The organism is Devosia sp. FJ2-5-3 (genome assembly GCF_029201545.1).
Lineage (GTDB): Bacteria > Pseudomonadota > Alphaproteobacteria > Rhizobiales > Devosiaceae > Devosia.
Genome location: NZ_CP104007.1, coordinates 3,662,871 through 3,891,762, shown reverse-complemented (window position 1 = coordinate 3,891,762; position 228,892 = coordinate 3,662,871). Strand labels below are relative to the sequence as shown.

Genomic DNA, 228,892 nt, shown 5'->3' with positions numbered 1-228,892 from the left:
CAGCTCCATGAAGAGACCGCGCCTGAGCTTGTCGGCGACTTCCTCCGTGGTCCAGGCTTCATGGTCCGAAGCCATGCCAGAGCCGGCAAAGGCGTTGATGTCGTTGATGTCGCGCATTCCGGCAGCATGGCCTTCCACCACGCCGCGTTGGGCGAATGTGGCCTCGATCATGCCCCAGAGACGTTCGTGCGAAGGATTGGCGGGGTTCCAGACCGCCGGCCAATCCATGACCTCGTCGAGCCCGGCGACCGAGAGTTCGTCGCGCAAGAAACCCTGCTGCTCGTCAAAGCCAAAATGGCCGCCGCCCCATTCATAGGCGGTCGGAGGCACGGCGGAACCGGGGAGCGGAAAAATCTTGGCCGGGGACCCGGCCTTGCGCGCCGTCAGCCAGAACTCAAGGTTCTTTGGACCGTTGACGTTGGAGAATTCGTGGCTGGCCTCGCAGGTCCAGGTGCAGCCATGGGGGAGGACCAGCGCCGCCTCCCACTCAGGCGTCAGATGACTGGATTCGATGTGTTTATGGACCTCGCCGAAACCAGGGACGGCGCTGAGATGCCGCCTGTCCACTCGTTCCTTCACCTCGCCGGGATAGGCGCCTGCAGGGCCTACCCAGGCGATACGGCGACCGGAAATGACGACTTCCTGATCCTCGTGCCAATTGCGGCCATAGACGTCGAGCAGGCGACCGATCCGGACGGCGCGGTCGGCGGGGCGCTTGCCCAGTGCGACAAGCGCCAGATGCTTGCGGATGGCCACTTCGTCCCGGGCATTGATGATGAGGTCGTCGGGGAGCGTAGGGGTCACGGGCTGGTCCAAATGGCAGATGGAGATAGAAAGGTGTTCTGTGCCATGGGCAGACACCCTCCGGCAATCGGGCGCGACCTTTTGGCCCTTGCGGGGCTGACAGGCACGCGCCGCTCGTTTATTGCCAAGGCATGTTCAGGGCCGGGCGACCCTTCAAACGCGCCACTCCACTTCAATTTCCAAAAGCCGCGCCAAAGCGGCTCGAATGGGACGACACAATGGTACGCAAACTTATCCTCGATACCGACGGCGGCGTTGACGACGCCCAGGCGCTGCTCATGATGATCGCCAATGACAGGACGCCGGACTACATCACCACTGTTTTCGGCAATGTCGGGCTCGACGCCGCTACGCGAAACATCCTCACCGTGCTGGCCATTGCCGGAAAGGGCGATGTGCCGGTGCACAAGGGCGCCGAGCGGCCGCTGACCCAGCCGGTCATCGACGCGAAGTACATTCACGGTGACGACGGCCTGGGCGGTGCTCCGCGGCCGGCGAACCTGCCGGACGTTGCCGGTAAGGATGGCGTTGGCTTTCTCGTTTCGTCGTTCCGCGCTGCCGCCACTGCAGGCGAAAAGATCGACATTCTGATGATCGGGCCGCTGACCAATCTGGCACTCGCCCTGCGCATCGCGCCGGACATCGTGGATGGTATCGGCCAACTCACCATCATGGGCGCGACAGTCTACGGTCGTGGCAACACGACCCCGGCGGCAGAATTCAATATCTATGCCGATCCAGAGGCCGCTTCGATCGTCTTCGGAGCCGAAATCGAAACGCTGGTGGCGCCCTGGGAGCCCTGCGTGACGCATTTCATGACTGGTGCGGAAGTTGACGCGCTCCTGGCTGAAATCCCGGAGAGCCCGGAAAAGCAGTTTTCGGCCGCCCTCGTCGAGCATGCCCGTCGCACCACCGTCGGCTATGGCGGCGAGGATCATTTCCGCTTCGTCGATCCGCTGGCGATTGCCGCCGTCATCGAGCCGGAGCTGGTGACCAAGACCATTCGCGCGTCGATCGGGGTGTCTCTGGCGCCGGGGATCACCCGCGGCATGACAATTGTGGATCCGTCGGGGCGGCTGGGCACGCCGATGGTGACCATCATCGAGGAAGCCAAGGTGGATCGGCTGGTGGCGCTCTATCGTGCCTCGGTAGCCTATCGGGCGAACGCCAACTGAAAACACGAAGGGCGGCCACCAGCCGCCCTTTTCTTATTCTATCGCCTACTCGGCCGCGCCACGGTCTTCGACGAGCACATCGGGCCCGTTCGGATCTCCCGGCGCTGTTTCGGCACCGAGATCGGGGAATGCGGCAATGCGCAGCCCGCGAAAATCGGTGCGGATGACGGTCAGCCCACGCTCTTCGAACCAGGTCAGCAGACGCCGCGCGCGGCTGGCCGAGTGGGTGCCATAGAGACGGGCAATCGTCGCGTCCGACGGGCAAGCCTGCCCCGTTAGCGCGGCTTGAGCCACGACCAGGAAAACCCCCTGCACGTCGTCGGTGAGCGTTTCAGAAAGGCTCAGCGCCTGCTGCCAGCCGTCCGAGGCCGCCACTTCTTCGTCCGGCGCGACGCGCGCAATGGCGAGGAGGCGCTTGAAGGCGGGCAGGGCGGGCGGCTCCCCGGGCACGCGGCGAATGCGACAGCGCACCAGAAAATCCTGATAGAGCTGGGCGGTCGTACGGAAGCCGGCGTCGGGGTCGCTCATCAGCTCGATCATGACGGCCTTGATCATGGCCTCCCGCTCGGCTTCGTCGATTTCGGGGAACAGCGTTGCCGGTGCTTCCGGCTCTCGCTCGGCGCGCGCGCGGGCGACCTGGGCCAGAAGCTCATTGGTCGATGGCGGCGGAGGCGGCGCCGGGCGCCGCACGACGGGTCGCGCCAGTTCTTCGGGGTCCATGGTGAAAATGAGATCGGCAGCGTCTTCTGGCGCTTCGGGGAGCGGGGTCAGCTTTGGGCTGGTCGAGCGGGGCGCAGTTTCCACATTGCCGATCACTATGGGCAGGGGTCGGCGAGAAATCGCCGGGCCCAGGGCGACGAAATGGCCACGCGCCAGATCGCGGAATTGCTCGGCCTGACGGCGGTCCATGCCCAGCAGATCGGCGGCGCGGGCCATGTCGATATCAAGGAAGGTGCGGCCCATGAGGAAATTGGACGCCTCGGCCGCGACGTTCTTGGCGAGCTTGGCAAGCCGCTGCGTGGCGATGACACCGGCAAGACCGCGCTTTCGCCCGCGGCACATAAGGTTGGTCATGGCCCCCAGCGAGGCTTTGCGGGCTTCGTCGGAGACTTCGCCGGCAACGGCTGGGGCAAAGAGCTGGGCCTCGTCCACCACCACGAGCACGGGATACCAATAGTCGCGGTCAGCGTCGAACATGCCACCGAGGAAGGCGGCTGCTGCACGCATCTGCTGCTCGGCGTCGAGCCCTTCGAGATTGACCACCACGGACACGCGGTGCTGGCGCACGCGTGCCGCGATCCGGGTCAATTCGGCTTCGGTTCGTGTCGCATCGACCACCAGATGACCGAACTTGTCGGCAAGGGTGACAAAATCGCCTTCCGGGTCGATGACGCATTGCTGCACCCAAGGGGCGGACTGCTCCAGCAGCCGACGCAGCAAATGCGATTTGCCGGAGCCGGAATTACCCTGCACCAGAAGGCGCGTCGCCAACAATTCTTCGAGGTCCATGTGGGCGGCGCCGGCCCCCCGGCTCTCGCCCATGTCGATCGCTACCTGCATCACAACTCCTGCCGCGCAAGGCCAGTAAGGGGACAAAATCCCGGCGCGGCTCAACTGATGGGAGCTGTCTAGCACAGACTGAGGCCGATTCGGAAAATCCTCTCGAGCTTGTTGGGCAAAGCCAGGTGAGCGTCTAATCGGCTCGCTTGCGGGCAATGACAAAAAGGGCCGCCATGCGTTTGGGGCGCCACTGATGCTCGATCGCAAATCCGGCTTGTTCCAGCGCGCCGACCAGCTGAGGCGCCCGCATGACATCGACATGGGGCAACAGGCCAAGCCGCTTGCCGAGCGGGGCGACGAGGCCGAAAAGGGGGATCATTTCCGCGACGCAGGCCGTGCTCGAGACGAAATAGCCGCCGGGCTTGAGCACCCGGTGGACAGTTCGGATCGCCTGGTTCTTGTCCTCCAGGAGATGAAGCACCGACATCGCCATCACCATGTCGAAGCTGTTGCTTTCGAGAGCGAGCGCTTCGATCTCACCCTGTTCGAAGCTGACATTGCTGATCCCCGCCCCCTCGGCCTTGCCCTGGGCGATTTCGATCATCCGCCGGGAAAAATCGATGGCGCGGATATGCTGGACATAAGGCGCATGCAGGAGGGCGGTCGAGCCGGTGCCGCAGCCGAGTTCCAGCACATTCATGTCGCGGCGCATGCGCCGGCGCGTCTCCGCTACCTTGACCTGATAGGCCGCCTCATCGGCAATCGGTTGCGCTGCGTATTTGTCAGCGGTCCGGTCCCAGAAATTACTCGCGGCCATGGTCTGGCTCCTCTTCTCATCGGCCGCAAATCTACTCCCCCTGTGTCATCAACAAAATTGCAGATTTAGGCACAAAGGATATACATATATGCATGGAAAAAAACGCTCCCTTTGACTGGAACCAGGTTCGTGCCCTGCTGGCGACTGTGGAGGCGGGCTCATTGTCCGCGGCCGCCCGTCAACTGGGCCTCACCCAGCCGACACTCGGCCGTCAGGTTGCAGCGCTTGAGGCAACGCTCGGCGTGACGCTGTTCGAGCGTGTCGGGCGGAGGCTGGCTCTCACCCAGGCGGGAAGGGAAATCATTGCCCCGCTCCAGGCCATGGGGGAAGCGGCCAATCGCATCGCGCTCATCGCCTCGGGGCAGTCCCAGGCTGTCGAAGGCGTGGTGCGGATCACCACCAGCGACGTCTATGCGGTTCATGTCCTGCCGCCATTCCTGAAAAAGGTCCGCGAGCTCGCTCCCAACCTCGTCATCGACATCCTGGCGTCGAACGAGGTGGAAGATCTGTTGCGCCGCAGGGCGGACATTGCCATCCGCCATGTTCCGCCCCAGCAGGAAGAACTCATAGCCCGCCGCTGTCCGGACGCTTCGGCGCGGATATACGGCGCCACTGACTATCTCGACCGCGTCGGTCGCCCAAGAAGCGCAGACGACCTCTCTCGAGCCGATTTCATCGGTGTCAGTGAGCGCAGCGACATCATGATCACGGAATTGGCGCGGCGTGGCGTCACCGTCACCGAGCGCAACTTTCCCCTCACCACCGGAAGTGCCCTTGTGGGGTGGGGCTGGGTGCGCCAGGGTCTCGGCCTCGGCATAATCATGGAAGCCGTGGCAAGCCAGACACCCGGGGTGGAGGACGCCTGGCCCGGCTTCGAGGGCGTCCCGGTCCCAACCTGGCTGACGACCCACCGCGAATTGCGCACCAGCCGCCGGATACGGCTGGTCTTCGATCTCCTAACCGAACATTTCAGTCGTCCTTTGCCGGCGGTGGCTCTGCCTGATTGACAGCCCGGTCCGGATCGTCAATCTTGTATGGTAGATACAACCGGCCGCTTCGGCCCAATAGTTCGAAGACGACAGACCCCAAGATGAAATATGCAATCGTCGGGACCGGCGGGCGGCACCAGATGTTCCGTCACGCCGTCGCAGAAACCCACGCTGATACCGCCGAACTCGTCGCGCTGTGTGACGTCAACCAGAGCCGGCTTGCCCTCTCCGCCAGCAAGGTGCCCAATAGGGGCGGCAACGGCATTGCCACCTACCTCGCCGAAGATTTCGATCGCATGCTTTCCGAGCAGGATCCGGATACGGTGATCGTCACCACGCCCGATTACCTCCACGACGAATATATCGTCCGCTCGCTTCGTGCCGGTCGCAATGTGATGACCGAAAAGCCGATGACGGTCGATCTCACGCGCCTCAAGCGAATTCTCGATGCCCAGCGCGAAACGGGAAAGAAGGTCACGGTGACCTTCAATTATCGCTATTCGCCCGCTCGCACCCAGCTCAAGGAAATCCTGATGAGCGGGACCATTGGCGACATTACCGCCATCGACTTCCGCTGGTATCTCGACCGCGTGCATGGCGCCGACTATTTCCGCCGCTGGCACCGCTACAAGGAAAAATCCGGCGGGCTCCTGGTCCACAAATCCACCCACCATTTCGACCTGCTGAACTGGTGGGCCGCTTCGACCCCGGTCTCCGTGTCCGCAACCGGAAAGCGCGATTTCTACACCCCGGAAATGGCGGTAAAGCTGGGCCTCGAAAATCATGGTCCACGCTGCCACACCTGCCCAGTGGCCGATAAATGCGCCTTCCGCATGGACCTTGCGGCCGACGAGCCGCTCAAGGAACTCTATCTCGACGCCGAGCAAGATGACGGCTATTGGCGCGACAAATGCGTCTTCGCCGAAGACATCACCATCGAGGACACGATGCAGGTCCAGGCGCGCTATGCCTCGGGCACCTCGCTCAATTATACGCTGGTCGCTTATTCCCCCTGGGAAGGGCTGGAAGTGAAATTCCACGGCACCAAGGGTGAGCTGACCCACAAGCATATCGAGGTGCACGGCGTCTTTGCCGGCGGTCATCGCGAACGGGGTGGCGATGAGGAAGTCGAGGCCATGAGCACCGAGCTGCATCTGGCGGGCGGCCTGCCGCAAAAACTCGATGTCTGGACCGGCAAGGGCAGCCATGGTGGCGCAGACCCCATCATGCTGGGCTATCTGTTCAATCCCGATGGCATGCCGGAGGATCAATATGGCCGCGCATCCGATCAGGTCGCGGGGGCCTGGTCCATTCTGACCGGGATCGCGGCGAACCAGTCGATCGCGCAGGACGGCGCCCGTATCGAGATCGCCCGGATGCTCGCTGAGCACGGCATTACGCTCTGAGCCATTCTGGGTCTATCATCGCCGAGAATCCTGTGGATGGCGGCAGTGCACTAGAGCCATGGGTCTGGTTCCGGCCCATGGTCGCCGGCTAGGAGTTGCGACGATGAGCTTTACCGCGCCTGAAAGCAGCGAAAAAACCATGGCCATGCGGGTCGTCGCCGCGCTGCGCGATGATATCGTCTCCATGGCGCTCCGACCGGGCGACATCATCTCCGAGAGCGATATTGCCGGGCGCTATGGCGTGTCGCGTCAGCCCGTTCGCGAGGCGTTCATCCGGCTCGCCCAGCAAGGGCTGCTGCTCATCCGGCCCAAGCGCGCCACCGTGGTCAAGAAGATCTCGCCCGACGGCGTCCGCCAGTCGCGCTTCATCCGCGAGAGCATCGAGGTCGAAATCATTCGCCGCCTCGCGGCGCAACCAGGCCCGGACGCTGCCAATATCCTGGCTGATCTCATCGCCGATCAGGAGAGTGCTTCGTCCGCCGGTGACAGCCGGCGCTTCCACCTACTCGACGAGCTGTTCCACCGCACCCTGGCCCGCCTGACGGGGGTAGAATATGCCTGGCAGCTGATCGACGACCACAAGATGCAGCTCGATCGCGTGCGGTATCTGACGTTGGGCGCATCATCGAGCCAGCGCGCCATCGCCGAGCACAAGCAGATTGCCGAGGCAATCAGCCGGGCGGATCCAGCCGCCGCCGAAGCCGCCATGCGGGCCCATCTGGCCCGGGCAGAGCTCCTGCTGACCCAGACCATTTCCGATTTTCCGGACTATTTCGAGTAGCATTAGGGCGTTTCGAGGAAAAGTGGACAACACTTTTCCGGTTCGGAAGCGCGACAAGCAAGGGCCCCTCCCTGCCGAGAGGGGCCTTTCTTTCGTCAGAGCACCTTGCTGATTTTCAGCTTGCTCTGGCGCTGGTCGTTGGCCGCAACAATCGCAGCCTCCCCACCCAGCACCACGACATGTCCCTCTGCCGCGACGGCTTCGAGCGCGTCGGCCAGTGCGGCAAAATCGGCGCGGCTGGTGTTGAGAATCTCGTTGCGACGCTGCTGGCGGATCGCGTCCGTCGTTCCCGTCAGGATCCGCCACATGGCCGAATAACCCTTGGAATCAACGAATTCCGGGCGGTCGAGATCGCCGACGACACCGATGACGGAGCGTGTGAGATCGGTATCGCCGATCCCCGCCCGCAAGGCTTTCGCAGCGCCATCATAAACATCCAGCGTCCGCAGAAGATTGGGGTCGCGATAGGAAAGGAAGGCGAAATTTCCGGAGGACAGGTCGAACCGGCTGGAGCCGCCATAGGCGCCGCCCTGCACGCGCACCTTGTCCCACATGTAGGTGGTGTTGAGATAGCGCAGGACCACGCTGGAAGCGGCGCTGAGGTCATGTCCAAGCGCCTTGAGATTGGCGCCCTTGCCCACATAATTGACCTGGCCCGGGATGGTGAGGCCTTCCCAATGGGGGTGAAGGGAAACGCTCCAGTCGACATCGGCGCGATCTGCCGCCGGAAGGCCCGACACAAAAGCCTCAAGGCCCGGACGAATTTCGGTCCAGAGCGCATCGTCGGCGGTGACATTGACCACCATGCGCTTCTTGTTGACGAGGATATCGCGGATTTGCCGCAGCGTCGCCTCGACCGATGCCCAATCACTGTCGATCTGCTTGACCAGCGAGCGCAGGAATTCGAGATAGCTGATGCCGCCCAATTGCTCGGCGATCCAGCCCGCCTCGGTGAGGCCCGATTTCAGCCGCGTGTCGACCAGCGAATTGCCGGAAGGGATGACCCGCGCTTCAAAGCCCGCCTTTTCTTCGAGCGCCATCTGGCGGAAGCGCTCGCGATTGTCGAGGCGCGCGTCGAGCAGCACGTCGCCCATAATATCGAGCATTTCCCCGACCTTGGCGGGCACCGCCTTGCCGGAGAGGAAGAACCAGGCTGCCGTGCCGCTGCCGTCGAGCTTAGTGGCAAGCGAGCGATGCTGGGCGATGCCGCCCGTTGAGCGGCCAATGCGCTGGGTCAGGCTGACGAAGTCTTCCTTGGAGGTGCCGGTCTGGAGGAGGGCGCGGCCGAACAGCGGCAGATAGGGCAGCAATTCCTTGTCGAGGACGTGGAGGTCAAAGCCGAGATCGAGATAGACGATCCCGAGCGTCGGCAGGTCGTGATACATCAGCCGTGCCCCGCCGATATCGCCTTCCTCGGTTGGGACAGTGCGGATCTCGCGGTCAAGATCGGCCAGCGTCAGGGTGGGGATCTTGGCCAGATCTTCGGGCTTGTCGACCTCTTCCTGAAGTGCTTTCAGCCGCTCGGTCTGGACGATCGCGTCCTTCAACGCCGCGTCGTCCATGCCGGCGCGAACCGCTGCCAGCTTGTCTGCCTCCGCCTTGGTATCGCGGGCGCCCTGCTCGGGATCGGCCTCAATCCCTGTGGTCAGGCGATGCGTGTTTTCGAGGAACAGCCGGCGGATTTCGGCTTCAAAGTGGCCCTGACCGGCCTTTTCCTTGAGGGCGGCCAGTGCCGTTTCAAAGGAGAGCGGGCCGAGCGGATCGCCGCCATGGAGCCAGGAGCCAAGGGCGGTGAACATATAGCTCATGCCGCGCGGCTGGCTGCCGGTGTTCTGCTCGCGCAGGTGAAATTCGAATGTGTTGATCGCCGCTTCGCGCTGCTCGGGCGAAAAGCCGGTCTCTACCAGTTCTGCAAGGGTGTCGAGCACCAGCTTTTCGACCTTCTCGGCGTCTGCCGGATCGATCCCCTTGAGCCCGAAACCGGCGGAGGGCTGGCGCAGCCAGGTGGAGATGCCGCCGCCGATCATGCCCTCGCCGAGGCCGGATTCGGTGAGTTTCTTGCGCAGCGGGGCGGCCGAATTGCCGGCCAGAAGATAGCTCAAAAGCCCGTGGCTCAAGGTTTCTTCGCGGCCCGAGGGCGGATCGATCATCCAGTTGACGCTGACCATGCCGTCGCGGCGCTTTTCAGCATCGATGGTGCCGGCATAGGTGCCCTTGATCTGGCGCGGTGCATTCCAGCGCGGCTGCAGCTTGATGTCGGCATCGACCGGTGCGGCTTCGAACTGGCTGAAGACATTGTCGAGGATTTCCAGACGCTTGGCGGCGTCGTCATCACCGGCAAAGACGACGCGGGCGTTGGAGGGGTGGTAGTATTTGGTGTGGAAAGCCCTAAACTGCTCATAGCTCAGGGCCGGGATGTCCTTGGGATCGCCGCCCGAGGAATTGCCATAAATGGTGTCCGGATAGAGCGAGCGCTGCACCAGGGTCTGCATCACCGAGTCCGGATTGGAGTAGACGCCCTTCATCTCGTTGAATACCACGCCCTTGTAAACCAATGGCGCGTCGAGATTTTCGAGCTCGTAATGCCAGCCTTCCTGGGCGAATGTGTCCTCGGTCAGCAGCGGGAAAAACACCGCGTCGAGATAGACGTCGACGAGATTGTAGAAGTCTTTGAGGTTGGCGCTGGCGACCGGATAGGCGGTCTTGTCCGGGAAGGTCATGGCGTTGAGGAAGGTGTGCATCGACCCCTTCAGCAATTCCACAAAAGGCTTCTTTACCGGGTACTTACGGCTGCCGCAGAGGACGGAGTGCTCGAGGATATGGGCAATGCCGGTGGAATCCTCGGGCGGGGTCTTGAAGGTTATGCCGAATACCTTGTTCTCGTCGTCATTGACGAGGCTGAGCACTTCCGCCCCGGTTTTCCTGTGCCGGTACAGCTGGGCTTGCGAATTGATCTCATTGATCTTTTCGTCGCGCACGAGCTCGAAGGCGGGGTGGAGTGTCATGAAAATTCTGCTCGTCTTGTTGTCGTTGTCTGGGAGTAGGTAGGCGCTGCTATCGGACACTTCCAGTGGTCCACGCTCAAGCTGGCGTCATCGCATGGGCGGCGAGTTGGTTAGCAGACTGTTAGCATCGAGCGCAGCGCTGGTGAGAATTGGGTGTCACACCCCGCCGCGGATCTCGGGCTTGACGTTTTCCTCGTACCATTCGCCCAATTGCTTCATCAGAGCGGGGAAAAGGTTCTTGCGTTCGGTGGCCGCGACATTGTCGGCAATCTGCTCGGGCTTGGATACGCCGGCGATGACGGTCGAGACCTGCGGGTGATCGAGAATCCACCTGAGGGCAAACTGGCTGAGCGGCACACCCTCGGGGGCAAGGCCGCGCAATTCGCCGACCAGCTCGATGCCGCGTTCGAACTTTATGCCCGAAAATGTCTCGCCGACCGAGAAGGCCTGCCCGTCGCGATTAAAGCTCCGGTGGTCGGACGGATCGAAATTGGTGGTCTTGTCATATTTGCCGCTGAGCAGGCCCGAAGCCAGCGGCAGGCGGACGATAATGCCGACATCCCGCTCGGCTGCCTTGGGCAGGAGTTTTGACGCGGCGTCCTGCCGAAAAATGTTGAAGATGATCTGGAGCGTGGCGCAGCCCGGCTGATCGAGGCAGATCATGCCCTCCTCGATGGTTTCGACGCTGGCGCCCCAATGGCGCACGAGGCCCTCGGCCTTAAGCTCATCCATCCAGCCAAAGATCGCGCCGTCGCGCAGCACTTCGGTGGGCACGCAATGGAGCTGGGCAAGGTCGAGCGTTTCCACCCCCAGGCGGCGCGCCGAGCCAAGAAGGCTCTCGCGAACCCCCTCGCGCGTATATTTATTGGGAAAGAGCGTGCCGGAGCGCCCCAGCTTGGTCGCGACCTTTACATTCGGTCCCTTGGCGTGCGCGCCGATGCGGCTTTCGCTGAGGCCGCCGCCATAGACGTCGGCCGTGTCCCAGAACGTAATGCCGGCTTCATTGGCCGCCTCGAGAATGGCAGCTGCCTCTTCATCGCCCACCGGGCCGAAATCGCCGCCCAATTGCCAGCAGCCAAGGCCGATTTCGCTGACTTCATAGCCGGTCTTGCCCAAACGCCGCGTCTTCATAGTCTTCCTCCGGTCTATTCAGTTCGAACTCAGCGGCTCAGCGCGTCTGCAAGATAGGGCAGGCTGAGATCCATACGGTAGTCTACCCCCGAATGGTTGTCGGGGAATTCTTCATAGCGGTGGGCGATGCCCTTGGCTTCCAGCGTGCGGTGGATCCGGCGGGTGCCATAAAGGATGTCGTACTGATCCTCGGTGCCGCATTCGAGATAGAAGGCTTTGAGCTTGCCGATGGCGTCGAAGTGTTTTTCGACCATCAGCGCCGGATCCCATTTGAGCCAGTTTTCCCAGCGCTCGGGGATGATCTCGCAGGTGTCAGTGGTGACCGGCAGGCGCAGCCCGAGATAGCTCGCCGGGTCTGGGTCGGGATCAAAGCTCGCCGCCTGGGCGAGGAACATCAGCGTCATCGTATCCTTGCCGTCGAGTTTTGGCTTGGCCTCGAAGGCGTTCATCCAGGCTTCGATGGAACTCTCGTTCTTGGCGAGGGCCCGCAGCACGTCGGGGAAGTCACCAAGATAGAGCAGATCAAACCCCGCATCGCCCGAATGGCTGGCGGCAGCCGACCACACGTCCGGATGGCGCATGGCGTGCACAAGCGCGCCAAACCCGCCCGAGGATTTGCCGAAGACGCCGCGCTTGCCGGTGCCGCCGCATTTGATCTGGGTTTCGACGGCGGGCAGCATTTCAGAAATGAGAAAACTCTCCCAATTCCCCATGACCGGGCTGTCGACATATTGATTGCCGCCGAGCCGGGTGAAGCAATCGGGGAAGGCGACGACGACCGGCGCCATCTTGCCGTCGCCGATGAGCCGGTCGAGGCGCTCGGGAACATTCTCGCCAAAATTCTTCCACGCCGTATGGGCCGGGCCGCCGGCCGTATAGCCGACAAGATCGACCAGCAGCGGCAGGCCGGAGCCATCATGGCCATGGGGGACATAGACATCGACAATGCGGTTTGTCGGGTCCCCGAGGCGATTGGACTTGAGGACCGCGCTGTCGACCATGATGCGGTGGACTGTTCCGGCTGGATGGCTGGTGCGGCGCATGAACGGCTCCCGTTTTTTCTGTTTTGTCTGGTGTGGCCGAGACTGCCCGGCAAGGCAAGGGCGGGGGGACGGCGGCTCAGATCATTTCAAGCGGGATCTTGCGGCGCGGCGGCGGAAAGGCACGGTCGATGTCGGCCATATCTTCGGAGGTGAGCTCGATCTCTAGCGCCGCAAGATTTTCGGCGACCCGATCCGGTCGGGAGGTCTTGGGGATGGCGATGACACCCTTGTGGCGGAGCACGAAGGCAAGCGCGATCTGGGCCGTGCTTGCATTGTGGCGGTGAGCGATGGCGTCCATCGCCTTATGGCCGGCAAGACGCCCCTGTTCGATGGGGGAATAGGCCATGATCGCTACGCCCTTGTCCTGCGCATCCGGCAGGAGGTCGAATTCGATCCCGCGACGGCTGCAATTATAGAGCACCTGATTGGCCTGGCACTGGTCGGAAACGCCGGCCAATTCGTCCATGTCCTCGATGTCGAAATTGGAGACGCCCCAGCGCGCGATCTTGCCCTGGGCTTTGAGCGTTTCGAAGGCTCCCACCGTCTCGGCGAGTGGATAACGCCCGCGCCAGTGGAGGAGATAAAGATCGAGCCGGTCGGTGCCCAGGTGTTTCAGGCTTCTCTCGCAGGCGCGGATCGTGCCCTCGCGGCTGGCATTGTGCGGCAGGACCTTTGAGACAAGGAACAGCCCCTCGCGCTTTCCGGCAATGGCTTCGCCCACCATGCGCTCGGAGCCACCATCGCCATACATCTCGGCCGTATCGATAAGGGTAATGCCCTGATCAAGCCCGGCGCAGATGGTGTCGACCTCCTGACGGAGTCTGTCACCGCGCTCGCCCATCATCCAGGTGCCAAGGCCAAAGACCGGCATGGGCGTGCCATCGGGCAATGTGGTGGTGGGGATCGTCATGAGGCATTCCTTCCTGTCATGCTGTTGGGGCAACTCTAAAGCCGGCAAAACCGTTGCTGAATGGCAGGGCGAGGTGATTATGGCCGTTCTCAATCGCGATCTCTATATCCCCTCCATCGATGCCTGGGTCGACCCATCCGTGCCCAAACCGCGCGCGATCATTACCCACGGCCATGCCGACCACGCCCGCTCCGGCCATGGCGCGGTGCTGGCGACGCCGGACACGGTGGCGATCATGAAGGTGCGCTATGGCGAGGATTGCGCCGGCCAGTTCCAGGCGCTGGAGTTCAACACGCCGCTTGCGATGGACGGCACGACGATCACCTTTTTTCCGGCCGGACATATTTTGGGGTCGGCGCAGGTGCTGATTGAGGCCGAGGGGCAGCGTGTGGTGGTCACGGGCGACTATAAGCGCCGCCCCGACCGTACGGCCCAGCCTTATGAGACTGTGCCCTGCGATCTGCTCATTACCGAGGCCACATTCGGGCTGCCGGTGTTCCAGCACCCCGATCCAAAGGACGAGATCGCGCGGCTTTTGAAATCGGTCGCCGCCCAGCCCGAGCGGGCCCATCTCGTCGGTTGTTATGCATTGGGCAAGGCGCAGCGTGTGATTGCGCTGCTGCGCGATGCCGGCTGGGACCAACCAATCTATCTGCATGGCGCCATGATCCGGCTCTGCGAGCTCTACCAGGAGCTGGGCGTCGACCTCGGCGAGCTTATTCCGGCGACCGGCATGCCCAAGGCAGCGATGGCCGGACAGATCGTCATTGCGCCGCCCTCGGCCATTCGCGACCGCTGGAGCCGGCGCTTTCCCGATCCGGTCGTCTGCCAGGCCTCGGGCTGGATGAGCGTCAAGCAACGGGCGCGCCAGGCGCTGGTGGAATTGCCGCTGGTGATTTCGGACCATTGCGACTGGGGCGAACTCAACGAGTCTATCCTCGAAAGCGGCGCGGAAACCGTTTGGGTGACCCATGGCCGGGAGGATGCGCTGGTCTATTGGTGCAAAAAGCAGGGGCTGGAGGCTGAACCCCTGGCGCTGCCCGGGCTCGATGATGATGGCGGGGAGGGCGGCGAATGAAACGCTTTGCCGAACTTCTCGAAGTGCTGGCGCTGACGCCCTCGCGCACGCGAAAGCTCGAGGCGCTTAAACGCTATTTTGCCGAAGTGCCGGACCCGGATCGCGGGATTGCCCTCGCCGTGCTGACCGGGGAGATGGACATTCGCAACGTCAAGCCGGCGCTGCTCAAGGAGATCGTGCTGGCGGAAGTGGACGAAACGCTCTTTGCGCTCTCCTACGATTATGTCGGCGATCTCGGGGAAACCATCGCGCTGATCTGGCCCCATCACGGTCCCGCCGATCTGCCGGGACTGGCCGAGCTCGTCGATCAGCTCAACCAGACGGCCAAATCGGACTTGCCACGGCTGATCGCAGATCTTCTGACAAGGGCGGCGATCCATGAGCGGTGGGCCCTCGTGAAACTGGCGACCGGGGCGCTGCGCATTGGCGTATCGGCAAGGCTGGCGAAGACCGCGCTAGCCGATATGAGCGGGATTGAGCTGCAGGCCATCGAGGAAGTCTGGCACGGTTTGCAGGTGCCCTATACCGATCTCTTCGCCTGGCTGGAGGGCCGGGGTGAGCGGCCCGAGATCGACCATGCGGCGCGGTTTCACCCGCTCATGCTCTCCAATCCGATCGAGGACAGGGATTTCGAAAAGCTCGACCCGAAAGATTTCGCGGTGGAGTGGAAATGGGACGGCATCCGCGTGCAGCTGGTGATGGGGTCGGGCGGCGCCTCGCTGTTTTCGCGCACCGGCGATGATATCGGCGGCTCGTTCCCCGATATTGTTGAGAATGTCAGTGGCAGTGCCGTGCTCGATGGCGAGCTGCTTGTAGGGCATGATTTTGATGCGAAAAGCTTCAATGATCTGCAGCAGCGGCTGAACCGCAAGGTGGCGTCGGGCAAGCAGATGCAGGAGCTGCCGGCCTTTGTGCGGGTTTATGACATGCTCTTCGATGGCGAGGAGGATGTGCGCCCCCTGCCATGGAGCGAGCGGCGGCAGCGGCTGGAGGCGTGGTTCCAAAACAATACGCAAACGCGGCTGGATCTCTCCGAAGTGCTGCCGTTCCGCGATTGGGACCATCTTGGAGAGATGCGACGGCAGGGCGCTGACGAGCACGGCCATGAAGGGGTGATGATCAAGCTCAGAAGCGCCCCCTATGTGCCGGGGCGGCCCAAGGGCAATTGGTATAAATGGAAGCGCGACCCCAATGTGGTCGATGCCGTGCTGATGTATGCCCAGCGCGGGCATGGCAAGCGCAGCTCCTATTATTCGGACTACACATTTGGCGTCTGGAAGGGCAATGAGATCGTGCCGATCGGCAAGGCCTATTTCGGCTTCACCGATGAGGAGTTGAAACAGCTCGACCGCTGGATCCGCGCCAATACCACCGCCGCCTTCGGGCCGGTGCGCGAGGTGAAAAAAGAGCTGGTGTTCGAGGTGGCTTTCGATAGTGCGCAGGAAAGCCCGCGGCATAAATCCGGCGTCGCGCTGCGCTTTCCGCGCATCAACCGCATCCGCTGGGACAAGCCGGCGCAGGAGGCGGCGACGCTGGACGATATGGCCGTCTTCATCGCGGCGACTTAGGGGAGACAGAAATGTCAGCCAGGACCAATCACGAGCGGCTGGTGGCGCTCGAAAAGCAGATGGCAGACGCCGCCGAGGCGATGGATTTCGAAAAGGCTGCGGCCCTGCGCAACGAGATTTTGCGCGTGAAGGGCGAAGGGCAGGGCGAGGACGGGGAGCCGCTTGTCGGCCAGCCGCCACCGGGGGCCATGGGGCTGGGCACCCAAATCCCCGTCCGCCAGCCGCCCAAGGGCTGGGTTAAGCCGAAAAAGCCGGATTTTCTGACGGGGCGGAAACCGAAGGGGTGAAGGGCAGAACGATGGTCCATCCCCTTGTCATTCCCGCGAAAGCGGGAACCTCCGTTTATTGAGCTGCCAGGTGAACAGAGGTCCCCGCTTGCGCGGGGATGACACCGCGGTGGCGACTAAGCCACGGCCCGCCGCAACCCCGCGGTGGGGAATTTGCGGCCGGCTTTGATGAGCTTGCCGTCGAGGCCGAGGGCGCGGTCCCAGAGGGCGACGAGCAGAGGATTGGGCGCGGCATTGGCGCAGGCGCGGAAAATGGTCTGGCCGGCCTTGTCGGGGGAGACATAGCGGGCAAGGATCCCCAGCGCCACCGCGGCGCCGCGCGTGCTGCCCTGGAGGCAATGGATCATCAGCCGCGCATCTTTGGGCAGGCCGTCGACGAAATCCATGATCGCGTCAATGTCGGCAATGCTCGGCGCACCGGGATCGGCGGGATCGAGCGTATCCTCGAAGCGCGCATGCAGCTGCCGGCTCTGGTCGAAATCGGGCAGGCCGAGATAGCGGCTCGTGGGACCATAAATGGAGATGATGTGGGTCGGCGCCCAGTCGGCCCCATTGCGGCGGGCCTCGGTCTGGCTGCAGACCAGAAGCGCGGCAGGCCATTTATTGGGGTGGGCAGACCCGTCGGTCAGCGCGGCGAACAGCTCGGGCATGGACCACTACTCTTAACTAGCGACTCGTTGGATCGCCAGTTTGCGGATTTCCTTGAGCTCGGCAATCGTGGTTTGCAGGTCCGAGAGCTGTTGTTCGAGGATTTCGAGCCGTTCATCGACCTTTTCGGCCAGCATGGTGACCTGCTGGTTGCGGTCGGCGTCGTAAAGTCCGAGATAGTCGGAAATCTCTCGTAAAGAAAACCCGAGGCGCTTGCCGCGCAGGATGAGGATCAGCCGGGCCCGGTCGCGGCGGCGAAATATGCGCGTGGCGCCGAGCCGCTCGGGCGAGAGCAGGCCCTTGGATTCGTAGAAGCGGATAGCCCTTGTCGAAATGCCGAACTCGCGGGCGAGGTCGGCAATCGAATAGAGGTCTGGGCTATCGGGGTCGATGCGGTTCACTTCATTCCGGCCTTTTGTTGGGCGTATTCCTCCCGCAACTCCTTCTTGGACAGCTTTCCGATCAGGGTCTTGGGCAAGGCGTCCTTGAAGATGATTTGCCTGGGCATTTCAATCTTGTTGAGCTTGTCGGCAAGGAAGTGCTTGAGATCGGCCTCCGAGACCGACTTGCCCTCGCGCAGCTTCACATAGGCCACCGGGGCTTCGCCGCGATACTCGTCATCGACGCCGATGACATTGGTCTCCTCGACCGCCTCATGGGTCATCAGCGCTTCCTCGATGACCCGCGGATAGACGTTGAAGCCCGAGCAGATGATGAGGTCCTTGATGCGGTCGACGAGGAAGACATAGCCGTCCTCATCCATGTGGCCGACATCGCCCGTGCGCAGCCATCCATCCATGAAAGCCTCTTCGCTGGCCTCCCGATTGTCGTGATAGCCCTTCATCACCTGCGGCCCCTTGACCTGCAATTCACCGTTCTCGCCGATGCCGACAGGCTGGCCGCTATCGACCTCGATGAAGCGGATATCGGTGCCGGGCAGCGGCAGGCCGATGGACATGGGCTTTGAGGGCACGCGCAGCGCGGCGCAGCAGACGACCGGCGAGGCTTCGGTGAGGCCATAGCCCTCCGCCAGCAGCGCCTTGGATTTCTTAGCAAAAGCGTTGCGCACCTCGTCCGGCAGCGCGGCGCCGCCGGAAATCGCCACTTCGAGGCTGGACAATTGCTCGGCAGTGGCGCCCGAGCGGGCGATGGCGTTGAGCAGGGTCGGCACGGCGGGGAGCACATTGGCGCGGGTGCGCGTCAACAGGGCGAGCAGCGCCTTGAGCTCGAAGCGTGGCAGCATCACCACCTGGGTGCCGTTGCAGAGCGGCACGTTCATGCAGACGGTCATGGCAAAGATGTGGAAGAAGGGCAGCACCGCCACGACCTTGGAGGGCGGGTAGAACAGCCCGCAACCCCAGGCGTCGATCTGGCTCATATTGGCCGCGATATTGGCGTGGGTCAAAAGCGCGCCCTTGGGAATGCCCGTCGTGCCGCCGGTATATTGCTGGACCGCAATGTCGTTGCGGGTGTCGATGACCACCGCGCTCGGCGTCTGGCGCGCTTCGATCAACTCGGCGAAAGAGGAGATATTGCCGGCGTGGCGGGACTGTCGCGGCTTGGCCAGATCCCTACGCTTGAACAGCGAGAAGAGGACTTTCTTGGCCAGTGGCAGCGCGTCGGGGAAATGGCAGACGACCAGCGATTTGACGTGGCCCGCATCGAGAAGGGCCTCGCCTTTTTCAAAGATCTGCTGGAGATCGAGGGTCACCATGAGGTCGGCGCCAGCATTGGCGGTGATGTGGCTGAGCTCGGAAACGGTATAGAGCGGATTGCAGTTGACCACCGTGCCGCCCGCGCGCAGCACCCCGTAATAGGCGATGGGGTAGAAGGGTGTGTTCGGCAGCATGATGGCGACGCGGGTGCCCTTGGTCACCCCATATCTGGACTGCAGCGCACCGGCAAAGGCGGTGATGGCCTTGGCCAGTTCACCGAAACTGGTGGTGCCGCCGAGAAAGTCGAGCGCCACGGCGGAGGGGTTTTTCGCGCATGCGGCCAGCACCTGCTCGTGCACCGGCGTCACGTCGATTTCGCCCTGCCAGGAAATCCCTTCCGGGTAGGCCGCAATCCACGGGCGCGATGTCTCCTGTGCAGTGCTGGTCAAGTCCATGCAATCCTCCTCCTGGCCCCGCTTCACGGCGGCCGCGCTTCCTCTCGCCGCTGATCCGCCCTTTGGGTTCGGTAGGGATGATGCCCTCGGCAGCGGTAAGAATTATTCCACGGCTTTACGTTAGCGTCAAACAATTGCCCGGACTTGCGAACGTGCAACGATCTGGGCGCGGGGGACTTTTGATCGTCGACGGGGAGGCTGCGACGGTGAAAATGCAGGATTGAACGCATAGGGCGTTTGGTTGACGTTTACGTAAAGTGCGCTACATTATTGGCAAACGCCCGGATGGGGTGCCTTTTGGCGCCTTCATCCCGGCAGAACGGACGCACAATCGGGGGCGTCGGTCGAATTGGCATGGCGGGCGATGCCGTTTGGGGCAGCCTCGTCCGAGGAGGACAGTGCAGTGACGCTGATACTATTTGCGATCAGTCTGGTGGTTTTTGCTTTCCTGGCCGTGCGCGAGGCCGCGCTCTGGCAATGGGGCCTCGCAGCAATCGTCATCGGCATCGTTTCGGGGCTGGATTTCACCGCGGCCGGCGCGGTCTACGGGCTCGGTTTCGGCAGCTGGGTACTGCTGGCCTTTGGCGCCATCCTGCTGCTGCTGAGCATTGCGCCCTTGCGCAAGGCCGTGCTGACGACCCCGGTCTATGGCGCGGTCAAATCCATCCTGCCCAAGGTCAGCCGCACCGAACAGGAAGCGCTCGATGCCGGCACCGTCGGCTGGGATGCCGAACTCTTTTCGGGTCGCCCGGACTGGACCAAGCTCACCGCGATCCGTCCGCTGACGCTCACCCCCGACGAAGAGGCTTTTCTCAACGGCCCCACCGAAACCGCCTGCCGCATGATGGATGATTGGGACATTCGTCACAATCGCGCCGATCTCTCCCCCGAGCTCTGGCAGTTTTTCAAGGACAAGGGTTTCCTCGGCATGCTGATTGCCAAGGACCATGGTGGCCTTGGCTTTTCGGCCCAGGCGCAGTCGATGATCGTCTCCAAGATCGCCAGCCGGTCGGTGGCCGCCGGCATCACCGTCATGGTGCCCAACTCGCTCGGGCCCGGCGAACTGCTGGAAAAATACGGCACCCCGGCGCAGAAGGACAAATATCTCCATCGCCTCGCCATCGGCCAGGAAGTGCCCTGCTTTGCGCTGACAGGCGTCCATTCCGGCTCCGATGCCGGCGGCATGCGCGACTACGGCACCGTCACCAAGGGGATCTATAACGGCCAGGAAGTGCTGGGCGTTCGCCTCTCCTTTGACAAGCGCTACATCACGCTGGCGCCCATCGCCACGCTGGTGGGCCTTGCCTTCATCCTCAAGGATCCGGAAAACCATCTCGGCCGGGGCGAGACCATCGGCATTACCCTGGCGCTGGTGCCGCATGACCATCCCGGCATGGAAATCGGCCGCCGCCACTTCCCGGCCCGCCAGGCGTTCATGAATGGACCGGTGCGGGGGCGGGATGTGTTCATCCCGATGGATTTCCTGATCGGCGGCACCGAATATGCCGGCCAGGGGTGGCGCATGCTGATGGAGTGCCTCTCGACCGGCCGGGCCATTTCCCTGCCCGCCATCGGCACGACCTCGATCAAGCAGACGCTGCGCACCACTTCCGCCTATGCCCGCGTGCGCCGTCAGTTCGGCATTCCGGTCGGGCTGATGGAAGGCGTCGCCGAGCCGCTGGGCGAAATGGTCAAGCGCGCCTACAGCTTCGAAGCGGCGCGCCGGCTCACCGCCTCCATGGTCGATGAAGGCCAGCGCCCCGCCGTGATTGCGGGCCTGCTCAAATACACCACCACCGAAGCCATGCGCGACAGCATGGACGATGCCTTCGATATCCATGGCGGCCGCGCCATCCAGGATGGGCCGGGCAATTACCTCTTCGGCGCCTATCAGGCCCTGCCCGTGGCCATCACGGTGGAAGGCGCCAATATCCTCACCCGCACGCTGATGACCTTTGCCCAGGGCGTGCTGCGCGCTCATCCTTACCTTCTCAAGGAAGTGCAGGCGGCCCAGAACAAGGATCGCAAGGCCGGGCTCGATGATTTCGACAGGGCCTTTGGCGGCCACACCAAATTCATGCTGCGCAATATCGTGGCCAGTTTCCTCCACGGGCTGACCAATGGCGCTTTCGCCTCGGCGCCCAATGACGGGCCGATGGCCGGCTGGTATCGCAAGCTCCACCGCTATTCGCAGGCCTTTGCCCTCACCGCTGATTGGACCACCGTGGTGCTGGGCGGCGCGCTCAAGAGCAAGCAGAAGATTTCGGGCCGCATGGCCGATCTCCTGGGCGACCTCTATATGATGTCCGCCACCCTCAAGCGCTTCGACGAGGAAGGCCGCCTGGCCGAGGACAAGGAATTGGTCGACGCGATCATGCAGGATCGCATCGCGTCGATGGAAAAGATCTTTGGCGAGATTTTCGACAATTTCCCCAATCCTGTCTTTGCATGGGCCATGCGCATCCTCTGTTTCCCGCTTGGGCGCCACGCCAAGCGCGCTTCGGACAATATCAATTATCGCTTCGTGCGGTCGGTTCTGGTCCCTGGCGCCTTCCGCGATCGCCTGACGACGGGCGTCTATATCTCCAATGACCCCGATGACGTGACCGGCGTTCTCGAAGACGCATTCGTCAAGGTGACCGAGGCCGAGGAAATCGAAGCCAAATTCATCCGCGCGGCACGCAAGGGCGTCATCGAGCGGCGGCTCGACCGCGACGCCATTGCCGATGCGGTGGCGGCAGGCGTCCTCAACGACAACGAAGCCGGCATCATGCGGGCGGCAGATGAAGCGACGGAACGCGTGGTCAAGGTCGACGATTTCGACAAGGATGTGCTCAAGGAGACTCCCCCGCGCGTTGCGGCGGAGTAATACAGTCCAAACTCGGAGTCATTCCCGCGAAGGCGGGAACCTCCGTTAAAGAAAACAGGGGTTCCCGCCTTCGCGGGAATGACCCGGTGGGGAGGCGGGATCTTCTGACCTCTCCACTGTTCCCAAAGGGGAATGAGGAGCCAAGATGATCGCCCCACAGGCAACCGATACGAAAAACTGGAGCTTCCATACCGATCTCGAAAAGATCGGCTGGCTGACCATCAACTCGCCCGGGCCGGTCAATACGCTGAGCCGCGAGGCGATCATGGAGCTCGAAACGCTGGTGGCGCGCTTCGAGGACCTGGCCAATTCCGGCGAGCTGGTCGGCGTGGTGCTGCTGTCGGGCAAGGATAGCGGCTTTATTGCCGGGGCCGATATCAGCGAATTTGACGCCATGAGCGATTTTTCGGTGCTGCCCGAGGCGCTGCGCCGGACCCATGCGCTGTTCACGCGCATCGAGAATTTGAAGATCCCCTTCGTCGCCGGCATTCACGGCTTCTGCCTCGGTGGCGGGCTCGAGCTGGCGCTCGCCTGCCACTACCGCATCGCCGTCAATGACGACAAAACCCGCATCGGCTTCCCCGAAGTCAATCTCGGCATTTTCCCCGGCTTTGGCGGCACTGGACGGTCGATCCGCCAGGCCGGGCCGGTCGATGCCATGCAGATCATGCTGACCGGCAAAATGCTGCGGGCCGGGGCGGCGCGGGGCATGAACCTTGTCGACAAGCTCGTCCGGCATCGCGACATGCTGCGCTGGGAAGGCCGCAAGGCCGTGCTCGCGCACAAGAAATCGGCGCCCGCGCCATTCCTCAAGGCCGTCATGGCCAAGCCGCTTTTGCGCGACTATGTCGCCAACAAGATGCGCGCCGAGGTCGGCAAGAAGGTCAAGCGTCAGCACTACCCGGCGCCCTATGCGCTGATCGAGCTGTTCGAAAAGCACGGTGACGACTGGAAGGCGATGATGCGGGGTGAGATCGACGCCTTCGTGCCGCTGATGGGCTCGCCCACGGCTGCCAATCTGCGGCGCGTGTTCTTCCTCTCCGAAGGGCTCAAGAAGCAGGGGCAGAAGGGCGCGAAATTTTCGCGGGTCCATGTCATCGGGGCGGGCGTCATGGGCGGCGATATTGCGGCCTGGTGCGCCTATCGCGGCATGAGCGTGACGCTCCAGGATCTCGACATGGCGCGCATCCAGCCAGCGCTCGATCGGGCCAAGAAACTCTTCCAGAAGCGCTACAGGAAAAAGCGCGAAGTCGACACCGCCATGCTGCGCCTCACCGCCGACCCGCAGGGCCATGGCGTTGCCCGGGCCGATGTGATCATCGAGGCAGTGGTCGAAAAGCTCGAGGTCAAGCAATCGATCTTCAAGGGCGTCGAGGGCAAGATGAAGCCCGGCGCGATCATTGCGACCAATACCTCGTCCATCGAGCTCGAACGCATCGCCGAGGCGCTGCAGGAGCCGGGTCGCCTCATTGGGCTGCATTTCTTCAACCCGGTGGCGCAGCTGCCGCTGGTGGAAGTGATCCGCTCGACCTTCAATTCCGATGAGGCCATTGCCCGTGGCGCAAGCTTTGCGCTGGCCATCGGCAAGTCGCCGGTGGTGGTGAAGTCCGCGCCGGGCTTCCTCGTCAACCGCGTGCTCATGCCCTACATGCTGGGCGCGGTGGAGCGGGTCGAGCGCGGCGAGAGCAAGGAATTGCTCGATGCTGCGGCGGTGGCGTTCGGCATGCCCATGGGGCCGATCGAGCTGATGGATACCGTCGGGCTCGATGTCGGAAAATCCGTGGCCACCGAACTGGGCCATGCCGTGCCCGAGGGCAGCAAGTTTGCCCGGCTGATCGAGGCCGGAAAGCTCGGCCGCAAGACCGGCGAGGGTTTTTACAAATGGGAGAAGGGCAAGGCGATCAAGGGCGATCCTCCCGAGCACGCCGATCTCGCGGCCCTGGGCAAGGAGCTGGTCCAGCCTCTGGTCGACATGACCGAGATCGTTGTTGCCGAGGGCGTGGTCGCCAATGCCGACCTTGCCGATGTGGGGGTGATCATGGGCACGGGCTTTGCGCCCTTCACGGGCGGCCCCATGCGCGCCCGCGCCGATGGGAGAGCGTGATGGGGCAATTTCGCTTCACAGCCACCGGCGCGCACCTCCCCCTCGACGGGGGAGGCTGGGAGGGGGTGCGAGAGCCCCATTATCCGGGCCAATCAACCCCCACCCTTGATCCCTCCCCGCAAGGGGGAGGGAGACGACTGCACCATCGGCGCACAGCCGCAAAACAATAGCTCGGGGGAAAAACAATGACTGAACTCAAGCGCGTTGCCATTGTTGGCTCTGCCCGCATTCCCTTTGCGCGCGGCAACACCGCCTATGCCGATGAAACCAATCTCTCCATGCTGGCCACGACGCTCGGTGGGCTGGTGGAAAAATTCGGCCTCAAGGGCGAAAAGGTGGATGAGGTGATCGCCGGCGCGGTGATCAACCATTCCCGCGATTTCAACATTGCCCGCGAGGCGGCGCTCGATGCGGGCCTCTCGCCGCGCACGCCGGGCACGACACTGCAGATTGCCTGCGGCACGAGCCTTCAGGCCGCATTGGTGCTGGCGGGCAAGATCGCCTCGGGCCAGATCGATAGCGGCATCGCCGCCGGCACAGACACGGTGAGCGACAGCCCTATCGTTTTCGGCCCGAAATTCCAGCATCGCCTCCTGGCCGCCAACCAGGCCAAGACCACGGGGCAAAAGCTGAAATCCTTCACCAAGGGTTTTTCCTTCGGCGAACTGACCCCGGTCGCCCCATCGGTCAACGAGCCGCGCACGGGCCTGTCCATGGGCCAGCATGCCGAGTTGATGGCGCGGGAATGGGGCATTACCCGCCAGGAACAGGATGCCTTGGCCGCAGCCAGCCACCGCAATGCGGCAAAGGCCTATGAAGAAGGGTTCCACGACGATCTGCTGGTGCCCTGCGCGGGCCTCGTGCGCGACAACAATGTGCGCGCCGACTCGACGATGGAAAAGCTCGCTACCCTCAAACCCTCCTTTGACAAGAAGAGCGGGCTCGGCACGCTGACCGCCGGCAATTCGACGCCGCTGACCGATGGCGCGGCGGGCGTGCTGCTCGCCAGCGAGGAGTGGGCGAGGGCGCGCGGCCTGCCGATCCAGGCCTATCTGACGCTGGGGCGCGTGGCCGGCAATGATTTCGCCCATGGCGAGGGTCTTCTCTTGGCCCCCACCATCGCCGTTTCCGAAATGCTGGAGCGGGCAGGGCTCGGCTTCAACGATATCGACTATTTCGAGCTGCACGAGGCTTTTGCGGCGCAGGTTCTGTGCACGCTCAAGGCCTGGAACGACCCGGCCTATTGCAAGGATGTGCTGGGGCGCGAGAGCGTTCTGGGCACAATCGATCCGGCAAAGATCAATGTGAAGGGATCGAGCCTTGCCTATGGCCACCCCTTTGCGGCGACCGGCGCACGTATCCTCGGGCTGACGGCAAAATTGCTCGATGGCCAAATCAACAAGCGGGCGCTGATTTCAGTGTGCACGGCGGGTGGCATGGGCGTCGCGGCGCTGGTAGAAAGTGCGCTATGAGCGAAAACGTCATCAAATTCCGCCGCCCCGAAAAGAAGCCCGAGCCGCCGCCGCAGAAAAAGCCGCGCGCGCCCATGCCCAATTGGGCGCCGATGGCCGCGCTGGTGGTCATTGCCGTGTTGATCTATCTGGCCCAGCAGGGCGGCTTGTTCGGCTAAGCGCGTGCGCCGCCCTGTCGGCTGACGGGCCGGGCCAGCACGTTGCGGATCGAAAAGCTCGAATGAATGCGCGAGACGCCGGGCAGGGCGGAGAGGATGTTCTTGTGAATGTGCTCGAACTCCCCGGCGGTCTCCACTTCCACCCTTAAATGATAGTCCGAGCCCCCGGTCATCAGGAAACATTCCCTGATTTCCGGATGCCGGCGCACGGCGCTTTCAAAGCGGTCGAACACTTCCTCGGTCTGCTTTTCGAGCGTGATGTTGATCATCACCGCGATGGGCGAAGCGACCGTCGCCGCGTCGATGAGCGCGGTATAGCCGCGAATGACCCCGCTTGCTTCCATCATCCGGATCCGCCGCAGGCAAGCCGAGGGCGAAAGCCCCACCTCCTGGGCGATATCGGCATTGCTCATGCGGGCATTGAGCCGCAGGAGACGAAGGATATTGGTGTCGATGGCGTCAAGCGCGGGCATGGCAGATCCTGCGAAAAGCGAGCAGAAAATTCGATTTGACTGAAGCCTGTGCCATAATCAATCAATAATTGATAGGAAATGTGCTCGCTCTTTCACTAAGCTCAGGCCATGTCTGAGGGGGCATCCATGTTCGATGATCTTTCCGCCCAGAGTGGCGCTGCTGCAGGCCCGGCACCGGGCCGTCTGACCATCGATCTCGGCGCCATCCGCGCCAATTTCACCCAATTGCAGCGCATTGCCGGCAGCCCCGTGGGCGCAGTGGTCAAGGCTAATGCCTATGGCATGGGCGCCGGGCCCGTCGCGATCGCGCTGCTTGCCGAAGGGTGCCGCGATTTCTTCGTTGCCCATCTCGGTGAGGCGCTGAGCCTGCGGCCCCTCCTCCCGCCGGAAGCGCGCCTTTATGTGCTCAATGGCCTGCTTCCCGGTGGCGAAACGCCTTGCGCCGCTGCGAACATCATCCCGGTGCTCAATTCTCTCGAACAGATCGACGCCTGGGCCAATACGGCAAAAGCGCTCGGCCGCACCCTGCCGGGCGTGCTGCAGTTCGATACCGGCATGTCCCGGCTGGGCATTGCCCCCGAGGACCGTGCCGAGGCCGCACGGCGGATCGGGGCCGCGAACATCGAACTCGCTTTCGTCATGAGCCATCTGGCCTCGGCCGACGAGCCCAATGACGCCCAGAACGCCGATCAGGCCGCCGAAATGCGCCGGGCCCTGGCCGAATTCGGCGCCGAGAAAATGTGCTTTGCCAATTCGGGCGGGATTTTTCTCGGGGCCGATTTCCGCGGCGTTCTCGCGCGCACCGGTATCGCGCTTTATGGAGGGGCTACGGAAAATGGGGTGAAGAGCCCGCTGCTCCACGCCATCGGGCTCGAGATCGCGGTGATCCAGACGCGCCGCGTCGAAGCGGGCGCCCGCATCGGCTATGGCGGCACCCATATTGCCACCCGCCCCATGCGGCTTGCGACGCTGGCCGCCGGCTATGCCGATGGCCTGCCGCGCAGCCTTTCAGACCGGGGCGCCGTCTATTGCGACGGCGTGCGGCTGCCGATTGTCGGGCGCGTTTCCATGGACAGCATGGTGGTGGATATCTCGGCCTTGCCGGAAGGCCGGCTGACGCTCGGCAGTCCCGTCGAAATGCTCGGGGCCCGCCAGAGCATGGACGATCTGGCCCGCGACGCCGGCACCATCTCCTACGAAATCCTGACCGGCCTCGGCCCCCGCTTTTCCCGGCTCTATATCTGACCACTCGCACGCCCTTTGAGGAAAAAATGAAAGTCATCGTTCTTGGGGCCGGCATTATCGGCGTCACCTCGGCCTATCAGCTGGCCAAGGCCGGCCATGAGGTCGTGGTCATCGACCGCCAGCCCGGTCCCGCGCTGGAAACCAGCCATGCCAATGCGGGCGAGGTTTCCTTTGGCTATTGCTCGCCCTGGGCGGCCCCCGGCATTCCGCGCAAGGCGGTCAAATGGCTGATGATGAAGCATCCGCCGCTGGTGCTGCGCCCGAAAGTCGATGGCGCCATGCTGGCCTGGCTGATCCAGATGCTGGCCAATTGTAATTACAAGAGCTACGCCATCAACAAGAGCCGCATGCTGCGGCTGGCCGATTACAGCCGGATTTGCCTCGCCGAACTGCGCGCCGAAACCGCAATTTCCTATGACGAGCGCATGCAGGGCACGGTGCAGCTCTTCCGCACCCAGCACCAGCTCGACGCCTCGGCAAAGGACGTGACCGCCCTTGCCGCCGACGGCATCCCCTATGAAGTGCTCGACCGCGATGGCTGCATCCGCCAGGAGCCGGCGCTGGCCCATGCCCGCGACAAGATCGTCGGCGGCCTTCTGACCCCGCTCGACGAGACCGGCGACTGCTTCAAGTTCACCAATGCGCTGGCCGAAAAGGCCGCCGCGCTGGGCGTCACCTTCCGCTACGGCACCGAGATCACCGGGCTCGATGTCGAGGGCGGGCGGGTCAAGGGCGTCGTCACCAAAACTGGTCGCGAGGCCGCCGACAAGGTGGTGGTGGCGATGGGCTCCTACTCGCCGCTGCTGCTGCGGCCGCACGGCATTTCCCTGCCGGTCTACCCGGTCAAGGGTTATTCCATGACCATTCCGATCACCGATGAGAGCCGCGCCCCGGTCTCGACCGTGCTCGACGAAAGCTACAAGATCGCCATCACCCGGCTTGGCGACCGCATCCGCGTCGGCGGCATGGCCGAGATTTCTGGCTACACCAATGATCTCGGCATAGCTCGCCGCCGCACCCTGGAGCATTCGGTCAACGACCTCTTCCCCGGCGGCGACACCGCCACCGGCAGCTTCTGGTCGGGGCTGCGTCCCATGACGCCCGATGGCACGCCGGTGATCGGCCCGACGAAAATCGAAGGCCTCTATCTCAACACCGGCCACGGCACGCTCGGCTGGACCATGAGCACCGGCTCGGCCCGCGTCATCGCCGATCTGGTGAGTGGCAAGCAGCCCGAGATCGACGCCACCGATCTGGCGATTTCGCGGTACTGAGGCGCGCTGGAGCGATCCGCTCCCACCGGCCTGGAGCGATAGCGCAGCCGTAGACGGCCTCGGCAAGGTGGGAAAATGCCTTGGTCCTGCCGGTCCGCATCACGCGCCTGCAAGAAAGGGAGGGCGTCCGACCGCCAGGTAAAGTGTTTGCTTGTCGGTCGAATGGAGGATGTGGAGCCGAAAAACCACGTCTACCCTCTACGCTGGTTCGGACAGTGACGCCCTGCGGACGCCCAATGGCGTCGGGGCGTCGTTGCCCCTGGCGGAGGACATCGCGGTGCGCGTCAAGCTTTTCCGTTTCGCCGGCTATCCCGCCGGCCAGACCGATTTCGAGACCGTGGGCGCGGTTATTCCCGGCAATCCGCTCTATGAGCTCGATCTCGAATTGGAGCGGATGGGGAACGGCATCAACGGGACGGCCAATATCCGCAGCTCCATCACCATTGTGGGCCATTCGGATCGCCAGGACCGGGCCGACATGAGCTGTGACCAGAGGCGGCAGAGCGAGATCGACGCCTCCACTGCACGCGCGGTTTCCGCCTGGGAATGGATCAAGCCGGTCGTCGATGAATATGCGCGGCGCGGAGGATGGGCCGGGACCGAATGGTGGGAAGAGTCGGATCGCGCCGCCTGGGCCCTGGTCTATGCGGCTTGCGGAATGCTCCTCACCCAATCCCACACCGAGGCGGAGCGTGCGCAGAACCGCCGCGTCGACATCCTGATCACCACTTTCGACGTCTAGTTTCCCTGACGGCCAAATGGAGAAGGCAATGGCAACCGCACGGATCTACATGCTCTACTGCGTCAGACAGGCGTCGGGCACCGATTTTGGGGCCATCCAGGCGCTCTCCGGCCTGGCGCCCTCCATTCCGGCGTCGGGATTTGGAGCGCAGGTGTCGGAGATCCTGGGGCAATTGCCCGAGGTGATTGCCGCCATCGATACCGCCCGCTCGGATCCGGACAATTTGTTCATCACCACCGAATCCTCGGGTGATCTTGAATATGCGGTCTGGCCCAGTGGCGACCCGGTGGACGCCCAGGCGGGGCAAACTCTTGTGGTCATGCTCGACCTCACATTCACCTATGCGCTCAACATCTCCCTCTGGGACTATGACAGCGCCAGCGACAACGATCTGCTTGGCTCCGTGGCGATTTTCGAAGAGGAGGCGGGCACCGGACAGATCGCCAAGCTCGCCAAGTCCGATATCGAAGGCTCGGCCTATTATGTCGTCTATGAGGTCTTCGCCTGACGCGACCAGCGTCGCCAATTGGACCGGCAGCGCCTGCTTGATGTGACCATCAAGATGCTTCCGTCTCCGTCGAGGCGCACAAAGCTCCGTGCCCGGCCTTGCGCCGGCCTGCCGCCCTCTACATATTTGCCCTATGGCAGAGAAAACTCCGACGACACGGCCAGATAGCGCCCTTGGCTCCCGCCAGGGGGTGCGTTCCGACGTGGCTGCGTTCCTCACCAAATCGCGCATGCTGGCGCGTCCCAATGAAGCCGCCGATGGCAGGCTGCTCTTCGCCATGGATGCGACCATGAGCCGGCAGCCGACCTGGGACATGGCGATCACGCTACAGGCCGGCATGTTCACCGCCATTCCCAAGAATGCGGCGCTGCAGGTACAATTGCTCTATTTCCGGGGCATGGGCGAATGCCGGGCCTCCAAATGGGTGGTCGATGCCGAGGCGCTGGCCCGGCTGATGAGCGGCATTGCCTGCCGGGGTGGCGACACCCAGATCGGGAAAGTGTTTTCCCACGCCCGCGCCGAGCACAAGAAACGGCGCATCAATGCCGTGGTGTTCGTCGGCGACGCCATCGAGGAAAATGTCGATGCCCTTGCCTCGCAGGCGGGCGAGCTGGGATTGTTGGGCCTGCCGCTCTTTCTCTTCCAGGAAGGGCAGGACAGTCGCGTCGAGGCCGCGTTCCGCGAGTTTGCGCGTCTGAGCAAGGGCGCCTATGCGCGCTTTGACAGTTCGGCCCCCCAGCATCTGGCTGAATTGCTCAAGGCCGTGGCTGCTTTCGCCAGCGGTGGGCAGAACAATCTGCGGCTTCAATCCAGCGCCGCCGCACGCGGCCTCTTGGCACAGATCGAGAAAAGATGAGCTGGATAATTCTTGGCGCACTGGGGCTTTTGGCGGCGCTCTGGCTGTTCAACGCCATGCGCAATATGGACCGGGGCGTGCTGATGCGCGGTCTGCGCTGGGGCGTGGGAGGAGTTTTGGCGCTCATCGCGCTGATCGGCCTCGTTCTCCGCCGCATCGATATCGCCACCATTGTCGGCGCCTTGGCCGCCTCGGTGCTGCTGCGCGGCCGGATCGGACAGTTTTCGTTCGATAGTCTGGCCAAATCCTCCGGTGGCAATGTTTCGAAGGTACGCAGCCGCTATCTGGCCATGGAGCTCGATCACGACACCGGCGCCCTCGGCGGTCGTGTCCTCGATGGCGCATTTGCCGGCTGGGATCTGATGGATCTGGGGCCGGACGAAACCCGTCGATTGCTCGATGAAGTCGCCGCCGATGCCGACAGCGTCAATCTTCTCGAAAACTGGCTCGATGCCAATCGGGCCGGCTGGCGGGAATATTTCGCCGAGGGCGGCGCCGAGGCAGGGCAGGGTCCCGGTTCGGGCCGCGACCCCATCGCCGAGGCCTATGCCGTTCTGGGCCTCAGGCCCGGCGCCAGCGACGAGGATATTCGTGCCGCCCATCGCGAATTGATGAAGGGCGTCCATCCCGATCGCGGCGGTTCGGAATATCTGGCGGCGCGGATCAACGAGGCGCGGGATCTGCTTCTGGGGCGCTAGCAGTGGCGCGCCCGGCGACCGAGAGGGCGAGTTCGGCCTCGAACACCACGCCGCCTTCGTTGCGGAAACTGTATTCGCCACCCATCTGGCCGACAATGCCGCGGATGAGGCGCATGCCCATGCTCTTCGAAAATTCCGCTGCCTCCATGCCGATGCCGTCATCCCGAACGATCAGCGTCGCCCGTCCGTCGCCGCCCTGCCGCAGGGTGATGGAGAGCGTTCCCGCCTGGTGATCGGCAAAGGCGTATTTGAAGGCGTTGGTCGCCAGTTCGCTAAGGAGCAGGGCCAGCGGGGTGGCATGGTCGCGGTCGACCATGACGTGGTCGAGATCGTAGACCAGGGTCGTTTCGGTGCCATAGGCTTGCTTGACCTGATCGACCACGGGCGGGATGAAATCGTGGGCGTCGATGTCCTCATAGCGGTCCTGCTGGTAGATATGCTCGTGCATGGCCGCCATGGCGGCAAACCGGCTCTGCAGATCGCGCTTGGCATTGTCGGGAATGTCCTGCATGCGCACCAACGCCTGAACCGAGGCGAGATTGTTCTTCACCCGGTGATGGATTTCCCGGAACAGCATGGTGTTGAGTTCCACCGACGCCTCCAGCTCCTTGGCCCGCTCGGCATCGCGCACCAGCAGCCGCACGATCCACCAGCCGCCCAGCACCAGCCCGAGCACCACCGGGGAGACAATGAGCAGGACGCTGACAATGGCGTTGACGAAATCCGACCAGCCCTTGTTGGTCGCCACCGAGGCAAGGCCGATGATCGGCGCGTCGGAGACCAGTCGATAGCTCACCACCCGGGCCACGCCATCGATCGGCGAACTCTCCGAGATATAGGTGCCGACCTCGTTTTCCTTGAAGTATTGGGTAAAGAGCGGCGTGTCACTGAGGTCGACCGGTCCCGGTGAGGGCGGAAAGCGGGCCATCAACTGCCCGTCGGCACGCACGAGGCTCAACGTCGAGCCGTCGTCGAGATCGAGCGTGCGCCACAGATCGGCCAATAGCGTTTCCGAGAACGACACCATGATGGCGCCGGCAAAGACGCCCCGCCGCTCGACCCGTTTGCTGAAGACGAAGATCCGGTCGCCAGTGATGCGGCTGACCAGCAGCGGCGATGTATAGAAGGGCGCGCCATCACGAACGGCGGTGAAATATTCGCGGTCACCGATATAGGTGTTCGCCGCTCCCTCCACGGTGGCAAAGACGGTGTTGGCGTTGCGGTCGATGACATAGACCTCGGTCGCCGCGGGCAGGCCCTGCAGCACCGCGTCGATCTCCTCTTCGCTGCCCGAAAGCGTGGTGCCCATGGCGCTGTCCACGCGGCGCAGCGTCTGGTTGGCGACTTCGGCGATCCAATAGGCATTGGTCGCCACCACCTGCGAGGCGGCCCGCGACCGCTCCTCGAACCGTTCGCGCGTCTGGTTGGTGCCGATGACGACAAAAAACACGAGGAGGCCGATAAAGAGCGTGAGGGCGGCTGCCATCAGGCCGACAGCCAACCGGACGGCCGAGATTTCTCTCCAGCTTCGCTTCAACGCCACGGTCGATCTCCTCTGCGCCGGCCAATTGACCACGGCAGGTCAATGATAATGAACGCGGAATTTCCGACAAGTGCGGAAATGGCGCCGTGATCGCACGCCTCCAGGAACATCCCCCGCAAGCCATACGTTGGTGCCGACACAGGAAGTTCACATGACCGACATCCGCCAGGGCACGCTTACCAATCTCATCAACAAGGTGGATGAACATGCCCGGGCCGGGGATGGCATCTCCATCGGGCTGATCCAGCAAATCGTCGGCCGGCGCGCCGCCGGGCCCCTCCTGCTCATTCCCGCGCTTGTCGTCATTTCGCCCCTCAGCATTATTCCCGGTGTTCCGACGCTCACCGGGCTTCATACGGTCCTGGTAGCAGGCCAGATTGCGCTGGGACGTAAGGCCATGTGGCTGCCGCGCTGGCTGACCCAGAGGAGCATTCCCGGCCGCCATGTCGAAAAGCTGCTCAAATTCCTCAAGCCCCTCGGACGCGGCGCGGACAGCCTCGTCAAGCCACGCGCCGGAATGCTGGTGGCCCCGCCGCTGCGCCGGGCCGGCGCCGCGATCTGCGTCATGGTCGGCCTCATCATGCCGGTCCTGGAATTCGTGCCCTTCACCTCGACCGCTGCGGCCTCGGTCATCGCACTCTATGCGCTCGCCATCACCGCAAGAGACGGCTTCCTGGCACTGGCATGGGCGGGTCTTGTCGCAGCTCTAGTCTTTATAGCACTGATGTTGCTCGTTTAATTCGGGCGATCAGCAGGTCAGCCTGCAGTCCCCGCCGCATTTCCGGCCCTTCATTTCTGTCCTGCCCTGTCCAGTCAGGTCGATCTGTGGTTCCGCACGGCTGTCGTAATTGTGACCGCAAGTGCCGATCCGGCGGTTGCAGCAGCGCTGATCTTGGTCTTTTTAGGGCGAAATATTCACAGGCCGGGTGGTCTTGACGCTTAGGTCAATCTTTTGCTTGTCAGTGGACGCTTTACCACGATACCGTCCACCGATCTTGACCAATGGGTTTAACCGTTGGCTGGAGCAACTAATCCGCATCTTAAAATGCGGATAGCAACAATGATGATTTCCACATGGAGATGGGACGAGAATGAAGTTCACCACAGCCTTCAAGGCGGTAGCGACCGCGGGCGCCATGGCACTAATGATGAGCACCTCCGCTTCTGCGGTGACGCTGCAGCTGCACAATGGTGGCGATCCCGGCACCCTCGACCCCCACAAAGCTTCCGGCGACTGGGAAAATCGTGTCATCGGCGACTATATCGAAGGCCTGCTGACCGAGAGCCCGTCTGCCGAAGCCATTCCGGGCCAGGCCGAGAGCTGGGAAATTTCCGAGGACGGCACGGTCTACACCTTCAAGCTGCGCGACGGCATTGCCTGGTCCGACGGTACACCGGTGACCGCTGGCGACTTCGTTTTCGCCTTCCAGCGCCTGTTCAATCCCGCGACCGCGGCTGACTACGCTTACCTGCAGTTCCCGATCAAGAACGCGGAAGCCATCAACTCCGGCGAAATCACCGATTTCAACGAGCTCGGCGTCAAGGCCATCGACGACAAGACGCTCGAGATCACCCTCGAAGCCTCGACTCCCTTCTTCCTTGAGGCGCTGACCCACTACACCGCCTATCCGGTGCCGAAGCATCTCGTCGAAGAGCTGGGCGACAACTGGACCAAGGTCGAGAACATCGTCGGCAACGGCCCGTACCTGGTCAAGGAATGGCTGCCGGGCTCTTATGTCCGTTCGGAAAAGAACGCCGACTATTACGACGCTGCCAATGTGCAGATCGATGAAGTCTACTACCATGTTCTCGAAGATCAGGCTGCAGCGCTCAACCGCTACCGCGCCGGTGAATTCGACATCCTGACCGACTTCCCGTCCGACCAGTACCAGTGGCTGCAGGACAACCTGCCGGGTGAAGCACACGTCACCCCGTTCCTGGGCATCTACTACTACGTGATGAACCAGGAAGAAGGCCAGGTCCTCTCCGACGTCCGCATTCGCGAAGCGCTTTCGACCACCGTCGTCCGTGACGTGATCGGCCCCGATATCCTGGGCACCGGCGAACTGCCGGCCTATGGCTGGGTGCCCCCGGGCACGTCCAACTATGTCGAAAACGCCTATCACCCGGCATGGGCCGACACGCCTTATGAAGAGCGCGTCGAAAAGGCCAAGGCGCTGATGACCGAAGCCGGCTACGGCCCGGACAATCCGCTGACCCTGCAGCTGCGCTACAACACCAACGACAACCACCAGCGTATCGCCGTGGCGCTCGCCGCCATGTGGGAGCCGCTCGGCATCAAGATCGAGCTGTTCAACGCTGAAACGGCCGTTCACTACGACGCCCTGCGCGCCGGTGACTTCCAGATCGGCCGTGCCGGCTGGCTGCTCGACTACAATGATCCGTCCAACACGCTCGACCTCCTCAAGAAGGGCGTCGATCAGGCCGGCACGATGAACTGGGGCAACAATTACGGGCGCTATGCGAACGAAGAGTTCAATGCCCTGATGGTCCAGGCCTCGACCGAGCTCGATCTCGAAGCCCGCGGCAAGCTGCTTGCCGACGCTGAAAAGATCGCCATGGACGAATTCGCCGCGATCCCGATCTACTGGTACGTGTCCAAGGACGTCGTATCGCCCAAGATCTCGGGCTTCGAAGCGAACCCCAAGAACATCTTCCGCACCCGCTGGCTCTCGAAGTCGGAATAAGCGGATAAAAACCAGATCGTGGGGGCCAGATTGGCCCCCACGGTTCTTTTGTCCGTGCGTGACCGGCCCTTTTTGCCCCGGCGCCCCGGCCAAGGAGTTCTCACCAAATGCTATCCTACGCCTTCCGGCGCGTGCTTTCGGCGATCCCGATTGCGCTGATCGCCGTGACAGTCTGCTTTTTTATCCTGCGCCTGGCGCCGGGTGGCCCGTTTGACGGCGAACGTGCCCTGCCGCCCACCGTGCTGGCCAATCTGCGCGCCCACTACAATCTCGACCAGCCGCTGGTCATGCAGTATTTCATCTATATCGGGCGCCTGCTCCAGGGTGACCTCGGTCCCTCCATGGTGATCGACGGCTTCAACGTTTCCGATCTGATCCGCATCGGCTTTCCGTTCACCCTGACCATGGCGCTGACCGCCTTTGTCATTGCCACCGCCATCGGCATGCTGGCTGGCATGGTCGCGGCCGTGAACCAGAACAAATGGCCCGATTACGTGCTGGTCCTGGCGGTGATGCTGGGTGTTGTGGTTCCCAATTTCCTCATGGCTGCGCTGCTGCAGCTCTGGTTCGGCGTCTATCTGCGCTGGTTGCCGGCGGGTGGCTGGGTCAATGGCTCCATCTGGCACCTAGTCTTGCCCGTCACGGTGCTCGCCTGGCCCCATGCCGCGCGCATCAGCCGGCTCATGCGCGGCTCGATGATCGAAGTGCTGGGCACCAATTATGTGCGCACCGCCCGCTCCAAGGGGTTGGGTGAGCGTCTGGTCATGGCGCGCCACGCGATCAAGCCGGCGCTGCTGCCCGTCGTCTCCTATCTCGGGCCGGGCCTCTCATATCTGCTCACCGGCTCGCTGGCCGTCGAACAGATTTTCGGGCTCCCCGGGATCGGCAAATATTTCGTCCAGGCCGCGCTCAACCGCGACTATGGCATCGTTCTGGGAACGACCATTCTCTACATGTTCATCATTCTCGCTCTCAATCTGATCGTCGACCTCGTCTATGCCTGGCTCGATCCCAAGGTGAGGTACCGCTGATGGCTGGGATCACCGGAAAAGACCAGGTTCTGACCGCTTACGCGCAGCAGCTGGAAAAACTCGATCCGCCCAAGGGGCGTTCGCTCACCCAGGATGCGGTTCGCCGTCTCGTGCGCAACAAGGCTGCCGTCATCTCGATCGGCCTCGTGGTGCTCATCATCCTGATCGCCTATATCGGGCCCTATTTCGTGCCCTGGGGCTATTCCCAGGTCGACTGGTCCAATATCCGCAAGCCGCCCAATTTCGAAGTCGGGCACTATTTCGGCACCGACCAGAACGGGCGCGACATGCTCGCCCGCGTGCTCCAGGGCACGCAGATGAGCCTGACCGTGGCTTTTGTCGCGACGGTCGTGTCGGTCAGCATCGGCGTCGTCTATGGCGCGGTGGCCGGCTATTTCGGCGGCCGGGTCGACGCCATCATGATGCGCATCGTCGACGTCATGTATGCGCTGCCCTACATTCTCTTCGTCATCATCCTGATGGTCATGTTCGGCCGCAATCCGGTGCTGCTCTTCGTTGGCATTGGCTGTATCGAATGGCTGACCATGGCGCGTATCGTGCGCGGGCAGACCCTCTCGCTCAAGGAGAAGGAATTCGTCGAGGCCGCCAAGGCCGGCGGCGCCAAACCCTTCACCATCATCATGCGCCATATCGTGCCCAATCTGACGGGTCCGGTGGTGATCTATGCAACCCTGACCATCCCCGAGATCATCATCGCCGAGAGCTTCCTCTCCTATCTCGGCCTTGGTGTGCAGGAGCCGCAGACTTCGCTCGGCACGCTGATCTCCGCCGGTGCGCCGGTGGCTGAAGTGCTGCCCTGGATGCTTTTGGCGCCCGCAGGCGTGCTGATCACCCTGCTGCTCTGTCTCACCTATATCGGGGACGGCCTGCGCGACGCGCTCGACCCCAAGGATCGCTGATGACCAAAGTTCTTGATGTCCAGGACCTCGGCGTCACCTTCGCCCTCCACGAGAGCGAGGTGCACGCGGTCAACAATCTCAACTTCGCCCTCGAAGCCGGAGAAACCCTCGCCGTCGTGGGGGAATCCGGCTCCGGCAAGAGCCAGGCCTTTTTGTCCATCATGGGCCTTCTGGCCAAGAATGGCCGCACCAGCGGCAAGGCCATGCTCGGCGACGTCAATCTGGTCGGCATGGAAAAGTCCAAGCTCGACAAGATTCGTGGCAAGGACATTGCCATGATCTTCCAGGACCCGATGACCTCTCTCAACCCCAGCCTCAAGGTGAAAACCCAGCTGGCCGAGGTTCTGGTCAAGCACCGCGGCTTCGACAATGCCAAGGCGGTCCGCACGGCTGTCGAAATGCTCGAGCGCGTCGGCATCCCCGAACCGGCCAAGCGCGCCAATGCCTATCCGCACGAAATGTCGGGCGGCATGCGCCAGCGCGTCATGATCGCCATGGCGCTCCTCTGCCAGCCGAAGATCCTCATCGCCGACGAGCCGACCACGGCGCTCGACGTGACGGTGCAGGCGCAGATGCTCGACCTCTTCAAGACCCTCACCGACGACTTTGGTACTTCGCTCGTGATCATCACCCATGATCTGGGTGTGGTGGCGGGCGTGGCTGACCGCATGATGGTGATGTATGGCGGCCGCGCGGTGGAGAAGGGGACGGTCGACGAACTCTTTTACGATCCGCGCCACCCCTATACGCTGGGCCTCTTGCACTCGACCCCGCATATCGCCAAGCGCGCCGAGCGGCTCGACCCGATTCAGGGTCTGCCGCCGAGCCTTGAAAACCTGCCCAAGGGCTGTTCGTTCAATCCGCGCTGCGCCTTCTGCTTTGACCGCTGCCTCGAAGAGCGCCCGCCACTGGCGCCGACCGCCGACGGCCGCGAAAAGGCGTGCTTCTACGAAGGCCCGCTGAAATACGGAAAGGTGGCGTGATGACCCCGGCACCCGCCAATCTCATCGAGATCAAGGATCTCAAGAAAACCTTTTCCATCGCCACCGGCCTCTTTTCCAAAAAGCTAAAGCTGACCGCGCTGGAAGATATCAACTTCTCCGTCAAGAAGGGCGAGACGCTGGGCATTGTGGGCGAAAGCGGCTGTGGCAAGTCCACCCTCGGCCGCTGCATCCTGCAGCTGATCGCGCCGGACGAGGGGCAGGTCCTCTGGCTGGGCCAGGACCTGACCAAAATCCCGGCGGAGGACATGCGCAAGCGTCGCGCCGACCTCCAGATCATCTTCCAGGATCCACTGGCCTCGCTCAATCCGCGCATGACCGTGGGCGAGATCATCGAAGATCCCCTGCGCACGCTCAAGCCCGAGCTCAACAAGGAAGAGCGGCGCGCCCGCGTCTTCAAGATCATGGCGGCCGTCGGCCTCCTGCCCGAGATGATCAACCGCTATCCGCACGAGTTCTCGGGCGGTCAGGCGCAGCGTATCGGCATTGCCCGCGCGCTGATCACCGAGCCAAAACTCATCGTCTGCGACGAGCCGGTTTCGGCCCTCGACGTGTCGATCCAGGCGCAGATCCTCAATCTCTTGTCCGAGCTCAAGGACGAGTTCGGGCTGACGCTGATCTTCATCTCGCACAATCTCTCGGTGGTGCGGCACGTCTCGGACCGCATTCTCGTGCTCTATCTGGGGCGCATCGTCGAACTCGCGACCGGCGACGAGATCTATGAGGACCCAAAGCATCCCTATACGCGGGCGCTTCTCACTGCCGTGCCGATCCCCGATCCGAAACTGGCAAGGCTGCGCAATATCGATGCCTTGAAGGGCGAAATTCCCTCGCCCATCAATCCGCCCTCGGGCTGCACTTTCCGCACGCGTTGCCGCTTCGCCCAGCCGCGCTGCGCCGAGATCCGCCCCCCGCTCGAAACGCTGGAAGGCGGGCGCCTCGTCGCCTGCATCCGCTGGCGCGAACTCGAAGTGCCCAAGGAAGCCGTCCTCGGCGCCTGAGGATTGAATGAATGCGAAATGCCCCCGCAGCAATGCGGGGGCCTTTTTTTGTATGTTCGATGGCACTTGCCTGGATCTTCCACCAGCTCCGGCTTCCCTCGGGCTCGACCCGAGGGCCACTTAGAGAGCCGCCATTGCGTCGGTGCGCGCGGATAGAGACCCTCGGGTCAAGCCCGAGGGCAGCCCGGTGGTTGGGGGGCCATGCAATGAATAGACTTATCTGCTCCATCGCCTCCCTCCTCCTTGTGGGGAGGGACCGAGGGTGGGGGTGTAATTCTGGCGCAGCAGGCAGATCCCCCACCCCAGCGCCGCTAGGGCCTGATGGCCCAAGCTCTGCTACCCTCCCCATAAGGGGGAGGGAGCCAAAGAGCCGAACCTCCGTGGGGAGGGGAAGGAATTGCCCGCTAAGCCCGCGGCTTCGGCGCATTCCTCGGCGGGATGTCGTTCGAATAGATATTGTGCAGGCCGATATTGTGCACGTCGCGCTCGCCGCAGAGCGCCATCGTCGTGTCGAGTTCCTTGCGGATGATCTCGAGCACGCGGGTGACGCCCGCTTCGCCGCCGGCGCCGAGGCCGTAGAGCATGGCGCGGCCGATAAAGGCGGCCTTGGCGCCATAGGCAAGCGCCCGCACCACGTCCTGGCCGGAGCGCACGCCGCTGTCGATATAGACCTCGGTCTTGTGGCCGACGCGATCGACGATCTCGGGCAGCACGCGAATGGTGGAGGGCGCGCCATCGAGCTGGCGGCCGCCATGGTTGGAGACGATGACAGCATCGGCACCATTGTCGATCGCCGCCTGCGCGTCATCGGCGTCGAGCACGCCCTTGACGATCACCGGGCCGCCGAAACGCTCCTTGATCCAGCGCACATCGCCCCAGTTCAGCGTCGGGTCGAACTGGCTGGCCGTCCAGGCCGAGAGCGAAGCGAGGTCGTGATCACCGCTTACATGGCCAACAATATTGCGGAAAGTGTGCCGCTTGGTGCCCAGCATGCGCGCGCACCAGAGCGGGTGCTGCATCATCTGCCAGATCGAATAGGGGGTAAACTTTGGCGGGGTGGAAAGCCCGTTCTTGATGTCCTTGTGGCGCTGGCCGAGGATCTGCAGATCCATCGTCAAAATCAGCGCTGAACAATTCGCCGCCTTGGCGCGGTCGATCAGCCGATAGATGAATTCGCGGTCGCGCATGACATAGAGTTGGAACCAGAAGGGCGCGGTCGTGTTCTCGGCGATGTCCTCGATCGAGCAGACACTCATGGTCGAGAGCGAAAAGGGGATGCCGAATTTTTCGGCCGCCTTTGCCGCCTTGATCTCGCCATCGGCGGTCTGCATGCCGCCGGTCGCCGCCGGGGCGATGGCGACGGGCATGGTGATTTCCTTGCCCAGCATTGTGGTCTTGAGGTTGCGCCCCTCAAGGTTCACCGCCACCTTCTGGTTGAGCTTGATCTTGGCGAAATCGCTCTCATTGTCGTGGTAGGTGCTCTCCGTATAAGAGCCGCTATCGGCATATTCGAAGAACATTTTTGGCACGCGCCGACGCGCCACCCTCATCATTTCCTCGATGGTCAGGATCTTGTCGATGGCGGGCATGGAGTGCTCCAGAAGGGCGTTTGAGCCTGCCTAACAACTAACATGTTAGTAGTCAACTTCGCGCCGACCGGAACGGGCAAAGCGCTCCGGTGGAGCGATTTGAGGTGCGAAGGCCTTGAGAGCTACGCTCGAATGGCCGTTCCCACGCAAAATGCTTTGTTTGCTCTAGCCCAGTGGGCCCATGGACTTGCGATTGACCATGAGCGTCGAAAAGACGACGAAAAAGGCGAAGATCACCATGCCGCCGGCCAGCACATGGGCCTTGTCCCATTCGAGCCGCTCGACGAAATCATAGATGGCGATGGAGAGCACTTTGGTCTGCCCCGGAATATTGCCGCCGATCATGAGTACCACGCCAAATTCGCCGATCGTATGGGCAAAGGCCATGATCCCGCCGACGAGATAGCCGGGCCGCGCCAGCGGCAGCAACACGCGGAAAAACAGCGCCCACCGCCGCGCCCCCAGCGTTTCCGCCGCCTCGATGACTTCGGTTTCGATTGCCGCAAAGGCGTTTCGCAGCGGCTGCACCATGAAGGGAAGAGAGGCAATCACCGAGCCGATGACGAGGCCGGGGAATGAAAAAGCGAGGGTCCGCGCGCCCCAGAGCCCGGCCAGTGCGCCCCCCGGACCGAAAGGGCCGAGCGCCAGCAGCAGATAAAAGCCGAGCACTGTCGGCGGCAGCACCAATGGCAAGGTGACCAGCGCGCCGATGATGGTGGTGCCCGCGCTTTTGCTCCGCGCCAGCCACAGGGCGATCGGCGTCCCGACGATCAGCAGAATTGCCGTCACCGTCGCGGCCAGTGCGATGGTCAGCGTAATCGGGGCAAGCAGGGTTTCAAAACTCATCGCCTAGCCATCACCTGCGCCGGGACTTCCTGCAAGGGGCGCTTTTTGAACGCGATGAAGTAACAATTCACCGTGTCATCCCCGCGAAAGCGGGACCCCCGTTCAACATTGGTTCCCGCTTCCGCGGGAATGACCTCGGGAAAAATTAAGGCACCGAATACCCCGCATCCTCGATCACCCCCACAGCCGCCTCACTCCGCAAAAATTCCAGAAACGCCACGGCGGCCGGATTACTCTCACCGTGCCTCAACAGCACCGCCCCTTGGGCAATCGGCGCGTGAAATTCCTCCGGCACCAGCCAGATATCGGTCTTGCCGAGCACCTGGCTCGCCGCCACAAAGCCGAGCTCGGCATTGCCGCTTTCGACAAATTGCAGGGTCTGGGAAATATTCTCGCCCCACACGATTTTGGGTTCTATGGCGTCATAAAGGCCAAGCGCGGTGAGCGTTTCGACACCCGCTTTGCCATAAGGGGCCGCGTGCGGGTCGGCAATGGCGACGCGTTCGAACCTGGCCTCGAGAGCCCCCGCGCCAGGGCTCATGTCCCGGCCCGGCCCATAAAGCGCCAGCCGGCCTTGGGCATAAACGAAGAAACTGCCCGCAACCCCATGCCCCTCATCGATCGCCAGTTGCGGTCGCGTGGTGTCGGCGGCGAGTAAAACGTCGAAAGGCGCAGCCTGGCTGATCTGGGCATAAAGCGCCCCGGTCGCCCCAAAGCTCAAGACAATCTCATGCCCGGTCTCGTCCGCGAACAGGCCCGCCAGTTCTTCGGCCACGGCAGTGAAATTGGCGGCGACGGCGACAATGGCCGTCTCCGCCCGGGCCGGGGCGACAATGAGAAGGAGTGCGGCAAGGCAGGAGACAAAGCGAAGCATGGCGCGGCCTACAACGTGGATGGAAGCGAACGATGGGCGAAATCTTACCTTGGCGTTATAACGCTTGGGCCCGGAAGCCCGATAGCAGAGCTGCCCGGGGGAAGCGCTTCCCGTTATCTCTGCGGATTCGCAAACACTATCGGCTTGCGCAACGCTTGAGAGCACTTTGTTCTCCACCAGCCTGCTGGCCAAGGCTTAAATCTCCGGACGATGTTCCGCTATTAGTGCCTGCGTATCAACGAACAGCGCCTGCAGCGTGACCTCCACCATCCGCCGGGTTGCTGCATCCAGCCCGAGCGTCCCGGTGCTGAACACAGCCAATTGGTCATAGAGCCGTACTTCACCACTGCATCCGACAGCATGCTGGTGGCCGTAGCGAGGTCGTCGGCGGCCCCTGCATCCGTGAAGCCGAGGATTTCAAGATCAGCCGCCCGGCCTGCCAGCAGTGTCCTGAGCATGGCCTCGACCCGGTCGCGGTCAAGAATGCCCGACCGAAAATCGGCGATTTTGACTCTCATTCCCTTTCGGAATGAGAACATAAGCGGAACGTCATTCACCAAGAGTCAGCCATGCTTGTTCCGCGCCCGCAGGCGGCAACGCCGTATGCCGAGCTCCTTGCGGCCACCAATTTCAGCTTTCTACGCGGGGCATCTCACCCGTTTGAGATGGTTGGGCAGGCTGCCGGGATGGGGCTTTCAGGGATCGGCATATGCGACCGGAACAGTCTATCTAGGGTGGTGCGCGCGTTTGCGGCGGCAAAGGATATTGCCGGACAGTATCCCGATTTTAGGCTCATTGTCGGTACGCGATTGGTTTTTTCCGACAAGACATCCGATGTGGCCGTCTACCCGATAGATCGAGCCGGTTACGGCCGTCTGAGCGCCCTTTTGACGCTAGGAAATCGGCGGGCCCCAAAGGGCGAATGCTTTCTTGAGTTCCAGGACCTCGTCGAGCACGCCGAGGGTCTGGCGATGATTGTCATCCCCAGGCTGGAAAAATCCCGGACGACATCGCAGTGGCGGATAGGCTGGCACGGGTAGCCCCTGGCCGAGTTTGGGTCGCCGCTACCTATCTCTTCAACGGCCACGATACTGGCCAGCTCAATCACATAGCGGGGTTTTGTAGAGAATACTGCCCATGCTGGCCAGCATGGATCCACTCTACCATGTCCCCAGCCGGCAACCGATCCAGGATGTCCTCACCTGCGTTCGCGAACACGTTGCCATCGCGAATGCGGGGTTTCTCCTACACGTCGCGCACGAGAGCTTTCTGTTCCTCAATAGCGCTTTCAGTGAGAAACAAGTCACCCACCCGCGAGGCGGCTTCCTAGATGTCCACCAATTGATCGCGGTCTACGGGTTTGCATGGGCGTATTTTGGGCATTGTTTTTCGCGCTTGATATCAGACGGGATTATCGGGCTTTTCGCCTTTCGCCAAAGCGGCACCGCTTCAGCTCCCTTCCTGCGGAAGGCCGGCAAGCTCAGAAAGAGAATTGACGATGAAGGTAGTGGCCCCACTTGGAGCCCGATCAGTTCCGGTACTTGGTGCGGGCTTCAGGGCAGGAGGATCGCCGCGAAACTGGATGACCGCCCTCAATTACCAAGCCCGAGCTATAACCCTTCGAGCGAGATGCACTCTGTTGACCAATTTAAGTTTTTGTAGATCCAACCCATTGCCTTTATTTGTCTCATGTAGTTCGTAATACGCGTAAATTGCCGTGGGGGCTCTGCATATGATTCCGAAGGCTTTGACGCCTGCGGCTGTTGCCGTTGTGTTGTGTATCTCTATTCTTCAGCCAGCTCAGGCGCAGCGCGAGGTCGACTTGTTCTTCGGCATTGCTGGGGAGATGATCCGGCAGGGCGTCCAGAACGATCAGATGAAACGGCAGCAGGCGCAGCAGGCCCAGCAGCAGCAGGCCGCCGAACAGGCAGCACGCGCAGCCCAGCGGGCCTATGAGATTGAATTCTATACCCGCGCGCAGACAGCATTGAAATCACTCGGCTTCTACAACATGGCCGTCGATGGCGCGACCGGTCCCGGGACCCGCGCCGCGATTGCGGCATATCAGGCGGCTTTCCGCGTGCCGGGCAACTTTGAAGAAAATCAGCTTTACGACCTCGAGTGGCGCGCCTCCGAAGGTTGGCGCAGCCTGGACGAAGTGAACGAGGCTGAGGCCGGGGGCTTCGCCAACCGCGCTGACTTCATCGACGCCAAGGAAGGCGGCTTCGCCACTTTTGCCACTTTCCGAGCTGCGCAAACCAAGGGTTTTGCCGACGCTACCTCCTATCAGGCCTTCGTCAGTTCAGGCGTAGCTGACAAGGCGACATTTGATGCCGACATGGCCCAGTTGGCCGCAGCTGAAGCAGCAGTAGCGCAGTGCCTTTCCACCACCCAGGCCAAGGAATGGGGCAATGCGCTGGCGTCTTGTTACGCTGCCGCTCGCGCCGAACCGGCTGATGCAGCCGCAGCCCTTGCTCTCGAAGCCGCGCTTGCTGGTGCGGAGCGCGGTCTCGCCGAAGGCAAGGCGCAGCTGGCCGAAAAGCAGATGCAGCTTGCACAACTGCTCCATGGGACAATGGGTCGGCCCTCCACCGACGCATCGACAATTCGGGCGGAGGTCAATGATCTGGCCGATGACATGCTGTTTATCGAGCTGCATCTGCAGGCCGGGCGGTGTGGCGAACTGGTTGGCGCCCAGAAATGGGACGACGCGATAACCGCATGCGCAGCCAATGTGAAAGTTGATCACCTCGCCGGCGACAAACGCCAGCAGGCGGACGAGTTGCTAGCGCAGATCGGGGAGTATGGCGATCAGGCCGATGCCGGCCTGATGTCCGCACAGGCAGCCATCGCCGCAGAAGCCAGCAGGTTGGCACTGGTCGATGCCAAGGCAACTGCCTCGGGCCTGCTGAGCGATGTCGAAGCCTACGGGGCGCAGGGAGCAACCTTCGAGAAGGGCCTTGAAGTGGCCCGCGAAATCGTTGCCCTTCGCAATGCTGCAGAAGTGGAGGATGTGGCGCGCATCAAGCAGCATGCTTCGGCGCTGCAAGCCTTGCTTGACGCCGACACCGCCTATGTTTCGGCCCGGACGGCAATGGCCGACGCACGTCAGCAGGCAGAGCAGACGGCGGTCCTCGAAGCACGGCGTCAGGCAGAAATGCTCAATGACTTCGTGCTGGCCTATGTCAGCCGCAATGTGACCTCGAAATATGTTCCGGCGCTTCTGCCGCTCAGCGAAACACTGACCGCGGCACTGGCAGACGGCAATGCCGAGCACATCACTGCCGCTCAGGCCGAGGCTCGCGTCTCGCTGGAGCGCATGGGCCTGGAAGCCGAAGTGACAAGCTTTGCCGCTGCCTACAAGGCACAGAACGTGTCGGCGGAGCAGCTTGATGTTGCGGATGCCCAGCTTGCCAATGCATCCCTCGCGCTCGACACTGCGATTGCGGACGCCGAGCGTCTGGTCGACTCCATCGACAGCTTTGCCGCGGCTGGCGGAAAATTTGCCGATCCGATTGGCGTTGCGCGCGGCCTGACGCGCTTGAAGGCCTCGATGGGCGCGCCTTCTTTGCCCGATCTGCAGCTTCTGCACGACAGCCTGGCGGCACTGGTCGAAGGCGATCCGGCCTATGCCAGCGCCAATGCGCAGCGTCTCCAGACCAATAACACCGCTCTCGCCAATTCCGTCGCCCTGGCGGGCGAGGAACTGACGGGCATCAACGACTTTTTGCTGGCGCATATTGCCGCCAATGTGACGGCGGACGACATCCTGAGCGCCGTTGATCTTCAGATGGTGGTCGAAACAGCCCTCGTGGGCCCAGCCTCGGCTGAGACCGTTCGCACCCTCAAGCTTGCTCGCGAGCAGCTTGTGGCGATGGATTTGGCGCAAAATCAGGCCGACTTCATCAGCCAGCAGACGGCCCGCACCCGGGTTGCCACCGCTGATTTGTCCGACAACGGCCTCGCGCTGACGCAAGCCAATACTGCCCTGCTCGAAGGCGATGCTGACGATCTGTTAGTGCTGCGCAACAGCGCTGCACCCCACCTGGTCTATGACCTTCTGGGCAATCTGCGCATCGACGGCGGCGTGGCCAGCCTGTGCTGGCTACACCCCGCGCCGGAAAACCCTGTTGCCCTGCTCATGGCGCGGCAGCAGCTGGTGGAGGCGGGCATCGGTCAGCTCGATGTCACCCAGTGCAATGCACCGTTGCAGACCGCCGACCTTGCCGTGCTCCGCCGTGGCGATTTTCTCGCCCTGTCGCCGAGTGTTGCGCATCCTCTGATCTCAGCTTTCGAAGACGGTCGCTTCAAATCCTTCGTCACTGTGTCGGGCAGTGACGCCCTGCGTGAGGCCGATCGGCTGACCGCCGAGGCCAATTCGATCGCGGGCCGGATTGACAACCGCACCTTGCAAGGCTTTGGCCTGCTGCAGCTGACGCGAGGGCAGGGCGGCATTTGTCCTGCCGTCGAGACGTTGCAGCCCCATGCCGACAGTCTGGCAAAGCGTGCAGACAGCATTGCGTTCCAGTTCGCAGAGCCGCGCTTTGGTGCGCCGATGTCGGCTGACCAGGCCTTTGTCGCTGCGCAGCGCGGGCAGTGCTCGGGTATCTACGCCAAGGCCGAGGATCTGCGCTCCCTCTTGGAAGCCCTCAGCAAGGCCGACGTCTCCTTCACGGTATCCCCCATTTGGGTTGAGGCCGATGAAATCGAGGCCGAGGTTTTGCGCATTGCGCAGGAAAGTGCGCTGCAGGCGCAGCAGGCGGAGGCTGCAGTTGCCCTGCTTGCCGCAAAGTCGGCTGACCAACGCTCCGAACTGCAGCAGCGCCAGGACCAGTTGCGCGCCGAGTATGAAGAGCGTGCCATTGGTGCGCAGAAGGACATAGCCGACATGGTGCGTGCCTATTTACAGACCGGGAAGTCCGAGACCCTGGCTACCAACTTCCCGCAGACCCAGGGGCATCTCCGCCAGTTGATCACCAATAAATGGGTCTTCACCGGTACCGAGGACGTTCTGGCAGACTATGGCACTGCGGTCTGGCAGGGGCGCGATCTCGAGGCCCTGCTGGTGCGCATCGTCGCGCAACGCGAGAATGCCATCCTGGGCCTCTATGACAGCGATTGCATCGTCCTTGGCTATCTGGTCGACCGGGAGTTCCGCGTCAGCCGTGACCCCATCGAGGCAGCCTGCGCAGATAAGGCCGCAGTTGGGGCCTGGGCGACAGGGCGAGACATGCAAAGCGTCTGGAATCTTATGGAGAACGAATAACCAGTGCGTCCGAGTGTGTAGCCGAAATTACCGTATTCGTCCTTCTCCCAGCGTGTACGGCACTGATGGCGAAGGTCTCATCAAACGGAAGCTCGAAGATGATGTCAGCTTCGGGATCATGCCTCCACAAAATGGCCTGAGCCTCATCCTGCAGCCGTGGCGGAAGATTTGTTAGCATCCCATTATACCGGCCGCCGCGTTGCCGCTGAGCTCTTGTAAGGCCGGGCTTTCCAAATTCTGACATAGCGTGGACTGGATTAAAATGCCGACCCGCGTGCGGCTATACCCGAGCATTGCTATTTCAGATTGAAGGAAAGTCCAGCGAGTTGGGCGGCCATAGCTCGGTGGAAATCTAAATCTCGATCACCATCGCAGGATCGAACCCAGACGTATTCTCGCCCCTGTACCCCCGCGGGTTGCAGATCACCCTCGTCGTTCCCGCCCGATAGTCAAATGAGGTGTGAGTATGGCCATGAATCCAAAGCTCCGGCTGATGCCTTTCGATCGTGATCGACAGATCGCTGACAAATGCCGAGGTCAGTGGATCATTGCGGAATTTGGCTGCGACCGAGCCACGGTACGGGGCGTTGTGAGTCACGACAACTTTACGCCGATCAGCGGCGTCAGACATGGCGGTCTCGAGCCATGTGCGGGAGATGAGATGCTCCCTCCGTGCCCGAGTTGCACTCCAAAGCTCCCGTGAGTTCTCTTCTGGCCGGATGAGCCTGAAGTCGTTCATCCACAGCTCGCTCCACGCCATATCTCGTTGACGGCGTGACTCGTCTCCACGTCCAAAAAAATCGAAGTCGGACCACAGCGTGCTGCCGAAAATGCGAATGTCGCCGATGTCGACGAAGTCGTTGTCGAGGAGGTCTATCTCCGACTGCGCCGCAATCTGTTTCGCCTTGTCTTTTAGGCGCTGCATGCTGGCGTCATGGTGGTAAAACTCGTGGTTGCCCAAAATATAGACCACTCTCATTTGCGGTCTTACGTAACGCGCCAACCACGACACACCGCCTTCGGGGTCACCCTCGATGAGGTCACCCGCACAAATGGCAAGATCGGCTCGTACAGGGGGAAGAACAACACTTCGCGGAATACCGGCATGCCGGAGGTGAAGGTCGCTGAACAGCCAGATCCTCACCGCTAGACCTCGACGACTAAATCTGGATCGAAGCCTTGCGCGTACCCGTCCTGGGTAAAGCGGTACCCCCGCGGATTGGCAACGATCCTCGTTTTGCCGATCACGTAATCCGAGCTTTTATGGACGTGACCGTGGATCCACAGATCCGGCGCGTCGGGCCGGAGGAGCGTTGGAGTCAGGTCGCTTGCGTAACAGTGATCCAGGCTACCAAAGTTCTGAGAGGGGAGCGACATCGGGTGTGGCGCATGATGGCTCACGACGACTTTTGCGCCCGCGAACGGCTCTCTGAGCGCCGCCCAAATATGATTTAGAGAGCCAATGTGAAGATTGATGGTATCGATCGGGCGCATCGGCCGCCGTTGCTCGGGATGTCGCTGCGAGGGACGCTTGATACGACGGTAGTCGTTCATCCCATTGCGACCTTGGGCGACGCGCATTCTCTCAAAGATTGGAGGGTTGTAAGTCAGCCGGAAGTCCGTCCATAGGGTGGCGCCAATAAAGCGAGTGTCAGCTATCTCCACTGTGTCATTCTCGAGGAGATGAATACCCAGTTCCTTCGCCCGATCACGTGCGCTCTCGAGAACCTGCAAATAGGTTTGCATTTCTGTGGGAGGCGATTTTCCAGCGGTTTGAAACTGGTAGTAATCGTGATTTCCAAGGACATAGACCACCGGAACCCTGGAGAAGTTGCGGGCAATCCATTCCAGCGAGCGAACTGCCGGAACATCGACGTCCCCAGCGATAACGACAACATCGATGTCGTCGGCAACTGGTTTCGGCAGAAACAGCTGCGTCGACGCAACGAGAGGACCTCGGGTGAATTCCTGGTGGAGATCTGAAAGGACCAGAATTCGCGTCATGTTCCACCCGTTGGCGACTTCTTCGGTCCGAAAACCTCTCCCAGTTTGTAGTAGCGAGAGCTTGTTCGCACCCACCCTTTGTGGACGTTCCAGACCACGACCTCACTGGTTTGGACTGTGCGTGGCCCATGAAGAATGGGATGATTGCCAACCTTACCGACTAAGGCGGGCACTTCGCGGTCGACCGCGATCCAAGATGAGATCAGGGGCGCAGCGTCCAGTTCACCGGATGATGGGCCGTCGCCCCGCAGCATCCTTCGTAGGTCGTGAGCTAGTGCCTCGAGCTTTTCGATCTCCGCCCACGCCGCCGCGGCGTCAGCCAGTCCGGCATTGTCGAACAAGAGCATCAGCTCCACTCCCGGAGATGAGGACTCGGCTCGTTCCGTGGGAAGTGCTTCCCATCCTCCATGCCTCCAAGCCGCCAAAAGCCATCGCCGCATCTAATCCAGCGCTGACCCTCGGCCGCAACCACCAGTGGAGCGGTAGTGAACATTGAAATCGGGCCGCTGGCGGATGAGTGATTAATTGCCACCCCGTGCAAAACCGGCACTCGGGCTGCGACGACCTTCCAACGCTCAATCAGCGGCGCTTTGGCAAGCCGATCTCTGAATGGGAACGTGCCAGCTAGAAGGCTATCCAAATCATCCGCAAGCGACCGGGCTCTCGTCGCCTCAAGTTTTGCGGCGGCGGGATCGTCAAAACCCGATTGTTCGAGATTGAGCATTAGCTTCTCCAATGCGCGGACGATTCGGTTGGACATGCGGACCGGGCCTGCTTTGCAATCTTGGGTACGCGCGCAGCGGAAAGCAGTAAAGCATAATTTGCAGTTTCACTGCATTTTTTTGCAGTGTCGTTGCAAATAGGAGTGCTGCTGGATAATTGGGCTCGTTGAAGCTGGCAGGCGCAGAATTGGTGTGCCATGCCAAGTCCATGAAGACCAATTTTCGCATCCTGAAGGCCATCAGAATCGCCAATGACATGAGTCAAAGGGAGATGGCTAAACTCGCCGGTGTGAGCGAGAGGTCAGTCGCGAAAATGGAGACCGGTGGCGACACCACCCTGAAAACGACAAGGGCTGTCCAAGAGGCATTCGAGAGGCAGGGTGTGACCTTTCTCCCAGAGTTGCCTGGTAAGGGCTTCGGAGTAGTCATGCCTGAGGGGTGGGTAGGACCGGAGTCCCTTCTGCCTAAGGATGCTGGTTCGGAAAAGAACTAATCATAGGACATCCTCGGGGTCCGAGTGCCCTTCCCGCCCCAAGCGCACTACTGCGTTATAAAGGATAACGCGGTCGCTTATGGCTGCTCCCTTCTCTGCCGTCGCACCATGTGAGTTCGCTGGGCGATCTCAGCGGCAAGAAGCGATATTCCTGAGTGCTGCTTGGTCCGCCGGCGAGGAAATTCTCCGGAGTGTCAGAACTGGCGGGGGTATGTTCGTGCCGGCAACGGGGATGGAGAGCTGCCACCACATGGTGATCAACGCTACTAACATCTTGACGGTCTCTCGGTGCAAACAACGAAGGTCATTGGGTACCGAGTGGTCTATCAAGCTAAGAGGCAGTGTCCCAAAAAAAGCCCTGGTCAGGGTGGTCCGGCTCCTCCGCTAATTGGTGGCCCCTCCGCCGGCCCACCCTCCAATCACACCGCAGCAAGTCGGCATATGAAAATGACCCTGGTTCTACAAGTTGGGGTACTTTGCGCCGGTGACAAAATTGCCGGCCGCCGAGGCCGAGGCAAAGCGCAAATTGCGGGTCAGATGATAGTGGCCGCCTTGCGCTTCAGCACGCCGGAAAAATCCACTTCATGGCGCAGGCTCATCACCACCGAGCCCGCCGAGGAGACCGGATCAACGCGCACCTCGCTGCCCGCCTTGACCAGCCAGGCGCCATTGTCTGCCTCGACTGCCCTCGCCTCGATCCCGACCGATTCCAGGACGTGCTCGAGCTCGCCGTCGAGATCGTCGGTGCAGAGGATGTCGGGCATGCTGACGGGACCAGCGAGGAGGTCGCGGGGCGTCTGTCGGTGGAAGGCGATGCCGGCCTCGCACACCAGCCTCCCCGACAAACCGGCGCAGGGCAAGATAGTCGGCCCGCGAGCACGACCCGCCCTGGGGCAGCTCGCAGTCAAGCGTATGGTCGGGCATGTCGGCAATGGAGAGCCCCAGGATGCGTTTGACGACCAGGGCTTGATCGCGCGTCATAGAATTGCACGCATCGGTGATGGCGATCATCTTGCCATAGCCGGCAAGGTGTGGCGCCCGCAGACGGTCACAGCCCTTGCCGGACATGCCGACATAGGCATGCTTGCCGGAGAGGCCGAGATAGATGACCGGACGGTCGAGGGAACCTCCGGGTCGCACCTACGCCAACCCCAGGCGATTGAGGACGAAGACGTCCGCACGCAGGGGCGAGGGGGTCAGCTTCATGCTGAGACGGGCGGCGGACACCGCGCTGCCCTCGAGGCTCCTGGCTGCCTCAGGGCTCAGGTGACGAAAACTAGGCGCCGCGGGCTTCCGCCCTTCGCGATCTTTGGTGCCGTCATCGTCGTCGCCCCCTCCATTGCCGCCAGACGCCATGCTCGCACGGCCACGGGAGACAGCCAGATGCTGGGACAACACGCCCGCCTCGATATCGAGGTACCCGGCCTTGGCCATGTCGAGGATCGCCGCCAGTGGCGCCGGAAGGCCTTCGAGGGCATGAATGCAGTCGCCGAGGCTGGGCGAGCCGGTGGCGTCGACCAGGGCCAGGACCTGCACCTGGACCTCAGGTTTCACATGCGGACTATGGACAAGACCATCGCGTTCGATCGGGCGTGCGCCGTCAAACTGAGAATGGTTGAAGGCAAAGGGAAAGGGCTTGCCTGCGAGATCGCAAGCATTGAAAATACGGCTAGCCATAATAGGCCTCCAACAAAGGTCTGTTGCGGTCAGGCCGCTGGAACCGTTCCACCGGTTTCAACGGCCGTCTCTTGCCCCAGGGGCAAGAAGACCGGACGGCACGAAATTGGGCCGTTATCCTCAAGATAAGTTCCCGCTTCGTTCTGACAAGGATCAAAATTCAGATACGGTTAACGTAGCGTTAACGGCGCGGCAGGCGACGGGGGCGGCAAGCACCGTGACGCCTCGGTTGCCGGCAGAGCTCTAGAAAAAGCGAGGGGCAAAGCCGTCGCGGTCCGGATCATCGTCAATGTCCGGTTCTGGCAAGTCCCAACCCGGAGATGGCACCCAGTCGGGCAGGAATGCGTCTTCTGTGGCCGGAAAATATTCAACGGGCGTAGGGGACTGACGCGGCCGGAATGTCTTGTTGATGCCGCCCACGGCCGCAATGCTGACCGGCAAGGGCCTGCAAACCCACTTGATCTTCCAGCCAAAACGCTTCTTGGCGTAGCTGGTGACTGCGGTCCGCACCGAGGCATGACCTGCAGCAGCCGCGACCTCTACCGGGGACATGGAGTTCTTGGCTGTGGCCAGGCCAACGTGCCGCAGGGTGTAAAGGCTCACCCGACGGATGCCGACCCGTTTGCAGCGACGCGCCAGGCGCGCTGCCAGCCTGTTGTGGAGGCGCTTGATGCTGCCGGCAGCCTGGGCGGCTTTGCGCAGGAGCTCAAGAAAGGTCCTGAGCTCGGAGATGGTGACCTCTCTAAGCCCGCTAATGTCGATTTGACGCTCGAGTCCGTTGGCGCGCCCATTGCTGGCCTTGGCGTTCTGCACGATCAGGGTGCTATCCGACAGACGGGCAGAGTGGTACTCCCCTGGCCTCAGGCACAGCACCACGCCAAAGCTGAGAAGGCCCGTCAGCAGACGATCATCAGGATGCTCTGACTGGCTGGTCACCAGCGCGATGCGCTTAAACTCCTCGCGCGGCAGGCTTTTGCGTTTCCGGGCAGAGGTCTTGCGCGGGCCCTTGCGCTTTGGCTCCGGCCCCTTGCGCAACCTGCCCTCCAACCAGTCACGGGCGTCAGCATGCAGATTCTCCCACTCAACCCGCTGCATTAGGGTGGCGCGATACTGCCTGATCGTGCTCTGCGCCCAGCGCCCGTGCTGGTCGCAGAACCATTCTACGACACCCGCAACATCAGAGGCTCCAATGCGCTCCCGCACGGCCTGTCCGTAGAGCTGATGATATCGGCCTTCATATGCTGCCGTCGTTTGAGCACTCCTGCTGGGGAGTCTGCCCGTACAATCGCGCCGATCCATCTGTTCTCCCCCCGTTACTCGATGCTGTTCGAGTTTGCGGGCGAGGATTGCAAGGCACAACAAGACCTCTCCGATGGATCACAGTTCGAAGGTCGGTCAGGGGGCGGGGAGGCCCGCAAAACCATGCATTTGAGAGAGGTGGGGAGTTATGAGGAGTTACGGCGACGTCATGGGGAGTTACAGTGACGTCACGACGAGTTACAGAGGAGTTTTCGTAACTCCCCTGCTGGCTTTCTGGCCCCAAAAAAGCGCCGCTAAATTGGTTAGAAGACTTTGAAAATGCGCGGTTTTGACGTGAAGGCGCATTTGTAGTGGGTGGCAGGAGCTTTTAGGTGCTCCTGCTCCGCCCCCCCCCGCTTAGCCGCGCAGGGCGCTGGCTTCTCGGGCCAGGGTTTCGATGCGGGCGAAGTCGCCGCTTTCGATGGCGTCATTGGGCATGACCCACGAGCCGCCGACGCAGATAACATTGGGCAGGCTGAGATAGGTCTTGGCTTTTACCGCGTCGATGCCGCCCGTGGGGCAGAAAGTGATGTCGGGCAGGGGCGAGGCAAAGGCCTTGAGCACCGGCGCGCCGCCCAGCGCTTCGGCGGGGAAGAATTTGAGGAATGAATAACCGCGCTCGGCAGCGGCCATGGCTTCGGTCGGGGTGCCGATGCCCGGCAGCAGCGGGATGGAGACGTCGTCGGCCGCATCGAGCAGGCGCGGCGAGGCGCCGGGCGAAACCATGAAGCGGCAGCCCACATCGACCGAGGCGCGCATATGCACGCTATTGCGCACCGTGCCCGAACCGACGATGGCGCCGGTGACCTTGGCCATTTCTTCCATGACCTTGAGCGCATTGGGCGTGCGCAGCGTCACTTCGAGAATAGGCAATCCGCCTGCTACCAGCGCCTCGGCAAGGGGCCGCGCCTTGGAGACATCATCGAGGATGATGACCGGGACCACGGGGGCCAGCGTCAGGATGGAACGGATGGCATTGGCGTCTTGCGGCATGGACGATCCTCGTCTGGCTCAGAAAACTCAGCGCAAGGGTTAGGACTTGCCTCCAAAAGCTGCAAGAGCGTTCATTGAAAAGAAAGGTGAAAATACCTAGGTTCCGGCACACTTGTGCGGAGGAAGGGCCCATGGTTCAGACGATCAACGCAATAACTCCGCTCAGCGAAGCGCGGGCGATCCTCGCCCAGCATTTCGACCTGAAGTTTTCCAAGGCCATCGAGCGGGCCACGGACAAGATCTTTGACCGGGTCAGGCACCAGATCCCGGAGATCGAGTGGAGCTATTACGCGCCGCTGATTTTCCAGATCAACAAGCTCAAGGCCGAGAAGGACGCGGTCATTCTTGCCCATAATTACCAGACGCCGCAGATCTATCACGGCGTCGCCGACGTGGTGGGCGACAGCCTGCAGCTGGCCATCGAAGCCACCAAGGTGCGCCAGCAGGTGATCGTGCAGTGCGGCGTGCACTTCATGGCCGAAACCTCGAAGCTGCTCAATCCGACCAAGACCGTTCTCATCCCCGATAGCCGCGCCGGCTGCTCGCTCTCCGAATCCATCACCGCCGAGGATGTCATGGCGATGCGCGCCAATTATCCCGGCGTGCCTGTCGTCACCTATGTGAACACCTCCGCCGCGGTGAAGGCGGTGACCGATGTGTGCTGCACCTCCTCCAACGCGCTCGACATCGTCAATCGCGTCGAGGGTGACACGGTCATCATGATCCCGGACCAGTACCTGGCCCAGAACACCGCCAAGAAGACGCACAAGAAGATCATCACTTGGGCCGGCGCCTGCGAGGTCCACGAGACCTTCACCGCCGAGGATATTTCCGAGCTGCGCCACGCCTATCCGACGGCCAAGATCATCGCCCACCCCGAATGTCCGCCCGAGGTCATCGACGCGGTGGATTTTGCCGGCTCGACCGCGGCCATGATCGACTGGGTGAAGTCGACCAAGCCCGCCCGCGTCGTCATGGTGACCGAATGCTCCATGTCGGACAATGTGGCGAGCGAAACCACCGGCGTCGACTTCCTGCGCGGCTGCAATATCTGCCCGCACATGAAGCGCATCAATCTCGAGAACGTCTTGTGGAGCCTCCACACCATGACCGAGGAAGTGATCGTCCCCGAGGAACTCATCGCCCCCGCCCGCGCCGCGGTGGAGCGCATGATCGAACTGAGCCGGAAGCGGGATTAGGAGCCCCCACCTGACCTCCCCCGGAAGACGGGGGAGGGACGGATCGCGTTTGCGGCGATATCGATGAGCCACCGGCAGATCCCTCCCCCTACCAGGGGGAGGCTAGGTGGGGGGCACTACCGCCCCGCTATGAGCTGCCGGTAAAGCTCCAGATACGCCCCGGCCATCGCCTCCGCCCGGAACATGTTTTCATACCGTGCCCGAGCGCGAAGACCATAATCTGCTGCCTGATCCGGAGCCGCCGCCAGCGTCCGCATTGCCGCCCCGAGCGCAGGCACATCTTCCGGTGGCACGACCAGCCCGGTCTCGCCGCCGAGGTTCACAAAACTCGTGCCGGTGCCGATCTCGCAGGAGATCATCGCCCGGCCGGCGCGCGCCGCCTCTGCCAGCGCCACCCCAAAAGCTTCCGAGCGAATATGGGAGGGAAAGACGAAGGCGCGGCAAAGCTCGAGCAGGGCGATTTTGTCGTCGTCCGACACCGGCCCGACAAAGCGGACGCTCGGCCCGCCCATTTCCGCCCATTCCGTCGTATCCCCGCCGCCGGCAACCACCACGGGCAGGCCCGTTTCCCGCGCCGCCGCCATCAGGAATTGCAGGCCCTTATAATAGCGCAGCGCGCCGACGAAGAGGAAAAAGCCCTCTCCCACCTTGTCCCGCCAGCTCTCGACGAGTGCTGCCGCCGGCGGCGTCACATCGGGAATGCCGATGGGAACGACGCTGGTCTTGTCCGGAAAATTCGCCAGCACGGCGCTGGTGCGTACATAATTGGGCGAGGTGGCGACGATGGCGTCGACCTGGGAGAGAAAGAGATTCTGCACCGGCGCATAAAGCTTGAGCAGGTTTTTCTGCCGCACGATGTCGGAATGATAGGTGACGACGCTGGGCGCCTTCGGCCGGCCGAGAAGATGGAGCAGATCGGCCATCGGCCAGGGAAAGTGGTAGTTGACGATATCGGCGTCCCGCGCCAGCCGACGGAAGAGACCGAACCCCGAAAGCGACAGCCCCGCCGAGGCGATATTGATGTCCTGTTTTGCGAGGTGAACCCTGTGGTTGTCTACGGTCCGCTCGGTGCCGCCATGGGTCTTACTCAGGGCCAGCACATGGCTTTGCACCCCATGCTGCGCCATGCCCTCGACCAACGCATGGATGACGCGTGGCACGCCGGTAAAGTCGTCCGGCAGATAGGTCTTGTAGACGTGCAAAACCCGCAAAACACTCTCCTTGGGTCATCTGGTCCGGCCGACGCGGCAATTTTTCCGCCCCTCGCCTCGTGCTGATGGAGCCAGAAAGGTGGCAATGCGCACCGGCCTGCGTTATGTGCTTTGCTCAATATCGCCAAGCAGTGCAAGGACAAGCTCGTGTCATCCATCGTTCCTGTCATTCTCGCTGGGGGTCAGGGAACCCGCCTGTGGCCGAAATCGCGTTCCGCGCGGCCCAAGCAGTTCATCGACCTCATCGGGGGCGACAGTCTCTTCCAGCGCAGTCTGGATCGGGTTGGGGATGCTGGCCGCTACAGCCCGGCCATCGTCATCACCAATGCCGAATATCGCTTCCTCGTGGCCGAGCAGGCCCTGTCCGTCGGCCTCGAACTCGGCGCGATCCTGCTTGAGCCGGTGGCGCGCAATACCGCCGCGGCCATCGCCGCCGCCGCCCACCTTGCCGTCGCCAGCGATGAAAACGCCGTGCTCCATGTGCTCGCCTCCGATCACATGATCGACGCCAGCGCCGACTATTTCGCTGCCGTCGATGCCGCTGCCGCTGCCGCGCGCGACGGAAACCTCGTTACGTTCGGCATCACCCCTGATCGCCCGGAAACCGGCTATGGCTATATCGCCATCGGCGAGGCCATCGGCCATGGCGCCCACAAGGTCGCCGCCTTTGTCGAAAAGCCCAATCGCGAGCGCGCCGAGGACATGCTGGCCAAGGGCGGCTTTGCCTGGAATTCGGGCATGTTCATGCTGCCTGCCAGAAAATTCCTCGAGGAATGCGAAAAGCTGGCGCCCGAGGTTTTCGCCGCCTCGCGCGATGCTGTCGGCGGCGCCCATCGCGACCTCGATTTCATCCGCCTCGAGGAAACCGCCTTCGCCGCCTCGCCCAATATCTCGGTCGATTTCGCCATTTTCGAGCATACCGCCCGGGCCGCCGTGCTGCCGGTCAGCTTTGACTGGTCCGATCTGGGTGCCTGGGATGCCGTATGGAAGGGCCAGGAACGCGACGCACAGGGCAATGCTATCACTGGCCCGGCGCTCGTCTCCAACTCCACCAATTCGCTGGTCGTCTCCGATCATGCCCATGTGGTGGTCGATGGTCTCGATGATGTGGCCGTCATCGCCACCGAGGATGCCATTTTTGTCGGCCGCCTCAGCCAGGCACAGAATGTCGGCGCACTGGCCAAGCAGCTGCGGGCCGACAGCGCCACCCGCGCGCTGACCGAGACCCACAAAACCTCCTACCGGCCCTGGGGCGGCTATTCGTCCATTCTAATGGGCGAGCGTTTCCAGGTAAAGAAGCTCTTCGTCAAGCCGGGCAAGAAGCTCAGCCTGCAAAAGCATCACCACCGCTCCGAGCACTGGGTCGTGGTGCGCGGCACCGCCGAGGTTACGGTCGACGACAAGGTGACCATGCTGACGGAAAACCAGTCCATCTACCTGCCGCTCGGCTGCACCCATCGCCTCGCCAATCCGGGCAAGATCGAACTGGAACTGATCGAAGTCCAGACCGGCTCCTATCTCGGCGAAGACGACATCATCCGCATCGAAGACGAATTCGGCCGCAGCTGAGTTTTTGTTTTTGGGAACTGAGGTCAGTGACCCCCACCCAACCTCCCCCTGACAGGGGGAGGAGCTGGCCGGTGGCTCACAGAAATCTCCGCAAACCCGATGCGTCCCTCCCCCTACCAGGGGGAGGCTAGGTGGGGGTCGCTCCCCAAACCAAAACCCTCAGCACGCCACGACATTGACCGCCAAACCGGCCTGGCTGGTTTCCTTGTATTTCTCACTCATGTCGCGGCCGGTCTGGCGCATGGTTTCGACGCACACATCGAGCGGCACGGCGTGGATGCCGTCGCCCTTGAGCGCCAGCGAGGCGGCGGTCACTGCCTTGACCGCACCAAAGGCGTTGCGCTCGATGCAGGGGATCTGCACCAACCCGCCCACGGGATCGCAGGTCATGCCGAGGTGATGCTCGAGCGCGATCTCCGCCGCGTTCTCCACCTGCGCGGGCGTGCCCCCAAGGAGCGCGCAGAGCCCGGCCGCCGCCATGGCCGAGGCCGAGCCAACCTCGCCCTGGCAGCCCACTTCCGCCCCCGAGATCGAAGCATTGTGCTTGATGATCCCGCCAATGGCCGCGGCGGTCAGCAAAAACTCGTGCACGCTGGCGCGCCCGGCTCCGGCGTGAAATTTCTGCGCATAGCTCAGCACCGCCGGAATGACCCCGGCCGCGCCATTGGTTGGCGCCGTCACTACGCGCCCGCCGGCCGCGTTCTCCTCATTGACGGCCATGGCGAAGAGGCTCAGCCAGTCATTGGCCATCAGCGGGTCGATTTCGTTGCGCTGCCACTTCTCCTCGAGCTGGACGAAAATCCCCTTGGCGCGGCGGCGCACCTTCAGCCCGCCCGGCAATTGCCCGTCCTGGGCGATGCCGCGGGCAATGCAGCCCGACATGACCGACCAGATCTCGTCGAGCCCGGCATCGACCCGTGCCCGGCTCATCCGTACTTCCTCATTGGCCCGCTTCATCGCCGCGATGGAAAGGCCAGAGCGCTTGGCCATGTCGAGCATTTCGGCGGCATTGGCGAAGGGCCAGGGCACGTCCGGTCGCGCTTCGGGCGTGTCCTTGAGCGCCGCCAGCTCCTCGGCGCTGACCACAAAGCCGCCCCCAATGGAAAAATACACCCGCCGCAGCAGCACTTGCCCGTCCGTGTCATAGGCACAGAACTGCATGCCATTGGGATGGCCGGGCAGGGGCGTCCTTGTGTCGAGCACGAGATCCACGGCCGGGCGGAACCGATAGGTCGGATGGCCCTCCGGGATGACGGTGCCGCTGGCCCGCACGCCCTCCACAATGGCGTCCATGGCGTCGGGGTCGATACTGCGCGGGTCGTGGCCACAGAGGCCAAGGATGACCGCCCGGTCGCTGCCATGCCCGATGCCGGTATAGGCCAGCGAGCCGTGGAGACTGGCCGTCAGCGCCGCCGGAACCGCCTGGCGCGCCCGGGGCCAATTGCCGTCCTTGAGTTCATCGAGAAACCGTCTGGCCGCCGACATCGGCCCCATTGTGTGAGAACTCGATGGCCCGATGCCGATCTTGAAGACGTCAAAGACTGATAAGAACATGATCCATCATAACCCAAAGCCCTTTGCGAGCAATCTTATCCACGCCGGGTTGATTGTTTCGAAAAAGGCGACAGAGCGTGGCGAGATCGGGCGATTGCCGCCTCCCCCTTCCGACCGATATTCAGGGGTAACGCAGGAGACGAGAAAAATGTCCGATTACCAGTTTGCCGTGGCCGATGGCGCTGCCCCCAATGCCCCGCTGATCTTCCTTTTCCATGGCACGGGCGGGGACGAGCATCAGTTCTTCGATCTGGCCGCTCAATTGGTCCCCGGCGCCGCCCGCATCGCCCCGCGCGGCGATGTCAGCGAGAACGGAGCCCTGCGCTATTTCCGCCGCGCCGCCGAGGGCGTCTATGACATGGACGATCTCGCCCGACGCACCGAGGCCATGACCGGCTTCATCGCGGCCCAGATCGCAGCGCGAAATCCTTCCCGTGTGCTCGGCCTCGGCTATTCCAACGGCGCCAATATCCTCGCCGCGGTGCAGTTTGCCCGGCCCGACCTGTTCGACGCCAGCGTGCTCATGCATCCGCTCATTCCCTTTGCGCCGCAAGCGGCCGTTTTCGCCGGCCGGAAGGTGTTGATCACCGCCGGCCGCCGCGACCCCATCGCCCCGGCGGGCGCGACCCAGGCGCTGGCCGATTATTTCTCCGTCAATGGCGCCGAAACACAGCTTTTCTGGCACGAGGGCGGACATGAATTGCGCAATGAAGAGCTGCTGGCCAGCCGTGATTTTCTGGCCGGATAAATTCGGAGGCCTGTGGAATCCGGCTCGGTTTTAACGAAGTCTACAGCTTGGCCCCTCCAGAATGGCCGCGTTGGCGGGGCCAAGGTCCGGCCATGATGGGGGTCAATGCAATTATCACACAGCGCCGCAAAATCGCGGAAAGCCTGCGTCCACGGGTGCTTTTGCTCGTGGTGCTGGGTTTCGCCGCCGTGGCGATCCCGGCCTTCTTCGCCTTCCATTTCCTCGTCAATTCTACCGTCGTCCAGCTCGGCACCCTGTTCGCCGAAAAGCAGGTTCTCTACGACCGCCACCGGGGCCTCGGCGCGCTCATCCGCGAAGTCTCGCTGGCCGAAACCCTTTCCGGCAGCCAGGCTATTCGCGACTGGGCCCATGACGAAACCGATCCGCTCCTGCGCCGCCGCGGCATAGGCGAGCTCGAGCATTACCGGCGCTATTTTGCCGACAGATCCTATTTCTTCGTCGTCGGCGCATCGGGAAATTACTATTTCAACGACGCGTCCAACGCCTATGCCGGCGACCAGTATCGCTACACGCTCGACCCCGCCAAACATGACGATGCCTGGTATTATTCGACGCTGGCGCTCGGCGAAGGCTGCCACCTCAACGTCAACAACGACGCCAATCTGCGCGTTACCAAGGTCTGGATGAACTGCGTCATCCGCGAGGGAAGGCGCGTCCTCGGCGTGCTCGGCACTGGCATCGACCTCACATCCTTCATCCAGGAAGTGGTCAATGTCCCGCAAAAGGGCGTCACCTCCATGTTCGTGGATCGCCATGGCCTCATCCAGGCCCATCGCGACCAACATCTGGTCAGCCTTGCCAATTTCGAAGATGGCCTCGACAGCAAGCGCAGCCTGTTCTCGCTGGTGTCGGGCGAAGGCGACACGGAGACCCTCCAGAGGCTGATGAAGGACGTCACCGAAGGCGACATCCTGGCCGACAGCGCCTTCATCACCCTCGATGGCAAGGAGACCCTGGTCGGCGTCGGCTATCTCGACAAGCTCGGCTGGTACAACGTCACCTTCATGGATGTGGACACCATTATCGATCGGCGTTTGTTCGCGCCAATCGGGGTGCTGCTCGCCGCCATGATGGGGCTCGTGGCGATCATCTTCGTGCTGGTGTTCAAGCGTCAGGTGCTGGATCGGCTGGCGCGGCTCGAGGACGTGGTCCGCCACGCCCGCAAGGGCGATTATGGTCCGGCGCTGGCCATGGGCGTCGGCCGCCAGGATGAGATCGGGCGCCTGTCGGCCGCGCTCACCGAAATGGCCGCCAGCGTCGATGACAATACCCGTCAGCTCGAAACACGGGTGCAGGAGCGCACGATCGAGCTCGAACGCCTTGCGTTCAAGGACGGGCTGACCGGCCTGCTCAACCGCCGCGGCCTCGCCTCCGCCCATGCCCGCTCCTCCGGCACCGGCGCATTCGGCGTGGTGCTGGTCGATATCGACCGCTTCAAGCAGATCAATGACAGCCATGGCCACGCCGCGGGCGATGCCGTCATTCTCGACATTGCCGGCCGCCTCCAGGCCGCGTCGGGTGCCGACGCCGCCTGTGCCCGCTGGGGCGGCGACGAATTCATCATCTTCCTGCCCCGCTGCACGCCATCCAGCCTGCGCAGCGTCACCAAATCCATCATGTCGGCCATTCGCGACAAAGCCATCGTGCTGCCCGAGCCCGGCGAACTCTCGGTGTCGGTCAGCGTTGGCGCCTGCCTCGCCGATAGCGGCGACAAGCTCGACATGGCCGCGGCCATGGCCGATGCGGCGCTCTATTCGGCCAAGCAATCGGGGCGCGGCCGCGTCGTCATCTTCGATCGCGATATGTCGCGTCCCGGCAAGCACGTCGCGTAATCCCCCCTTGACGGGGACGCTGCACTCTTCCCAAATCGCGCTGTTGCTCAATGAGGAGGCTTTTCATGCTGTCTCGCCTGGTTTTTCTGGCCGCCGCACTTGGTCTGCTCGTCGCCACCGCTCCCGCGCGTGCCGCCAGTTTCGATTGCGCCAAGGCGTCGACGCCATTCGAGCACGCCATTTGCGACAATCCCGAGCTGTCCACGGCCGATGAGCGGCTGGCGCGGACTTACCAGACCGCCATTGGCGGATTGAGCGAGAGCGTCGCCTCCGCAATGCGCACCGGCCAGCGCACCTGGCTCGACTATGCCCGCCGCGCCTGCACGCGCGATGCCGAACCCCTCACTTCCGGCAGCTATGACGAGCGCGGTGTCTCGTGCCTCGTCAGCCTTTTTACCAGCCGCGCCCGCGTGCTCGAACAGAGCCGCATGATCGAGGGGCTGCGCTTTTATCCCTTCAGCCGCTATGCCGCATTGCCCGATCCCAATGCCACCGAGCCCGATTCCTCGTTTCCCGTCGCCCAGCACGAATTGTCGAAAATCCGCATCGATGGCGACGATGACACGGCCACCAAATTCAATGCGCTGGTCGATGACGCCGCGGTGAAAATGGCCAATATCTTCGGCGCCCAGGGCGGCGAGGATGACATCCAGGACAATGAAACCAGCGATTCCACCAATTCCATCTTCGTCAAGGAAGTGGTGGGCACGGGCCGCATCACGCTCGAAGCCAGCACCTATTGGTATGGCCACGGCGCCGCCCACGGCAATTGGACGCGCGACTATCTCCATTATCTGCGCGGCCCCGGACGCTGGATGGAGGCCAGCGACATGTTCACCGGCAAGGGCTGGGAGAAGGCCCTGCTGCGCCTGACAATTGCCGCCCTCAAGGCCGAGCACGGCGACAACCTCATGCTCGACGACACCAAGTACATCGCCGAACCGGTGACCGATCCCGCCCGCTGGGATCTGTCCGATCCCTATGGCCTCGTCATCCAGTTCCAGCCCTATGAGGTGTCGGCCTATGCCTATGGCGCGCCCACCGCCCGGGTCAGCTGGGAAGACCTCGCCGATTATCTTGCCGAAGGTGCGGACGCGATCCGCTACGGCTTCTGAAGGATTTTTCTCTCGTGACCCTGCCGATCCATCATCTGGTCAATTCCGGCCCGCGCCCCGTCGCGCCCTTCAGCCATGCCGTCGAGGCCGATGGCTGGGTTTTTGTCACCGGCCAGATGCCCACCGATCCCGCCGCGCCGGACGCCCCCTTGCCCGAAGGCATCGAGGCGCAGACACGCCGCGTCATGGCCAATTTGGCCATCGTGCTCGAGGGCATCGGGCTCAGCTTCGAACATGTCACCATGGCGCGCATCTATCTGACGCAGTTCGAGCGCGACTACGCCGGTCTCAACGCAATCTGGCCGAGCTTCTTCACGCCGGGAAAACTCCCCGCCCGCACCACGATCGGCGTCACCGCCCTCGCGGTCGGTGCTCTCGTCGAAATCGATCTGGTGGCAAAAAGGCCGTGATGGGCCCGGGCGCTTCAGAGCGCCCGCAATCCCTCGAGCACTGATTTCAGCGTGGTTTGGATCGGGATTTTCGGCGCCCAGCCAAAGCGTTCCCGCGCCTTGTCGGGATTGCCCGAGGCCACCGGAACCGCATTGGGCGCATAGCGCGCCGGATCGGTCTCGACACTGATCTTCACCCGCGCCGCGGAGAGGAGGCCCTCCAGCAGGTCCCCGATCCGCACGGGCTGGCCGGTCGACACATTATAGGCCTCGCCGCCGACCGGACCCTCGGCGAGCAGCGCGGCGATGTAAAGCGCCACCACATCCTCGACATCGAGAAAATCGCGCAGCGCATCGAGATTGCCGACCTTGAGAACCGGCTCCTGCTCGCCCTTTTCGATGGCGGCGATCTGGGCCGCAAAGGCCGGAACCACATAATCGGCCGCCTGGCCCGCCCCGGTATGGTTGAACGGGCGCAGTACGACCGTGTCGAGTGCGCCGCTGCGGCCCAATTGTCCCAGCGCAATATCCGCCGCCGCCTTGGTCGCGCCATAGACATTGGCCGGTTCGAGCGCCGATGTTTCGCTGAGGGGCAGGGGCCCGCGATTAAAGCTCGCGCCATAAGCTTCCGAGCTGCCCGACCAGACCAGCCGCGCATCGGGCCGGTGCTTGATCAGCGCCTGCGCCAGATTGAGCGTGCCGGAGAAATTGACCGCCCAGGCGCGGCTCGCATCGGCCTGCGCCTGCCTGGGCGCCGCGATCGCCGCCAGATGCAGCACCCGGTCCGGATTTGCGGCAAGCACCGCCCGCTCCACCGCCGAAGCCTCGGCGATATCGGGCGAGGCTCCTGTCGCGTCGTCGATGAAGTCGACGAGTTCCAGCCCCTCATGCCCGCGCACCGCCTCGGTCACTTTGCGCCCGACAAAACCGTTGGCGCCGGTGATCATCAGCCTGAGAGGGGCCATGGGTCCATTCCGTATCGAGAAAGAAAAAGGGCCCGGGGGTTAACCGGGCCCACTTAGGCTCAGGCCTTCTTGTGGCGCGCGATATCGGCGTCGACCATTTCGCGGATCATCTCTTCGAGCGTGGTCTTGGCTTCCCAGCCGAGCTTTTCCTTGGCCTTGGCCGGATCGCCGAGCAGGATTTCCACCTCCGCCGGGCGGAACAGCTTTTCGTCGATCACAAGGTGATCATTGACATTGAGGCCCACATGCTCGAAGGCGATTTCGCACATCATGCGCACGGTCGAAGTGCGGCCGGTGGCCACGACATAATCGTCGGCCTTGTCCTGCTGCAGCATCAGCCACATGGCCTGCACATAGTCGCGGGCATGGCCCCAGTCGCGCTTGGCTTCGATATTGCCAAGGCGCAATTCCCTATCGAGGCCGAGCTTGATCTTGGCCACCGCGTCGGTGACCTTGCGGGTCACGAACTCGATGCCGCGCAGCGGGCTCTCGTGGTTGAAGAGAATACCGCTCGAGGCATGGATGCCAAAACTCTCGCGGTAATTGACCGTGATCCAGTGGCCATAGAGTTTTGCCACGGCATAGGGCGAGCGCGGATAGAACGGGGTCTTTTCCGACTGGATCGGGTGCTGCACGAGGCCGTACATTTCCGAGGATGATGCCTGGTAGAAACGGGCATCTGGCTTGGCGATGCGCAGGGCTTCGAGCACATTGGTCACGCCGAGCGCGGTCACTTCACCCGTCAGCAGCGGCTGCTGCCAGGAGGAGAACACAAAGCTCTGCGCGGCAAGGTTATAGACCTCGTCCGGCTTGATGTCGGAAACGGTGCGGATCAGCCCCGACAGATCGAGCAGATTGCCATCGACGATGCGCACATCGCGCTCGATGCCCAGCCATTTGAGGCGGGCGGTGTTGACATCGGACGAGCTCGACCGGCGAGCCATGCCATGGACCTCATAGCCCTTGGACAACAGAAACTGGGCCAGATAGGCGCCATCCTGGCCGGTTATGCCGGTGATCAGGGCTTTCTTGGACACATCGTGCTCCTTAATAGGGCCAGCCAGCGCAACCCGCCGGGCTGCCCTGGCCAATCAGGAAATTTCTCGTGCATTGCCTCTAACGGCTCGATTGTGGCTATTCAAGCGCGTGGCCGTGGAAACTTGACTTTCCCGGGGGCAGCCGTCGCGGGCGGAATTGCCTTCTATTGGGCGATATTCAATTTGGCCCAATCCTGCTGGCCGCTGCCCGGCAGGCACATGATCAGTCCGTGCCACCCCGTCCATTGCCAGCATGTGCCGTCCCGCAATCGGGCCTGCATGTCGGCTGAAGCGACCTCATCATTGCTGGGGGAAAGGTTCACCCGCAAGACGCCGGGCTCTATCTGGCTGGCGATGTCTTCGGGGTCCGAGCAGGTCGATGAGGTGCGCGCCTGATAGGCCGTATTGATCGGCACGCCCAGTCGGGCGGCGACCATTTGGAAGTAGACATAGCGCATGTTCTCGATCCCGGCCGCGCAGCCATATTCGGGCGTCACCTTGATGCTGTGGATTTCGCCTTGGAAATGCGACCAACCGGAATAATCGAAGGGCGCTACCGATGTCAGGAACGACCTCGTGTCGCGCCGCAGGCCTTCCGTGTCGAGCCATTGCAGCATCAGGGCCAAAGGCAGAAGCGTCAGATAGACCGGCGCGCGGAGGCGCAGCACAGCGGCGAGAGCCAGGAACAGCGCCGCATAGCCGACGGGCCAGAAGAACCGTCCTGATGCCCGGAAAACAGTGGAAAGCGTGCTTATCGGAAACGGATACTGCAGCGCGACGAGTTCGCGCATTCCCAGGAAGATGTGGCCGGACAAGGCATAAAGGACCAGCCCTGTCAGAATGGTGACAAGGGCTGCATGGGACGACACCCAGGGCGGCAAGGAGCGCCAGGTCAGCGCAGCGGATACCAGCGCCGCCGCGACGATGAGCAGCGTCCCCAGCCCAAGATAGTTAAATCCCTCATACTGCCCGCCGGTGGCATCGATTAAGCCGCACGGCGACAGGCTGCCGCCGCAAAACGGCGCAAGCAGGTTCATCGAATAGATATCGAATCCGCCGCTTGCCCCGCTGCTGGCGGCCGAACCATAGCCGAGCAGGATCGCCGGCACGGCCACTGAAATCGTCACAATCCCTATTGTTGCCAGCACCTTGCGCCAGTGCTGCAACCCACCCCAGCGGTCCCAGCTTGCTGCTAGAAACAGGGAAAAGACCATGGCCACGAGATAGGGATGAACCAGCAGGGCGACGAGGATCAGCACGGCAAAGGCAAGGCAAAGCCGGCGCAGGGACCAGTCTCGCCTCAAGGCCCCGAAGTAAAATCCAAGGGCAAACAGCAGCAGCCCATGCGACATCAGCGCCGTGTGCTGCAGTCTGAACAGCATCGACGGGGACATCAGCGCCAGGGCCGCCGCGACCAGGCCGGCCAATATCGTCTTGTGGCCAAGGGCGCGGATCAGGAACACCGCCCCTGTGGCCTGCAAGATCTTGGCCCCCAAATGCCAGAGGCCGAAATAGTGGAAGTTCTCCCAGAGAAACGGCGCGATGGGTTTGAACAGCAGCGCCGCGAGGGGAATACTGTCTGTGAGGGCGATGTGGCTGCCCTGTTGTGGGGAGATCATCTGGGTGCTGAGAAGAGGCCAGCGCCAGGAATCCTTGGCATAAAGCAGCCAGCCCGAGACATGTTGGGGCGTATCGCCCATCTCGAAATAGGCCCCGTTTCCGATCAGGAAGTCGACGGGGTTGGGGTAGAGAGTGAAAAAGAACAGGATCGCCAGCAAGCCGGCAAGGCCATAGGCGGCCAGCGCCCCCAGGCGATCTGCCGAATGCCGCACGCCTGGTGCCGAATGTTCCTGCGCAATCATCGCCTTGAGCGGCCCTTACTTGCTGTTGCGGGGGGACGAAAACACCCAGATGCGGGACGTCACGAAGGTGAAGACCGGAACCACGCCCAGCGCGATCCCGAGGGCCAGCCAGTCGGGAAACGGGGTCAGCGCCCGAAGAACCAGCAGGATTGCCTGCCCGATGAGAAAGCCGGCGGTTGCGGTGAGGGCAAATCGCGGCAGGCGTTTGCGGTGATGGTGTTCGCCGTCCTTGAGCCTGAAGGTCAGGCGCCCATGTCCCACATAGGAAACGCCGAACGCCATGAGAAATCCGAAAGGATTGGCCCAGACCACGGGCATGGCCAGCGACAATGCCAGCGCGACGACATAGTGAACGCCGGTCGCCACCAGCCCGACCAGGGCAAAGATGCCGGCCTGGCGGGCCGTTTCTGCCCTTTCCGATGAGATTTGCGTCACGATGGGGACCGGTCCCTGTCGGTCTTTTCCGCCTCATAGACCTCTGACTGCAGATAGACCGGGCGGCGCTTGACCTCCATATAGACACGCCCGAGATATTCCCCGATCACGCCCAACCCGATCAATTGCACGCCGCCGAGAAACAGCACGGCCGCCAGCAGCGATGCATAGCCGGGCATGTCGATCCCCGAGACGATGGTCCTGCCCACGATGAAGATGCCATAAAGGAACGACACGCTGGCTATTGCGAGGCCGAAATAGGTCCAGATCCGCAGCGGAACGGTGGAAAACGACGTGATGCCGTCGAGCGCGAAATTCCACAGCCGCCAGTAATTGAACTTCGTGGTGCCCGCATGCCGCTGCCGGCGTTCGAATTCGATCGCGACAGATTTGAACCCCACCCAGGCAAAAAGCCCCTTCATGAAGCGCACGCGCTCGGGCATGAGCTTGAGCGCGTCCACCACCCTGCGATCCATCAGCCGGAAATCCCCCACATCCTCGGGGATTTTCGAGTGCGACAGCCGGTTGAACATCTTGTAAAAACCGCCGGCGGTGAAGCGCTTGAAAAAGCCGTCGCTCGCCCGCGACACGCGCTGGCCATAGACCACGTCAAATCCCTCGCGCCAGCGGGCGATCATCGGCGCGATCAGCTCGGGCGGCTCCTGCAGGTCGACATCGATGACGATGACCGCATCACCCCGCGCATTGTCGAGGCCGGCGGACATGGCCGCTTCCTTGCCGAAATTCCGTGTCAGGTCTACAATGCGGACATGCGCGTTCCCCGCGAGGATTTTCCGCAGCGCCCCGAGGGTTCCATCCCGGCTTCCGTCGTTGACGAAGACGATTTCGTAATTGATCTCGTCCGTCGGGATGTGCGGCACCAGATGTTCGACAAAGTCGGCCACGGCCTCCTCTTCGTTGAACACTGGCACGATTATGGAGATCAGGACCCGGCCCTGGCGCGAATGGTGGGAGATTTGTGATGCCGACATCGTATGTCTCTGCATAGGTGAGCGTGACGTCCCAGAACGATGTTGGGCCCCCGGTCCTAACAATCCTGCCCGCCCAGCTCAAGTGCTGCCAGCGCATTGTCGCCGCGGCACTGGTCTCGCCGCCTCAGCGGTGCTAGCCATGGCCATTCATTGCAGTGGAGACAAAATGCGGTTTGGCAGGTCAAATGCAGGCATTCCGATCGAATCCGATCCTGGCCTGAAAATCGTTTCGGATCGCCTGGCTTCGCTTGAGAACGCGGTCGGCGCCATCGCGCAGACGCTTTCGGTCCTGCACGCCAACCAGTCCGTCGCCCTGATCGATACGCTCGCCGCAACGCCCCGTTACGCCGATGCCCGCCGCGTCTCCTGCGCCCATGGGCAGGTTTTCAGCCAGAACAATGAAGACGGCATCATTGCCGAAATCTTCGCCCGCATCGGCACCAAGACCCAGCGCTTCGTCGAAGTCGCCGCCGGCGACGGCATCGAAAACACCACCCGCCTTCTGCTCGAAACCGGCTGGCAGGGCCTCTGGGTCGAGGCCGGCGCCGCCGAAACCGATTCGATCCGCCACGCCGTGGGGTCGGCCCTCGAGGCTGGCGCGCTCACGCTCGTCGACCAGATGATCACCCTGGAAAATATCGACGACATTCTCCTCTCCCGGATCGATTTCGAGCCCGATTATGTCTCGGTCGATATCGACTACAACACCGCCCATGTCTGGCGAAAATTGCTCCCCCTGCGCCCGCGGCTGTTCTGCATCGAATACAACGCCCACTATCCCCCGGGCATGGACTATGAGGTCCCTTATCGCGCTGACGGCGTCTGGCGCGGCACCACCCGCTTCGGGGCCAGTCTCAAGGCCCTTGAAAACATCGGCCGGGCAGGGGGCTACAGCCTCGTGGGCTGCGATATTTTCGGGGTCAACGCCTTCTTCGTGCGCGACGATCTGGTGCGCGAGGATCTCTTCCTGTCCCCGTTCACCGCAGAGAATCACTATGAGCCGCCGCGCTTCGGCGCTGTGCGCATGCGTGGCCATTCCCGTCATCCCGAAATCTGATGGCGAAGTAAAACTGTGGGATGATTGCAACAAATCCCTATCGTCCCGACGGAAAAATTACATCCCGGCGCGATCTGGCCGGTCCTATAGATTGCGCTGCATTGGTCCTTGGTTTACCAATATCGTGCAATGATCGCCATGGTGCCCTGCGTGGTGCCGGATCTGATAGAAGAGCTCCTCATCCATGCCAATCCTTGCCTTTCCTGGACGGTTCAAGCAAAGAGCCAAGGCTCCCGTCCGCGACTGGTCGACGCAGGAAATAGCCGATTTCTATCGCGCCCACCGTCTCCTCGCCGAAAACGGGGCAGGCATCGGCATCGATCGTGGCGTCAGCGACGAGGGCGAGCCGTGGATGGTGTTTTTCGACACGGCCAGCCAGGACGTGTTCCTCCACATCGCGCGCATCGATGATATCTGCCATCTCATCTGCGAACCGTTCGACATGCGGCTCGAGGCTGCCGACATCACCTCGCTCGTCGCCCAGTTCGAGCATGCTGTGCGCGATCAGCTGTCCATTCGGTCCGACCGCGCCAAGAACGTCGTCGTTCACCCGGCCGCGCGCATCATCATGTCGATTTCGGCGGTGTTCCTGCTGTTCAAGCTGGAAAATGGCGAAGCCCATGCCAAGGGCCTGTCCGACAAGACTGGCGCGCTTGGCCCCGATGCCCGCGCCACCGAAAAGTCGGTCAGCGCCTTGGCGCGTGCCCAGGCTGCATTCGCCCGCGCCTTTGACGCCGTCGATGCGCCGGTCAACGCCGCTATTCTGGCCGGGTTGATCCTCGCCGGCGAGCTCGTGCTCAAGCCGCTCCACGCCAGCCAGGATGCCGAGGTCGAAAAGCTCGTGGCCCTCGCCCTGGTCGATCATGAGCCCATGCTGGCCCAGGCCGATAATGCTTCGCTCGAGGCCGTGGTGGCCGAAGCCATTCACCATATACCCCAGCCGATTGCCGTCGATGCGCCGATCGTGATGGCGCCCCTCGATATTCCGGTGCCGGACCTGCCCGACATGCCGGTTCTGGTGCAGTTCACGCCCGCCGAAAATGTGGTGCAGCTGGCCAATCTCGGCCCTGCCGCCGATTTCCGCGCCGCCCAGTTTGTCCCGGTGGCCGTCGAGCCCGTCGCCAGCGATGCCGGCGGCAAGCTTGTCGTCAGCCAGGCCGAAATCGATGCGGCCAAGATGCTCGATCTGTTGTTCTCCGGCATCAAGCTTCCGCCGGGCCAGATGATCGAGGCGGACACCAAAAAACCGATCAAGATCGGTGAAATCTCCCTCGACAATTACCAGAAGCTCGAGGAATTGCGCGGCCAGTTCGGTTTCGCGCAGGATCTGCAGCTCGATTTCGGACCGCTCTACAGCCTCGTGAATTATTTCAAGGAGCAGATGGACGGCTACAGCTTCCAGTACCGGACCGACGGCCGCATTCTGATCGAACAGAAGGGCCTCGGCGGCATGGATGTTGCCGATATTGGCGTGATCACCAACGCTACCCCCTCCGGCGGCAGCTACACCATTATCGGACGCGCAGACATCATCGACGACGTTCTCAATTTCTTCGCCTGACGCAGCGTCTGCTCCCAGCGGGAAGTGGCTAGAAGAGTCGGGTGGAGACCCAATTTTGCTCGCATCACTCCATCGAGCGCCGGGCTTCCCTCGGGCTTGACCCGAGGACCTTTTAGTTAGCCCCACTCCGACAATTCGGCCATGGATGAAGGCCCTCGGGTCAAGCCCGAGGGAAGCGCGACTCTAGTGAAAGCGCCCCTTCCAATGGCAGAGGCCGAAATGCAAAAAGGCCCCGAAAATTTCGGGGCCTTTTGTTTATGCGGGTCGTGGCGGTTCGGAATGGCCTATTCCGGCAGGCGTGCCTCCAGCCGGCGCAGCCGCGCTTCGAGATCGGAAAGGCCTTTACTGGCCGCAGGCTGTTCAACACCGAAAATAAGGCCATAAGTGTGCGGATCATTGTAGCGCAGCATGGTCATGGCAAACTCGCGGGCATCGACCTTGACCGCCTTCGCATAGGCCTCGAATCGATCCGCCGGCACTTTTCCGCGACCGGATTCAATCTGAGAGATGAAGGTATAATACTCAAATCCCACTGCCCCGGCGAGCTCGCGCTGGCTCAAGCCGGCCGCTTCGCGCTTCTGGCGCAGCCACAGCCCGGCCTGCTTGCGCAGCTCCGCGAGTTCATGCGTTTCCCTGTTCCGGACAATATTGCTCGCCACTGTCGTCACCCCAACAAGGCCTCATTTCAGGGGCCAAGAGTATGTTCTTTACTGTACCCCTAGTCGCGCGTCGTTGGCTTGTCCAGCGCAAACTTCGCGCCACCCTGCGGTCGTTCAGAAATAATTGTCTAATATCAGTGCATTAGAGGGTTAACGTTCAGGCGCTATGGCTAGCCTAAGGTGCCGCTGGGGCGGTGGCGTCCACATTCGGCGCCTCAACTTTGCTGTACAGTACAGTAACTGCTTGACTGCATACAGGAGAGGCTGTAGCTCTCACGGACCGACTGACAAGGTCGCGATTCAATTCGAGAGGAATTTCTCCATGGCATCCATCCAAGGCGTCTACGTCGCCCTGTTCGGCCGTCCCGCTGACCCGATCGGTCTGGCTTTCTTCAACACTGCCACCAACAATGGCGCAAACCTGACCGCCATCGGCGACCTGGCCTCGACTGCTGAGTACAAAGAGCGCTTCAAGGATAAGAACAATACCGAGATCGTTAACTCGATCTACAAGTCGCTGTTCAATCGTGATGCTGAAGAAGGTGGTCTGAACTTCTTCGTCAACGCGCTCAACACCGGCGCACTGAACATCAACAACATCGCAATCGCGATCCTCGACGGCGCCCAGGGCTCCGACAAGACCATCGTTGATTTCAAGATCGACGCTGCAGCGCGCTTCACCGCGTCGCTTGATACGCCAACGAAGGTTGCCGCCTATTCGGGCACTGCTGCGATCACGGCTGCGAACACCTTCATCAATGGTGTAACTGAAAAGCAGACTGACACGCAGATCAAGAATGCCGTTGAATCGGTTGCGAATGGTCTTGAAGTCCTGCTCACCGCCGCTCCTGAAGCTGCTAATTCGGATGCCGCTGGTACCCTGAAGACCTCCGTCTTCAATGACACCATCAATGCAACCACCGCTGACTTCTGGAACAACGGCGACAAGATCGACGCCGGCGTTGGCACTGACACGCTCAATGCTACACTGGCGACAGGCGTAACTGTTGATGGCTCCACCACTATCCTCAAGAACGTCGAAGTCCTGAACCTGACTGCAGATGGCGCAGCAGTTGTCGTCAATCTGGACAAGGCAGAAGGTGTAACCACCGTCTGGTCCAAGGCCTCGGCTAACGATCTGACCGTCACTAACGTTGCCAAGACGGTTGCCTTCGGCGTTGAGGGAGTAAATGCTGCTGTTGCGTTCGACGTCAAGGACGTTGCAGGCACTGCTGACGCGCTCACCATCACGCTGAAGGGCGCAACGACCGCGGGCCTTACCGCTGCTGGTATCGAAAAGCTGACGCTGAACGCTGAAACTGCATCTGTTTCTGTTGCTGGCATCGGTGGTTCGACGCTCGTGGATGCAGTCGTCTCGGGCGTTGGCGGCGGTACCTACGCGTTCGCAGCTTCTGCCACGCTCAAGACTGTTGATGCTGCTGCGCTGACTGGCGCTGGTGCTGCCATCGACGTTTCCTTGGCTACAAAGGGTGTGACGGTTACTGGCTCCAAGTTTGCCGATACCATCACCCTCGCTGCTGCTGGCGCTGACGACAAGGACGTTATTGTTTACAATAGCTCCAACATCTCTACGCTGACCCAGAAAGATACGATCACCAACTTCACCAGCGGTGAAGACAAGATCGATCTTAAGGCCTTTGGTTTTGCCACCGGCGCGACCGCAGCAATCACTACCTTCGGTACAACTCCGATTGAAGGCTCTGCTTTCCTCGGCAACGCCGTTGGTACCGACGGAACAACGCTCTTCGTCGACACTAACAAGGACGGCGTCTTCAACGTAGCAACCGACCTGCAGGTCGATCTGACTGGTGTTGCCATCACTGACTTCATCTTCGCCTAATTCTTTTGAATTGGTGAGAATCAGAACCCCCGGCTTCGGTCGGGGGTTTTTCTTTGGGTGAGGCCCTTCCGAAGGCCGCGCGGAATTCTCATTGCCCCTCTGTCATTGCTAGCAGTCTGCTAACCAACTCCCCTTTTGCGTGACCTTTTCGCCGCCTTTCCGCCGGCAATTTGCCCCGGCCCACGCAAGGCTTGCACCCCTTGGCGGCACAGGCTAGAGCCTCAGGACACCCACTCTCCCCGGGGAATTCCGAGCCATGCCACACCTTGCCGACGAGACCAGCATCGATGCCATTCTGGCGCGCGTCCGCGCCGAAACGGCCAAGGATATCAAGGCTGTGGTCAGCGAGCCCGGTCGGCGCAAGGGGCTCTCCACCATCCCGCTTGTGCCCGTTCCAGAGGCTGCCGATGCTGTTCCGCCCGGCCGCCCGCGCTACACCATCGAGCAATTCGCCGCCCTCGACGACGAAGATTTCCTCCGCAATGCCTACCGTGTTATTCTCGGCCGCGAGATCGATGGCGTCGGCCTGGGCACGCGCCTTCCCGCGCTGCGCAATGGTCAGACCACTGTCGTGCGCATTCTCTTCTCACTCACCCGCTCTGCCGAGGGTCGTGCGCGCGGCATAAAGATCCGGGGGCTTCTGCCCGCCGCAATTCTCGATCGCGCCTCCTCGCTCCCCGTGGTCGGCAGAATAGTTGAGCCTTTCCAAAGGCTTATCGTTCGCTCGGCAATTCAGCAGCGCCTGGCGACCCTTTCCGTGCGTCAGGGTGAGACCATCGATGGCGTCAACCACGCCCTGACCGCGATCCGCAAGAACCAGCTCGCGCTCGACCAGCGCATTGCCCTCTCCGAACAGGCCGCAGAAGCCACCCGCCTCCGCGCCGAGGAAGTGGCCGACATCTCGCGGAACGCCCTTTCCGAGATCCGGGCCACCCGCAACGAGATCGCCAACCAGCGCGCCGCCATGAGCCAACTCATTGCGTCTGCACGCGATTTTCTTCCCGCCCCGATCCAGTCGCAGATCGACGAGATCGAGGATGCCAGCCTCGACGCCCTATATGTTGCGTTCGAGAACCGCTTCCGCGGCTCCACCGACGAGATCGCCCGCCGCCAGGAACGCTATTTGCCGATCTTCCGCGCCACCCCGCCCGTTGTGGCCGGCGGAACGGTTCTGGACATTGGCTGCGGCCGTGGCGAGTTCCTTAGCCTCTTGAAAAAGCACAACTTTGTGCCCAAGGGCCTCGACCTCAACGCCGCCATGGTCGCCGAAGCTCGCGCCCGCGGCCATGATGTCGTCGAGGGCGACGCCATCGCCTGGCTCGAAGCCCATCCCGAGGCAAGCCTCGCTGCCATCACCGGCTTCCACATCGTCGAGCACCTGCCCTTCAAGTCCTTGGTCCGGCTCATGGATTCGGCCCGCCGCGCCCTCATGCCCGGTGGCATCATCCTCTTTGAAACCCCCAATCCGGAAAATCTCGTGGTCGGTGCCTGCACGTTCCACTACGACCCGACCCATATCCGCCCGCTGCCGCCCGACTATCTGGGCTTCATCGCCGAGGCGCGCGGCTTTGCCGAGACGCGTGTCATCCGCAAGGACGAGGATTGCGATCTCGATCAGCCCGAAAGCGGCTTTGCGCCGACCGAGATCAATGACTGGTTCCGTCAGCCGCCCGACTACGCGGTCTATGCCCGTAAGCCCTTGGAAAACGAGGCCATTTGATGCGGGTCGGCATCGCCACGGTCTTTACCCCCGGCATTCATGGCGGGGCCGAATTTCTGGCGGACGGCCTCGTCAATGCGGTGCGTGAAGCCGGCCATCAGGTCCACCGCATCTCGGCGCCGTTCCATTACGATGCCCCGGCCTCGGCCGGTAGCGCCCTCGACCAGTGCGAGGCAACCGATTTCATGCGCTATGATGGTGGTCTCATCGACCGGCTCATTTGCCTGAAGTTCCCCGCCTATTCCATGCCGCATCCGGACAAGCGCGTCTGGCTGCTGCATCAGCACCGTGTCGCCTACGACCTTTTCGGCTCAGCCCACGGCTGGCCCGCCAATGCGGAAACCGAGGGCCTGCGCACCCGCATTGCCGAGGCTGACCGCATTGCGCTCGGCGGGCAGGGGCCCGGAAGCGCGAGAGCCGTCTACACCATTGCCGAGCGCGTCTGCGCCCGCCTGCGCCATTATAGCGGCATTGAGAGCAGGGCGCTTTACCACCCGCCCGCCGACGCCGAAAAGTTCAGCTGCGCCAACGCCTTGCCCTATATCTTCGTGCCCAGCCGGCTCGAAGCGCTCAAGCGTCAGGATCTGTTCCTGCGGGCGCTGGCCAAGACTTCTTCTCCGATCGGCGCCATCATTGCCGGCGACGGCGGCCTGCGGACGCAATTGCAAGCCCTCAGCGAGGAGCTTGATCTCAGCGACCGCGTTCGCTTCGTCGGGTCGATCTCGCGGGCCGAAATGCTGGAATTCTACGCCCAGGCGAGTGCCGTATTTTTCGGCCCGCTCGACGAGGATTACGGTTACATCACGCTGGAAGCGATGCTCTCGGGAAAGCCGGTCGTGACCTGCACGGACAGCGGCGGGCCGCTGGAATTCGTGGTCGATGGCGAAACCGGCTATGTCACTGAACCGGAACCACAATCAATCGCCGACGCGCTCTCCCGACTGATGGCCGATCCCGCATATGCCGAACGCCTGGGCGCCAATGGCCGGGCCCGCTACGAAGCCATGAACATCACCTGGTCCCATGTGGTCGAAACCCTCCTGGCCGATCTGCCGGAGGCCAGCGCATGAAGATCGCTCTCGTCACGCCCTTCGCGACGCCGCTGGCGCTCGGCGGCGCGGAAAACCTCTGGTGGGGGCTCCAGAACCATTTCAACACCCAGACCGAGCATCAGTGCGACATCGTCTCGGTGCTGTCGCCGGAAAGCAATTTCTGGGATCTGGTCGGCTCATACGAGACCTTCTCCCGGCTCGACCTCTCCGCCTATGACTGCGTAATTTCAGGAAAATATCCCGGTTGGATGGTCAATCATCCCAACCATGTCTGCTACATGCTCCATCGGCTGCGCGGCCTCTACGACACCTATTCCGGCGCGCCGCTGGATATCGCCGCCCAGCCCGAAAAGTTGCGGGCCTTGCTCGAGTGGATGGCTGAGGCCGGTGCGGAGTCTGGTGGCGAAGCGATCCCGGCCCTCTTCGAACGCCTCAAACCCCTCCAGGGACTGCCAGAAATTGAGGTTGCTCTGGGTTTTCCCGGTCCGGTCAGCAGGGCGATCATTCACTTCCTGGACAATGCTGCGCTCTCGAGTGGCCGCATGCGCCGCCACGCCGCCATTGCCGAGACGGTGGCGCGCCGCCGCGATTATTTCCCGCCCGATGCCAGCGTGGACGTGCTCTACCCGCCGCCGCATCGCGACGATTATTTCTGTGGCGGGCAGGACTATTTCTTCACCTCCAGCCGCCTCGATCGCCCCAAGCGCGTGGATATGATCATTTCCGCCTTCCGGCAGGTCAAAACCGATATTCCCTTGCTGATCGCCGGCTCCGGTCCGGATGAGGCCCGTTTGAAAGAGCTCGCGGCGGGGGACGAGAGAGTGCGTTTCCTCGGCTTTGTCGCGGATGACGATATGGCGGGGCTCTATGCCAATGCGCTGGCCGTGCCCTTCGTGCCCTATGACGAAGACTATGGCCTGATCACCATCGAGGCCATGCGATCCGGTAAGCCGGTGGTCACGGTCAGCGATGCCGGCGGCCCCACAGAATTTGTGACCGATGGAATGACCGGCTTTGTAACGGCACCCGATGCAGCGGCCCTTGCCGCTGCGTTGACGAGGCTTGCCAACGACCCCAGGCGCGCTGCCGAAATGGGGCAGGAGGCGCGAAAGCGCGTCGATCCGATTTCCTGGGCCAAGGTGGCCGAGGGGCTGCTGGCGCCGCCCGCGCCTCGCGTCATCCGTCCCAAGCTGACCGTCGCCACGACCTTCAAGGTGTTTCCACCGATGAATGGCGGGCAGGCGCGCGTCTATCATCTCTACCGCAATCTGGCCCGGCGATATGACATTGATATCGTTTCGCTTGGTGGCCCGGCAGAGTCGCGGAGCGAAGTCGAAATCGCGCCAGGTCTCCTCGAAATCACTATTCCGCGCAGCCAGGACCACGCTGACGCCGAGTATTTTGTCTCCCGGCTCGTGGGCGAGAGGCCGGTGTCCGACATCACCACCAATGCGCTCTTTGGCCTCTCCCCCGACTATGTCGAGGCGCTTGAGCTGTCGGCGATCACCAGCGAGGCAATCATCGCCTGCCATCCCTTCATGATCGACGCCATCGCCGAGGCGGCGCCGGACAAGCCCCTCTGGTACGAAGCCCAGGATGTCGAACTGACGCTCAAATCGGCCGTTTTTGCCAATTTGCCCGAGGCGGCACCCTTGATGGCGGAGGTCACGCGTGCAGAGAAGGATGCCTGGTCCCGCGCCGAGCGGGTCTTTGCCTGCGCAAGCCGCGATCTCCAGGAACTCGAACGGGTCTATGGCCCGACGCGGGCCCGGCTATCGGAAGTTCCCAACGGCGTTTCGCTCGACGATATCCGGTTCGTGGACCTGGCCGAACGCCGTCGCTTGAAGGCAGCCGGTGGCCTGACCGGTCAGGTCGCGATCTTCCTGGGCAGCTGGCACGGCCCAAATCTCGAGGCCGTCGAGGATATTCTGGTCCAGGCGCCATTGAGCCCTGACACGCGCTTCTTCATCATCGGCAGTGTCTGCCTGCCGTTCAAGGACCGTGCCCTGCCGGCCAATGTCGAACTGATGGGCGCGGTCGATATGGAGACGCGCGATCTCATGCTTTCCCTGGCCGATGTGGCGCTCAATCCGATGCGCTCGGGCACCGGCACGAATTTGAAAATGCTGGATTATATGGCCGCCGGCGTGCCGGTGATCTCGTCGGCCTTCGGCGCCCGCGGCCTCGTCATCGAGCCGGGTGTCCACTATGTGCAGGGCGAGAACCAGGACCTGCCCGAGGCACTCGATGTTCTCGCCAGGGCGACTGACGAGGCCCTCGAGGCGATGATCACCGCCGCCCAGGACCGCGCTGAAAACGAATATTCTTGGCGCGTTATCGCCGAGCGCTTTGCCGCGGAACTGGCGGACGACAGGGTAGGCTGAGGCTCAGAGCATTTCACCGCGTCGTTGACGTGATGAAATCACTCTAAGTCCTTGTTTGTCGCGCTCCGAACCGGAACAGTGGTGTCCACTTTTCCTGGAAACGCTCTACCCCTCGAGCTTTTCGATTGCGATCGTCGAGGGCAGGAAGAGCTTGCCGTCGAAAGTGGGGCGGCTGAGATTGGCGACCGAGAAGATCAGCGCCAGATCACGCCACTCGTAATTGTCGCCGATGTGGTTTTCGCCGCCGACCAGGGCGAGGGCGACCGAGTACGATCCCTCGCCGAAATGCGCCTCGAAGGCGATCGAAAAATCGAAAACATCGCCCGGCAAGACCTGTTCCAGCGATTGAGCGGTGTAGTGGGTGTTGGTGCCATAGAGCGTCTGCCCGAAGCGGTCCTTTATCGAATAGCCGAGGACAAGATTGTCCACCGGCTGGTGAACCCGGGTGCGCACCCTGACTGTGACGCTTTCCCCCACGTCGAGCGTATCGACACTTTCCCCGCGGGAATTGACGAGGCTCACCGCCTCTATCGTCACCTTCTTGCTGCCCGAACTGGTCTGGATACGACCATCGCTCAGCTCACGCGTCTCGATCGAGGCGTCGCTCGCATCGCTCAAGAGCGCGTTGTAATAGTCGAGCACCGCCTCTGGATCGCCATCCTTGGCCACGGCGCCATTGTGCAATAGGATCGCCCGGTCGCAGAGGCTGAGCAGCGCCATGCGATCATGGGAGACGAGAATGAGGGTCGTCCCCTCTTTCTGGAACGCCTTGATGCGATCAAAGCTCTTGTGCTGGAAATAGGCGTCGCCCACTGACAGGGCCTCATCGACAATGAGGATATCCGGTCGAAACGCGGTCGCCACAGAGAAGGCGAGCCGCATATGCATGCCGCTTGAATAGACCCGCAGCGGCTGGTCGAAATAGGTGCCAAGTTCGGAAAAACCGGCGATATCGTCGAGCGTGGCGGCGATTTCGGCGTGCTGGTGCCCCATCAGCCCCAGCGCGTGGAAGACGTTCTGGCGGCCGGTATAGTCGGGGTTGAACCCCATGCCGAGCTCGAGAATGGCCGCGATCTTGCCGTGGATGGTGACCGCTCCGGCGGACGGCCGCATCGTGCCGGTGATCAGCTTGAGCAGCGTGCTCTTGCCCGCGCCATTGCGCCCGACAATGCCGAGGGCCTGCCCGGAGAGCACCTCGAAGGAGATGTCCTTGAGCACCCAGCGTTCTTCGGCGATCGGCGCCTTGATCCCGAACCAGCGCAGCACGCGATAGAGTTCGTGGCTATAGCGTCGAAAAACCTTGCCCAGCCCGGAAACGTTCATGACGACGTGGCTCATAGTGCGTCCACCATTTCAGGACTGGCCTTGCGGAATAGCCAGAACGCCAGGCCGAGGATGACCAGGGACAGCCCGAAGATGACCATGAGGGGACCGTTGAGCGGCGCTTCGTTGAACACCATGACCCGGTGGTAGCCATCGATGATCCAGAACATCGGATTGAGCATCACGATCTTCTGGAAGGCCTCGGGCAGGATATTGATCGTGTAGACGATCGGGGTGAACCAGAACAGGAACTGCATCAAAATGGGGGTCAGCTGGCCGATATCGCGGATGAAGACATTGAGGATGCCCGCCACCAGCCCGATCCCCGCAGCAAAGGCGGTGTTGATGACCATCATGACCGGCAGCCACAGCAAATTCCACCCGAGCGGGAAGCCGACCAGGGTGAAGGTGATGATGACGAGGGCCAGAAAGATCAGATTGGTGATCAGCGAGGTCGAGATCACGACAATGGGCAGAATGGTGCGGGGAAAGGAGATTTTCTTGAGCACATTGCCATTGTCGATGAAGACGGTGATCGACCGCGTGATGATCTCGCTGAACAGCAGCCAGGCCTGGAAGCCCGACATCAGATAGATGGCATAGGAGAACGAGCTGTCGATCCCCGGCAGGCGCTGGCTCATCAGATTGGACAGCACGAAGGCATAGATCAGCACCTGCGACAGCGGCGCCAGGATGATCCAGAGAAAGCCGAGGCGGCTGCGCAGGATCCGGTTGCGGAAATCGGCGATGATGGAGGTGACCAGGAAATACCGGTAGCTCCAGAGCGCGCGCAAGAGATTGAGGATCATTCTATCGTCTCCTCATCGCGCCATCGTGGCGCGATATGCCGTCAGCGTATCCGCTGCGCATTTTTCCCAGCTGAACCGCTGTTCCTGGGCAAAGCCCCGTGCAATGGCGTCGCGACGCCAGTCATCGTCCACCAGGGCCCGCTCGAGGGCGCGGCTCAGGGCCGGGACATCTTCCGGCTCGATGTAGATCGCCGCGTCCCCGCCAACCTCAGGCAGGGAAGAGCGATTGGACGTCACCACGGGCACGCCCGAAGCCATCGCCTCGAGAACGGGCAGGCCAAAGCCTTCATAGAGCGAGGGGAATGCGAAGAGATAGGCGCCGGAAAACAGGAGCGGCAGATCGTCCTCCGGCACGAAGCCGAGATAGGTGAGCCAGCCTTCGCTCTGGGCCCGCTCGATCCGGTCCATGATGGCTTCGTTCTGCCAGCCGCGATGGCCCGACAGCACCAGCGGCTTTTGGGCGCGAAGCGCAGAAGGCAGCTTCTCATAGGCCTCGATCAGATTGACGAGGTTCTTCCGCGGCTCGATCGTGCCGGTATAGAGCGTATAGCCGCCATGCTGGAGCCCGTAGCGGGCGAGTGTGGGGATGGTCTCCGCCGCTTCGCGGGGCCGAAAGGCCTCGCTGCTGGCGAGCGGGGCGACGAACACATCGGCCTCGGCAATTCCGAAGCGCTGCATCACTTCGTCCTTGATGGCCTGGCAGTCGGTTATGATCGTATTGGTGCGCTGCAGCGAGATCTCGATTTCCTTGCCCAGATACATCACCCGCTCGGGAGGATGAAACTGGGGCATGGTCAGCACCGACAGATCGTGAATGGTCACCGTCCGGGGGCCGGGGAAGTCCGGCACGTAAAAATTGGGCCCGTGGAACAATTGCCCCTCATGGCCCGCAAACGGGTTGGAGCGGCGCAGCGCCTTGAGCGCGCGATAGCTCTCCAGCACCAGCTTGCTGCGGGCCAGCTGCCGCTTGATCGCGAGAAGTCCACTTGCCGCCGCGCTTGGCGCCGTCTCCATGTCATCCCGCTCGGGCAGCCCGGGCACGAATTTGTCGCCGTTGAAATAGTCCAGCCGCTCGACCTCCGGGCTGATCGCGAGTTGCTGCGCCAACTCCAGGGTATAGCGACCAATGCCTGTCAGCGGGTATTTGAGGGACTGGATGGAAAGTACAATCTTCATGCTGCTTTGGGGTCGCCTCGGTCAGTCTGGCCGCCGCACGTCAAGCACAGTGCTGCGTGTGAGAAAAGACCATTTCTGGAGGAATGGCCTATAACCCCATTCCGTGGATTGGGGTATCGGCAAGAAACCCGGGACCAGCGTCCAGGCGGCAGAGCTGAGCCGCCGCCTGGGAACGCCCTTATTGTTCGCGCATGCCCTTGTTGAACATGTCGGTCATGGGGCGCACGAAATATTCGAACATGGTGCGCTCGCCGGTGGAAACGATCACGTCGACCGGCATGCCGGGCAGGAGGCGCTCGCGCAGATCCTGGGGCACGTCGGTGTCAGCCACTTCGATGCGGGCGCTGTAATAGGGCGCCTGGTTCGGGTTTTCCGGCTGCACGACATCCTGCGACACCACGGAAATGCGGCCGAAGATGACCGGCGTGGTCTTGGACGAAAAAGCGGAGAAACGCACTTCGGCTTCCTGGCCGATGGAGACGCTGTCGATGTCGATCGGCCGGATCTGCGCGGCGATGATGAGGTCGTCGTCGAGCGGGATGATGTCCATCACCGGCTCGGCCGGGCGGATGACGCCGCCGATCGTGTGCACGCGAATGTTCTGCAGCATGCCGCGAACCGGGGCCTTGACGACGGTACGATCGAGCACGTCGCGGGCAACATGCAGCCGCTCGGTCGTCTCGTTGAGCTGCTCGCGCACGTCCCGCAATTCGCTGCCGGCGCGCTCGACGAACTCCTGGTTGACCTGGATGATCTGCAACTCGGTTTCCGAGATGTTCTGGCGCAGCTTGGCCACTTCGGAGGTGATCGCTCCGAGTTCGCCCTGCAATTCGAGGCGCGCCCGGGTCATCGAAGACAATTGATTGGTGGCGATAACGCCAGTCTCCTGGCCGCGCGTCAGGCGGGTCACTTCATCGTTCAGCGATGTCATCTGCTGTTCGATGGCGTCTTTTTGCAGGGAGAGGCCGTTGATCGCTTCGTTGAGCTGGCCGATGCGCGAGGTCAGGATCGCGACCTGGCCATCCTTGCTGGCCTTGCGGTCATGGAAGAGTGTCTGCTGCAGCGTCACGACGCGCTGCACGGCCGGATCGTCTGTGGTCGCCAGCTCGTCGGGGACGATCACGTCCTCGGCGTTCACGCTTTCGGCGTTGAGGCGCGCTTCCTGTGCCAGCAACATGTGCTGGCGACTGGTGAGATAGGCCACATTGCCCTGGGCCTGGGTGGGGTCGAGGGTCAGAACGACAGCGCCGGCTTCGACGATCTCGCCTTCGCGTGCGTTAATCCCCGAGACGATACCGCCTTCAAGATGCTGGACGATCTTGCGGCTCGATTCCACCGAGACCACGCCGCCCGCGACGACGCCGCTTGCCAGAGGCGCTGTTGCCGCCCACACGCCGAAAATGCCGAAGGTCAGGGCGAGCGTTACATAGCCTGCCATGATGTAGGGACGCGGCGAGAAGTCTTTTTGGGGCTTGCCGGAGGACACAACCGGCTCGTCGCCGGAATAGGGAACGACTGTCATTGAGTTTCCTTAGGCAATGCTGCGGGTCTGCGGCGCTTCAGGCGGCTGCACCGGCTTGAGCGCAGGCTTGATCTTGAGCAGCTCCTGCGTCGGTCCGAAGGAGCGCATGCGTCCTTCGGCCAGGATCAGCGACTTCTCGGCCAGGCTGACGAGGCTCATCTTGTGGCTGACAAAGAGGATCGTCTTGCCCCGCCCCTTGAGCTCCTGGATGATCTGGAACAGGGCTTCTTCGCCCTCGCTGTCCAGATTGGCGTTCGGCTCGTCGAGGATGATGAGCGCGGGATCGCCATAGAGCGCGCGGGCAAGGCCGATGCGCTGGCGCTGACCACCGGAAAGCGAACGCCCGCCCACACCGATCTGGGTGTCATAGCCATCTGGCAGATTCTGGATCATCTGGTGGACGCGCGCCTGCTGGGCGGCCATCAGCACGTCCTCGTCCTTGGCGCCGACCTGGAAGCGCGAGATGTTTTCAGCAACGGAGCCGTTGAAGAGTTCGACCGACTGGGGGAGATAGCCCAGATGCTTGCCGAGCAAATCGGGGTCCCAGTGCTGCAGTTCGGCGCCGTCAAGGCGAATGCTGCCGGCCGCTGCCGGCCAGATGCCGACCAGGGCGCGCATCAGGCTGGATTTGCCGGCGCCGCTGGGGCCGACCAGAGCCACGGCTTCGCCCGGAACGGCCTCGAAGGAGACGCCCTGCAGCAGCGGCGTGCGCGCCGTCGGCGGCACGACGGCGAGATTGCTGACCGAGAGATTGCCGGTCGGCGCGGGCAATTGGGTCTTGTCTTCTTCGCCGGGAACCTGGGTGAAGATCTGGGAGAGGCGCGAATAGGCCTGGCGCGCACCGACGAATTGCTTCCACTGGCCCACGACCTGGTCGACCGGCTGCAAGGCGCGCCCCATCAGGATTGAACAGGCGATCATCGAGCCGGGTGAAATCTCGCTCTCGAGCACGAGATAGGCGCCAACGCCGAGGATCAGCGTCTGCAGGCCCATGCGCACGAATTTGGAAACGGACTGGATGGCGCCGGCGCTGTCGCTGGCTTCGGCCTGCTTTTCGAGCATGCCGCGGTGCATGTCGTGCCAGCGGCTGCGCAGGCTGCTTTCCATGCCCAGGGCGCGAATGGCCTCGATATTCTGCAGGGTCGTCGTGGCGAAATGCTGGGCCGACTGTCCGAGGCCCGACGCTTCGTTGAGCGTCTTCTTGGTCATGAACTCATTGGCGATGGCGAGGGCGAAGACGATGACCGCACCGGCCAGCGCCACATAGCCCACCATCGGGTGGAACATGAAACAGACGAAGATGAAGATCGGCACCCAGGGCACGTCGCAGATGGCGATGAGGCCGGAGCCGGTCAGGAACTCGCGCAGGCGATCGACATCGCCGAGCACGAATTCCGACTTGCCATTGGGCTGGCGAATTGTGGTGGTCACGACGCGGTTGAACAGGGCCTTGGCGATCATCTCATCGAAGCGCAGGCCGGCTCGAACCAATACGCGTGAGCGGACCCATTCGAGCAGCGCGTAGATCGCCAGACCTGCCAGCGCGATGAGAGTGATCATCACCAGCGTCGTCTCGCTGCGACTGTGCAGCACCCGGTCGTAAACCTGCAGCATGTAGATCGGCGAGATGAACATCAGCAGATTGATGGCAACACTGAAAATGACTGTTGCGACCAGGATCGTCTGGTAGGTCTTCAGCGCCGCCTTGAACGGATTTATTGTGGTCATATTTGTGCTTTCAGTCTGCCGCTGTTGGCCGGACCCTGCTCACGGCCGGTTGCCCCGTTCATTCGCTTCGCCTCGAAACGCATGCGGGACGCGGTTAGGGGTCCAATACAGCAATTTTGTGCCCTTATAGCAGGGGGCGTCGCAATTGGCATCACAAAGAGGCGAATTCATCGCCTTCGGCGTCTGAATGCTGGTGAAGTGTGTAGTTTCGCCAACTTGGCTCTTCCTTCGACTGAAACTGACTTGCCAGCCTGGTTCTGGCCATCGACCGTGCCTCAACTCCAATGCAGGCAGAGGGCTGGGGCGATTGCGGCTTCGTGCGCGAAAGACTGTGCGCTCATCGTCTTAAATATGCGTTGTCGCCTGGCCCCGGGCGCTGTCGGCCGGATTTGCAATCCCGGTTGGCGCTTGCTAGGCAGGGCAATCTGTTCTGTTGTCCTTCTTCTCAAAGACAAGTCATGACCGAGACAATTACCCCCCTTCGCGCCGCAACCCATTCCGACCGATCCTGGCGGCCGAGTTCAGGTTATGGCTTTGCGGCTAGTTCGATCATCGCGCCCATCGCCGGCGAGGAATTGGCGCATGCGGCCACCCAGTTCGCCCTGGCCTTTCTCGAAGGCGAGCATCCGGCTCTGGTGACCCTGCTTGGCCTCAGGCCGCAGCAGAACCTTTATGTGGGCCCGGATGGGCAGTGGCTGGGCCAATATGTGCCCGCCGTGCTCAGGGGCTATCCTTTCAAATTGATGCCGGCCGAGAACAACCAGTTTGCGCTTGGCTATGACGAGGGCAGCGGCCTCCTGGCCGGGGCAGGCGAAGGCGAGGCCTTTTTCGACGCCGAGGGCCGCCCCACCGAGCGGATCCAGCAGATCCTGCAGTTCCTGATTGGCGTGCACAAGGGTGTCGAGGCCATCGGTCGCGCCGGCGCCAAGCTCGCGTCCCATGGCCTCTTGGAGCCGTGGCCCCTCAAGGTTCGCGACGGCGACACCGAAATCCCGGTCAATGGGCTGTTCCGCGTCAACGAGGCCAAGCTCGGCGCGATCGACGATGCCGCCTTCCTCGAGTTGCGCAGCGGCGGGGTGCTGGCTGTGGCCTATGCCCAGCTCCTCTCCATGACCAATATGGGAAATCTGGGCAAGCTGGCGCAATTGCATGCGCAGCACGCAGCCGTCTCGGCAAAACGCGAAGCCGAGATCGAGTCGATGTTCCAGCCCATCCAGGCCGAAGACGAAATCGACTGGGATGCGATGCTGAACGACGTCAAGGATATCAAGGACTGATCCGTTGGAGCGTTTTTCCGGTTCGGAGGCGCGCCAGAACAAGCAATGAACGTGATTTCATCGCGTCAACGACGCGGTGAAATCCTCTAAGGGGCAAGGGAGCCGCGCATAACATGGACACGGCACAAGCTTCGCCCACAGCCGGACAGATTTCCCTCGGCTACAGCACCCGCGAAGATCGACTGGTCCTTTGGCTGGGGACGGGTGACGGCGCCAAGACGCTATTGGTCACCCGCCGGCTCTGTGCCCTGCTGATCAATGGACTGGCCGGCGTTCTGGCGCGGTCCAGCGCTGTCGCCGCCCACGCCCCTGCGGCGCTGCGCGACGACGTAGTGCTGATGGAGCATCAGGGTGCCATGGCGGCCGCCGTGGTGGGCCCGGCCGATGCCGAACAGCTGCCGTCGCTCTCCTCGGGCGCTTCGGCCCCGATGCTGGTGGAGACGGTCAACATAAACGTGACCCCCGCTGCCTTCCGTCTGGTGTTCCGGCCTTCTCCCCAGGGGGATGGCCCGGAGATCACTCTCTCCCGTTCCGATCTGCACATGGTGCTCGAAATGCTCAAGCGCCAGTCGGAGCTGGCCCAGTGGAACCTGCCGCTCGAGCCGGGTTGGCTTTCGGCTTCCGGGCAAGTGACGGTAAACTAATTTTCCGTTGGTTCGGGGCCGTCCGAGCCTTCGCCGCGCTGGTCGGAAGGGCCGATATCGACCTGCCGGCGACGGCGGTCAGGACCGGCGTAATCGGGTGCGATGACAAAATCGCGGGGCTTGAGATCAAGGCCGGCGATGCGCGCCTGCAGATCGGCCGCGGAGAATGGCTTGCGGAGGAATTCGCTCACCCCGGCATCGCGAGCCTCGCTGATGGAGCGGATATCGGGGGCGGCCGATACCATGATGATGGGCGTGAAGCGATTGGGGTGGCTGGGGTCACTCCGCAATTTGCGCAGTGTGGCCAATGGGCCGTTTGCCCCCAGGCTTTCGTCGACAATGATCAGGGCGTAGCTCCGGCGCAGAAGCGCCCCGCTGAACGCGCGCGCTTCCGTGATTTCAGTCACCATCTGGTGGCCGAAGCCGCGGAGCATGGCGGCGATCAGGGAGGCCATGTTCTGCGTCGGATCGGCGATGAGCACGCCCTGCTTTACGATTGTCGCCTGTGCCATTTTCATTCCCCCCGGCCCGCATTCCATGTTATGGGACAAGCCTCACCCCGGGGTTAATTGCTCATATCGGCAAGCGTGTAAAAGGGTGAAATCTATTCTGCCTCACGCGTTGACAGGGCAGGGCATTTTCCATATGAAGAGCGCAGTTTTTGGGCGCCTCGGCGCCCCTTTTGTTTGACTTGAGGAAAAGACGATGAAGATCACCAACTCGCTGAAGGCGTTGATGACGCGCCACCGCGCGAACAAACTCGTCCGCCGTCGCGGTCGCGTGTATATCATCAACAAGGTCGACAAGCGCTTCAAGGCCCGCCAGGGCTAAGCGACACGTCGCATTGGTTTCGAAGAGGCCCGCACCAGTTGCGGGCCTTTTCTTTTGGACCCATCTCCGCCTGGCGCGCATGGCGTGGCAAAAGAAAACTCCCGGCTCTTTCGAACCGGGAGTTTTGTATTTCTCGACTCGCTTGAGACGATCAGCTCGAGCCGGCGCCGTCCTGCCGCACAAAGGCGATGCGCAGCATATTGGTGGCGCCCGGTGTGCCCAGCGGCACGCCGGCGGTGATGGCGATGCGGTCGCCGGGGCGGGCAAAGCCCTCCTGGTAGGCGATGACGCAGGCGCGATCGACCATGTCTTCGAGATTGACCGCGTCCTCGGTCTGCACGCAATGAATGCCCCAGACCACCGACAGGCGGCGGATGGTGCGCAGGTTCGGCGAGAGCGCGATGATCGGCTTGCTGGGCCGCTCGCGCGCCGCACGGATGCCGGTGGAGCCGGACGCCGTGTAGGTGACGATGGCAGCTAGGTCCAGCGTCTCGGCGACCTGCCGGGTCGCCGCCGAGATGGCGTCGGCGGCCGTTGCCTCGGGCTCGGTCTGGGCGGCGCGAATGATGCCGCGATAATTGGCGTCGTTCTCGACGGCCACGGCCACCTTGTTCATGGTGGCGACGGCCTCGACCGGGAACTGGCCCGACGCGCTTTCGGCCGACAGCATGACGGCGTCGGCGCCTTCGAAGACGGCGATGGAGACGTCCGACACTTCAGCGCGGGTCGGCACTGGCGCGGTGATCATCGATTCCAGCATCTGGGTGGCCACGACCACCGGCTTGCCGTAGCGACGGCACATGCGGATCATGCGCTTCTGCAGGCCTGGAACCGTTTCGAGCGGCAGCTCGACGCCCAGATCGCCACGCGCCACCATGATGGCGTCGGAGAGCTTGACGATTTCCTCGAGCCGATCAATCGCCTGCGGCTTTTCGATCTTTGCCATGACGCCGGCGCGACCCTGAACGATCTTGCGCACGTCGATAATGTCTTCGGGACGCTGCACGAAGGAGAGCGCGATCCAGTCCGCTTCGGCGGCGAGGCCGGCCAGGAGGTCGGCGTGATCCTTTTCCGTCAGCGCGCCGGTCGGCAGCAGCGTGTCGGGCAGGGAGACGCCCTTCTTGTCGGACAGCTTGCCGCCATAGACCACTTCGGTCTCGATGGCGCCATTGCCGACCTTGGTCGCGCGCAGATGCAGCTTGCCGTCGTCGAGCAGCAGGCGATCGCCCACCGATACGCTCTCGATGATCTCGGGATGGGGCAGGTAGACGCGCTCGGCATTGCCATTGTCGTCATTATTGCTGTCGAGCGTGAATTTCTGGCCCGCGACCAGATTGACCGAGCCTTCCGCGAACTTCCAGACCCGCAGCTTGGGACCCTGCAGATCGACCAGGATGCCGAGGGGGTGGTTCAGTCGCGCCTCGACATTTCGGATGCGCTCAACGGTCTGGCGCATAAGGTCGTGGCTGGCATGGCTCATATTGATGCGGAACACATCCGCACCGGCCTTTGCCAATTCCTCAATCATCTTCTCGTCGTGGCTTGCAGGCCCGAGGGTGGCGAGGATCTTCGCGCGTCTGATCCGTCTCATTGCGTTTCCGTATCTTGAGTTCTTGGAGGCGGGGGCGGTGGTAACGGAACCGTCTGGTCGACACCTTCATCGGTATCGATCAGAAAGGCTGGCTCTTCGAGATCTTCTCCGCCTTCCGGACCGACGATACTTGGCGCTCCCGCACTTTCGGTAAGCTGCAAAGTCCAGTCAGTTCGGTTCTGGGTATCGATTTCAAAGAACCCGGTGCGCTCATAGCCCCGGGCGAGGCAATCCTCAACCCCGAATATTGTGAAGGTTTCGTCACGCGTGCACATGAAGACCTGGCCGTCCCATGCGCCGCCGCCAATATCGTCCACAGCATAGAGATAATAAAAGCGTTTCTGCAGGTCTCCCTGATAGAGAACGCGACAGTCCCCGGGCGGCGTCTGCCACCAGCCCTCGCTCATCCAGCCGCGTTCGGCGCGGTATCCAAGAGCAACGGAAACCAGGTTTGCCGTTTCATTGCAAATCCGCAGTTCAGCGTGGGCGGGAGTTGAAAAGGCCAGGAAGCCGCCGACTAGGGCAGCAGTCATCGCCAGGCTGGGGCGCAAAAAAAGCACGAGCGAGCCGCAATTCATTGGAAGATTGCCTTTCGTTTGAAACGAAGCGGAAGACAAGGTCAATGGCTAAGGGGTCGATTTGACGGAATTGCGAACTTGGGCGCACTCAGCGACAGGGGATATGGGGGATAGAACCACAAGGGGCTTGAACCGACGCCGCGCTTAGGATTGAAACGGGGCCAGAACAAAAGAGGTATGTTAATGGCCGTCGAAGACAGCGTCGCCCAGGACCAGCTCCGGGCCTTCATCGAACGCATCGAACGCATGGAAGAAGAGAAGGCAGCCATCGCCGCCGATATCAAGGAAATCTACGCCGAGGCCAAGGGCAATGGCTTCGATACCAAGATCCTGCGCAAGATCGTCACCATCCGCAAGCAGGATGCCAATGAGCGCATGGAGCAGGAAGCCCTGCTCGAGCTCTACATGTCCGCCCTGGGCATGGTGGAAGCGCCGCCGGAGCGCTGATCCGGATCTGTAGGCATGCCCGCAGCGGGTGGGAGGGGCGGCGCGCCCCTTCTTGGCAACTATGCCGGTTCAGCGCTGCGACTCGAGCATGACGATCGGCAGCATGGAAACATCGGCCCCACGGCCATAGCCCGCCAGCTCCCAGGGAATGCCCGCATCCTGTATTTGGCGACGGTCGAGCCCCCTCGGCAGGCGCGGACTGCGTCGCAGGCTGAGGGCGCTGCGGAGCGCGTGCAGGATCGCCCAGCGGGCACGCACGGGCTGGGAAATGACAAGGTTCATCACGTCTTCCTCCTCAAGGGGTCGAGCGCATTAAATGCACCCTGGGCCGCCTGAAGGGGTGGAAGTTTTCGCGTCCATGGCCGGCCGAACCGGAACTTTTTGCGGGCAATGACCCGCGCCGCGCGAAGCGCAAAAAAAACGCCCGGTGAGGCCAGGAGCCACCAGCCGGGCGCAAGTTCTGTCAGTCAGGGACCGGCCCCACCGAACGATAGAGGTCAGTCCCGGCTTTTAAAGCAGGCCCCGGCGGGCTTGTGTTGGAAACAACTGCGTATATCAGGCGGCCATGGCGTCGGCGGCGACGATCTGTCTGGCGACCTGCCAGACGAGATCATGGCCGGACATGGACTTGGCCAGAAAATAATCGATGATCGACCAGAGCGCCGGGGTGATCTCGACATCCCGCCCCCCGCGTTGATGCAGTTTCACCATGTCCATCTTTTCGAGGTCATAGAGCAAATTGCGCACATGCGTTCGCGATGTGGATGTCCTGTTGGCGACGTCCTGATAGGGCAATGAGGCGCGGCTGCCCCCGGTGTCCTGGGCCGCCAGCATGTAGGAAAACAGGATTTTCATGGCATCCTGACGCAGCAGCAGGGCCAGGATCGGATCGGTGGGGGTGAGGATTTCATAGGCCTCGCCGTAGTTCTGCGTGGAAATGATCCGCTGGGCGCACTGGTGTTCCCTGTCATGGCTGAGGGCCGGCAAATAGTCGTCGCGCTCCGGAAAAAGCACCGCCAGCGGCGACATGTGGTCGGCCAGCCAGATGAGGTCTTCCCGGATCATCTTTTCCGTGGGCACGACGAGCCGCCGCCTGCGATCGTCCGGCGCGGGGATGATCTCGATCAGCCCGATGATCTGCATGCGCGCCAGCGTGTCGTCAAAGCTGCGCGGGCTCGAAAGCCCGAAGGGCATGAAGACGTCGCGGAGGCTCCCGACGCTGGGCCAGGTCGAGGGGTCGTCCGGGTTTTTCAGGGCATCCTGGCCCAGGATGATGTTGAACAGCACATTGCGGCCCATTTCATGCATCAGGTGCCGCAGGGCGGTGTCGGCCTTATAGGAGTCGATCATCACCCGCATGTAGTGATTGCGGGCAAGGGCAAAGCGCGGATGGCTGAGAATATCCTCCGTCGTCGCATAAGGCGGCAATTCGGCCGCAATATCCGAGAGCAGTCGCGGCAGGTCGTCGGCAGATTGGCTCATGTTCTCTCCCCCAAGAGATACGCGATCCAAGCATTTTTTACGTTTTCCCTACAAGTTTTTTGTGGCCCATGCGGGGTTTAGGGTGGGATTCCCGTTTGCGTTCAAACCCTTAAGATGTGCACGGTGAGGCAGCCGCGAGAGCCGGAACAGCCAAAGCTTGCGCGGCTGATGTGGTCGGGTCGGCCGGTCGTCCCCCGTGAAGGAGCACTGGCGCCGGCTTGCTGCCACGGACTGCCTCGGACACGCCGAGCCGCACTGCTGCCATGTCCACGGCAGGCGCCCCGAGCAAGGCCTGCGCAGTCGAGATAGAAAAACACCCCCGGATGGCTCCGGAGGTGCTGGGGTATGTGGGTGGCGGTGTGTGGGTGTTATTCGGGGATGATGTTAGCGACGTTATACACCACATGGTTCTGGCCAACGACTGCAACCTCGTTCCCATAATGGTCCTTGGACACAACTTCCAGAATGACATCGTACTTACCGGGTTGCCATGCGGAGGTGTTAGGCAGCTCGTCAAACCAACCGGGTGCCAAGATATTCTGAGTCACGCTCTCGTTGCCGCCGTCGTCTGTGATGGCATTCTGTCCTTTTGGGATGTTAATTGGGCCTGGTAGCTGATTACTGCTAAAGCTGATGTCCGTGGCGGCTTTCCAAACGAAGTGAGAATTCCCGCCCGAGTTTACAACGCCGAAGCTGTTACCTCCGTTCTCTCGTCCGTTAGCTGCCAGCTGCAATATGATGAAGTCCGATCCATCGCCGGCGTTAGTATCAATCTTCAGGCGAATAACGAAGTCATTGAGCGTGTCGGCAGTAACGCCAGCCACCGAATACGCAAGCCGCGCGCTGTCCAAAGAGCCGATGTTGATTACGGGGCCATCTGGAGTCAATTCGACGTTCCGAGTGTCGCCGTAGGCGTACCGGCCGCCGAGACCGAGTTCGATGCCGTTTGCAAGGGTGACCACGTTGAAGCCGCTAGCAGTGTTACCCGATCCAACAAACAAATTCCCGTTAAGGTCTGCGACAGCCCCCCGAGTAACCGTGGAGTAGTTCTCCGGCAGAACTGGATTGAGCTGAATGACATTCTGAGCTTCGATCTGTCCGAGCTTGTTTGTTGCCGTCAGCTTGATGTCGTACAGACCGCCATCTTGGATCAGTTCCTTACCGGTATACCAATGCAGAGCCTGAATATTTTGCGAAACTGCGGCGTTGCCGCCGTCGTCGGCGATGGACTTGCCGCCACCAACTGCGTTGCCATTCGAATCGACCTGAACCCAGTCAAACTGTGAATTCGAGTTGTTGTTGCCCATCCCAGGTGTCTGATCAGCCCGAAGCTCAAATGTCACCCACTCTTGAGCAGCTGAGGCATCGATGTCGATTTCGAGCTTGTAGGTGTACTTCTGCAGGTCGATCCCGCCTTCCTGTGCCACGGAATAGGCAAACCGCAGGTCATTGGCTCGAGCAAGATTGTCCGGTGTGCCCGGCGCGATGTCGGTAGGGTCGTTGCGATAGCGCACGTCGAGCCCGAGCTCGATCCCGGCCTTGTCATTTACGGCTACAGCGAAGCCAGCGGCGGAATTGCCTTTACCGGCGAAAAGTTTGCCGCCGATGTTTGCTCCCAACATGTCAACATAGTCCGTGTCATAATGCGGGACCGGATCCGGCGTACCCCCAGTGCCACCACCCGGGTTAGGCGCCTGACCGCCCGTCGGATCCTGCCCCGCCACCACAGCGCCCGCAGCTTTTTCCACGCTCTCGGGCGTTGCCGGCTTGTCCTTATCGACAGTGTCGAGGAATTTCTTGGCCAGGGCGGCCGCGTCAGCGCCCTGATAGGCCGCGATTTCTTCCGGCGTATCCAGCGATGCCGTGAACAGCTCGGCAGCGCTGACCTTGGCGGTCACGTCTGCCTTGTCGTCGCCCTGCGCGCCCTGCATGATATTGACGGCGATCGTTGCAAGGGTCTGCGCGCCGGATGCCAGCTGCCCCTTGAAGAAGGCCAGGCCTTCTGCGTCGGGGGCGCGACCGAACAGATTCTGGTAGACAGTCGTAATCACCTGGTCCGGAGTCTGTCCCTCAAAACGCGCCGTATATTCCGTCAAATTCGGCAGAACACTGAGCATGGCGGAAAGATCGGCGCCGCCCTTCGTCACTTCTGTCCAGTAAGCCAGGCCGCCTGGATCGGCCGGGCGGCCGAAGAGTGCGATGTAGATTCCTTGAATTGCTGCTGACATTGTCGTCCCCACAACTGGGGTCTTACGCGCATCTTGCCGCCCCCTCTGAGGACAATAAACCTCACGAGCTCGCGTAAATCAATTGTTAACCTTTTCGGATAGTTAAGGCTAGGCGCCGCGGCGCGCCCTAAACCCTTCAGCCTAGGGCGAATTAATCCATCGGATTGATTCGAGAAGTGCAGTAATTACTTTAGCTTAAGCCACCCGCCGGTGGCGTTTGGTGGGCTGGAAGGGGCTGCGCGCCAGCCTCGTAATATATTTTTCGAGGGGCCAGGCCACGGCGCTCTGCCGGCCGAAATTGAAAGGGCGGGACTGAGGGCGAGCATCTCGGCAATGCCGGCGGATAGCCGTGGCCGAGCCTCAAGCAGGCCAGCGCCTCGGCCTTCCAACTCCAGAGATCACCTCTGCTATATACGTCCGAGCGCCAAATCGGGCCAACGCCATCAGCAAGATCAATCCGGCCCAAATCTCGAACAAATCCATCATCGGTCGGCCGAGATGGTGTGTTTCAAGATTTGAGCTTTGGAAAATTGGCCTTTTAATTGTTCTTGTTGGCGACCAGTGCTTCGAGCCGCTCGAGGCGTGCGGCCAGATCGTCCCGGCCGGCAGTCTCTCCGCTGGTGGATGCGGGCAGTTCTTCGCTCTCGAACAGTGCGTAGTAAGTAATCGGGTCGTAATAGCGCGTCATTGTCTTCACGAATTCGCGCAGCGGAACATTGAGGGCCTGTGAAAAGGCCATGTACTGTCCCTGCGGCAGTCGTCCGCGCCCGCTCTCCAGTTGAGAGATGAAGGTATAATACTCAAAGCCCACGGCCTGGGCGAGCTGCTTCTGGCTCATCCCCGCGCCCTCGCGCAGGCTCTTCAGCCACCGACCTGCTTCGCTTCGCGACTGCTGAACACTGTCAGCACTTGGGGCTATAAAGTGATTCCTGTACATGGCTGGACTCCTGGCTGTAACGAGCCTCGTTGTGGCGCGTATATAGACATCGCTTTACTGTCCTGTAAAGTAACTTGCGATAGAGGCGACTCGGCGGGAATCCCCGAAGACTCGGAAAAAATCGCGAATGTGGCTATTGCAAGAACAGTAAACTGTAGATTCGCCTTGACGGAAGAAATGCACGAGTCTAGACGTTTTGCAGACCGGCCGATCGGCCCGGGTCAATTATCGAGAGGAAAATTTCCATGGCAACGATTCAAGGCGTATACGTCGCCCTGTTTGGCCGTCCGGCAGATCCGACTGGCCTTGCCTATTTCAATGGCGTCACCAACAACGGTGCCAACCTGTCGGCCATCAACAACCTGGCTGGCCAGAAGGAATACACCGATCGCTTCGCCGGCATGAACAACACGCAGATCGTCAACTCGATCTATCGGTCCTTGTTCAATCGTGATGCTGAGCCTACCGGCCTTAACTTCTTTGTGGATGCGCTCAACAAAGGCACGCTGAACATCAACAACATCGCAATCGCGATCCTTGATGGCGCCCAGGGCTCTGACAAGACCACCGCCGACAACAAGATCACTGCAGCGAACAACTTCACTGCCGCCCTTGATACCCCAGCCGAAGTTGGCAACTACAGCGGTACAGCAGCTGCTCAGGCTGGCATCACCTTCCTTGCTTCCGTCAACAGCAGTGCATCGTCAATCCCGAACGCTGCTGCGACCGACAAGGCCATTGCCGATATCGCGGTCAATGCGAACAAGGGCAACGCTGTTGCCGTCGCGATCGGTACTGAAGTTTCTGTTGGTGCTGCTGGGTCGACGACTGCATCGTCGGACAAGAACGACACAATCACCTATACTACTCTTGTCGCTAACAGCACTGCCACCGCGAAAGCTAATGGCGGTTTTGGTGTTGATACGGTCGTTATCAAGACGGACGGCACCGCTGCTTCTGCGACCTATGCTCCGGCTACTCCGATCGAGTTGACCAGTGTTGAAAAGCTGTTCTTGACGGCCGGTGGTGCCGCCAACGCTGGTGACATCACTCTTGACCTTTCCAAGTCCACCTCGGTCACTGAAGTTTGGAACGACTCGTCGGTTGATGGCGTTGGCACTGGGACTGTAACTCTGACCGCTGTCGCTCTCGGCACCACTGTTGGCCTTAAGGGCACGATCACTGGCGCCACCAACGTCACCTTCGCTGGCGCGAGCGGCACTGCTGACGCTGCAACTCTGGTTCTCGAAGGCGCCAACTCCAATGACACCGTTGCGCTCAACGGCATTGAAGTGCTGAACGTGTCAAGCACCGGCACGACACTTAACACCGTGGCTTCGCTCTATGGCGCTCAGACCATCAATATATCTGGCTCCGCTGCTGCGAATCTGACTGTTGCTGCTGGTGAAACCACCACCGTGACCAACACGGCTACTGGCACCCTCACTATCAACCTGGCCTCAGCTGCAAAGTTGACCACCTACACGGGTTCGGCTGCCTCCGACTTGGTCACTACCGACACAGCAGGCCTTACCGCTAACCTGGCAATCAGCACCGGTGCTGGTTCCGACCTGATCACAGTCGCTGGCGGCGCGTCTGCGTTCACCCTGACTCTTACTGGCGGTGCTGCGGCCGACAAGTTCCTGTTCAGCGCTGCTGTTCAGAACAACATCGCTGATGCCGCCGAGGCAAACTTCGCTAAGAGCTTGATCACTATCGCTGACTTTAACAAGGCAGAAGACGTGATTGATGTTTCGGCAGGCGGTGCTCGCGACGTTCTCGATAACTTTGAACTCGGTTCAATTGCAGGCTCTGGTTCGCTCTTCGCTGCAGTTACTGCAGCTGCGGGCTTCACCACTATTGGCCAGCAGAGCGTGTTCGTTTATGGCTCTGACGCCTATATCTTCACGAATGCCACCGGCGGCGCTCAAGGCTTTGACAACGGCGACGGCCTGATCAAGGTCACTGGCCTGACAAACTTGGCAGACCTGACGGCTACCAACTTCATCATCTAGTTCTGAAGATTAGTTTCTATGAAGGAGAACCCCCGGCTTCGGCCGGGGGTTTTTCTTTGTCGGCGTGGTCCCGCCTTTTTCGCATTGGCGCGTCGCCAATGCTAACGTTCTGCTAACCGGTAAGCCCCTTTTGCGGGCATTACGCCGCCCGTTCCAGCTCCTCCGCCAGCGCAAACCGCACCGCCGCGTCGGCATGGATGGCGGTGGAATCATAGCCGGGAAGGGGGAGGGAATTGGGGTCGACGAGCAGGGAGATTTCCGTGCAGCCGAGGATGACGGAATCGACGCCCCGGGCGCGCGATTGCTCGATAATGTCGAGATAGCGCCGGCGCGAGCCATCCTCTACAAGTCCTTGGCAAAGCTCATCAAAAATGATGTCGTGCACAATTCCCCGCGCGTCGCATTCCGGCACGGTGACACTGATGCCATGACGCGCCATGCGCTCGGCATAGAAGCCATGTTCCATCGTATATCGCGTCGCCAGCAGCAGCGGATTGCGCCGCCCATCCGCCTTCAGCGCCGCCGCCGTCTCGTCGATAATATCAATCAAAGGCACCCCACTCAGCCGCGCCACCGGCTCAGAAACCAGATGCATGGTATTGGTGCAAATCAGCACACAGGCCGCGCCGCCCCGAGCCAGGCCCGCGCCGGCCTCGCCGAGGAGAGTGCCCGCATCCTCCCAGCGCCCGGCCTTTTGCAACTCGACTACCCGGTTAAAGTCCAGAGAACGCAGGGCAATTTCGGCCGAGTGCAATCCGCCGCGCAGGGCGCGAACGCTCTCATTGATGCGCCGATAATAGACCGCGGTGGATTCCCAGCTCATGCCGCCGATCAGACCGATGGTTTTCATTTTTATCCCCGTGCTTCAGACCACGCTTAGTATGGGCCGGGCGCCGGGCATCGGGTTTGCAGATATTCTTGCCCGGCGCGCCACTGGTGCAATTTTACGGCGTGCGTTAGGCTATAGGCGCTGGGAAATTGCACCAATGGGAGTAGAGGCGTGCTCGATGAGCGTGACAGGAAGATTTTGGGCCTGCTTCAGGCGGATGCCGATACGCCCATGACCGAGATCGCCGACGCCGTCGCCCTGTCGGCCTCAGCCTGCTCGCGCCGCATCGCCAGGCTCCGGGAGGAGGGTTTCATTGCCCGCACCACGGCCGAACTCGACCGGCGGCGCATGGGCCTGCCGACAACGGTGTTCGTAATTATACGTACGGGAAGCCACGCCGCGGACTGGCTCGAAAAATTCCACGCCGCCGTCGCCACCATTCCCGAGATCGTCGAAGTGCACCGGCTTACCGGGAATTTCGACTATATCCTGAAAATGGTGCTCCCCAATGTGGAGCATTATGACGTGGTCTATAAGCAGCTTGTCGGGCGGATCGAGCTTTTTGACATGTCCGCCTATATCTCCATGGAGACCGTAAAACTCTCCCGAGGCGTGCCAACCCATTATGCATGATGGGAAGGAGGCAGGGCCTCCTCCCAACCGGCTCAGGCCCCCGCCAAAGCAGCCTTCTGGGCCGCCTCATCATAGCCAAGCGCGCCAAGCACCGTTGAGACGATGCCATGAGCATCGAGGCCGGCCGCCTTGTACATGTCGTTCTGGCTTGAATGCTCGTCGAAGCGGTCTGGGATCATGAGCGGACGGAACCGCAGCTTGCCATCCAGCAGCCCGTTGGTCGCAAGGAAACTCGCCACATGGCTGCCAAAACCGCCGATCCCGCCTTCCTCCGTCGTCACCAGCAGATCATGGCTTTGGGCCAGTCTGGCAATGAGTTCTTCATCCAGCGGCTTCATGAAGCGCGCATCGGCGATGGTGGGGTTCAACCCAAGGGCCGCCAGCTTGTCGGCAGCGGCGAGGACCTCGCCGAGTCGCGTGCCATAGGACAGCAGCGCGATCGTGCTGCCCTGGCGGAGCACGCGGCCCTTGCCGATCGGCAGGAGCTGCCCACGCGCCGGCATGTCGACCCCCATGCCGTCTCCGCGTGGATAGCGGAAGGCAATCGGTCCGCGATCATAGGCGGTCGCGGTTGCAACCATGTGCCGCAACTCTGCCTCGTCGGCGGCCGCCATCAACACCATGCCCGGAATAGCGCCGAGATAGGCATTGTCGTAATTGCCCGCATGGGTTGGGCCGTCGGCCCCGACGAAACCAGCCCGGTCTATGGCAAAACGCACCGGCAGGCCCTGGATGGCCACGTCGTGGATGACCTGGTCATAGGCGCGCTGCAGGAAGGTTGAGTAGATGGCGCAGAACGGGCGCATGCCCTCGCTGGCGAGGCCAGCCGCAAAGGTCACGGCGTGCTGTTCGGCAATGCCCACGTCGAAAATGCGGTCCGGGAAAATTTCGGCGAATTTGTCGAGGCCGGTACCCGAGGGCATTGCAGCGGTTACGGCCACGACGCGTGGGTCGTTCTCGGCTTCCTGCACCAGCGACTGGGCAAAGACAGATGTGTAGGATGGTGCGTTGGAAGGTGCCTTGGCCTGGGCGCCGGTGACGACGTTGAATTTTGAAACGCCATGATATTTGTCCGCGGAGCTCTCCGCCGGGCCATAGCCCTTGCCCTTTTTGGTCACGACATGGATCAGCACCGGGCCGCTGTCCATCTCGCGGACATTGTCGAGCACGGGCAGAAGATGGTCGAGATTATGCCCATCGATCGGCCCGACGTAGTAAAAGCCCAACTCCTCGAACAGCGTGCCACCGGCGAGGAAGGCGCGGGCGAATTCCTCGGTCTTGCGGGCCGGCTCATGCAGGAATTGCGGCAGCTTGTGCACGACGGACTTCGCCGCCTCGCGCGTACCGCGATAGGCGGGGCTGGACACGAGCCGCGCCAGATAGGCGCGCAGGGCCCCGGTCGGCGGGGCAATCGACATGTCATTGTCGTTGAGGATGACGACGAGACGCGCATCCATGGCGCCCGCATTGTTCATCGCCTCATAAGCCATGCCTGCCGACATGGCCCCGTCGCCGATGACGGCTACGACATTGCGCGGTGTTTCGAGGTGCTGGCTGGCCACCGCCATGCCGAGGCCGGCGGATATGGATGTCGACGAATGGCCGGCGCCAAACGGGTCGTACTCACTCTCGGCGCGACGGGTAAAACCGGAAAGCCCGTCCTTCTGTCGCAGCGTGCGCATACGATCGCGTCGACCGGTCAGGATCTTGTGGGGATAGGCCTGGTGCCCGACATCCCAGATGATCCTGTCATGTGGCGTATCGAAGACCGCATGAAGCGCAACAGTCAGTTCAACCACCCCCAACCCTGCGCCCAGATGCCCGCCTGTGACGGACACTGCGTCCACCATCTCCGTGCGAACCTCATCGGCAAGCTGGCGGAGCTGTTCCCGAGGCAAGGCCCGCAGATCAGCCGGATTTTTGATGGTATCGAGCAGGGGGGTATTCGGCTTCTCGGCCAAGCGAGGCTCCTTGGTTGAGGTCTAGCCCAAACTCTTAGGCTCCAGTCCCGGGCTTGGCAATAAGTCGCCAAAAAAGTGACGTTCGCTCCGGGAAAACCCCGTAGCGAACAATCCTGATCCTTATACGTCGTCTATGCGGAACTAGTTTTGCGCGATGCCGGTAGAAAAACTATTCGGGCTTAGCGTCTGCGCCACATGGCCCACGCCCATGACTGTCACGAACCGTCCCATTTCCGGCGTCGGGTCGAAATCGGCCTCGTCATGGTCGAAAATGACGGCGAACTGTTCCGAGTGCAGGCTGGCCGGGGTCATGAAGATATCGGCAACATGCTCCAAATCCGGCGCGACCAGATCGGGGCTGCGCATCCCGGCATCCGCTGCGCGCGGCGCAACATGGCCTTGAAGTGCCAGGGCCAGGGTATCGGTCTGAGCTTCCGTCGCGGCCGCAAAAGTCTCGTCGAAGAGGCTCGACAAATCTCCGCGCGCTGCCGGTCCAATCGATGCGGTTTCGATCCTGTCAGGCCGATCTTCTCCGGCCAGCATCGGCAGACGCGATGGCTGCGGCGGCGCAAGGGCGGCGTTCACGACCGGGCCGGGCATCACCGTCCGCGCAATAATGTCCTGCAGCGATTGTTGTGCCGAGGGCGTCGCCGGAGCGGTGGGCAGATAGGCTGTCAGCGTCTCGCTGGATGGTTGATCCGTCATCAGGACACGCGGACGAGGGACCGGTGGCTCGGTCAGTGCGGCCAGTGCGCTGACCGCATCGCCGGCGGGAAGCGTCGAGGCCGTGGCGACGCGCAAGGTCTCCGATTTCATCAGTGGAATGGGTGCAACCGCGGCCGCAGTCAGCTCCTCGGGGGCCAGTGGCGCGCTGCCGACAGTGGAGAATGGCAGATAGTTCGGGGAAGTCGAGGCGACTTCAACGGGCGCAGCGGCGGGTGTGGTCACCGGAGCAGCTGTCGCAGCCGCAAAAAGGCTCGATGGGCGCGGAGCAGGCAAGGGCGCTGAAGCCGGAGATGTGAGCCCGGCCTGCACCGGCGCCACCGGTGCCGGCGCGATCGCCGCAACCTGGACGGGGGCAGGTGCAGGTGCTGCCGCGGGGGCCTGCTGCTGCTTGCCGCCGAACAACATGTCCATCAACGTGCCGCCGCCGCCACCACCGCTTCCGCCATTGGATGCAACACGCGTGCCACCGCTGGAATCGCTGCAGGGTACCGACTGGCAGCGCTGCCATTCGGCCATGGCCAATTGATAGCCTTGCTGGGACAGGGGCTTGCCGTCGGTCGGCAGATGCAGGGTCTTGCCGTCCGGAAAGATTTCCTTGAGCTGGGCGCGGGTCATGCGCGGCCAGGCGCGCACTGAGCCTGTGTCCAGATGCACGAACGGGCTGCCCGAATTCGGATAATAGCCGACGCCACCGACCTGCTTGCGCATCGCCACGGCACGCAATTTTGTCAGCGAAATGCCAGGGATGAAGAAATCCATGGCGTGGCCCTTGGTGTGCTGGCTGTTCTCGGCGACGCCGGACGAGGTCTGGCGCAGCATTTCGTTTGTCTTGGGAGAGCGATAGGCCGAAACCACGTTGATCGGCTGGGAGCCACCCACTTCCTGGTAGACTTCCCAGACAAGGTCAAACAGGCGCGGGTCCATATTGGCCGGCTCATTGCGGCGCCAGTCGCGAAGGAACTGGTTAAGCTCGCGAAGCCCGGACTGAACATATTGCCCGTTGCGCTTGAAAACGATGCGCGCGGTTTCCTTGGTATGGGTGTAGTGGATGTAAAGCGCGCGTTCCGTGGCGGCGAGCGCCGGCGAAACGGTCAAGCCCAAGGCCAGACCAAGACCCGCCAAGGCGATCGCTGCCCGCTGAAGCAAATTCCTACGCTGCAAAAAGCTATTCCCCGTCACGCCAAACTCTGCCCGGTTCAATGCCAGTCTGATTGGACGTTAGCGCGAAAATCGCACGATTTTCTTAACGCTAACGAGGTGTGAACCGGTAGAAGCGGCCCCTCACGCCTTCGTTATAGCGACCCAATGGGGGCACAAGAATGGCCGAAAAGTAAAGAGGAAATTAAGCTGCGCCTTCGCCCTCAGGGCGCAAGCTCGTCTGGGATGGCTTCGGACTGGGCGATGATGGCCGGGGCCGAACTGGCGGTCAGGCCCATGGCGGCAATGAGCTTTTCATTGTGACCATAGACGTCGCCATAGGATTTGATCGTGCCATCGGCGTCCACCCGCAGGGTGAAATAGGCCAGATGCACGGGAATCTGCGTCTGCGGGTTCACCCAGCGCTCGGACGGACCGAACATGCCCTCGAGCGAGGTGCGGCTGATATTGGGCTCGTTTGCCATCAGCGCATCGGCGAAGGCCAGTGGATCCTGGACCCGGACACAGCCATGGCTGAAGGCGCGGAAAGAGCGTGAAAACAAGCCCTTGGACGGCGTGTCGTGCAGATAGACGTCGTGCTTGTTGGGGAAGAGGAACTTGATCTGGCCCAGGGCATTGCCCGGCCCCGGGCGCTGGCGCACGCGGAACGGGAAGTTGGTGGTCGAAACCTGGCTCCAATCGACCTGCCAGGGACTGACCGGGGTGCCGTTGTAGAGCAGGTCCATATTCTGGTTGTCGGTATAGGCCGGATTGCGCATCACGGCCGGCGCGATCTCCCCCTTGATGATGGAGGAGGGCACGTTCCAATAGGGGTTCACCACCACATGGCGAATGTTGTCCGAGAATATCGGCGTCTGGTTCTTGGTGGTGCCGACAACGACGCGCGTCGTGTATTCCTCGCGGCCATCCCGTTGAATTGACAAGCGGAATTCGGGGATGTTGACGAAGACATTGAACTTTCCGAGGTCCGACGGCATCCAGCGCCAGCGTTCCATATTGGCCAGAATGTCCTCGCGGCGCGTGGCATTGCCGCCGTTCAGCGCGGCGATGGTTGCCGGCCCGATCACCCCGTCCACCTCAAGGCCAAGACTATCCTGGAAAGCTTTGACGGCATCCCCGAGCGTGTTGTCGTAGACATTGTCCGGGGCGGCGGGCAGCTCAAGCCGGGCGCGAATGGCCGGAACCCGGGCATCATTGCCGCCAATCTTGAGGACCGGGCCTTCCCCGATCGGAATAGGGCGCTGAGATGTGTTCTGGTCGAAATTGGCGAGGGCCGTCCTGAGGGCCAGGAATTCGGGATGTTTGGGGCCGAGTGAGGCGAGGATGGGCGCAGGGTCGGCGCTCTTAGCCAGATTTTCCAACAGCTTGGCGCCATCGATCGGCTTGTGCCTGATATCGAGATTGGCGCTTACCGATTGCGGCTTGATGCGGCCATTGTGCAAATGGTCGGCATAGCGCAGCACGGCTGCGGAGAAAGCGGTCTCAAGGCCGGCGAGCGCCGTCGGATTGCCGCTATTGGCGCGAGAAAGATCAATATCTGCAGTGAGATAGTCTTGCGGGCGGAGGCCTTCGCTGGCGGCGTTTTCGAAGAGCGAAATGATCTTCTGGGCGGCTGGGGAGAAGGTGATCGACCCATCGGCGCCCTGTCCGAGCCAGATCGGCTCGAAATAGCGTTCGCCATAGAGGAAATAAAGGCTCTGGCCTTCGTTGTAGGCGACACTGTCGCGCTGGGCGCCGTAATAGGCCGAGGACAGCCCGGCCTTGATCGTCTGGGCCAGTGGCGTCTTCGCCGGAGCGATGACGACGGGAGAAATCTCAAGGCTGGCAATATCTTGCGCCTGCGTCGCTCCGAGGCCCGCCAAGGCAAAGAGAGCCACCAGACTGATCGCAACCTTGTTCATTTCCGCTCCTGACTAGGCGAGACGCAACGCGAATCCGGACGAGATTCGCGGCAATACTTCGCAAAATTCATTACTCATGAAATGTTAACGGGAGCAATCACTCGCATATTCGTGAACCCCGATTGTGACATTGCGACAACGCTTCACGCCGTGACATTTGGGGGGAATTGGTTAGCAGACTGTTAGCATTTGGCGGGGCCAAACGAGCAAAATGCTGCTCAAGCGAGCAGTTCGGATAGTCGGGTGATGACGCGGTCGGGAATGGCCTCGGCAGAGGCGGGAAGGGCGAGCTCGAACCGGTTGCACCATACCCCTTTCATGCCGAGTCTTTTTGGGGCCAACACGTCCCAGACGAGATCGTCGCCGACCATGATCGCGTCCTCGGGGGACACGTCGAGGGCGGCCAGGGTCTCGACATAGGCGCGACCGTCCGGCTTGCCGTAACCGGCTTCCTCCTCGACCTGGAAATGGTCGAAGCGATCGCGCAGGCCAAAGGAGTCGATCTTCCAGTTCTGCACCTCGGTCGCCCCATTGGTGACGAGCCCGAGCTTCACCCCTCGGTCGCGGAAACTGTCGATGACCTCGAGCGCATCGGGATAGAGATACATGTTCTCTTCGCGATAGGCCGCGTAGCGGTCCCCGATCTGGGGCGCGAGCGCGCCCAGATGGGGAAAGCCGGCATTGACCAGCGCATCGCGCACCACGGCGCGGCGGGTCGCGACCGCTTCCAGGCGCCAGCGGCGACGGTTCTCGTCATCGCTGAGAAAGGTTGCCGTGCTGTCGGCCAGCGCCTTGGCGACCGCGTCAATGGGGGCATCGCCAAGATGGGCCGAGAACTCCTCGGCCACGGCGCGCCAGGCAGGAGCGGGGTTGGCGTAGGAAAAGATGATGGTGTCGTCGAGGTCGAAAAGAACGGCGCGGATCATGCAGCCGTCCTGTTATAGGCACTGAAGATGCGGGCCAGCGCCGCTCCGGCATCTGCCTCATGTCCAAGCTGGTTCAGAACCCCAGCCAGTGCCGTAATATTGGCGGCAACGGCTTCGAAGCGCGCGGTCCGGCCGGTGTGCTGGATGCGCAGGACCCTGTCAGATACCGCCCCGACGCTGGCCGAAATCTGGGTATTGAGCGGCGCGAGGGCGGCAAGGGCGTCAGCGGCCCGGATGGCGGGGGGAAGCACGACTGCGGTGGCGAGATTGGACGCTGTGTCGGCCGGGGTGAAGGCGACGAGGCCCAAGGCGATGAGCGCCTCGCGCGTGGCGTTGGCGGCGGTGACGTGGCGGGCAATGACGGCCTCGATCCCTTCGGCCTCAATGCGCGTGAGCGCGGCGTCAAGGGCGTGCAGCTCTAGGCTCGAGGGCATGCCGGGCAGGCCCTGGCGGCCCTTGTCGAGCCAGTTGCGCTTGAGATCGAGCAGGGAGAGCGAGGAAATCTCGGTGGCACCCGGCTTTTCGATCTGCGCCCAGGCGGCAGCACTGACCGAGAGCATGGAGAGCCCCGCCGAGCCGGCCAGCGCCTTTTGCGGGCCGATGACGGCAATGTCGATGCCCAGCCGATCCACCTCGACAGGGTGGCCGCCAATGGAGGCGACGGCATCGACGACAACGAGCGCGCCGTGCTTCTTGGCCAGTGCCGCGATGTCTTCGAGCGGATTGAGGATGCCTGTCGCCGACTCGGCATGAACGAGCGCGACGAGATCAAACGATCCCGATGCGAAGGCGGCTTCGACCGCTCCGAGCGTGATCGGAAGGCCGTTTTCGGCGCTGAGGTTGGTGACGCTGCTGCCGACCCGTTCCAGCCAGGTGCCGAAAAAGCCCCCATAGGGGCTGGTGACGATGTTGAGTGCCCTAAGGCCCGGGCGACCAAGGCTTGTTGCTGCCGCTTCAAGCGCGAGGATGGCCTCGCCCTGAACGATCACAACATCGTTTTTCGTGTTGAGAAGGGCGGCGGTCCGGTCTGCCAGGCCCGCAACGCGGCTGGGCGGGAAGGGCGGCAGATCGAGCAGAACATTGGAGGGGATGGAATTCATGATGCCCTCTCGGCGTTGGGTTTTTGATTTTGGTCTGGCATTTGGTTTTGCGGGTACCCCCTCCTAGCCTCCCCCTGATAGGGGGAGGGACCCATCGAGTTTGGTCGGGTTTGGGTGTTCCACCGATGAACTCCTCCCCCTCTCAGGGGGAGGTTGGGAGGGGGTAAGGCCACTCGCTCGAGCCAAAGGGTTTTGCTCATTGCGATGGCCCGCGATGGAGGCGGGGCACGGCGGCGATCAGCGCGTTGGCCATGTCCGATTGCGGAGTGTCGATGACAGAAAGTGTGGGGCCGATCTCGACGATGCGGCCGGTTTCCATGACCGCAGTGCGATGGGCCATGGCTTTGACCACGCCCAGATCATGGGACACGAAGAGATAGCTGAGCTTTTCTTGCCGCTGGAGGTCGATGAGGAGATCGATGATGCGCGCGCGCAGGGACACGTCGAGCGCCGAGACGGCTTCATCAAGCACAATGAGGCGCGGTCGGCAGGCAAGTGCGCGCGCAAGGGCGACGCGCTGGCGCTGGCCGCCTGAAACTTCATGGACGGCCCGATCTAAGAGGCTCGTCGGCAATTGCACGCGGTCGAGCAGGGCCGAGACCTCCGCGCGCCAGGCCGAACGCGGCGCGAGGCGGTGGATGCGGATCGGGTCGGAAATGGCCGAGAACACGCTGGCGCGGGGATTGAGGGCTTCGAGCGGGTCCTGGAAAACCATCTGCATCTGCCGACGCTGGCGGCGCAGATCAGCCGATGTCAGGGCCAGCCAGTCCTGGCCGGCAAATTGGACTGCACCGCTATCCACGCCGACGAGACGGGTAATGGCCCGCGACAGGGTGGATTTGCCGCTGCCCGAGGGCCCGACAATGGCCAGCGTCTCGCCTTCGGCCAGAGAGAAGGAGACGTCATCGAGCGCCTGCACCACGCGACCATTGCTGCGATAAATCTTGGTGAGACCTTTTACATCGAGAATTGGGGTCATGACGCCCCCGCGATGATACGGGGCGCAGCGTCCAGATCGATATAGGTATCGAGCAGGTGCCTGGTATAGGCGCTGGCGGGGGCGGTGATGAGGCTTTGCGCCGGGCCAATCTCGACCAGCTTGCCCTGGTGCATGACGGCGATGCGGTCGGCCAATTGGCTGGCCAGCGCAATGTCGTGGGTGATGAAGAGCAGCGTCATCTTCTCGCTGGTGACGAGGGACTGGATCAGCCGGACGATCTCGGCCTGAACCAGCGTATCGAGCGCGGAGGTCGCCTCGTCGGCGATGAGCAGGCGCGGATTGGCGGCGATGGCAGCGGCAATGGCAATGCGCTGGCGCTGTCCACCGGAGAACTGGTGGGGGTAAGCGCGCAGGGCGGCTTCGGGCTGCGGGATCTGGACCTTCTTGAGGAGGTCGAGCGCCACTTCCTCGGCCTGCCGCCAACTGAGGCCGAGATGGCGCTGGGCGGCTTCGCCAACCTGTTCGCCAATGCGCAGGACAGGATTGAGATTGGAGCCCGGGTCCTGAAACACCATGCCGTAATCGACGCCGGGCTGGGCCGGGCGGCCAAGTGCTGGCCAGGAGATCTCGCCGGTGATTTGCGTGCCGCTGGGCAGGAGATCGGCAATGGCGCGCGCCAGAGTGCTCTTGCCTGAACCGCTTTCGCCAATGATGGCGAGCTTTTCGCCCGGCACCAGCGAGAGCGATATATCGACAAGGGCCGGCGCGCTCTGGCGAGGATAGGTGAGGGAAAAGTTCGTGAGCCGGAGGAGTTCACTCATGATTGCTGCTCCCGGCGCGAGAGCATGGCCGAAACTCCTTCGCCCAGGAGATAGGTGCCGATGACGGTGGCGATGAGGGCGATGCCGGGCACGATGGAGAGATAGGGCGCCGAACGCAGCACGGCCCGGCCCTCGGCAATCATCGAGCCCCAGGTGACGATATTGGGGTCGCCCAGGCCGAGGAAGGAGAGGGCCGCTTCGGTGAGGACCGCACCGGCAACGATGACGGCGCTGAGCGCAAGGACCGGCGGCAAGGCATTGGGAAGGACTTCGCGCAGGGCGATTTCGAGCGGATGCATGCCGATGATGCGGGCGGAGGCGACATAGTCGCGCTCGCGGATGGAGAGCACTTCGGCGCGGGCAAGACGGGCCGGACCGGTCCAGGCGCCCAGGGCAATGGCCAGGATGACGATGGGCAGGCTTGGCTGCAGCACGCTGACAAAGGCCAGCGCCAGAAGGAAACCCGGGACGATCTGGAAGGCATCGACCACGCGCATCAGCGCTTCATCAATGAGCCCACCGGCAAAGCCGGCCAGCGTGCCGACAATCGAGCCGATCAGAACGGCGACGATGGCGGCGGCAATGCCGACAATGAGCGAGGCGCGGGCGCCGTGGACGAGCCCGGCCAGCACATTGCGGCCCAGCCGGTCGGTGCCCAGCGGCAGGGACGGATCGGTGAAAGGGGCGATCATGGGCGTGCCAGCAATGCGCAGGGGATCGCCGGGAAAGAGCAGCGGCGCCAGCGCCGCAACACTGGCGAGGAGCGTGAGGATGATCAGCCCCGCGAGGCCTTCCGGCGAGCGGGCAAACCGGATGAGGGCGCTCATGTGTTGCGCTCCGAAGCGCCGACGCGCGGATCGAGGAAGGCGTAGATGAGGTCGATGACCATGTTGACGAAGATCACGAGGAGCGCGCTGACCACGATAATGCCCATGAGCAGTGGCGCATCGCGCAGGGCAACGGCCTCCTGGGCCAGGCGGCCGAAGCCGGGAATAGCAAAGACGCTCTCGATGACCACGCTGCCGCCAAGGATGGAGGCGGCCTGCAGCCCCAGCATGGTGACAACGGGCAAAAGCGCATTGCGGGCGACATGGCGCAGCACGAGGCGGGGGCGGGTGATGCCCTTGGCCCGGGCGGCGCGGACAAAATCCTGCCGCCAGATCTCGGCCATGCCGGCGCGCATGACGCGCAGGAACAGCGCAAGATAGATCATCGACAGCGCCGAAACGGGCAGGACGAGGTGGCGGGCAATGTCGAGGACGCGATCAAAACCCGCCTTGCCCGAGGCGATGGTTTCGATGCCCGACGTGGGGAACCAGCGCAATTGCACGGCAAAGACCACCGAGAGCACGAGGCCCAGCCAGAAGCTGGGGATGGCATAGAGCGCCAGCGAGCCAATTGAGAGAAGGCGATCGCGGAACGAGCCAATGCGGGCGCCCGAGACAATGCCGAGCGCGGTGCCGAGGACGAAGGAAAGCGCGGTGGCGCTGCCCATAAGGTAGAAGGTGTTTGGAAGGCGTTCGAGGATCAGCTCGGAGATGGGGCGGTTAAACCCGACCGACCAGCCCAGATCAAAGCGCAAGAGCGCGGTGACATAGAACCAGAGCCGGCTGAGGGGAGATTGATCGAGCCCATATTGGGCGCGCAATTGTTCGGTGAGGGCGGCATCGCCCCCGCCTATGGAGACGAGATAGGCATCCACGGCATCGCCGGGCGCGAGCTCGAGCAGAAAGAACGTGCCAATGACAACGATCAGCAGCACCGGAATGCTGCTGATCGCGCGACGTCCAATCAGCCGTAAGGCGCTATTCACTGGTAGTCGTACTCCCCGCCGCCGAAGCGGCGGCTGTTAGTTCTGGATGGCGACGTCGGCCCAGTTGGACACGGCCCAGCGCGGATTGTTACCCACATTGAGAACTGTGTCGCGGGCCACGGTGATGAAACCCCATTCGGCCACGTTGATGAGCGGCAGGTCTTCGGCAACCTTCACCTGCAGCTCATTGTAGAGCTGGGTCCGTTCTTCGGTGTCCACCGTTTCAGCGGCCTGGTCGATCAGGGCATCGAGTTCGGCGTGTTCATAGCCGCCCTGGTTGGAGAAGCTGGTGCCGGCCGGAGCCCCCGAGCGCACGAGGATGGTGGTCGAGATCGCCGGATCGTTGCGGAACACCGGCGGGGCCACGGCGAGGTCAAAATCGTGGTCGGTATAGACCGCCTTCTGGTGGGCGGCGCTGTCATTGTTGACCAGCTGGGCGTCGATGCCGATTTCGGCCAGGGCTTGGCGGAGATAATCGCCGAACTGGCGGGTCTCGTTGAAATAGGGCGCCGGCAGGAGCTTGAGCGAGAAGCGCACCCCGTTTTCGCCGCGCGGATAGCCAGCCGCGTCGAGCAGCTCATTGGCCTTGGCGACGTCGAAATCATATTGCGGGACTTCGGGATTGTAGAATTCCGGCGCGTTGTGCGGGACGATGCCGGTGGCTGCCGTCGCGTAGCCGAGGAAGATGGCCTCCACGACATATTTCTTGTCGATGGCATGGGCGATGGCGCGGCGGACATCGACATTGGCCAGCTCTTCGCGGCGGTGGTTGATTTCCACCACGAGCTGGTAGGTGAGGCCCTCATACCCTTCGGGGATCACCTTGATGCCCGGGACCTGCGAAATGCGGGCGAGGTCAGCCAGCGGCACGGCCGAGAAGGCGGCGAGCTGGATTTCCTCGGCTTCAATGGCGCTGGCGGCGGCAGCACGGTCGGGCAGGACGCGGTAGATGATTTCATCGAGGTGCGGCTCGCCCTCGCCCCAATAGGCTTCGTTGCGCACGAGGCGATAATATTCGCCCGGCTTATATTCGGCGAACTTGAACGGGCCGGTGCCGACGAGCTCGGCATTGTGCGGATTGGCGTTGATGTCGGTGCCCTCATAGAGGTGCTTGGGCAGGACGCTCGTCACCACCGGCAGGGCATTGCGGATCAGCTGGAAGGGCGTGGGCTTGGAGAAGCGGAAGATCGCGGTGTGCTCATTGGGCGTGTCGACGGCCTCGAGATTGGCGAGGACGATGCGGCCAAGGTTCTGCAGCGGCTTCCAGACTTCGAGCGCCGAGAAGGCGACGTCGGCCGAGGTGAAGGGCGTGCCATCGTGCCAGGTGACGCCTTCGCGCAGGCGGAACGTGGCCGAAAGACCATCGCTCGAGCCTTCCCAGGCGGTGGCGAGGCGCGGCGCGAGCCCATCTTCGGCTGATGCGTCGGCTTCGGCCAGTGGCTCAATGACTTTGCTGGCGACGAAGAACACGCCATTGGAGGCGACGATCGCCGGATTGAGATTGCGCGGCTCGGAATCGGCGGCGACCACGAGGCGCCCGCCGGTCGGCAGATCCTGCGCAAAGGCGAAAGAGGGCAGCGCGGTCGACGCGAGCAGCAGGCCGACGCCCTGGAGCAAGGAACGGCGCGAAATCTGGGTCATATTGTTACCTCCGGTTCGTCAGCAAGGACGTTGCGCTGACTTTGGAGCAAAATTTTGCGCGAAGCCAGACATGGCCGTTTCGTCGGAAGGCATTCCGGAACAAAGTCTACTATTGTCTACCCGTTTGGTAGAGATGAATTTTCTCGTCCCCGCGGACGCCCGGTTCGTCAGGCGACCGGCAGGCGGGGCAGGGCTTCGATGAGGGCGCGGGTATAAGGATGCTGCGGCGTCTCGAGGACGACGTCAGGAACCCCGGTTTCGACGATGGCACCCTCGTTCATGACGAGAACGCGGTCGCTGACATGCTGGATGACGCCAAGGTCGTGCGAGACGAAGAGCATGGTGAGCCCGAGGTCGCGCTTGAGCCCGGCGAGGAGATCGAGCACCTGCGCTTGTGTCGAAACGTCGAGCGCGGAGACCGGCTCGTCGCAGACGAGGATGGCGGGCCTGGTTGCGAGAGCCCGGGCGATGGCGACGCGCTGGCGCTGGCCGCCGGAGAGTTCACGTGGGCGGCGGAGAAGGTGGGTTTCGTCGAGCCCGACCGAATTGAGGAGGCGGAGAACTTCGCCCTGGCGTTGGGTGGTGGGCGTGCCGATGATGTCGAGGGCTTCCCCGATGATGTCGAGCACGCGGTGGCGCGGATCGAACGAGCCGAGCGGGTCCTGGGCTACCAATTGCACTTCGGGGCGCAAAGGGCGGCGCCGGCTTTCGGGAAGGTCGGACCAGGCATGGCCGTTGATGGCGATCGTGCCGGCATCGGGCTTTTCGAGCCCAAGGACGATGCGGGCCAGCGTAGTCTTGCCGCTGCCCGAAGCGCCGACCAAGCCGAGGGTTTCGCCCTTGCAGATTTCAAAGGAGACGTCGTCGACGACGCGGCGCTTGCCGAAATTCTTGAAGATGTTGCTGGCGACGAGAACGGGTTCGCCCAGTCGCGGGGCAGTGGGGGACATGCCTCCATTCGTGCGTGATAGAGCCTGTCCACGCGTGCGGCCGGAGGGAATGGCGGCGAGGAGGGCCTTGGTATAGTCGGCCTTGGGCGTCTTGAAGACGGCGTCGGGCGGGCCTTCTTCGACGACTTCGCCCTGGCGCAGCACGATGATGTGGTCGGCAAGGCGCGAGACGACGGCCAGATCGTGCGAGATGAGGATGAGACCGCGCCCCTCGGCCTTGAGTTCGGCGAGAAGGCGCAGGATCTGCGCCTGAACGATGACATCAAGCGCGGTGGTGGGCTCGTCGGCAATGATGATCTTGGGTTCCCCGGCAATGGCCGAGGCGATGAGCGCGCGCTGGCGCAGGCCACCGGAAAGCTGATGGGCATATTGGTCATGGCGCTGGGCCGGATCGGGAATGCCGACCGAGTCGAGGAGGTCGATCACGCGGGCCTTGATGCCGCTGCGGGGCACGAGGCGGTGTTCGCGGAGCGTTTCGCCGACTTCGGCGCCGATGGTGCGCAAGGGATCGAGCGAGACCAGCGCATCCTGCAGCACAAAGCCGATCTGGCGGCCGCGAATGGCGCGCCAATCGCGCGGGGCAAGACCGCGCAGATCGGTTTGGCCCAGACGCATTTTGTCGGCTTCGACCAGCGCATTGGGGCCGGTGAGGCCAACAAGGGCGCGCGCAGTGGCGGATTTGCCCGAACCGGATTCCCCGACAATGGCCACGCATTGCCCGGCCTCGAGCGAGAAGGAGAGACCGCGCACCGCGTGGACGTCCTCGGCGGCGCTCCGGCCGGCAAAGCGGATGGAGAGGTTTTCGATATCGAGCAGAGCCATCAGACGCGGCCCTCGCTATAGGCTTTGATATAGCGGCCAATGATTGTGGTGGAGACGATGGCGAGCGTGGCAAAGACGCCGGGGAAGACGCCGATCCACCAGGCTGCGCGCAGATACCCCTGACCCTCGGACAGCATCAGACCCCATTCGGGCGTCGGCGGCTTGGGGCCAAGGCCGAGATAGCTGAGGGACGCCGAGTGGAGGATGGCGCTGCCAATGCCGAGCGTCGACAGCACGACGAGCGGACCAATCGTGTTGGGGAGGATATGGCGGACAAGGGTCAGGAGCGGGTTCTGGCCGAGGATGCGGGCGGCTTCGACGAAGCCGGAATTGCGGATGACGAGGACCTGGCTGCGCACGATGCGCGCATAGCCGGGAATGGCGGCAATGGCGATGGCGAGGAGAATATTGGTGATGCCGGTGCCCAGAAAGGCCACGACGGCCATGCTCATCAGAAGGCTCGGGAAAGCCAGGAGAATATCGACGACGCGCATGAAGGCGAGGTCCACCCAGCCGCCCATAACGCCTGAGGTCAGGCCAATGGCGATGCCAACGGAAACGGCAATCAGCGTGGCGCCAATGCCGACATAGAGCGAATAGCTCGCCCCATGAACGACGCGAGAAAAGATATCGCGGCCCAATTGGTCGGTGCCGAAGATATGAGCCCAGCTTGGGGGCTTGAGTGACTGCAGGAGGTCAAGCCCATAGGGGTCATAAGGGGCAATGGCCTGGGGCCAGAGCGCACAGATGACGAGGAAGATCAGCACCAGTGCGGCGAGGACGACGCCGGGGCGAATGCGGCCTTTGCGCAGGCCACGCATACGGTCCGGCTCTGGCGCTGCGGATTGCTGGAGAGAAAGGTCGGTCATGCTGCGGCACCGCGCAGGCGCGGGTCGATCAGCCGGTAGAGCAGATCGACAGCGATATTGGTGATGACAAACACGGTGGCCACAAAGAGCACGACGCCCACGACCACGGGGATATCCTGATTGGTGACGGCCTGGAGCGTGATGCGGCCAAGACCCGGGCGGCCAAAGACGCGCTCGGTGATGATGGCGCCGGCCAAAAGCGCGCCGAACATTTCGGCCGAAATGGTGAGGCCCGGGATGAGCGCGTGGCGCAGGGCATGGCGCCAGCGCACCGACCATTCCGAGAGGCCCCGCGTGCGGGCGGTGAGCGCAAAGGGCTGCTCAAGCGCAATATCCATTTCGGCGCGCATCACCTGGCTCAGCGTGCCGAAAATGGCGAGGCCCAGCGTGGTGACCGGCAGCACCAGCGAGCGCCAGCTGTCATCGCCCATGACCGGGAAAATCGGCCATTGGAAGGAGAGGAATGTGAGGAGCAACAGCCCGATCCAGAAGGCGGGCGTGGATATGGCCAGAAGTTCGAACGCCGACATCAGGCTGCGGGCGCGGCTCTGCTTTCCGGCGGTGGTGACCGAGGCAATGGTCGCCAGCGTCAGCGCAAATATGGTGGCAAGCACGGCCAGCGTGACGGTCGAGCCCAGCTCGCTGCCAATGATTGAGACCACGCTGCGGCGCTGTTGGTAGGAGGTGCCCAGATCCCCCTGGAGAATGCGGCCGACAAATTGGCCATATTGCTCCCAGATGGGGCGATCGAGGCCATATTCGGCACGGATGCGGTCGCGCATCTCCTGGGTAACGGTGGAGTCTGCGCCATAGATGACCTGCACAGGATCGCTGGGCAGCATCTGTAGTACGACAAATGCCAGCGAAGCAGCGGCCCAAAGGACCGCTGCTCCCGCAAGGATACGTACGAAAAGCTCTCGCGCTATCGTCAAACCGGACCTACTGCTCCAGCCAGACGTCGTAGAAGGTGCCGATCTGGCCCGAGCTCGAGAACACGGTGCCCTTGACCTTGGTGCTGGCCGCAAGGATCACCTGCGGATTGGCAATCGGGATCAGATAGGCGCCGTCATTGATGATCTTCTGGGCGATCTTGACCTGTTCGTTCTGAACAGTGGGATCGGCAGAGGCGACGGCAGTGTTGAGGGCGTCGTCGAGCGCTGCGTCGTCCACAAAGCCCCAATTGGTATTGGCCGGCCACAGCGAGGTGGACTGGAACGCCCCAAAGAGCAGGGTCGCGCCATCGCCCGAGGACTGCGAGGTGTCGACCAGGTCGTATTCATTGGCCTTCATGCGCGCATCGACCGTGGCGAAGTCGAGCACTTCGCGGCTGTATTCGATGCCGATGGCCTGCAGGCCCGCCTGGATACCCTGGGCGAAGAGTTCGCGCTGCTGGTTGTTCCAGTTGGTGGCGGTGACAGCCTTGAGGCTGAGGCGCTCGCCATCCTTGACGCGAATGCCGTCGGCGCCGATTTCGGACCAGCCGGCCTTATCGAGCAGGGCCTTGGCGGCTTCGGCGTCGAAGGACCAGCGGCCTTCCTGACCGGCATCATAGGCCGCCGGGATGCCCGGGGTGATGGCCGAATAGGCAGGGCTGGAGGTGCCGAGGAAGACGGCATTGACGAGCGAAGAATAGTCGACGCCGATGCGGATGGCTTCGCGCACGCTCTGGTCGGCGAGGGCTGGCTTGGACTGATTGACCCACATCGACCACGGAATGCCCGGCTGTTCGGTGCGGATCAGCTGGAGATTGCTGTTGCCTTCGATGGCGGCAACGGAAATGGCGGGGATGCCGGCGGCGATATCGGCCTGACCGGATTCAACGGCACCGACGCGCACGGAGTCTTCGGTGAGGAAGCGCATTTCGATGCGCTCAAGATAGGCCGGACCGGTATGCTGGGCGGCAGCGGAAGGCCAGTTATAGTCCTCGAAGCGCTCAAGGATCAGGTCCTGACCCTGGGTGCGGCCGACAACCTTGAACGGGCCCGAGCCGATGGTGATGTCAGGGCCGCCGGCGCAGCGCTCTTCCTTGGAGAAGGCTTCGATCGAGGAGGGCGCGACAATGCCCTGGACCGGCTCGGAGAGGTCGTGCAGCAGCGGGCCATGGGGCTCGGAGAGGGTGATGGTGACGACATTGCCATCTGCGGTGACAGAGGTCACCGGCACGCCATTGGCGCTGCGATCATCGACCCAGCGCTGAAGATTGATGCGGACGGCTTCGGCATCGAGCGTCGTGCCATCGTGGAAGACGACGCCATCGCGGATGGTGAAGGTGTAGGTGAGACCGTCCTCGGAAATGGACCATTCGCTGGCCAGCCAGGGGAAATACTCGCCCTCCTGGGTCTTGTAGACGAGGCGGTCGTAGACGTCCTGCAGGGCTGTCTGGGTATTGCGCGAGGAGCCCTCGTTCTGGTCGAGGCAGAGCGGTTCATAGGTGGCAATGCGCAGCACGCCGCCCGACTGCGCCTCGGACTGGGCAAATGCCGGTCCGCCAAAGGCAAATACCGAAGCTGACAGCGCAAGGCTCAGCGTGCTGAAAATGGTCCGTCTCATAATCTGCTCCCTCAAATTGATTGGCCATGACGCTCTGGCCCCCGTGAGTGACTGTAACTCTATTTCTTCTGTCGAGTTTTGGCAGTCTGCCGACGAGGCAAAAATTCCAATCCGACCAGTAGTAGGGGAATATGTGACCACTCTACAAGCCGGTTTGAGTGGGGGCGATTTGTGGCCCATGCCCGGCCGATGGCGGCCCAAACCGGGTCTGCGCACGGCTCATTTCACGTCATCCCCTTTCGGCGGCGAGACCATTCTCCCAAGCGCAGAACATTCGCGAAATCGATCCCGTAATGTCTATAGATTTGGTGGATATTAGGGCTTAGCGTTTTCTCCATTGTCCCATGGATGAGAACGCAAATGACGCCGAACCGTAGAACCGCAGCCAAGCTGATTGCCGTTTCCCTCGCCGCGCTGATGGGCGCTGGAGCGGTGCTTTCTCAAGAGCCCGCGCCGCTGCCGGCCGAAATACTGCCCGGCACAAGGCTGGTGATCGGTGATCCCCAGACCAGGGTGGCGCTGGAGCTGTCCGGGTTGATCGAGGAGATCCCGTTCGAGGTCGAATTCGTCAATCTCAGCGGTGGACCGCAGACCTCGGAGGCGTTTCGCGCCCGGGCGCTCGATCTCGGCGCGGTGGCCGAAATTCCCTCGATCTTCGCCCATTGGACCGATCTGCCGGTGCGCAATGTCGCCTATCGCGAACGCGAGGACCCGATTGCACATCCGATCTATCGCTTTGGCATCGCGCCGGGGGTGGAGGCCAAGAGCCTGGCTGATTTCCGCGGCAAGCGCATCGCTTTCAGTCCCGGCCAGGCGCAGGGCGCGCTGGTGCTGCGGGCGCTCGAGGCGGCGGGGCTGAGCAAGGCGGACGTGACGCTGGTGGAATTGCCAAGCACGGGTGATGTCTATCCCGTGGCGCTGGCCAGCCACCAGGTCGACGTGGCCCCGATCGGCTCCTCCAATATCCGTCGCTACATCACCCAATATGGGCCGGACGGGGCGAGCCTGGTCGAGCACGGCCTGCGCGATGACCCCAGCCATCTCTATGCGCCCCAATGGGTGCTGGACGATCCGGCCAAGGCCGCCGCCATTGCCGCCTATGTCGGCATCTGGGCCAAGGCCACCCAATGGATCAACGACAATCCCGAGGCCTGGATCGAAGGATACTACGTCAAGGACCAGGGCCTCAGCGCAGAGGACGGACACTATCTCGTCGAGCTCACCGGCAACCAGATCGTGCCGGACAGCTGGGACGAAGTAGTCGGCCGCCACCAGCACACGATCGACATTCTCGCCGCCGAACTGGGCTACGCGCCCTTCAGCGCCGAGGAGATTTTCGATCGCCGTTTCGAAGCCCTGGGTGCGGCCGCGCTGGCCCAATAATTCCATCAGCCGAGGAGAGACGCCATGGCCTATCTGGCGAGCAATGAACGAGGACGCCCGGTCTTTCTCGAGCGCAGCCACTATTCGGGGGAGGGGCGGGCGCTTCCCGCCAATCCGCGCCGCAAGCGGCGGTTGGGACCGGGCAAGGAGATCCCCTTCGGGCTCCAGATCGGTCCGGCGCTGATGCTGCTGGCCTGGGTGGCGGGCTCGGGGCTGGGGCTCGTCGACCCGCGCATCTTGCCCGCGCCGTGGACCATTGTCGCGACATTCGGCGAGTTGATCGCCGATGGCCGGCTGCAATCCAATTTTGCAACGTCTGCGGTGCGGGCGCTGCTGGGGCTGGGCTTTGGCATCGTCATCGGGCTGGTGCTCGCCATTGCCTCAGGTCTGTCGCGAATTGGCGAAGCGCTGATCGACGGGCCGATCCAGATCAAGCGGGCCGTGCCGACCCTCGCCATGATCCCGCTGCTCATCCTCTGGCTGGGGCTGGGCGAGACGATGAAGGTGACCATCATCACGCTCGGGGTGATCGTGCCGATCTACATGCACACCCACAATGCGTTGCGGGCCATTGACGAGCGCTATGTCGAACTGGCCGAAACCCTGCGCATGAGCCAGCGCGACTTCCTCTTCCAGGTGGTGCTGCCCGGGGCCGTGCCGGGGTTCCTCCTGGGCCTGCGCTTCGCAGTGACGCTCTGCTGGGTGTCGCTGGTGGTGGTCGAACAGATCAATGCCACGAGCGGGCTGGGCTACATGATCGATCTCGCCCGCACCTATGGCCAGACGCGCATCATCATCGTCGGCCTCGTCGTCTACGCCCTGCTCGGTCTCACCTCGGACGCCATTGTCCGCCTGCTTGAAAGGAAGCTCCTCTCATGGCGCCGCACACTGTCGCACTGAATGCCGTGGAAGTGGAGGGCCTCACCCGCCGCTTCGGGACCACTACCATTCTCGAGAATGCTGACCTTACCATTGCGCGGGGCGAATTCGTCGCCCTGCTCGGCAAGAGCGGATCGGGCAAGAGCACATTCCTGCGGGCGCTCGCCGGGCTCGACCATGATGTGGAGGGCGAGGGGGAACTCCGCACGCCGGAAAAACTCTCCGTTGTGTTCCAGGACGCGCGGCTCCTGCCCTGGCGCAATGTCATCCAGAACGTGACCCTGGGCCTCAAGGGCGAGAGCATCGAAGCCGGAAAGCAGGCGCTGGCCGAAGTGGGGCTGGCGGGGCGCGAAGAGGCCTGGCCGATCCAGCTTTCGGGCGGTGAGCAGCAGCGCGTGGCGCTGGCCCGGTCCCTGGTGCGCGAACCGGCGCTGCTTCTCGCCGATGAACCCTTCGGCGCGCTCGACGCGCTGACCCGGCTCAAGATGCACGATCTGCTGCGGGCACTCTGCGCCCGGCACCGGCCGGCAGTGCTGCTGGTGACCCACGATGTCGACGAGGCCATTGCCCTGGCCGACCGCATCCTGGTGCTCGACCACGGCCGGTTCGTCGAAGATCTGCGCGTCGACCTCAAGGGGCGTCGCAATCCATCCACGCCGGGCTTCGGCGCTATTCGCACGCAATTGCTCTCCCGCCTCGGCGTCGATGCCGAAGGCCGGGATGCGGCCTGACCCAAGGGACAAATGAGATGAGTGACAAGAGACAGCTCAAGCTGGGCGCCTTCATCATGGCCACCGGGCACCATGTGTCCGCCTGGCGGCACCCCGATTCCCAGGCCGATGCCGGGCTCAATATCGACCATTACAAACAACTCGCCCAGACCGCCGAACGAGGAAAGTTCGACCTGGTCTTCGTGGCCGACAGCCCGGCCGGATGGGAGCGGGCCAAGGACCCGGAGGCCCTGCGCCGGTCCAGCCAGGGCGCCCATTTCGAGCCGGTCACGCTCTGGGCGGCGCTGTCGCAGGTGACCAGCCATATCGGCTTTGTCGCCACGGCCTCGACGACCTATGAAGACCCCTATCTCCTCGCGCGAAAGTTCGCCTCGCTCGACCATATCAGCAAGGGGCGCGCGGCCTGGAACGTGGTGACGACGGGCGCCGACGTGTCGGCCAATTTCTCCATTCCTGGGCATCCGGCCCATGCCGACCGCTATGAGCGGGCCGAGGAATTCGTCGATCTCGTGACCGGCCTCTGGGACAGCTACGAGGACGACGCCTTCATTCGCGACAAGGAGAGCGGGGTCTATCTCGACCCCGATAAGGTCCACCAGCTCAACCACAAGGGAAAATTCTTCTCTGTCAGCGGTCCGCTCAATGTCGGCCGACCGGTGCAGGGCCATCCCGTCGTGGTGCAGGCGGGCGCATCCGAGCCGGGGAGGGCGCTGGCGGCCCGCACCGCGGAAATGATCTTTACCGCCAACCAGACGCTCGAAGACGCGCAGGAATTTTACGCCGATGTGAAGGGGCGTCTCGCCCGCTATGGCCGCACGCCCGACCAGCTTCTCATCAGCCCGGGCATCTTCCCGGTTCTGGGCGGCACGGAGAAGGAGGCAGCCGAGAACTACGACTTCATCCAGTCGCTCATTCATCCCTCGATCGCCTGGACCATATTGCAGCGCCACTACAAGGGATTTGACCTCTCGGGTTATGACCTCGACGACCGCGCGCCGCCGCTGCCGCAGGATACCGAACTCAACAAGAGCCGCCTCAAACTCGTCACCGATCTTGTCGAGCGCAATAACCTGACGCTGCGCCAGCTCTATCTGGCCGTTGCCGGGGCGCGCGGGCATCGCACGGTGGTGGGCACGCCCGAGCAGATCGCCGACGCCATCGAAGTTTGGTTCGTCAACGGAGCGGCCGACGCCTTCAACATCATGCCGCCGATATTGCCCACTGGCCTCACCGACTTCGTCGATCAGGTGGTGCCGCTCCTGCAGCGGCGCGGGCTGTTCCGGACGGAGTATGAAGGCACGACGCTGCGTGACAATCTCGGCCTTGCCCGCCCCGTCAACCGTTTTGCGGCACAGCGCCAGGCCCGGGCGGCCGGATAAGACAACAAGGGACTTTTTTCTATGACTGAATACCGCAATCTCGGCGCCAGCGCTCTCAAAGTGTCGAGGCTATCGCTCGGGACCATGATGTTCGGGGGGCCGACCGACGAGGCCACTTCGCACCGGATCGTCGCCTCGGCACGCGAGCATGGCATCAATTTCATCGACACCGCCGACGTCTACAACAAGGGCGTGTCCGAGGAGATCGTGGGACGCGCCGTGGCGGACGACCGCGACGCCTGGGTGATCGCCACCAAATTCGTCAATGCGGCGGGCGATGGCCCCAATCGCGGCGGCTACTCGCGAAAATGGGTCTTCGAGGCGGTGGAGGCGAGCCTCCGCCGGCTTGGCACCGATTATATCGACATCCTCTATTTTCATCGCGCCATCTTCGACGCTCGGCCTGAAGAGCCGCTGCGCGCCATCGGCGATCTGATCAGGGCCGGAAAGCTGCGCTATTACGGCGTGTCCAATTTCCGGGGTTGGCGCATTGCCCAGATCGCCCATCTGGCCGACCAACTGGGCATCGACCGACCGATCGTCAGCCAGCCGCTCTACAATATCGTCAACCGCACGGCCGAGGTCGAGCAATTGCCGGCGGCGGCGGCCTATGGACTTGGCGTCGTCCCCTATAGCCCGCTCGCCCGGGGCGTGCTGACGGCCAAATATGTGCCGGGGGCGACGCCGGATGCCGACACACGGGCCGGACGCGGCGACAAGCGCATCGCCGAAACCGAGTGGCGCCCGGAATCGATCGAGGCGGCGCAAAAGCTTGCCGATTATCTCAAGCCGCGCGGCATTGCGCCGGCCGAGTTCGCGACCGCCTGGGTGCTCAACAATCCCTATGTGACCGCGGCCATTGCCGGTCCGAGAACCGAAGAGCAGTGGCAGAGCTATCTGCGGGCGCTCGAGGTCAGGCTGACGGCCGAGGACGAGGCCCTTATCGATGGCCTCGTGCCGCCCGGCCATGCCTCGACCCATGGCTTTACCGATCCCGGCCATCCGCTCGAAGGCCGCCCGAACCCCACCGATTTCCACCTCAACCGACGGATCACCTGATCCGACACAGGAGCAAGTCATGAGCCAGAACCCGGAATTTCTCTGGTACATCCCCAACCAGGCCGATGCGGGCCATCGCGGCGAGCCGGTGGATGCCGATCACAACAGCCTCGAAACGCTCACCGAACAGGCTCGCGCCCTTGAAGACCACGGCTGGGACGGGGCGCTGATCGGAACCGGCTGGGGGCGGCCGGACACGTTTACGCTCGCCACGGCGCTGACGGCGCAGACCAGGACCTTCGAGCCGCTCATCGCCATCCGCCCGGGTTATTGGCGTCCGGCCAATTTCGCCGCGGCGGCGGCAACGCTCGATCATCTTTCCAAGGGAAGAGTGCGCATCAACATCGTCTCGGGGCAGGACAATCTGGCCGCCTATGGGGACAGCGAAGGCGACCAGGCCCAGCGCTATGGGCGCACGAAGGAATTCATGCGGCTGGTGCGCCGGCTCTGGACCGAAGATAAGGTGAACTTTGCGGGCGAACATTTTTCGGTTGCGGACAGTACCGTCTCGCCGCGGCCGGTGGTGCGGGGCGAACGGCTGCATCCGCGGCTCTATTTCGGCGGGGCCTCGGAAGCGGCTGAAAAAGTGGCGGCGACCGAGGCCGATGTGCAGCTCTTCTGGGGTGAGCCGCTGGATGGCGTGGCCGAGCGCATCTATCGGCTGAAACGCCTCGGCCATGTGCTTGACCGCGACCTGCCCCCGCTGCAGTTCGGGCTGCGCATCACCACTTTTGTAAGAGACACCACCGAACAGGCATGGGCGGACGCCGAGGCAAAGCTGGCGCAAATGGCCAGGGGGCAGGCCGGCAATTGGCACGATCATCGTCGCGGACACGCGGTGGGCCAGCAGCGCCTGTTTGACCTGCAGGCGCGGGGCGATGTGCTCGATGACAATCTTTATACCGCGCCGGGCCGCTTTGGTGGGGGCGGGGCGGGCACCACCTGGCTCGTGGGCTCGGCCGAGGACGTGGCCAAAAGCCTGCGCAAATATCAGGCGCTGGGGATCGACCACTTCGTGCTCTCGGACACGCCCTATCTCGCCGAAATCAGACGGCAGGGCGACACGCTCCTGCCGCTGCTGCGGCCGGACAGCCTGCGGATCGATCCGTCTGCGATCAGCCCCGCGCTGACCGCTGCGCAATAGAGGCGAAACCGAAAAGCCCCGCACTTACGGGGCTTTTTTCAATCGTGCCGGCGTGTCCTAGGTGTCGGACGCCGAATTTGCCTTGGGTGGGCGGCCGGCCTTGAGCGGGGGCAGTTTGGCTGCATCTTCATCCGGCGGCACGAAAAGATCGGCAATGGGCACGTCCAGAGCCAGGGAAATCTTGTCGAGAATGCCGATCGACGGATTTTCGATTTTACGCTCGAGCCGACTGACATAGGTGCGGTCGATGCCGGCGATCTCGGCCAGACGGCCCTGCGAAATACCGCGGGCGATGCGCAATCGGCGCATGTTCCAACCAACGAGTTCCCGACTATCCATAATGCGATAAGGTCCGAATATTCTCCGGCACGCTATCGCATACCTCTGCGATCGGCAATTAATCGGCGGCCATATCCACCAATCTGTTTCCGTCGGCATGACTGGGCGCTGTGAGGAGGTGGTGCGCCGGGACGGCCAGTACACTGGCAAGCCGCGTCAGATCATCGAGGTCGATATCGGACGAACCCGACATGGCGGCCTCAAGCTTGGGGGAAGGCCATTCGAGGTCCCGTGCCAGCGCCGCGGTATCGATGCCGCGCTCGGCGCACAGCTTGCGCATGTTGCGCGACAGGATCTCTCGCGCCAGTTCTCTTGCCATTTTTTGGTCCCCCCGAGCCATTTACCGATTGATAATTAAGTCAATATCGGGCGCAATTTCAGAAATTAAGAGAAAATTAACTACCTCATATGGGGTAGGGGATGACGATGCCGCGCCGGTTCTGTTCGGCAAAAAGCCGCCCGCCGAGCAACAGGCCGGCGTGGCTGACGATTTCAAGCCCCAGCCCCGCCGCGCCGTGCAAGGCCGTGTCGTCGCCCGGAAACGCGTCCGACACGGATAGCGCGATGCCATCGCTGACGGCCTGCGCGGAAATTGTCACCGACGCCCCTGAGGGCGAAAGACGCAGGGCATTGTCGAGGTGGTTGGCCAAAACCTGGAAGAGCAGATCCTCGTCGGACCTGAAGTGGGTTTTGCCGCCCGCCCATGAAAGCGTGATGCCTTTGCGGCGCGCCACCGGGCCGTAGAGTGCTTCCAGCCGGCGGAACATCGCCTCTGCGGTGACGTCATTGATCTGCAGCACATGCTTGCCCGCATCCAGCCTTGCATAGGTCAGCGTCTTGGTGAGCAGTTCGGAGGCCAGCGCGCTCAAGACCCGCGCCTGCTCCAGCGGCGCTTCGGACGTGCTGCCGCTCAATTTCTGCTTGAGGCCGCCCAGCATGTGGTTGAGGGCTTCGATCGGCTGGCGCAGATCGTGGCCGATGGTGCGCACCAGATGGCGCTGCGTCTCATAGGCCTGCGCCAGATCCCGCGTGCGCTGCGTGACGATGTCTTCGAGCCCCTCGAGAGCCCTGGTCCGGTCCGAATTGGCCGCGCCGATCAGCAGGCCCGCGATGGAGGCGGTGAGCAGGAGGGGCGCCATGGTCATCATCTGCTCGGCATCGGCCAAGAGGAGGACGGCAAGGGGAGCCAGTAAATTGGTCAGGAAGACCGCCGTCACCGCATGCGAATAACCCCGGTTGAGGGCAAAGATCAGAATGGGAATGATGACCAGATCCCAGAAATTCGCCTGCACCCCGCTGGCCAGGGTGCAAGCCGAGAGCACGAGGGTGAGCGTTAGCGCCTGCACGGCCACGGCGCCTGCCTGCGGCCATTGCCAAGCGCCGGGTGACTGGCCAAGTCCTTTCATGAGCAGGGGTAACAGCAGCGGCGGCACGACGATGGCGCCGATGGCGTCGCCCAGCCACCAGGAGGGGGCGATTTTCAGCCCCTCGGCCAGTGACATGTTTCCGGCCAGCATGTGCAGGCCGATGCCGCTGACCGTAGCGATTGCAGCGGCCACGAGCGCGACGACAATAAACACCTGATTGTCGCGCAGCGAGAAGAAGGGGCGATCCACCCCAAAGCAGCGGGTGAGGACCATGGCGGCCCCGCCATAGACGATATAGAGCCTGATGCCGTGGACGACGGGCTCGTAATCGTTTGCGACATCCACGCCCAGGACCCAGCGCACGGCCGGAAAGGCAAGCAATAGATTGGCGACGAGCGGGGCGATCTTCATCCGGCGCGGCGCCACCATGACGATGGCGAGCGTCACGCCACTGGGAAGGAACCAGATGCTCGAATAGGTCCGGAAAAAAGTAAGCAGGTCCGACAGTCGAAAAGACGCGAGCCATATCGCTGCAAGGAGGATGGACCAAAGCGCCGGTTTGTATCTATTGATGGGAAAACTCAGTTTGGTCTATTCCTATGTCCGCACAGAGAATTCTGTTCATCGACGATCATCTGCTGTTCAGCGATGCGCTGCTCTTCCTGCTGCAATCGCTCGACAATACAATCGAATATCGCGCCGTTGGGACGGTCCAGGAAGGGCTGGATACCCTTGATGCAGAACGTTTTTCCCTGGTGATGGTAGATTATGCCATGCCTGGGATGAACGGTCTTGAGGCTCTCGCACTTTTTTCCGCACGATCCCCTGAAATTCCGGTCGCCATGCTTTCGGGAATTGCGGATGCGCACGCGGTCGCGCAGGCACTGGACCAAGGCGCTGCGGGTTGGCTGAGCAAGACCATGGGCGGCGAGGTGCTGCTGCATGCGCTCAAGCTGTTGATGGCGGGCCAGAGATTTGTTTCGCCTGAATTCTTGCGCACGCCCCTGCCGACGCCGCTGACCCGGCGGGAAAGTGACGTGGCTGACCTGATCGCGACCGGCTTGACCGACAAGGAGATCGCCGAGCGTCTCTCGCTGCAACTCGGCACGGTCAAGGTGCATGTCAAAAGCCTTCTGCGCAAATTCGGTGTCGGCAACCGCACGAAATTCGCTCTGATCTATCGCCGTAGCTGACGGCGGGACCGGCCTAGGCCGTACGCAGCCTGGTCACATTGCGGGTGAGGGCGGAGTTATTGAGGCATTTGGCCAGCTTGATGGCCTTGTAGAACTGCCCCTCGATCAGGAGCTGATTGAGGTCGGCCACGATTGCGTTGTTGTCCGGGTTTTCCGCGATGAGCGCCTGGACCAGCGAAAAATATTCGACGTGATGGGCCCGCATGTCGCCGGTCAGATACATCTGCTGGAGCACGTAGTGCAGGCGCCTGGCATTGGTATCGGCCTCATCCTCACGGATGTAGTCCTCGTCGCGCAAGACGGCGGCGTCGCCGCGCACGAACAGATGGGTAATGGATGTTCCCTGGGCGAAGACCTCGGCGCGACCAACAAAAAAGCTTTCGCCGGGCTTGAGGGTAATCTTGAGCGTCATCGGTTCACCTTGGGGTCAAAGACCGGGGGCGGTTGAACCGCCCCCGGGAGATGATTGTGCTTAACGCAGGAGCTGCAGCACGGCCTGGTCCTGCTGGCTGGCCATCGACAGTGCCGAAGACGACAGCTGCTGACGGGTCTGGAGGGCCAGGAGGTTTGCGGCTTCTTCGTTGGTGTCGGCCAAGGTCAGGTTCGCCGCGCCGGTTTCCAGCGTGTTGATCATGTTCTTGGTGAACGACTGGCGGTTCTCGACCGAAGACAGGTTCGAACCGAAAGACGAAGCCTGCGAGCGCAGTTCGGTCAGTGCCGAAGAGAGCTTGGCGAGGAAAGCGTCGATCGCCTCATCGGTATCCAGGTCTTCTGCAACCAGGCTATCGATGTTGAGGTTCGAAGCGTTGATGCCGCGAACATTGCCGTCCTTGTCCTTCGCCTGAATGTCGATGGACGAGGTGCCGCTCTCGTTGAAGGTGATCTTCAGCTTGTCGCCGCGCAGCAAATTGATGCCGTTGAACGACGCGTCATCGGAGAGCTTGTCGAGCTGGTCGCGCAGTTCGTTGAACTGCTTGGACAGGTTCGCACGGACCGTATTGCCTTCAACCTTGAGCGAGCTGACCGCACCGGCAGTATCAATGCCGATATCGAGAGCCTGAGTGGACAGGTTTTCGATACGCAGCTTGCCGTTGTCGTTCGATGCGCGGACCTTGCCGCTCATCTCGCGGTTAATCAGTTCGACGAACTTGTCGACCGTCTTGGTGGCATTCAGGCCGCTCTTTTCAGCAACGCCGGTGTCCACACCGTTGGTGCCGAACAAGGCAACGGCGTCGTCACCCGAGACGGCCAGGGTCTTGGCTTCTGCTTCCTTGGCGATGAAGGTCAGCTTGCCGGCATCATCGAACTGGGCCTCGACACCGAGAACACCCTGGTTCTTGAGCTGCTTGTTGACCTCGGCAACCGTGGCATCCTGCCAGTTCTTGATGTCGAGAGCGTTGACGCTGGAGCCAACACCACCCTTGACGCCAGCGACGGAAACATTGGCCGTCTTGCCGTCATAGGAAACGGTAAAAGTGTTCTTTTCCGCTTCCACGGACGCAACCGAAGCACCCTGAGCAGCGGGGGTCTCCTGAACGCCTTTCACTTCAGCCTGAACTGCAGTGCCGTTGGTCGCATCGACGCCGTCAGCATTGCCACCGACAATGCCATGCGGCTGGGCTTCAACACCGTCGATGCTGACCATGGTTGCCGCAGGCATGCCGAGCACGCTGTTGGGACCACCGCTCAGCTCGACGGTGAAGTTCTTGCCATCGGCGCGGCTGAACGTCAGAGCGCCGGTATCGGCATCGACTGCCATCTCGAAGCCATCAGCCTCGAGGGCTGTCGCCATCGCCGTAAGCTGGTCAGTTGTGTTGTCGAACTCGTAGTCCACCTCTTCGCCATCATCGGTGCGCAGCGTGATGGTCTGGTTGTCGAGAGTGGACATGTCCAGGGCGGCGTCATTGAAATCGACGCCGTCGAGTACGACGGTTGCAGGGACGACTTCGACACCCTGCTGGCTCGACGCGACGGAAGCTGCGGTTGCGGCCCCTTCGGTCTTGGCAGTCATTGTGATGGTGAAGTCGTCGGCAACGACGATGTCGTATTTGCCCGAGAGGACGGCGTTGTCCGCGAAGGCCTGGCGGACATCGGCGACCTGCATGGCCGAGGTGATGGTGATTTCTTCATCATCGATCGTCAGCGTCTGGTCGGAATCGACCGTGGCGTTGGCGATTGCGGTGGTGCCGGCTTCTGCTTCAACCGCGGCGTTGCCGCCGACAATGCCAGCGGCTTGGGTCGTCACGCCGTTGGTCGAGGCCTTGGTGGTGCCGCCCATACCAAAAGCAGCGCCTGAACCGCCGGTGATGGTCACGGTGAAGTTGGCTTCCCCGGCGCTGACGATGGACAGGCCGCCGGCCCCGCTAGTCACCGTGTACTTGCCACCAGTTTCAAGCGCGGTCTTCAGGTCGGCAAAGGTATTGCCGTTGCTGATCGTGTGCGACACGGCGCCCGTGCCATCATCGATGGAGATGGCGACGCCGCTATAGGCGTTCAGGTCGGCCAGAGCGCCCAAGTCTACGCCGCCTGCCCCGGTGATCGATGCGTCGTTACCGGTCACTTCAGCCTGATCGGACGTTACGGTCAGCGCCGCGCCGCCAACTTCCTTACCGGTCAGCGTGACATTGAGATCGGCATCGACCTCAACGTCGTAGTCGTCACCAATGATATCTTCAAAGGCCAGCTTGATCGCGGCGGCATCCATGCCGGCGGTCAGAACCACCGGGTCGTCATAGTCGCCGACTTCCAGTTCCTGGTCGTTCAGCAGATCGCCCGAACCATCAACCTGCAGCTGGAAGGTGGTTTCGGCAGAGGTGCCGACGCCAGCGGAGGCGATCTGGAAGGTCGTGACGGCCTTGGTGGCGGGCACCTCGGCAGAATAGGTCGCGACACCGGTCACTTCGGGCGGAGCGCCGCCCCACTGGGTGCTCGTGAGCGTGATCTGCTTGCTGGTGGTGTCGAAATCGACCTTGTAGCCACCGTCCTTTTCGCCGGCCTTCAGATTGGCGACGAAGGTGTCGAAGCTGACGCCGGTCTCGACCGTGTTGTCGCCCACTGTGATGCTGGTGGTGACGGCCGAGTAGTTGAAGGTCGTCTTGCCCATCGTGGCTGCGCCCACGCCGGTCGACGGATCGCTGTCGGGGTCGAAGTCGACGGAAGCGGCGGCGGCCGAGGTGTTGACGGATTCAATGATGATCTTGCCATCATTGTCGCCGGTGCCGAGGCTGACCACGAACTGGCCAGCTACGGCGCTGTCGTCAAGGGCAGTGCGGATATTGGCGGCAACGTCTTCTGCGGTGATTGCCGCGTCGGCATTGGTATTGGCAACAGTGACGTCGATGCCTGCAACCTTGAACACGTCGCCGGCCGAGAAGGCACCCGGGGTGAGGCTGATGACGGAACGAGCGCCGGCGCCGGTTGTCCCGGCAGTCGAGGACTGCGGGCCGAGGAAGGCCGAGGTGCCGGTGGTCGTGATCTTGGCCTGCTTGCCGGGCTGTGCTGCCGTGGCAAGGCTGAGTTCACTGACGCTGTCGCTGAACTGGCCGCCACCAAGCTTGAGAACCGTGTTGTCGTTCACTTCGAACGACTGGGTCTGGAACGACTTGTCCTGGCGAGCCTGACGCAGGGTCGACTGCATGGATTCGAGGTTCTTGGTCAGCGCGGTGATGCCGTTGTTGGCAGCCTCGATGACCTTGATGCCCGACGCCATGGAATCGAGCAGATTGCTCATGTCGGCGGCGCGGCTGTTGAGGGCCGAAGCGGTGAAGAAGTTGGACGGGTTGTCCAGCGCAGAGTTCACCTTGTTGCCGGTGGCAAGACGGTTCTGCGTCTTGTTCATCATTTCGGCGGTGTTCTGGAGGCTCAGAAGGTTCGCGCGAACGGCCTTCGAGAGAGAAATATCGGAACCCATGTGTGGTGCTTTCCTTCCTGGAAAAATCAAGCAACGGAGCTTCGCCGTGCTTAATGAGGATGGTGCACCTACAATTAATTTTGTTTTAATTGATGCCCACTGTCCCACAATTTATCCGCGGAGCGGTGTTTTGGGCCGTGCCGTAACCGCGGAATGCGGCCTGTTCCGTCGCCGTTGATCTTGCGCCGCGGGTGTCAGATGAAACGTCGGATTTTCAAGGATTATCCCGGCAATTTCCGGCGCAAAGCGCACGCTTCAAAGTCGGGTTTTGGATGGTTCCAATCCACAGTTTGTTATTTTTGTGGTTGAAATGTCATCCTTGCTGCCATACCCTGCTCTCAACACGCCACATAGTCAGCCAATTGTGTCCAAGGGAGTTTTTCCTTTGGGCCTGGGTTGTTTTGTATTTTAAAGAAACGCAAGAATATTGATCGATTTGTTTTTTCTGTTCTTGCGTCATCAAGACACGAGGTCTTATGACAGCCAAATTAAGGGTCCAGAAGGTCTTCAAGATCTTTGGTGACCAACCCAATCTCGCCCTCTCCCTCCTGCGGGAAGGCCAGACCAAGGAGTCCATCTTTCAGTCGTCAGGGCAGACGATAGGGGTACAGGAGGCCAGCTTCGAAGTTGAAGAGGGCCAGATATTCGTGGTGATGGGCCTTTCGGGCTCGGGTAAATCTACCATGGTCCGCATGCTGAACGGACTTATTCGCCCCACCAGCGGCGCGATATTGATCGATGCCGACGATGTCGCCTCCTGCTCGCCCGCCAAGCTGCGGGACATCAGGCGCAACAAGGTGGCGATGGTCTTCCAGCACTTTGCGCTCTTTCCTCACCGCACCATCCTGGAAAACGCCGCTTATGGTCTCAAGATCAAGGGCGTGCCGGCGGCGGAGCGGAATGCCAGGGCCCTCGTGGCACTCGAGCAGGTGGGCCTCGGCTCCTGGGCCAACAGCAAGCCGTCCGATCTGTCTGGTGGCATGCAGCAGCGCGTGGGCCTGGCCCGCGGATTGGCGACCGATCCGGAAATCCTGCTGATGGACGAGCCTTTCGGCGCGCTCGACCCCCTGATCCGGCGCGAAATGCAGGACGAATTGCTGGCGCTGCAGGCAACGCTGAAAAAGACCATCATCTTCATCACCCACGATCTCAACGAGGCGCTTCTACTCGGCGACAGGATCGCCATCATGAAGGACGGTCGCATCGTCCAGATCGGCACCGCCCAGGACATCGTCTCCAATCCTGCCGATGACTATGTCGCCGCCTTTGTCGCCGATATCGACCGCGGCCGCGTGTTCACGGCCGAGACGGTGGCGTGCGAAGCGGCCGTCATGCAGCTCGAGACCGACACCGCCGGCGATGCGGTGCGGCACATGGAAGATCAGAACCGCAATTCGGTCTACGTCATGGATGGCGACCAGATCGCCGGCGTCGTGACCTACCAGCAGGCCGCATCGGCAGACCGCGACAGTGGCGAGGCGGACGTTCAGCTTGCCGATGTGATGGTCACCGATTTTCCGACGACCGATCGAGACACGCAATTGTCCGATCTCTATGGCGCTGCCAGCGCCGGCCTGCCTATCGCCGTGACCGACGAAGACAATCGCCTTGTCGGTGTGGTCGAGCCCGAGGCCGTGTTCGCGCAATTGTCCGGGGATCAGGCGGAGCCGGACAAATCAGGCGCTGCCCCAGAGATCCAGCCCGAGGCTGCCCACTAGGGCGCCCGAGTGCACACCAACAGAGGAGACGTGCGATGAGCCCGTCCGATTATCTCGTCATCCCATTCGACGAATGGGTGAATGTTTTTGTCCGCGGCTGGCTGGTGCCCAATTTCCGGCCCTTCTTTCGCGCCGTCCAGCTGCCCATTTCACAGGTCCTGAATGGGCTCGACGCCTTTTTCGCCTTCGTGCCCATGCTGGCGACGACAGCAATCTTTGCGCTGTTGGCGTTCAGGTTTGCCGGCCGCGGCATGGCCATCTTCACAATCGTCGGCTTCCTGTTCATCGACATGATCGGGCTCTGGGCCCAGACCATGACGACGCTGGCCATGATCATCACCTCGGTGCTGTTCTGTGCCGTGATCGGCATACCGCTCGGCATCCTGGCGGCGCGCAATGACCTGACCTGGAAAGTCCTGCGCCCGACGCTCGACGTGATGCAGACCATCCCGAGCTTTGTCTACCTCGTGCCCATCGTCATGCTCTTCGGCGTGGGCATGGCCCCTGGCATCATCGCCACCGTCATCTTCGCCCTGCCGCCCATCGTGCGCCTGACCAATCTGGGCATCCGCAATGTGCGGGGCGACCTGATCGAAGCCGCAAACGCCTTTGGCTCGACGCCCTTGCAGACCCTGGTCGACGTGCAATTGCCGCTGGCCATGCGCACCATCATGGCTGGCCTCAACCAGACCCTGATGCTGGCGCTCTCCATGGTGGTCATCGCGGCGCTGATCGGCGCGGGTGGGCTTGGGCTCGTGGTCAATACCGGCCTCGGTCGGCTCGACGTGGGTCAGGCGACCGCCGGCGGCGTCGGCATCGTGATCCTCGCCATCGTTCTCGATCGGATCACCCAGGGCTTCGGCGCCGAGGGCAATGTGCCGGCGGTTTCGCTGCGCCAGACACTGATTTCCATGTTCCGGCCGGGCGCTGCAGCGCCGGCCCTGAACGGAAAAGCGGCCTGATCCCCGGGCCGTATCTTTGGGGACGATCCCCCTTTCGCCTCCGCCCATTATGCGGATCCACGAAAAGCAAAACAAAGGAGACAAAAACAGCAATGTTCCGTCTCAAGACAATTCCGAACCGCGCCGTCCTGATGCTGGCCTCCACGGTCCTGAGCGCTCCTGCCCATGCGCAGGAACAGCCCGGCAATGGCACAGAGATCATCATGGCGCAGCCGACCTGGGATACCGGCTGGTTCTATACCGAAATCTATCGCCAGCTCCTTGGGGAGCTCGGCTATTCCATCGGCGACGTGCTGACGCTCGACAATCCTGCCTTTTACCAATCGGTCGGCTATGGCGACGTGACGCTCTGGGTCGATGGCTGGTTCCCCATCCACAACCCCTATAAGAGCGCATTTGAAGGCGCCGCCGAGATCATCCCGTCCGTCGTCAGCGGTGGTGCCATTGAAGGCTATCTGGTCGACAAGGCCACTGCCGAGGCCATGGACATCACCTCGCTTGACGATTTCAAGCGCGATGACGTCAAGGCTGCATTCGACCGCGACGGCGATGGCAAGGCCGACATGGTTGCCTGCCCGCCCGGTTGGGGATGTGAACTGAACATCGAGCATCACATGAATGCTTATGATCTGAACGAGCACATCAATCTGATCAAGGCTGGCTATCCCGCGGCCATGGCCGATGCTGTTGCCTCTTATGAAACCGGCAGTCCCATCCTGTTCTATACCTGGACGCCCAACTGGACCGTGAACGAGCTGGTGCCGGGCGAGGATGTCGTCTGGATCAATGTGCCGGAAGTGAACTTGCCCGCAGACATGGCCGATCTGGCCCATGCCGCGATAGGCGAGGGGATCGTGGGTTGCGTCAGCGATCCCTGCATCCTGGGTTTCCCGGCCAACACCATCGATGCCGTGGTCAATTCGGCCTTCCTCGAGGACAATCCGGCCGTACGCGCCCTGCTTGAAAACGCCGAAATCCCGATTGCGGACGTCTACGCGCAAAACGCGGCGATGAATGCGGGCGATGGCGATATCGAAGCCCAGGCAAGCGCCTGGATCGCCGACAACCGCGAAACGGTCGATGGCTGGCTGGACGCCGCCCGCGCCGCCGCCCGATAAGCATGGCACCGGGGCCGGGACTGATCCCGGCCCTGGGCTGGTTTTAACGTGGCGCGCCGCTGCCTAGAGATGAAAATCTCCAGCGCATTCGGGCTGATAGATGACCCTCTCGATGCGGATGCGACGGGTGCGGTCCGAAATTGTCCGGTCGACGGCGCCGCCCTCCCGATAACCCAGTATCGCCGCGCCGACTTCGGACAGCACCGAGAGTTTGCCAGCGGTGTCGTTGGCGTCCTGCGGGTAGACGAGGGCCACTTCGGTCTTGTCGTCGTCCAGATGCAGGACCACCCGGGAATTCATGGTCACGACATCCCGCGCCACGGCCTCGGGCTCGACCACGATGGCCCGCTCAATCTCGTGTTCGAGCTCGACACGCGCCGGCCCCTGCTCAATCCAGATCAGGCTTTCGAGGCGGGCCTTGTCCGTCTCCGTTATGTAGATATCGCCTGACGCCGCCATTGCGCCGGTGCGGAGGAGGCGGAGATAGCGCCCGACGCTCATCGACAGCGACACGAGGGCGGGCGTCTCGCTGCCGAGCACAAACCCGCAGCGTTCGAAGGCCTTTCGTGAGCGCGTGTTGTCCTTGTGGATCTTGGCGATGACAGTGCGGGCGCGCATTTCCAGAAAGGCGATCTTCAGCCCTTCGCGAAGCGCACTGGCGCCGAGCCTGCGCCCCCAGGAGGCATGGTCACCGATGACCAGGACGATTTCACAATCGGCATCGGTCTTGACGAGGCGCACGAAGCCGACCGGAACGTCATTGGCATCGTAGACCATGAAGAAGCGGCCGCCCTGATTGAACAGCTGGGTCAGGATCGGCATCTGTGCCCGGTCCATGGCCTGTTCGATGATCCGCGACACGCTCGGGGAATCGCTGAGGTGGCGGGTGACGCGTTCATCCTCCAGCCAATCCATCAACATCATTGCGTGGGTCCGCATGATTTCCGGACGCAACGAAACGAAAGGCATTTTCATTTTTGCTCCCTCGGTCGCAAGAATGAAAGCCTGTCACGACCATGGCCGTGCTGGTTCTTTCGGTGAGTGGCGATGTATCGGAGACAGTTTAGCAAAACTCTATCGGTGAAGGCCAGCCAGGAGGGCCGAAAACGGACCGGCAGAGCAGGCTGGAGGCGTCGTGACCCGCCCGTGACTACGCCTTCGGCTCCATCGAACGCCTTAGAGACACGCTCATATTGAGGGCCCACAGGACAGCGCTCTTGCCACATTCTGGCTCCCGACCTCCGGGACGGTTCGAGTTTCAGCGCATGTTGTTTCTATCCATGGTTTGAGAATTCCGATGAGAAGGAAAGCTCATGGCTGTCAAGATTGCTGCGGAGCATGCTGAAAATCGCCATCTGGCGGGCGAACTCTATGACACAGACAGTGCGATGGCCCTGTCCGGCGCCGACGCCGAAGAGTTCGCTTCCCTTATCGAAACGGTCTACGACGCCGCAATCAAACGGGCGAGATGGATAGATGCGCTCCAGCAGGTCTGCGCGTTCATGCATTGCTCGGCTGGGTCGCTGCTGAGCTCGGACCGCATTGGCAGGTTCAACCTCAATGTGAACTGGGGGCATGAGCCCGGTTACTGGGAGAGCTATCAGAACCACTACTTCCATCTCGATCCGCTCAATGCCTGGGTGTTTCGATCCACGGCCGGTGATGTGCTGGTTGCCTCGCGCTCCCCTTTGTGGCCCGAAGTTCTTGCCTCGGCCTATTACCGGGAATGGGTGGAGCCACAGGGTTTCGTGGACTGCATCGGCGCCACGCTCGAAAAATCGCCCTCCGGCGCCGCTGCGCTCGCCTGTGTTCGCCGGGAGGATGAGGGATTGGTGGACGACGCCTGTTCCTTCAGGATCGGCCTGATCCTCCCGCATTTTCGCCGCGCCTTGATGATCAGCAGATTGCTTGATCAGCACGATCTGCGCGTCGGCGACTTTGTCGAAGCCATGGATGCGCTCTCCACCTGTGTCTTCTTTCTCAATGCCGCCGGCGAGTTGGTACACTCAAACCAGAGCGGGCGAGAGATCCTCGCGGCCGGAGAACCGCTCTGCCTCGTCGGAAAGAGCCTGACAGCGACGGATCAGTCGTCACAGATCGACCTTCGGCAGGCTGTGCATTCCATGCTGGATTTCCGGCCAGAAAGTCGGCTTGAGCGCGTTGCTCTGACCATTTCGGGCGCCAACGGGGTGTCCTACGCAACCCATCTGTTGCCCTTAACCTCCGGCGCCCGCCGCCATATTGGCCTGGGCGCCGCAGCGGTCATCGCCGTCTTTGTTCGCGCAACCATCATCGACGTCACTTCCGCGGTCTCGGCGGCCGCAAAATTCTACAATTTCACCCCTGCCGAGGCGCGCGTCCTCGCCGAGATCGTCGATCATGGTGGGCTGGAAAATGTCGCCGGCAGGCTGGGCGTCAGCCGCCGCACCGTACAGACCCATCTCGAGCGTCTGTTCGAGAAGACCGGGAGCAAGCGGCAGGCAGATCTGGTCAAGCTCGTCGCGGGATATGAGAGCCCACTGCGCCCGCGCGCCTAAGATAGCGCGCTTTATCGGTCGTTCGACCGACGCCGGATCATCGGCAATGTGAATAATCGGCCCTGTCGTTGACGCGTTCCGACACGCACCGGCTTCACTTCACTTCCCCTGAAACCCTTTAGGTAAGGACGTTGCCGTGAAACTCTCGGATAAACATCCAGTCGCTGTCCTTGCTGCAACAGGCTTTATAGCAGTCGCCTATTCCTGCTCAGCATATGGCGCCCCCCTCCCGCTGGCTATCCAGGCAGATACCGTCCTGAGTGGCCCCTGTGTCCTGACGAGCCGGTTCAAGCCGGAGGACAAGGTCATCTTCCGCATCCGCGTCACCGACACCCAGAGCGGAGAGCCGCTGGAGGAGGGAGGCCTCAAAAAGCTCGTTGTCGTCATGCCGGACGGGACGGAGTTCACGCCAAAATTCGGTCCCCATCCGCCACAGCAGGCCGCCGGCCATTATTGGACCTATGCATGGACCATCCCGGCCGACTACCCCACGGGCAGTCATCCCTACAAGGTTGTGGCAACCACCCTTGACGACCAGGAGGTCACCCTTATCCCCTTCGAGGCGCCGCCTTCCCAGCTCACCATCGTTGCAGAACAATGATGGTCCGCGCCCGCATCGCGGCGCTCTGCTTATCGGCAATGCTGATGAGCAGCGCTTATGCGGCATCCGCACCGGCGGCGGTTGACCTCGGGCCGGAGCGACCGATCGCAGAGCCCTCGGGCGGATTTGTTGGAAAAATGTCGTCGGTTCCCACCCATGGGCCGGCGGGCACTCCCGTGACGGTACACGGCGAAGGCATGCCTCCGGGCGAGGCGTTCGACCTTGTCTGGAACACGGTCGAGGGGTCGTGGGCGGTGGAGGAGGGGCTTTACAAAGGGCGTGAATTCACACCCAGGGCCTATCTCATCGCCGTCGTCACCACCGATGCCGACGGCAGCTTCTCCGAGGATTTCATCACCCCGGATGATTTCGGGTTTCTACACGATTTGACCCTGCAGCAGGACCGGCGGCTGCTCAACCAGACCGGCTATAGCGTCGATCTCACCATGACATTGTCTCCGGAAGAGGGGCCGCTGGGAACGCCGATCACGGTCGAAGTTCATGGCCTGGGCTGGCGTTACCTGGAGAATAGCTGGACGCTGGTCTATGGAAACAGTTTTACCGGCTGGCTGTCCTCGGTAACCACCAATGGAACTGCCAAGTTCACCGTCCCCGCTACCGGCGCGGTCGGCACGCAGGTCCTGCGATTGGTCCATGCCGGCTTCACCTATCCCTATCTCAATCCCGAGCAGAACCCTTACCCGGATCGTGTGCGCCCGCGCGCCGAGTTCGAGCTGACGGAGGGGGAGCCGGTCCTGGCGCCGCCGCTCGATGAGCAGACCCTCTCATCGGTACGGCGCTTGCCAGAGCCGGGCGATCTCATCGTGGAACCCGCATTTACCGGCGTGGGGCAGCCGGTCAGCGTTCAGGCCAAAGCGCTTGAGCCTGGCAAGAGCTATCAGCTCGAATGGGGGACACTGGTCGGCAATCGGGTGGTGCAAAATGGCTGGACCCGCGAGTTCACGCCCATCGGCACGGCCATAGCGGACGCGCAGGGCCAGGCGTCATTTTCGTTCGATACGCCCGACGATCTCGGTGGCGCCCATGATTTGGTCCTGTCCGCCGACGCGCATCGGCAGACCGGTCAGCACTGGATTACGCCCACCGCGCTCCCGCTCGATATCGACAGCGGGCCCGCCGGGACGACTTTCAAGGTGCACATCAAGGGCGGCGGCTGGAGCGAGACAGCCAACATCTACCACGTGAATTATGACAACGCCTATCTCGGCTATGTGTGTGCTTTCAACAGCAGCGGGGATTTGACCATCTACCTGGCTGCCTCCGGAGAACCCGGCCCCCACTACATCGATGTCTATCCAGGCATTTACAAAGGCACGGAAACCCAGCCGAGCAATTATCGTGTTCCCCAGCTCACTTTCGCTGCCGATCACCCCGGCGAAGATCTGCCTGCCTTTCATTTCGCGTTCACGGTCACCGAGAAACCCAACCGCGCTCGCTGATCCCTGCCGCACGATTTCAAGTCGCAGGCGGCAGTGGAAATTATGGAGAATGCAATGAGCAGATTAGCAATTGGCCGGGCGTTCGCCGCGGCGGAAATCGCGTTTGGTTTGTCGCTGGGCGCAGCGATGGCCTGCGACGATCAGATCGGCGCGACGGCGAAGACAGCACTGTCGGATCAGACAAAACCGGATGATCCGGGGCCGCGCAATCTGGTATTGCGGATGACGCCATACATGCAGGACGGGTTGGGCAGCTCGGACGGTCAGGTGATCCTGACCGCGCACGAGCAACTCAACCGGTACGGCGGGTCTTGATGGCGCCTGAGCGGCACCCGCAGCAGGGCCGCAGCTTTCTCCCCTGACGAGACTGGCGCATGGCTTGCCACAGGTGGGAAGAGGCGGGAGCGCCGGGCCGACAGCCCCGTGATGCGCCTTCCCGCCGCTCTGGTTCAGGCTGTCCGGGACGCCTCCGCGAACATTGGCCCGCCGCGCCAGCGAGGAAAGCCAAAGCCGTGGATCTCCACGAGGTCGATGTCCGAGGAGCGGCGCACGATCCCTTCGGCAAGGATCTGGGCTCCTTCGGACGCCATCTCGCTCACGAGCTGATCGGCAATCTGCTCGTGGCCGAGCGTTTCGCCCGCAATGACTGAACCCGCAAGCAATTCCACCACGGCCCGGGAGATGATGGGGGTCCGGCTGTCCGACGCATAGTCGTACCAGCCGGCGCCGACCTTCTGACCCTTTCGCCCGGCCCGCACCAGGATGTCGCCCAGCGTTTCGGCAACGGGCTTGCCGGCCGCGCGCGCGCCTTCGCGCTGGGCGAATGCGATGTCCAGCCCGCCGAGGTCCTGGGCTTCGAACGGCCCCATGGCAAATCCGTATTCGCGCATTGCGGTATCGACTTCGGCGATCGGGATCCCGCGTCGCACCAGATTTTCCGCAGCGGCGCGATAGCGCTTGAGGATGCGGTTGCCGACAAATCCTTCACAAATGCCCACGCAGACCGGCATCTTGCCGAGCCGCCGGGCCAGCGCGGTCACGGTTGCGATTATGACGGCGTCCGTTTGCGCGAGCGGAACGATCTCGAGCAGTTTCATGACATTGGCGGGGCCGAAGAAATGCAGCCCGATGAAGCGCTCGAGACGGGCGAGGGGCGCGGAGATCTCTCGCGGATCAAGGTAGGACGTGTTGGTCGCAAGGATCGCGTCAGGCCGGCAGGTGCTGTTGAGCTGCTCGAAGAGCGCTTGCTTGACGGCCATGTCCTCAAAGACAGCTTCAATCACCAGATCGGCGTGGGCGAGGCCGTTCATGTCCGAAATGGTAACGCATCGTGCGAGCCTCTCCGCGGCTTGTTCCGCACTCAGCCGGCCGCGCTTTACGGTTGAGCCATAGAGCGCCCGCAGATTTGCCCCGGCGAGCCCGGCCGCCTCGTCGTTCCGTTCAACCAGTGTCACGCTTAAGCCGGCATCAAGGAAAGCCGCGGCTATGCCGATGCCCATGGTGCCGCCGCCGACGACACCGACATGCTCGATCGCGATTGTGTCGACGCCCTGCAATTCGGCAGGCCGGAGCAGGGTGCGTTCCGCGAGGAAAACGTGCCGAAGCGCGGCGGCCTGCCTGGAGCTTCGCAGATCAAGGAAGAGCGCCCTCTCAAACGCCATGGCCTCGGCGAAGCCATGCGTTGCAGCAAATTCAATGCTCTCGAGAGCCTTTAGCGGTGCTGCCTCTCCCCTGCCGCGCTTCTTGACGGCCAGGCGCTGTGCGTCCCAGTCCAAATCTTCTGCGCGCGGCATGGCGCGTTCCGAGATTGGGGGAGGGAGCGGGGTTTTAAGGGCGCTCCGGAGATGGTCAACGGCGCCGGCGACCAGATCGTCCTCCACCAGCGCATCGACGAGGCCCATGGTCAGGGCCTTTTCGGCTGGCACGGGCTTTCCCGAGGTAATCATCTCTATCGCCGCGGCGAGACCGACCAGTCGCGGCGTGCGAACTGTGCCCGATGCGCCGGGAATGACCCCGAGCGACACCTCCGGAAAACCGAGAGATGCGTTGCGGGCGGCAATTCGAAACCTGCATCCGAGGGCGATTTCCAATCCACCGCCCAGGCAAGCGCCGTGGATCGCCGCGAGCCAGGGCTGTGGTGCATTTTCGATGCTGGCGACGACATCGGGCAGATGCGGGGCGACGGGGGGCTTGTCGAACTCGTTGACGTCCGCGCCCGCGATGAAGGTCTTGCCCGCGCACTGCAAAACGACACCGCGCACGGCCTTGTCGGCTCCGAGCAATTCCACCGTTTGGAGGAGTTCTTCGCGCAGCATCTGGCTCAGCGCATTTACCGGCGGATTGTTGATGGTGACGATCGCGATTTCAGCATCGCGGGAGATGGTAACAAGCGTCATCGAGGCAGCCCTGCGCTGGAATGTACTTCTCGTAAACTATTGATTTTACGAAGAAAAATTTGATTTTGCTGTTGGCCCGACGGGCTGGATATGCCAAAGTGGCGAGAACATCGGCGCCAAGCCTTAATTGGAGGAGAAGAGAGTTGCAGGCATCGGAAAGCGTGCTTTGGGCATTGGAGAATGGCGTCCTCGAGGTGATCTTGAACCGACCGGACAAGCTCAATGCGTTCAATGTCGAAATGCATGTGGCGCTTAGGTCCGTTCTCGAGCGTGCCGGCGACGATGCGTCGGTGCGCTCTGTTCTGATCACAGGAGCGGGACGGGCGTTCTCTGCGGGACAGGACCTTAGTGATCGCGACCCGCGCAAGCGCACCGGTCCGCTCGATCTCGGGCATTCCCTGGACACTTATTATAACCCGGCCGTTCGGCTCATTCGGGACCTGCGCAAGCCGGTGATCGTCGCTGTGAACGGTGTGGCGGCGGGAGCGGGAGCCAATATCGCGCTGGCCTGCGACATCGTGATCGCGGCTCAGTCGGCAAAGTTCGTTCAGGCCTTTTCCAAGGTGGGGTTGGTACCGGATTCGGGGGGAAGCTGGACGCTGCCCCGCACGCTGGGCGAGGCCCGCGCCAAGGCGCTGATGCTTCTGGCCGAGCCGCTGCCGGCGACGACCGCCGCTGACTGGGGCCTCATCTGGAAGGCCGTGCCGGACGCCGAACTTCTCGATCATGCCCGCCAGATCGCTCGACAGCTTGCTGCAGGTCCCACCCTTGGACTTGGACTTACCAAACATCTGATCCAGGCCGCCGCCTCCAATACGCTTGACGCTCAACTTGATCTCGAGCGCGACAGCCAGCGCATTGCAGGCAAAAGCGCCGACTATTCGGAGGGGGTCGCTGCCTTTCTCGACAAGCGACCACCCGTTTTCCGGGGGGAATAACCCACCCAGAGGGACAGCTGAGCTGTCCCTCAATGCACCGCCGACAGGCGGCGGCAAATCGCTTGCAGATGTTCGGTCATCGTTCCCAGGCTCCGGCCGGCAAGACGCTCGGCCGCCGGTGAGAGATGGCCATACTCCCCCGCGCCCGAGGCAAGCCGAATGCCGATCTGGGCCTCGACGGCAAAGTCAGGCAATCCGCGCTGAGAAAGGAGGCGCCCATACTCGGCGCTGTCGAGCTCGTGGGCCACAACAGGCTTGCCCCATGTCTCGCCTGCCAGTCCCGCAATCTCATAGAGATCGAGCGCTTCGGGCCCGGTAAGCTCGTAGGCCTTGTTCTCGTGGCCCTCCTGGGTGAGGACTGCAGCGGTGGCTGCGGCCACGTCGCGGCGGAAGATATAACCGACCTTGCCCGATGCTCCGGGCAGAGCCAGGGAGCCAGTCTGGAACGCGATATTCAGGGCGCTATCCAGATTTTCCACGAAGTGATTGTTGCGCAGGATGGTGTAGGCCAGACCGGACTCAAGCAGATAGCGCTCGCTATCCGCGTGAACAGTCGCGTAGGGAAACAGGCTCTCGATCCGGGGATTTATGAAGCTGGTATAAACCAGCCTCTCCACCCCCGCTGCCCGCGCAGCATCGATAGCGGCGCGATGTTGCCGGATGCGGATGTCGATCGGGGCCGTGCCGCAGATGATCATGGCGACCCGCGAACCCTCGAACATGGCACGCAGGGTTTCCGGCTGATCGAAATCGGCCTTCACGACGCGCACGCCATCATCGGAAAGATCGCTGATGGAGGAGGGCTTGCGCGTGCCTGCCACGAGTGCAGTTTCAGGCGCGCGCTGCTTGAGGGCGGCCACGATTTGACGGCCGAGTTGGCCCGATGCGCCGGTTATGCTGATCATGGTGTCTCGAAATTTTGAGATGCAGGGTCGGGAAAGCGAGGTCGGGGGCCGCTAGATGCGCTTGTCCCGACCGGCCCAATACTCTTCCCGGATCACGTTCTTCTGGATCTTCCCGATCGGGGTCTTCGGGAACTCGGTTACCAGCTTGATGAGACGCGGACGCTTGAAGCGCGCCAGCCGTTCCATGCAATGATTGACCAGATCATCGTCGCAGATCTGCGCGCCCGACTTGAGCTGGACATGGGCTGCCGGCACCTCGCCCCATTTGTCGTCGGGAATGCCGAAGACGGCGCATTCGGCAACGGCGTGATGCTCGTAGAGGACGTTCTCGATCTCTTTGGGATAGATGTTCTCGCCGCCGGAAATGATCATGTCCTTGGACCGATCCACAAGGGTGAGGAACCCGTCCGCATCGACCGTCGCCAGATCGCCGCTCCAGGCCCAGCCGTGGCGCCAGAACGCGCTGGTCTGCCCGGGGTCGCCGTAATATTCAAGCATGACGTTGTCGCCGCGAGCCACGATTTCGCCGACCTCGCCGGGCTGTACCGGCTTGCCGTCGGGATCGAGCACTGCGAGGTCGGCATTGTAGACCTGGCGGCCCACGCTGCCGAGCTTTCCGGGCAAATCGCCGGATTTGAGCGCGGCGACAATGCCCATTTCAGACTGACCATAGAACTGCGTCAGACGAACCCTGGGCAATTTTTCCAGCATGGCTCGCTGCACCCAGTCGGGCATGGGCGCCCCGGAGAAATTGAGCTTGCGCCAGGCGCTGAAATTATCGGCCTCAAAGCCGTCGTCGCTCACAATCATGCTGACCTGGGTCGGCACCATGAAGCTGGCGCTGATATTGTAGGTCTTCGATAGGCGTGCGTATTCGCTCACGTCCCATTTGGGCAGCAGGATCGTGGTGGCGCCCACCAGAACCGCAGGCTGGAGCATGATGTTGAGGGCAGCCACGTGAAAGAGCGGAGTGACTATGGAGACCACATCGTCATCCGTGATCCCACTCTCCACCACCACGGTGTGGGCGGTGACCACACGGTTGCGATGACTTGCAAGCACACCTTTCGGCCGGCCCGTCGTGCCACCCGTATAGGTCATGCAGAACGGATCGTCCTCGCTGAGGTGCACCCCCGGATCGGTGTCGGGATAGCCTGACAGCAGATCCTCGAAACCCAGTTCGTCGGCAGCCGCAGCGCCGAACACGATGGATGCCTTCAACTTGGGCAGGCGTTCAGTGGCCTGCTTGACCTTTTCAGCGAAGCTGTCCTCGTAGAACAGGACCTCGACGTCTGCCTTGTCGAGCACATAGACCAGCTCTTCGAGGGCGTAGAGGACCGAGACATTGACGAAGACGAGGCCCGTGCGCGACGCGCCAAAGAAGGCGGTCACATATTCGATCCGGTTTCTGGACAGAATGGCGACCTTGGCGCCTTTGGCAAGGCCCATGTCGAGCAGTGCGTGGGCGCAGCGGTTCGCATCCCGCTCGAGATCGCGATAGCTCTTTTCCACCCCGTTGCAGACCACTGCGGCCTTGCTGGGAAAGCGCTCGGCAGAGCGCCTCAGCATGTCTCCAGTCAACATCCCTGAACCCTCCCTGTCTGCCTTACGCTTCGCGGATCAGCGCGTGGCCGATGCGCATCTTCATGAGCTCATTGGGCCCGTCGACCAGCTGGGTCACCTTGGCATCCCGCATCAGGCGCTCGACGTGGTTTTCCCGGTAATTGCCGTAGGCGCCGAAGATCTGGACGGCGTCGATGGTCACCTTCATGGCCATGTCGGAAGCCTGCATCTTCACCATGGCGCAGCGGGTTGCCGTTTCGCGGCTGGTGATGTCGTTGGTCGCATCCATCCAGCGGGCCACCTGATAGATGAGCGCGCGGCTGGCTTCGATCTGCGTCGCCATTTCAGCAAGCGAGAACTGGATGGCCTGATGCTGGATCAGCGGCTTGCCGAAGGTGTGGCGCTTCTTGGCGTAGGCCAGCGCGTGTTCGTAAGCGCCCTGCGCAATGCCGAGAGCCTGGGTTCCGCCACCGAGACGGCCCAGATTGAGCGCTTGTGCGAAAAGCTTGAACGCGCCGCCCTCTTCGCCGAGCAGCTGTGAGCGCGAGACGCGCACATTATCAAAGAACACATCGGCCGGTGGCAGCTGGCGGAAGCCCATGAGGTCGTCCACTTCGCCCACGGACAGACCGGGGGTTCCGGCATCCACCACGAAAGCGGAAATGCCGCGCGTGCCCTGGCTGGGATCGGTCATGGCAAAGACGAGATACATGCCTGCCGCGCCGGCGAGCGAGGCCACGCGCTTGTGGCCGGAAATGATCCAACCGTCTCCATCGGGGACGGCCTTGGTCTGCATCTGGGCCAGATCGGTACCGGTCTCCGGCTCCGTGATCGCGATGCAGGTCAGCGAGCCTTCGGCCATGCTCTTGATGGCGCGCTCGCGCAGGGCCTCATCCTGGCAATTGGTAAAAATCGCATAGGCGCAGGCTTCGTGCGAGACGATGTTGGAATATCCGCCATCGACCTTTGCGACCTCTTCCTGGGCCAGCACGAGCGAGAGGATGTCGGCGCTTTCGCCGCCCTTCTCCGTGGGGATATAGAGGCGCAGAAGCCCCGCATTCTCCAGGATATGGAGCCCGTCCCACCATTCCTTCGAGTGACCGGTCTGGCGGTCGATATCGATGATGATCTTGGAAAGTTCGCGGGTTGCTGCGGCCGCCTTGTCGCGAACAGCTGTTTGCGCGGGTGTGAACACGTGCATTGGGAATTCCTCTTCTGAATTTGGTAGGCGACGCCTGGGTGCGGTTGGTCTAGTGACCCAGGTTCTGTGTCGCCTCGCTGTCGTCCGCGACGAGTATGTGGATGCAGAGTGCGGCCGGCTCGCCGAGGACTGTTCCTCCTGCGTTATGGGCCATGCCCACCCGCGCTCCGTTGACTTGGCGCGGGCCGGCCTGGCCGCGCAATTGCTGGGTGAGTTCGCAGATCTGGGCGACGCCGGTGGCGCCGACGGGATGACCGCGCGAAATGAGGCCCCCACTGGTATTGACCGGTATGCGACCGCCGATCCGCATGTCGCCCGCTTCCACCATTCCGGGTCCGCCATCGGCGGGACACAGGCCCAGCTTTTCGTAAAGCACGAGTTCGCTGGCTGCAGTGGTGTCGTGCAGTTCCACCAGTGACAGCTCATCCGGTCCCAAGCCGGCCATTTCATAGGCAGCGCGTGCGCCGCCTTCGGAAATGCCGACGCCGTCGGGGCTGCCGGTGGAGCGAAGTATGGAGGCGCCGATGCGAATGCCAACCCGTCCGATCCGGCGGGCATAGGCTTCCGAGCAGACCACGAGCGCAGCCGCACCGTCGCCGATGGGCGAGCACATGAGGCGCGTCAGCGGGGGCGCCGACACCGGGGCGGCCATGATCTCGTCGAGACTATAGGCGTGCTGATATTGGGCGAACGGATTGAGCGCGCTGTTGGCATGGCTCTTTTCGGCAATCATGCCGACATGCCGCAACGTTGCCCCGGTGCGCTCCATATAGGCCGCGAGCCGGTGGCTGGATTCCTCGAGGAAGACGCTGCCGCCACCATCCCCCGAAAGCTTTTCGACATCGGTCGCGGAGGCCAGCGCGCGCATCGTCACGGCCCTGTCTGGATGGAAGAGCTTTTCAAGGCCGAGAACGAGCACGACGTCATAAAGGCCCGCTCCCACGGCGACCCAAGCCTGGTGTAGCGCCGAGGAGCCGGAAGCACAGGCATTCTCGACGTTGAGAATAGGCAGGCCGCAGATCCCCATTGCGCTGAGGACCACCTGACCGCGAACGGCTTCCTGCCCGGTGACGATCCCGGCAAAGGAATTGCCGACATAGGCCGCCTGCAGCGCCCCGGCCTCAACGCCTGCATCGGCGAGGGCTGCCGTCACGGCCTCCCGGCCGAGATCCTTGAGCGAACGATCCTGATATTTGCCGAAGCGCGTCATGCCGACGCCGCAGATGTGAACCGGATGCATTAGTGAGACTCCGTGGATTGGCGCCACCGCATGACCCAGCGCTCGAGCAGCTTCATGCCTTCGCTTGCGAGAACAGCCAGGACAGCCAGAACGATGATGATGCCGAAGACCTGGGCGGTATCGAACATGTTGCCGGCGCGCGAGATCATCTGGCCGAGGCCATATTGGCCCGCGATCATCTCACCGACGATGGTGCCGATCAGCGCCAGACCGATGCTGATGCGCAGGCCTGCGAAAATAAAGGTGAGCGAGGCGGGAAAGAGGACGCGACGCGCAATGAAGGTCCGGCTTGCCCCCATGGTCCGCACCGCGTTGATCAAATTGCGGTCGATTTCGAGGATGCCGGTATAGGTATTGAGAAGCAGCACGAAGTAGACGAGGGATGCCGCCAGGGCGACCTTGGAGCCCTCGCCGATGCCGAACCAGACCAGAAAGAGCGGCGCAAGCGCGACGCGCGGCAGGCTGTAGAGCGCCATGATGAACGGCTCGAGCAGTCGGAACACGCCGCGCCATTGCGCCAGGACAAAGCCCGATGCCACGCCGAGCACGGCACCGATGAACAGGCCGAGCAGCGTCTCGCGGACCGTTACGATCACATTGGTCCAGAAGAACCCGTCTACGAGGGCGCCACCGAGCCAGGCGAAAATACGGGACGGACGGCTCATGGTGAATTCGGTCACCAGGCCCAGGCTGGCTGCGCCCTCCCATATGGCGAGGACGGCAGCCAGGACAACCAATCGATAAAAGACAAGCATGATGTTCACGACAGCTGAATTTCTTCTTTGAGGCTGCGCCAAAGCTGAACAAACAACTCGTTGTACTGGCGATCCTGCACGATCGTTTCGATGTTCCGCGGTCTTTCGAGCGGAACGCTGTATTCCGTCTTCACCCGTCCGGGACGGGCGCTGAAGAGCAGGACACGGTCCGACAGGCAGATGGCTTCGGACAGGTCGTGCGTGACAAACAGAACCGTCAGCCTGGTCGATTCCCAAAGCCGCAGGAGTTCCTCCTGGATGAGCAGCTTGGTTTGCGCGTCCAGCGCACCAAACGGCTCGTCCATGAGCAGAACTTCCGGTTCCTGGGCGAGCAGTCGCGCCAGCTGGACCCGTTTTTTCATGCCGCCTGAGAGCTGCCAGGGGTAGACGTCGGCGAAACCGCCGACACCCACGCGCTTCAGCAGGTCAAGACAGCGCCCATCGTCCTTGCGACCGACCGCCTCGAGCGGCAGGCGCACATTCTCGAGGGCGGTATTCCAGGGCAGCAGCGTGTCGCTCTGGAACATGTAGCCAATCTTCGGATCGCCGGGCGCGATCACCTGCCCATCCAGATAGCTGGCGCCTTCAGTAGGGGGCGTGAGACCGGCGATGACGTTCAGAAGGGTACTCTTGCCGCAACCGGAAGGCCCCACAATGGTGCAGAACTCTCCCTGCCTGAGTTCAAGATTTACATTTTCGAGCACACGCAGGCTGCGTTCGGCATTACCGAAATCCAGGGAAACTCCCTCGACCCGAAGCTTGGCTTCTGTCGTCATCACACTATCTTCCAGCTCGTCGCGAAACAGACCCGACTATTCCCATTCCGCGGAAAGGCGCGGGTCGACCAGGTCTTCGAAGGCCACCGGCTGGGCGATCAGGCCCGCCTCGACATAGACATCGTTCATGTGCGCAATGGCTTCTTGTGTGATGACCGGGTTGTATGCGGCGGCCTCGATTTCAGCGATCTCGGTGAGAAGCTCTGCGGTGACGTTCGGGAAAATCTTCTCGAGCGTACCGACCATCAAGGCCGGATCAGCCTTGATGTCGCGACCGGCCTCTGCAATCGCACGCGCTGCGGCCTTGGCCTTGGCGAGGTTTTCATCACTTGCGTTGAGCCAGTCATCGGTCACCTGCAGCGAGCTACCCAGGAGGTTCTGCAGGTTTTCCGGCACGTCGTCGGTGCGCAGATCCATGAAAATCTTGCCGGCATTCTCATGGGTAATGGTCACCGTGGATGGCTCCCAGGTCATCTGGGCATCGACGCGACCGGCCTGCAGGGCTGGCAGATGCGCCGCAAGTCCACCCGTGGCGACGATCGTGACATCGGTATCGGGATCAAGACCGGCGTCGCGCAGTGCAATGCGCAGGAACAGGTCGGTGAGGCTGCCCGGCGAACTGATGCCGATATTCTTGCCCTTAAGGGCCTGGAAATCGCCCGGCTGCACATCGAAGGCGCTCGAGGTCACCAGCGTAAAGATCGGCTTGTCCTGGAACAGCACGACATTGGTCGCTTCAATTCCCCGATTTGCCATGATCAGCGTGCTGCCGACGCCGCCACCGCCCATATCAACCGCGCCGGCGACCATGGCGCGCTCTGCTTCGGCGCCACTGGTGAATTCAACGATCTCGACCTCAAGGCCGTGCTTGTCAAAATAGCCGTTGTCGCGTGCCACATAGAGCACCGCCGAACTGGTGGAGGGCACGACGGACATCGTCACCTTGCCCAATTCACTCGCGGCTACACTGTTCGTCACGCCGAGCGTGGCCATCGCCGCCAAAGCAAGCGCGCCTCTCTTCCAATGCAGTCCCATATTCTCTCCTCCCCTGCGTTTTTTTCTTGAAATCAAACTAGCAGAATGACATGTTCGTGTATAACGAACGTTGTTCGCAATTTAACTTAGAGCTGTTGCGTCGCACTGTAAAGACCTAACGTCGCACCGGGGGGTGTCGCATGAATGAGAGTAAATCAGGTGCTTCTGAGAGCCGCACCGTGGGCTCGGTGGACAGGGCTCTGCAGATCATCGAGATGCTGATCGACCACCCTGGCGAGGAGCTGGGAGTGACCGAGATCGCCCGACACGTAGGGATAGCCAAGAGTACGGCGCACCAGCTTCTGGCGACCATGCTCGCGCGGGGGTTCCTCGATCAGGACGAGAATTCGCTTCGATACCGGCTTGGTCTTCGCACGATGGAAGCGGGCGTCGTGGCCTCGGCGAACATCGGCATAGGACCGGCGCTGATCCCGCTGCTTCAGGAACTGGTTGATGAAGTGCGAGAGACGTCGTCCATCGGTGTGCTGAGTGGCAATGGTGTCGTTCTGTTGCAGCGCGTCGAGGCCGACTCGATCCTGCGTGTCGAACTCAAATTGGGGAGCCGGCTCCCGCTTCATTCCTCCGCCGTCGGGAGAATGCTTCTTGCCACCATGCCGGCGCCAGAGCGAAGCCTGAGAATAAAGGAACTGAACCTGAGCCCCGAGGATCTGGCTTCGACCGAGGCAGCTGTTGCGGAAGCCGAGAAAATGGGCTGCGCCATCGTTCGGGATATTCCTGTCGATGGGATCAGCGCCATAGCCGTTCCGATCCAGAATCAGCACCGTCGCGCCATCGCCGGCCTTGTCATTGCCGGTCCCACCTTTCGGTTCGAGCCACTCGACTATCGCGATACCGCCTGGGAAATGGCGAGACAGATATCCAACAGGATGAAGTCGCTGGTCTGAAGCGACTGATCGCGAGCAGGCCAGGTCCGGCGGTGCGTGCGATTGACTAAATGCCAGGAAATAGTCCCGCCGATGGCGGTGCCGCGGTGCCGACGCGGCACTGTCGCCTGCGCCGCTGAGACGGCCGGAACCAGACCAGAATCCCTGATTTTCGGCATTTCCTTGGGTGCCCACGCCGCATTTTGCCCGCGCACGCCACGACGTCCCTTGCGCCGAAGGGCTTAGTTGACTCCGGAAGCGGCAAATGTTTAGTTCGTCTGGTTTACGAACTAACTCCGGTGTCCAGTGAATCAGCCCCGTATTGCACGCCAGTTCTCGCTTCGCGCCGTTATGGAAGCCGTGCTTCAGAACGGGCCGATCTCCCGCGCCTCCATCGCCAAGCAGACCGGTCTGTCCAAGCAGACGATTTCCGAAGTGATGCGCGAGCTCGAAGAGGGCGGCTGGGTTGTCGAAACGGGACGGACGACGGGCCATGTCGGGCGCACGGCCGTCACCTATGAACTGGTGCCCGAAGCCGCCTTCATCGTGGCGGTGGACCTCGGTGGCACCAAGGTGCGCGTCGCCATTTGCGATTTGGCGACACGAATTCTCGCAGAAGAAACCGAACCAACCCGCGCTGAAGACGCGCGGGAGGTGGTCGAGCAGATCGCGGCATTGACCCGGAAGTTGGCCCTCAAGGGCGGCGTGCCGATGGAAAAAATCCGCCTCGCGGTTGTTGGTGTTCCTGGTGCCCCCCAGGACGATACCGGCCGCGTTCTGCTCGCTCCAAATATCGCCGGCCTGGACCAGATCGACGTTCCGGCGGCGCTCAAATCCGCGCTCGGCTTTGATGTCATGCTCGAAAATGACGTCAATCTCGCCGTTCTGGGCGAAAGCTGGCTCGGCAGCGGGCAGGGCATCGAAAACCTCGCCTATATCGCTGTCGGCACCGGCGTCGGCTCCGGGCTCATCCTCAATGGCCAGCTCGTGCGCGGCGCGGCCAATGCCGCGGGTGAAATCGGCTTCATGCCCTTTGGCGCCGATCCGTACGAGCCGGAATCGCTGCGCATGGGCGCCTTCGAGCGCGTCGTTGCCTCCCACGGCATCGTGGCGCGCTACAAGACCCTGACCGGCCGGGAAGAAACCGTGCGCACGATCTTTGGTCGCCTTGCGGACGCAGACGCAGACGCAGAGGCGCTCCAGGTGCTCGACGAGACGGCGCGCCTGCTTGCTCAGGGCGTTGCCGCCATCGCCTCGCTCACCAATCCGGGCAAGGTCATTCTCGGCGGCTCCATTGGCGAGCGCCCCGAACTCGTCAGTCGCGTGCGCGATGTGCTGCCGCTCTGCTTTCCCTATCCGGTCCCGGTCGAGGCCGGTGCATTGGGTGCCCATGCGGCGCTGGTCGGCGCGGCGGCGCTCGGCCTCAGCCATCTCCACAATACGCTCTTTGGGGCCGATGCCCCAGAATCCAGGATTTCACTGCCGCCGGCCAATGCGGCGCATATGCGGGAGGCCCTTCGGTGACTTCAGCCAGCCAGGATCTGCGAAACCACCTCGATCGTGACGATGCCGTGGAACTGCTGCGCAGCGCCATCGGCCATCAGAGCATCACTGGAAATGAAGCGGGCTTCGTTGCCTATCTGGCCGAGCAGATGACCAGGCGCGGGCTCAGCGATGTTTCCGTCACCGAATTCGAGCCCGGCCGCACCAATGTCTGCGGCACCCTGCGGGGCAAGGGCAATGGCCCACGCCTGCTGTTTGTCGGTCACACCGATACGGTCCATGTCGAGGGCTGGTCCGAACACTGGGCCGGCGATATCCGGGAAAACCCCTTTGGCGCGCCGATCATCGATGGCGAAATCTGGGGTCGCGGGGCAGGGGACCTCAAGGCCGGCATCTGCGCCAGCCTTTCGGCCATGTCCCTATTGCAGGAGGCCGGCATTTCGCTCGGTGGGGATGTCGATTTCGCCTTTGTCGGCGACGAGGAATCCGGTCAGCCCGGCAGCGGTATTTCCGCCGGGGTGAAGGCCCATGTCGCCCGCATCGCCAAAGGCGAGCTGCCGCGGCCCGATTTCGTCATCTATACCGAGCCGACGCGCCTTTCCGTCTACACGGCCCAGATGGGCTTTTTCATTGCCGACATCACGATCACCGGCAAGTCCGCCTATTTCGGCGTGCCCGAGCTGGGCCATGATGCGCTCAAGGCCAGCCACAAGATCATGTCGGCGCTGTGGGCACATTCGGACGAAATCGCCGGCCGCGCCGAGCACGATCTGCTCGGCAAGGGATTTTTGCTGATCACCACGCTCAATGGCGGCGGCTTCATCGCCGTGCCGGAAAAGTGCACGCTCTCGCTGATCCGCAAGCTGTTGCCCGGCGAAAATCTGGATACGGCCGCCGCCGAGCTTGAGGCGACTATTCGCGGCGCGGTGGACGACCCCGCTATTTCCATCGACATCGCCTATTCGGCGGCGCGCGATCACCGGGTCGGTGGCACTGCCGCCGAGGTCGATCGGACGTTGCCGGCCGTCGAGGCCCTCTGCGCTGCCGTGGCCGAGGCCATGCCCGGGCGCGGCGTCGTCGAGGGGGCGCCCTTCTGGTCCGAAGGGCCGTTCTTCAACGGCCAATTGAACATTCCGGCGGTCTATTGCGCGCCGGGCGACATCCGCAACTGCCACACGTTTGAAGAGCGCGTCAGCGTCGAAGAATACCTCAATGGTGTCGTGGCCTTTGCAGATTTCATGACCCGCTTCTGCGGCGTCGCGAAAGAATAGGCGTTAACAAGGGAAAGAGAAAATGCGTATTCAGGCTATCGGAACTGCACTTCTGGCAGCGGGCATGCTGACCAGCGTCGCATTCGCACAGACTGTTGGCCCCAACGGCGAAGCGGCTTCGCTTAGCGCCGACGTCGTCCTCAGCGACGACGACATCGCTGCCGTCCAGGGCAAGGGCTACAAGGCTGCTCTCCTCTGGCACACCTCGTCCGATTTCATCAATGCCGTCACCGCTGGCGCCGAGGATGAATTCTCCCGCGCAGGCGTCGAAGTGGTCGTGACCACCGATGCCGGCTTTGACGCCGCCAAGCAGCGCTCCGACATCGAAACCGCACTGGCCGCCGGCCCGAACGTAATCCTGTCGCTGCCGGTCGACCCGGTCACCTCGGCTGAAGCCTTCCGCCAGGCCGTCACCGATGGCGTCGAGCTGGTCTTCCTCTCCAACGTCCCCGCCGGCTACACCCACGGCGCCGACTACACCGCCATCGTCACCGACGACCTGTTCCAGATGGGCAAGCAGGCCGCGGACACCCTGGCCAATGCCATTGGCGGCGAAGGCAAGGTCGGCTGGATTTTCCACGACGCCGATTATTACGTCACCAACCAGCGCGACAACGCTTTCAAGACCGTGATCGGTTCGGACTATCCGAACATCGAGATCGTGGCCGAACAGGGCATTGCCGATCCGGCCCGCGCCGAAGAAATCGCCAGCGCCATGCTGCTGCAGAACCCCGACCTCGACGGCATCTACGTCACCTGGGCCGAACCGGCTGACGGCGTGCTCGCGGCCCTGCGTTCCGCTGGCAATACCGACACCAAGATCGTCACCCTCGATCTTTCCGAACCCGTTGCCCTCGACATGGTCCGCGGTGGCAATGTTGTCGGCCTCGTCGCTGACGAAGCCTACGAACTCGGTCGCGCCATGGCAGCTGCCGGTATCAAGGGCCTGCTTGGTGAAGAAGTCCCCGCCTTTGTCGTCGCACCGGCCCTGACCGTCACCGCCGACAACGTTGCGGAAGGCTGGCAGCAGTCCCTGCACCGGGATGCTCCCGCGTCCGTTTTGAACGCGAAGTAACTTTTCTATCTATCCATTTTGGAGGAGAGCCATAATGAAACTTGCTATGCTCTTGGGGTCTGCGATTGCCGTTTTGTCGGCGTCCATTGCCCATGCCCAGGCGCCGGTTACGGTCGGCCCTAACGGCGAACCTGCAACCCCCGTGGCTGAGCTTCAGCTTTCGGATGCGCAGATCGCCCAGCTCAAGGACGGCAATTACACCGCTGCCTTTGCCTGGCACGAGCTTTACGACTGGTCGAGCGCCGTCGCCCAGGGTGCAAAGGACGAATTCGAACGTCTTGGCATCGCGGTCGTGGCCGAAACCACTGCAGGCTTCGACTCGGCTGTTCAGCAGTCCAATGTCGAAACCGTCATGGCTCTCAATCCATCCATCCTGATCTCGCTGCCGGTCGATCCGGCAGCGGGCGCCAGCACCTATGCCGCAGCGGTCGAAGGCGGAGCCAAGCTCGTCTTCGTCGACAACGCCGCCGAAGGCTTTGTCCATGGCACCGACTATGTGACCACGGTTTCGGCTGACCTCGTCGGCATCGGCAACAAGACCGCCGAGGCCATGAACGCGGCCATCGGCGGCCAGGGCAAGATCGGCTACATCTTCCACGACGCCGATTTCCACGTGACCAATCTGCGCGACGCCACTTTCAAGTGGAACATCGAGAACCAGTACACCGGCATCGAGATCGTCGCGGAAGCCGGCATGGCCGACCCGGCCCGTATCGATGACATCGCCAGCGCCATGCTGCTGCAGAACCCTGACCTCGACGCGCTCTACGTGCCGTGGGCGGAGCCTGCCGATGCCGTGCTGTCGGTGCTGCGCCAGCAGGGTCTCGATGACGTCAAGATCATCACCATCGACCTCAACGAGCCTGTGGCCCTCGACATGATCAATGGTGGCAATACCGCCGTCCTGATCGCCGACGAAGCCTATAATATCGGCGTTTATGCCGCCCGTGCCGGTGCCGCTGCCCTGCTCGGCGAAGCCGTCGATCCCTTCCTCGTCGTCGATGCACTGATCGTCACTGCCGACAATATCGAGGCAGGCTGGCAGCAGTCGCTGCATCAGGATCCGCCGGCATCGCTCCTGCGGGCCAAGTAAGCAAATCCTGGCCGGGCGCTCGCTGGCGCCCGGTCACCATTGCCATTCGGGGAAATCGTCATGTCCAGTTCAACAGCCGCTGACGGCGCCAAGCGAAGCCTGCTGTCGCGGATCAATCTGCAGCAATATGTGGTGTATGTCGGCTTCCTCGCCATCTTCCTGTTCTTTGCCGTGGTCCTGCGGGATTCCGGCTTCCTGACCCAGCGCAATCTGGTCAATATCGTCCTGCAGACCGCGCCCTCCATCATCATGGCAATCGGCCTCGTGTTTGTGCTCTCGGCCGGGGAAATCGACCTATCCTTCGGCTCGATCGTCGCCGTCTCTGCACTCTGCGCCGCCATGGCCATGGCGGCCCTGCCCGAAGCCGCCTTGCCCGTCGGCATCGCCGCCGGCATTGGCGCCGGGCTTTTGATCGGTTTTATCAATGGCGTCCTGGTCGCATGGGTTCGACTGCCGTCCTTCCTCGTGACGCTGGCCACGATGGGTCTGCTCTCGGGCGTCGCGCGGTCGCTGACCAATCTGCGCTCCATTCCGGTGACCGATCCGCTCTTTACCGGCATCTTTGGCTCGGGCTCGCTGTTCGGCATCCCCTCGCTGGTCATCTGGGTCATCGTCGCCGTCGCCCTCGGCCACATGATCTATCGCGAAACCCGCTTTGGCGCCCATGTGCTCGCCACCGGTGACAATGCTGGCGCATCGCTCGTCAGCGGCATCAAGGTGCCCAATATCAAGGTCATGATCTTCATGATCAGCGGCGCGCTCGCGGGGCTTGCGGGCCTGCTCTATTCCGGCCGTCTCCAGGCCGCCAAATATACACTTGGCGAAACCGACCTCATGACCGTCATCGCGGCGGTGATCGTGGGTGGCACGCTGCTCAATGGCGGCAAGGGCTCTGTCATCGGCGCGCTCGTCGGCGCCCTCATGATGGGCATGCTCAACAATGGCCTCATCCTCATGGGCCTCTCCGTTTCCGATCAGATGATCGTGCGGGGCCTCATCATTCTCGCGGCCGTGGCCGTGTCGCTGCGCGAAAAAGCGCGCTGAGGAGTTTCAACCATGTTTCTTGACGTTCTTCGCCGCCGCAATCCGCGCTTTATCGAAGCGGCCATGGCCTTGCACCAGTCCGGCCAGATCCCGGCCAATTCCTACGTGCTCGATCTCGACACGGTCGAGGCCAATGCCCGCATTCTCAAGGCCGAGGCCGATCGCAACGATCTGAAAATCTTCGCCATGACCAAGCAGGTCGGCCGTAATTCGAGCTTCTGTGCTGCCGTGCAGCGCGGCGGGATCGAAAAATCTGTCGCCGTCGACATGGCCTGTGCCCGCGCCACCCATGCCGCCGGCATGCCGATTGGTCACCTCGGCCACCTCCAGCAAATCGCCCGCTTCGAGGCGGATGCCGCAGCGCGCACCTTCCGCCCCGATTACTGGACCGTCTTCAACGCCGAAAAGGCCGGCGAAGCCGCCTCTGCCGCCCACAAGGCCGGTTATGTCCAGAGCCTACTCGCCCGCATCAAGGCCGAAGGCGACATCTTCTATCGCGGCCACGAAGGCGGCTTTGACGCCGACGACATCGTTGCCGTGGCCGAGATGTTCGATGCTCTCGAAGGCGGCCGCTTTGCCGGCATCACCACTTTCCCGGCGCTGCTCTTTGATCATGAAAGCCGGAAGGTAAAGCCCACGCCGAACCTCGCCACCCTGACCCGTACTGCCGAAGCGCTCCGCAAGGCCGGTCGCACCGATATCGAAATCAATGCCCCGGGCACGACCTCCTCTGTGTTGCTCGCCGCCCTGCGCGAGGCCGGCGCCACCCAGTGCGAGCCGGGCAATGGCCTCCATGGCACGACGGCGCTCCACGTCATGGAAGACCTGCCCGAATTGCCGGCCGTGCTCTACCTCACCGAGGTTTCCCACCTCTCGGGCGGCAAGGCCTATTGCTTCGGTGGCGGTTTTTATATCGACCCGATCTTCCCCGACTATGCGGTCAAGGCGCTGGTTTCGCCCGAGCCGACCACATCCGCCGATGCGCTGCTCGAGGTGGAAATTCCCCCGCCATCGGCCATTGATTATTATGCCATGATCGACGCCGAGAGCGCCCGCCGTCCGGCTCCGGGCGACACGGCGGTCTTCGGCTTCCGTGGCCAGGCCTTTGTCACCCGCGCCTATACAGTGGGCGTTTCCGGCATCAGCACCGGCAAGCCGGTCGTTGAAAGTATCGAACATTCCCATGGCGCGCCCGCGCAATGGCCGGTCTAGGAGGCGTCTATGGTTGAGAACGCTGTCGCTCCCGTTCTGGAGCTGAGCAATATCCACAAGGCCTTCGGCGGTGTCGTCGCCATCGAGAACTTCTCGCTCGATGTGCGCCCCGGCGAAATCGTCGCCCTGGTGGGCGATAACGGCGCCGGCAAATCGACGCTGATCAAGATCATCTCGGGCGTCTACGCGCCGACCTCGGGCACGATCAGGCTCGATGGCGAACCGGTCTCCATGTCCAATGCCACCAAGGCGCGCGAGCTGGGCATCGAAGTGGTCTATCAGGATCTGGCGCTGGCCAATCAGCAGCCCGTCTACATGAATTTGTTCCTGGGGCGCGAGCTGACCAAGGGGCCGCTGAAGCTTCTCGATCGCAAGGCGATGATCGACGAGACCGAGCGGCTCGTCAAAGAACTGGACGTGCGCATTCCCTCCGCCCACGCAACCATCCGCGATCTTTCTGGTGGCCAGCGTCAGGGCATCGCCATTGCCCGCGCCAGCAATTGGGCGCGCAAGCTGATCCTGCTGGATGAACCCACGGCTGCGCTCGGCGTCGCCGAAACCGCACGCGTGGAAGCCACCGTCGCCGCCCTCAAGCAGCGCAATATCGGCGTCCTGATCATCAGCCACAGCCTCGATCAGGTGTTCCGTCTCTCCGACCGGGTCTGCGTCCTCCGCCGCGGCAAGCAGATCGGCGTGCGCACCACCGCCGAGACCGACAAGAACGAAATCGTCTCGATGATCACCGGCGTCTAGCCCGCCCCTGGTCCATTTTGGAAAGGCCCGCACCTCTGGTTGCGGGCCTTGCTCATCCTTTCAGCCACACCGCCAACTGGAACACCGTGAGGCCCGCCGGAGCCGGGCGCAATCATCGGCGATCGCATCGCCTGGAGCTATCGACAACGCCCATCGCCAAGCGGGTGATCGATCAATGCGTTTTTATATGATAACGACGATCATATATGTGCATTTTCCCGCGATCGAAAGGGATCCGGCCGGTGTTTTTTCCGCAAATGATCTGGCGAACCGAGGGCATCCAGGTGACCGCGCCGGTCAAATGGCGTCAATATGACGGCATTATGGGCGCCTTCTGGGAAGCGGAAAGCGAGCGAGGGGCGTCGGGCTATTATCTCGCCGAGGATCCGCGCCTGATCGTCTTTTTCGAGGACGTATCGGCCCGGATCACCCACAAATATGACTTCGAGAAGCGGCCGGACACGCCAATGGCGCGGGCGACCTATGTTCCCGCGGGCATGCCGATGTGGACCAGCAGCCACCAATCCCACAAATTCAGGCATCTGAACCTGCATTTGCATATGGACAGGCTGTTGAAGTTTATCACGCCCGCGCTTGGCCGCTCGGCGGCGCAGGCGGTCCTGAAAAAGCCTGTCGAGGCCCAGGAGCTGGGTGCGATCGATACGCTGGTTCGGATGTTGGTCGACGAGATCGATCACCCCGCAAAGCATCCGCTCTTCGCCGAAAACCTGGTGGGAAGCATCCTGACTGGGTTTTTGGATCTCGATGTCGAGGCGCCGGCGCGTGATCGGGGGCGCCTGACGCAGGGCCAGATGAAAAAACTGGTCGCAGTGGTGGGACAGCGCGGCAATGCGCGGATTTCGGTCGCCGAGATGGCCGAAGTGCTGGGATTGTCGGAGAGCTGGTTCGGGTCCGCCTTCAAGCAGACCACCGGCAAGACGCCGGCCCACTGGTTGATCGAGCACCGCATCAACCAGGCCAAGGAGCTTTTGCTGGAAGGGCGGCTGAGCATCGCCGATATCGCGGCACGGCTGAGTTTCACCGATCAGGCGCACCTCACGCGCGCTTTTCGCAAGATCGATGGCAATACGCCGGCGCAGTGGCGAAAGGCTCACACCGGAGAGTGAGAAAGACTCCCGCAAACCAGGGTTTGCGGGAGTCTTTGGATTACCAGCTCTTGCGCAGGGTGGCCGTGATGGAGCGGCCCGGATTGTAGAAGTCCGCGCCAAACCCACCATAGGCGACGTGCTTTTCGTCGAAGATATTCTTCACATTCAGCTCGAGCGTGGTGTTCTCCTGGAGCTCGTAAGTGAGCGCGGCGTCGAACTCGATGCTCGCGGGCGCGCTCTGGGTGTTGGCGTCGTTGAGGTAATGCCCACCTGCGTAACGGGCGCCAACCCCGACGGTCAGATCGCCCATGCTCCCCACGCTCGGCACGGCATAATCAAGCCACAGCGAAGCGGAGTGGTTCGGCACGAAGGAGAGCTGGTTGCCCTTGTTGGCCAGCACACCGTTCTCGACGATCTCAGACATCATATAGGCGTAGGAAGCCGTGATGCTGAGGTTTTCGAGCACCTCGGCGCGGGCTTCGAGCTCGATACCGCGCACCTTCACTTCGCCAATCGTTTCCTGCAGCAGGGTCGCAGGATTGCGCTTGGTCATGTTGTCCTTGGTCAGCTCGAAAATGGAGGCCGTGAACAAGGCCGGGAAGGCCTCGGGCTGATACTTCACGCCCACTTCCCACTGGTTGCCGCGTTCCGGCTCGACACCGGTTCCCGCCGGCACCGCCGATTCTGCGTAGCTGAGATAGGCCGAAATCTCCTCGGTCGCCTTGAAGGTCAGCGCGGCGCGCTTTGTGATCTCGGTCGGCGTGGCCGAGGTGACGGCGCCTGTGACGTTGTTGCGCTGGTTAAGATCCATCCAGTCGCTGCGAATACCGCCCGACAGGATGACCCGATCGAAGAAGGTCAGGTCCTGCTCGACATAGAGCGCGGTCACCTTGTTGGTGTTGGTCGCGTCGGGCACGCCACGCGTGGACAGGGCCAGAGGGGTCGTCGGTGCGCCGGAATAGATCGGATTTGACCAATCGATGTTCGGTGCCTTGCCCGATACCGTCCGCGATGAGGACGTGTCGGTATTGTACTGCGCGCCGACGAGCGTGCGGCTGTCGACCATCTCCCAGCTCGTCTCATACTGCAGACGGCCATCCACGACGAAATTCTCTTTGGAAGCCTCATTCGCGAAGAAGTCGCGCTCGGCGATCGTGCCGCCGCCCGGGGCCGTTCGCGCGATATAGGCATAGCCGAAATCGCTGGTCGAGTTTGTGTACCGCGCGTTGGCGCCAAAGCTCAGGCCGGTCCCGAAATCATGGTCGAAGAGGACGCTCAGCGTGTGGCGGCTGACGTTGCGGTAGTTGAAGTCGGGTTCGCCGAGGAAGAGATTGCGCGGCAGATCGGTGCCCACCGGATGTCCGCCGCTGCCCGGTACGCCGTCGCGGTTGAGATAGTCATAGATGACGGTCAGCTCTGTCGCATCCGTCGGCCGCCAGGTGACGCCACCGAGGATGAACCGCTCATGGTCGCGGGCGTAGTCATATTCCTTGTTCGCCTGCTGGAACTTGCCGACAAGGCGATAGGACAGGGTGTCGTCTTCGGTCAGATTGTCCCCGAAGTCGAAGCCGACCTGGGCATGGTTGAATGTGCCGCCGGTAACGTAGACTTCGCCGAACTTTTCGGATTTGGGACGCTTGGTCACATAGTTGATGGAGCCACCGGGGTCGGATGAGCCAAATGCGGAAGAGTTTGCGCCCTTGAGCACTTCGGCGCGCTCGAAGGCATACATTTCCTCGCGGACACCTGTGCCGCCGGCAGCGCCATCGCGGATGACGCCGACGTCGAAGCCGCGCACCTTCACGAAATCATTGCGGTCGTCGGTGCCGTAGAAGTCCGTGGTGGTGCCAGCGGTGTACTGCAGCATCTCTTCGGTGGTGGTCGCACCGCGCCGCTGCATTTCCTTGGACGTAATGACCGCGATCGATGCGGGTGTATCGAGTACGGACGTCGCAAGCTTGCCGGCTCCATTGGTGCTCCGGGCCACGATGGACTTGCTGTCATCGTCGACCGAGCGTCCACCCCCGACCACCAGCGTGTCGAGAAGGGTGATATTGGACTGGGCCATGGCGGGAGACGCCAGGGCGATGAGCGCACTGCCCCCAAGAAGCGCCGCCACAAGGCGACCCAGACGATCTGACCGATTGTTCATAACTTGATTTTACCCGGTACGCGCCGCGGCAGGTCCGCAGCCTCTGGCTTGCGCATTAACTTGAGCGATGCACTCCGGTATTGTACTTTTCCCGGGTTTTGTAGGATTCCATGGGTTTTTTCAGTGCTGTTCGCTTGGCCGGCCGCACAATCGTTGACGGCACTGTTTAAACCTGAGAGGCAAGCTCCGATTTTATCGCATGGAGATAGAGCCGTGTATTCAACCCTACGTTCCGCCGTTGTCGCGGTAGCCTTGCTTGCATCGGCTGGCTATTCCATCGCCTCTGCCGATGAGACGCTTTTCCCGGTCACTATCGAACACGCCTTCGGGACCACTGTCATCGCCGAGAAACCGGAGCGCGTCGCGACGGTCGCCTGGGCCAACCATGAAGTGCCGCTGGCACTCGGCATCGTGCCTGTCGGGTTTGCCAGCGCGAACTTTGGCGATGACGATGGTGACGGCCTCTTGCCTTGGGTTTCGGCCAAACTGGCTGAACTGGGGGCAGAAGTGCCGGTCCTCTTCGACGAGGGCGACGGCATCGACTTTGAAGCTGTGGCCGCCACCAAGCCCGATGTGATCCTTGCGGCCTATTCAGGCCTCAGCCAGGCCGACTACGACACGCTGAGCCAGATTGCCCCCGTCATCGCCTATAGCGAAGCCCCCTGGTCCACGGATTGGCGCGACATGATCCGCCTCAATAGCGCCGGCCTTGGCATGTCCGCCGAAGGCGATGCTCTGATTGCAGAAATCGAGGGTGAGATCGCTGCGGTCGTCGCCGCCTACCCTGAGCTACAGGGCAAATCGGCCATGTTCGCCACCCATCTCAATGCAATGGATCTGGCGACTATAAACTTCTATACGCCGAACGACACGCGCGTGAAGTTCTTCGAAGATTTGGGCCTGTCCACCCCTGCCAGCGTCGCCGAAGCCACCTTGCCTGGGAAGTTCTCCGGCTCGGTGAGCGTCGAACAGATCGATCGCTTCGAGGATGTCGACATCATCGTCACCTATGGCGACGAGCAATTGCTTGCGGCAGTTTCGCAGAACCCGTTGCTGGCCAAGATGCCCGCCGTAGCCAACAAGTCCATCGTGCTCCTCGCACGCGATCCGCTCGGCACTGCCGCCAATCCGACCCCGCTGGCGATCTCCTATGTCCTCAAGGATTATGTCGCCAAGCTCGCCGAGGCTGCAAAGAAATCCCAATGAGCCTCAGCGGAGCGACCGCATCCGGATCGGTTTCTGGACGCGGCGGCAGAGCGACGAAATCGATCATGCTGGGAGGGCTCATTGCCCTCCTTGTCGTGTTCTGCATGCTCTCGGTCAGCATCGGTTCGCGCGATGTTTCGCTCGATGAGATCATCCATGGCGTGCTCGGTCGCACCGATAGTTTTGGCGAGGCCGCCGTCGCCATGCGCGTGCCGCGCACCCTTCTGGCGCTGATCGCCGGGGCGGCCCTCGGGCTTGCCGGCGCGGTCATGCAGGGGGTGACCCGCAATCCGCTCGCCGATCCGGGCATACTCGGGGTCAATACCGGAGCCTCGCTTGCCGTGGTGGTCGGCGTTTTCTGGTTCAATATCTATTCGGTCGAGGCCTATGTCTGGGCGGCCATTGCCGGCGCGGGGTGTACAGCGGCAATGGTCTATACGATCGGCTCGATGGGGCGGGGCGGCGCGACCCCGCTCAAGCTTGCACTGGCGGGCGCAGCGACGTCCATTGCCCTTTCATCCCTCGTGATTGCGATTGTCCTGCCGCGCAACGACATTGCCGGCGGCATCCGGTCCTGGCAGATCGGTGGCGTGGGTGGCGCCTCGTTCGACCGCATCCTGCCGATCCTGCCCTTCATCCTGTTTGGGCTGCTCATCAGTTTCGCCTCTGCCAAGAAGCTCAATTCCCTGGCGCTCGGGGATGAACTGGCGGCCGGCCTCGGCGAGCGGGTCATGCTTGCGCGCCTCACCGCCGCAATCGGGGCAATCCTGCTGTGCGGCGCGGCCACGGCTGCCTGCGGACCCATCGGCTTTGTCGGCCTGATCGTCCCACACTTGTGCCGCCTGCTGGTCGGCGTTGATCATCGCTGGCTGCTGCCCCTCTCCAGCCTTGCCGGGGCCGCGCTCTTGCTGATCGCCGACATCGCTGGGCGCATCATTGCCAAGCCGGCCGAACTGCAGGTCGGCGTCGTTACCGCATTCATCGGCGCGCCATTCTTCATCTGGATCGTCCGCCATCAACGGATTCGCGAGCTATGAGCGTCTCCGGCATGTCGTCATTCTCCCTTCGCGCAGACCGCCGCAGCCTTTCCCTGCAGCGCGGCTGGTTCATCGGGGGCCTCTCGGCGCTCCTCCTCGCGATCTTCGCGCTGACCCTGATGCTGGGGCAGTCCTTCACCCCGCCGGGCGACGTGCTCAAGGTCCTCCTGGGGCAGGACGTCGAGGGCGCAAGTTTTGCCGTCGGTCAATTGCGACTGCCACGCGCCGTTCTCTCCATCCTTGCCGGGCTGAGTTTCGGCATGGCGGGCGTCGCCTTCCAGACCATGCTGCGCAATCCGCTCGCGAGCCCCGACATTGTCGGCGTCAGCTCCGGCGCGAGTGCAGGCGCCGTCTTTGCCATTGTCGTCCTGTCCCTCAAGGGCACGGCCGTCTCCTTTTTCGCGGTCGCCTCGGGGCTTGGCGTCGCGCTGGCCGTCTACGGGCTTTCGTTTCGCAATGGGGTTGCGGGTACCCGGCTCATTCTCGTCGGCATCGGCGTCTCGGCCATGCTCGAAAGCGCCATCGCCTATATCCTGACCCAGGCACCGGAATGGAACCTGCAGGAGGCCATGCGCTGGCTCACCGGCAGCGTCAACGGCGCGCAGTTGAGCCAGGCGTGGCCCCTGCTCGCGGTGCTGGTGGTCTGCGGCGGGGTCCTCCTGACGACGAGCCGAAACCTGACCGCTTTGCGTCTCGGCGACGATACGGCCGGAGCGCTGGGGGTCAGGGTTTCCGTGACCCGGCTTCTCGTCATCGTCGCTGCCGTCGGGCTCATCGCCACGGCCACGGCCGCAACCGGCCCCATTGCCTTTGTGGCGTTTCTCTCAGGCCCGATCGCTGCGCGCCTCGTCGGGCCGCGGGGCTCGCTGCTGGTTCCTGCCGCCCTCATCGGCGCACTGCTCGTGCTGGCCGGCGACTATGTCGGCCAGTTCCTCATGCCCATGCGCTATCCCGTGGGGGTGGTGACGGGGGCGCTGGGCGCGCCCTATCTCATCTACCTCTTGGTGCGAGCCAACAAGTCCGGGAGCACCCTATGACCATTTCCGGCCTCGTCGTCGAAGATCTCACCGCCTGCTACGAGGAGCGGGAGGTTCTGCGCAATCTCAGCCTCGCCATCCCGCCTGGCAAAATCTCGGTCATCGTGGGAGCCAATGCGTCCGGCAAGTCGACCCTTCTGCGCGCCATGTCCCGTCTGCTGGCGCCGCGGGCAGGGCAGGTGCTGCTCGACGGTAAGTCGATCCACCACACCCCGCCGCGCCAGCTGGCGCAGCTTCTTGGTCTCCTGCCGCAATCGCCCATCGCGCCCGAGGGCATTACCGTCGCCGATCTCGTCAGCCGCGGACGGCATCCGCACCAGGGGCTTTTTGCCCGCTGGACGCGAGAGGATGACGAAGCGGTCGAAAGCGCCCTCGCAGCGACTGCCATCGCCGATCTCGCCGAGCGCAATGTCGATGAGCTCTCCGGCGGGCAACGACAGCGGGTCTGGATCGCCATGGCGTTGGCCCAAAAGACCGATGTGCTGTTGCTCGACGAGCCCACCACCTTCCTCGACGTGCGGCACCAGGTCGAGGTGCTCGACCTGCTCGTCGATCTGAACCGCGCTCGTGGCACCACCATCGTGCTCGTGCTGCACGATCTCAACCTTGCGGCCCGCTATGCGGATTTCCTCGCCGCCGTGGCGGGTGGCACCATCCACGCCTCCGGCACGCCCGACGCGGTCCTGACGGAGACGACAATCCATGAAGTGTTTGGCGTCAGCAGCCGCGTGATCACCGACCCCACTTCGGGTCGCCCCATGATGTTGCCCATCGGGCGGCATCGCACCCTGGAAAACGCTTCGGCCCTCGGCCCGGCAGGAGAACTTTGATCGTGACAGACGCTGCAATTGTGACGCTGACCGGCGTTGCCTTCCCCAACAATGCCATCATGCTGCTCGACGAGTTCTGCGAGCACTTCGTCGAGCACGCAGAGGTCGAGCGCACCGGCAATTCGGCCCTGTTGCGCAGCGAAGAGGGCACGGCCAGCATTCGCGTCGAGGACGGCAAGATGCTGTTCAAGATCGTGGGACCAACCGCCGCGGCGGTTCAGCTCAGCTGCAATTCCATCGCCGAGCATCTCTTCTATTTCGCCGGCGACGAGCAGTTCGACCTCAACTGGGATGAAGCAGCGCTTCCCACAGCGTTGCCGAACCTTCATTTCGCCGAGGTGGTGCGGGCCGAAGATGTGACGCCGCATATGCGGCGGGTGTTTTTCTCCTGCGCAGACCTCTCGCCCTTCCTTGATGGCGATATGCATGTTCGCGTGCTTGTCCCGCCGCAGGGCAGGGACCCGGTTTGGCCGAGCTACCGCCCCAATGGCCGCATCGGCTGGCCTGAGGGCGAGGACGCCCTCGTCGTGCGGCCCTACACCATCCGCTCGATCGATAAAGATCGTGGCGAGCTGGCCATCGACTTCTTCCAGCACCCCGAGCCGGGCGTCGTCACGCCCGGCGCCGACTTCGCGCGGGACGCCGTTCCCGGCATGCGCATTGGCCTCCTCGGCCCGGGCAGCGGCGGCTTTCCGGAAGGAGACGATCTCTTTCTCGCCGGCGACGAAAGCGGGCTCCCGGCGATTGCGCGCATCATCGAAGAGGCCCCCGCCGGAACGAGGATCAAGGCGCTGATCGAAGTCATCGACGGCGCTGAAGAGCAGCCCCTTCCCAGTGCTGCAACGCTTGACGTCGTCTGGAGGCATCGCAGCGATCCGAAAAACGCCGGGCCCTTCTCCGAAGCCATCGCGGCCGCGCTTGCCGATGTCGGGCCGGAAGCCTTCGTCTGGGTCGCCTGCGAAAAGATCGACATCCGCGCTGTGCGCGCCATCCTCAAGCGGCGCGACCACGACCGGCGGAAGAAATATGTCGCCTGGTATTGGGAGCGCAATCCCGACGGCCTGCCAGACTGATCTTCCTTCAGGACCTCACTTCCCCGGGCAACAAAATGTTCTCAATCCGACCGACAGTTTTGGCGACGGCGATCGCGCTTGTAACCGCTCTCCCCGCCCTGTCTCAACAACAGGCAGCGCCATCACCTGCCGCTCTGCCAGGTGGAGCCTCGGAACTCACCGAACGTCACGGCGACTGGTCCGTGACATGCGGCATGCTCGATGGCGCCAAGCAGTGTTTCCTGTCCCAGGTTCTCGGGGATCCGCAGACCGGTCAGCGGTCGCTGTCGATAGAACTGCAGATGGTCGCTGCCGATCGGGCCGAAGGCATGCTCATGGCGCCCTTCGGCCTGCAGTTCAGTGCCGGGGTCGAACTTGCCCTGGATGAAAGGGCATTGGCCGGTCCCGTGCCATTCCTGACCTGCATCCGGGAAGGATGTCTCGTCGAGATCGCCTTTGAAGGCGAGGTTCTCGAAGCGCTGAAGGCGGGCACGACCCTGAGCGTTTCCGCGCGTCCCATGGGGGCCGCAGACGCGCTGGTCCTCCCGATCTCGTTGAACGGTTTCACCGCGGCCTCACGGCGCGTGGTCGAACTCGGGCTCTAGCCGGGATTGCCCTGGGTCGGCCGAGGCCGGCCCGGTCAGCGCGTATAGTCGACCGGCATCGATATCGTCAGTCGCGACTTCGGCATTCCGGCGGGGGGCGCGGGCAGGGGCGAGGCACCCTGGACAAGCGCACGCGCGGCTTGATCGAGTGACTCAAAGCCGCTGGACCGCGCCACGCTGACCGATTGTACGCGTCCCGCCCCATCGATCGTGAACTGCACGAAGACCTCGCCCTTTTCGCCTCTGGCGCGTGCTTCCGGCGGAAATTTACGGCGCTGCCCGAGATGGCGGAACACACTACTCTCCCAGCGGCTCACCTGCGACGCGCTCGGCTCGGCGCTGGGCGCCTGTTGGGGGGCGGCGGCCTGCGCCGCCTGCTGGGCTGCGGGCTTGGGAGCCGATGTCTGCGTCGACGCCTGTTGCGGCGGGGGCGCAGCCTTGCGGACCGGCGGCTTGAATTCGGTAGGGGGCGTGTCGGCGCGCACCTCTGCTACGCGCCGCGACATGGTCACGGGCATGGGCAGCGCCGGATCGGGCTCGACCACTGGCTCCGGCTCGGACTCAGGCTCTTCCTCGGCGGGCAGCTCTGGGGCGGTCGTCCGGCTCGGCACCACGACAGCCGGCTCGGGTACATCGACTTCCGGCACGTCAATGATCGGTTCCACCGGCTCGGGCAGTACCGCGGGTTCGGGCTCTGGTTCTGGCAAGGGCTCTGGTGGCGGCTCGGGGGTGTCGTCTACCTCTTCGGCAGGCTCGGCTTCGACGACGGGTTCCGGCTCCTCGATAGGCTCGGCGTCCGGGTCGGCCTCAAGTTCGGTCGGGGGGGCGGCGAGCGATGCCATCGACAGCGCGCCCTCGGCCACGTCCAGCTCCTCCACTGCGGGCGAAACAGCAAACTCGGCGAATTCGACAACCATGGCCGCAGCGGGCTCTCCCGCAGCTTCGGCAGCCGGTTCGATTGTCGAATAGGCCCAAACGCCTGCCGTCAAGCCGCAAATGACCATCAGGCTCGACGCGGCCCAGATCGCGACGTCAGCGGCCTTGGTCCGCAGGAAATCTTCCGCGACGAAGCTCTCGCCGGGCGTGTTCATGGTGCGCTCTGAACGCCTGGCGCTTCCGGCACGGCCACGCCATTGGCCGATTCGAGGCCCACCAGCGCGATGCGGACATAGCCGGAGGAGCGCAGGAGGTTCATCACCTCCATCACCTCTCCATATGGCACTGCCTGATCGGCACGCACGAAGACGCGTGTTTCCCGATCGCCCTCTGTCACGCGGTCGAGCTCGGACGCAATGGCCTCGCGCGACACGGCGTCATTGCCCATTGCAAGGCTGAGATCGGCCTTGAGCGTCACGAAGAGAGGCTCATCGGGCCGCGATGCCGGGGTCGCATTAGAGACGGGCAGGTCGACATTGATATCCACCGTCGCAAGTGGGGCGGCGACCATGAAGATGATCAGAAGCACCAGCATGACGTCGATGAAGGGGGTAACGTTGATCTCGTGATTGACGTCGAGATCGTCGCCCGAATTTTCGCGGATACCGCCGGCCATGGTCTACTCCGCCGCCAGCTTCGGGGCCGCCTGGCCGCTCGAAACCGTCATGCGATCGAGATCACGGCTCACGAGCCGCTCGATCCCCGCCGAAACGTCAGCAAGCAGCTGGCGATAACCGGTAACGGAGCGCGCAAAGGCGTTGTAGATGACCACTGCGGGGATGGCCGCGACAAGCCCGCAAGCTGTCGCCAGCAGCGCCTCGGCAATGCCGGGCGCCACCACGGCCAGATTGGTGGTCTGGCTTTCCGCGATGCCCACAAAGGCATTCATGATGCCCCAGACGGTACCGAAGAGACCGACAAAGGGTCCGACCGAGCCGACCGAAGCGAGAACGCCAAGGCTCTTGGATATCCTGCGACCCGCCGCGACCTCGATCCGGTTGAGGCGCGACGCAACGCGCTCCTTGATGCCGCCCGGATCCACCCTGCCCACGAGATCCCGCGACAGCGTCATTTCCTCTGCCGCGGCGCGAACCAGCAAGACACCCGTGCCCCGCCGGTCCGAGACCAGGCTCGCCACGGCTCCGAGGCTCTCCGCCGCGACCACTTCCCGCAAGGTCCGATTGGCCACCGAGCGCGCAGCAGCCAATTGCATGCTCTTGGCAACAAAGATGATGAGCGTCACCACACAGGCGGCGACAAGGCCGATCATGACGGTCTTGACCACATAGTCGGCCGCCATGAACATGCCCATCGGCGACAGATCATGCCCCTGCAGTCCCGTGGTGATTTCCTGTCCGGCGATGGCGGGAGCGTCGCCATTGGGCGTCTCTCCAGCCGCATTGGCCTGGAGGATGGACCCAAGGAACCCTATCGCGGCCGCGGGGGCCGAGAGGAGGGCCGTGCGCAAGGTGTAGCGGCGAGCAACAATCATGGAAAAATTCACAAAATAGGCACTGCGCTATCAGCGGCCGCAGCGTCCCGAGGGTGAGGAAACGTCGCGTTCGACTATAAAAGATGACCTGTCGTGTCAACAAATTTTAGGCGGCCTGAAGCGGCGGCGCATCGCGACGAACCGCGGGAGCAGTTGAGAATTCTCCCGCGGCAAGAGGTGACCTTTTCCGTTGAAAGAAACCAGAAGGGCGCGCCATGGCGCCCCTGGCTTATCGGCCGGCCATCGCCTTGTTCTCGGGTGGGTAACGGTCCCCTGCCATCTCCACGCCGGTTAGGGCCGCTTCGATTGAGGCGAGGTCGTCCGTGTCGAGCACGATCTCGGCTGAAGCGATGTTCTCCTCGACGCGGTGCAGTTTCGTGGTGCCGGGGATGGGGACGATCCACGGTTTGCGCGCCAGCAGCCAGGCCAGTGCAATTTGAGCGGCCGTGGCGCGCTTCCGGGCCGCCACCGTATTGATGACGTCGACGAAAACCTGATTGGCCTTGCGGTTTTCGGCTGAAAAGCGGGGCTGCTTGCCGCGGAAATCGTCGGCCCCAAAGGACTGATCGGCGCTCACTGTGCCGGTCAGAAAGCCCTTTCCGAGCGGGGCAAAGGGCACAAAGCCGATTCCCAGTTCTTCCAGCACCGGGATGATCTCCCTTTCCGGCTCGCGGAACCAAAGCGAATACTCGCTTTGCAGGGCCGTGACCGGGTGGACGGCATGAGCGCGGCGGATGGACTGAATGCCGGCCTCGGACATGCCGAAATGCCGGATTTTCCCTTGCTCGACCAAGTCCTTGATTGTGCCCGCCACGTCTTCCATGGGCGTATTGGGATCGACGCGATGCTGATAGTAAAGGTCGATATAGTCGGTTTGCAGGCGTTTGAGAGAGCCCTCCACCACCTTGCGGATATGATCCGGCTTGCTCAGGGGCTGACGCGCAAAGCCGCCCTGGCTGCCTTCGATGTCGAAGCCAAACTTGGTGGCGATGACAACTTGCTCCCGGACTGGTTTGAGGGCCTCGCCCACCACTTCCTCGTTGACATAGGGGCCATAAACCTCCGCCGAGTCAAAAAAGGTCACCCCGCGATCAACGGCGGCGCGAATGAGATTGATTGCCTCCTGCCGGTCCATGGCCGGCCCGAAGGCCGCACTCATGCCCATGCAGCCCAACCCGATGGCAGAGACTTCTAGCCCCTGTCCCAATGTGCGTTTCTTCATGTCGTCCTCCTCAGGCTTCCGGTATGTCGCGGCTGAAATTTTCAAGTGTAATGAGGTCCGGATCGGGCCCGCCCCGCTGATCGGCGTCGAGGGCGTCGATTGCGGCCAGCTGGTCGGCGGAGAGCTCGAAATCGAAGACGTTGAAATTTTCGGCGATCCGCTCCGGCCTCACCGATTTTGGGATGACCGACCGCCCCTCCTGCACGCCCCAGCGGATCATCACCTGGGCCGCAGACTTGCCGTGGATCCGGGCAATATCGAGGATCACAGGGTCTTCGAGCGTGCTCCGTGAAAATCCCGGCCGATAGAACGTGATCCCGCCGATGGGCGCCCAGGCCTGCGTCAGGATGCCGTGCTTCTCGTTGAGCGTCTGCAATTCCCGCTGCTGGAAATAGGGGTGGACCTCTATCTGGTTGACGGCCGGGACGATGTCGATTTCAGGCAGGAATTTCTCGAGGTGATGCGGCATGAAATTGCTGACCCCGATCGCGCGCACCCTGCCGTCGGCCAGCAGCGTCTCCAGTGCGCGATAGGCCGCAAGCGTCCGCTCGAAAGCAGATGGCAGCGCTTGGTGAAGAATGAGCAGGTCGATCTGCTCCACGCCCAGCTTTCCCGCGCTCTTGTCAAAACTGTGCAGCGTTTCATCATAGCCGTAGTCATTGATCCAGATCTTGGTCTCGATGAACACGTCTGAACGCGCAAGGCCCGACGCAGCCAGTGCTTCCCCGACGCCGCGCTCATTGCCATAGGCCGCGGCCGTATCGATATGGCGATAGCCCACGCGCAAGGCCTCGGCGACGGCAGTGCGAGTTTCGGCGGGCGGCGTCTGGAAGACCCCAAAGCCAAGTGCCGGCATGGCGACGCCATTGTTCAAAATGATGGCTGGGACCGTCATTCTCGTTCTCCTTCGTGACGCTGGTGACTGGGCTTGCAAGATAGTCCTGCCCATCCTTGCTGATTAGGCGCTATAATCTTCATCTGCTTATTAGGAGGGCTTCAAAATCGCGCGCGCTGATTTCAACGATCTGGCGGCATTCGCCGTGATTGCCCGCCTGAGGAGCTTCACGCGGGCCGCGGCGGAAATCGGGGTTTCGCCATCGGCGCTCAGCCAGACGATGCGGTCGCTTGAGGAGCGGCTGGGCTATCGATTGCTGACGCGGACCACGCGCAGCGTCTCCACCACTGAGGCCGGCGAGCGGCTGCTGGCGGCAGTGGCCCCGCGCTTTGAGGAGATCGAGGCCGAACTCGCCGCCCTTGGCGAACTCCGCAACCGGCCGGCGGGCCTCGTGCGGATAACCTGCAGCGAGCGTGCGGCAGAAACGGTGTTATGGCCCAGGCTGGCCTCTGGCCTCGCCGACTTTCCAGAAGTCGGGGTCGAACTCTTCATCGACCACGGCTTTACCGACATTGCCGCCGAACGGTTCGACGCCGGCGTGCGGCTGGGGGAAAGCGTCGAAAAGGACATGATCGCCGTACGGATCGGGCCGGATATGCGCATGGTGGCCGTCGCATCGCCCGCCTATCTGGCAGATCGCGCGCCGCCCCAAACGCCACAGGATCTCGTCGCCCACAACTGCATCAACCTGCGGCTCTCGACCAGCGGTGGCCTCTATGCCTGGGAATTCGAGAAGGATGGTCACGCGCTGCGGGTGAAGGTCTACGGACAGTTCACGTTCAACACCATCCGCCCGATGGTCAGCGCAGCCCTTGAGGGCTTTGGAATTGCCTATGTCCCCGAAGACAGCGCTCGTCCCCATCTCGATGCCGGCACGCTCGTTCGGGTGCTTGACGACTGGTGCCAGCCCTTCTCCGGCTTTCACCTCTACTATCCGAGCCGTCGCCAGATGAACCCGGCACTCGCCCTCGTCATCGACCTGCTCCGATACAAGGCGGGCTGATACCGACGAGCACCCGGCACCTTTTAGAGGCGTCCGCCGGCTATCGTCGGTGATCATCCGCCTCGCTGCCATCCAACCACTGTCGGTCGATCCGGAAGAATCGGCGCTTCAGCCTCGGCCGCCCGATAGACCATCGGCCACCTCGACTTTCGATATCTCCGCTACTCTGTGGAGGTCCGCTTTTGTGATGGGGGAGAAAACGCCAGCTGCCGGAATGAGGCGCAGAGCTGGCGGCCGCCGCCGGGCCATGCCTTGGCGGACCACATCAAACTGCGTCGGCTATCGCGCTGCCACAGGTCACTGTGTCGGCACTGCCTCCAAGATCTCGCGTCCTGAGTGAGGGGTCCTGCAATATTTTCTCGATCGCCTGCACTATTCCCCGGCTCGCTTCCACATGGCCCAGGTGTTCAAGCATCATGGCGCCGGCCCAGATCTGTCCGACCGGATTGGCGATGCCCTGGCCTGCTATGTCGGGAGCGGAGCCATGAACGGGTTCGAACAGCGAGGGAAAATTGCCTTCCGGATTGATATTGCCCGATGGAGCGATGCCGATCGTGCCGGTGCAGGCCGGCCCGAGATCAGAGAGGATATCGCCGAAGAGGTTAGAGGCGACGACGACATCGAAGCGGTCGGGATTGAGAACGAAGTGCGCACACAGGATATCGATATGGTACTTGTCCCACGCGACATTCGCATAGTCCGGGGCTATGGTTTCCACCCTCTTGTCCCAAAAGGGCATGGTGATCGAAATGCCGTTTGACTTGGTGGCGGAGGTAAGGCGCTTGCGCTCGCGCGTTTGGGCCAGCTCGAACGCGTAACGGACCACACGATCGACGCCGGTACGGGTCATGACGGTTTCCTGCACGGCGAACTCGCGCTCGCTATCGGCAAACATGATGCCGCCGATAGATGAATACTCACCTTCCGTGTTCTCTCGAACCACGACAAAATCGATGTCGCCAGGCTTGCGACCGGCCAGAGGCGACGGCACGCCGGGCATGAGCCGACACGGACGCAGGTTGATGTATTGATCGAATTCCCGGCGGAAGCGGATCAATGAGCCCCAAAGCGCCGCGCCCAAGCTCTTGCATCGCGCCAAAAGAAACGGCCGGCAGTTGCCTGCCGACCGCAAATCTCATTTTGCCCTTCTGGGCATCAGAGGTTTTATCCTCTTAAAACCGGAACTCGTGACGACAACCTGCAATGATGCCCTTGTTGCCGTCAGACAAAGATCGGCCGCCTTCTAGAACTTGTAGTTCACACCGGCGCGGATGACGCTGAAGCGCTGGGTCACCTCGACATTGCCCACGGGCAGGCCGTTATACGACTGCTTGCCGAGGTCGACATAAAGATATTCGGCCTTGAAGGAGAGGTTGGGTGTCGCCTGGGCTTCGAGGCCGACGCCGGCGGTCCAGCCGATATGGTTGGCCGATTGCGAGGTGACGACGTTCTGGTTGTTGGTGAGCGTCGCAGTGCCGCGGCCAAAGGCGGCGCCAAGGGTGGCGTAGGGCATGACCTGGCCGAAAGCGGCACCGGCGCGGATACGGGCCGTGCCGAACACATCGGTGCTGGCCTTGAAGTCGCCGAACACACCGGCAGGTGCGCCATAGGCGATATTGGCCCATTGCAGATCGGCTTCACCACCGATCACGAAGCCGCCCATGTCGTAATTATAGCCGAGCTGACCGCCCAGGGTCCAACCGCTCGAATTATTGTCGACAGCACCCATGATGGCAGGATTGGTGCTGGTCGTGCCCCAGGTGTAGCCGCCATTGATGCCGGCGTAGAAACCACCCCAGCCCGAAGCGGGCGTGGCCGAGTAGATGGGGGAAGAGGCGGGTGCGCTCGACCAGCCCAGATCCGCCGCATGGGCAGCGGCGGACAGCGCCAGAATTGCAGACAGCGCGATGGCGGAACGTTTCATGGTGACCTCGTCGACGAACCGAAGTTAAGATTGCGTGTAAAAATCGACGCAATCTCTTAACGTGTCGGTAAGCAACAAGGTTAACGGCGCCGGTTTATGGTCCGACGCCATTTTTTCCCCGATCCCTGTGGCAAAGCTGCACCGGGTCGGTCGTTCGAGGCCTCAGGCGGCGTCGTTGATCAGCCCTTCGGCCAGGCCATATTCATGCAGTTTGCGGTAGAGCGTCGAGCGGCCGATGCCGAGGGCCCGCGCGACGCGCGACATGCGTCCGCCGTGATACTCGATGGCAAAGGCGATGGCCTCGCGCTCTATGGCGGCGAGCGATTGCAGGTCGCCGGTTTCGTCGAGAAACCGGTCGCGCACGGCCTCCGGCGCCGCTGCCAGGCGCTCGCGCGGCGGCGCGCTGTCGATATGAATGGGAGCATTGGGGACGGGGTTCGCCTCCACACTGCGCAGCACGTCCTCGCGACCGTTTTTCTGGGCCAGGATCTGCGGGAAATCCGGGACCTCGAGGAAGGCGCCGTCGGTCAGCACCACGGCGCGGTAGACCGCATTTTCGAGCTGGCGAACATTGCCCGGCCAGTCATAGCCAGCCAACAGGTCAAGGGCGGGTGGGGTGATGCCGAGCACGCGCTTGCCGGCTTCGGCGGCAAAGCGGGCGATGAAATGATTGACCAGCGCAGAGAGGTCTTCCATCCGCTCGCGCAGGGGCGGCATGTAGATGGGAAAGACGTTGAGGCGGTAGAAGAGGTCCTCCCGGAATTCGCCGGATTTGGCGAGGTTGAGGAGGCGCCGGTTGGTGGCCGAGATGACGCGCACATTGACCCGTTCGGGCCGGGTGGCGCCGACGGGCTCGATCTCGCCCTCCTGCAGGGCGCGCAGGAACTTGACCTGGATGTCGAGCGGCAATTCGCCGACCTCATCGAGAAAAAGCGTGCCGCCATTTGCCTCGGCGAACTTGCCGGGCTGGTCGGCATAGGCGCCGGTAAAGGCCCCTTTCTTGTGGCCGAACAGAACGGATTCGACGAGATTGGGCGGGATAGCGCCGCAATTGACGGTGACGAAGGGCTTTCCGGCGCGTTCGCCCGTGCCCTGGATGATGCGGGCCACAAGCTCCTTGCCGACGCCGGTTTCACCCTCGATGAGAACGGGGATGGGGCTCTTGGCAGCCTTGGCGCAGAGCGTCAGGACGCGCGCCATGGAGGGGGCCGAGGCGATCATGTTGGCGCGCGAGAAGGTGCCGCTGCGGCGCGCCTGCTCGGCGCGGATGGCCGCCTCGAGCGTTTCGAGCTTCAGCGTGTTGCGCAGCGAGATCACCAGCCGCTCGGGCGAGACCGGCTTGACGAAATAGTCCGCTGCGCCCTGGCGCATGGCCGAGATGACGGTGTCGAGCGAGGCATTGGCGGTCTGGATGATGACGGGGGTGGTCAGCCCCTCCTGGCGCATGGCGGCCATCACCCCCATGCCGTCGAGATCGGGCATGACGAGGTCAAGGATCATCGCTCCGATATTGCGGTCTTCGCGCAGGATGGAGAGGGCCTGCTCGCCCCCGGTCGCGGTGATCGGCTTGAACCCGGCACGATTGGCCACTTCTGCCGTGAGGCGCAGCTGAACGGGATCGTCATCGACTACGAGAACGCGCGTCATCCAAACTCCAGGTCTCGGGGGCACGAATCGGCTTGTGCCGTTTTGGGAAGAGAGTGGCGTGCTGTTCTTAAGAGGATGTTAATCCTAACGAAATTTTAACGGGGCAGAGTATTGGGCAAACAAAAAGGGCCCCGGAAAACCGCGACCCCAAGATCCTAATCGATTAAAATAAGACCGTTTGGATTAATTCGCCTCAGCGCTCTGCATGCGGCTGAGTTGATCCTTAACTTCCAGTTTCTTTCGTTTAAGGGTGCTGACCATCAAGTCGTCATATTGGCGATTCTGCATTTCTGCCTGAATTTGCCGGTCCAGTTCCTGATGGCGCCGTTCCAGCGCCGCGATGTGGCCTTCAGTCGTCATAAACAACTCCTTTCAGCGTCTTGGACAGGGGGATCGTCACAAATAATTCACGCTTTGTCGATGGCTCTCCGACCCTGCCTCGAAATCAGATGCAAAACTTGCCGTGATCGGTTAACCAAGGGTATGTCTGGCGCTTGAAATACCGGATTTAGATGCTGTCGCTCACCAAGGAACAGGAAGCCCAATACGGGCTTGAATTGGCTACGAAGCGGCAGGAGCATGCCGATCTGGACGCGGCTATCGCTACGCTGACGCAATCGGCTTTTGCCGACCAGATGCTGGTGCAGCGGCTCAAGAAGCGCAAGCTCGCCCTCAAGGACCGGATCGTTCAGCTGGAAAATATCCTCCTGCCGGACATCATCGCCTGACGGGAGCCGCGCTGGGTTGAGTTGGCGCTGATTCTGCGCTAGATGCGCGCTTTGCGGAGCGGCAGGGGGAGAAACCGCCATGCTCAAGCCACAAGTCGCCATCGTCATGGGCAGTCAATCGGACTGGCCCACCATGCAACTGGCCGCTGAAACCCTCGAAACCCTTGAAGTCGAATATGAGGCCCGCATAGTCTCGGCCCATCGCACGCCCGAGCGCATGTTCGAGTTCGCGACCAATGCGCGTCAGGAAGGGTTCAAGATCATCATCGCCGGGGCAGGCGGGGCCGCCCATCTGCCGGGTATGATCGCCGCGCTGACGCCCTTGCCGGTGTTCGGCGTGCCGGTGCGCTCCAAGGCGCTCAATGGGGTGGACAGCCTCCACTCCATCGTGCAGATGCCGGGTGGCATTCCGGTGGGCACTCTGGCCATCGGCGAGCCCGGCGCCATCAACGCCGCGCTGCTGGCCGCGGCCGTCCTTGCCCTCAATGATGAAGATCTTGCCGATCGGCTCGATGCCTTCCGCGCCCGCCAGACGCAAGCCGTTCCGCAGTTTCCAACCGATCTCGAGTAATCCCTTGTCCCAGCCTCTTTCCCCGCTCCCTCCCGGTTCCACCATTGGCATTCTGGGCGGAGGACAGCTTGGGCGCATGTTGGCGCTGGCCGGGGCAAAACTGGGCCTCAAGAGCCACATCTATTGTCCGGACCCCGATAGCCCGGCCTTCGACGTGACCCCGCTCAAGACCGTCGCCGCCTACGACGACGAGACCGCGCTCCGGACCTTTGCCGAGAGCGTCGATGTCATCACCTATGAATTTGAAAACGTCCCCGCCGCGACGGCCGAAATTCTTGCCGGTCTCAGACCGCTGCGCCCCGGCGCCAATGCGCTGGCCATCTCGCAGGACCGGCTGGCCGAAAAGGCATTCCTTTCCTCCAAGAACGTGCCGGTGGCGCCCTATCGCGCCGTTCATTCGCTCGATGAGCTGAAGGCTGCGATCGGCGAACTGGGCCTGCCGGCGGTGCTGAAAACCACGCGTCTCGGCTATGATGGCAAGGGCCAGCGCGTGCTGCGCGCGCCCGAAGACGCAGAGGCGGCGTTCAACGAACTGGCGCCACATCCGCTGGTTCTTGAAGGGTTCGTGCCGTTCGAAAAGGAAATCTCGGTGGTGGTGGCGCGCGGCGCCGATGGCACGGTTCGCGCCTTCGACCCCGCCGAGAATGTGCATCGCCATCACATTCTCTACACCAGCACCGTTCCGGCGCAGGTCAGCCCCGGCGTCGCCAAGCATGCCGCCATGCTGGCCAAGGTCATCGTCGTGGCGCTCGACTATGTCGGCGTGCTGGGGGTGGAGTTCTTCGTCATCGGTGGTGAGAAGCCCACCCTGATGGTCAATGAAATCGCGCCGCGCGTGCACAATTCGGGCCACTGGACCGAGGCGGTGTGCCTCACCGACCAGTTCGAGCAGCATATGCGCGCCGTCGCCGGCTGGCCGCTGGGCGATCCCGCCCGCTATGCTGACGTGGTGATGCAGAACCTCATCGGCGACGAAGTCGACATGATCCCCAATGGCCTCGATGGCCAGACCCAGCCCCATCTCTACGGCAAGGCCGAAGCGCGCCCTGGCCGCAAGATGGGCCATATCAACCGCATCATCCGCCCGGAATAAGCTCTATCAGGCGAGAAGCGTCCGCAAGGCCGCGGTGACCGGATCTGGATTTTCCATCGGCGGCAGATGGCCGCTGTCTGAAAAATGGGTAAGCGTCGCGTTCGGAATGGCGTCGGCCATCTCTTGCGCCAGTTCGGGCGGAGTGAGCTTGTCGAGCGCGCCGACGCCGACAAGGGCCGGAATGGCGATGCCGCCGAGATCGGGGCGAGAGTCGATCCGGTTCATGATGGCGGTCTGCTGGCGGATATAGGCGCCCTTGCCGAGGCGCTCGGCCATGGCCTGCACTTCTTCGGCGAGCGGCGTTTCAAGATTGTGCGGGGCAAGCAGACTTGGCAGCAGGCCGCGCGACACGCCGATGAATTTTCCCTTCTCGACATCGGCAATCCCACCCCGCCTCGCCGCCTGGCGTTCAGGCGTATCAGGGCGGGCCGACGTATCGAAAAGCGCCAGATGGGTAACGCGCTCGGGGGCCTGGCGCAGGATTTCGAAGGCGACGTAGCCGCCCATGGACAGCCCGACGAGCGCAAAGCGCGACGGTGCGACGGCGAGCGTGCGTGCGGCCATGTCCGAGATCGCGTCGTCGAGCGTAAGGTCGGCGACCATGGGGGCGGCAACATCGCGCAAGGACCAGGCAACATCGCGCCACAAACGGGAGTCGCAGAGCAGGCCAGGCAGCAGGACAAGGGGCTTCATCATGATGGCGGTCTCACTTCTGTTGCACGGCTGATTAAATAGACTGTCGGACATCCCCGAAAACCGGAATGCGGCTGATTTCGTCGCGACTTCTAGTGGACAAAGGGTGCCAACTTCGCTATAGAGCCCGCCACGATGACCGGCCTGGCTGGTCGGCGCAGGGCTGCCTGTGAGTTCTGCGTTTCCATACAATCGATTTGCATGAGCTTTTAAGGGGCAGTGGACCTTTGCAAGTAGTCGTTCGCGATAACAATGTTGATCAGGCGCTGCGCGCGCTCAAGAAGAAGCTGCAGCGCGAAGGCGTCTTCCGCGAGATGAAGCTGCGCAATTACTACGAGAAGCCCTCTGAAAAGAAGGCTCGCCAGAAGGCCGAGGCCGTTCGTCGCGCCCGCAAGCTGGCCCGCAAGCGCGCTCAGCGCGAAGGCCTGATCGCCGCTCCGGCGCCGCGCAACTAGTTTGCTGCTGAACCAATGATCGAACGCCGTCCCTTGGGGCGGCGTTTTTGTTTGTGCCGATCGCCCCCGTTTCAGGTGGCACTCTTCCTTACCCGGCTGCGGTCGATCCATGTCAGCCCGATGGCGACGAGCGCCGAAAGCGGCATCATGATGGTGAGCGCCGTCTGCGCGTCGTGAAACAGCGTTCCTGCGGCCAGCGAGCCGGCAAAGCCGCCGCCCACCTGGAAGAACCCGGTCAGGGCGCCGGCGGCGCCGGCCATGCTGCCAAAGCCGGCCATCGCCGTGGCCGTGGCGCTGGGGCCGATGAAGGCAAGGCCCACCATCCACACCCCCACCGGCACCATCAGCGCCATGACCGAGTGCGGGAACAGCATGGGCAGGACCACAAAGCCAAGGCCGCCCAGCGCCAGGAGGGCGAGGGCCAGCGTGATGATCCTCTGCCCGCCCATGCGCGCGGCAAGGGCGCTGGCGATCAGATTGCCCGAGATGAACGACGCGGTCTGCACCAGCATGGCCATGGCGAACTGGAACGGGGTCAGCCCCATATCGTCGATCAGGATGAAGGGCAGCAGTGCGGTAAAACTGTGGAAGCCACTAAACGCCAGCGCCAGGAGCAGCGCGGGAAAAACGAAGTCTGGGGCAGAGAGCAGGGCGCGGTAATTGCTGAAGATGACGCGGGGGCTGAAGGGAATGCGCGCCGCGACCGGCAGGGTTTCCCGCGCATTGGTGCCGAGCATGGCCACGATGGCGAGCCCGAACCCGGCCATGACCACGAACATCTGGTGCCAGGACCCAAAGAGCAGGATCACGCTCCCCAGCGTCGGCGCGACGGCAGGGGTGACCGTGAGGATGAGATTGACCATGGTGAGGATGCGGATGGCCTCCGCGCCCACGAATTGGTCGCGCACCATCGCCCGGGACAGCGCCACCCCGGCCGAAACGCCAAAACCCTGGATGAAGCGGCCGAGAAACAGCACTTCGAGGCTCGGCGCGAAGGCCGCGACGAGGCTGCCCAGCACATAGATGGCAAAAAAGGCAATGCCGACGCTGCGCCGGCCGTACCGGTCCGAAAGCGGCCCGCAGATCAACTGGCCAAGGGCGAAGGCGGCGAAATAGACGGTGAGCGTCAACTTGCCGGCCGCATCGGTAGTGTTGAGATCGTCAACGATGGTGGGCAGGGCAGGCGCGTAGAGGGTGAGGCTGAGTGGCCCGGTTGCCACCATGAGGCCGCCGATAATGGCGGTGCGGCGGGCTGACATGCCCGCCGAAATAGTCTTGGTCACGGAGCGAGGGCTTTCTCGAAGAAGGGTTGTGCCTGGCCCCAGATGCCCGCATCCCAAAGATCGGAGTGGTCGGCGTCGGGGACGATCCAGAGTTCGTAGGGTTTGGGAGCGAGGGCGTAAAGGCGTTCGCCATTGGACACGCCAATGGTGCGGTCGGCCGTGCCATGGGCGATGAGCACGGGCTCGGTGACGTCCTTGATCCACGCATTGGAAGGGAATTGGTCGAGCATGACCAGGTTGACCGGCAGGATCGGATAGCGCTCGGCCGCCACGCTGACCGCGGACAGATACGGCGTTTCGAGCAGCAACGCCTTGGCGTCGCGCCGTCCGGCGACGTAGGTCGCTGGACCGGTGCCGATCGAACGGCCCCAGATCATGATCGGGTCGCCCTTGGCGGCGACCCAGTCGAACACGGCCAGGGAATCCTCGAGCATGTTGTCCTGGGTGATTTCGCCCGGCGACGTCGGAAAGCCGCGATAGTCGAAGGCGGCAAAGCCGAAGCCATCAGCCACGAATTGCTCGTAGCGCTCATGCTCTTCGGTGAAACTGCCGGTATTCCCCTTGTAATAGATGATGACCGGCATGCCCGGTTGCGGCGCCTGGTACCAGGCGGTGACGCTGGAATTGCCGGAGGGAATGGTCACCTGCTCGGCCGCGCCCAGTGTCGTTGCCGAAAGGGCGATGATGTCTCCCGCGGGGGAATATTGCAGCGCCCGCTGGTTGAAATACATGTAGCCAACGGCCCCCGCATAGGCGAGAGCCACAAGGATAACGAGGGCAAAAAGCCCGCGGCGCAGCAGTTTCACGACGCATTCCCCGGGGAGACGATTGCCGCACTCTATAACAGAGTCACGACGAAGTCAGAGTTCGGAAAGCGTTTTTTGCAGCGCCTGATCAAAGACTTCGTCCGGCTGCGCGCCCGAGAGCGCGTATTTCTCGCCGAAAACGAAGAAGGGAACGCCGCGAATGCCCTGCTGGGCCGCATCCTTGGCGAGTTGCTCGGTCGCCTGAAGCAGGTCCGCATCATTCATAGCGTCGAGTGCGTCTCCGCGATCCCAGCCGAACGCGGCGGCGATATCGGCCAGCACATTGTCGTCGTTGATCTGCCGATGCTCGAGGAAATAGGCGTCGGCAATGGCATTGGCCAACTCATGCTGATTGCCATTGGGCTTGGACAGCCGGGTAATGGTATGGGCCTTGGCGGTATTGAACATGCGCGGCTGCTGGGACAGGTCGAGCGCTATGCCTGCTTTTCTGGCCTCGCCCTCGACGCGCTCCCACATTTCCTTGGGGTCGCGGCCATATTTGGTGCGCAGCATTTCGCCGACATCGACGCCCTCGGGCGGCACTGTCGGATCGAGATAGAACGGGTGGTTCTCGATGACCACCTCCACATCGTCTCCCAGCCGGGCGACGGCCTGGTCGAGGCGCGCCGAACCCACAAGGCACCAAGGGCACACCACGTCGGTGAAGACATCGATCTTGAGCAGTTTGGCCATGACAACTCCTTGTGCTTGCCGCTCCCAATTGGAGGCGATTGGCGCCAAGGACAAGAGGGCACTTCGCGGTAACTATACACTCGGCGGGATAGGCTGCTGGTTGCCCTGCATCAGCGCAAAGGGCGGCGTCCAGGCGGCGGCCATGGTCAGGCCGAGCGCCGCGCCGATGCCCAGCCACATCAGGGTGGGCAGCATGAGCAGACCCGCCAGCGGGGCATGCAGCGAAACGCGATAGGCCGTTGCCCCGCAGAGGAGCAGCAGGCCAACCACATAGAGCGCAAGCTGCAGGCTATCGAGCCACGGCGCGAGGAACGGAAAGGCGATCATGCCCACGACAAGCGCGGCAACCCACCCGATGATTGTGCGCCCACCGCGCTGCCAGGCCAAGCCGGCAGACAGGCCGATGAGGACGAGAAGCGAAAGGTGAATGCCTGCGCCAAGCCAGCCGGGAATGGCATAAGGCGAAAAGAACAGCGGCAGAATGCCGAAGCCTTCACCCGCGAGATTGACCAACCCGAATAGGCCGAGCGGCAGGCCACCAGCAATGGCGAGGCCGAGCAAATTGCGCGCGCCTGCAAAGGCGCTGTGGCCGTTGGAGGCACTGACGGGGGTGACTGCTATGGTGACCATGATGCGGCTTCCCTTGCAAAAAATTGCACAGGGTCAATGGCGAGACACGCGATTGGGTTCCGTATACGTCAACCTGCTTATGGTAACGACAGCTTGTGCAGGCGCGCGCAGCCGCCTATGTCGTCCGGTGTCGCGAGAGGACGAAAACCATGGCCAATTCGGAAACAGCCGAGCGGATCGACGCGCTCGAAACTCGCATTGCCTATCAAGATCACACTATCGAAGAGCTCAACGCGGCCATAACCGAGCAATGGAAGACCATCGACATCTTGACCAGAAAGCTGGCCATGCTCGAGGAACAGGTGCGCGCGGGCGCCTATATCGCCGATCCGGCGACGGAAAAGCCGCCACCGCACTATTGATCGGCCCGGATTAGCCGGCTTGGCGCGGCTGGCCCCGTGCGCGGCCCAGGCAATCATCGAGATTCAGATGGCGCATGGGGCGGCCGGGCGTTGGGGCAAGACCGCCCCCGCATCCTCACTGGCGAAGACGATCTAGGCGCCTAAGCGCTCGAGCCCCACCGCTTCGCGAAACGCCACGATATGCGAGGCCGGCGGATCGCCTTCTGCGGCGGTGTCCACCCAATAGAGATTATGGGTAAACAGCCGCCAGCCGAGCCGCCCCCAGATGATGGGCACGTCAACATCGCGTATGCCCGGACCAAACCGTTCGGCGCCGGACACGGGCCCCGAAATGGCGTCGCCGAGGAAGAACAGCGGGGAATCAAACCGATCGAAGAGATTGGTCCAGCGGACGGTGGAAAAGACGGCTGCGTGATGAGCGACCTCGCCGCTCGGACCACTGGGATGGAGCGCTCCATTGTCCTCGTCATAGGGCTGGGGCGGCGCGGTCGGCAGCACCCGTTCCTGCTTCATCCGTGAAAAATCGGCCCGCCCGTCGGTGATGAGGAATTCGGCGCTGGAGAGCGGGGTGCCCAGGGTGATGAGATCGGAAACCTTCCAGCCCGATTTGGCGCCCAACATTCCCTTCTGTTGACGCAGGGCCTCGAAGGCCGCCCATTGGAGCCGCTGATATTGCGCCACGTCCTCCGGGGCCCAAAGGTCTGTCGGGGCGCGGGCAGAAAAGGCGTCCACTGCCGCAAGCGCCGCCTGCGCCTCGTGGTCTGGCGGATTGTCCTTGGTCGGGCCCACTTCGCGCCAGAGGATGTGGAGAAGGTCATAGGCGAGGACTGAGCCCAGAGAATGGGCGATGACGATCACCCGGTCATATTCGGGATCCTCGTGCAGGGCCTTGAGAAGGGCGAGGCCGCGATTGCGGACGCCCTGGCGGCTCTGCACCGTCTCGGTCTGGGCCGAGAGATAGCTCGCCGCATCGCCGAAATAGGGCAGGAGCAGCGTATCGGCGAGATGGGCGAGCCAGCCCAGCACCATCAGATTGACCACGTGCCCGTTCCAGCCAAAACTGTCGAGCACGCCAACGGCAATGCCAAAGACGAGGATCTGGCTGGGGATGCGCTTGAGGAAAGCCAACCAGCGGATGAATTTTGGTGCGAGGATCAAACCCAGCGCTACAAGGGAAATGATGTGCCCGCGTTGCGCGTCGACCGAGGTGAAATGATCGTACCAGTCCATGGCCAGCAATTTGGGCAGGGCGAGGATCGCGGCCAGCGCGCAGATGATGCTGACGACGGTCAACATCCAGAACACTGCCCAGGGCCAGCGCATGTGCTTGGGCACATAGGCCGGATCGATCCAGAGCAGCCGCCGCATCCAACGCCAGAGATTGCGCAGCGGCGTCGCGTTGAGGAGGTCGGCGTAATAGAGTTCGAAAAAATCGCTCCGCCGCCCATTGTGCTCGGGCGTGGTGATGCGTTGCAGTTCGTAAAGCCCGCTCTTGTCGTCGGGCACGATCCAGATGGGGCGGGGGCGGGGATAGGCTTCACCCGGCGTGTCGAGCTCGGGGTTTTCCTGCCAGAGCACTTCGACGAAGTCGCGGATCGTGCCCATGGGGCGCTGCTCGCCCTGTCCGTGGACGATGACCACGGCCTGCCGCTTGATCGGTTGGGAACTGCCGGACTTGTCTTGCGGTGCGAGCGCCATGGGACCTCCCTGTCGGCACACTAGGACAGAGGCGCAGGGCTGGAAACTGGAAAAGAAAAGCCCCGCCGGAGCGGGGCCTTGGCGATTTCCCGGTGACGGCCGGTCAGTGGCCCAGCGACTTGACGATGTCCTCGGTGACCTTCTTGGCGTCGCCGAACAGCATCATGGTGTTGTCGCGGAAGAACAATTCGTTCTGCACGCCCGCATAGCCCGCAGCCATCCCGCGCTTGATGAACAGCACCGTGCCCGCATCCTCGACGTTGAGCACCGGCATGCCATAGATCGGCGAGGTCTTGTCGGTCTTGGCGGACGGATTGGTGACGTCATTGGCGCCGATGACGAAGGCGACGTCGGCCTGGGCAAATTCGGAATTGATGTCTTCCAGTTCAAAGACCTCGTCATAGGGGACGTTGGCCTCGGCCAGCAGCACGTTCATGTGTCCGGGCATGCGGCCGGCCACTGGATGGATGGCGTACTTTACTTCCACACCAGCAGCTTTCAGCTGATCGGCCATTTCGCGCAGGGCGTGCTGGGCCTGCGCCACCGCCATGCCGTACCCGGGGACGATGATGACCTTGCCGGCGTTTTTCATCAGGAACGCCGCGTCTTCGGCCGCGCCCTGTTTTACGGGGCGATCTTCCTCCGCACCCGATCCGGCGGAAGCGGACTCGCCGCCAAACCCACCCAGGATGACCGAGATGAAACTCCGGTTCATCGCCTTGCACATGATGTAGGAGAGGATGGCGCCCGAGGAGCCGACCAGCGCGCCGGTGATGATCAGGGCGGTATTGCCGAGGGTGAAGCCGATGCCCGCCGCTGCCCAGCCCGAATAGGAATTGAGCATGGAAACGACGACCGGCATGTCGGCCCCGCCAATGGGGATGATCATCAGCCCGCCCAGCACCAGGGCCAGGATGGTGATCAGCCAGAACAGCCAGGGATCGCCGGTGACCGCAAAGGCCCAGACCAGCGCCAGCAGCACGATGCCGATGACGATGTGAATGAGGTGCCGCGCCGGCAGGATGATCGGCTTGCCAGACATATTGCCGTTGAGCTTGGCGAAGGCGATGACCGAGCCGGTGAAGGTAAAGGCGCCGATGGCCGTTCCGATCGACATTTCGATCAGCGCCTGGGCGTGGATCGAGAGCACCTGTCCGGTGACCCCATCGATTTCGGCAATGCCGAATGCAACCGGGGCATAGAGCGCCGCGGCGGCGACGAAGACGGCGGCAAGGCCGACCAGGGAGTGGAAGGCGGCGACCAGCTGGGGCATGTCGGTCATCTTCACCGAGCGGGCGATATAGGCGCCAAGGCCGCCGCCGATGCCCAGACCGCCGATGATCAGCAGCCAGCTGGCCCAGTCACTGGGCGCGGCCACGAGCAGTGTCGTGACCATGGCGATGGCCATGCCCACCATGCCGTAGAGATTGCCCTGGCGGGCCGAGGACGGGCTCGAAAGCCCGCGCAGCGCGAGGATGAAGAGGATGCCGGAAGCAAGATAGAGAAGGGCGGCGATATTGGCGTCGATCACGGCTCAACCCTTCTTCTTGTACATTGCCAGCATGCGCTGGGTGACGAGAAATCCGCCAAATATGTTCACGCTGGCAAACACCAGGGCGATGAAGCCGAACAGCTTTGAGACCCAGCTGGCATCGGTCGCCAGATGCACGCCCACGGCGAGCAGGGCACCGACCACGATGACCGAGGAAATGGCGTTGGTGACGCTCATCAGCGGGGTGTGGAGGGCCGGTGTGACGCTCCAGACCACGAAATAGCCGACGAAAATGGCGAGCACGAAGATGGCCAGCCGGAAGGTGAACGGGTCGATGGCGCCGCCAAGCGCGCCATGTGCTATTGCCGCGGCAAGGTCGGCGGTCGGTTCAATTGCAGTGCTGTCCATCTCATGAATCCCCCTCTGGCGCAGCATTCTTTCTGGCTGCAGGCGTCTTGCGAGCCGGCGCGGCCAATGGATCGTCGAGCTTGGCGGCCGATTTTGCGGCTGCCTTGCGGGCTACGGCCTTCTTCGCGGCGGGCTGGGATGCCGCGCTGGCAATCGCCGAGGGGTCGAGGCTCTTTGCGGCGCGCCGTCGCGGCACGTCCACTGCCGGAGGCGCGACATCGGCGGCGCTCGGCGGCATTTCGGCTGGCATTTCAGCGATTTTTCGCGCCGGCGGCCTGCGCGGCACAGGCTTGGGCGGCACCTGAGCTTCGTCGGCAACCGGCGCCGGCGCTGCGACAGGCGCGGGGGCCAGGGTCGCAAAGCTGGGGTGAACCACGGCGCCGTCCCGGGTGAGGACGGTGGCTTTCACCAGCTCGTCATCCCAGCTGATGGCCAGGTTCTTTTGCGCCTTGTCGACCAGCGTTTCGATGAAGGCGAGCAAATTGCGTGCATAAAGCTGGCTGGCCGTGGTGGGAATGCGGCTGGCCAGATTGGTGTATCCGACAATCCGAACCCCCTTATGCTCGACGATCTCGTCGGCGCGGGTCAGCTCCACATTGCCGCCGCGCTCGGCGGCAAGGTCGACCACCACCGAACCCGGCGCCATGGCGTCGAGCATGGCGGCGGTGACCAGTTTTGGTGCGGGCCGGCCCGGGATGAGCGCGGTGGTGATGACGATATCCTGCTTGGCGATGTGACCGGCGACCAGTTCGGCCTGCGCCGCCTGTTCGGTCAGCGTCAGCTCGCGGGCATAGCCGCCCGTACCGGACGCATCCTTGAGCGCGTCGGTCATGATGAATTTTGCGCCCAGCGATTCCACCTGCTCGCCGGCTGCGGCGCGCACATCGGTGGCGGAAACGACCGCGCCCAGGCGCCGTGCAGTGGCGATGGCCTGCAGGCCTGCAACCCCGGCACCCATGACGAAGACCTTGGCCGGGCGCACCGTGCCGGCCGCGGTCATCATCATCGGCATGGCGCGTTCGAACAGCGCCGCCGCCTCGATGACGGCCTGGTAGCCGGCGAGATTGGCCTGGGAGGAGAGGATGTCCATCACCTGCGCGCGGGTAATGCGCGGCACGAATTCCATCGATATGGCGGTGATGCCGGCGGCGGCGAAGGCGACAATGTCGGTTTCGTGCCCGAAGGGGTCGAGTGCGCCGATGAGGAGGGCACCAGGCTTTGCCCCGGCAAGGCTCGCCACGGGCGGGCGCCGCACGCAGAGGATGATATCTGCGTTTTCGACCGCCTGGCTGCGTGCGCCGATTGTGGCTCCGGCAGCGGCATAGTCGGTGTCGCTGATGCGGGACCCCAGCCCCGCACCGGCTTCGATGGTAATCCCGGCACCGAGCCCGATGAGCTTGGCGACGGTTTCCGGTGTGGCAGCGACGCGGCTCTCGCCGGTCAATGCTTCTCGGAGCACGGCAATCTTCATAAAAACTCTCCTACCCGCCTGCCGCGGGCAGGCATGTTTTCATGGCCTGCGTGACTATGGGTGGTTTAGGGCTGCACCACGAAATAGAGGATGATCATGATCACTGCGGTGCTGTAGATCGACCACTTCACCCCCGTTACGAAGCCATTATAGGTCTTTTCGTGCTCCTTATAGTCCATGGCGGACTCGAGCACTGTGGGGGGATGGGGTTCGTGATTGGCCATGTGGTCCTCTTGTCGTCGTCTATGCAATACGTCCCGCCGGACTGCCTCAGGGCGAGGTCGCTTCCAGCTCGTCGATCAGCCCCTCGATCATCGATAGGCCGAGCGACCAGAAATTGGGATCCTTCGCATCCAGACCGAACGGCGCGAGCAGTTCGGAATGGTGCTTGCTGCCCCCTGCTTTGAGAAGCTCGAAATAGCGCTCCGCAAAGCCTTCGCTGGACTTCTCATACTGCGCATAGAGCGAGTTCACAAGGCAGTCGCCGAACGCGTAGGCGTAGACATAGAAGGGCGAGTGGATGAAGTGGGGGATATAGCTCCAGAAGGTCTCGTAGCCTTCATTGACGACAATGCCGTCGCCCAGCGATTCCGCCTGCACTTCTAGCCAGATGGCGTTGATTTCCTCGGTGCGCAGCTCGCCCTGTCGGCGGGCGGTGTGGAGCTTGCGCTCGAAGCTGTAGAAGGCGATTTGCCGCACGACCGTATTGAGCATGTCCTCGACCTTGGAGGACAGGAGCGCAAAGCGCTGCTTGGGATCGGTGGTCTTTTCAAGCAGCGAGCGGAAGGTCAGCATTTCGCCGAACACCGAGGCGGTTTCGGCCAGGGTCAAAGGCGTATTGGCCAGGATCGGTCCCTGCGCGGCGGCAAGGCTCTGGTGCACGCCGTGGCCCAGCTCATGGGCCAGCGTCATGATATCGCGCGTCCGCCCCAGATAGTTCAGCATGAGATAGGGGTGGGCGCTGGGCACGGTCGGATGGGCAAAGGCGCCCGAACGCTTGCCATTGCCCGCCGGGGCGTCGATCCAGCCTGAGTTGAAGAAGGGCTTCGCCACATCCGCCAGCTCGGGCGAGAACTTGCCATAGGCCTCGAGCACGGTCGAAACGGCGCTGTCCCAGTCCCAGACGCGCTCGTCGCTGGTCGGCAGCGGCGCATTGCGGTCCCAGGCATTGAGCTTGTCCTTGCCGAACCACTTGGCCTTCATCTTGTAGTAGCGGTGCGAAAGACGCGGATAGGCCTCCTGCACTGCGCTCTGCAGCGCATCGACCACTTCGCGCTCGATCGAATTGGCCATGTGCCGGCTGTCGGCGATATCCTCATAGCCGCGCCAGCGGTCCGAGATTTCCTTGTCCTTGGCCAAGACATTGGTGATGTGGGTGAAGAGCCGGCTATTGGCCTTCAGCACCTTTGCCAGCGCGTTGAAGGCGCTTTCGCGCTTCTTCTCGTCCTGCTCGGACAAAAGATGTAGCGTCGCCTCGATGCTCAGGGTTTCGCCATCGACCTCGAATTCGAGCGAGGCCAGGGTTTCGTCATAGAGCCGGTTCCAGGACGAGAACGAGGTCACCGATTTGTCCTGGAACAGCTCTTCGAGCTTGTCGTCGAGCTGGTAGGGCTTTGCCTTCCTCAGATCGGCAAACCAGACGCGATAGCGCGCCAGTTCCGGATCGGCCGCGAAGGCGGCTTCGAGATCGGCATCGTCGATGCGATTGAGCTCAAGCGTATAGAACAGCGTCCGCGTCGAGAGCGCTGTCAGCATCTCGTTGATGTCGCCCATGAACTTGGCGCGGTCGGGGTCGGTGGTGTTCTGCGCATATTGGAGGAAGGCGAAGGAGCCGATGCGGCCGCCCAAATCCTCGAGCTTTTCGCTGTCCTTGATGGACTGCACCAGCTTGCCGGCCTTGGTCAGATCGACCAGCTTGCCCTTGTAGTCGGCTTCGAATTTGGCCGCGAGCCCCTTGGCTTCTTCCACTGCCGCCTTGAATTCGGGGCTGTCCTTGCCGGGATAAAGATCGGAGAGATCCCAGACAGGCAAATTGCCGAACTGGTTATGGCCCTTTTGCGCGGTGGAACTCATCTAAATCTCCCGGAAAATCAATCGCGGCGGACCTTACCCACCCGATCGCGTGCTGTGAAGGGTCGCCTACCACCCCATGACGCCCACAAGCCCATCCCAGATCAGCTTGAAAGCCAAAAGGAAGATCAGCCAATAGGCGATGGTGTAGAAGAGCTTGGCCGATATCCGCCGCACCAGGTAGATGCCGATGAACACGCCGATCATGCCCACCGGTGCCAGCGCCGCCGAAAGCGTCAGATTGCTGACATTGAGCTGGCCCAGGAAGAAATAGGGGATCAGCTTGGAGGTGTTGACGATGGCAAAGAACACGGCTGACGTGCCGGCATAGATGGCCGGCGACAGCTTTTGCGGCAGGACATAGATCTGGAACGGCGGGCCGCCCGTGTGCGAGATGAAGCTCGTAAAACCCGCCGTAGCCCCCCAGAACCGGGCCCAGCCGCGCGAAGGCGGCAGGCCCTCGAGCTTCTTGCGCAGCGGAAAGACGGCGTCGAGCACGAAAAGCAGGGTCACGACGCCAACCATCAGCAGCACCATGGCGTCGCTGACAAAGGCCCACAGGGCCCAGCCGATAAGGGTGCCGATCAGCGCGCCCGGCAGCATCAGCTTGAGGATCGAGCGGTCGAATTCCTTCCGATACATCCACACCGCCACCGCATCCATGCACAAGAGCACCGGCAGCATCATCCCCGCGGCATCGCGCGCCGGCATGATGAGGGCCAGCATGGGCACGCCGACAACGCCGAGCCCTCCGAGCAGCCCGGCCTTGGACAGGCCGACAATCAGCACCGCGAGCACGGCGATCGCGACGAAAACAGGATCAAACATTTTGGAAAACGAATCCGGACGGCAGGAAGTGTCTATCTGCCCTCTTGTATGGATGTTTTGTCAACCGGACGCTACCCGATGTCCCCCACCCGGCCTCCCCCTGGCAGGGGGAGGAGCGCTGCAGTGGCCCACCGGCATCATCGCTAACTCGATCGGTCCCTCCTCCTGACAGGGGGAGGTTAGGAGGGGGGTGACCACCGGCACAAAATTCCCCACAAACAAAAATCCCCGCCAAAATGGGCGGGGATTTCCTGAACTCGGATCCTGTCCGATTATTCGTCCGTATCGCTCTTGAGCGACTTGAGCTTGGAGAACACGGAGTCCGCATCGAACTCTTCATTGTTCGGCGCCGGGCGGTGATGGTGCTCCCCGCCTTCGTCATCGAAGCTGAGGTCGTTATGGGTGCGGGCAGCAGCGCGCGCCAGTGCTTCCTCGGCGGTGAGCAGGGTGGTGCCCTCGGGCAGCTCATTGGTCTGCACGGCATCCTTGGACGCGCGCTTGACCTCGAGGTCGAGCTCGATCTGGCTGCAGAGGCCGAGCGTCACCGGGTCCATCGCGGTCAGATTGGCGGCATTCCAGTGGCTGTTCTCGCGCACCGAGTCGATGGTCGACTTGGTGGTGCCGACGAGACGCATGATCTGCGCGTCCTTGAGCTCGGGATGATTGCGCACCAGCCATTTGATGGCATTGGGGCGCTCATTGCGGCGCGAGATCGGGGTGTAGCGCGGGCCCTTGCGCTTGACGGCGGCAACGCGAACCTTGGGATCGGAAAGCTTGAGACGGTAATTGGGATCCTTCTCGGCCTTCTCGATTTCCTCGCGCGAGAGCTGTCCGTTCTGCACGGGGTTGACGCCCATGATGCCGCTGGCGACGTCACCATCGGCAATGCCCTGGACTTCCAGCGGATGCAGCGTGCAGAAGGCGGCAATCTGTTCGAACGACAAGGCAGTGTTGTCCACGAGCCAGACGGCAGTCGCCTTGGGCATCAAAAGGGGCTGGGACATGTCAATTCTCTCCTGGTGGCGCGGCCGGTTTTCCTCCGGGCCGCTCCGCCTCTTGGCCAAATGCTGAGGGGGAAACTGCCTCCAATATAGAGTTTTGCTCGCAATCCTGCAACGCTTATCAACTCTGCCAAGGATTTATTAAGACAGATCCGCCGCGCGCTCGCGCCCGTATGGGGTCAGCAGCACCAGCTTGCCGATATGGCCGCGCCCCTCCATGGCGGCATGCGCCTCCGATGCCTTTTCCATCTCGAAAATGGCGATATCCGGCTTGCGCCAGCTGGGCGAGGCTAGGGCGGGCAGGAAGGCGCCGACCCGCTCGGCGATGGCGCGTTTGGTGGCGCTGTCCTGCGGGCGCAGGGTCGAGCCGGAGAGGGTAAGGCCCTTGGCCATCATCTGGCGCAGCGGCACCGGCGCGGTGCCGCCTTCGAGCGTCGAGATCAGAACGATATGCCCGTTTCGGGCGGAAGCGGCGACATTGCCCGCAGCCATGGCCCCGCCGATGACATCGACAACCCGGTCGACGCCCCTCCCATCCGTCAGCTCGAGCACGCGCGCCGCAATGTCCTCGCCGCGGTCGATCGTGGCAATCGCACCCAGCGCCATGGCGTAATCTGCCTTCTGAGGGGACGAGGTGACGCCGATGGCTTTTGCGCCGAGAAGGGTGGCGATCTGGATGGCCGCCCCGCCAATGCCGCCCGAGGCGCCGTGCACCAACACGCTCATTCCGCGCGACAGGCCTGCCCGCATGACGAGGGTCTGCGTCACTGTAAACCAGGTTTCGGGCAGGGCCGCAGCTTCCGCAAAACTCCAGCCACCCGGTAGCGGCAGAGCCTGGCCGGCGGGCACGGCGACATATTCCGCATAGCCGCCGCCATTGGTCAGCGCCATCACCGATGCGCCGAGCTGGTGGTTGGTGACCTCATCACCCAGCGCCACGACAATGCCGGCCACTTCCAGCCCCGGCAGGGGCGAGGCGCCGGGCGGTGGGTCGTAGTGGCCGCGCCTTTGCGCCAGGTCAGGCCCGTTGACCCCCGCCGCAGCGACGCGGATCAGGATGTCGCCCGGGCCGATCTCGGGCAGGGGGAACCGCTTCGGCAGTAATTGTTCTGGTCCGCCTGGGGCGGTAATGGCAGTGGCCAGCATGTCGGCCGGCAGCAAATGTGATGATGTCATGCCGACATGTTTGCCCAGCCGCGCTTGCTCGGCAAGTCCGCTGCGCTAATCTGTGGCCAAAGGCACATATGGGAGACTGCAATGATCGAGGAAGAGAACCGCAAGCGTCCCACCGCGCATGAAGTCGGCATGGCGCTCGACGCGATGTCCGTCGAGGAGCTGGAACAGCGCGTCACCCTGCTCGAGGGCGAAATCGTTCGCCTCAAGGCTGCGATCGCTGCGCGCGGCGATACCAGAAAGGCAGCCGAGGCCGCGTTCAAGTTCTGAGCCTGCAATGGGCGACGGCTTGCTCCATGTTAAGGTTAACCATCGGTAAACTTCGAAACCCCGGCGGGACACGTTAAGATCTTCGCATCCTTCAGGAATGCGTCAGATGAACTGGAACTTTTTTCCCGTCGCCACCCTTTTTGTAGTGTCCGGCGTTTACGCAGTGAAGCGGGCGCTCAACGCTTCGGGTCATGCCCCCGAAACGCCGCGCCTGCCCATTGCGTCGGCTCGTACACCAGGCGAACGCGCCTGGCGCGAGCAGCCGGTCCAGACATTCATGTGGCAATTGCAGGCGGCCCGCTACAGCCAGCCGCCTTTTCGTCGCCCGTAGGCCCATCTGGCCGGGGGCGTTGATGGAGACGAAACGATGCGACAGGTCGATATCATTCTCGAAGGTGTCCGCCCGGCAGAGCTGGCGCATTTGCGCGCCCTGGCCGATGGCCGCGTCGGCGGGGTCGAGGGCAGTCATCTGCGAAGCCTCGAAGACAAGGGCTGGGTCGAGACGGTTTCGGGCACGGCCCTGATCACGCTGACGGGCCGGACGCTGCTCGACAGTTCAATGCGTGCTCAGGGCTGGTAAAGAAAGCTTCGGCTGGCAAGGTTAAGAAACCTTGTGCCGTTAACGCGCAATTAATATCTCGCGGGTAAGGTCTCATTATTCAGATTCTTCTGAATTCTTCAGAGCGGTTTCTCCCTCTGTTTGACGCCTCCCTGTTAACTTCGAGAGCCGTTTTTACGGCTCTTTCTTTTTGTCCACATGGTCTGGCGGCTAACCACATCTTAGCCTAAGTACAACCGCATGAGTGACGCCCGGGCGGATCGGGCCTATTGTCCCCGTCGAGCCGGGACACCTCTCGGCACCACGACTTAGGAAGCGGAATGGCGGAACAGGGCGACAGCACATCGGCAATTGCCATCGGTCCACGCATTGCGGCCTCGGGGGGCTTTACGGCGCTCTACCGCGAAGGCATGGGGCTGATCGAGGAAGTGGCCGCCTATCTCGACGAGGACGGGCGCGAAGATAGCCGTTTCCTGCCGCGCGAGGCTGCGTTTCTCTACGCCACCGAATCCATGCGCCTCACCACCCGCCTGATGCAGATCGCCTCCTGGCTTTTGCTCCAGCGCGCGGTCAATGAAGGCGAAATAAGCCGCGAAAATGCCCGCGCCGAAAAGGAAAAGGTCAAGTTCTCCGCAACACCGTCCGAACGCGGTGGCCCCGGCTACGATCTTTTGCCTCAGATGCTGCGCGACTTCATCGACAAGGGCGACCGCCTCTTTGATCGGGTGATGCAGCTCGACCAGCTTGAGCGCGGTGCCCTGCCGGACCAGCCGATAGGGCAGGCCAATGGCATCGCCGACCAGTTCTCGCGGCTTCAGGCGGCGTTCAAGCGCGCCGACTAGGCCTAGCCGCGCGGGGCAAAGAAGATGGTAGCCGCCCCGGCCAGGGTCAGGGCAATGCCCGCAACATCCCATCTGTCTGGCCGTATGCCCTCGCCCCACACCATATAGGCCACCGAGGCGAGCACATAAATCCCGCCATAGATCGCGAAGGTGCGTCCGGCGCTGTCCATGCCGCTGAGCGCCAGAAGCCATGCAAAGGCGCCAAGCGCGACAAGGGCCGGCGCCCAGAGCCATAGCGGCCCCTGCCGCCAGGCGTGCCAGACAAGCACACAGCCGGCGATTTCAAGCAGGGCCGCCGCAAAGAACAGCGCAAATCGCATGGCGTCATGCTCCAGACAGCAAAAAGCCCGGCACGGGGCCGGGCTTTGAAATTCTTTTCGAGAGCCAGCCTTAGAGGCCGAGACCCTTGAAGCGCTCCTTGAAGCGCGAAACGCGGCCACCGCGGTCCATCAGCTGGCCCGTGCCGCCGGTCCAGGCGGGATGGGTCTTGGAGTCGATGTCGAGCTGCAGCGTGTCGCCTTCCTTGCCGTATGTCGAACGGGTCTGGTAGGTGGTGCCGTCGGTCATGACCACGTTGATGGTGTGGTAGTCGGGATGGATATCGGACTTCATCGCATGCGCCTCAAATCAAACGGGCGCCGTGGCGCCCGGAGAGCTGGAAACTTGTGTTGGCGGTCTATTACAGAAGCTAGCCCGTTTAGGCAAGGGCGTGACAGCGGCAATTTTACCCGCAAGCTGCCTGTTGCCGGTATAAGCCCTCGCGCCTATATCGATCGCACCGCCTTGCGGCGGAAAAACCAACCGGAGCGGCGAACCAGCTTATGACAGATCAAGCCGTCCCGGCAGAAAACGAGCCGGAAAAGGTCCTCGACACGCCCCGGCTCGAGCCGAAGCGCCTCCAGCCCTTGCGCCGCCTTCTGCCTTTCATGCTGGCCTATCCGGTCCGGCTGTCGTTGACCGTTCTGTTTCTTCTGGTCTCCGCCTCCGCGTCCCTGGCGATTCCTGCCTTCCTGGGCGGCGTCATCGATGAAGGCTTCATTGCACAAAATCTCGACAATGTCGGGCGCTATGGCTTCTGGATCATCGCCATTGCCGGCGTGATGGCCATGGCCAGCGGCGCGCGGTTCTATTTCATTTCCGTCATCGGCGAGCGTGTCGTTGCCGATCTGCGCCAGGCCGTCTTCTCGCACCTGCTCAAGCTCGACGCGCGCTATTTCGACACCAATCGCGTCGGCGAACTGACCAGTCGCCTCAATGGCGACACTGCCATCATCCGCGGTGCCGTGGGCTCGAGTTTCTCGCTCGCCCTGAGGTCCATGGTGACCATCATCGGTGCGCTGGCGATGATGATTCTCACCAGTCCGGTGCTGACGCTGGCCGTGGTCATCGCGGTGCCGGCGATCATTTTCCCGGTCATGCTCTATTCGCGCCGCCTGCGCGGCATGTCGCGCAACACCCAGGATGCCCTGGCCGATCTGTCCGCCATGGCCACCGAAATGCTCGGGGCGACCCGCACGGTCAAATCCTTCACCCAGGAAGAAGTGCAGGCCAATCTTTATGAAGAGCGCACCGAGGCCAGCTATGGCGCCGAAGTGCGGCGGCTTGGCGCCCGCTCCATCCTGGTGGCGCTGGTCATTTTCCTCGGCACCTGTGCGCTGGTCGGTCTCGTCTGGTGGGGCGCCCGCGCCGTCTTCGAGGGCTCGGTCACGGCCGGGCAGCTCGCCCAGTTCATGGTCTATGCGCTGATGGCTTCGGGTGCGCTGACCAATGTGTCCGAGGTTTTGGGCACGCTGCAATCGGTGGCCGGCTCGACCGAGCGGCTGACCGAGATCCTCGACACCGAGGCCATTATCCGTGATCCGGAAAATCCGGTGACCCTGAGTCAGCCGCCGCTTGGCACGGTTGCCTTCGAGCACGTCGATTTCGGCTACGATCCGGCGTCCGGCGATCGTGTGCTGCGCGATCTCAGCTTCACCGTCGGCAAGGGCCAGACAGTGGCGCTGGTGGGCCCCTCGGGCTCCGGCAAGTCGACGACGCTGTCGCTGCTGCAGCGGCTTTACGACGTCACCAGCGGCCGCATCCTTGTCGATGGCGTCGATATCCGTAAGGTGCGGCTCTTCGACCTGCGCCAGCGCTTTGCCTATGTCGAGCAGGAGCCGACGATCTTTGCCGGCTCGATTGCCGACAATATCCGCTTCGGCAAGCCGGACGCGACCGAGGCCGAGATCGAAGCCGCCTCCCGCGCGGCGCTGGTCCATGATTTCGTGCTCGACCTGCCCAATGGCTACGACACTATCGTGGGCGAACGGGGCGTCATGCTCTCGGGTGGGCAGAAACAGCGCCTCGCCATCGCCCGCGCCATCCTCAAGAACGCGCCGATCCTGCTGCTCGACGAAGCCACCAGCGCTCTCGACGCCCAGTCCGAACGCCTGGTGCAGATCGCGCTCGAACATCTGATGCGCGGCCGCACCACTCTCGTCATCGCCCATCGCCTCGCCACCATCCGCGATGCGGACAATATCCTCGTCCTCGATGGCGGCGAGATCATCGATCAGGGCACCCATGACGAACTCGTCGCCAAGGGCGGTCGCTACGCCGAACTGGCCAAGCTGCAGTTCCGGGCGGAGTAGGGCTCGCAATACCCCTGACAGGGGGAGGGACAGCTCGGTGATGCCCCAATCATCGCGAGCCACGATTCACTCCTCCCCCTACCAGGGGGAGGCCGGGTGGGGGTTCTCCCCCGTTAATCCGTTCTCCCCGTGACCAAACCCAAAGTGGCCTCAAAACGCACCACCCTCCCGGCTCCATCGCCCCCTCGCCCCTCAGGGAGAGGGCGGGGTGAGGGGTGAAGTCCCCGGTGCACCAGCAGCAAAACCCCCATCTAACCTCCCCCTGATAAGGAGGAGGGACAGCTCGGTGATGCCCCAATCATCGCGAGCCACGATTCACTCCTCCCCCTATCAGGGGGAGGCCGGGTGGGGGTATCCAGACCGGGGGGGTCGCGTGACGCTGCAGGCCGGGGTTTCGCATGGCTCAACCCGTAATCCCCTCAAAACGCTCCACTGGAGCGTTTTGCCGGCGCGTGGCGCTGTCGGGGATTACCCCTCGGTCAGCTTGAATTCGATGCGGCGGTTGCGGCGATAGGCTTCGTCATTATCGGCGGGGTCGAGTGGGGCAAATTCGCCGAAGCCGGCGGCGACGAGGCGGGCCGGGGCTACGCCCTTGGACACCAGATATTCAGCTACCGAGATCGCGCGCGCCGCCGACAATTCCCAGTTGGACGGGAAGCGCGCATTGGATATGGGCCGCTTGTCGGTATGCCCGTCAATGCGCAGCACCCAATTGATGTCGGGCGGGATTTCCGCCTCGAGCTGCAATATGGCGTCGGCCAGCGCGTCGAGTTCGGGCAGGCCCTCCGTGGCGATTGTGGCCTGGCCGGCCGAGAACAGCACTTCGGATTGGAACACGAAGCGGTCGCCCACGACGCGGACATCAGCGCGTCCCTCGAGGATTTGCCGCAGGCGTCCGAAGAAGTCCGACCGATAGCGCGCCAGATCCTGCACGCGCTGCGCAAGCGCCAGATTGAGCCGCCGCCCCAGATCGGCGATCTGCGTGCGCGATTCGGTGTCACGGGCCTCGGAGGCTTCGAGCGCGTTTTCCAGCGCCGCGATCTGCGTGCGCAGCGCCGCCAATTGCTGGTTGAGCAGGGCGACCTGCGAATTTGCCTCGTCCGACAATTGCTCGGCCGCCAGCAGATCCTCCTGCAGCCCCGCAATGGTGCTGTCCCGGTCGCCCAGCCCGGTCCCGATTCCGGCCAATTGCCCGGCCAGCGCGGCATTCTCCGCCTCGGTGGAGGAGAGCGTTGCCGTCAAGGCGGCCAGCTGGTCGGTCAAATCGTCCGAACTGGCGCGTTCGAGCTGCAGCAATTCGGTGAGTTCGGCGATCTGGCTGTTGAGCCGCGACAGCGCGGTGTCGCGCCCCTGGATTTCCTGGCCGAGGAAAAACTGCGTCAGCATGAAGAGGCTGAGCATGAAGATGATGACCAGCAGGAGGCTGGACAGCGCATCGACGAAACCGGGCCAGTAATTGGCCTCCTGCCGCCTGCGGGAGCGGGTCGAGCCTGCCATGGCCTAGTCCCGGCGCTCGGTCTGGTCGGCTTCGTTGAGCATGGCCTCGATGAGGTCGCGCAGCTTCTTGTTGGTTTCGCCCTGCTCGTTGATATAGCGCCGGAGATCGTCCTGCTCGGTGCGGATATGCTTGACCAGCCCGTCAATGCCGCGGGCCAGTTCGGCCATGGCGCGAATGGCGTTCTGGGAAGAATTCTGGCTCTGCATGGTGGCGCCGATGCTGTCGATCATGGCCTGCATGTCGGGCCCCCCGGCATTGGCCTGCATGGCGGAAACCGGATGGTCGAGCTCGGTCATCGAAGTCATCCAGTCTTCGAGATCGGTATAGAAGGCGTTCTGAGCCTGGCTGGTCTGCAGATCGAGAAAGCCCAGCACCAGCGAGCCCGCAAGGCCGAAGAGGGACGACGAGAACGCCGTGCCCATGCCACCCAGGGGCGCTGCCAGCCCCTCCTTGAGATTGGCGAACAGCGAGCCGCTGTCGCTCGAGGTGACGTCGAGGGCATTGATCACCCCGGCGACGGAACTAACCGTTTCGAGCAGGCCGTAAAACGTGCCCATGAGCCCGAGGAACACCAGCAGCCCCGTAAGATAGCGCGACGTATCCTTGGCCTCGTCGAGGCGATTGCCCACGGAATCGAGAATGGAGCGCATGGAGGAGGGGGTGATGATCGCTTCCCCGATGCGCTCGCGCAAAAGCCCGGCAACGGGGGCCAGCAACACCGGTGGACGCACCTGCGCCACGTCGCCATCCTGAAGCGAATTGACCCATTTCACTTCCGGGAAAAGCCGGAAGATCTGCCGGAAACTGAGGAAGATGCCCACGAACAGGGCAAAGAAGATCATCGAGTTGATGAACGGGTTTGCCCAGAAGAAGGTGGTGATCTGGGTGAACAGGATCGCGGCGACCAGCGCGACCAGCACCAGGAAGATCACGATCTTGACGAGGTAGACCGTCGGACTGGCCAGATGATAGGGATCGTAACCTTGCGACATCGTGCCTTTGCCCTGTCCCGCCTAACGCAAATCAACCGCCTCAGACACTAGAGGCGGCTGATAGTCGTGACAATGGAAAAGCTTAACGACTGCCGGGGCGTCCCTGCATCCGACCGCGCTGAGCGCCTATTGGACGGACTTCAGCGACTTCATCAGCGCGCCGTGCAGGATTTCGTTGCCGGCAACGATCTGGCCGTTCCAGATGGAGCCGGGCTGACCAGCATAATCGGTCACGAGGCCACCGGCTTCCTTGACCATCAGATAGCCCGGTGCCACGTCCCAGGGCTTGAGGCCGGCTTCCCACAGGCCATCGAAGCGGCCGGCTGCAAGCCAGGCCATGTCGACCGAGATCGATCCCGAGCGGCGGATGCCGGCCACGGCGGGATTGATATGGGCGAGCTGGCGCAATTGCAGCCCGTCATTGGACGTGCCCTGGGTCTTGATGCCGGTGGAAATCACCGCATCCGACAGGTGACGGCGCGCCGCGACGCGCAGGCGCTTGCGGTCGGCCAGCCAGGCGCCACCGCCCTTTTCGGCCGTGTAGAGCTCGTCCGTGATCGGGTTGTAGATCACCGAGGCAACGATGTCGTCGCCGCGCTGCAGGGCAATCGCGACTGCGAAAAGCGGAATGCCGTGCAGGAAATTGGTGGTGCCGTCGAGCGGATCGATGATCCAGGTGTGCTGGCCATCGGTACCGGTCACTTCCCCGCCCTCTTCCATCAGGAAGGAATAGGTGGGGCGCGCCTTGCGCAGTTCGTCGAACACGATCTGCTCGGCCTTGATGTCGGCCTTCGACACGAAATCGGCCGGGCCTTTTCGCGATACCTGGAGGTTCTCCACCTCGTTGAAATCGCGAGACAGCGATTTGCCGGCCTTGAAGGCGGCATTGACCATGACGGTGAGGAGGGCGGAACGCGCCATTATGTTGTGCTCGCTTGGCTCATGCAGCTTGTGGTGCGCCGCCGGGACAATGCCCCGCCGCAGCGCCGGATGGACCCGAAAGTCCTGCCGCTGATTGAAAGTGTGGCGGGCTTATTGCCTGAGAACGCGCGCCCATTCAAGGGTCTTGGGTCTCCGCTTCGCCCTCCGGGGGCGTCTCGAGGGTCTCCGGCAGGTTTTCGAGGGGGCTTTCGTCCAGTTCAGCTGGTGCCGCTTCCGGCGCTGCAGCCGCGGGACTGACTGCCTGGCTTGGCGCGTTTTCAGGGTCCGTCGGCGCCGGCAGCAGCGGGCCGATGATCTCGGGCCGCGAGGCCGCTGGCGTGGCTGTCTGGGCGCTTAGCGGCGTTTCCGGCCAGAAGCGGGCCCGCTCTTCGGCCCGGGCCAGCGCAGCCGGCGGAATGGAGACCAGCAGCCGGTCGAGCGAGGGATCGTTCAGCCCCTGCCGCCGCGCCAGGGCGCGCCACATGGCCGCGGTCTCAAGGTCGAGAATCGTACCCTCTCCGACGGCAACCAGCTTGGCCAGCCGGTTCTGGGCCACGGGATTGCCCGCTTCGGCGGCGCGTTGATACCAGGAGACCGCAGCCTCGATATCGCGTTCGATGCCCTGGCCGAGATAGAGCAGGGTGGCATAGTCAATCTGCGCGGCTACCAGTCCGCCTTCGGCCGCCAGCCCGATATAGCGCGCGCCTTCTTCGGTATTGGGGGCGACGCCCGCCCCCTCGATCAGCATCGAGCCGTAATCGTAGAGCGCTTCCGGCAGCTCCGCGTCGGCCGCCTCCCGCATCAGCCGGGCGGCTGTGGTCAGGCTGGGCTCGGCATAGACGCCTTCGACATGGAGCAGGGCCATATTGTATTTTGCCGGCGGATAGCCGGCCGCTGATGCCTTGGCGAAGAGCTCGGCGGCGCGCTTGCGGTCTTTTTCAACGCCAACGCCATCCTGATAGAGCAGGCCCAGCTCGAAAGTCGCCAGCATGTCGCCATTGCCGGCTGCGAGCTGATACCAGCCCGCGGCGCGCTCGAGATTTTGCGCCACGCCCAGGCCCTTGGCATAGAGTTCGGCGATCAGCGTCTGGGCCGCCGCGTCGCCCTGTTCCGCCCGGGGCAGGGCCAGCTCCAGCGCCGTCAGGAAATAGCCGCGCTGGAACGCGCCAAAGGCATAGTCGACATTTTCGGGCGTGCCGAAGACGGCATTGCTGATCTGTTCGGCATCGCTGGTCTGCGCCGCCGCCGGCTGCAGCAGGCAGAGGCAGGCCAGGGCGATCAGGCTGGCGCGCCGCGTCATGCGCTTTCCCGTGCTGCAGCGGCAAGCGCCGCCAGCGCCGCCGCCGGATCGGCCGCCGACCAGACGCTGTCGGACAGCGCAATGAACTCCGCCCCAGTAGCCGCAAGCTGGCCGGGCTGTGCCGAGGGATCGGAATGCACGGCGGGAATTTCGAAGGTTTCCGCCCACCATTGGGCGAACTCGTCCGCCTGGCCGTCCGGCGCGCCGCCAAGGGGGCCGAAGAACAGATAGTCGACATCAAGCTCGCCAAAGCTCATCGCATCGTGGCGGGACTGCACGGCGCCTGCGCCCACAATGCCGTCAGGCTTGAGGCTGTCAACTGCAGCGCGGATGGCCTTTGTTCCGCCCGCGCCAATGTGGACGCCATCGGCACCGACACGGCGGCTGAGCTCCACATCATCCTCGACCAATACTGCGGCGCCGGCCGCCTGGCCGATCTGCACCACACGCTCGGAGAGCCGGGCATAGTCTTCCGCGCCCAGCGTGCCGCGCTGCACGAGGATGGCTGCGACTTCCGGACCGGCCAGCACGGCCATCAAACGGCGCGGAAACTCCACAAGGTCCGGATCGGCGGGGGTAATGAGATAAATTTGGGGAGCCATGAAAAACCCGACTTGCGACGCTGCAATTCCCTAGTCTGGCATTGGGGCAGAAAGGGGACCTTTTCTCCAATAGGGCAAGGGCACCATGCTGGCAATGGAAGCCCGATTGCATGCGCGGGGACCATGCAAGGGATGTTGACGCAATAAAAAACGCGCCCCGAGAGGAGCGCGTCTTTCGCGTGCGATGGTGCCGACAATCAGGCGGCGCGATCGACCTCGTTGCTCCACTCGCCGAGCGCGGCCAGCGAGTTCATCCTGGCGCGATGGGTAAAGGCGGCCTGTGCTGCCGGGAAGTTCTCGCGGCGACCGGCCCAGGTGCGCAGCGCGACGTTCTGCAAGGCGCGGCCATAGGAGAAGGTCAGCGGCCAGGGCTTGTTGGAAATCCGGTTCATGGCCGAAAGATGGGCCGTGGCTTCCTCGTCCGTCTGCCCGCCCGAAAGGAAGGCAATGCCCGGAACGGCGGCGGGAACATGCTCTTTGAGCACTTCCACCGTGCGGCGGGCGACGTCCTCGACGCTGGGCCGCTCGCGAGAATTGATGCCCGGCAGCACCATATTGGGCTTGAGCAGCATGCCGGCGAGATCGACGCCGGCAAGGCGGAGTTCCTTGAAGACGTTCTCGAGCACGTCCCCGGTCACCTGGGCGCAGCGTTCCATCGAATGGTTGCCCGGCTCGCCATCGCCCACCACTTCCGGCTCGACGATCGGCACGATGCCGGCTTCCTGGCACAGCATGGCGTAGCGTGCGAGAGAATGGGCATTGGCGCGGATATTGTTGCGGGTGGGGGCGATGTCATTGATGGTGATCACGGCGCGCCACTTGGCAAAGCCGGCGCCCAGATGAGCGTATTGCTCGAGGCGCTGGCGCAGGCCGTCGAGGCCCTCGGTGATTTTCTCGCCGGTATCGCCGGGCATGGGGAAGGCGCCGCGGTCGACCTTGATGCCCGGAATGCAGTCCGCATCGGCCAGCATGGCGCGGAACGGCGTGCCGTCGGCGGCCTCCTGCTTGAGGGTCTCCTCGGTCAGGATGACGCCCGAGATGTAGTTGCGCATCGCATCGCTGGAGCGGAACAGCATCTCGCGATAGTCGCGGCGCAGATCGAGCGAATTGGGCAGGTTGATCTTGGCAAAACGCTTGGCGATGGTTCCTTCGGATTCGTCGGCGGCCAGAATGCCCCTGCCGGTTTCCATCAGCTTCTGGGCAATGGAATTAAGCGATTTTGTCATGGTATCCCTCATAAGAACCGTGACCCTAGACTTAGACTTTCGTTAGCGCGCTTTCGATTAGACGTCCGGATATGCGACGAAAGACTTACCTTGTATGGTAGATTGCTTGGGAACCTTTGCGGCCCGACTTGGCTCTCTTGCGCTTCCATCGTAAAGTGGCGATCCATCCCGGTGCCACGCACCATTTTCCGCACCACAGTCCAGGATAAACCGATGAGCACGCAACCGCACGTGACCTTCAATGACGGCCGTACCATCCCGCAGATCGGGTTGGGCGTCTGGCAGACCCCCAACGATGTCGCGGTTACCGCGGTCGAGGCGGCTCTGGGTGCTGGCTACCGCCATATCGATACGGCGGCCGTCTATCAGAATGAGGAGGGGGTCGGTGAGGGGATCCGCGCCTCGGGCGTGGCGCGCGCCGACATCTTTCTCACCACCAAGGTCTGGAACGACGATCAGGGCTTTGAGTCCACCCTGCGCGCCATGGATGCCAGCCTCAAGCGGCTCGGCACCGACTATGTCGACCTCTACCTCATCCACTGGCCCTCGGCCTTCCGCGGAAAATATGTGGAAACCTGGAAGGCGCTGGTCCGCCTGCGCGAAGAGGGCAAGGCGCGCTCCATCGGCGTGTCCAATTTCGAAGGGGACTATATCGAACAGATCATCGCGGCCACCGGCGTCACCCCGGCCCTCAACCAGATCCAGCTGCACCCTCGCTTTCAGCAGAAGACCATGCGCGCCAAGCACGAAAGGCTCGGCATTCTGACGGAAAGCTGGAGCCCGCTGGGGCAGGGCAAGCTGCTCGAACACCCCGTTCTTGCCGCCATCGCCGCCCGACATGGCAAGAGCGTGGCGCAGATCATCATCCGCTGGCATCTCGACAGCGGCCTTGTGGTCATCCCCAAATCGGTCACCCCAAGCCGCATCGTCGAAAATTTCGATGTCTTCGATTTCACGCTGACCGATCAGGACAAGGCTGAAATCACCGGCCTCGACGCCAGTGATGGCCGCCTCGGCTCCGACCCGGTGACTGCGAAGTTCTGATCCCGGGGCGGCGGGCTTGCCTCGCCCAACAAAAAAGAGCCCCACCCCTTGAGGGGAGGGGCTCTTGATGACCCAGCAGGAAAATTTGGGGAGCAACCCCCAAAATAATCCCGAAACTATTTCTTGAGCGCTTCGACGCCGGGCAGGGGCTTGCCTTCCATCCATTCAAGGAAGGCGCCGCCGGCGGTCGAGACATAGGTCAGCCCATCCTTGACCCCGGCATGGGCCAGCGCCCCCACCGTGTCGCCGCCGCCCGCCACCGAGACCAGATGCCCATCATGCGTCCGCTTGGCGACATGCTTGGCGATCGCCACGGTGCCGGCGTCGAATGGCTCCATTTCGAAGGCGCCAACCGGTCCGTTCCAGACCACGGTGTGGGCGTCGTCAATGGCGCCGGTGATGCGCTCGACCGAGGACGGTCCGATATCGAGGATCATGCCATCGGGGTCGATGGCGTCCACGCCATAGAGCCGGGTCGGCGAATTGGCCTTGAAATGCCAGGAGACCACTGCGTCGATCGGCAGGATGATGGCGCAATTGGATTTCTCCGCCTTGTCCATGATCCGGCGGGCCGTATCGGCGAGATCCTTCTCGGCCAGCGATTTGCCGACGCCATAGCCCATGGCATGCAGGAAGGTATTGGCCATGCCCCCGCCGATGACGAGGCCATCGACCTTGGTCACGAGGTTTTCGAGCAGATCGATCTTGGACGAGACCTTGGCGCCCCCGACAATGGCGACGACGGGCTTTTTCGGCTTGCCGAGGCCCGCTTCCAGCGCCTTGAGTTCGGCTTCCATGGCAAGGCCGGCCGCTGCCGGTAACAGGTGCGCCAGCGCCTCGGTCGAGGCATGCGCGCGGTGCGCGGCCGAGAAGGCGTCATTGACATAGATATCGCCGAGGCTAGCCATGCGCTTGGCCAATTCGACATCATTGGCCTCTTCGCCGGGATGGAAACGAGTGTTTTCCATCACCAGAACCGAGCCGGGGGGCGCATCTTCGATCGCCTGTCGGGCCTGGCTCACATCGACCCAGTCAGTGGCCACGAAGCCGACGGGGTGGCCGGTTTCATCGGCGACGGCGGCGCAGACCTGCTCGAGCGAGAATTCGGCGTCGACCTTCCCCTTGGGGCGGCCGAAATGGCTGAGCAGAACGACCTTGGCGTCGTGCTTGACGATGGCGCGGATGGTGGGCACGAGCCGCTCGATGCGCGTCGCATCGGTCACCTTGCCGTCAGCCATCGGTACGTTGAGATCGGCCCTTAGCAGCACGACCTTGTTGGTGAGATCGAGTTCATCGAGGGTCTTGAAACTGTCGCTCATCGGTCCTGCCTCCGGTCATTCTTCCGCCGTGGGGTAGCAGAGTGGCACGATGGGTGGAAGCAGGGGAGCGAAAAATCTGCAGCATGCACTCAGGGCAGGGCGTCAATTCCCGGCTTTCCGCCATGACAGCAATGAGATGGACATCCGGTCTAGAACAAGGCGACGGGTTTGCTCGCGCGGTAGAAGATCGTCTGCAGCGGCATGATTGCAGGGCCGGAGCCGAATTCGGCCTGCAACAGGGCCAAAAGCTTGGCCTGCATCGCCTCCGGGCTCGGCCCATTACGGGCCCGGATCTGGTCGATGAGCGGATTGCCGAAAATGAGTCCGCGCGAAAATGGCTCGAGATCATCGACGATCTTGTCCAGCGTCACGACGCTGATCCGCAGATCGGCAAAGCCTGCATCGAGCACCATTGCCTTGAGCGGGTCGATTGCAGCGCAGGAAAACGGCACCGCATAAAAGGCCGGCGGATCCACCGGGAACGTTTCCCGCACCAGGCCATCCACAATCCGCGCGAAGCCATTGTAGCGATGGGCGTCCCAGACGCTGAAATGGTAGTGTCCGCCCGGCTTCAGCACACGCAGCGCCTCGCCAAACGAGTGCAATTTGTCTGGAAAGAACATCAGGCCGAACTGGCAGATGATCGCATCGAATGTTCCGTCGTCGAACGGCAAGTTCTGAGCGTCCGCTGTCTGCAACGTCACCTGCCTGTCCAGTCCCGGCTTGGAGCGGGCAATTTCGAGCATGGGCGGGTTGAGATCGGTGGCGATGATGCGCGTCGCCTCGGGCAGCCTGCGCCGCAGCGCCTGGGTTACGATCCCGGTTCCGGCCGCAGTTTCGAGGACGATCTCGGGGGAAGTCGCGGCGACGCGTTCGGCCATCTGCTCGGCAAAATCGGCAAAGATCACCGGCCCGAGCCCGCGATCATAGAGCTCGGGAATACTGCCGACAAAAGCTGCGCTATTCCTGTCCACGGCCGTCCTCCAGTCAGAGGCGGATGATTGCCTCTCGATGATACGCCCTCGGCCCCTCCACCGCGAGCCCCATCGCCCTCCCCAGCGCAGATGTGATCCGGCGCATAATCCAAAGCACATTGAGGCGCGGCTCGATCCGACACGCCGAACGGACACGCCAATGCACCGCCCGGAGGTCTTCCCGACCCGTCGGAAAGCCCCGACGCGATGCGAGCCGACGGGCTGCAAAAACCCTCGGAATGCCCACAGCGCCGTCAAACGGACACGATCCCTCAAGGATCGAATGTCTCAACGATATCAAGGGGAAAACTGGTGCTGCCGGACAGGATTGAACTGTCGGCCTCTCCCTTACCAAGGGAGTGCTCTACCACTGAGCTACGGCAGCATCTGATTGGCGCCGGGGTGTTCCCTCTCAGCGACAGGCGCCCTAGTGCCATAGGGTTTATCTCGACGCAAGAGGAAAAAACGCCTATCAACAGCGCCTGTGAATCACTGATAGCCAGGAAGGCGATGAGCAAGTCGACCGAAGCCAATGTCCGCGAGCAAAGATTAGCCGCAAAGCTTCGCGAGAACCTCAAGCGTCGCAAGGATCAGGCTCGGGCGCGCGCTGCCCGGGATGATGCTCCGGCCCCTGAAACGGACGCGGTCAAGAAACCGTAAACCATTTTCAGGCGAACTGAGACGTCACATATTCGCACGAGCGCGGCTGGTCTGGCTTACGTGGCACAGAAGACCTCGCCTACCTCCCCCACAGGTAGAAGGCCCTGACAGGCCGGTTCAGAGGAACCATTTTATGGATCGTATACGTTTGGTCGGCGGCAATGCGCTTAACGGCGACATTACCATTTCGGGGGCCAAGAACGCCGCCCTTCCGCTGATGATTGCTTCGCTTTTGACCGATGAGCCGCTCGTGCTCACCAATGTGCCGCGCCTCGCCGACGTCAAGCAGCTCGAGCGCATTCTCGAAAATCATGGCGTCGATATCGCCGTTCATGGTCGCCGCCGTGGCGAATCGGAGGGCGTGGGCCAGCGCATGACCTTCCATGCCGCTGACATCGTCGATACAACCGCGCCCTATGAGCTGGTCTCCAAGATGCGCGCGAGCTTCTGGGTCATCGGCCCGCTGCTCGCCCGCTGCCACGAGGCCCGCGTCTCCTTGCCCGGCGGCTGCGCCATCGGCACGCGCCCCGTCGATCTCTTCCTTTTTGGTCTCAAGGCGCTTGGGGCCGAGATCGATATCGACGAGGGCTACGTCGTTGCCCGCGCCCCCAAGGGCGGGCTCGTCGGCACCCATATCGTCTTCCCCAAAGTGTCGGTAGGTGCCACCCACACCATTCTGATGGCCGCAACGCTGGCCCGGGGCACGACAACAATCGAAAATGCCGCCCAGGAACCGGAAATCACCAATGTCGCCGAGTGCCTCGTGGCCATGGGTGCCAAGATTTCCGGCATCGGCACGCGCACGCTCACCATTGAGGGTGTCGAAAAGCTGCATGGCGCGACGGTCGAAGTCATCCCCGACCGCATCGAAACCGGCACCTTCGCCATGGCGGCGGCCATGACAGGGGGCGATGTGCTGCTGCGCGGCGCGCGGCCCGAGCATCTCCAGTCGGCGCTCGATATCCTGACCCAGACCGGGGTCGAACTCACCACCGAAGCCGAGGGCCTGCGCGTGCGTCGCAATGGCAATGGCATCCTGCCGGTTGATGTGGAAACCGATCCTTTCCCGGGCTTCCCGACCGATCTGCAGGCCCAGTTCATGGCGCTGATGACCATGAGCTCGGGCACCAGCCAGATTCGCGAAACCATCTTCGAGAACCGCTACATGCATGTGGCCGAACTCGCCCGCTTCGGGGCCGATATTTCGGTTGATGGCCAATTGGCCACCATCACCGGCAAGTCCCAGCTCAAGGGCGCCCAGGTCATGGCAACCGATCTGCGCGCCTCGGTGTCGCTGGTCATTGCCGGCCTCGCGGCCAAGGGCGAGACCATCGTCAACCGCATCTATCACCTCGATCGCGGCTTTGAGCGGCTGGAAGACAAGCTCTCCCGCTGCGGCGCCGAAATCGAACGCCTTGCAGGCTGACAGACGTAAAAATCGCTCCGGTGGAGCGATTTTAGTCTGTCAGGCCCGGAGAGCTATGCTCGCAGGGCGGGGCTCTTGGCCCCACATGCACCGCGTTGCCCTCGGGCTTGACCCGAGGGCCACTTTCCACGCACGCGCTGCCGGTTTTGGTCATCAAGCTCAACTCTGCTGCATCCCCGCGCGATAGAGGGAAGCGACCCTCCGCCCCTCGCCATTGCCCGACCTCTCCTGAACTTGTAGATTTGCCCGGCCATGACCAGATAAGGGTCAGAACCATTTCCAGGGCCCCTACATGACCGACCTAAAGCTCCTCGCGCTCGATGAAGAAGACCTCGCCGTCATCTCTGCCCATGTGCAGGATGCCGTGGTGCGGGCCGTCGACATGGGCTATGCGCGCCGCGACCGGCGGTTTGCCCTCCTGATGAATCGCTACGACTGGACCAGCAGCGCCCCGCGCAGCAAGGGCCTGCGCAAACGGGCGGGTCTGCATTTCGATCGGGTCAATCACGTAGCCTATGCCGGTTTCGATCCCGGCGCTCCTGAAGGCGTGCTCGAGCTGCTGGCCATTACCTTCACCCCTGCGGCTGATGGTGTTTCGGGCAGTGTGGAGCTGACTTTTGCCGGTGGCGGCACGGTTCGTCTCCAGGTCGAATGTCTCGAAGCCCGCCTTGGCGATCTCGGCGCCGCCTGGGCCGCCAGCGCAAAACCCGCCCACGCGCTGGATTGATGTTTTGGGATTTTGAGATTTTGAAGGAACAGAGACCGAGTCATCCCCGCGAAAGCGGGGATTTTCGTTACCTGACACCTCATTTGTAAACAGAGGTTCCCGCTTTCGCGGGAATGACATCTTGCAATTGGGATAGTGCATTGAACCTCCGGCCGGCTCCTCCCCCTTGACGGGGGAGGTTGGGGGGGTGTTTCGCACGCTCCTTATCCAGTCCTTGAGCTCCGAACCGCGTGCCCAAGCCCCACAATCGTGCCGCCCATCCCCCACCCCATCCCTCCCCACAAAGGGGGAGGGAGCCTGTCTGGTGGTCAGCCACAAATCTCGCCCCAACCCCGATGCGGCTCCTCCCCCTCGACGGGTGAGGTTGGGAGGGGGTGCTTCGCACGCTCCTTATCCAGTCCTTGAGCTCCGAATCGTGCCCAAGCCCCACAATCGTGCCGCCCATCCCCCCACCCCATCCCTCCCCGCAAAGGGGAGGGAGCCTGTCTGGTGGTCAGGCACAAATCTCCCCCCCAACCCCAATGCGGCTCCTCCCCCTTGACGGGGGAGGTTGGGAGGGGGGCTTCTCACGCTCCTTATCCAGTCCTCGAGCTCCGAACCGCGTGGCCAATAACCACAATCGTGCCGCCCATTCCCCCCACCCCATCCCTCCCCGCAAAGGGGAGGGAGCCTGTCTGGTGGCCAGGCACAAATCTCCCCTCAACCCCAATGCGGCTCCTCCCCTCGACGGGTGAGGTTGGGAGGGGGTGCGCCCCAGGCCCTGCACTTGGCATTTTCTCCTCACTCAAAGAAAAATCCAAAACCCCAAAAACCTTGCGATCCCGGTCCCCCTGGGGATAGATCGGCGCATCACATCTGTCCGTCCCGGAGCCCCAATGCCTCTTCGCCTCGATAGCGCCGCGCCTGAATTTGAAGTCCGCTTTGTCGAACTGCTCGCAGGCAAGCGCGAATCGTCCCAGGAAGTCGGCGACACGGTTGCCGCCATCATCGCCGATGTGCGGGCCCGGGGTGACGATGCGGTGGTCGAGCTGACCAACAAGTTCGACCGCGCCAATGTCACGGCCGAGACACTGCGCTTTACCCAGGATGAGATCGACGCGGCCGCCGCCAGCGTTTCCCCCGAAGTCCGCGAAGCCCTGCAATTCGCCCATGACCGGATCAAGGCCCACCACCAAAAGCAGAAGCCGGAAGACCACATCTATACCGATGCCCTCGGGGTGACCCTCGGCACGCGCTGGACCGCGGTGGACGCCGTTGGCCTCTATGTGCCGGGCGGGCTTGCCTCCTACCCCTCCTCGGTGCTGATGAACGCCGTTCCGGCCCGCGTCGCCGGTGTCGCGCGCATCGCCATGGTGGTGCCGACACCCAATGGCCAATTGGCCTCTGCCATCCTCGCCGCCGCAAAGATCGCCGGCATCACCGAAATCTATCGTGTCGGCGGTGCCCAGGCCGTGGCCGCGCTCGCCTATGGCACGAACAGCATTGCCCGCGTCGACAAGATCGTCGGCCCCGGCAATGCCTATGTCGCTACCGCCAAGCGCCAGGTGTTCGGCCAGGTGGGCATCGACATGATCGCCGGCCCCTCCGAAGTGCTGGTCATCGCCGATGGCTCTGCCAATCCCGCCTGGGTCGCGGCCGATCTCATCGCCCAGGCCGAGCACGGGGCAGGGGCCCAGTCCATTCTCGTCACCACCGAACCCGCCCTGGCCGAAGCCGTGGAAGCCGAGGTCGATCGCCAGCTGGCGCTGCTGCCGAAAGAAGAGATCGCGCGCGAAGGCTGGGAAGAGTTCGGCGCCATCATCACGGTCGCTTCGCTCGATGAAGCCGTCACCCTCGCCAATCGCATTGCTTCCGAACATGTCGAACTGGCGGTGGATGATCCGCAGGCGCTGGTGCCAAGGATCCGCCATGCCGGCGCGCTCTTTTTGGGCCATCACACGCCCGAGGCCATTGGCGATTATGTCGGCGGCTCCAACCACGTCCTGCCCACGGCGCGCTCCGCCCGCTTTGCCTCGGGGCTCGGCGTGCTCGATTTCGTCAAGCGCACCTCAATCCTCGGTTGCGATCCCTCCTCCTTGGCGGCGCTCGCCGATGCGGCGGTCACCATCGCCGAAATCGAGGCGCTGGACGGCCATGGCCGCTCCATTTCCATCCGGCTCAACCATTGAGTATTTCCATGGGGACAGAAACGGCAGTGACCGACCAGGACAGGCTGGTCACGGTCACGCTTGACCCCAATACCATCACCTCGATCAATCCCGACGAGGTGCATGAGTGGCGCATCGCCATCTATGATCTCCTGGAGGACAATTCCTTCAAGCCGGCGCGCGTGGCGGCCAAGGGGCCCTATGCGCTGCACGTCTCGATCATCGGCAATTTCATCGTGCTCGACGTGCGCGACCCGGAAACCTTCAATCCCATCGCCGCGCATTATCTGTCGCTGACCCCGTTCCGGCGCCTGATCCGCGATTATTTCCGCATCCGCGACGCCTATTACGAGGCCATCCGCTCGGCTCAGCCCTTCCAGATCGAAACCGTCGACATGGCGCGGCGCGGCCTTCACAACGAGGCTGCCGAACTCCTGCGCACGCGCCTCACCAACAAGATCATCATCGATCTCGCCACTGCGCGGCGTTTGTTTACCCTCATCTGCGCGGTCCAGCCCTATGCCAGCCGAATCGATGAGGCGACGAGCGAGCTCCCCAGCGTGCTGTTCGTCTGTTCGATGAATTCGGTGCGCTCCCCCATTGCGGCTGCATTGGCGCGCCAGGCCTTTCCCGGCCGTATCATCGCCCGCTCCGTCGGCGTCAATGGCGGCAAGGCCGATCAGTTCGTCCATGAGGTCATGGAAGAAATCGGCATTGATATGAGCGTCCATACCCCCCATATTCTCGATGAACTTGTCGCCAACCGGTTTGATCTGGTCATAACCCTGTCCGAGGACGCCCCCGAGGCGGTCCAACGCAAGGGATTGGAAGCCGGTGCGGTCGAAAGGTGGAGCGTTCCTGACCCATCTCTGGTAGAGGGCAGCAGGGACGTCGTTTTGTCGGCTTATCGCGATCTGCGTGACACCTTGCGGCGTCGCGTGCGCGATCGTTTGGAACCTTTGGTTTCCGGTGGTTCACAAAGCGCCTGAATTGCAGTAGGTTCCGCCAAATTTTTGGCTCCGGCCGGGCTCGTTTATGCCTGCACGGGGTCTTCCCAGGAGAAAGTATGGCCAAAGAAGAAGTGCTCGAATTCCCGGGCGTGGTCACCGAATTGCTTCCCAACGCGACCTTCCGGGTCAAGCTTGAGAACGAACACGAGATCATCGCTCACACTGCCGGTCGCATGCGCAAGAACCGCATCCGCGTTCTCGCCGGCGACAAGGTCCTGTGCGAAATGACCCCTTACGACCTGACCAAGGGTCGCATCACCTATCGCTTCAAGTGATCGCGACCACCTCGCGGTGGGCAAGACGATCCATGGGATCGTTTTGAGCGACGAACGCCCTGAGCCATGCGCAGGGCCCAACTCCTCCCGGAGCACGATGCAATGGCTAGCCGTCCGGATCTGATCCTGGCATCCGCCTCGCCCCGCCGTTTGGCGCTCCTCAACCAGATCGGTATCGAGCCAGAGCACCTTGTGCCTGCCCATGTCGACGAGACCCCGGAAAAGGGCGAATTGCCGCGCAAGCTGGCCATACGCCTTTCCGAACTCAAGGCATTGACGGCCCAGCACAAGGCGCGGGTGGCCGGCTTCGGCAACAATGCCTTGGTCCTCGGCGCCGATACTGTCGTTGCCGTCGGCCGGCGCATCCTGCCCAAGGCCGAGACCATGGAGGAGGCAACCGATTGCCTGCGCCTGCTCTCGGGCCGGGCGCACCGCGTCTATACCGGTGTGACCCTGCTCACCCCCTCGGGGGCCAAGCGCCAGCGCGTCGTCGAAACGCGCCTCAGGTTCAAGCGCCTCTCCACCCGTGAAATGGAAGCCTATCTCGCCAGCGCCGAATGGCGCGACAAGGCCGGGGGCTACGCCATCCAGGGCATTGCCGGCTCGTTCGTCGTCAAGCTCTCCGGCTCCTATTCTGCCGTTGTCGGCCTGCCCCTCAACGAAACCACCCAGCTTCTCGCCGGGGAGGGCTATCCCGTCTATTTTAACTGGCTCAACCAGTCGAACCTGACAGGCGTCTGATGACCGAGGCTCCCACCCGCAAATGCCCGATCTGCGGCAAGCCTGCCGTGGAGAAATATCGGCCCTTCTGCTCCAAGCGCTGCGCCGATGTCGATCTCAATCGCTGGCTCACCGGCTCCTATGTCATCCCGGCCCGGGATGATGAGCCTCTGCCCGATGCGGAGGGCGACGAATAGTCCGGAAAAGCGGGCTTTTGGCGCTGTCGGACTGATCGCGCCAAACCATCTTTTCCACATCGCGTTTTCGCGCTTGCGCAGGCAAAAACGATCTCCTATAAGGCCCGTGGCTCGCAGCAAACCGCTGCAAAAGCCGAATGCCCGAGTAGCTCAGTTGGTAGAGCAGCGGATTGAAAATCCGCGTGTCACTGGTTCGATTCCGGTCTCGGGCACCACTTTTCCCCCTTCAATTTGTTATCCTTCCTGCCGGCGCGGCTGGACCATATGCCCCGTTCGCTATAGAACAAATGAAGAACGCTCTGCGGTCTGATTCCGTCGCGATTGCGCGCACCCATGCTGACAGGGAGTGGCGCGCCGATTGCCTATGGGGGTGCCAAAGGTTGGGCCATGGCTGTCAGGAAGATCATACATGTCGATATGGACGCTTTTTACGCGTCCGTTGAGCAGCGCGACAATCCCGCGCTTCGCGGCAAGCCGGTGGCGGTCGGGCATGGCGCGCGGCGCGGCGTCGTGGCCGCGGCCAGCTACGAGGCCCGGACATTCGGCGTCCGCTCGGCAATGCCCTCCGTCACCGCCATGCGCAAATGCCCCGAGCTGATCTTCGTGCCGCCCCGATTCGACGTCTACAGGTCCGTCTCGGTTCAGATTCACCAGATTTTCGCCGAGCACACTGATCTGATCGAGCCGCTCTCGCTCGACGAGGCCTATCTCGACGTTACTGAAAACAAGCAGGACATTGCCCTCGCAACCGACATCGCCAACGCGATTCGGGCCCGCATCCTGGCGGTGACGGGCCTCAATTCGTCCGCCGGCATCAGCTACAACAAATTCCTCGCCAAGATGGCGTCGGGCCATCGCAAGCCGAACAATTTCTTCGTCATCCCACCGGGGCGGGGCGAGGCCTTCGTCGCCGCCCTGCCGATCGAAAAATTCCATGGCGTGGGTCCGGCCACGGCCGCGAAAATGCACGCACTGGGCATTGCCTGCGGCGCCGATCTGGCAGCGCTGGGCATGGAGCAATTGGTCCAGATGTTCGGCAGTTCGGCACGCTATTGGTACAATCTGTGCCGGGGCATTGACGAGCGCGAGGTCAAGCCGCATCGCGAGCGCAAGTCGGTGGGCGCCGAAGATACGTTTCGCGAGGACATATCAAGCCTCGACGATGCGCGTGCCATGACCCGGCCGCTGATCGACAAGGTCTGGGATTCCTGCACCAGGCGCCAGCTCAGCGGCCGAACTGCAACTCTGAAGATAAAATTCGCCGATTTCGAGCAGATCACCCGCTCGAGAAGCGTCTCCACCCTGATCGCGTCGCGCGCCGAGCTCGAAGCCCTTGTCGACGACCTGCTCGCCCGGGAGTTCCCGCCGATCAAGCCGGTGCGCCTGCTGGGGGTTACCCTCTCGAACTTTGTCCAGCGCGCCGAGCCAACGGAAGCCCAGATCGAACTGGCCCTGTAGCGACCGCAGGGCAGGGCGCGCCAATAGTCAGGATTGCGGGACGAAGAGCCGGTCGCGCGAACCCTTCAAATGGTCGCGCATCAGCTCGCGCGCCTTCTCGGGCTGGGAATTCTCGATGGCCCCGAGGATATCGGTGTGTTCGACCAGCACGCGCGCCAGCCCGTCCTTGGTGCTGCGCAGCGACAGGCCGTGCAGCCGCATGCCCACCGCGATATGCTCTTCGAGCGCCTGCATGGCGGTGACGAAATAGGGGTTGCCCGAGGCCTGCGCGATGGCGAGGTGAAACATGAAATCGGCGTCGGCGCGGTGGGCCTGGCGGTTGGTGGCGTCTCGCAACAGGGAAAGCGCGGTCTGGATTTTCTGGATCGCCGCCGGCGTCCGCCGCAAGGCTGCCATGGCCGCGCCTTCCGGCTCGATGGTCAGGCGGAAATCGTAGCAATGCTGCAGATCGGACAGATTTTCCATCTGCCCGAAGCCCAGGGGCTCGCGAATACCCTGTTCCCTGACGAAGCTGCCGGCGCCGCGGCGCGAATAGATAAGGCCCTGGTCGCGCAGGCGCTGCAGCGCGTCGCGCACGACGGGGCGGGATACCTGGAACTCGGCGGCCAGCGCGTGCTCGGTGGGCAGGCGCTCATCGACGCCATAGGCGCCGGATTTGATCGCCCGCGAAATGCGCTCGAACACCGTATCGGCAAGGATGCGGCGTCCGGTCAAGCTATCCGACATGGTGGTCAACTGCGCTCCTGGAGGAGAGGTAAGGGGCAAAGAGGCGAGTTAGCGTGTCCACGGGGCCAAAACCGCCCGATTTGGTCACAACAGTCAAGTCACCCGCGCGGCAAAGCGGCAGGCCCGGCAGCGCTTCCCCGAGAAGCTCCACCATGGTGATGCCCAGCCGGTCGAGAATGATCTGGGCAGTTGCGCCACCCGACAGTACCAGCAGCGATCCCGGCGGTGGCGCGAGACGCGACAGCGTTTCGGCCAGCGCATGCGCCACCGATTTGCCGTCGATTTGCTCGGCCCCCTCAGTGGCCCGGATAATGGTGAGATTGGCCTCCCCCGCTGGCGGCTCGCCCCGCCCATTGGGCGCAGGCACATAGGCGATGGCGGGATCGCTGGCACGCAAATTCTCCAGCTGCGCCCCGGTAATCGGGTCGGTCGAACCTATAACGCAATAGGCGCGCCCGGATGGCAGGACGAGGCTGGGCGCCGGCGCCTCGGGCGCCATCGCCTCGGCCAGTGCCCGGGCGAGGCCGCGCGCACCGACCAATAGGTCACAGGGCTGGGCGAGCGCGCGAGAAATATCCTCGGCGCTGGAGATGTCGGGAATGACCGCGTGTCCGGCGTGGCGACCGAGGCGGTTCGCAATGTCGATGGGCGTCTCCACGCCGAAGCCGCCGAGTTGGCCATTGCGCATCCAGCGGCCGAATTCGGGAATGGCCGGGACGACGAGACTGTGCGCATGCGGAATGGCGTCGAGTTCGGCCTCGATATTGCCCTTGAGACGGGAATCCACCTTCTTGAACAGCGCTGTGCCGGCCGGGATACGGGCGAGAACGGCCTTTACCGCGCGATGGGCGAGGGCGGGTTCCACCTCGCGGCTGTCGGTAGACACGCTGACAATGCGGGCCCCGCTGGCGAGGCACTCTGGCAGGGCATGGGCATTGAGGGCGACGCAGGTGGCGATCCCACGCATGGCAAAGGGCGCCGCTGCGTCGAGCGCGCCCGTCAGATCATCGGCGATGATGATGCGCTCAACCATGGGCAAATGCCGCGCGCCTTTGCGCCTGGATGTCCGGATCGGGGTCGAGATTGGCGGCGAGCAGGCGCTGGGTATAGGGGTGTTCGGGGGCGGCGAAGATCTTGCCGGTGGGGCCGCGCTCGACGATCTCGCCCGATTTCATGACGATGACCGTGTCGGCGAAATCGCGCACCACACCCAGATCATGGGCGATGAACAGGAACGATATGCCGAGGCGCCGGCGCAAATCGTCGAGCAGCGCGATCACCTGGGCCTGGATGGAGACGTCGAGCGCCGAAACCGCCTCGTCGCAGATGATCAGCTCGGGCTCGAGCGCCAGGGCCCGGGCAATGGCGATGCGCTGGCGCTGGCCGCCCGAGAACTGGTGCGGATAGCGGTCCGCATGCTCGGGCGACAGGCCGACCTGTTCGAGCAGGGCCAGGACCCGGTCGCGCCGCTGGCGCTTGTCCGGCATCAGCCTGTGTATGTCCCAACCCTCGGAAATAAGCTGGTAGACCGACATGCGCGGATTGAGCGATTGGGTCGGGTCCTGGAACACCATCTGGATCTCGCGGCGGCAGGCGAGCAGGTCGCGCGCGTTCATGCTTATGAGGTCCTTGCCCTTCCACAGGGCCTCGCCGCTATCGGCGATTTCGAGCCGCAGGAGCGTTCGCGCCAGGGTGGACTTGCCCGAGCCGCTTTCTCCCACGACGGCAAGGCTCTGCCCCCGGGCGAGCGTGAACGACACGTCCTTGAGAGCGGCGAACTTGCCATAGGTCTTGTGAAGGCCCTTTGCCTCGAGCAAGAGGGGCGCGCTGCCATCGAGCTGGCGGATGGCGCCCTTGCCGGGCGCTGCGGCGATGAGCTTCTTCGTATAGGCGTGTTGGGGCCGGTGATAGACCTCGTGCGCCGGCCCGGTCTCGACGATCTCGCCCTGGTTCATCACCACCACACGATCGGCAATTTCGGCGACGACCCCCAGATCGTGGGTGATCAGCACCATGGCCATGCCCGTTTCGCGCTGCAATTCCTTGAGCAGCGCCAGCACGTCGGCCTGGATGGTGACGTCGAGCGCGGTCGTCGGCTCATCGGCGATGAGAATGTCGGGCTTGAGCATCAGCGCCATGGCGATCATCAGCCGCTGGCGCTGGCCGCCGGAGAATTGGTGCGGATATTTATGCATCGCCTGCTCGGGCTCGGGAATGCCCACCCGATTGAGCAGTTCGAGCGCCCTTGTGCGGGCCGCATCGGCCGGACGACCATGGGCGGTCATCATCTCGACGATCTGCCAGCCCACGCTATAGACCGGGTTGAGATGGCCCAGCGGGTCCTGGAAGATCATGGCGATCTTCTTGCCGTTGAGCGCGCGGTGCTTTTCGTAGCTGATCTTGAGAAGGTCTTCGCCCTCGTAGAGGATCTCGCCGGAGACGATTTCCGCCGGCGGGATGTCGAGAAGGTTCATCACCGCATTGGCCGAAACGGACTTGCCCGAGCCGCTTTCCCCCAGGATGGCGAGGGTTTCCCCCCGCGCCACGTGCCACGAGACGTTCTTGACCGCATGCACGGTGCCGCGGGCGGTGTGAAAATCCACCGAGAGGTTTTTTACTGTCAGCAGCGGCTCAGACATTCTTCGTCCTCCGGGATTCGAGGCGCCAGCGCTGGTTGGGGTCGAGCGCGACGCGCATCCAGTTGGACAGGAGATTGAGCGAGAGCGCGGTGAGGACAATCATCATCCCCGGCCAGAAGGCCAGCCACCATGCCGTGGTGAGATAGGGCCTGCCCTGGCTGACCATCAGGCCCCAGGTGATATCGGGCGGCTGCACGCCGATGCCGAGGAATGACAGCGAGGATTCAGCCAGCATGACGAAGGCGAAATCCAGCGTCGCGATGGTGACCAGCGTCGGCGCGATCACCGGCAGGATGTGCCTGAGGATGATGCGCCGGTGCCGAGCCCCCATGACGATAGCCGCCTGCACGAACATGCGCTCGCGCACTTCGAGCACCTCCGCTCGGGTCGTGCGCAGATAGATCGGGATGCGGGTAATGGCCAGCACCAGCACCATGTTCTGTATGGAGGGTCCCAGCACATAAAGCACGACGACCGCGATCAGCAGCGAGGGGAACGACATGATCACGTCGGCGAGGCGCATGATGATCTGCGACACCGTCTTGCCCCTGTAGCCGGCGACGAGCCCGAGCCCCGCGCCGACGACGAGGGCCGAAAACACCGTGCCCGCGGCAATCAGGATCGTGCTGTGCGCGGCCACGACGAGGCGCGCCAGCATCGGCCGCCCGAGGGAATCGCCGCCCAGGAAGAAGACCCAGCCGCGCTCGAGGCTGAAGGGCGGGAAATTGCGGCCGCGCAAATTCTGCCGCGTCGCGAGCTCGCCCAGCAGCGCCGGGCCGAACAGCGCGAACAGCACGATCACCAGCAGGATCACGGCCGAGGCGAAGGCGAGCTTGTCGCGCCACAGCATGGAGAGCAGCGAAGGCCCGCGCGGGGCGGAATTGTCGTCCGGCTTGGCGAGAGTGAGGTCTGCCATCATCGCCTCCTATTGTCGGATCCGCGGATCGAGCAGCCCATAGGCGATGTCGATCAGGATGTTCATGATGAAGATGGCGATGGCGGTGACCATGATGGCGGCGAGCACCACGTTGAAGTCGCGCTGCAGGATGGAATCGATCATCAGCTTGCCGATGCCGGGGAAACCGAAAATGGTCTCGACGATGACGGCGCCGTTGAGCATGGCCGCGGCCTGGTCGCCGATGACGGTAATGACGGGCAGCATGCCATTGCGCAGGGTGTGCACGAAGATCAGCGGCAAATTCTTGACGCCCTTGGCCCGTGCCGTCTTCACATAGGGGGCCGAGAGCGCCGAAAGCATGGAGCCGCGAACCACCTGCACCACCAGCCCGAACGGCCGGATGAAGAGCACGGTAATGGGCAGGATCCAGTGCCATGGCGTCCCGACGCCCGAGGTCGGCAGCCAGCCCAGGCCCAGCGAAAAGATGACGATGGCGACGATGGCGATCCAGAAATCGGGGGCCGAGGCGCCCACGAGCGACACGATGGATACCAGCCGGTCGAAAAAGCCGCCGACATTGAAGGCGGCGAGCGAGCCGAGGATGATCGCGGCGACCACCACGAGGCTCATGGTGATCACCGCCAGCGGCAGCGTCCAGCTATAGGCTTCGATGACGATATCGATGGCGGGGCGCGCCTTGCGCAGGCTTTCGCCGAAATCGAGCTGGACGATATCGAGCACATAGCGCCCGAATTGTTCGATCAGCGGCAGGTCGAGCCCATGCAGGGCGCGGAACTGCTGCTTCATCTCCTCGGTCGCATCGATGGGCAGGAACAGCACTGCCGGATCGCCGGTCAGTCGCGACAGAAAGAACACCAGGACCATCAGTCCCAGCAGGGACAGGAGGCTCGCTATGGCGCGCTGCCCGATCATTTTGGTCATGGCATTTTTCCCTGGTGGTCAAAAGGCGACGCCGGATTTTCCGGCGTCGCCCAGATCGTGAACGGACCTATTTGAAGCCGATTTCGCTCAGCTGCAGCTGTCCATTGGTGGCGATGGTCGGGGTGAACTCAAGTCGTTCGCCGACGCGGCTGAGGCCCACCATGTGGAACAGGAGGACGTCGGCGACGATCTCATCATGCACATAGGCGAAGAGCTCGGACCAGATGGCGGCGCGTTCTTCCCCGGTTGCGGCCGAAGCGCGGGCGATCAGATCGTCCACCTTGGGGTCGGCGACGCCGGACTGGGTGCCTTCGCTGGCATATTTGAAGAACATCGAGAACACCGGGTCGCCGCGGCTGTTGTCGTGCTGGGCCATGACGAGGCGCGTGCCTTCGCTCTCCGGATAGGGCTTGGAGTAGAACTGCTCGTGCTCGGCCACTTCCACCATGCGCAGGCTGGCGTTGAAGCCGACATCGGTCAGCATCTGCACGATGGCCTCGGCCACTTCCGTCACGTTCGGGAAGTTCTCGGTGCGGGCCACGATCTCGATCGGCAGGCTGGTGTCGACGCCATCGGCCTGGGCTTCGGCGATCAGTTGCTTGGCGAGGTCGGGATCATAAGCCGGCGGCGTCAGGTTGGGGTTCCAGCCCAGCGTCGTGGGTGGGACCATGGCGACGGCCAGTTCGGTGCCTTCGGGCAGGATGGTGCCGATAAAGGCTTCGCGTTCGATGGCGTGGTTGAGCGCCTTGCGAATGCGGATGTCGTCGGTCGGCGCGTCCTGGCCGTCAATGCGCAGATAGACGGTTTCAGAGTTCGGATAGGCGAAATCGAGATCGCGATTATCCGCAACTTCGGCGGTGATCTGCGGCGCGATGTCGGCTTCGCCGGCGGCAACCATGCCCGCGCGGACGGCTGGCTCGGAGCGGAACACATAGGTCGCCTTGGTCACTTCGGGCTGTGCGCCCCAGTAATCGTCGCGGCGCTCGAGGACGATCTGCTGGCCGGCCGTCCAGTCGGTCATGGCATAAGGGCCGGTGCCGATCGGGTCGCGCACGAATTCCATCGGCGTTTCGGACGGCACGATGGTGACGAGCGTCATCAGCAGCGGCAGGATGGGCTGGACCGGATCGGCGGTGATGTTGATGGTGTTGTCGTCCACCACCTCGAAGGAGAGCGCGGTGTCGGCAAAGTAGCGCTTGCTCTCGCAGGTGATCTGGTCGGAGAAGACGCGGTCGAACGAGTGCTTGACGTCGTTGGCGTCGAAGGCCGAGCCATCGGAGAAGGTCACGCCCTGGCGCAGCTTGAACTGCCAGGTGCCGTTGCCGAGATCTTCCCAGCTTTCGGCCAGGCGCGGCATCAGGCCGGCATCGCCCCGGACGTCCAGCTCGGTCAGTGTCTCGCTGATGTTCTGCATGATGACGCGCCCGATATTGGAACGCGTGGCCATGCAGGGTTCGACCAGGTCGAGCTCTTCACTCAGCACCACGGTGATATCGGTATTTGCCTGCGCCAGCGCAGGAGCAATCGTCGTGGACGCCAAGAGGGCGCCAATCAGAAGCGGTTTAAACAATTCGGATCCTCCCATCGCAGCTGTGGGTGTGATGGGCGGCGCTGCGGTTTCGCCCATGCCAATACCCTCGAAGGCACTTGCGCGCCCCGTGTCAAAACTATTGCTATTCACTGTCTGGTTGTCAAACCGATTTTTTTCAACCTTACAATTTTGGTTTGTCAGGCTAATCAAGCCATTGAAAAACAATACATAAAAATCCGCATGAGCGGCGCCAGTTTGAAAACATCTTCGTTTATGAACTTGACAACATGTGATTTGGCGGGAAGTTTGGGGTCACTGATCTAGGAGGGAAGAGTGTCGCCAGAGGATATCGCAGCGCGGATGGACGGGCGCCTTGTGGCCGGGGCAGAGGGGCGGAACGAGGCTTTCCTGCCGTCTCCGATGGTGCAGAACCACGCCGCCTTCATCGAGCGTCTGGACGATGGCACGCTGGCCTGCCTGTGGTTCGGCGGGACCCTTGAGGGCAAGTCCGATATTTCGATCTATGGCTCGACGCTTTCCCCCGGTGCGACGGTGTGGAGCGCGCCGGTGCGGCTGAGCGATGACGACCAGCGGTCAGAGCAGAATCCCGTCCTCTGGCGCGATAGTCGGGGCCAGTGGCACCTGTTCCACACTGCCCAGCCAGCCGGCAATCAGGATGAATGCCTGCTGCGCACGCGCCCGGTTTCGCTGTCCGGCAATCAGCTGGTCTCGGGTCCGCCGCGCGAGCTCGACCTGCCTCTGGGCAGCTTCATTCGTGGCCGTTTCGTCCGGCGGAAGGACGGGGCTGTGATGATGGGTGTGTTCCGCTGCATCTCGCGACCGGGCCAGCGTTGGAATGGCAGCCACGACAACGCCGCCGTTGCCGTCAGCACGGATGACGGCCAGACCTGGACCATGAGCGACGTGCCCGGCTCGATCGGCTCGGTGCACATGACCATCGTGCCGCTCGATGGCGATCACATGGTCGCCTTCTACCGCCGGCGCCAGTCCGATTTCGTCTGCCGCTCGGAAAGCCTCGATGGTGGTTTCACCTGGTCCGAACCTCGCCCCACCGACGTGCCCAACAACAATTCATCGATCAACGTCATCCGCCTGCGCGACGGACGGCTGGCCATGCTTTGCAACCCGGCATCGGCCGCGACCTCCACGGATCGGCGGGCCTCGCTCTATGACGAGATCGAGGAAGGTGACGACCGCCCCGATGCGACGGGCGGCTGCGCGCCGATCTGGGGTGTGCCCCGCGCCCCGCTGACGCTCTGCATATCCACCGATGGCGGCCTGACCTGGCCGCAGCGTCGGATCGTCGATGACAGCCCCGGCACCTGCACGTCCAATAATTCGGTCGACGGGCGCAACAAGGAGCTGTCCTATCCCTATCTGCTGGAAGGGGAGGATGGGGCATTGCACCTGGCCTATACCTATTTCCGGCGCGCCATCAAATATGTCCGCCTGCCCGCAGGCTGGATCGACGGAGAATAGCTTTGAGCCAGATCATCGGCATTACCATGGGCGATCCGGCAGGGGTGGGCCCGGAAATTTCCATCAAGGCCCTGGCCGAGATGGATGCGGACGCCCGCGCCCGGACCCGCATCTATGGCAATCGCGCCACGCTCGAGGCCGCTCGCGCCGCTGTCGGCGTGTCCCTCGATCTCGATGGCGTGGTTGTCGACCTGCCGATGGAAGGCGCGCCGCTGCCTTGGGGCAAGCTCGATCCGATTTGCGGCGACGCGGCTTTCCGCTTCATCGAAAAAGCGGTGCGCGATGCTGAGGCCGGCGAGATCGGCTGCATCGTGACAGCGCCGATCAACAAGGAAGCGCTCAACGCGGCCGGTCATCATTATGATGGCCACACCGGCATGTTGGCGGCGCTGACCGGGCAGAAATCGGCCTTCATGCTGCTGGCCTCCGAGCGGCTCAAAGTCATCCACGTCTCCACCCACGTTTCGCTCAAGACTGCCATCGACCGGGCAACCCCCGAGCGCATCCTCGCCACCATTCGCGCCGGCAACGAGCATCTCAAGCGCGTCGGCTATGAGCACCCGCGCATCGCCATTGCCGGGATCAACCCACATTGCGGCGAAAATGGCCTCTTCGGCACCGAAGACGATGTGCAGGTGGCCCCGGCCGTCGCCATGGCGCGAGCCGAGGGCATCGACGTGGTCGGCCCCATCTCCGCCGATACCGTCTTTCACCGGGCCTATAATGGCGGCTTCGACCTGGTCGTCGCCCAATATCACGATCAGGGGCACATCCCCATCAAGCTCGTGGCCTTCGACACCGCCGTCAATGTCTCGCTGGGGCTGCCGATCGACCGGACCTCGGTGGATCACGGCACGGCGTTCGACATCGCCGGCACCGGCAAGGCCAATCATATCAACATGAACTCTGCCATCGCCTATGCGCGCCGGCTCGTCTCGGGGAAGAAATGACCAATCCCGCCACCGCATTCCCCGTCTCGGGCGTGTTCAGCGCCGCCGCCACGCCTATTCTGGAAGATGGTTCGCCCGACCATGCAAGCTTTGCCGCCCACTGCAAGGCGCTCATTGCGGAGGGCTGCCACGGTGTGGCGCTGCTGGGCACGACGGGCGAGGCCAATTCCTTCAGCCTTAACCAGCGCCAGCAATTGCTCGAGCGGGTCATCTCCGCCGGGCTCGATCCGCAGCAGCTTCTGCCGGGTACCTCCCAGACCAACATCGCCGACAGCGTGACCCTCGTAAAACACGCAATCGATGCCGGGGTGAAAGCCTGCGTCGTGCTGCCGCCCTTCTACTACAAGGGCGTCAGCGACGAAGGCCTGTTCCGCTTCTATGCCCAATTGGTAGAACGGGTCGGCAGCGACGACCTCCGCATCATTCTCTACCACATCCCGCCCATCGCCCAGGTTGGCCTGTCGATTGAACTGGTTGGCCGGCTGCGCGAGGCGTTTCCCGGCGTCTTTGTCGGCATCAAGGACAGCTCGGGCAAGCTCGAGAGCATGCAAGCTTACGCCGCAGCCTTTAAGGATTTCTCCGTGCTGGCCGGGGCCGACCCCTTCATGCTGCCGCTGCTGCGGGCCGGCGGGGCTGGGTGCATCACCTCGAGCTCCAATCTCATCGGCAAGCATCTGCGCGTCGTGTTCGACAATTGGTTCGACCCGGCGAGGAGCGAAGCGGTCGAGGCGGCCCAGGCGCGGATCAATGCCTGGCGCGACCTCTCCAACGCCTATGTCCAGCTCCCCACCGTCAAGGCCATGCTGGCGCGGCG

Annotated in this window: 210 protein-coding genes, 2 tRNA genes and 2 pseudogenes (2 of these 214 only partly in view); 101 read left to right on the top strand and 113 right to left on the bottom strand. The window is 62.6% G+C overall.

All coding sequences use genetic code 11. From position 1 onward, the window contains the following. A protein-coding gene (locus N0P34_RS18690) for an adenine deaminase C-terminal domain-containing protein (RefSeq protein ID WP_275604720.1) crosses the window boundary here: on the bottom strand, window positions 1-804 show its 5' end (the start). It extends 1,065 nt beyond the left edge of the window; 804 of the gene's 1,869 nt are visible here — the first part of the coding sequence; it begins with the start codon at window positions 802-804; its stop codon lies beyond the left edge, outside the window. A gap of 218 nt (window positions 805-1,022) precedes the next feature. On the opposite strand from N0P34_RS18690, the gene N0P34_RS18685 reads away from it, so the two are divergent. Beyond that, window positions 1,023-1,979: a nucleoside hydrolase gene (locus N0P34_RS18685; protein WP_275604719.1), complete on the top strand. Its 957-nt coding sequence runs from the start codon at window positions 1,023-1,025 to the stop codon at window positions 1,977-1,979. 45 nt (window positions 1,980-2,024) lie between these two features. On the opposite strand, the gene N0P34_RS18680 is transcribed toward N0P34_RS18685, so the two are convergent. Continuing rightward, window positions 2,025-3,539 (bottom strand): ATP-binding protein, encoded by a 1,515-nt coding sequence (locus tag N0P34_RS18680; RefSeq protein WP_275604718.1) that lies wholly within the window; start codon window positions 3,537-3,539, stop codon window positions 2,025-2,027. A 133-nt stretch (window positions 3,540-3,672) separates the two neighbouring features. Beyond that, window positions 3,673-4,296 carry a class I SAM-dependent methyltransferase gene (locus N0P34_RS18675; protein ID WP_275604717.1) on the bottom strand — a complete coding sequence of 208 codons (624 nt, stop codon included), beginning with the start codon at window positions 4,294-4,296 and terminating at the stop codon, window positions 3,673-3,675. A gap of 92 nt (window positions 4,297-4,388) precedes the next feature. On the opposite strand from N0P34_RS18675, the gene N0P34_RS18670 reads away from it, so the two are divergent. The 3 genes from N0P34_RS18670 (at window position 4,389) to N0P34_RS18660 (ending at window position 7,472) form a co-directional block, all read left to right on the top strand. Further along, window positions 4,389-5,303, top strand: coding sequence for a LysR family transcriptional regulator (locus N0P34_RS18670; protein WP_275604716.1), 915 nt, complete (start codon window positions 4,389-4,391; stop codon window positions 5,301-5,303). Between the two features lie 83 nt (window positions 5,304-5,386). Then, a complete protein-coding gene (locus N0P34_RS18665) occupies window positions 5,387-6,691 on the top strand; it encodes a Gfo/Idh/MocA family oxidoreductase (RefSeq protein WP_275604715.1) in 1,305 nt (434 codons plus the stop codon). Between the two features lie 103 nt (window positions 6,692-6,794). Beyond that, window positions 6,795-7,472, top strand: coding sequence for a GntR family transcriptional regulator (locus N0P34_RS18660; RefSeq protein ID WP_275604714.1), 678 nt, complete (start codon window positions 6,795-6,797; stop codon window positions 7,470-7,472). A gap of 95 nt (window positions 7,473-7,567) precedes the next feature. Here N0P34_RS18660 and N0P34_RS18655 read toward each other — a convergent pair whose 3' ends face one another. The 4 genes from N0P34_RS18655 to N0P34_RS18640 all read right to left on the bottom strand — a co-directional run bounded on the left by N0P34_RS18655 (window position 7,568) and on the right by N0P34_RS18640 (window position 13,561). Continuing rightward, window positions 7,568-10,477, bottom strand: a complete 2,910-nt coding sequence (locus N0P34_RS18655) for an insulinase family protein (RefSeq protein ID WP_275604713.1) — start codon at window positions 10,475-10,477, stop codon at window positions 7,568-7,570. A 156-nt stretch (window positions 10,478-10,633) separates the two neighbouring features. Beyond that, window positions 10,634-11,608, bottom strand: a complete 975-nt coding sequence (locus N0P34_RS18650; RefSeq protein WP_275604712.1) for an aldo/keto reductase — start codon at window positions 11,606-11,608, stop codon at window positions 10,634-10,636. 29 nt (window positions 11,609-11,637) lie between these two features. Further along, window positions 11,638-12,651, bottom strand: a complete 1,014-nt coding sequence (locus N0P34_RS18645) for an alpha/beta hydrolase-fold protein (protein ID WP_275604711.1) — start codon at window positions 12,649-12,651, stop codon at window positions 11,638-11,640. 76 nt (window positions 12,652-12,727) lie between these two features. Then, window positions 12,728-13,561, bottom strand: a complete 834-nt coding sequence (locus tag N0P34_RS18640) for an aldo/keto reductase (RefSeq protein WP_275604710.1) — start codon at window positions 13,559-13,561, stop codon at window positions 12,728-12,730. Window positions 13,562-13,640: 79 nt separating this feature from the next. On the opposite strand from N0P34_RS18640, the gene N0P34_RS18635 reads away from it, so the two are divergent. The 3 genes from N0P34_RS18635 to N0P34_RS18625 are packed head-to-tail and all read left to right on the top strand — an operon-like array spanning window position 13,641 to window position 16,494. After that, window positions 13,641-14,639, top strand: coding sequence for a ligase-associated DNA damage response exonuclease (locus N0P34_RS18635; protein WP_275604709.1), 999 nt, complete (start codon window positions 13,641-13,643; stop codon window positions 14,637-14,639). After that, window positions 14,636-16,207, top strand: coding sequence for a cisplatin damage response ATP-dependent DNA ligase (locus tag N0P34_RS18630; protein ID WP_275604708.1), 1,572 nt, complete (start codon window positions 14,636-14,638; stop codon window positions 16,205-16,207). Before N0P34_RS18635 ends, N0P34_RS18630 begins: the two co-directional genes overlap by 4 nt. Window positions 16,208-16,218: 11 nt before the next feature. Then, on the top strand, window positions 16,219-16,494 hold the full coding sequence (locus N0P34_RS18625) for a UvrB/UvrC motif-containing protein (RefSeq protein ID WP_275604707.1): 276 nt from the start codon (window positions 16,219-16,221) through the stop codon (window positions 16,492-16,494). Between the two features lie 116 nt (window positions 16,495-16,610). Here the strand turns inward: N0P34_RS18625 and N0P34_RS18620 are convergent, their stop codons facing one another. The 3 genes from N0P34_RS18620 to N0P34_RS18610 are packed head-to-tail and all read right to left on the bottom strand — an operon-like array spanning window position 16,611 to window position 19,252. Then, window positions 16,611-17,144, bottom strand: a complete 534-nt coding sequence (locus N0P34_RS18620; protein WP_275604706.1) for a phosphatase — start codon at window positions 17,142-17,144, stop codon at window positions 16,611-16,613. 12 nt (window positions 17,145-17,156) lie between these two features. Further along, window positions 17,157-17,543 carry a MerR family DNA-binding protein gene (locus tag N0P34_RS18615; protein WP_275604705.1) on the bottom strand — a complete coding sequence of 129 codons (387 nt, stop codon included), beginning with the start codon at window positions 17,541-17,543 and terminating at the stop codon, window positions 17,157-17,159. Next, entirely contained in the window at window positions 17,540-19,252 is a 1,713-nt protein-coding gene (locus N0P34_RS18610; protein ID WP_275604704.1) for a long-chain fatty acid--CoA ligase, read from the bottom strand. Before N0P34_RS18610 ends, N0P34_RS18615 begins: the two co-directional genes overlap by 4 nt. Before the next feature lie 403 nt (window positions 19,253-19,655). Here N0P34_RS18610 and N0P34_RS18605 point away from each other — a divergent pair, with 403 nt between their 5' ends. The 4 genes from N0P34_RS18605 to N0P34_RS18590 all read left to right on the top strand — a co-directional run bounded on the left by N0P34_RS18605 (window position 19,656) and on the right by N0P34_RS18590 (window position 25,855). After that, the gene (locus N0P34_RS18605; protein WP_275604703.1) at window positions 19,656-22,121 is read left to right on the top strand and encodes an acyl-CoA dehydrogenase; all 2,466 of its coding nucleotides are present in this window, start codon (window positions 19,656-19,658) and stop codon (window positions 22,119-22,121) included. Window positions 22,122-22,266: 145 nt separating this feature from the next. Further along, a complete protein-coding gene (locus N0P34_RS18600) occupies window positions 22,267-24,225 on the top strand; it encodes a 3-hydroxyacyl-CoA dehydrogenase NAD-binding domain-containing protein (RefSeq protein ID WP_275604702.1) in 1,959 nt (652 codons plus the stop codon). A gap of 185 nt (window positions 24,226-24,410) precedes the next feature. Beyond that, a complete protein-coding gene (locus tag N0P34_RS18595) occupies window positions 24,411-25,697 on the top strand; it encodes an acetyl-CoA C-acetyltransferase (protein ID WP_275604701.1) in 1,287 nt (428 codons plus the stop codon). Further along, window positions 25,694-25,855, top strand: a complete 162-nt coding sequence (locus N0P34_RS18590; protein WP_275604700.1) for a hypothetical protein — start codon at window positions 25,694-25,696, stop codon at window positions 25,853-25,855. The genes N0P34_RS18595 and N0P34_RS18590 overlap by 4 nt, the downstream gene beginning before the upstream one ends. On the opposite strand, the gene N0P34_RS18585 is transcribed toward N0P34_RS18590, so the two are convergent. Continuing rightward, on the bottom strand, window positions 25,852-26,328 hold the full coding sequence (locus N0P34_RS18585; RefSeq protein WP_275604699.1) for an Lrp/AsnC family transcriptional regulator: 477 nt from the start codon (window positions 26,326-26,328) through the stop codon (window positions 25,852-25,854). The genes N0P34_RS18590 and N0P34_RS18585 overlap by 4 nt on opposite strands. 126 nt (window positions 26,329-26,454) lie before the next feature. Here N0P34_RS18585 and alr point away from each other — a divergent pair, with 126 nt between their 5' ends. The 6 genes from alr to N0P34_RS18555 all read left to right on the top strand — a co-directional run bounded on the left by alr (window position 26,455) and on the right by N0P34_RS18555 (window position 31,651). After that, window positions 26,455-27,573 carry an alanine racemase gene (alr, locus tag N0P34_RS18580; RefSeq protein ID WP_275604698.1) on the top strand — a complete coding sequence of 373 codons (1,119 nt, stop codon included), beginning with the start codon at window positions 26,455-26,457 and terminating at the stop codon, window positions 27,571-27,573. Window positions 27,574-27,599: 26 nt separating this feature from the next. Then, window positions 27,600-28,847: a D-amino acid dehydrogenase gene (locus tag N0P34_RS18575; RefSeq protein ID WP_275604697.1), complete on the top strand. Its 1,248-nt coding sequence runs from the start codon at window positions 27,600-27,602 to the stop codon at window positions 28,845-28,847. 169 nt (window positions 28,848-29,016) lie between these two features. Further along, on the top strand, window positions 29,017-29,589 hold the full coding sequence (locus tag N0P34_RS18570; RefSeq protein ID WP_275604696.1) for a hypothetical protein: 573 nt from the start codon (window positions 29,017-29,019) through the stop codon (window positions 29,587-29,589). A 28-nt stretch (window positions 29,590-29,617) separates the two neighbouring features. Beyond that, entirely contained in the window at window positions 29,618-30,097 is a 480-nt protein-coding gene (locus tag N0P34_RS18565; RefSeq protein WP_275604695.1) for a hypothetical protein, read from the top strand. A 202-nt stretch (window positions 30,098-30,299) separates the two neighbouring features. Continuing rightward, window positions 30,300-30,953, top strand: coding sequence for a VWA domain-containing protein (locus tag N0P34_RS18560; protein ID WP_275604694.1), 654 nt, complete (start codon window positions 30,300-30,302; stop codon window positions 30,951-30,953). Next, entirely contained in the window at window positions 30,950-31,651 is a 702-nt protein-coding gene (locus N0P34_RS18555) for a DnaJ domain-containing protein (protein WP_275604693.1), read from the top strand. The genes N0P34_RS18560 and N0P34_RS18555 overlap by 4 nt, the downstream gene beginning before the upstream one ends. Here N0P34_RS18555 and N0P34_RS18550 read toward each other — a convergent pair. Continuing rightward, entirely contained in the window at window positions 31,617-33,194 is a 1,578-nt protein-coding gene (locus tag N0P34_RS18550; RefSeq protein ID WP_275604692.1) for a histidine kinase dimerization/phosphoacceptor domain -containing protein, read from the bottom strand. The two genes, N0P34_RS18555 and N0P34_RS18550, sit on opposite strands and share 35 nt — an antisense overlap. Before the next feature lie 151 nt (window positions 33,195-33,345). Here N0P34_RS18550 and N0P34_RS18545 point away from each other — a divergent pair, with 151 nt between their 5' ends. The 6 genes from N0P34_RS18545 (at window position 33,346) to N0P34_RS18520 (ending at window position 39,855) form a co-directional block, all read left to right on the top strand. Further along, entirely contained in the window at window positions 33,346-33,933 is a 588-nt protein-coding gene (locus N0P34_RS18545) for an exopolysaccharide biosynthesis protein (RefSeq protein WP_275604691.1), read from the top strand. A gap of 352 nt (window positions 33,934-34,285) precedes the next feature. Next, window positions 34,286-35,902 carry a peptide ABC transporter substrate-binding protein gene (locus N0P34_RS18540; protein WP_275604690.1) on the top strand — a complete coding sequence of 539 codons (1,617 nt, stop codon included), beginning with the start codon at window positions 34,286-34,288 and terminating at the stop codon, window positions 35,900-35,902. Between the two features lie 107 nt (window positions 35,903-36,009). After that, the gene (locus tag N0P34_RS18535; protein WP_275604689.1) at window positions 36,010-36,933 is read left to right on the top strand and encodes an ABC transporter permease subunit; all 924 of its coding nucleotides are present in this window, start codon (window positions 36,010-36,012) and stop codon (window positions 36,931-36,933) included. Next, a complete protein-coding gene (locus N0P34_RS18530; RefSeq protein WP_275604688.1) occupies window positions 36,933-37,853 on the top strand; it encodes an ABC transporter permease subunit in 921 nt (306 codons plus the stop codon). Before N0P34_RS18535 ends, N0P34_RS18530 begins: the two co-directional genes overlap by 1 nt. Continuing rightward, window positions 37,853-38,836, top strand: coding sequence for an ABC transporter ATP-binding protein (locus N0P34_RS18525; RefSeq protein ID WP_275604687.1), 984 nt, complete (start codon window positions 37,853-37,855; stop codon window positions 38,834-38,836). Before N0P34_RS18530 ends, N0P34_RS18525 begins: the two co-directional genes overlap by 1 nt. Continuing rightward, window positions 38,836-39,855 carry a dipeptide ABC transporter ATP-binding protein gene (locus N0P34_RS18520; RefSeq protein ID WP_275604686.1) on the top strand — a complete coding sequence of 340 codons (1,020 nt, stop codon included), beginning with the start codon at window positions 38,836-38,838 and terminating at the stop codon, window positions 39,853-39,855. Before N0P34_RS18525 ends, N0P34_RS18520 begins: the two co-directional genes overlap by 1 nt. Before the next feature lie 404 nt (window positions 39,856-40,259). Here the strand turns inward: N0P34_RS18520 and N0P34_RS18515 are convergent, their stop codons facing one another. The 3 genes from N0P34_RS18515 to modA form a co-directional block, all read right to left on the bottom strand. Continuing rightward, complete coding sequence (locus N0P34_RS18515; protein WP_275607026.1) at window positions 40,260-41,435, bottom strand: alpha-hydroxy acid oxidase; 1,176 nt, start codon at window positions 41,433-41,435, stop codon at window positions 40,260-40,262. A gap of 174 nt (window positions 41,436-41,609) precedes the next feature. Continuing rightward, the gene (gene modB / locus N0P34_RS18510; RefSeq protein ID WP_275604685.1) at window positions 41,610-42,290 is read right to left on the bottom strand and encodes a molybdate ABC transporter permease subunit; all 681 of its coding nucleotides are present in this window, start codon (window positions 42,288-42,290) and stop codon (window positions 41,610-41,612) included. 145 nt (window positions 42,291-42,435) lie between these two features. After that, window positions 42,436-43,164, bottom strand: a complete 729-nt coding sequence (gene modA, locus N0P34_RS18505; RefSeq protein ID WP_275604684.1) for a molybdate ABC transporter substrate-binding protein — start codon at window positions 43,162-43,164, stop codon at window positions 42,436-42,438. Window positions 43,165-43,733: 569 nt separating this feature from the next. On the opposite strand from modA, the gene N0P34_RS18500 reads away from it, so the two are divergent. The 3 genes from N0P34_RS18500 to N0P34_RS18490 all read left to right on the top strand — a co-directional run bounded on the left by N0P34_RS18500 (window position 43,734) and on the right by N0P34_RS18490 (window position 48,430). Then, window positions 43,734-44,204 carry a PHP domain-containing protein gene (locus N0P34_RS18500; protein ID WP_275604683.1) on the top strand — a complete coding sequence of 157 codons (471 nt, stop codon included), beginning with the start codon at window positions 43,734-43,736 and terminating at the stop codon, window positions 44,202-44,204. A 97-nt stretch (window positions 44,205-44,301) separates the two neighbouring features. Further along, window positions 44,302-44,826: a hypothetical protein gene (locus N0P34_RS18495; RefSeq protein WP_275604682.1), complete on the top strand. Its 525-nt coding sequence runs from the start codon at window positions 44,302-44,304 to the stop codon at window positions 44,824-44,826. Between the two features lie 160 nt (window positions 44,827-44,986). Then, entirely contained in the window at window positions 44,987-48,430 is a 3,444-nt protein-coding gene (locus tag N0P34_RS18490) for a peptidoglycan-binding protein (RefSeq protein WP_275604681.1), read from the top strand. A 352-nt stretch (window positions 48,431-48,782) separates the two neighbouring features. Here the strand turns inward: N0P34_RS18490 and N0P34_RS18485 are convergent, their stop codons facing one another. The 4 genes from N0P34_RS18485 to N0P34_RS18470 are packed head-to-tail and all read right to left on the bottom strand — an operon-like array spanning window position 48,783 to window position 51,158. Beyond that, the gene (locus N0P34_RS18485) at window positions 48,783-49,574 is read right to left on the bottom strand and encodes a metallophosphoesterase (RefSeq protein WP_275604680.1); all 792 of its coding nucleotides are present in this window, start codon (window positions 49,572-49,574) and stop codon (window positions 48,783-48,785) included. Between the two features lie 2 nt (window positions 49,575-49,576). Next, window positions 49,577-50,434 carry a metallophosphoesterase gene (locus N0P34_RS18480; RefSeq protein ID WP_275604679.1) on the bottom strand — a complete coding sequence of 286 codons (858 nt, stop codon included), beginning with the start codon at window positions 50,432-50,434 and terminating at the stop codon, window positions 49,577-49,579. Then, the gene (locus N0P34_RS18475; protein ID WP_275604678.1) at window positions 50,431-50,781 is read right to left on the bottom strand and encodes a DUF6634 family protein; all 351 of its coding nucleotides are present in this window, start codon (window positions 50,779-50,781) and stop codon (window positions 50,431-50,433) included. The genes N0P34_RS18480 and N0P34_RS18475 overlap by 4 nt, the downstream gene beginning before the upstream one ends. After that, entirely contained in the window at window positions 50,781-51,158 is a 378-nt protein-coding gene (locus N0P34_RS18470) for a hypothetical protein (RefSeq protein ID WP_275604677.1), read from the bottom strand. Before N0P34_RS18470 ends, N0P34_RS18475 begins: the two co-directional genes overlap by 1 nt. 206 nt (window positions 51,159-51,364) lie before the next feature. On the opposite strand from N0P34_RS18470, the gene N0P34_RS18465 reads away from it, so the two are divergent. Next, window positions 51,365-51,649, top strand: a complete 285-nt coding sequence (locus N0P34_RS18465; RefSeq protein ID WP_275604676.1) for a helix-turn-helix transcriptional regulator — start codon at window positions 51,365-51,367, stop codon at window positions 51,647-51,649. Between the two features lie 533 nt (window positions 51,650-52,182). Here N0P34_RS18465 and N0P34_RS18460 read toward each other — a convergent pair. From N0P34_RS18460 to eda, 4 genes are all read right to left on the bottom strand, one after another. After that, entirely contained in the window at window positions 52,183-52,479 is a 297-nt protein-coding gene (locus N0P34_RS18460) for a hypothetical protein (RefSeq protein WP_275604675.1), read from the bottom strand. A 310-nt stretch (window positions 52,480-52,789) separates the two neighbouring features. After that, entirely contained in the window at window positions 52,790-53,326 is a 537-nt protein-coding gene (locus N0P34_RS18455; RefSeq protein WP_275604674.1) for a hypothetical protein, read from the bottom strand. Window positions 53,327-53,569: 243 nt separating this feature from the next. After that, the gene (locus N0P34_RS18450; protein ID WP_275604673.1) at window positions 53,570-54,529 is read right to left on the bottom strand and encodes a hypothetical protein; all 960 of its coding nucleotides are present in this window, start codon (window positions 54,527-54,529) and stop codon (window positions 53,570-53,572) included. 453 nt (window positions 54,530-54,982) lie between these two features. Next, window positions 54,983-55,618 carry a bifunctional 4-hydroxy-2-oxoglutarate aldolase/2-dehydro-3-deoxy-phosphogluconate aldolase gene (eda, locus tag N0P34_RS18445; protein WP_275604672.1) on the bottom strand — a complete coding sequence of 212 codons (636 nt, stop codon included), beginning with the start codon at window positions 55,616-55,618 and terminating at the stop codon, window positions 54,983-54,985. Window positions 55,619-55,749: 131 nt separating this feature from the next. Here eda and nadA point away from each other — a divergent pair, with 131 nt between their 5' ends. Continuing rightward, window positions 55,750-56,817, top strand: a complete 1,068-nt coding sequence (gene nadA / locus N0P34_RS18440) for a quinolinate synthase NadA (RefSeq protein ID WP_275604671.1) — start codon at window positions 55,750-55,752, stop codon at window positions 56,815-56,817. A gap of 116 nt (window positions 56,818-56,933) precedes the next feature. On the opposite strand, the gene N0P34_RS18435 is transcribed toward nadA, so the two are convergent. After that, window positions 56,934-58,028 carry a glycosyltransferase gene (locus tag N0P34_RS18435; RefSeq protein WP_275604670.1) on the bottom strand — a complete coding sequence of 365 codons (1,095 nt, stop codon included), beginning with the start codon at window positions 58,026-58,028 and terminating at the stop codon, window positions 56,934-56,936. Window positions 58,029-58,175: 147 nt separating this feature from the next. Here N0P34_RS18435 and N0P34_RS18430 point away from each other — a divergent pair, with 147 nt between their 5' ends. After that, the gene (locus tag N0P34_RS18430) at window positions 58,176-59,597 is read left to right on the top strand and encodes a mannose-1-phosphate guanylyltransferase/mannose-6-phosphate isomerase (protein WP_275604669.1); all 1,422 of its coding nucleotides are present in this window, start codon (window positions 58,176-58,178) and stop codon (window positions 59,595-59,597) included. Between the two features lie 159 nt (window positions 59,598-59,756). Here N0P34_RS18430 and N0P34_RS18425 read toward each other — a convergent pair whose 3' ends face one another. Next, entirely contained in the window at window positions 59,757-61,151 is a 1,395-nt protein-coding gene (locus tag N0P34_RS18425) for an L-serine ammonia-lyase (protein ID WP_275604668.1), read from the bottom strand. A gap of 148 nt (window positions 61,152-61,299) precedes the next feature. Between N0P34_RS18425 and N0P34_RS18420 the strand changes: the two genes are divergently transcribed. From N0P34_RS18420 to N0P34_RS18405, 4 genes are all read left to right on the top strand, one after another. Then, window positions 61,300-61,899: an alpha/beta hydrolase gene (locus N0P34_RS18420; protein ID WP_275604667.1), complete on the top strand. Its 600-nt coding sequence runs from the start codon at window positions 61,300-61,302 to the stop codon at window positions 61,897-61,899. 92 nt (window positions 61,900-61,991) lie between these two features. Beyond that, window positions 61,992-63,752: a diguanylate cyclase gene (locus N0P34_RS18415; protein WP_275604666.1), complete on the top strand. Its 1,761-nt coding sequence runs from the start codon at window positions 61,992-61,994 to the stop codon at window positions 63,750-63,752. Window positions 63,753-63,817: 65 nt separating this feature from the next. Beyond that, window positions 63,818-64,867 carry a DUF3298 domain-containing protein gene (locus tag N0P34_RS18410; protein ID WP_275604665.1) on the top strand — a complete coding sequence of 350 codons (1,050 nt, stop codon included), beginning with the start codon at window positions 63,818-63,820 and terminating at the stop codon, window positions 64,865-64,867. A 35-nt stretch (window positions 64,868-64,902) separates the two neighbouring features. Continuing rightward, the gene (locus N0P34_RS18405) at window positions 64,903-65,277 is read left to right on the top strand and encodes a RidA family protein (protein WP_275607025.1); all 375 of its coding nucleotides are present in this window, start codon (window positions 64,903-64,905) and stop codon (window positions 65,275-65,277) included. A gap of 14 nt (window positions 65,278-65,291) precedes the next feature. Here the strand turns inward: N0P34_RS18405 and N0P34_RS18400 are convergent, their stop codons facing one another. The 5 genes from N0P34_RS18400 to N0P34_RS18380 form a co-directional block, all read right to left on the bottom strand. Continuing rightward, window positions 65,292-66,221 carry a GDP-mannose 4,6-dehydratase gene (locus tag N0P34_RS18400; protein WP_275604664.1) on the bottom strand — a complete coding sequence of 310 codons (930 nt, stop codon included), beginning with the start codon at window positions 66,219-66,221 and terminating at the stop codon, window positions 65,292-65,294. Window positions 66,222-66,280: 59 nt separating this feature from the next. Then, window positions 66,281-67,258 carry a GDP-mannose 4,6-dehydratase gene (gmd, locus tag N0P34_RS18395; protein ID WP_275604663.1) on the bottom strand — a complete coding sequence of 326 codons (978 nt, stop codon included), beginning with the start codon at window positions 67,256-67,258 and terminating at the stop codon, window positions 66,281-66,283. 164 nt (window positions 67,259-67,422) lie between these two features. Beyond that, window positions 67,423-69,090 (bottom strand): DUF6311 domain-containing protein, encoded by a 1,668-nt coding sequence (locus N0P34_RS18390; protein ID WP_275604662.1) that lies wholly within the window; start codon window positions 69,088-69,090, stop codon window positions 67,423-67,425. Between the two features lie 45 nt (window positions 69,091-69,135). After that, window positions 69,136-69,555 carry a GtrA family protein gene (locus N0P34_RS18385; RefSeq protein ID WP_275604661.1) on the bottom strand — a complete coding sequence of 140 codons (420 nt, stop codon included), beginning with the start codon at window positions 69,553-69,555 and terminating at the stop codon, window positions 69,136-69,138. After that, the gene (locus tag N0P34_RS18380) at window positions 69,552-70,547 is read right to left on the bottom strand and encodes a glycosyltransferase family 2 protein (RefSeq protein WP_275604660.1); all 996 of its coding nucleotides are present in this window, start codon (window positions 70,545-70,547) and stop codon (window positions 69,552-69,554) included. The genes N0P34_RS18385 and N0P34_RS18380 overlap by 4 nt, the downstream gene beginning before the upstream one ends. A 166-nt stretch (window positions 70,548-70,713) precedes the next feature. Here N0P34_RS18380 and N0P34_RS18375 point away from each other — a divergent pair, with 166 nt between their 5' ends. Together N0P34_RS18375 and N0P34_RS18370 are read left to right on the top strand one after the other, a co-directional pair. Then, window positions 70,714-71,604 carry a hypothetical protein gene (locus tag N0P34_RS18375; RefSeq protein WP_275604659.1) on the top strand — a complete coding sequence of 297 codons (891 nt, stop codon included), beginning with the start codon at window positions 70,714-70,716 and terminating at the stop codon, window positions 71,602-71,604. A gap of 184 nt (window positions 71,605-71,788) precedes the next feature. Then, window positions 71,789-73,165 carry a hypothetical protein gene (locus tag N0P34_RS18370; protein WP_275604658.1) on the top strand — a complete coding sequence of 459 codons (1,377 nt, stop codon included), beginning with the start codon at window positions 71,789-71,791 and terminating at the stop codon, window positions 73,163-73,165. A 284-nt stretch (window positions 73,166-73,449) separates the two neighbouring features. On the opposite strand, the gene N0P34_RS18365 is transcribed toward N0P34_RS18370, so the two are convergent. Next, a complete protein-coding gene (locus N0P34_RS18365) occupies window positions 73,450-73,824 on the bottom strand; it encodes a helix-turn-helix transcriptional regulator (protein ID WP_345774442.1) in 375 nt (124 codons plus the stop codon). A gap of 322 nt (window positions 73,825-74,146) precedes the next feature. On the opposite strand from N0P34_RS18365, the gene N0P34_RS18360 reads away from it, so the two are divergent. From N0P34_RS18360 to N0P34_RS18345, 4 genes are all read left to right on the top strand, one after another. After that, the gene (locus tag N0P34_RS18360; RefSeq protein ID WP_275604657.1) at window positions 74,147-75,685 is read left to right on the top strand and encodes a DUF4214 domain-containing protein; all 1,539 of its coding nucleotides are present in this window, start codon (window positions 74,147-74,149) and stop codon (window positions 75,683-75,685) included. Between the two features lie 256 nt (window positions 75,686-75,941). Further along, window positions 75,942-77,405 carry a methyltransferase domain-containing protein gene (locus N0P34_RS18355; RefSeq protein WP_275604656.1) on the top strand — a complete coding sequence of 488 codons (1,464 nt, stop codon included), beginning with the start codon at window positions 75,942-75,944 and terminating at the stop codon, window positions 77,403-77,405. After that, window positions 77,405-78,475: a glycosyltransferase family 4 protein gene (locus N0P34_RS18350; protein WP_275604655.1), complete on the top strand. Its 1,071-nt coding sequence runs from the start codon at window positions 77,405-77,407 to the stop codon at window positions 78,473-78,475. The genes N0P34_RS18355 and N0P34_RS18350 overlap by 1 nt, the downstream gene beginning before the upstream one ends. Then, the gene (locus N0P34_RS18345) at window positions 78,472-80,841 is read left to right on the top strand and encodes a glycosyltransferase family 4 protein (RefSeq protein ID WP_275604654.1); all 2,370 of its coding nucleotides are present in this window, start codon (window positions 78,472-78,474) and stop codon (window positions 80,839-80,841) included. Before N0P34_RS18350 ends, N0P34_RS18345 begins: the two co-directional genes overlap by 4 nt. Window positions 80,842-80,946: 105 nt before the next feature. On the opposite strand, the gene N0P34_RS18340 is transcribed toward N0P34_RS18345, so the two are convergent. The 5 genes from N0P34_RS18340 to N0P34_RS18320 form a co-directional block, all read right to left on the bottom strand. Beyond that, a complete protein-coding gene (locus N0P34_RS18340) occupies window positions 80,947-82,179 on the bottom strand; it encodes an ABC transporter ATP-binding protein (RefSeq protein WP_275604653.1) in 1,233 nt (410 codons plus the stop codon). Next, on the bottom strand, window positions 82,176-82,973 hold the full coding sequence (locus N0P34_RS18335) for an ABC transporter permease (protein ID WP_275604652.1): 798 nt from the start codon (window positions 82,971-82,973) through the stop codon (window positions 82,176-82,178). The genes N0P34_RS18340 and N0P34_RS18335 overlap by 4 nt, the downstream gene beginning before the upstream one ends. A gap of 12 nt (window positions 82,974-82,985) precedes the next feature. After that, a complete protein-coding gene (locus N0P34_RS18330; RefSeq protein WP_275604651.1) occupies window positions 82,986-84,149 on the bottom strand; it encodes a glycosyltransferase family 1 protein in 1,164 nt (387 codons plus the stop codon). A gap of 178 nt (window positions 84,150-84,327) precedes the next feature. Beyond that, window positions 84,328-85,671 carry an HlyD family type I secretion periplasmic adaptor subunit gene (locus N0P34_RS18325; RefSeq protein ID WP_275604650.1) on the bottom strand — a complete coding sequence of 448 codons (1,344 nt, stop codon included), beginning with the start codon at window positions 85,669-85,671 and terminating at the stop codon, window positions 84,328-84,330. 9 nt (window positions 85,672-85,680) lie between these two features. After that, the gene (locus N0P34_RS18320; protein WP_275604649.1) at window positions 85,681-87,399 is read right to left on the bottom strand and encodes a type I secretion system permease/ATPase; all 1,719 of its coding nucleotides are present in this window, start codon (window positions 87,397-87,399) and stop codon (window positions 85,681-85,683) included. A gap of 458 nt (window positions 87,400-87,857) precedes the next feature. Between N0P34_RS18320 and N0P34_RS18315 the strand changes: the two genes are divergently transcribed. Continuing rightward, complete coding sequence (locus tag N0P34_RS18315; RefSeq protein ID WP_275604648.1) at window positions 87,858-88,676, top strand: SapC family protein; 819 nt, start codon at window positions 87,858-87,860, stop codon at window positions 88,674-88,676. Window positions 88,677-88,789: 113 nt separating this feature from the next. Beyond that, window positions 88,790-89,320 (top strand): hypothetical protein, encoded by a 531-nt coding sequence (locus N0P34_RS18310; protein WP_275604647.1) that lies wholly within the window; start codon window positions 88,790-88,792, stop codon window positions 89,318-89,320. Here N0P34_RS18310 and N0P34_RS18305 read toward each other — a convergent pair. Further along, window positions 89,317-89,832 (bottom strand): response regulator, encoded by a 516-nt coding sequence (locus tag N0P34_RS18305; RefSeq protein WP_275604646.1) that lies wholly within the window; start codon window positions 89,830-89,832, stop codon window positions 89,317-89,319. The genes N0P34_RS18310 and N0P34_RS18305 overlap by 4 nt on opposite strands. Window positions 89,833-90,025: 193 nt before the next feature. Between N0P34_RS18305 and ykgO the strand changes: the two genes are divergently transcribed. Further along, on the top strand, window positions 90,026-90,151 hold the full coding sequence (ykgO, locus tag N0P34_RS18300; RefSeq protein WP_035086881.1) for a type B 50S ribosomal protein L36: 126 nt from the start codon (window positions 90,026-90,028) through the stop codon (window positions 90,149-90,151). Between the two features lie 151 nt (window positions 90,152-90,302). Here ykgO and pyk read toward each other — a convergent pair whose 3' ends face one another. Both pyk and N0P34_RS18290 read right to left on the bottom strand, forming a co-directional pair. Then, a complete protein-coding gene (gene pyk, locus N0P34_RS18295; RefSeq protein WP_275604645.1) occupies window positions 90,303-91,742 on the bottom strand; it encodes a pyruvate kinase in 1,440 nt (479 codons plus the stop codon). Then, window positions 91,739-92,365 (bottom strand): DUF1036 domain-containing protein, encoded by a 627-nt coding sequence (locus N0P34_RS18290; protein ID WP_275604644.1) that lies wholly within the window; start codon window positions 92,363-92,365, stop codon window positions 91,739-91,741. The genes pyk and N0P34_RS18290 overlap by 4 nt, the downstream gene beginning before the upstream one ends. Window positions 92,366-92,503: 138 nt before the next feature. Here N0P34_RS18290 and N0P34_RS18285 point away from each other — a divergent pair, with 138 nt between their 5' ends. Beyond that, complete coding sequence (locus tag N0P34_RS18285) at window positions 92,504-92,767, top strand: DUF2312 domain-containing protein (RefSeq protein ID WP_061907597.1); 264 nt, start codon at window positions 92,504-92,506, stop codon at window positions 92,765-92,767. A gap of 69 nt (window positions 92,768-92,836) precedes the next feature. Here the strand turns inward: N0P34_RS18285 and N0P34_RS18280 are convergent, their stop codons facing one another. The 4 genes from N0P34_RS18280 to N0P34_RS18265 all read right to left on the bottom strand — a co-directional run bounded on the left by N0P34_RS18280 (window position 92,837) and on the right by N0P34_RS18265 (window position 97,414). After that, complete coding sequence (locus N0P34_RS18280; RefSeq protein WP_275604643.1) at window positions 92,837-93,049, bottom strand: hypothetical protein; 213 nt, start codon at window positions 93,047-93,049, stop codon at window positions 92,837-92,839. Window positions 93,050-93,322: 273 nt separating this feature from the next. Further along, window positions 93,323-94,249 carry a hypothetical protein gene (locus N0P34_RS18275; protein WP_275604642.1) on the bottom strand — a complete coding sequence of 309 codons (927 nt, stop codon included), beginning with the start codon at window positions 94,247-94,249 and terminating at the stop codon, window positions 93,323-93,325. Window positions 94,250-94,617: 368 nt separating this feature from the next. After that, window positions 94,618-96,477 carry a DUF4214 domain-containing protein gene (locus tag N0P34_RS18270; protein ID WP_275604641.1) on the bottom strand — a complete coding sequence of 620 codons (1,860 nt, stop codon included), beginning with the start codon at window positions 96,475-96,477 and terminating at the stop codon, window positions 94,618-94,620. Between the two features lie 538 nt (window positions 96,478-97,015). Then, the gene (locus N0P34_RS18265) at window positions 97,016-97,414 is read right to left on the bottom strand and encodes a helix-turn-helix transcriptional regulator (protein WP_275604640.1); all 399 of its coding nucleotides are present in this window, start codon (window positions 97,412-97,414) and stop codon (window positions 97,016-97,018) included. Window positions 97,415-97,659: 245 nt separating this feature from the next. On the opposite strand from N0P34_RS18265, the gene N0P34_RS18260 reads away from it, so the two are divergent. Continuing rightward, window positions 97,660-99,429, top strand: coding sequence for a DUF4214 domain-containing protein (locus tag N0P34_RS18260; protein WP_275604639.1), 1,770 nt, complete (start codon window positions 97,660-97,662; stop codon window positions 99,427-99,429). A gap of 139 nt (window positions 99,430-99,568) precedes the next feature. Here the strand turns inward: N0P34_RS18260 and N0P34_RS18255 are convergent, their stop codons facing one another. Then, window positions 99,569-100,279, bottom strand: coding sequence for an aspartate/glutamate racemase family protein (locus N0P34_RS18255; protein WP_275604638.1), 711 nt, complete (start codon window positions 100,277-100,279; stop codon window positions 99,569-99,571). Window positions 100,280-100,429: 150 nt separating this feature from the next. On the opposite strand from N0P34_RS18255, the gene N0P34_RS18250 reads away from it, so the two are divergent. Further along, window positions 100,430-100,891 carry an Lrp/AsnC family transcriptional regulator gene (locus tag N0P34_RS18250; RefSeq protein ID WP_275604637.1) on the top strand — a complete coding sequence of 154 codons (462 nt, stop codon included), beginning with the start codon at window positions 100,430-100,432 and terminating at the stop codon, window positions 100,889-100,891. A 32-nt stretch (window positions 100,892-100,923) separates the two neighbouring features. Here the strand turns inward: N0P34_RS18250 and dxs are convergent, their stop codons facing one another. From dxs to N0P34_RS18180, 14 genes are all read right to left on the bottom strand, one after another. Further along, window positions 100,924-102,852: a 1-deoxy-D-xylulose-5-phosphate synthase gene (gene dxs, locus N0P34_RS18245; RefSeq protein WP_275604636.1), complete on the bottom strand. Its 1,929-nt coding sequence runs from the start codon at window positions 102,850-102,852 to the stop codon at window positions 100,924-100,926. A 141-nt stretch (window positions 102,853-102,993) separates the two neighbouring features. Beyond that, a complete protein-coding gene (locus tag N0P34_RS18240) occupies window positions 102,994-104,673 on the bottom strand; it encodes a DUF882 domain-containing protein (RefSeq protein WP_275604635.1) in 1,680 nt (559 codons plus the stop codon). A gap of 266 nt (window positions 104,674-104,939) precedes the next feature. Continuing rightward, window positions 104,940-106,637 carry a L,D-transpeptidase family protein gene (locus tag N0P34_RS18235; RefSeq protein ID WP_275604634.1) on the bottom strand — a complete coding sequence of 566 codons (1,698 nt, stop codon included), beginning with the start codon at window positions 106,635-106,637 and terminating at the stop codon, window positions 104,940-104,942. 218 nt (window positions 106,638-106,855) lie between these two features. Beyond that, on the bottom strand, window positions 106,856-107,563 hold the full coding sequence (locus tag N0P34_RS18230) for an HAD family hydrolase (RefSeq protein ID WP_275604633.1): 708 nt from the start codon (window positions 107,561-107,563) through the stop codon (window positions 106,856-106,858). Then, the gene (locus N0P34_RS18225) at window positions 107,560-108,663 is read right to left on the bottom strand and encodes an aminotransferase class V-fold PLP-dependent enzyme (RefSeq protein ID WP_275604632.1); all 1,104 of its coding nucleotides are present in this window, start codon (window positions 108,661-108,663) and stop codon (window positions 107,560-107,562) included. The genes N0P34_RS18230 and N0P34_RS18225 overlap by 4 nt, the downstream gene beginning before the upstream one ends. Before the next feature lie 196 nt (window positions 108,664-108,859). Beyond that, a complete protein-coding gene (locus N0P34_RS18220; RefSeq protein ID WP_275604631.1) occupies window positions 108,860-109,642 on the bottom strand; it encodes an ATP-binding cassette domain-containing protein in 783 nt (260 codons plus the stop codon). Then, window positions 109,639-110,424 (bottom strand): ABC transporter ATP-binding protein, encoded by a 786-nt coding sequence (locus N0P34_RS18215; protein ID WP_275604630.1) that lies wholly within the window; start codon window positions 110,422-110,424, stop codon window positions 109,639-109,641. Before N0P34_RS18215 ends, N0P34_RS18220 begins: the two co-directional genes overlap by 4 nt. Next, entirely contained in the window at window positions 110,421-111,251 is an 831-nt protein-coding gene (locus N0P34_RS18210) for an ABC transporter permease (RefSeq protein WP_275604629.1), read from the bottom strand. The genes N0P34_RS18215 and N0P34_RS18210 overlap by 4 nt, the downstream gene beginning before the upstream one ends. Next, a complete protein-coding gene (locus N0P34_RS18205; protein ID WP_275604628.1) occupies window positions 111,248-112,237 on the bottom strand; it encodes an ABC transporter permease in 990 nt (329 codons plus the stop codon). Before N0P34_RS18205 ends, N0P34_RS18210 begins: the two co-directional genes overlap by 4 nt. Before the next feature lie 36 nt (window positions 112,238-112,273). Further along, a complete protein-coding gene (locus N0P34_RS18200) occupies window positions 112,274-113,878 on the bottom strand; it encodes an ABC transporter substrate-binding protein (protein ID WP_275604627.1) in 1,605 nt (534 codons plus the stop codon). A 167-nt stretch (window positions 113,879-114,045) separates the two neighbouring features. Then, on the bottom strand, window positions 114,046-115,650 hold the full coding sequence (locus tag N0P34_RS18195) for an ABC transporter ATP-binding protein (RefSeq protein WP_275604626.1): 1,605 nt from the start codon (window positions 115,648-115,650) through the stop codon (window positions 114,046-114,048). Then, window positions 115,650-116,519: an ABC transporter permease gene (locus N0P34_RS18190; RefSeq protein WP_275604625.1), complete on the bottom strand. Its 870-nt coding sequence runs from the start codon at window positions 116,517-116,519 to the stop codon at window positions 115,650-115,652. Before N0P34_RS18190 ends, N0P34_RS18195 begins: the two co-directional genes overlap by 1 nt. Continuing rightward, window positions 116,516-117,451 (bottom strand): ABC transporter permease, encoded by a 936-nt coding sequence (locus tag N0P34_RS18185; protein WP_275604624.1) that lies wholly within the window; start codon window positions 117,449-117,451, stop codon window positions 116,516-116,518. The genes N0P34_RS18190 and N0P34_RS18185 overlap by 4 nt, the downstream gene beginning before the upstream one ends. Before the next feature lie 7 nt (window positions 117,452-117,458). Continuing rightward, on the bottom strand, window positions 117,459-119,069 hold the full coding sequence (locus N0P34_RS18180; protein ID WP_275604623.1) for an ABC transporter substrate-binding protein: 1,611 nt from the start codon (window positions 119,067-119,069) through the stop codon (window positions 117,459-117,461). 360 nt (window positions 119,070-119,429) lie between these two features. Here N0P34_RS18180 and N0P34_RS18175 point away from each other — a divergent pair, with 360 nt between their 5' ends. From N0P34_RS18175 to N0P34_RS18150, 6 genes are read left to right on the top strand one after another with little or no spacing between them, the layout of a single operon-like run. Then, window positions 119,430-120,452 carry an ABC transporter substrate-binding protein gene (locus tag N0P34_RS18175; protein ID WP_275604622.1) on the top strand — a complete coding sequence of 341 codons (1,023 nt, stop codon included), beginning with the start codon at window positions 119,430-119,432 and terminating at the stop codon, window positions 120,450-120,452. A gap of 24 nt (window positions 120,453-120,476) precedes the next feature. Beyond that, window positions 120,477-121,352: an ABC transporter permease gene (locus N0P34_RS18170; protein ID WP_275604621.1), complete on the top strand. Its 876-nt coding sequence runs from the start codon at window positions 120,477-120,479 to the stop codon at window positions 121,350-121,352. After that, a complete protein-coding gene (locus N0P34_RS18165; RefSeq protein WP_275604620.1) occupies window positions 121,328-122,062 on the top strand; it encodes an ABC transporter ATP-binding protein in 735 nt (244 codons plus the stop codon). The genes N0P34_RS18170 and N0P34_RS18165 overlap by 25 nt, the downstream gene beginning before the upstream one ends. A gap of 17 nt (window positions 122,063-122,079) precedes the next feature. Beyond that, a complete protein-coding gene (locus N0P34_RS18160) occupies window positions 122,080-123,441 on the top strand; it encodes an LLM class flavin-dependent oxidoreductase (protein ID WP_275604619.1) in 1,362 nt (453 codons plus the stop codon). 21 nt (window positions 123,442-123,462) lie between these two features. Continuing rightward, window positions 123,463-124,500, top strand: coding sequence for an aldo/keto reductase (locus tag N0P34_RS18155; protein WP_275604618.1), 1,038 nt, complete (start codon window positions 123,463-123,465; stop codon window positions 124,498-124,500). Between the two features lie 19 nt (window positions 124,501-124,519). Beyond that, on the top strand, window positions 124,520-125,644 hold the full coding sequence (locus N0P34_RS18150) for an LLM class flavin-dependent oxidoreductase (RefSeq protein WP_275604617.1): 1,125 nt from the start codon (window positions 124,520-124,522) through the stop codon (window positions 125,642-125,644). Window positions 125,645-125,701: 57 nt separating this feature from the next. Here N0P34_RS18150 and N0P34_RS18145 read toward each other — a convergent pair whose 3' ends face one another. From N0P34_RS18145 to N0P34_RS18135, 3 genes are all read right to left on the bottom strand, one after another. Next, a complete protein-coding gene (locus N0P34_RS18145; RefSeq protein ID WP_275604616.1) occupies window positions 125,702-125,953 on the bottom strand; it encodes a helix-turn-helix transcriptional regulator in 252 nt (83 codons plus the stop codon). 88 nt (window positions 125,954-126,041) lie between these two features. Continuing rightward, window positions 126,042-126,302, bottom strand: a complete 261-nt coding sequence (locus N0P34_RS18140) for a helix-turn-helix domain-containing protein (RefSeq protein ID WP_275604615.1) — start codon at window positions 126,300-126,302, stop codon at window positions 126,042-126,044. A gap of 85 nt (window positions 126,303-126,387) precedes the next feature. Continuing rightward, complete coding sequence (locus N0P34_RS18135; RefSeq protein WP_275607023.1) at window positions 126,388-127,893, bottom strand: MASE1 domain-containing protein; 1,506 nt, start codon at window positions 127,891-127,893, stop codon at window positions 126,388-126,390. A 56-nt stretch (window positions 127,894-127,949) separates the two neighbouring features. On the opposite strand from N0P34_RS18135, the gene N0P34_RS18130 reads away from it, so the two are divergent. Further along, window positions 127,950-128,543 (top strand): response regulator transcription factor, encoded by a 594-nt coding sequence (locus tag N0P34_RS18130; protein WP_275604614.1) that lies wholly within the window; start codon window positions 127,950-127,952, stop codon window positions 128,541-128,543. Window positions 128,544-128,556: 13 nt separating this feature from the next. Here the strand turns inward: N0P34_RS18130 and N0P34_RS18125 are convergent, their stop codons facing one another. Continuing rightward, the gene (locus tag N0P34_RS18125) at window positions 128,557-128,955 is read right to left on the bottom strand and encodes a flagellar biosynthesis repressor FlbT (protein WP_275604613.1); all 399 of its coding nucleotides are present in this window, start codon (window positions 128,953-128,955) and stop codon (window positions 128,557-128,559) included. A 60-nt stretch (window positions 128,956-129,015) separates the two neighbouring features. Then, entirely contained in the window at window positions 129,016-132,453 is a 3,438-nt protein-coding gene (locus N0P34_RS18120; protein WP_275604612.1) for a flagellin, read from the bottom strand. Between the two features lie 476 nt (window positions 132,454-132,929). Here N0P34_RS18120 and N0P34_RS18115 point away from each other — a divergent pair, with 476 nt between their 5' ends. The 3 genes from N0P34_RS18115 (at window position 132,930) to proX (ending at window position 136,251) form a co-directional block, all read left to right on the top strand. After that, the gene (locus N0P34_RS18115) at window positions 132,930-134,171 is read left to right on the top strand and encodes a glycine betaine/L-proline ABC transporter ATP-binding protein (protein WP_275604611.1); all 1,242 of its coding nucleotides are present in this window, start codon (window positions 132,930-132,932) and stop codon (window positions 134,169-134,171) included. A 35-nt stretch (window positions 134,172-134,206) separates the two neighbouring features. After that, on the top strand, window positions 134,207-135,133 hold the full coding sequence (locus N0P34_RS18110; RefSeq protein WP_275604610.1) for a proline/glycine betaine ABC transporter permease: 927 nt from the start codon (window positions 134,207-134,209) through the stop codon (window positions 135,131-135,133). A gap of 92 nt (window positions 135,134-135,225) precedes the next feature. Further along, a complete protein-coding gene (proX, locus tag N0P34_RS18105) occupies window positions 135,226-136,251 on the top strand; it encodes a glycine betaine/L-proline ABC transporter substrate-binding protein ProX (RefSeq protein ID WP_275604609.1) in 1,026 nt (341 codons plus the stop codon). A 63-nt stretch (window positions 136,252-136,314) separates the two neighbouring features. On the opposite strand, the gene N0P34_RS18100 is transcribed toward proX, so the two are convergent. Further along, complete coding sequence (locus N0P34_RS18100) at window positions 136,315-137,226, bottom strand: GNAT family N-acetyltransferase (RefSeq protein WP_275604608.1); 912 nt, start codon at window positions 137,224-137,226, stop codon at window positions 136,315-136,317. A gap of 338 nt (window positions 137,227-137,564) precedes the next feature. Between N0P34_RS18100 and N0P34_RS18095 the strand changes: the two genes are divergently transcribed. The 4 genes from N0P34_RS18095 to N0P34_RS18080 all read left to right on the top strand — a co-directional run bounded on the left by N0P34_RS18095 (window position 137,565) and on the right by N0P34_RS18080 (window position 141,164). Further along, the gene (locus N0P34_RS18095) at window positions 137,565-138,788 is read left to right on the top strand and encodes a helix-turn-helix transcriptional regulator (protein ID WP_275604607.1); all 1,224 of its coding nucleotides are present in this window, start codon (window positions 137,565-137,567) and stop codon (window positions 138,786-138,788) included. A gap of 136 nt (window positions 138,789-138,924) precedes the next feature. Further along, the gene (locus N0P34_RS18090; RefSeq protein WP_275604606.1) at window positions 138,925-139,389 is read left to right on the top strand and encodes a hypothetical protein; all 465 of its coding nucleotides are present in this window, start codon (window positions 138,925-138,927) and stop codon (window positions 139,387-139,389) included. A gap of 137 nt (window positions 139,390-139,526) precedes the next feature. Then, entirely contained in the window at window positions 139,527-140,849 is a 1,323-nt protein-coding gene (locus N0P34_RS18085) for a hypothetical protein (protein WP_275604605.1), read from the top strand. Between the two features lie 54 nt (window positions 140,850-140,903). Further along, complete coding sequence (locus tag N0P34_RS18080) at window positions 140,904-141,164, top strand: hypothetical protein (RefSeq protein ID WP_275604604.1); 261 nt, start codon at window positions 140,904-140,906, stop codon at window positions 141,162-141,164. 134 nt (window positions 141,165-141,298) lie between these two features. Here N0P34_RS18080 and N0P34_RS18075 read toward each other — a convergent pair whose 3' ends face one another. Then, entirely contained in the window at window positions 141,299-143,245 is a 1,947-nt protein-coding gene (locus N0P34_RS18075) for an FAD-dependent oxidoreductase (protein ID WP_275604603.1), read from the bottom strand. 143 nt (window positions 143,246-143,388) lie between these two features. On the opposite strand from N0P34_RS18075, the gene paaG reads away from it, so the two are divergent. Continuing rightward, a complete protein-coding gene (gene paaG / locus N0P34_RS18070; protein ID WP_275604602.1) occupies window positions 143,389-144,183 on the top strand; it encodes a 2-(1,2-epoxy-1,2-dihydrophenyl)acetyl-CoA isomerase PaaG in 795 nt (264 codons plus the stop codon). A gap of 29 nt (window positions 144,184-144,212) precedes the next feature. On the opposite strand, the gene N0P34_RS18065 is transcribed toward paaG, so the two are convergent. The 7 genes from N0P34_RS18065 to N0P34_RS18035 are packed head-to-tail and all read right to left on the bottom strand — an operon-like array spanning window position 144,213 to window position 151,658. Beyond that, a complete protein-coding gene (locus N0P34_RS18065) occupies window positions 144,213-145,088 on the bottom strand; it encodes an NAD(P)H-binding protein (protein ID WP_275604601.1) in 876 nt (291 codons plus the stop codon). A gap of 51 nt (window positions 145,089-145,139) precedes the next feature. After that, window positions 145,140-146,672, bottom strand: a complete 1,533-nt coding sequence (locus tag N0P34_RS18060) for an AMP-binding protein (protein ID WP_275604600.1) — start codon at window positions 146,670-146,672, stop codon at window positions 145,140-145,142. 22 nt (window positions 146,673-146,694) lie between these two features. Further along, window positions 146,695-147,852 (bottom strand): acyl-CoA dehydrogenase family protein, encoded by a 1,158-nt coding sequence (locus tag N0P34_RS18055; protein WP_275604599.1) that lies wholly within the window; start codon window positions 147,850-147,852, stop codon window positions 146,695-146,697. Window positions 147,853-147,901: 49 nt separating this feature from the next. Beyond that, on the bottom strand, window positions 147,902-149,092 hold the full coding sequence (locus N0P34_RS18050) for a beta-ketoacyl synthase N-terminal-like domain-containing protein (RefSeq protein ID WP_275604598.1): 1,191 nt from the start codon (window positions 149,090-149,092) through the stop codon (window positions 147,902-147,904). Then, the gene (locus tag N0P34_RS18045; RefSeq protein ID WP_275607022.1) at window positions 149,092-149,847 is read right to left on the bottom strand and encodes an ABC transporter permease; all 756 of its coding nucleotides are present in this window, start codon (window positions 149,845-149,847) and stop codon (window positions 149,092-149,094) included. Before N0P34_RS18045 ends, N0P34_RS18050 begins: the two co-directional genes overlap by 1 nt. Before the next feature lie 5 nt (window positions 149,848-149,852). After that, window positions 149,853-150,623, bottom strand: coding sequence for an ABC transporter ATP-binding protein (locus N0P34_RS18040; protein WP_275604597.1), 771 nt, complete (start codon window positions 150,621-150,623; stop codon window positions 149,853-149,855). 36 nt (window positions 150,624-150,659) lie between these two features. Continuing rightward, a complete protein-coding gene (locus N0P34_RS18035; RefSeq protein WP_275604596.1) occupies window positions 150,660-151,658 on the bottom strand; it encodes an ABC transporter substrate-binding protein in 999 nt (332 codons plus the stop codon). Between the two features lie 140 nt (window positions 151,659-151,798). Here N0P34_RS18035 and N0P34_RS18030 point away from each other — a divergent pair, with 140 nt between their 5' ends. The 9 genes from N0P34_RS18030 to N0P34_RS17990 all read left to right on the top strand — a co-directional run bounded on the left by N0P34_RS18030 (window position 151,799) and on the right by N0P34_RS17990 (window position 161,620). After that, window positions 151,799-152,563, top strand: coding sequence for an IclR family transcriptional regulator (locus N0P34_RS18030; RefSeq protein ID WP_275604595.1), 765 nt, complete (start codon window positions 151,799-151,801; stop codon window positions 152,561-152,563). 285 nt (window positions 152,564-152,848) lie between these two features. Further along, complete coding sequence (locus tag N0P34_RS18025) at window positions 152,849-154,066, top strand: ROK family transcriptional regulator (protein ID WP_275604594.1); 1,218 nt, start codon at window positions 152,849-152,851, stop codon at window positions 154,064-154,066. Beyond that, the gene (locus tag N0P34_RS18020; protein ID WP_275604593.1) at window positions 154,063-155,316 is read left to right on the top strand and encodes a M20/M25/M40 family metallo-hydrolase; all 1,254 of its coding nucleotides are present in this window, start codon (window positions 154,063-154,065) and stop codon (window positions 155,314-155,316) included. The genes N0P34_RS18025 and N0P34_RS18020 overlap by 4 nt, the downstream gene beginning before the upstream one ends. A gap of 22 nt (window positions 155,317-155,338) precedes the next feature. Continuing rightward, window positions 155,339-156,391, top strand: coding sequence for a substrate-binding domain-containing protein (locus tag N0P34_RS18015; protein WP_275604592.1), 1,053 nt, complete (start codon window positions 155,339-155,341; stop codon window positions 156,389-156,391). A 34-nt stretch (window positions 156,392-156,425) separates the two neighbouring features. Further along, the gene (locus N0P34_RS18010; RefSeq protein ID WP_275604591.1) at window positions 156,426-157,484 is read left to right on the top strand and encodes a substrate-binding domain-containing protein; all 1,059 of its coding nucleotides are present in this window, start codon (window positions 156,426-156,428) and stop codon (window positions 157,482-157,484) included. 60 nt (window positions 157,485-157,544) lie between these two features. Then, window positions 157,545-158,528 (top strand): ABC transporter permease, encoded by a 984-nt coding sequence (locus tag N0P34_RS18005; protein WP_275604590.1) that lies wholly within the window; start codon window positions 157,545-157,547, stop codon window positions 158,526-158,528. A gap of 12 nt (window positions 158,529-158,540) precedes the next feature. Next, the gene (locus N0P34_RS18000; protein WP_275604589.1) at window positions 158,541-159,740 is read left to right on the top strand and encodes an alanine racemase; all 1,200 of its coding nucleotides are present in this window, start codon (window positions 158,541-158,543) and stop codon (window positions 159,738-159,740) included. Window positions 159,741-159,749: 9 nt separating this feature from the next. Beyond that, entirely contained in the window at window positions 159,750-160,493 is a 744-nt protein-coding gene (locus N0P34_RS17995; RefSeq protein ID WP_275604588.1) for an ATP-binding cassette domain-containing protein, read from the top strand. A 257-nt stretch (window positions 160,494-160,750) separates the two neighbouring features. Then, the gene (locus N0P34_RS17990) at window positions 160,751-161,620 is read left to right on the top strand and encodes an AraC family transcriptional regulator (protein WP_275607021.1); all 870 of its coding nucleotides are present in this window, start codon (window positions 160,751-160,753) and stop codon (window positions 161,618-161,620) included. 40 nt (window positions 161,621-161,660) lie between these two features. Here the strand turns inward: N0P34_RS17990 and N0P34_RS17985 are convergent, their stop codons facing one another. Beyond that, window positions 161,661-163,754, bottom strand: a complete 2,094-nt coding sequence (locus N0P34_RS17985) for a TonB-dependent siderophore receptor (RefSeq protein ID WP_275604587.1) — start codon at window positions 163,752-163,754, stop codon at window positions 161,661-161,663. Window positions 163,755-164,006: 252 nt separating this feature from the next. Here N0P34_RS17985 and N0P34_RS17980 point away from each other — a divergent pair, with 252 nt between their 5' ends. Genes N0P34_RS17980 through N0P34_RS17955 form a run of 6 tightly spaced genes read left to right on the top strand, consistent with a single transcriptional unit; the run spans window position 164,007 to window position 169,521 of the window. Then, window positions 164,007-164,960, top strand: coding sequence for an iron-siderophore ABC transporter substrate-binding protein (locus N0P34_RS17980; RefSeq protein WP_275607020.1), 954 nt, complete (start codon window positions 164,007-164,009; stop codon window positions 164,958-164,960). Then, window positions 164,957-165,997 (top strand): iron ABC transporter permease, encoded by a 1,041-nt coding sequence (locus N0P34_RS17975; RefSeq protein ID WP_275604586.1) that lies wholly within the window; start codon window positions 164,957-164,959, stop codon window positions 165,995-165,997. The genes N0P34_RS17980 and N0P34_RS17975 overlap by 4 nt, the downstream gene beginning before the upstream one ends. Before the next feature lie 11 nt (window positions 165,998-166,008). Next, window positions 166,009-167,034: an iron ABC transporter permease gene (locus tag N0P34_RS17970; RefSeq protein ID WP_275604585.1), complete on the top strand. Its 1,026-nt coding sequence runs from the start codon at window positions 166,009-166,011 to the stop codon at window positions 167,032-167,034. Beyond that, window positions 167,031-167,864, top strand: coding sequence for an ABC transporter ATP-binding protein (locus tag N0P34_RS17965; protein WP_275604584.1), 834 nt, complete (start codon window positions 167,031-167,033; stop codon window positions 167,862-167,864). Before N0P34_RS17970 ends, N0P34_RS17965 begins: the two co-directional genes overlap by 4 nt. 59 nt (window positions 167,865-167,923) lie before the next feature. After that, a complete protein-coding gene (locus N0P34_RS17960; protein ID WP_275607019.1) occupies window positions 167,924-168,937 on the top strand; it encodes a DUF2218 domain-containing protein in 1,014 nt (337 codons plus the stop codon). 35 nt (window positions 168,938-168,972) lie between these two features. Continuing rightward, window positions 168,973-169,521: an invasion associated locus B family protein gene (locus N0P34_RS17955; RefSeq protein ID WP_275604583.1), complete on the top strand. Its 549-nt coding sequence runs from the start codon at window positions 168,973-168,975 to the stop codon at window positions 169,519-169,521. Between the two features lie 35 nt (window positions 169,522-169,556). Here the strand turns inward: N0P34_RS17955 and N0P34_RS17950 are convergent, their stop codons facing one another. The 5 genes from N0P34_RS17950 to N0P34_RS17930 form a co-directional block, all read right to left on the bottom strand. Further along, window positions 169,557-170,612, bottom strand: a complete 1,056-nt coding sequence (locus tag N0P34_RS17950; protein ID WP_275604582.1) for an energy transducer TonB — start codon at window positions 170,610-170,612, stop codon at window positions 169,557-169,559. After that, complete coding sequence (gene exbD, locus N0P34_RS17945; RefSeq protein WP_275604581.1) at window positions 170,609-171,073, bottom strand: TonB system transport protein ExbD; 465 nt, start codon at window positions 171,071-171,073, stop codon at window positions 170,609-170,611. Before exbD ends, N0P34_RS17950 begins: the two co-directional genes overlap by 4 nt. Window positions 171,074-171,076: 3 nt before the next feature. Further along, window positions 171,077-171,949, bottom strand: a complete 873-nt coding sequence (gene exbB / locus N0P34_RS17940) for a tonB-system energizer ExbB (RefSeq protein WP_275604580.1) — start codon at window positions 171,947-171,949, stop codon at window positions 171,077-171,079. Between the two features lie 229 nt (window positions 171,950-172,178). Further along, the gene (locus N0P34_RS17935) at window positions 172,179-173,171 is read right to left on the bottom strand and encodes an aldo/keto reductase (RefSeq protein WP_275604579.1); all 993 of its coding nucleotides are present in this window, start codon (window positions 173,169-173,171) and stop codon (window positions 172,179-172,181) included. A gap of 10 nt (window positions 173,172-173,181) precedes the next feature. Then, window positions 173,182-174,066, bottom strand: coding sequence for an aldo/keto reductase (locus N0P34_RS17930; RefSeq protein ID WP_275604578.1), 885 nt, complete (start codon window positions 174,064-174,066; stop codon window positions 173,182-173,184). A 106-nt stretch (window positions 174,067-174,172) separates the two neighbouring features. On the opposite strand from N0P34_RS17930, the gene N0P34_RS17925 reads away from it, so the two are divergent. Continuing rightward, window positions 174,173-175,069 (top strand): LysR family transcriptional regulator, encoded by an 897-nt coding sequence (locus N0P34_RS17925; RefSeq protein WP_275607018.1) that lies wholly within the window; start codon window positions 174,173-174,175, stop codon window positions 175,067-175,069. Between the two features lie 265 nt (window positions 175,070-175,334). On the opposite strand, the pseudogene N0P34_RS17920 reads toward N0P34_RS17925, so the two are convergent. From N0P34_RS17920 to N0P34_RS17905, 4 genes and pseudogenes are all read right to left on the bottom strand, one after another. Next, window positions 175,335-176,141 (bottom strand): annotated as a pseudogene (locus N0P34_RS17920) (isocitrate/isopropylmalate family dehydrogenase); the annotation flags it as partial. Between the two features lie 171 nt (window positions 176,142-176,312). Continuing rightward, window positions 176,313-176,993 carry an outer membrane protein gene (locus N0P34_RS17915; RefSeq protein ID WP_275604577.1) on the bottom strand — a complete coding sequence of 227 codons (681 nt, stop codon included), beginning with the start codon at window positions 176,991-176,993 and terminating at the stop codon, window positions 176,313-176,315. 162 nt (window positions 176,994-177,155) lie between these two features. Next, window positions 177,156-178,640: a sigma-54 dependent transcriptional regulator gene (locus tag N0P34_RS17910; protein ID WP_275604576.1), complete on the bottom strand. Its 1,485-nt coding sequence runs from the start codon at window positions 178,638-178,640 to the stop codon at window positions 177,156-177,158. A gap of 183 nt (window positions 178,641-178,823) precedes the next feature. Continuing rightward, window positions 178,824-179,000: a DUF465 domain-containing protein gene (locus tag N0P34_RS17905; RefSeq protein WP_275604575.1), complete on the bottom strand. Its 177-nt coding sequence runs from the start codon at window positions 178,998-179,000 to the stop codon at window positions 178,824-178,826. A gap of 152 nt (window positions 179,001-179,152) precedes the next feature. On the opposite strand from N0P34_RS17905, the gene N0P34_RS17900 reads away from it, so the two are divergent. The 3 genes from N0P34_RS17900 to N0P34_RS17890 all read left to right on the top strand — a co-directional run bounded on the left by N0P34_RS17900 (window position 179,153) and on the right by N0P34_RS17890 (window position 181,032). Beyond that, window positions 179,153-179,368 (top strand): DUF465 domain-containing protein, encoded by a 216-nt coding sequence (locus N0P34_RS17900; RefSeq protein ID WP_275604574.1) that lies wholly within the window; start codon window positions 179,153-179,155, stop codon window positions 179,366-179,368. A gap of 79 nt (window positions 179,369-179,447) precedes the next feature. Beyond that, the gene (gene purE, locus N0P34_RS17895) at window positions 179,448-179,939 is read left to right on the top strand and encodes a 5-(carboxyamino)imidazole ribonucleotide mutase (RefSeq protein WP_275604573.1); all 492 of its coding nucleotides are present in this window, start codon (window positions 179,448-179,450) and stop codon (window positions 179,937-179,939) included. Further along, complete coding sequence (locus N0P34_RS17890) at window positions 179,881-181,032, top strand: 5-(carboxyamino)imidazole ribonucleotide synthase (RefSeq protein ID WP_275604572.1); 1,152 nt, start codon at window positions 179,881-179,883, stop codon at window positions 181,030-181,032. Before purE ends, N0P34_RS17890 begins: the two co-directional genes overlap by 59 nt. Before the next feature lie 6 nt (window positions 181,033-181,038). On the opposite strand, the gene N0P34_RS17885 is transcribed toward N0P34_RS17890, so the two are convergent. Next, window positions 181,039-181,728 carry an alpha/beta fold hydrolase gene (locus tag N0P34_RS17885; RefSeq protein ID WP_275604571.1) on the bottom strand — a complete coding sequence of 230 codons (690 nt, stop codon included), beginning with the start codon at window positions 181,726-181,728 and terminating at the stop codon, window positions 181,039-181,041. 224 nt (window positions 181,729-181,952) lie between these two features. Between N0P34_RS17885 and rpsU the strand changes: the two genes are divergently transcribed. After that, complete coding sequence (rpsU, locus tag N0P34_RS17880; RefSeq protein ID WP_275604570.1) at window positions 181,953-182,180, top strand: 30S ribosomal protein S21; 228 nt, start codon at window positions 181,953-181,955, stop codon at window positions 182,178-182,180. Between the two features lie 71 nt (window positions 182,181-182,251). Here the strand turns inward: rpsU and N0P34_RS17875 are convergent, their stop codons facing one another. The 4 genes from N0P34_RS17875 to N0P34_RS17860 all read right to left on the bottom strand — a co-directional run bounded on the left by N0P34_RS17875 (window position 182,252) and on the right by N0P34_RS17860 (window position 185,592). Beyond that, complete coding sequence (locus N0P34_RS17875) at window positions 182,252-183,463, bottom strand: multidrug effflux MFS transporter (protein ID WP_275604569.1); 1,212 nt, start codon at window positions 183,461-183,463, stop codon at window positions 182,252-182,254. Then, the gene (locus tag N0P34_RS17870) at window positions 183,460-184,269 is read right to left on the bottom strand and encodes an alpha/beta hydrolase (protein ID WP_275604568.1); all 810 of its coding nucleotides are present in this window, start codon (window positions 184,267-184,269) and stop codon (window positions 183,460-183,462) included. The genes N0P34_RS17875 and N0P34_RS17870 overlap by 4 nt, the downstream gene beginning before the upstream one ends. A 54-nt stretch (window positions 184,270-184,323) precedes the next feature. Continuing rightward, window positions 184,324-184,962: a DsbA family oxidoreductase gene (locus N0P34_RS17865; RefSeq protein WP_275604567.1), complete on the bottom strand. Its 639-nt coding sequence runs from the start codon at window positions 184,960-184,962 to the stop codon at window positions 184,324-184,326. A 72-nt stretch (window positions 184,963-185,034) separates the two neighbouring features. Beyond that, entirely contained in the window at window positions 185,035-185,592 is a 558-nt protein-coding gene (locus N0P34_RS17860) for a tryptophan-rich sensory protein (protein WP_275604566.1), read from the bottom strand. A gap of 149 nt (window positions 185,593-185,741) precedes the next feature. Between N0P34_RS17860 and N0P34_RS17855 the strand changes: the two genes are divergently transcribed. Beyond that, window positions 185,742-185,954, top strand: a complete 213-nt coding sequence (locus tag N0P34_RS17855; RefSeq protein ID WP_275604565.1) for a SlyX family protein — start codon at window positions 185,742-185,744, stop codon at window positions 185,952-185,954. Window positions 185,955-186,086: 132 nt separating this feature from the next. Here N0P34_RS17855 and N0P34_RS17850 read toward each other — a convergent pair whose 3' ends face one another. The 9 genes from N0P34_RS17850 to N0P34_RS17810 form a co-directional block, all read right to left on the bottom strand. After that, window positions 186,087-187,652 (bottom strand): hypothetical protein, encoded by a 1,566-nt coding sequence (locus N0P34_RS17850; protein WP_275604564.1) that lies wholly within the window; start codon window positions 187,650-187,652, stop codon window positions 186,087-186,089. Window positions 187,653-187,755: 103 nt separating this feature from the next. Further along, a complete protein-coding gene (locus N0P34_RS17845; RefSeq protein WP_275607017.1) occupies window positions 187,756-189,180 on the bottom strand; it encodes an NAD(P)(+) transhydrogenase (Re/Si-specific) subunit beta in 1,425 nt (474 codons plus the stop codon). A 6-nt stretch (window positions 189,181-189,186) separates the two neighbouring features. Next, on the bottom strand, window positions 189,187-189,552 hold the full coding sequence (locus tag N0P34_RS17840) for a proton-translocating transhydrogenase family protein (RefSeq protein WP_345774441.1): 366 nt from the start codon (window positions 189,550-189,552) through the stop codon (window positions 189,187-189,189). A 1-nt stretch (window position 189,553) separates the two neighbouring features. After that, window positions 189,554-191,023 carry a Re/Si-specific NAD(P)(+) transhydrogenase subunit alpha gene (locus N0P34_RS17835; protein ID WP_275604563.1) on the bottom strand — a complete coding sequence of 490 codons (1,470 nt, stop codon included), beginning with the start codon at window positions 191,021-191,023 and terminating at the stop codon, window positions 189,554-189,556. A gap of 65 nt (window positions 191,024-191,088) precedes the next feature. Beyond that, entirely contained in the window at window positions 191,089-191,247 is a 159-nt protein-coding gene (locus N0P34_RS17830) for an aa3-type cytochrome c oxidase subunit IV (protein ID WP_275604562.1), read from the bottom strand. A gap of 46 nt (window positions 191,248-191,293) precedes the next feature. Then, window positions 191,294-193,096, bottom strand: coding sequence for a M3 family oligoendopeptidase (locus N0P34_RS17825; RefSeq protein WP_275604561.1), 1,803 nt, complete (start codon window positions 193,094-193,096; stop codon window positions 191,294-191,296). 66 nt (window positions 193,097-193,162) lie between these two features. Continuing rightward, window positions 193,163-193,921: a sulfite exporter TauE/SafE family protein gene (locus N0P34_RS17820; protein WP_275604560.1), complete on the bottom strand. Its 759-nt coding sequence runs from the start codon at window positions 193,919-193,921 to the stop codon at window positions 193,163-193,165. A 272-nt stretch (window positions 193,922-194,193) separates the two neighbouring features. Next, complete coding sequence (locus tag N0P34_RS17815; RefSeq protein WP_275604559.1) at window positions 194,194-194,925, bottom strand: cell cycle transcriptional regulator TrcR; 732 nt, start codon at window positions 194,923-194,925, stop codon at window positions 194,194-194,196. Window positions 194,926-195,063: 138 nt separating this feature from the next. Then, window positions 195,064-196,098: an NAD(P)H-quinone oxidoreductase gene (locus N0P34_RS17810; RefSeq protein ID WP_275604558.1), complete on the bottom strand. Its 1,035-nt coding sequence runs from the start codon at window positions 196,096-196,098 to the stop codon at window positions 195,064-195,066. Window positions 196,099-196,179: 81 nt separating this feature from the next. Between N0P34_RS17810 and N0P34_RS17805 the strand changes: the two genes are divergently transcribed. The 4 genes from N0P34_RS17805 (at window position 196,180) to N0P34_RS17790 (ending at window position 197,766) form a co-directional block, all read left to right on the top strand. After that, the gene (locus N0P34_RS17805) at window positions 196,180-196,365 is read left to right on the top strand and encodes a DUF1192 domain-containing protein (RefSeq protein WP_275604557.1); all 186 of its coding nucleotides are present in this window, start codon (window positions 196,180-196,182) and stop codon (window positions 196,363-196,365) included. A gap of 106 nt (window positions 196,366-196,471) precedes the next feature. Continuing rightward, window positions 196,472-196,696: a hypothetical protein gene (locus tag N0P34_RS17800; protein WP_275604556.1), complete on the top strand. Its 225-nt coding sequence runs from the start codon at window positions 196,472-196,474 to the stop codon at window positions 196,694-196,696. A gap of 36 nt (window positions 196,697-196,732) precedes the next feature. Continuing rightward, window positions 196,733-196,945 (top strand): hypothetical protein, encoded by a 213-nt coding sequence (locus N0P34_RS17795; RefSeq protein ID WP_275604555.1) that lies wholly within the window; start codon window positions 196,733-196,735, stop codon window positions 196,943-196,945. 299 nt (window positions 196,946-197,244) lie between these two features. After that, complete coding sequence (locus tag N0P34_RS17790) at window positions 197,245-197,766, top strand: DUF1465 family protein (RefSeq protein ID WP_275604554.1); 522 nt, start codon at window positions 197,245-197,247, stop codon at window positions 197,764-197,766. A gap of 2 nt (window positions 197,767-197,768) precedes the next feature. Here N0P34_RS17790 and N0P34_RS17785 read toward each other — a convergent pair whose 3' ends face one another. Both N0P34_RS17785 and rpmE read right to left on the bottom strand, forming a co-directional pair. Continuing rightward, entirely contained in the window at window positions 197,769-198,086 is a 318-nt protein-coding gene (locus tag N0P34_RS17785) for a YnfA family protein (protein WP_275604553.1), read from the bottom strand. Window positions 198,087-198,156: 70 nt separating this feature from the next. Next, entirely contained in the window at window positions 198,157-198,378 is a 222-nt protein-coding gene (gene rpmE / locus N0P34_RS17780; protein ID WP_275604552.1) for a 50S ribosomal protein L31, read from the bottom strand. A gap of 209 nt (window positions 198,379-198,587) precedes the next feature. Here rpmE and N0P34_RS17775 point away from each other — a divergent pair, with 209 nt between their 5' ends. Next, entirely contained in the window at window positions 198,588-200,396 is a 1,809-nt protein-coding gene (locus N0P34_RS17775; RefSeq protein WP_275604551.1) for an ABC transporter transmembrane domain-containing protein, read from the top strand. A 468-nt stretch (window positions 200,397-200,864) separates the two neighbouring features. On the opposite strand, the gene N0P34_RS17770 is transcribed toward N0P34_RS17775, so the two are convergent. From N0P34_RS17770 to N0P34_RS17745, 6 genes are all read right to left on the bottom strand, one after another. Beyond that, window positions 200,865-201,893 (bottom strand): peptidoglycan -binding protein, encoded by a 1,029-nt coding sequence (locus N0P34_RS17770; RefSeq protein ID WP_275604550.1) that lies wholly within the window; start codon window positions 201,891-201,893, stop codon window positions 200,865-200,867. A gap of 3 nt (window positions 201,894-201,896) precedes the next feature. Then, complete coding sequence (locus N0P34_RS17765) at window positions 201,897-202,886, bottom strand: flagellar motor protein MotA (RefSeq protein ID WP_275604549.1); 990 nt, start codon at window positions 202,884-202,886, stop codon at window positions 201,897-201,899. A 126-nt stretch (window positions 202,887-203,012) separates the two neighbouring features. After that, complete coding sequence (locus tag N0P34_RS17760) at window positions 203,013-203,807, bottom strand: inositol monophosphatase family protein (RefSeq protein WP_275604548.1); 795 nt, start codon at window positions 203,805-203,807, stop codon at window positions 203,013-203,015. Window positions 203,808-203,943: 136 nt separating this feature from the next. Further along, complete coding sequence (locus N0P34_RS17755; RefSeq protein ID WP_275604547.1) at window positions 203,944-205,107, bottom strand: tetratricopeptide repeat protein; 1,164 nt, start codon at window positions 205,105-205,107, stop codon at window positions 203,944-203,946. Further along, entirely contained in the window at window positions 205,104-205,709 is a 606-nt protein-coding gene (locus N0P34_RS17750) for a thiamine phosphate synthase (protein ID WP_275604546.1), read from the bottom strand. Before N0P34_RS17750 ends, N0P34_RS17755 begins: the two co-directional genes overlap by 4 nt. 197 nt (window positions 205,710-205,906) lie before the next feature. Next, entirely contained in the window at window positions 205,907-206,935 is a 1,029-nt protein-coding gene (locus N0P34_RS17745) for a class I fructose-bisphosphate aldolase (protein ID WP_275604545.1), read from the bottom strand. A gap of 213 nt (window positions 206,936-207,148) precedes the next feature. Between N0P34_RS17745 and N0P34_RS17740 the strand changes: the two genes are divergently transcribed. After that, window positions 207,149-207,979 carry an aldo/keto reductase gene (locus N0P34_RS17740; RefSeq protein ID WP_275604544.1) on the top strand — a complete coding sequence of 277 codons (831 nt, stop codon included), beginning with the start codon at window positions 207,149-207,151 and terminating at the stop codon, window positions 207,977-207,979. 116 nt (window positions 207,980-208,095) lie between these two features. Here N0P34_RS17740 and N0P34_RS17735 read toward each other — a convergent pair whose 3' ends face one another. The 3 genes from N0P34_RS17735 to N0P34_RS17725 form a co-directional block, all read right to left on the bottom strand. Then, entirely contained in the window at window positions 208,096-209,298 is a 1,203-nt protein-coding gene (locus N0P34_RS17735; protein WP_275604543.1) for a phosphoglycerate kinase, read from the bottom strand. A gap of 149 nt (window positions 209,299-209,447) precedes the next feature. Next, entirely contained in the window at window positions 209,448-210,272 is an 825-nt protein-coding gene (locus N0P34_RS17730) for a class I SAM-dependent methyltransferase (protein ID WP_275604542.1), read from the bottom strand. A gap of 310 nt (window positions 210,273-210,582) precedes the next feature. Continuing rightward, window positions 210,583-210,657 (bottom strand) — tRNA-Thr (locus N0P34_RS17725). A gap of 125 nt (window positions 210,658-210,782) precedes the next feature. Here N0P34_RS17725 and N0P34_RS17720 point away from each other — a divergent pair. The 11 genes and pseudogenes from N0P34_RS17720 (at window position 210,783) to dinB (ending at window position 218,892) form a co-directional block, all read left to right on the top strand. Beyond that, a complete protein-coding gene (locus N0P34_RS17720) occupies window positions 210,783-210,932 on the top strand; it encodes a hypothetical protein (protein WP_275604541.1) in 150 nt (49 codons plus the stop codon). Window positions 210,933-211,065: 133 nt separating this feature from the next. Then, window positions 211,066-212,358 carry a UDP-N-acetylglucosamine 1-carboxyvinyltransferase gene (gene murA, locus N0P34_RS17715; RefSeq protein WP_275604540.1) on the top strand — a complete coding sequence of 431 codons (1,293 nt, stop codon included), beginning with the start codon at window positions 211,066-211,068 and terminating at the stop codon, window positions 212,356-212,358. Between the two features lie 292 nt (window positions 212,359-212,650). Further along, entirely contained in the window at window positions 212,651-213,085 is a 435-nt protein-coding gene (locus tag N0P34_RS17710) for a DUF2948 family protein (RefSeq protein ID WP_275604539.1), read from the top strand. An 875-nt stretch (window positions 213,086-213,960) separates the two neighbouring features. After that, on the top strand, window positions 213,961-215,253 hold the full coding sequence (hisD, locus tag N0P34_RS17705) for a histidinol dehydrogenase (protein WP_275604538.1): 1,293 nt from the start codon (window positions 213,961-213,963) through the stop codon (window positions 215,251-215,253). Window positions 215,254-215,261: 8 nt separating this feature from the next. After that, window positions 215,262-215,735: pseudogene (locus N0P34_RS17700) on the top strand (UPF0262 family protein); the annotation flags it as partial. 57 nt (window positions 215,736-215,792) lie between these two features. Next, complete coding sequence (locus tag N0P34_RS17695; RefSeq protein WP_275607016.1) at window positions 215,793-216,221, top strand: hypothetical protein; 429 nt, start codon at window positions 215,793-215,795, stop codon at window positions 216,219-216,221. Window positions 216,222-216,298: 77 nt separating this feature from the next. Beyond that, window positions 216,299-216,517 (top strand): translation initiation factor IF-1, encoded by a 219-nt coding sequence (gene infA / locus N0P34_RS17690; protein ID WP_035082742.1) that lies wholly within the window; start codon window positions 216,299-216,301, stop codon window positions 216,515-216,517. 102 nt (window positions 216,518-216,619) lie between these two features. Next, window positions 216,620-217,258, top strand: a complete 639-nt coding sequence (locus N0P34_RS17685; RefSeq protein WP_275604537.1) for a Maf-like protein — start codon at window positions 216,620-216,622, stop codon at window positions 217,256-217,258. Next, on the top strand, window positions 217,258-217,434 hold the full coding sequence (gene yacG / locus N0P34_RS17680) for a DNA gyrase inhibitor YacG (RefSeq protein ID WP_275604536.1): 177 nt from the start codon (window positions 217,258-217,260) through the stop codon (window positions 217,432-217,434). The genes N0P34_RS17685 and yacG overlap by 1 nt, the downstream gene beginning before the upstream one ends. A 139-nt stretch (window positions 217,435-217,573) precedes the next feature. Continuing rightward, window positions 217,574-217,649 (top strand) — tRNA-Phe (locus N0P34_RS17675). A gap of 172 nt (window positions 217,650-217,821) precedes the next feature. Next, window positions 217,822-218,892, top strand: a complete 1,071-nt coding sequence (gene dinB / locus N0P34_RS17670) for a DNA polymerase IV (protein ID WP_275604535.1) — start codon at window positions 217,822-217,824, stop codon at window positions 218,890-218,892. Window positions 218,893-218,919: 27 nt separating this feature from the next. Here the strand turns inward: dinB and N0P34_RS17665 are convergent, their stop codons facing one another. The 6 genes from N0P34_RS17665 to N0P34_RS17640 form a co-directional block, all read right to left on the bottom strand. Continuing rightward, entirely contained in the window at window positions 218,920-219,618 is a 699-nt protein-coding gene (locus N0P34_RS17665; RefSeq protein WP_275607015.1) for a FadR/GntR family transcriptional regulator, read from the bottom strand. Then, complete coding sequence (locus tag N0P34_RS17660) at window positions 219,608-220,651, bottom strand: four-carbon acid sugar kinase family protein (RefSeq protein ID WP_275604534.1); 1,044 nt, start codon at window positions 220,649-220,651, stop codon at window positions 219,608-219,610. Before N0P34_RS17660 ends, N0P34_RS17665 begins: the two co-directional genes overlap by 11 nt. Next, complete coding sequence (locus N0P34_RS17655; protein WP_275604533.1) at window positions 220,644-222,257, bottom strand: ABC transporter ATP-binding protein; 1,614 nt, start codon at window positions 222,255-222,257, stop codon at window positions 220,644-220,646. Before N0P34_RS17655 ends, N0P34_RS17660 begins: the two co-directional genes overlap by 8 nt. Beyond that, window positions 222,250-223,173: an ABC transporter permease gene (locus N0P34_RS17650; RefSeq protein ID WP_275604532.1), complete on the bottom strand. Its 924-nt coding sequence runs from the start codon at window positions 223,171-223,173 to the stop codon at window positions 222,250-222,252. Before N0P34_RS17650 ends, N0P34_RS17655 begins: the two co-directional genes overlap by 8 nt. 9 nt (window positions 223,174-223,182) lie before the next feature. Further along, entirely contained in the window at window positions 223,183-224,097 is a 915-nt protein-coding gene (locus tag N0P34_RS17645; RefSeq protein WP_275604531.1) for an ABC transporter permease, read from the bottom strand. A gap of 67 nt (window positions 224,098-224,164) precedes the next feature. Beyond that, the gene (locus N0P34_RS17640; RefSeq protein WP_275604530.1) at window positions 224,165-225,667 is read right to left on the bottom strand and encodes an ABC transporter substrate-binding protein; all 1,503 of its coding nucleotides are present in this window, start codon (window positions 225,665-225,667) and stop codon (window positions 224,165-224,167) included. Window positions 225,668-225,961: 294 nt separating this feature from the next. On the opposite strand from N0P34_RS17640, the gene N0P34_RS17635 reads away from it, so the two are divergent. The 3 genes in view from N0P34_RS17635 to N0P34_RS17625 are tightly spaced (at most 2 nt apart) and all read left to right on the top strand, a layout consistent with a single transcriptional unit that may run on beyond the window. Continuing rightward, window positions 225,962-227,128 carry an exo-alpha-sialidase gene (locus tag N0P34_RS17635; protein WP_275604529.1) on the top strand — a complete coding sequence of 389 codons (1,167 nt, stop codon included), beginning with the start codon at window positions 225,962-225,964 and terminating at the stop codon, window positions 227,126-227,128. 2 nt (window positions 227,129-227,130) lie between these two features. Then, entirely contained in the window at window positions 227,131-228,078 is a 948-nt protein-coding gene (gene pdxA, locus N0P34_RS17630) for a 4-hydroxythreonine-4-phosphate dehydrogenase PdxA (RefSeq protein WP_275604528.1), read from the top strand. Further along, on the top strand, window positions 228,075-228,892 hold the 5' portion of the coding sequence (locus N0P34_RS17625; RefSeq protein ID WP_275604527.1) for a dihydrodipicolinate synthase family protein. It continues 115 nt past the right edge of the window; 818 of the gene's 933 nt are visible here — the first part of the coding sequence; it begins with the start codon at window positions 228,075-228,077; its stop codon lies off the right edge, out of view. The genes pdxA and N0P34_RS17625 overlap by 4 nt, the downstream gene beginning before the upstream one ends.

Bases quoted from the DNA above. Each gene is read 5' to 3' on its own strand.
- N0P34_RS18685 (WP_275604719.1), top strand. From the start codon at position 1,023: ATGGTACGCAAACTTATCCTCGATACCGACGGCGGCGTTGACGACGCC.
- N0P34_RS18680 (WP_275604718.1), bottom strand. From the start codon at position 3,539: ATGCAGGTAGCGATCGACATGGGCGAGAGCCGGGGGGCCGGCGCCGCC.
- N0P34_RS18675 (WP_275604717.1), bottom strand. From the start codon at position 4,296: ATGGCCGCGAGTAATTTCTGGGACCGGACCGCTGACAAATACGCAGCG.
- N0P34_RS18670 (WP_275604716.1), top strand. From the start codon at position 4,389: ATGGAAAAAAACGCTCCCTTTGACTGGAACCAGGTTCGTGCCCTGCTG.
- N0P34_RS18665 (WP_275604715.1), top strand. From the start codon at position 5,387: ATGAAATATGCAATCGTCGGGACCGGCGGGCGGCACCAGATGTTCCGT.
- N0P34_RS18660 (WP_275604714.1), top strand. From the start codon at position 6,795: ATGAGCTTTACCGCGCCTGAAAGCAGCGAAAAAACCATGGCCATGCGG.
- N0P34_RS18655 (WP_275604713.1), bottom strand. From the start codon at position 10,477: ATGACACTCCACCCCGCCTTCGAGCTCGTGCGCGACGAAAAGATCAAT.
- N0P34_RS18650 (WP_275604712.1), bottom strand. From the start codon at position 11,608: ATGAAGACGCGGCGTTTGGGCAAGACCGGCTATGAAGTCAGCGAAATC.
- N0P34_RS18645 (WP_275604711.1), bottom strand. From the start codon at position 12,651: ATGCGCCGCACCAGCCATCCAGCCGGAACAGTCCACCGCATCATGGTC.
- N0P34_RS18640 (WP_275604710.1), bottom strand. From the start codon at position 13,561: ATGACGATCCCCACCACCACATTGCCCGATGGCACGCCCATGCCGGTC.
- N0P34_RS18635 (WP_275604709.1), top strand. From the start codon at position 13,641: ATGGCCGTTCTCAATCGCGATCTCTATATCCCCTCCATCGATGCCTGG.
- N0P34_RS18630 (WP_275604708.1), top strand. From the start codon at position 14,636: ATGAAACGCTTTGCCGAACTTCTCGAAGTGCTGGCGCTGACGCCCTCG.
- N0P34_RS18625 (WP_275604707.1), top strand. From the start codon at position 16,219: ATGTCAGCCAGGACCAATCACGAGCGGCTGGTGGCGCTCGAAAAGCAG.
- N0P34_RS18620 (WP_275604706.1), bottom strand. From the start codon at position 17,144: ATGCCCGAGCTGTTCGCCGCGCTGACCGACGGGTCTGCCCACCCCAAT.
- N0P34_RS18610 (WP_275604704.1), bottom strand. From the start codon at position 19,252: ATGGACTTGACCAGCACTGCACAGGAGACATCGCGCCCGTGGATTGCG.
- N0P34_RS18600 (WP_275604702.1), top strand. From the start codon at position 22,267: ATGATCGCCCCACAGGCAACCGATACGAAAAACTGGAGCTTCCATACC.
- N0P34_RS18595 (WP_275604701.1), top strand. From the start codon at position 24,411: ATGACTGAACTCAAGCGCGTTGCCATTGTTGGCTCTGCCCGCATTCCC.
- N0P34_RS18590 (WP_275604700.1), top strand. From the start codon at position 25,694: ATGAGCGAAAACGTCATCAAATTCCGCCGCCCCGAAAAGAAGCCCGAG.
- N0P34_RS18585 (WP_275604699.1), bottom strand. From the start codon at position 26,328: ATGCCCGCGCTTGACGCCATCGACACCAATATCCTTCGTCTCCTGCGG.
- alr (WP_275604698.1), top strand. From the start codon at position 26,455: ATGTTCGATGATCTTTCCGCCCAGAGTGGCGCTGCTGCAGGCCCGGCA.
- N0P34_RS18575 (WP_275604697.1), top strand. From the start codon at position 27,600: ATGAAAGTCATCGTTCTTGGGGCCGGCATTATCGGCGTCACCTCGGCC.
- N0P34_RS18570 (WP_275604696.1), top strand. From the start codon at position 29,017: ATGTGGAGCCGAAAAACCACGTCTACCCTCTACGCTGGTTCGGACAGT.
- N0P34_RS18565 (WP_275604695.1), top strand. From the start codon at position 29,618: ATGGCAACCGCACGGATCTACATGCTCTACTGCGTCAGACAGGCGTCG.
- N0P34_RS18555 (WP_275604693.1), top strand. From the start codon at position 30,950: ATGAGCTGGATAATTCTTGGCGCACTGGGGCTTTTGGCGGCGCTCTGG.
- N0P34_RS18545 (WP_275604691.1), top strand. From the start codon at position 33,346: ATGACCGACATCCGCCAGGGCACGCTTACCAATCTCATCAACAAGGTG.
- N0P34_RS18540 (WP_275604690.1), top strand. From the start codon at position 34,286: ATGAAGTTCACCACAGCCTTCAAGGCGGTAGCGACCGCGGGCGCCATG.
- N0P34_RS18535 (WP_275604689.1), top strand. From the start codon at position 36,010: ATGCTATCCTACGCCTTCCGGCGCGTGCTTTCGGCGATCCCGATTGCG.
- N0P34_RS18530 (WP_275604688.1), top strand. From the start codon at position 36,933: ATGGCTGGGATCACCGGAAAAGACCAGGTTCTGACCGCTTACGCGCAG.
- N0P34_RS18525 (WP_275604687.1), top strand. From the start codon at position 37,853: ATGACCAAAGTTCTTGATGTCCAGGACCTCGGCGTCACCTTCGCCCTC.
- N0P34_RS18520 (WP_275604686.1), top strand. From the start codon at position 38,836: ATGACCCCGGCACCCGCCAATCTCATCGAGATCAAGGATCTCAAGAAA.
- modB (WP_275604685.1), bottom strand. From the start codon at position 42,290: ATGAGTTTTGAAACCCTGCTTGCCCCGATTACGCTGACCATCGCACTG.
- modA (WP_275604684.1), bottom strand. From the start codon at position 43,164: ATGCTTCGCTTTGTCTCCTGCCTTGCCGCACTCCTTCTCATTGTCGCC.
- N0P34_RS18500 (WP_275604683.1), top strand. From the start codon at position 43,734: ATGCTTGTTCCGCGCCCGCAGGCGGCAACGCCGTATGCCGAGCTCCTT.
- N0P34_RS18495 (WP_275604682.1), top strand. From the start codon at position 44,302: ATGCTGGCCAGCATGGATCCACTCTACCATGTCCCCAGCCGGCAACCG.
- N0P34_RS18480 (WP_275604679.1), bottom strand. From the start codon at position 50,434: ATGACGCGAATTCTGGTCCTTTCAGATCTCCACCAGGAATTCACCCGA.
- N0P34_RS18475 (WP_275604678.1), bottom strand. From the start codon at position 50,781: ATGCTCTTGTTCGACAATGCCGGACTGGCTGACGCCGCGGCGGCGTGG.
- N0P34_RS18470 (WP_275604677.1), bottom strand. From the start codon at position 51,158: ATGCTCAATCTCGAACAATCGGGTTTTGACGATCCCGCCGCCGCAAAA.
- N0P34_RS18465 (WP_275604676.1), top strand. From the start codon at position 51,365: ATGAAGACCAATTTTCGCATCCTGAAGGCCATCAGAATCGCCAATGAC.
- N0P34_RS18455 (WP_275604674.1), bottom strand. From the start codon at position 53,326: ATGGCTAGCCGTATTTTCAATGCTTGCGATCTCGCAGGCAAGCCCTTT.
- eda (WP_275604672.1), bottom strand. From the start codon at position 55,618: ATGCCGCAAGACGCCAATGCCATCCGTTCCATCCTGACGCTGGCCCCC.
- nadA (WP_275604671.1), top strand. From the start codon at position 55,750: ATGGTTCAGACGATCAACGCAATAACTCCGCTCAGCGAAGCGCGGGCG.
- N0P34_RS18425 (WP_275604668.1), bottom strand. From the start codon at position 61,151: ATGTTCTTATCAGTCTTTGACGTCTTCAAGATCGGCATCGGGCCATCG.
- N0P34_RS18420 (WP_275604667.1), top strand. From the start codon at position 61,300: ATGTCCGATTACCAGTTTGCCGTGGCCGATGGCGCTGCCCCCAATGCC.
- N0P34_RS18415 (WP_275604666.1), top strand. From the start codon at position 61,992: ATGATGGGGGTCAATGCAATTATCACACAGCGCCGCAAAATCGCGGAA.
- N0P34_RS18410 (WP_275604665.1), top strand. From the start codon at position 63,818: ATGCTGTCTCGCCTGGTTTTTCTGGCCGCCGCACTTGGTCTGCTCGTC.
- N0P34_RS18400 (WP_275604664.1), bottom strand. From the start codon at position 66,221: ATGGCCCCTCTCAGGCTGATGATCACCGGCGCCAACGGTTTTGTCGGG.
- N0P34_RS18380 (WP_275604660.1), bottom strand. From the start codon at position 70,547: ATGTCGGCATCACAAATCTCCCACCATTCGCGCCAGGGCCGGGTCCTG.
- N0P34_RS18375 (WP_275604659.1), top strand. From the start codon at position 70,714: ATGCGGTTTGGCAGGTCAAATGCAGGCATTCCGATCGAATCCGATCCT.
- N0P34_RS18370 (WP_275604658.1), top strand. From the start codon at position 71,789: ATGCCAATCCTTGCCTTTCCTGGACGGTTCAAGCAAAGAGCCAAGGCT.
- N0P34_RS18360 (WP_275604657.1), top strand. From the start codon at position 74,147: ATGGCATCCATCCAAGGCGTCTACGTCGCCCTGTTCGGCCGTCCCGCT.
- N0P34_RS18355 (WP_275604656.1), top strand. From the start codon at position 75,942: ATGCCACACCTTGCCGACGAGACCAGCATCGATGCCATTCTGGCGCGC.
- N0P34_RS18350 (WP_275604655.1), top strand. From the start codon at position 77,405: ATGCGGGTCGGCATCGCCACGGTCTTTACCCCCGGCATTCATGGCGGG.
- N0P34_RS18345 (WP_275604654.1), top strand. From the start codon at position 78,472: ATGAAGATCGCTCTCGTCACGCCCTTCGCGACGCCGCTGGCGCTCGGC.
- N0P34_RS18340 (WP_275604653.1), bottom strand. From the start codon at position 82,179: ATGAGCCACGTCGTCATGAACGTTTCCGGGCTGGGCAAGGTTTTTCGA.
- N0P34_RS18335 (WP_275604652.1), bottom strand. From the start codon at position 82,973: ATGATCCTCAATCTCTTGCGCGCGCTCTGGAGCTACCGGTATTTCCTG.
- N0P34_RS18330 (WP_275604651.1), bottom strand. From the start codon at position 84,149: ATGAAGATTGTACTTTCCATCCAGTCCCTCAAATACCCGCTGACAGGC.
- N0P34_RS18325 (WP_275604650.1), bottom strand. From the start codon at position 85,671: ATGACAGTCGTTCCCTATTCCGGCGACGAGCCGGTTGTGTCCTCCGGC.
- N0P34_RS18320 (WP_275604649.1), bottom strand. From the start codon at position 87,399: ATGACCACAATAAATCCGTTCAAGGCGGCGCTGAAGACCTACCAGACG.
- N0P34_RS18315 (WP_275604648.1), top strand. From the start codon at position 87,858: ATGACCGAGACAATTACCCCCCTTCGCGCCGCAACCCATTCCGACCGA.
- N0P34_RS18310 (WP_275604647.1), top strand. From the start codon at position 88,790: ATGGACACGGCACAAGCTTCGCCCACAGCCGGACAGATTTCCCTCGGC.
- N0P34_RS18305 (WP_275604646.1), bottom strand. From the start codon at position 89,832: ATGGCACAGGCGACAATCGTAAAGCAGGGCGTGCTCATCGCCGATCCG.
- ykgO (WP_035086881.1), top strand. From the start codon at position 90,026: ATGAAGATCACCAACTCGCTGAAGGCGTTGATGACGCGCCACCGCGCG.
- pyk (WP_275604645.1), bottom strand. From the start codon at position 91,742: ATGAGACGGATCAGACGCGCGAAGATCCTCGCCACCCTCGGGCCTGCA.
- N0P34_RS18285 (WP_061907597.1), top strand. From the start codon at position 92,504: ATGGCCGTCGAAGACAGCGTCGCCCAGGACCAGCTCCGGGCCTTCATC.
- N0P34_RS18280 (WP_275604643.1), bottom strand. From the start codon at position 93,049: ATGAACCTTGTCATTTCCCAGCCCGTGCGTGCCCGCTGGGCGATCCTG.
- N0P34_RS18275 (WP_275604642.1), bottom strand. From the start codon at position 94,249: ATGAGCCAATCTGCCGACGACCTGCCGCGACTGCTCTCGGATATTGCG.
- N0P34_RS18270 (WP_275604641.1), bottom strand. From the start codon at position 96,477: ATGTCAGCAGCAATTCAAGGAATCTACATCGCACTCTTCGGCCGCCCG.
- N0P34_RS18265 (WP_275604640.1), bottom strand. From the start codon at position 97,414: ATGTACAGGAATCACTTTATAGCCCCAAGTGCTGACAGTGTTCAGCAG.
- N0P34_RS18260 (WP_275604639.1), top strand. From the start codon at position 97,660: ATGGCAACGATTCAAGGCGTATACGTCGCCCTGTTTGGCCGTCCGGCA.
- N0P34_RS18255 (WP_275604638.1), bottom strand. From the start codon at position 100,279: ATGAAAACCATCGGTCTGATCGGCGGCATGAGCTGGGAATCCACCGCG.
- N0P34_RS18235 (WP_275604634.1), bottom strand. From the start codon at position 106,637: ATGAACAAGGTTGCGATCAGTCTGGTGGCTCTCTTTGCCTTGGCGGGC.
- N0P34_RS18230 (WP_275604633.1), bottom strand. From the start codon at position 107,563: ATGATCCGCGCCGTTCTTTTCGACCTCGACGACACCATCATCTTTTCC.
- N0P34_RS18225 (WP_275604632.1), bottom strand. From the start codon at position 108,663: ATGAATTCCATCCCCTCCAATGTTCTGCTCGATCTGCCGCCCTTCCCG.
- N0P34_RS18220 (WP_275604631.1), bottom strand. From the start codon at position 109,642: ATGACCCCAATTCTCGATGTAAAAGGTCTCACCAAGATTTATCGCAGC.
- N0P34_RS18215 (WP_275604630.1), bottom strand. From the start codon at position 110,424: ATGAGTGAACTCCTCCGGCTCACGAACTTTTCCCTCACCTATCCTCGC.
- N0P34_RS18210 (WP_275604629.1), bottom strand. From the start codon at position 111,251: ATGAGCGCCCTCATCCGGTTTGCCCGCTCGCCGGAAGGCCTCGCGGGG.
- N0P34_RS18200 (WP_275604627.1), bottom strand. From the start codon at position 113,878: ATGACCCAGATTTCGCGCCGTTCCTTGCTCCAGGGCGTCGGCCTGCTG.
- N0P34_RS18195 (WP_275604626.1), bottom strand. From the start codon at position 115,650: ATGGCTCTGCTCGATATCGAAAACCTCTCCATCCGCTTTGCCGGCCGG.
- N0P34_RS18190 (WP_275604625.1), bottom strand. From the start codon at position 116,519: ATGACCGACCTTTCTCTCCAGCAATCCGCAGCGCCAGAGCCGGACCGT.
- N0P34_RS18180 (WP_275604623.1), bottom strand. From the start codon at position 119,069: ATGAGACGGACCATTTTCAGCACGCTGAGCCTTGCGCTGTCAGCTTCG.
- N0P34_RS18175 (WP_275604622.1), top strand. From the start codon at position 119,430: ATGACGCCGAACCGTAGAACCGCAGCCAAGCTGATTGCCGTTTCCCTC.
- N0P34_RS18170 (WP_275604621.1), top strand. From the start codon at position 120,477: ATGGCCTATCTGGCGAGCAATGAACGAGGACGCCCGGTCTTTCTCGAG.
- N0P34_RS18165 (WP_275604620.1), top strand. From the start codon at position 121,328: ATGGCGCCGCACACTGTCGCACTGAATGCCGTGGAAGTGGAGGGCCTC.
- N0P34_RS18160 (WP_275604619.1), top strand. From the start codon at position 122,080: ATGAGTGACAAGAGACAGCTCAAGCTGGGCGCCTTCATCATGGCCACC.
- N0P34_RS18155 (WP_275604618.1), top strand. From the start codon at position 123,463: ATGACTGAATACCGCAATCTCGGCGCCAGCGCTCTCAAAGTGTCGAGG.
- N0P34_RS18150 (WP_275604617.1), top strand. From the start codon at position 124,520: ATGAGCCAGAACCCGGAATTTCTCTGGTACATCCCCAACCAGGCCGAT.
- N0P34_RS18145 (WP_275604616.1), bottom strand. From the start codon at position 125,953: ATGCGCCGATTGCGCATCGCCCGCGGTATTTCGCAGGGCCGTCTGGCC.
- N0P34_RS18140 (WP_275604615.1), bottom strand. From the start codon at position 126,302: ATGGCAAGAGAACTGGCGCGAGAGATCCTGTCGCGCAACATGCGCAAG.
- N0P34_RS18130 (WP_275604614.1), top strand. From the start codon at position 127,950: ATGTCCGCACAGAGAATTCTGTTCATCGACGATCATCTGCTGTTCAGC.
- N0P34_RS18125 (WP_275604613.1), bottom strand. From the start codon at position 128,955: ATGACGCTCAAGATTACCCTCAAGCCCGGCGAAAGCTTTTTTGTTGGT.
- N0P34_RS18120 (WP_275604612.1), bottom strand. From the start codon at position 132,453: ATGGGTTCCGATATTTCTCTCTCGAAGGCCGTTCGCGCGAACCTTCTG.
- N0P34_RS18115 (WP_275604611.1), top strand. From the start codon at position 132,930: ATGACAGCCAAATTAAGGGTCCAGAAGGTCTTCAAGATCTTTGGTGAC.
- N0P34_RS18110 (WP_275604610.1), top strand. From the start codon at position 134,207: ATGAGCCCGTCCGATTATCTCGTCATCCCATTCGACGAATGGGTGAAT.
- proX (WP_275604609.1), top strand. From the start codon at position 135,226: ATGTTCCGTCTCAAGACAATTCCGAACCGCGCCGTCCTGATGCTGGCC.
- N0P34_RS18100 (WP_275604608.1), bottom strand. From the start codon at position 137,226: ATGAAAATGCCTTTCGTTTCGTTGCGTCCGGAAATCATGCGGACCCAC.
- N0P34_RS18095 (WP_275604607.1), top strand. From the start codon at position 137,565: ATGGCTGTCAAGATTGCTGCGGAGCATGCTGAAAATCGCCATCTGGCG.
- N0P34_RS18085 (WP_275604605.1), top strand. From the start codon at position 139,527: ATGTCGTCGGTTCCCACCCATGGGCCGGCGGGCACTCCCGTGACGGTA.
- N0P34_RS18080 (WP_275604604.1), top strand. From the start codon at position 140,904: ATGAGCAGATTAGCAATTGGCCGGGCGTTCGCCGCGGCGGAAATCGCG.
- N0P34_RS18075 (WP_275604603.1), bottom strand. From the start codon at position 143,245: ATGACGCTTGTTACCATCTCCCGCGATGCTGAAATCGCGATCGTCACC.
- N0P34_RS18065 (WP_275604601.1), bottom strand. From the start codon at position 145,088: ATGATCAGCATAACCGGCGCATCGGGCCAACTCGGCCGTCAAATCGTG.
- N0P34_RS18060 (WP_275604600.1), bottom strand. From the start codon at position 146,672: ATGTTGACTGGAGACATGCTGAGGCGCTCTGCCGAGCGCTTTCCCAGC.
- N0P34_RS18055 (WP_275604599.1), bottom strand. From the start codon at position 147,852: ATGCACGTGTTCACACCCGCGCAAACAGCTGTTCGCGACAAGGCGGCC.
- N0P34_RS18050 (WP_275604598.1), bottom strand. From the start codon at position 149,092: ATGCATCCGGTTCACATCTGCGGCGTCGGCATGACGCGCTTCGGCAAA.
- N0P34_RS18045 (WP_275607022.1), bottom strand. From the start codon at position 149,847: ATGCTTGTCTTTTATCGATTGGTTGTCCTGGCTGCCGTCCTCGCCATA.
- N0P34_RS18040 (WP_275604597.1), bottom strand. From the start codon at position 150,623: ATGACGACAGAAGCCAAGCTTCGGGTCGAGGGAGTTTCCCTGGATTTC.
- N0P34_RS18035 (WP_275604596.1), bottom strand. From the start codon at position 151,658: ATGGGACTGCATTGGAAGAGAGGCGCGCTTGCTTTGGCGGCGATGGCC.
- N0P34_RS18030 (WP_275604595.1), top strand. From the start codon at position 151,799: ATGAATGAGAGTAAATCAGGTGCTTCTGAGAGCCGCACCGTGGGCTCG.
- N0P34_RS18015 (WP_275604592.1), top strand. From the start codon at position 155,339: ATGCGTATTCAGGCTATCGGAACTGCACTTCTGGCAGCGGGCATGCTG.
- N0P34_RS18010 (WP_275604591.1), top strand. From the start codon at position 156,426: ATGAAACTTGCTATGCTCTTGGGGTCTGCGATTGCCGTTTTGTCGGCG.
- N0P34_RS18005 (WP_275604590.1), top strand. From the start codon at position 157,545: ATGTCCAGTTCAACAGCCGCTGACGGCGCCAAGCGAAGCCTGCTGTCG.
- N0P34_RS18000 (WP_275604589.1), top strand. From the start codon at position 158,541: ATGTTTCTTGACGTTCTTCGCCGCCGCAATCCGCGCTTTATCGAAGCG.
- N0P34_RS17995 (WP_275604588.1), top strand. From the start codon at position 159,750: ATGGTTGAGAACGCTGTCGCTCCCGTTCTGGAGCTGAGCAATATCCAC.
- N0P34_RS17990 (WP_275607021.1), top strand. From the start codon at position 160,751: ATGATCTGGCGAACCGAGGGCATCCAGGTGACCGCGCCGGTCAAATGG.
- N0P34_RS17985 (WP_275604587.1), bottom strand. From the start codon at position 163,754: ATGAACAATCGGTCAGATCGTCTGGGTCGCCTTGTGGCGGCGCTTCTT.
- N0P34_RS17975 (WP_275604586.1), top strand. From the start codon at position 164,957: ATGAGCCTCAGCGGAGCGACCGCATCCGGATCGGTTTCTGGACGCGGC.
- N0P34_RS17970 (WP_275604585.1), top strand. From the start codon at position 166,009: ATGTCGTCATTCTCCCTTCGCGCAGACCGCCGCAGCCTTTCCCTGCAG.
- N0P34_RS17965 (WP_275604584.1), top strand. From the start codon at position 167,031: ATGACCATTTCCGGCCTCGTCGTCGAAGATCTCACCGCCTGCTACGAG.
- N0P34_RS17960 (WP_275607019.1), top strand. From the start codon at position 167,924: ATGCTGCTCGACGAGTTCTGCGAGCACTTCGTCGAGCACGCAGAGGTC.
- N0P34_RS17955 (WP_275604583.1), top strand. From the start codon at position 168,973: ATGTTCTCAATCCGACCGACAGTTTTGGCGACGGCGATCGCGCTTGTA.
- N0P34_RS17950 (WP_275604582.1), bottom strand. From the start codon at position 170,612: ATGAACACGCCCGGCGAGAGCTTCGTCGCGGAAGATTTCCTGCGGACC.
- exbD (WP_275604581.1), bottom strand. From the start codon at position 171,073: ATGGCCGGCGGTATCCGCGAAAATTCGGGCGACGATCTCGACGTCAAT.
- exbB (WP_275604580.1), bottom strand. From the start codon at position 171,949: ATGATTGTTGCTCGCCGCTACACCTTGCGCACGGCCCTCCTCTCGGCC.
- N0P34_RS17935 (WP_275604579.1), bottom strand. From the start codon at position 173,171: ATGAAGAAACGCACATTGGGACAGGGGCTAGAAGTCTCTGCCATCGGG.
- N0P34_RS17930 (WP_275604578.1), bottom strand. From the start codon at position 174,066: ATGACGGTCCCAGCCATCATTTTGAACAATGGCGTCGCCATGCCGGCA.
- N0P34_RS17915 (WP_275604577.1), bottom strand. From the start codon at position 176,993: ATGAAACGTTCCGCCATCGCGCTGTCTGCAATTCTGGCGCTGTCCGCC.
- N0P34_RS17910 (WP_275604576.1), bottom strand. From the start codon at position 178,640: ATGACGCGCGTTCTCGTAGTCGATGACGATCCCGTTCAGCTGCGCCTC.
- N0P34_RS17905 (WP_275604575.1), bottom strand. From the start codon at position 179,000: ATGACGACTGAAGGCCACATCGCGGCGCTGGAACGGCGCCATCAGGAA.
- N0P34_RS17900 (WP_275604574.1), top strand. From the start codon at position 179,153: ATGCTGTCGCTCACCAAGGAACAGGAAGCCCAATACGGGCTTGAATTG.
- purE (WP_275604573.1), top strand. From the start codon at position 179,448: ATGCTCAAGCCACAAGTCGCCATCGTCATGGGCAGTCAATCGGACTGG.
- N0P34_RS17890 (WP_275604572.1), top strand. From the start codon at position 179,881: ATGCCTTCCGCGCCCGCCAGACGCAAGCCGTTCCGCAGTTTCCAACCG.
- N0P34_RS17885 (WP_275604571.1), bottom strand. From the start codon at position 181,728: ATGATGAAGCCCCTTGTCCTGCTGCCTGGCCTGCTCTGCGACTCCCGT.
- N0P34_RS17865 (WP_275604567.1), bottom strand. From the start codon at position 184,962: ATGGCCAAACTGCTCAAGATCGATGTCTTCACCGACGTGGTGTGCCCT.
- N0P34_RS17860 (WP_275604566.1), bottom strand. From the start codon at position 185,592: ATGGTCACCATAGCAGTCACCCCCGTCAGTGCCTCCAACGGCCACAGC.
- N0P34_RS17855 (WP_275604565.1), top strand. From the start codon at position 185,742: ATGGCCAATTCGGAAACAGCCGAGCGGATCGACGCGCTCGAAACTCGC.
- N0P34_RS17850 (WP_275604564.1), bottom strand. From the start codon at position 187,652: ATGGCGCTCGCACCGCAAGACAAGTCCGGCAGTTCCCAACCGATCAAG.
- N0P34_RS17840 (WP_345774441.1), bottom strand. From the start codon at position 189,552: ATGGACAGCACTGCAATTGAACCGACCGCCGACCTTGCCGCGGCAATA.
- N0P34_RS17835 (WP_275604563.1), bottom strand. From the start codon at position 191,023: ATGAAGATTGCCGTGCTCCGAGAAGCATTGACCGGCGAGAGCCGCGTC.
- N0P34_RS17830 (WP_275604562.1), bottom strand. From the start codon at position 191,247: ATGGCCAATCACGAACCCCATCCCCCCACAGTGCTCGAGTCCGCCATG.
- N0P34_RS17825 (WP_275604561.1), bottom strand. From the start codon at position 193,096: ATGAGTTCCACCGCGCAAAAGGGCCATAACCAGTTCGGCAATTTGCCT.
- N0P34_RS17820 (WP_275604560.1), bottom strand. From the start codon at position 193,921: ATGTTTGATCCTGTTTTCGTCGCGATCGCCGTGCTCGCGGTGCTGATT.
- N0P34_RS17815 (WP_275604559.1), bottom strand. From the start codon at position 194,925: ATGTCCCAGCCCCTTTTGATGCCCAAGGCGACTGCCGTCTGGCTCGTG.
- N0P34_RS17810 (WP_275604558.1), bottom strand. From the start codon at position 196,098: ATGACATCATCACATTTGCTGCCGGCCGACATGCTGGCCACTGCCATT.
- N0P34_RS17805 (WP_275604557.1), top strand. From the start codon at position 196,180: ATGATCGAGGAAGAGAACCGCAAGCGTCCCACCGCGCATGAAGTCGGC.
- N0P34_RS17800 (WP_275604556.1), top strand. From the start codon at position 196,472: ATGAACTGGAACTTTTTTCCCGTCGCCACCCTTTTTGTAGTGTCCGGC.
- N0P34_RS17795 (WP_275604555.1), top strand. From the start codon at position 196,733: ATGCGACAGGTCGATATCATTCTCGAAGGTGTCCGCCCGGCAGAGCTG.
- N0P34_RS17790 (WP_275604554.1), top strand. From the start codon at position 197,245: ATGGCGGAACAGGGCGACAGCACATCGGCAATTGCCATCGGTCCACGC.
- N0P34_RS17785 (WP_275604553.1), bottom strand. From the start codon at position 198,086: ATGCGATTTGCGCTGTTCTTTGCGGCGGCCCTGCTTGAAATCGCCGGC.
- rpmE (WP_275604552.1), bottom strand. From the start codon at position 198,378: ATGAAGTCCGATATCCATCCCGACTACCACACCATCAACGTGGTCATG.
- N0P34_RS17775 (WP_275604551.1), top strand. From the start codon at position 198,588: ATGACAGATCAAGCCGTCCCGGCAGAAAACGAGCCGGAAAAGGTCCTC.
- N0P34_RS17770 (WP_275604550.1), bottom strand. From the start codon at position 201,893: ATGGCAGGCTCGACCCGCTCCCGCAGGCGGCAGGAGGCCAATTACTGG.
- N0P34_RS17765 (WP_275604549.1), bottom strand. From the start codon at position 202,886: ATGTCGCAAGGTTACGATCCCTATCATCTGGCCAGTCCGACGGTCTAC.
- N0P34_RS17760 (WP_275604548.1), bottom strand. From the start codon at position 203,807: ATGGCGCGTTCCGCCCTCCTCACCGTCATGGTCAATGCCGCCTTCAAG.
- N0P34_RS17755 (WP_275604547.1), bottom strand. From the start codon at position 205,107: ATGACGCGGCGCGCCAGCCTGATCGCCCTGGCCTGCCTCTGCCTGCTG.
- N0P34_RS17750 (WP_275604546.1), bottom strand. From the start codon at position 205,709: ATGGCTCCCCAAATTTATCTCATTACCCCCGCCGATCCGGACCTTGTG.
- N0P34_RS17745 (WP_275604545.1), bottom strand. From the start codon at position 206,935: ATGACAAAATCGCTTAATTCCATTGCCCAGAAGCTGATGGAAACCGGC.
- N0P34_RS17740 (WP_275604544.1), top strand. From the start codon at position 207,149: ATGAGCACGCAACCGCACGTGACCTTCAATGACGGCCGTACCATCCCG.
- N0P34_RS17735 (WP_275604543.1), bottom strand. From the start codon at position 209,298: ATGAGCGACAGTTTCAAGACCCTCGATGAACTCGATCTCACCAACAAG.
- N0P34_RS17720 (WP_275604541.1), top strand. From the start codon at position 210,783: ATGAGCAAGTCGACCGAAGCCAATGTCCGCGAGCAAAGATTAGCCGCA.
- murA (WP_275604540.1), top strand. From the start codon at position 211,066: ATGGATCGTATACGTTTGGTCGGCGGCAATGCGCTTAACGGCGACATT.
- N0P34_RS17710 (WP_275604539.1), top strand. From the start codon at position 212,651: ATGACCGACCTAAAGCTCCTCGCGCTCGATGAAGAAGACCTCGCCGTC.
- hisD (WP_275604538.1), top strand. From the start codon at position 213,961: ATGCCTCTTCGCCTCGATAGCGCCGCGCCTGAATTTGAAGTCCGCTTT.
- infA (WP_035082742.1), top strand. From the start codon at position 216,299: ATGGCCAAAGAAGAAGTGCTCGAATTCCCGGGCGTGGTCACCGAATTG.
- N0P34_RS17685 (WP_275604537.1), top strand. From the start codon at position 216,620: ATGGCTAGCCGTCCGGATCTGATCCTGGCATCCGCCTCGCCCCGCCGT.
- yacG (WP_275604536.1), top strand. From the start codon at position 217,258: ATGACCGAGGCTCCCACCCGCAAATGCCCGATCTGCGGCAAGCCTGCC.
- dinB (WP_275604535.1), top strand. From the start codon at position 217,822: ATGGCTGTCAGGAAGATCATACATGTCGATATGGACGCTTTTTACGCG.
- N0P34_RS17665 (WP_275607015.1), bottom strand. From the start codon at position 219,618: ATGTCGGATAGCTTGACCGGACGCCGCATCCTTGCCGATACGGTGTTC.
- N0P34_RS17660 (WP_275604534.1), bottom strand. From the start codon at position 220,651: ATGGTTGAGCGCATCATCATCGCCGATGATCTGACGGGCGCGCTCGAC.
- N0P34_RS17655 (WP_275604533.1), bottom strand. From the start codon at position 222,257: ATGTCTGAGCCGCTGCTGACAGTAAAAAACCTCTCGGTGGATTTTCAC.
- N0P34_RS17650 (WP_275604532.1), bottom strand. From the start codon at position 223,173: ATGGCAGACCTCACTCTCGCCAAGCCGGACGACAATTCCGCCCCGCGC.
- N0P34_RS17645 (WP_275604531.1), bottom strand. From the start codon at position 224,097: ATGACCAAAATGATCGGGCAGCGCGCCATAGCGAGCCTCCTGTCCCTG.